This is a genomic window from Flavobacterium branchiicola (assembly GCF_018383905.1).
In the GTDB taxonomy this organism is placed as follows: domain Bacteria; phylum Bacteroidota; class Bacteroidia; order Flavobacteriales; family Flavobacteriaceae; genus Flavobacterium; species Flavobacterium branchiicola.
Window position 1 is genome coordinate 57,672 of record NZ_JAGYWA010000006.1, and the last position, 230,686, is coordinate 288,357.

218 protein-coding genes and 3 tRNA genes (2 of these 221 only partly in view) are annotated in these 230,686 nt (G+C 32.5%); 160 read left to right on the plus strand and 61 right to left on the minus strand.

Features of this window, described 5'->3' with window-relative positions:
• Positions 1–338, minus strand: partial view of a hypothetical protein gene (locus KHA98_RS15460; RefSeq protein WP_213258829.1) — the 5' portion only. Its footprint begins 217 nt before the window's first position; only the first 338 of its 555 coding nucleotides appear in the window; its start codon is at positions 336–338; its stop codon lies off the left edge, out of view.
• 98 nt (positions 339–436) lie between these two features.
• On the opposite strand from KHA98_RS15460, the gene hpt reads away from it, so the two are divergent.
• From hpt to obgE, 4 genes are all read left to right on the plus strand, one after another.
• On the plus strand, positions 437–967 hold the full coding sequence (gene hpt / locus KHA98_RS15465) for a hypoxanthine phosphoribosyltransferase (protein ID WP_213258830.1): 531 nt from the start codon (positions 437–439) through the stop codon (positions 965–967).
• A 78-nt stretch (positions 968–1,045) separates the two neighbouring features.
• Entirely contained in the window at positions 1,046–1,618 is a 573-nt protein-coding gene (locus tag KHA98_RS15470; RefSeq protein WP_213258831.1) for an adenylate kinase, read from the plus strand.
• A 213-nt stretch (positions 1,619–1,831) separates the two neighbouring features.
• A complete protein-coding gene (locus tag KHA98_RS15475; RefSeq protein WP_213258832.1) occupies positions 1,832–3,106 on the plus strand; it encodes a hemolysin family protein in 1,275 nt (424 codons plus the stop codon).
• Positions 3,107–3,210: 104 nt separating this feature from the next.
• Entirely contained in the window at positions 3,211–4,212 is a 1,002-nt protein-coding gene (gene obgE / locus KHA98_RS15480; protein ID WP_078225719.1) for a GTPase ObgE, read from the plus strand.
• Between the two features lie 101 nt (positions 4,213–4,313).
• Here the strand turns inward: obgE and KHA98_RS15485 are convergent, their stop codons facing one another.
• Entirely contained in the window at positions 4,314–4,844 is a 531-nt protein-coding gene (locus tag KHA98_RS15485; protein WP_213258833.1) for an outer membrane beta-barrel protein, read from the minus strand.
• A 315-nt stretch (positions 4,845–5,159) separates the two neighbouring features.
• Between KHA98_RS15485 and KHA98_RS15490 the strand changes: the two genes are divergently transcribed.
• Complete coding sequence (locus KHA98_RS15490; RefSeq protein WP_213258834.1) at positions 5,160–7,304, plus strand: S46 family peptidase; 2,145 nt, start codon at positions 5,160–5,162, stop codon at positions 7,302–7,304.
• Between the two features lie 95 nt (positions 7,305–7,399).
• Here KHA98_RS15490 and KHA98_RS15495 read toward each other — a convergent pair whose 3' ends face one another.
• Positions 7,400–13,768, minus strand: a complete 6,369-nt coding sequence (locus KHA98_RS15495; protein ID WP_213258835.1) for an alpha-2-macroglobulin family protein — start codon at positions 13,766–13,768, stop codon at positions 7,400–7,402.
• Between the two features lie 129 nt (positions 13,769–13,897).
• Here KHA98_RS15495 and KHA98_RS15500 point away from each other — a divergent pair, with 129 nt between their 5' ends.
• The 5 genes from KHA98_RS15500 to KHA98_RS15520 all read left to right on the plus strand — a co-directional run bounded on the left by KHA98_RS15500 (position 13,898) and on the right by KHA98_RS15520 (position 18,268).
• Positions 13,898–14,587: a tetratricopeptide repeat protein gene (locus KHA98_RS15500; protein WP_213258836.1), complete on the plus strand. Its 690-nt coding sequence runs from the start codon at positions 13,898–13,900 to the stop codon at positions 14,585–14,587.
• A gap of 64 nt (positions 14,588–14,651) precedes the next feature.
• Positions 14,652–16,007 (plus strand): UDP-N-acetylmuramate--L-alanine ligase, encoded by a 1,356-nt coding sequence (locus KHA98_RS15505; protein WP_213258837.1) that lies wholly within the window; start codon positions 14,652–14,654, stop codon positions 16,005–16,007.
• 129 nt (positions 16,008–16,136) lie between these two features.
• On the plus strand, positions 16,137–16,826 hold the full coding sequence (gene radC, locus KHA98_RS15510) for a RadC family protein (RefSeq protein ID WP_213258838.1): 690 nt from the start codon (positions 16,137–16,139) through the stop codon (positions 16,824–16,826).
• A 3-nt stretch (positions 16,827–16,829) separates the two neighbouring features.
• Positions 16,830–17,516 carry a YjjG family noncanonical pyrimidine nucleotidase gene (locus KHA98_RS15515; RefSeq protein ID WP_213258839.1) on the plus strand — a complete coding sequence of 229 codons (687 nt, stop codon included), beginning with the start codon at positions 16,830–16,832 and terminating at the stop codon, positions 17,514–17,516.
• A 2-nt stretch (positions 17,517–17,518) separates the two neighbouring features.
• Positions 17,519–18,268: a hypothetical protein gene (locus tag KHA98_RS15520; RefSeq protein ID WP_213258840.1), complete on the plus strand. Its 750-nt coding sequence runs from the start codon at positions 17,519–17,521 to the stop codon at positions 18,266–18,268.
• Between the two features lie 15 nt (positions 18,269–18,283).
• On the opposite strand, the gene KHA98_RS15525 is transcribed toward KHA98_RS15520, so the two are convergent.
• Complete coding sequence (locus KHA98_RS15525; protein ID WP_213258841.1) at positions 18,284–19,561, minus strand: replication-associated recombination protein A; 1,278 nt, start codon at positions 19,559–19,561, stop codon at positions 18,284–18,286.
• A 128-nt stretch (positions 19,562–19,689) separates the two neighbouring features.
• Between KHA98_RS15525 and KHA98_RS15530 the strand changes: the two genes are divergently transcribed.
• Both KHA98_RS15530 and KHA98_RS15535 read left to right on the plus strand, forming a co-directional pair.
• Positions 19,690–20,454 (plus strand): rhomboid family intramembrane serine protease, encoded by a 765-nt coding sequence (locus KHA98_RS15530; protein ID WP_213258842.1) that lies wholly within the window; start codon positions 19,690–19,692, stop codon positions 20,452–20,454.
• A 111-nt stretch (positions 20,455–20,565) separates the two neighbouring features.
• Entirely contained in the window at positions 20,566–21,030 is a 465-nt protein-coding gene (locus KHA98_RS15535) for a hypothetical protein (RefSeq protein ID WP_246522367.1), read from the plus strand.
• A gap of 3 nt (positions 21,031–21,033) precedes the next feature.
• Here KHA98_RS15535 and KHA98_RS15540 read toward each other — a convergent pair whose 3' ends face one another.
• The 9 genes from KHA98_RS15540 to KHA98_RS15580 form a co-directional block, all read right to left on the minus strand.
• A complete protein-coding gene (locus tag KHA98_RS15540) occupies positions 21,034–21,834 on the minus strand; it encodes a DUF2490 domain-containing protein (protein WP_213258844.1) in 801 nt (266 codons plus the stop codon).
• 38 nt (positions 21,835–21,872) lie between these two features.
• A complete protein-coding gene (rlmB, locus tag KHA98_RS15545) occupies positions 21,873–22,607 on the minus strand; it encodes a 23S rRNA (guanosine(2251)-2'-O)-methyltransferase RlmB (RefSeq protein WP_213258845.1) in 735 nt (244 codons plus the stop codon).
• Positions 22,608–22,692: 85 nt separating this feature from the next.
• Entirely contained in the window at positions 22,693–23,190 is a 498-nt protein-coding gene (locus KHA98_RS15550) for a lipid-binding protein (protein ID WP_213258846.1), read from the minus strand.
• Positions 23,191–23,205: 15 nt separating this feature from the next.
• Positions 23,206–23,844, minus strand: coding sequence for an immunoglobulin-like domain-containing protein (locus KHA98_RS15555; protein ID WP_213258847.1), 639 nt, complete (start codon positions 23,842–23,844; stop codon positions 23,206–23,208).
• Positions 23,845–23,856: 12 nt separating this feature from the next.
• A complete protein-coding gene (locus tag KHA98_RS15560; RefSeq protein WP_213258848.1) occupies positions 23,857–25,287 on the minus strand; it encodes a SusD/RagB family nutrient-binding outer membrane lipoprotein in 1,431 nt (476 codons plus the stop codon).
• Between the two features lie 16 nt (positions 25,288–25,303).
• A complete protein-coding gene (locus KHA98_RS15565) occupies positions 25,304–28,501 on the minus strand; it encodes a SusC/RagA family TonB-linked outer membrane protein (RefSeq protein ID WP_213258849.1) in 3,198 nt (1,065 codons plus the stop codon).
• Between the two features lie 556 nt (positions 28,502–29,057).
• Positions 29,058–30,518, minus strand: a complete 1,461-nt coding sequence (locus KHA98_RS15570; RefSeq protein WP_213258850.1) for a SusD/RagB family nutrient-binding outer membrane lipoprotein — start codon at positions 30,516–30,518, stop codon at positions 29,058–29,060.
• 11 nt (positions 30,519–30,529) lie between these two features.
• Positions 30,530–33,808: a SusC/RagA family TonB-linked outer membrane protein gene (locus KHA98_RS15575; RefSeq protein WP_213258851.1), complete on the minus strand. Its 3,279-nt coding sequence runs from the start codon at positions 33,806–33,808 to the stop codon at positions 30,530–30,532.
• Between the two features lie 87 nt (positions 33,809–33,895).
• On the minus strand, positions 33,896–35,599 hold the full coding sequence (locus KHA98_RS15580; RefSeq protein ID WP_317192579.1) for a ShlB/FhaC/HecB family hemolysin secretion/activation protein: 1,704 nt from the start codon (positions 35,597–35,599) through the stop codon (positions 33,896–33,898).
• A 182-nt stretch (positions 35,600–35,781) separates the two neighbouring features.
• Here KHA98_RS15580 and rpsL point away from each other — a divergent pair, with 182 nt between their 5' ends.
• The 37 genes from rpsL (at position 35,782) to ctlX (ending at position 59,473) form a co-directional block, all read left to right on the plus strand.
• Positions 35,782–36,165, plus strand: a complete 384-nt coding sequence (gene rpsL / locus KHA98_RS15585; RefSeq protein ID WP_007136570.1) for a 30S ribosomal protein S12 — start codon at positions 35,782–35,784, stop codon at positions 36,163–36,165.
• A gap of 115 nt (positions 36,166–36,280) precedes the next feature.
• A complete protein-coding gene (rpsG, locus tag KHA98_RS15590) occupies positions 36,281–36,757 on the plus strand; it encodes a 30S ribosomal protein S7 (protein ID WP_017495022.1) in 477 nt (158 codons plus the stop codon).
• A gap of 11 nt (positions 36,758–36,768) precedes the next feature.
• On the plus strand, positions 36,769–38,925 hold the full coding sequence (gene fusA / locus KHA98_RS15595) for an elongation factor G (protein WP_110305591.1): 2,157 nt from the start codon (positions 36,769–36,771) through the stop codon (positions 38,923–38,925).
• 11 nt (positions 38,926–38,936) lie between these two features.
• Positions 38,937–39,242 (plus strand): 30S ribosomal protein S10, encoded by a 306-nt coding sequence (gene rpsJ, locus KHA98_RS15600; protein WP_007803605.1) that lies wholly within the window; start codon positions 38,937–38,939, stop codon positions 39,240–39,242.
• Between the two features lie 404 nt (positions 39,243–39,646).
• Positions 39,647–40,264, plus strand: coding sequence for a 50S ribosomal protein L3 (gene rplC, locus KHA98_RS15605; protein ID WP_057114922.1), 618 nt, complete (start codon positions 39,647–39,649; stop codon positions 40,262–40,264).
• Positions 40,264–40,893: a 50S ribosomal protein L4 gene (gene rplD / locus KHA98_RS15610; RefSeq protein ID WP_115889868.1), complete on the plus strand. Its 630-nt coding sequence runs from the start codon at positions 40,264–40,266 to the stop codon at positions 40,891–40,893. The genes rplC and rplD overlap by 1 nt, the downstream gene beginning before the upstream one ends.
• Before the next feature lie 7 nt (positions 40,894–40,900).
• Positions 40,901–41,191 carry a 50S ribosomal protein L23 gene (gene rplW / locus KHA98_RS15615; RefSeq protein ID WP_012022489.1) on the plus strand — a complete coding sequence of 97 codons (291 nt, stop codon included), beginning with the start codon at positions 40,901–40,903 and terminating at the stop codon, positions 41,189–41,191.
• A 9-nt stretch (positions 41,192–41,200) separates the two neighbouring features.
• Positions 41,201–42,025 carry a 50S ribosomal protein L2 gene (gene rplB, locus KHA98_RS15620; protein WP_213258853.1) on the plus strand — a complete coding sequence of 275 codons (825 nt, stop codon included), beginning with the start codon at positions 41,201–41,203 and terminating at the stop codon, positions 42,023–42,025.
• Positions 42,026–42,031: 6 nt separating this feature from the next.
• Positions 42,032–42,310 carry a 30S ribosomal protein S19 gene (gene rpsS, locus KHA98_RS15625; RefSeq protein ID WP_008464288.1) on the plus strand — a complete coding sequence of 93 codons (279 nt, stop codon included), beginning with the start codon at positions 42,032–42,034 and terminating at the stop codon, positions 42,308–42,310.
• 8 nt (positions 42,311–42,318) lie between these two features.
• The gene (gene rplV, locus KHA98_RS15630) at positions 42,319–42,732 is read left to right on the plus strand and encodes a 50S ribosomal protein L22 (protein ID WP_007803631.1); all 414 of its coding nucleotides are present in this window, start codon (positions 42,319–42,321) and stop codon (positions 42,730–42,732) included.
• 5 nt (positions 42,733–42,737) lie between these two features.
• Positions 42,738–43,499: a 30S ribosomal protein S3 gene (gene rpsC, locus KHA98_RS15635; RefSeq protein WP_007803635.1), complete on the plus strand. Its 762-nt coding sequence runs from the start codon at positions 42,738–42,740 to the stop codon at positions 43,497–43,499.
• A gap of 19 nt (positions 43,500–43,518) precedes the next feature.
• Positions 43,519–43,944, plus strand: coding sequence for a 50S ribosomal protein L16 (gene rplP / locus KHA98_RS15640; protein ID WP_017495016.1), 426 nt, complete (start codon positions 43,519–43,521; stop codon positions 43,942–43,944).
• A gap of 13 nt (positions 43,945–43,957) precedes the next feature.
• On the plus strand, positions 43,958–44,149 hold the full coding sequence (gene rpmC, locus KHA98_RS15645) for a 50S ribosomal protein L29 (RefSeq protein WP_133507759.1): 192 nt from the start codon (positions 43,958–43,960) through the stop codon (positions 44,147–44,149).
• A 17-nt stretch (positions 44,150–44,166) separates the two neighbouring features.
• Entirely contained in the window at positions 44,167–44,427 is a 261-nt protein-coding gene (rpsQ, locus tag KHA98_RS15650; RefSeq protein WP_007803646.1) for a 30S ribosomal protein S17, read from the plus strand.
• A 2-nt stretch (positions 44,428–44,429) separates the two neighbouring features.
• Positions 44,430–44,798 carry a 50S ribosomal protein L14 gene (gene rplN / locus KHA98_RS15655; RefSeq protein WP_007803649.1) on the plus strand — a complete coding sequence of 123 codons (369 nt, stop codon included), beginning with the start codon at positions 44,430–44,432 and terminating at the stop codon, positions 44,796–44,798.
• Positions 44,799–44,809: 11 nt separating this feature from the next.
• Entirely contained in the window at positions 44,810–45,124 is a 315-nt protein-coding gene (gene rplX / locus KHA98_RS15660) for a 50S ribosomal protein L24 (protein WP_026727873.1), read from the plus strand.
• Between the two features lie 2 nt (positions 45,125–45,126).
• Positions 45,127–45,678 carry a 50S ribosomal protein L5 gene (gene rplE, locus KHA98_RS15665; protein ID WP_017495015.1) on the plus strand — a complete coding sequence of 184 codons (552 nt, stop codon included), beginning with the start codon at positions 45,127–45,129 and terminating at the stop codon, positions 45,676–45,678.
• 3 nt (positions 45,679–45,681) lie between these two features.
• Complete coding sequence (gene rpsN, locus KHA98_RS15670; RefSeq protein WP_031456037.1) at positions 45,682–45,951, plus strand: 30S ribosomal protein S14; 270 nt, start codon at positions 45,682–45,684, stop codon at positions 45,949–45,951.
• A 104-nt stretch (positions 45,952–46,055) separates the two neighbouring features.
• Positions 46,056–46,454, plus strand: a complete 399-nt coding sequence (gene rpsH / locus KHA98_RS15675) for a 30S ribosomal protein S8 (RefSeq protein WP_029272051.1) — start codon at positions 46,056–46,058, stop codon at positions 46,452–46,454.
• Between the two features lie 19 nt (positions 46,455–46,473).
• The gene (gene rplF, locus KHA98_RS15680; RefSeq protein WP_213258854.1) at positions 46,474–47,016 is read left to right on the plus strand and encodes a 50S ribosomal protein L6; all 543 of its coding nucleotides are present in this window, start codon (positions 46,474–46,476) and stop codon (positions 47,014–47,016) included.
• An 11-nt stretch (positions 47,017–47,027) separates the two neighbouring features.
• Positions 47,028–47,378 carry a 50S ribosomal protein L18 gene (rplR, locus tag KHA98_RS15685; RefSeq protein ID WP_017495012.1) on the plus strand — a complete coding sequence of 117 codons (351 nt, stop codon included), beginning with the start codon at positions 47,028–47,030 and terminating at the stop codon, positions 47,376–47,378.
• A gap of 3 nt (positions 47,379–47,381) precedes the next feature.
• Entirely contained in the window at positions 47,382–47,906 is a 525-nt protein-coding gene (gene rpsE, locus KHA98_RS15690) for a 30S ribosomal protein S5 (RefSeq protein ID WP_085950926.1), read from the plus strand.
• Between the two features lie 12 nt (positions 47,907–47,918).
• On the plus strand, positions 47,919–48,101 hold the full coding sequence (gene rpmD / locus KHA98_RS15695) for a 50S ribosomal protein L30 (RefSeq protein ID WP_017495010.1): 183 nt from the start codon (positions 47,919–47,921) through the stop codon (positions 48,099–48,101).
• An 11-nt stretch (positions 48,102–48,112) separates the two neighbouring features.
• The gene (gene rplO, locus KHA98_RS15700) at positions 48,113–48,565 is read left to right on the plus strand and encodes a 50S ribosomal protein L15 (RefSeq protein ID WP_026982954.1); all 453 of its coding nucleotides are present in this window, start codon (positions 48,113–48,115) and stop codon (positions 48,563–48,565) included.
• 12 nt (positions 48,566–48,577) lie between these two features.
• A complete protein-coding gene (gene secY, locus KHA98_RS15705; protein WP_213258855.1) occupies positions 48,578–49,924 on the plus strand; it encodes a preprotein translocase subunit SecY in 1,347 nt (448 codons plus the stop codon).
• Between the two features lie 7 nt (positions 49,925–49,931).
• A complete protein-coding gene (infA, locus tag KHA98_RS15710; protein ID WP_007136545.1) occupies positions 49,932–50,147 on the plus strand; it encodes a translation initiation factor IF-1 in 216 nt (71 codons plus the stop codon).
• A 12-nt stretch (positions 50,148–50,159) separates the two neighbouring features.
• Entirely contained in the window at positions 50,160–50,276 is a 117-nt protein-coding gene (ykgO, locus tag KHA98_RS15715) for a type B 50S ribosomal protein L36 (RefSeq protein WP_002987490.1), read from the plus strand.
• Positions 50,277–50,278: 2 nt separating this feature from the next.
• Complete coding sequence (gene rpsM, locus KHA98_RS15720; protein WP_007803675.1) at positions 50,279–50,653, plus strand: 30S ribosomal protein S13; 375 nt, start codon at positions 50,279–50,281, stop codon at positions 50,651–50,653.
• 8 nt (positions 50,654–50,661) lie between these two features.
• Positions 50,662–51,045: a 30S ribosomal protein S11 gene (rpsK, locus tag KHA98_RS15725; protein ID WP_007803677.1), complete on the plus strand. Its 384-nt coding sequence runs from the start codon at positions 50,662–50,664 to the stop codon at positions 51,043–51,045.
• 91 nt (positions 51,046–51,136) lie between these two features.
• On the plus strand, positions 51,137–51,742 hold the full coding sequence (rpsD, locus tag KHA98_RS15730) for a 30S ribosomal protein S4 (RefSeq protein ID WP_035619621.1): 606 nt from the start codon (positions 51,137–51,139) through the stop codon (positions 51,740–51,742).
• A 21-nt stretch (positions 51,743–51,763) separates the two neighbouring features.
• The gene (locus tag KHA98_RS15735; protein WP_026109818.1) at positions 51,764–52,756 is read left to right on the plus strand and encodes a DNA-directed RNA polymerase subunit alpha; all 993 of its coding nucleotides are present in this window, start codon (positions 51,764–51,766) and stop codon (positions 52,754–52,756) included.
• 62 nt (positions 52,757–52,818) lie between these two features.
• Entirely contained in the window at positions 52,819–53,307 is a 489-nt protein-coding gene (gene rplQ / locus KHA98_RS15740) for a 50S ribosomal protein L17 (RefSeq protein WP_213258856.1), read from the plus strand.
• Between the two features lie 245 nt (positions 53,308–53,552).
• On the plus strand, positions 53,553–54,671 hold the full coding sequence (gene carA / locus KHA98_RS15745; protein ID WP_213258857.1) for a glutamine-hydrolyzing carbamoyl-phosphate synthase small subunit: 1,119 nt from the start codon (positions 53,553–53,555) through the stop codon (positions 54,669–54,671).
• 102 nt (positions 54,672–54,773) lie between these two features.
• Positions 54,774–56,066, plus strand: a complete 1,293-nt coding sequence (eno, locus tag KHA98_RS15750; RefSeq protein ID WP_213258858.1) for a phosphopyruvate hydratase — start codon at positions 54,774–54,776, stop codon at positions 56,064–56,066.
• Between the two features lie 154 nt (positions 56,067–56,220).
• Positions 56,221–57,498: a citrate synthase gene (locus tag KHA98_RS15755; RefSeq protein ID WP_213258859.1), complete on the plus strand. Its 1,278-nt coding sequence runs from the start codon at positions 56,221–56,223 to the stop codon at positions 57,496–57,498.
• 64 nt (positions 57,499–57,562) lie between these two features.
• Positions 57,563–58,477: a dimethylarginine dimethylaminohydrolase family protein gene (locus tag KHA98_RS15760; protein ID WP_213258860.1), complete on the plus strand. Its 915-nt coding sequence runs from the start codon at positions 57,563–57,565 to the stop codon at positions 58,475–58,477.
• Between the two features lie 60 nt (positions 58,478–58,537).
• A complete protein-coding gene (ctlX, locus tag KHA98_RS15765) occupies positions 58,538–59,473 on the plus strand; it encodes a citrulline utilization hydrolase CtlX (protein WP_213258861.1) in 936 nt (311 codons plus the stop codon).
• An 80-nt stretch (positions 59,474–59,553) separates the two neighbouring features.
• On the opposite strand, the gene KHA98_RS15770 is transcribed toward ctlX, so the two are convergent.
• Positions 59,554–60,180 carry a MarC family NAAT transporter gene (locus KHA98_RS15770; protein WP_213258862.1) on the minus strand — a complete coding sequence of 209 codons (627 nt, stop codon included), beginning with the start codon at positions 60,178–60,180 and terminating at the stop codon, positions 59,554–59,556.
• A gap of 152 nt (positions 60,181–60,332) precedes the next feature.
• Between KHA98_RS15770 and KHA98_RS15775 the strand changes: the two genes are divergently transcribed.
• The 61 genes from KHA98_RS15775 (at position 60,333) to KHA98_RS16075 (ending at position 123,964) form a co-directional block, all read left to right on the plus strand.
• Positions 60,333–60,698 carry a CoA-binding protein gene (locus KHA98_RS15775; RefSeq protein WP_213258863.1) on the plus strand — a complete coding sequence of 122 codons (366 nt, stop codon included), beginning with the start codon at positions 60,333–60,335 and terminating at the stop codon, positions 60,696–60,698.
• A gap of 159 nt (positions 60,699–60,857) precedes the next feature.
• Entirely contained in the window at positions 60,858–61,478 is a 621-nt protein-coding gene (recR, locus tag KHA98_RS15780) for a recombination mediator RecR (protein WP_213258864.1), read from the plus strand.
• 72 nt (positions 61,479–61,550) lie between these two features.
• Positions 61,551–62,345 carry a polysaccharide biosynthesis/export family protein gene (locus tag KHA98_RS15785; protein ID WP_213258865.1) on the plus strand — a complete coding sequence of 265 codons (795 nt, stop codon included), beginning with the start codon at positions 61,551–61,553 and terminating at the stop codon, positions 62,343–62,345.
• Between the two features lie 15 nt (positions 62,346–62,360).
• Positions 62,361–64,802 (plus strand): polysaccharide biosynthesis tyrosine autokinase, encoded by a 2,442-nt coding sequence (locus KHA98_RS15790; RefSeq protein ID WP_213258866.1) that lies wholly within the window; start codon positions 62,361–62,363, stop codon positions 64,800–64,802.
• A gap of 6 nt (positions 64,803–64,808) precedes the next feature.
• Positions 64,809–65,792: an SDR family oxidoreductase gene (locus KHA98_RS15795; RefSeq protein WP_213258867.1), complete on the plus strand. Its 984-nt coding sequence runs from the start codon at positions 64,809–64,811 to the stop codon at positions 65,790–65,792.
• A gap of 27 nt (positions 65,793–65,819) precedes the next feature.
• Positions 65,820–67,211 carry a UDP-glucose 6-dehydrogenase gene (locus KHA98_RS15800; RefSeq protein WP_213258868.1) on the plus strand — a complete coding sequence of 464 codons (1,392 nt, stop codon included), beginning with the start codon at positions 65,820–65,822 and terminating at the stop codon, positions 67,209–67,211.
• 39 nt (positions 67,212–67,250) lie between these two features.
• Positions 67,251–67,715: a UpxY family transcription antiterminator gene (locus KHA98_RS15805; protein WP_213258869.1), complete on the plus strand. Its 465-nt coding sequence runs from the start codon at positions 67,251–67,253 to the stop codon at positions 67,713–67,715.
• A 296-nt stretch (positions 67,716–68,011) separates the two neighbouring features.
• A complete protein-coding gene (locus tag KHA98_RS15810; RefSeq protein ID WP_213258870.1) occupies positions 68,012–69,295 on the plus strand; it encodes a nucleotide sugar dehydrogenase in 1,284 nt (427 codons plus the stop codon).
• A 28-nt stretch (positions 69,296–69,323) separates the two neighbouring features.
• The gene (locus KHA98_RS15815) at positions 69,324–70,331 is read left to right on the plus strand and encodes a mannose-1-phosphate guanylyltransferase (RefSeq protein ID WP_213258871.1); all 1,008 of its coding nucleotides are present in this window, start codon (positions 69,324–69,326) and stop codon (positions 70,329–70,331) included.
• Between the two features lie 11 nt (positions 70,332–70,342).
• Complete coding sequence (gene rfbB / locus KHA98_RS15820; protein WP_213258872.1) at positions 70,343–71,389, plus strand: dTDP-glucose 4,6-dehydratase; 1,047 nt, start codon at positions 70,343–70,345, stop codon at positions 71,387–71,389.
• A gap of 51 nt (positions 71,390–71,440) precedes the next feature.
• Positions 71,441–73,966 carry an SLBB domain-containing protein gene (locus KHA98_RS15825; protein ID WP_213258873.1) on the plus strand — a complete coding sequence of 842 codons (2,526 nt, stop codon included), beginning with the start codon at positions 71,441–71,443 and terminating at the stop codon, positions 73,964–73,966.
• 9 nt (positions 73,967–73,975) lie between these two features.
• Entirely contained in the window at positions 73,976–75,049 is a 1,074-nt protein-coding gene (locus tag KHA98_RS15830; protein WP_213258874.1) for a Wzz/FepE/Etk N-terminal domain-containing protein, read from the plus strand.
• A gap of 60 nt (positions 75,050–75,109) precedes the next feature.
• Positions 75,110–75,508 carry a sugar 3,4-ketoisomerase gene (locus KHA98_RS15835; RefSeq protein ID WP_213258875.1) on the plus strand — a complete coding sequence of 133 codons (399 nt, stop codon included), beginning with the start codon at positions 75,110–75,112 and terminating at the stop codon, positions 75,506–75,508.
• Positions 75,501–75,911 (plus strand): sugar 3,4-ketoisomerase, encoded by a 411-nt coding sequence (locus tag KHA98_RS15840; RefSeq protein WP_213258876.1) that lies wholly within the window; start codon positions 75,501–75,503, stop codon positions 75,909–75,911. The genes KHA98_RS15835 and KHA98_RS15840 overlap by 8 nt, the downstream gene beginning before the upstream one ends.
• Entirely contained in the window at positions 75,899–76,834 is a 936-nt protein-coding gene (locus tag KHA98_RS15845) for a hypothetical protein (protein ID WP_213258877.1), read from the plus strand. The genes KHA98_RS15840 and KHA98_RS15845 overlap by 13 nt, the downstream gene beginning before the upstream one ends.
• Positions 76,835–77,752 (plus strand): DegT/DnrJ/EryC1/StrS family aminotransferase, encoded by a 918-nt coding sequence (locus tag KHA98_RS15850; protein ID WP_213258878.1) that lies wholly within the window; start codon positions 76,835–76,837, stop codon positions 77,750–77,752.
• The gene (locus KHA98_RS15855; RefSeq protein ID WP_213258879.1) at positions 77,753–78,259 is read left to right on the plus strand and encodes an acyltransferase; all 507 of its coding nucleotides are present in this window, start codon (positions 77,753–77,755) and stop codon (positions 78,257–78,259) included.
• Positions 78,252–79,349 carry a DegT/DnrJ/EryC1/StrS family aminotransferase gene (locus KHA98_RS15860; RefSeq protein ID WP_213258880.1) on the plus strand — a complete coding sequence of 366 codons (1,098 nt, stop codon included), beginning with the start codon at positions 78,252–78,254 and terminating at the stop codon, positions 79,347–79,349. Before KHA98_RS15855 ends, KHA98_RS15860 begins: the two co-directional genes overlap by 8 nt.
• 1 nt (position 79,350) lies before the next feature.
• Complete coding sequence (locus tag KHA98_RS15865) at positions 79,351–80,577, plus strand: O-antigen translocase (protein WP_213258881.1); 1,227 nt, start codon at positions 79,351–79,353, stop codon at positions 80,575–80,577.
• Positions 80,570–81,427, plus strand: a complete 858-nt coding sequence (locus KHA98_RS15870; protein ID WP_213258882.1) for a glycosyltransferase — start codon at positions 80,570–80,572, stop codon at positions 81,425–81,427. The genes KHA98_RS15865 and KHA98_RS15870 overlap by 8 nt, the downstream gene beginning before the upstream one ends.
• 5 nt (positions 81,428–81,432) lie before the next feature.
• Positions 81,433–82,065 carry a DapH/DapD/GlmU-related protein gene (locus KHA98_RS15875; protein ID WP_213258883.1) on the plus strand — a complete coding sequence of 211 codons (633 nt, stop codon included), beginning with the start codon at positions 81,433–81,435 and terminating at the stop codon, positions 82,063–82,065.
• On the plus strand, positions 82,047–82,940 hold the full coding sequence (locus KHA98_RS15880) for a glycosyltransferase family 2 protein (RefSeq protein ID WP_213258884.1): 894 nt from the start codon (positions 82,047–82,049) through the stop codon (positions 82,938–82,940). The genes KHA98_RS15875 and KHA98_RS15880 overlap by 19 nt, the downstream gene beginning before the upstream one ends.
• A 1-nt stretch (position 82,941) precedes the next feature.
• Positions 82,942–84,309: an O-antigen polymerase gene (locus KHA98_RS15885; RefSeq protein WP_213258885.1), complete on the plus strand. Its 1,368-nt coding sequence runs from the start codon at positions 82,942–82,944 to the stop codon at positions 84,307–84,309.
• A 214-nt stretch (positions 84,310–84,523) separates the two neighbouring features.
• Positions 84,524–84,703: a GDP-mannose 4,6-dehydratase gene (locus tag KHA98_RS23085; RefSeq protein WP_379732197.1), complete on the plus strand. Its 180-nt coding sequence runs from the start codon at positions 84,524–84,526 to the stop codon at positions 84,701–84,703.
• A 324-nt stretch (positions 84,704–85,027) separates the two neighbouring features.
• Positions 85,028–86,068: a glycosyltransferase family 4 protein gene (locus KHA98_RS15895; protein ID WP_213258886.1), complete on the plus strand. Its 1,041-nt coding sequence runs from the start codon at positions 85,028–85,030 to the stop codon at positions 86,066–86,068.
• Positions 86,065–86,811 (plus strand): glycosyltransferase family 2 protein, encoded by a 747-nt coding sequence (locus tag KHA98_RS15900; RefSeq protein WP_213258887.1) that lies wholly within the window; start codon positions 86,065–86,067, stop codon positions 86,809–86,811. The genes KHA98_RS15895 and KHA98_RS15900 overlap by 4 nt, the downstream gene beginning before the upstream one ends.
• Positions 86,812–86,835: 24 nt before the next feature.
• Positions 86,836–87,735: an NAD-dependent epimerase/dehydratase family protein gene (locus KHA98_RS15905; RefSeq protein WP_213258888.1), complete on the plus strand. Its 900-nt coding sequence runs from the start codon at positions 86,836–86,838 to the stop codon at positions 87,733–87,735.
• A gap of 10 nt (positions 87,736–87,745) precedes the next feature.
• Positions 87,746–88,864: a GDP-mannose 4,6-dehydratase gene (gmd, locus tag KHA98_RS15910; protein WP_213258889.1), complete on the plus strand. Its 1,119-nt coding sequence runs from the start codon at positions 87,746–87,748 to the stop codon at positions 88,862–88,864.
• Positions 88,865–88,913: 49 nt separating this feature from the next.
• Complete coding sequence (locus KHA98_RS15915; RefSeq protein WP_213258890.1) at positions 88,914–89,846, plus strand: GDP-L-fucose synthase family protein; 933 nt, start codon at positions 88,914–88,916, stop codon at positions 89,844–89,846.
• A gap of 7 nt (positions 89,847–89,853) precedes the next feature.
• Complete coding sequence (locus tag KHA98_RS15920; protein ID WP_213258891.1) at positions 89,854–90,825, plus strand: MraY family glycosyltransferase; 972 nt, start codon at positions 89,854–89,856, stop codon at positions 90,823–90,825.
• On the plus strand, positions 90,815–91,234 hold the full coding sequence (locus KHA98_RS15925; RefSeq protein ID WP_213258892.1) for a WxcM-like domain-containing protein: 420 nt from the start codon (positions 90,815–90,817) through the stop codon (positions 91,232–91,234). The genes KHA98_RS15920 and KHA98_RS15925 overlap by 11 nt, the downstream gene beginning before the upstream one ends.
• 3 nt (positions 91,235–91,237) lie before the next feature.
• A complete protein-coding gene (locus KHA98_RS15930; RefSeq protein ID WP_213258893.1) occupies positions 91,238–92,365 on the plus strand; it encodes a DegT/DnrJ/EryC1/StrS family aminotransferase in 1,128 nt (375 codons plus the stop codon).
• Between the two features lie 15 nt (positions 92,366–92,380).
• The gene (gene rfbC, locus KHA98_RS15935) at positions 92,381–92,929 is read left to right on the plus strand and encodes a dTDP-4-dehydrorhamnose 3,5-epimerase (RefSeq protein ID WP_213258894.1); all 549 of its coding nucleotides are present in this window, start codon (positions 92,381–92,383) and stop codon (positions 92,927–92,929) included.
• Entirely contained in the window at positions 92,929–93,774 is an 846-nt protein-coding gene (gene rfbD, locus KHA98_RS15940) for a dTDP-4-dehydrorhamnose reductase (protein ID WP_213258895.1), read from the plus strand. Before rfbC ends, rfbD begins: the two co-directional genes overlap by 1 nt.
• A gap of 62 nt (positions 93,775–93,836) precedes the next feature.
• A complete protein-coding gene (gene rfbA, locus KHA98_RS15945; protein ID WP_213258896.1) occupies positions 93,837–94,721 on the plus strand; it encodes a glucose-1-phosphate thymidylyltransferase RfbA in 885 nt (294 codons plus the stop codon).
• Positions 94,722–94,805: 84 nt separating this feature from the next.
• Complete coding sequence (locus tag KHA98_RS15950) at positions 94,806–96,773, plus strand: polysaccharide biosynthesis protein (RefSeq protein WP_213258897.1); 1,968 nt, start codon at positions 94,806–94,808, stop codon at positions 96,771–96,773.
• A 222-nt stretch (positions 96,774–96,995) separates the two neighbouring features.
• Positions 96,996–97,859: an ABC transporter permease gene (locus KHA98_RS15955; protein ID WP_213258898.1), complete on the plus strand. Its 864-nt coding sequence runs from the start codon at positions 96,996–96,998 to the stop codon at positions 97,857–97,859.
• 54 nt (positions 97,860–97,913) lie between these two features.
• Positions 97,914–99,197 (plus strand): ABC transporter ATP-binding protein, encoded by a 1,284-nt coding sequence (locus tag KHA98_RS15960; protein WP_213258899.1) that lies wholly within the window; start codon positions 97,914–97,916, stop codon positions 99,195–99,197.
• Positions 99,190–100,263 carry a DegT/DnrJ/EryC1/StrS family aminotransferase gene (locus KHA98_RS15965; protein ID WP_213258900.1) on the plus strand — a complete coding sequence of 358 codons (1,074 nt, stop codon included), beginning with the start codon at positions 99,190–99,192 and terminating at the stop codon, positions 100,261–100,263. Before KHA98_RS15960 ends, KHA98_RS15965 begins: the two co-directional genes overlap by 8 nt.
• Positions 100,257–100,904, plus strand: a complete 648-nt coding sequence (locus KHA98_RS15970; protein WP_213258901.1) for an acetyltransferase — start codon at positions 100,257–100,259, stop codon at positions 100,902–100,904. The genes KHA98_RS15965 and KHA98_RS15970 overlap by 7 nt, the downstream gene beginning before the upstream one ends.
• A complete protein-coding gene (locus KHA98_RS15975) occupies positions 100,904–102,115 on the plus strand; it encodes a TDP-N-acetylfucosamine:lipid II N-acetylfucosaminyltransferase (protein WP_213258902.1) in 1,212 nt (403 codons plus the stop codon). Before KHA98_RS15970 ends, KHA98_RS15975 begins: the two co-directional genes overlap by 1 nt.
• Positions 102,116–102,131: 16 nt before the next feature.
• Positions 102,132–103,025 (plus strand): glycosyltransferase family 2 protein, encoded by an 894-nt coding sequence (locus KHA98_RS15980; RefSeq protein WP_213258903.1) that lies wholly within the window; start codon positions 102,132–102,134, stop codon positions 103,023–103,025.
• Positions 103,026–103,033: 8 nt separating this feature from the next.
• Positions 103,034–103,909, plus strand: a complete 876-nt coding sequence (locus KHA98_RS15985; RefSeq protein WP_213258904.1) for a glycosyltransferase family 2 protein — start codon at positions 103,034–103,036, stop codon at positions 103,907–103,909.
• 151 nt (positions 103,910–104,060) lie between these two features.
• The gene (locus tag KHA98_RS15990; RefSeq protein WP_213258905.1) at positions 104,061–104,960 is read left to right on the plus strand and encodes a glycosyltransferase family 2 protein; all 900 of its coding nucleotides are present in this window, start codon (positions 104,061–104,063) and stop codon (positions 104,958–104,960) included.
• 7 nt (positions 104,961–104,967) lie between these two features.
• A complete protein-coding gene (locus KHA98_RS15995; protein ID WP_213258906.1) occupies positions 104,968–105,822 on the plus strand; it encodes a glycosyltransferase family 2 protein in 855 nt (284 codons plus the stop codon).
• A 5-nt stretch (positions 105,823–105,827) separates the two neighbouring features.
• Positions 105,828–106,727, plus strand: a complete 900-nt coding sequence (locus KHA98_RS16000; RefSeq protein ID WP_213258907.1) for a glycosyltransferase family 2 protein — start codon at positions 105,828–105,830, stop codon at positions 106,725–106,727.
• A 335-nt stretch (positions 106,728–107,062) separates the two neighbouring features.
• Positions 107,063–107,992: an NAD-dependent epimerase/dehydratase family protein gene (locus tag KHA98_RS16005; protein ID WP_213258908.1), complete on the plus strand. Its 930-nt coding sequence runs from the start codon at positions 107,063–107,065 to the stop codon at positions 107,990–107,992.
• The gene (locus KHA98_RS16010; RefSeq protein ID WP_213258909.1) at positions 107,976–109,001 is read left to right on the plus strand and encodes a glycosyltransferase family A protein; all 1,026 of its coding nucleotides are present in this window, start codon (positions 107,976–107,978) and stop codon (positions 108,999–109,001) included. The genes KHA98_RS16005 and KHA98_RS16010 overlap by 17 nt, the downstream gene beginning before the upstream one ends.
• A 3-nt stretch (positions 109,002–109,004) precedes the next feature.
• Positions 109,005–110,117, plus strand: a complete 1,113-nt coding sequence (locus KHA98_RS16015) for a glycosyltransferase family 4 protein (RefSeq protein WP_213258910.1) — start codon at positions 109,005–109,007, stop codon at positions 110,115–110,117.
• Between the two features lie 149 nt (positions 110,118–110,266).
• The gene (locus tag KHA98_RS16020; RefSeq protein ID WP_213258911.1) at positions 110,267–111,268 is read left to right on the plus strand and encodes an N-acetylneuraminate synthase family protein; all 1,002 of its coding nucleotides are present in this window, start codon (positions 110,267–110,269) and stop codon (positions 111,266–111,268) included.
• A gap of 61 nt (positions 111,269–111,329) precedes the next feature.
• Positions 111,330–112,487: a UDP-N-acetylglucosamine 2-epimerase gene (gene neuC / locus KHA98_RS16025; RefSeq protein ID WP_213258912.1), complete on the plus strand. Its 1,158-nt coding sequence runs from the start codon at positions 111,330–111,332 to the stop codon at positions 112,485–112,487.
• Position 112,488: 1 nt separating this feature from the next.
• Complete coding sequence (locus tag KHA98_RS16030) at positions 112,489–113,181, plus strand: acylneuraminate cytidylyltransferase family protein (protein ID WP_213258913.1); 693 nt, start codon at positions 112,489–112,491, stop codon at positions 113,179–113,181.
• Between the two features lie 178 nt (positions 113,182–113,359).
• Positions 113,360–114,793: an MBOAT family O-acyltransferase gene (locus tag KHA98_RS16035; protein ID WP_213258914.1), complete on the plus strand. Its 1,434-nt coding sequence runs from the start codon at positions 113,360–113,362 to the stop codon at positions 114,791–114,793.
• Positions 114,793–115,674 carry a hypothetical protein gene (locus KHA98_RS16040; protein ID WP_213258915.1) on the plus strand — a complete coding sequence of 294 codons (882 nt, stop codon included), beginning with the start codon at positions 114,793–114,795 and terminating at the stop codon, positions 115,672–115,674. The genes KHA98_RS16035 and KHA98_RS16040 overlap by 1 nt, the downstream gene beginning before the upstream one ends.
• A gap of 10 nt (positions 115,675–115,684) precedes the next feature.
• Positions 115,685–117,076: a glycosyltransferase family protein gene (locus tag KHA98_RS16045; protein ID WP_213258916.1), complete on the plus strand. Its 1,392-nt coding sequence runs from the start codon at positions 115,685–115,687 to the stop codon at positions 117,074–117,076.
• 5 nt (positions 117,077–117,081) lie between these two features.
• Entirely contained in the window at positions 117,082–117,732 is a 651-nt protein-coding gene (locus tag KHA98_RS16050; protein WP_213258917.1) for a CatB-related O-acetyltransferase, read from the plus strand.
• Positions 117,733–118,911, plus strand: coding sequence for a glycosyltransferase family 4 protein (locus KHA98_RS16055; protein ID WP_213258918.1), 1,179 nt, complete (start codon positions 117,733–117,735; stop codon positions 118,909–118,911).
• A gap of 63 nt (positions 118,912–118,974) precedes the next feature.
• Complete coding sequence (locus KHA98_RS16060) at positions 118,975–120,090, plus strand: glycosyltransferase (RefSeq protein WP_213258919.1); 1,116 nt, start codon at positions 118,975–118,977, stop codon at positions 120,088–120,090.
• Positions 120,087–121,157, plus strand: a complete 1,071-nt coding sequence (locus tag KHA98_RS16065) for a glycosyltransferase (RefSeq protein WP_213258920.1) — start codon at positions 120,087–120,089, stop codon at positions 121,155–121,157. Before KHA98_RS16060 ends, KHA98_RS16065 begins: the two co-directional genes overlap by 4 nt.
• A 4-nt stretch (positions 121,158–121,161) precedes the next feature.
• Positions 121,162–122,511, plus strand: a complete 1,350-nt coding sequence (locus KHA98_RS16070; RefSeq protein WP_213258921.1) for an O-antigen ligase family protein — start codon at positions 121,162–121,164, stop codon at positions 122,509–122,511.
• A gap of 58 nt (positions 122,512–122,569) precedes the next feature.
• The gene (locus tag KHA98_RS16075) at positions 122,570–123,964 is read left to right on the plus strand and encodes a sugar transferase (protein WP_213258922.1); all 1,395 of its coding nucleotides are present in this window, start codon (positions 122,570–122,572) and stop codon (positions 123,962–123,964) included.
• Here the strand turns inward: KHA98_RS16075 and KHA98_RS16080 are convergent, their stop codons facing one another.
• Both KHA98_RS16080 and KHA98_RS16085 read right to left on the minus strand, forming a co-directional pair.
• Positions 123,965–125,101: a lipoprotein N-acyltransferase Lnb domain-containing protein gene (locus tag KHA98_RS16080; protein ID WP_213258923.1), complete on the minus strand. Its 1,137-nt coding sequence runs from the start codon at positions 125,099–125,101 to the stop codon at positions 123,965–123,967.
• A gap of 37 nt (positions 125,102–125,138) precedes the next feature.
• Entirely contained in the window at positions 125,139–126,206 is a 1,068-nt protein-coding gene (locus KHA98_RS16085) for a putative type IX sorting system protein PorV2 (protein WP_455424127.1), read from the minus strand.
• 191 nt (positions 126,207–126,397) lie between these two features.
• Here KHA98_RS16085 and KHA98_RS16090 point away from each other — a divergent pair, with 191 nt between their 5' ends.
• Together KHA98_RS16090 and KHA98_RS16095 are read left to right on the plus strand one after the other, a co-directional pair.
• Entirely contained in the window at positions 126,398–127,108 is a 711-nt protein-coding gene (locus KHA98_RS16090; RefSeq protein WP_213258924.1) for a CDP-alcohol phosphatidyltransferase family protein, read from the plus strand.
• A gap of 10 nt (positions 127,109–127,118) precedes the next feature.
• Positions 127,119–127,970: a glycoside hydrolase family 25 protein gene (locus KHA98_RS16095; protein WP_213258925.1), complete on the plus strand. Its 852-nt coding sequence runs from the start codon at positions 127,119–127,121 to the stop codon at positions 127,968–127,970.
• Between the two features lie 76 nt (positions 127,971–128,046).
• Here the strand turns inward: KHA98_RS16095 and lptB are convergent, their stop codons facing one another.
• The 4 genes from lptB to KHA98_RS16115 all read right to left on the minus strand — a co-directional run bounded on the left by lptB (position 128,047) and on the right by KHA98_RS16115 (position 131,051).
• Positions 128,047–128,787, minus strand: a complete 741-nt coding sequence (lptB, locus tag KHA98_RS16100) for an LPS export ABC transporter ATP-binding protein (protein ID WP_008464443.1) — start codon at positions 128,785–128,787, stop codon at positions 128,047–128,049.
• Between the two features lie 140 nt (positions 128,788–128,927).
• Positions 128,928–129,278 (minus strand): carboxymuconolactone decarboxylase family protein, encoded by a 351-nt coding sequence (locus KHA98_RS16105; RefSeq protein WP_213258926.1) that lies wholly within the window; start codon positions 129,276–129,278, stop codon positions 128,928–128,930.
• Positions 129,271–130,086, minus strand: coding sequence for a twin-arginine translocase subunit TatC (gene tatC, locus KHA98_RS16110; protein WP_213258927.1), 816 nt, complete (start codon positions 130,084–130,086; stop codon positions 129,271–129,273). The genes KHA98_RS16105 and tatC overlap by 8 nt, the downstream gene beginning before the upstream one ends.
• On the minus strand, positions 130,086–131,051 hold the full coding sequence (locus KHA98_RS16115) for a KpsF/GutQ family sugar-phosphate isomerase (protein WP_213258928.1): 966 nt from the start codon (positions 131,049–131,051) through the stop codon (positions 130,086–130,088). The genes tatC and KHA98_RS16115 overlap by 1 nt, the downstream gene beginning before the upstream one ends.
• 88 nt (positions 131,052–131,139) lie before the next feature.
• On the opposite strand from KHA98_RS16115, the gene recQ reads away from it, so the two are divergent.
• Positions 131,140–133,335: a DNA helicase RecQ gene (gene recQ / locus KHA98_RS16120; RefSeq protein ID WP_213258929.1), complete on the plus strand. Its 2,196-nt coding sequence runs from the start codon at positions 131,140–131,142 to the stop codon at positions 133,333–133,335.
• A gap of 120 nt (positions 133,336–133,455) precedes the next feature.
• Here the strand turns inward: recQ and KHA98_RS16125 are convergent, their stop codons facing one another.
• The gene (locus tag KHA98_RS16125; RefSeq protein WP_213258930.1) at positions 133,456–133,695 is read right to left on the minus strand and encodes a hypothetical protein; all 240 of its coding nucleotides are present in this window, start codon (positions 133,693–133,695) and stop codon (positions 133,456–133,458) included.
• A 336-nt stretch (positions 133,696–134,031) separates the two neighbouring features.
• On the opposite strand from KHA98_RS16125, the gene KHA98_RS16130 reads away from it, so the two are divergent.
• The 3 genes from KHA98_RS16130 to KHA98_RS16140 all read left to right on the plus strand — a co-directional run bounded on the left by KHA98_RS16130 (position 134,032) and on the right by KHA98_RS16140 (position 137,487).
• Positions 134,032–135,591, plus strand: coding sequence for an NAD(P)/FAD-dependent oxidoreductase (locus tag KHA98_RS16130; protein WP_213258931.1), 1,560 nt, complete (start codon positions 134,032–134,034; stop codon positions 135,589–135,591).
• 74 nt (positions 135,592–135,665) lie between these two features.
• Entirely contained in the window at positions 135,666–136,367 is a 702-nt protein-coding gene (locus tag KHA98_RS16135) for an SMI1/KNR4 family protein (protein ID WP_213258932.1), read from the plus strand.
• 31 nt (positions 136,368–136,398) lie between these two features.
• Positions 136,399–137,487, plus strand: coding sequence for a DUF6630 family protein (locus KHA98_RS16140; RefSeq protein WP_213258933.1), 1,089 nt, complete (start codon positions 136,399–136,401; stop codon positions 137,485–137,487).
• 94 nt (positions 137,488–137,581) lie between these two features.
• On the opposite strand, the gene KHA98_RS16145 is transcribed toward KHA98_RS16140, so the two are convergent.
• The 4 genes from KHA98_RS16145 to msrB form a co-directional block, all read right to left on the minus strand.
• On the minus strand, positions 137,582–138,541 hold the full coding sequence (locus KHA98_RS16145) for a quinone oxidoreductase family protein (RefSeq protein WP_213258934.1): 960 nt from the start codon (positions 138,539–138,541) through the stop codon (positions 137,582–137,584).
• Positions 138,542–138,721: 180 nt separating this feature from the next.
• Positions 138,722–140,125 carry an aminopeptidase P N-terminal domain-containing protein gene (locus tag KHA98_RS16150; RefSeq protein WP_213258935.1) on the minus strand — a complete coding sequence of 468 codons (1,404 nt, stop codon included), beginning with the start codon at positions 140,123–140,125 and terminating at the stop codon, positions 138,722–138,724.
• A 294-nt stretch (positions 140,126–140,419) separates the two neighbouring features.
• Complete coding sequence (gene msrA, locus KHA98_RS16155) at positions 140,420–141,031, minus strand: peptide-methionine (S)-S-oxide reductase MsrA (RefSeq protein WP_213258936.1); 612 nt, start codon at positions 141,029–141,031, stop codon at positions 140,420–140,422.
• A gap of 7 nt (positions 141,032–141,038) precedes the next feature.
• Positions 141,039–141,593 carry a peptide-methionine (R)-S-oxide reductase MsrB gene (gene msrB, locus KHA98_RS16160; protein ID WP_213258937.1) on the minus strand — a complete coding sequence of 185 codons (555 nt, stop codon included), beginning with the start codon at positions 141,591–141,593 and terminating at the stop codon, positions 141,039–141,041.
• 297 nt (positions 141,594–141,890) lie between these two features.
• Between msrB and idi the strand changes: the two genes are divergently transcribed.
• The 8 genes from idi (at position 141,891) to KHA98_RS16200 (ending at position 145,754) form a co-directional block, all read left to right on the plus strand.
• Positions 141,891–142,418: an isopentenyl-diphosphate Delta-isomerase gene (gene idi, locus KHA98_RS16165; RefSeq protein WP_213258938.1), complete on the plus strand. Its 528-nt coding sequence runs from the start codon at positions 141,891–141,893 to the stop codon at positions 142,416–142,418.
• Positions 142,419–142,440: 22 nt separating this feature from the next.
• Complete coding sequence (locus KHA98_RS16170; RefSeq protein ID WP_213258939.1) at positions 142,441–142,854, plus strand: 6-carboxytetrahydropterin synthase; 414 nt, start codon at positions 142,441–142,443, stop codon at positions 142,852–142,854.
• Entirely contained in the window at positions 142,855–143,313 is a 459-nt protein-coding gene (locus KHA98_RS16175) for a peroxiredoxin (RefSeq protein ID WP_213258940.1), read from the plus strand.
• Positions 143,314–143,373: 60 nt separating this feature from the next.
• A complete protein-coding gene (locus tag KHA98_RS16180) occupies positions 143,374–144,342 on the plus strand; it encodes a type I phosphomannose isomerase catalytic subunit (RefSeq protein WP_213258941.1) in 969 nt (322 codons plus the stop codon).
• 57 nt (positions 144,343–144,399) lie between these two features.
• On the plus strand, positions 144,400–144,666 hold the full coding sequence (locus KHA98_RS16185; protein WP_213258942.1) for a hypothetical protein: 267 nt from the start codon (positions 144,400–144,402) through the stop codon (positions 144,664–144,666).
• 78 nt (positions 144,667–144,744) lie between these two features.
• Positions 144,745–144,818 (plus strand) — tRNA-Thr (locus KHA98_RS16190).
• 105 nt (positions 144,819–144,923) lie between these two features.
• Positions 144,924–144,997 (plus strand) — tRNA-Thr (locus KHA98_RS16195).
• 361 nt (positions 144,998–145,358) lie between these two features.
• A complete protein-coding gene (locus tag KHA98_RS16200) occupies positions 145,359–145,754 on the plus strand; it encodes a helix-turn-helix domain-containing protein (RefSeq protein ID WP_213258943.1) in 396 nt (131 codons plus the stop codon).
• A gap of 250 nt (positions 145,755–146,004) precedes the next feature.
• Here KHA98_RS16200 and KHA98_RS16205 read toward each other — a convergent pair whose 3' ends face one another.
• From KHA98_RS16205 to htpG, 4 genes are all read right to left on the minus strand, one after another.
• Entirely contained in the window at positions 146,005–147,264 is a 1,260-nt protein-coding gene (locus KHA98_RS16205; RefSeq protein WP_213258944.1) for a hydroxymethylglutaryl-CoA reductase, read from the minus strand.
• A gap of 220 nt (positions 147,265–147,484) precedes the next feature.
• Positions 147,485–148,216 carry a DUF4369 domain-containing protein gene (locus tag KHA98_RS16210; RefSeq protein ID WP_213258945.1) on the minus strand — a complete coding sequence of 244 codons (732 nt, stop codon included), beginning with the start codon at positions 148,214–148,216 and terminating at the stop codon, positions 147,485–147,487.
• Positions 148,217–148,347: 131 nt separating this feature from the next.
• Positions 148,348–149,151: a hypothetical protein gene (locus KHA98_RS16215; RefSeq protein WP_213258946.1), complete on the minus strand. Its 804-nt coding sequence runs from the start codon at positions 149,149–149,151 to the stop codon at positions 148,348–148,350.
• 122 nt (positions 149,152–149,273) lie between these two features.
• Positions 149,274–151,157 (minus strand): molecular chaperone HtpG, encoded by a 1,884-nt coding sequence (gene htpG, locus KHA98_RS16220; protein WP_213258947.1) that lies wholly within the window; start codon positions 151,155–151,157, stop codon positions 149,274–149,276.
• Positions 151,158–151,358: 201 nt separating this feature from the next.
• Here htpG and KHA98_RS16225 point away from each other — a divergent pair, with 201 nt between their 5' ends.
• From KHA98_RS16225 to KHA98_RS16235, 3 genes are all read left to right on the plus strand, one after another.
• Entirely contained in the window at positions 151,359–151,862 is a 504-nt protein-coding gene (locus KHA98_RS16225) for a lipocalin family protein (protein WP_213258948.1), read from the plus strand.
• 22 nt (positions 151,863–151,884) lie between these two features.
• Positions 151,885–152,580, plus strand: a complete 696-nt coding sequence (locus KHA98_RS16230) for an OmpA family protein (RefSeq protein ID WP_213258949.1) — start codon at positions 151,885–151,887, stop codon at positions 152,578–152,580.
• A 106-nt stretch (positions 152,581–152,686) separates the two neighbouring features.
• Positions 152,687–153,637: an ABC transporter ATP-binding protein gene (locus KHA98_RS16235; RefSeq protein WP_213258950.1), complete on the plus strand. Its 951-nt coding sequence runs from the start codon at positions 152,687–152,689 to the stop codon at positions 153,635–153,637.
• A 109-nt stretch (positions 153,638–153,746) separates the two neighbouring features.
• On the opposite strand, the gene KHA98_RS16240 is transcribed toward KHA98_RS16235, so the two are convergent.
• Complete coding sequence (locus KHA98_RS16240; protein ID WP_213258951.1) at positions 153,747–156,158, minus strand: S9 family peptidase; 2,412 nt, start codon at positions 156,156–156,158, stop codon at positions 153,747–153,749.
• Between the two features lie 264 nt (positions 156,159–156,422).
• Here KHA98_RS16240 and KHA98_RS16245 point away from each other — a divergent pair, with 264 nt between their 5' ends.
• The 3 genes from KHA98_RS16245 (at position 156,423) to KHA98_RS16255 (ending at position 158,872) form a co-directional block, all read left to right on the plus strand.
• On the plus strand, positions 156,423–157,430 hold the full coding sequence (locus tag KHA98_RS16245; protein ID WP_115847211.1) for a 3-oxoacyl-ACP synthase III family protein: 1,008 nt from the start codon (positions 156,423–156,425) through the stop codon (positions 157,428–157,430).
• 334 nt (positions 157,431–157,764) lie between these two features.
• Complete coding sequence (locus KHA98_RS16250; protein ID WP_213258952.1) at positions 157,765–158,088, plus strand: GIY-YIG nuclease family protein; 324 nt, start codon at positions 157,765–157,767, stop codon at positions 158,086–158,088.
• A 112-nt stretch (positions 158,089–158,200) separates the two neighbouring features.
• Positions 158,201–158,872, plus strand: coding sequence for a copper homeostasis protein CutC (locus KHA98_RS16255; RefSeq protein WP_213258953.1), 672 nt, complete (start codon positions 158,201–158,203; stop codon positions 158,870–158,872).
• Positions 158,873–158,964: 92 nt separating this feature from the next.
• Here KHA98_RS16255 and KHA98_RS16260 read toward each other — a convergent pair whose 3' ends face one another.
• Positions 158,965–161,382, minus strand: a complete 2,418-nt coding sequence (locus KHA98_RS16260; RefSeq protein ID WP_213258954.1) for a TonB-dependent receptor domain-containing protein — start codon at positions 161,380–161,382, stop codon at positions 158,965–158,967.
• A 321-nt stretch (positions 161,383–161,703) separates the two neighbouring features.
• Here KHA98_RS16260 and argS point away from each other — a divergent pair, with 321 nt between their 5' ends.
• The 5 genes from argS (at position 161,704) to KHA98_RS16285 (ending at position 173,622) form a co-directional block, all read left to right on the plus strand.
• Positions 161,704–163,482 (plus strand): arginine--tRNA ligase, encoded by a 1,779-nt coding sequence (argS, locus tag KHA98_RS16265; protein ID WP_213258955.1) that lies wholly within the window; start codon positions 161,704–161,706, stop codon positions 163,480–163,482.
• 609 nt (positions 163,483–164,091) lie between these two features.
• Positions 164,092–167,295: a SusC/RagA family TonB-linked outer membrane protein gene (locus KHA98_RS16270; protein WP_213258956.1), complete on the plus strand. Its 3,204-nt coding sequence runs from the start codon at positions 164,092–164,094 to the stop codon at positions 167,293–167,295.
• Positions 167,296–167,304: 9 nt separating this feature from the next.
• Positions 167,305–168,807 (plus strand): SusD/RagB family nutrient-binding outer membrane lipoprotein, encoded by a 1,503-nt coding sequence (locus tag KHA98_RS16275; RefSeq protein ID WP_213258957.1) that lies wholly within the window; start codon positions 167,305–167,307, stop codon positions 168,805–168,807.
• A gap of 167 nt (positions 168,808–168,974) precedes the next feature.
• The gene (locus KHA98_RS16280; protein ID WP_213258958.1) at positions 168,975–172,145 is read left to right on the plus strand and encodes a SusC/RagA family TonB-linked outer membrane protein; all 3,171 of its coding nucleotides are present in this window, start codon (positions 168,975–168,977) and stop codon (positions 172,143–172,145) included.
• Positions 172,146–172,149: 4 nt separating this feature from the next.
• Entirely contained in the window at positions 172,150–173,622 is a 1,473-nt protein-coding gene (locus KHA98_RS16285; protein ID WP_213258959.1) for a RagB/SusD family nutrient uptake outer membrane protein, read from the plus strand.
• 61 nt (positions 173,623–173,683) lie between these two features.
• Here KHA98_RS16285 and KHA98_RS16290 read toward each other — a convergent pair whose 3' ends face one another.
• Positions 173,684–174,586, minus strand: coding sequence for a DUF6607 family protein (locus tag KHA98_RS16290; RefSeq protein WP_213258960.1), 903 nt, complete (start codon positions 174,584–174,586; stop codon positions 173,684–173,686).
• A gap of 105 nt (positions 174,587–174,691) precedes the next feature.
• Here KHA98_RS16290 and KHA98_RS16295 point away from each other — a divergent pair, with 105 nt between their 5' ends.
• The 12 genes from KHA98_RS16295 to KHA98_RS16350 all read left to right on the plus strand — a co-directional run bounded on the left by KHA98_RS16295 (position 174,692) and on the right by KHA98_RS16350 (position 192,057).
• The gene (locus KHA98_RS16295) at positions 174,692–176,842 is read left to right on the plus strand and encodes a TonB-dependent receptor plug domain-containing protein (RefSeq protein ID WP_213258961.1); all 2,151 of its coding nucleotides are present in this window, start codon (positions 174,692–174,694) and stop codon (positions 176,840–176,842) included.
• A gap of 21 nt (positions 176,843–176,863) precedes the next feature.
• Positions 176,864–178,276 (plus strand): HmuY family protein, encoded by a 1,413-nt coding sequence (locus tag KHA98_RS16300; protein ID WP_213258962.1) that lies wholly within the window; start codon positions 176,864–176,866, stop codon positions 178,274–178,276.
• A 279-nt stretch (positions 178,277–178,555) separates the two neighbouring features.
• Positions 178,556–180,037: an SGNH/GDSL hydrolase family protein gene (locus tag KHA98_RS16305; RefSeq protein WP_213258963.1), complete on the plus strand. Its 1,482-nt coding sequence runs from the start codon at positions 178,556–178,558 to the stop codon at positions 180,035–180,037.
• Complete coding sequence (locus KHA98_RS16310; RefSeq protein WP_213258964.1) at positions 180,030–181,448, plus strand: LysM peptidoglycan-binding domain-containing protein; 1,419 nt, start codon at positions 180,030–180,032, stop codon at positions 181,446–181,448. The genes KHA98_RS16305 and KHA98_RS16310 overlap by 8 nt, the downstream gene beginning before the upstream one ends.
• 1 nt (position 181,449) lies before the next feature.
• Positions 181,450–183,132, plus strand: a complete 1,683-nt coding sequence (locus tag KHA98_RS16315) for an MBOAT family O-acyltransferase (RefSeq protein WP_213258965.1) — start codon at positions 181,450–181,452, stop codon at positions 183,130–183,132.
• Positions 183,133–183,462: 330 nt separating this feature from the next.
• Positions 183,463–184,815: a signal recognition particle protein gene (ffh, locus tag KHA98_RS16320; RefSeq protein ID WP_213258966.1), complete on the plus strand. Its 1,353-nt coding sequence runs from the start codon at positions 183,463–183,465 to the stop codon at positions 184,813–184,815.
• Positions 184,816–184,943: 128 nt separating this feature from the next.
• Entirely contained in the window at positions 184,944–185,831 is an 888-nt protein-coding gene (locus tag KHA98_RS16325; RefSeq protein WP_213258967.1) for a bifunctional 5,10-methylenetetrahydrofolate dehydrogenase/5,10-methenyltetrahydrofolate cyclohydrolase, read from the plus strand.
• 410 nt (positions 185,832–186,241) lie between these two features.
• A complete protein-coding gene (locus KHA98_RS16330; RefSeq protein ID WP_213258968.1) occupies positions 186,242–187,168 on the plus strand; it encodes a magnesium transporter CorA family protein in 927 nt (308 codons plus the stop codon).
• A gap of 474 nt (positions 187,169–187,642) precedes the next feature.
• Complete coding sequence (locus KHA98_RS16335; protein ID WP_213258969.1) at positions 187,643–188,257, plus strand: hypothetical protein; 615 nt, start codon at positions 187,643–187,645, stop codon at positions 188,255–188,257.
• 4 nt (positions 188,258–188,261) lie between these two features.
• A complete protein-coding gene (locus KHA98_RS16340; protein ID WP_089055859.1) occupies positions 188,262–188,552 on the plus strand; it encodes a winged helix-turn-helix domain-containing protein in 291 nt (96 codons plus the stop codon).
• Positions 188,553–188,610: 58 nt separating this feature from the next.
• Positions 188,611–189,999 carry a DUF4153 domain-containing protein gene (locus KHA98_RS16345; protein ID WP_213258970.1) on the plus strand — a complete coding sequence of 463 codons (1,389 nt, stop codon included), beginning with the start codon at positions 188,611–188,613 and terminating at the stop codon, positions 189,997–189,999.
• Positions 190,000–190,128: 129 nt separating this feature from the next.
• Positions 190,129–192,057 (plus strand): outer membrane protein assembly factor BamB family protein, encoded by a 1,929-nt coding sequence (locus tag KHA98_RS16350; protein WP_213258971.1) that lies wholly within the window; start codon positions 190,129–190,131, stop codon positions 192,055–192,057.
• 67 nt (positions 192,058–192,124) lie between these two features.
• Here KHA98_RS16350 and rluF read toward each other — a convergent pair whose 3' ends face one another.
• The 5 genes from rluF to KHA98_RS16375 form a co-directional block, all read right to left on the minus strand.
• Positions 192,125–192,937: a 23S rRNA pseudouridine(2604) synthase RluF gene (gene rluF, locus KHA98_RS16355; protein WP_213258972.1), complete on the minus strand. Its 813-nt coding sequence runs from the start codon at positions 192,935–192,937 to the stop codon at positions 192,125–192,127.
• A 166-nt stretch (positions 192,938–193,103) separates the two neighbouring features.
• Complete coding sequence (locus KHA98_RS16360) at positions 193,104–193,448, minus strand: antibiotic biosynthesis monooxygenase family protein (protein ID WP_213258973.1); 345 nt, start codon at positions 193,446–193,448, stop codon at positions 193,104–193,106.
• A gap of 45 nt (positions 193,449–193,493) precedes the next feature.
• A complete protein-coding gene (locus KHA98_RS16365; protein WP_213258974.1) occupies positions 193,494–194,369 on the minus strand; it encodes an alpha/beta fold hydrolase in 876 nt (291 codons plus the stop codon).
• 178 nt (positions 194,370–194,547) lie between these two features.
• Entirely contained in the window at positions 194,548–195,327 is a 780-nt protein-coding gene (locus KHA98_RS16370; RefSeq protein WP_213258975.1) for a zinc ribbon domain-containing protein, read from the minus strand.
• A 3-nt stretch (positions 195,328–195,330) separates the two neighbouring features.
• The gene (locus tag KHA98_RS16375; protein ID WP_213258976.1) at positions 195,331–196,425 is read right to left on the minus strand and encodes a Nif3-like dinuclear metal center hexameric protein; all 1,095 of its coding nucleotides are present in this window, start codon (positions 196,423–196,425) and stop codon (positions 195,331–195,333) included.
• A 294-nt stretch (positions 196,426–196,719) separates the two neighbouring features.
• Here KHA98_RS16375 and KHA98_RS16380 point away from each other — a divergent pair, with 294 nt between their 5' ends.
• The 3 genes from KHA98_RS16380 to lpxK are packed head-to-tail and all read left to right on the plus strand — an operon-like array spanning position 196,720 to position 198,253.
• Positions 196,720–196,962: a DUF2683 family protein gene (locus tag KHA98_RS16380; protein ID WP_213258977.1), complete on the plus strand. Its 243-nt coding sequence runs from the start codon at positions 196,720–196,722 to the stop codon at positions 196,960–196,962.
• Positions 196,944–197,225: a Txe/YoeB family addiction module toxin gene (locus tag KHA98_RS16385; RefSeq protein ID WP_213258978.1), complete on the plus strand. Its 282-nt coding sequence runs from the start codon at positions 196,944–196,946 to the stop codon at positions 197,223–197,225. Before KHA98_RS16380 ends, KHA98_RS16385 begins: the two co-directional genes overlap by 19 nt.
• 5 nt (positions 197,226–197,230) lie before the next feature.
• A complete protein-coding gene (lpxK, locus tag KHA98_RS16390; RefSeq protein WP_213258979.1) occupies positions 197,231–198,253 on the plus strand; it encodes a tetraacyldisaccharide 4'-kinase in 1,023 nt (340 codons plus the stop codon).
• Positions 198,254–198,286: 33 nt separating this feature from the next.
• On the opposite strand, the gene KHA98_RS16395 is transcribed toward lpxK, so the two are convergent.
• From KHA98_RS16395 to lipA, 3 genes are all read right to left on the minus strand, one after another.
• Entirely contained in the window at positions 198,287–200,461 is a 2,175-nt protein-coding gene (locus tag KHA98_RS16395) for a tetratricopeptide repeat-containing hybrid sensor histidine kinase/response regulator (RefSeq protein ID WP_213258980.1), read from the minus strand.
• Positions 200,462–200,486: 25 nt separating this feature from the next.
• Positions 200,487–201,485: a type I glyceraldehyde-3-phosphate dehydrogenase gene (gene gap / locus KHA98_RS16400; RefSeq protein ID WP_213258981.1), complete on the minus strand. Its 999-nt coding sequence runs from the start codon at positions 201,483–201,485 to the stop codon at positions 200,487–200,489.
• Between the two features lie 103 nt (positions 201,486–201,588).
• Positions 201,589–202,455: a lipoyl synthase gene (gene lipA, locus KHA98_RS16405; protein ID WP_213258982.1), complete on the minus strand. Its 867-nt coding sequence runs from the start codon at positions 202,453–202,455 to the stop codon at positions 201,589–201,591.
• Between the two features lie 327 nt (positions 202,456–202,782).
• Between lipA and KHA98_RS16410 the strand changes: the two genes are divergently transcribed.
• Positions 202,783–203,658 carry a M48 family metalloprotease gene (locus tag KHA98_RS16410; RefSeq protein ID WP_213258983.1) on the plus strand — a complete coding sequence of 292 codons (876 nt, stop codon included), beginning with the start codon at positions 202,783–202,785 and terminating at the stop codon, positions 203,656–203,658.
• Between the two features lie 61 nt (positions 203,659–203,719).
• Here the strand turns inward: KHA98_RS16410 and KHA98_RS16415 are convergent, their stop codons facing one another.
• From KHA98_RS16415 to KHA98_RS16450, 8 genes are all read right to left on the minus strand, one after another.
• Positions 203,720–204,100, minus strand: a complete 381-nt coding sequence (locus tag KHA98_RS16415; protein WP_213258984.1) for a PH domain-containing protein — start codon at positions 204,098–204,100, stop codon at positions 203,720–203,722.
• 77 nt (positions 204,101–204,177) lie between these two features.
• Positions 204,178–204,906 carry a DUF4184 family protein gene (locus KHA98_RS16420; protein ID WP_213258985.1) on the minus strand — a complete coding sequence of 243 codons (729 nt, stop codon included), beginning with the start codon at positions 204,904–204,906 and terminating at the stop codon, positions 204,178–204,180.
• Between the two features lie 145 nt (positions 204,907–205,051).
• Positions 205,052–205,870, minus strand: coding sequence for an energy transducer TonB (locus tag KHA98_RS16425; protein WP_213258986.1), 819 nt, complete (start codon positions 205,868–205,870; stop codon positions 205,052–205,054).
• A gap of 156 nt (positions 205,871–206,026) precedes the next feature.
• The gene (locus KHA98_RS16430) at positions 206,027–206,578 is read right to left on the minus strand and encodes an RNA polymerase sigma factor (protein WP_213258987.1); all 552 of its coding nucleotides are present in this window, start codon (positions 206,576–206,578) and stop codon (positions 206,027–206,029) included.
• A complete protein-coding gene (locus tag KHA98_RS16435) occupies positions 206,569–207,675 on the minus strand; it encodes a glycosyltransferase (protein ID WP_213258988.1) in 1,107 nt (368 codons plus the stop codon). Before KHA98_RS16435 ends, KHA98_RS16430 begins: the two co-directional genes overlap by 10 nt.
• Before the next feature lie 87 nt (positions 207,676–207,762).
• Positions 207,763–208,377 carry an FMN-binding negative transcriptional regulator gene (locus tag KHA98_RS16440; protein ID WP_213258989.1) on the minus strand — a complete coding sequence of 205 codons (615 nt, stop codon included), beginning with the start codon at positions 208,375–208,377 and terminating at the stop codon, positions 207,763–207,765.
• A 61-nt stretch (positions 208,378–208,438) separates the two neighbouring features.
• Complete coding sequence (murB, locus tag KHA98_RS16445) at positions 208,439–209,452, minus strand: UDP-N-acetylmuramate dehydrogenase (RefSeq protein WP_213258990.1); 1,014 nt, start codon at positions 209,450–209,452, stop codon at positions 208,439–208,441.
• A gap of 356 nt (positions 209,453–209,808) precedes the next feature.
• Complete coding sequence (locus tag KHA98_RS16450; RefSeq protein ID WP_213258991.1) at positions 209,809–210,912, minus strand: pyridoxal phosphate-dependent aminotransferase; 1,104 nt, start codon at positions 210,910–210,912, stop codon at positions 209,809–209,811.
• A 172-nt stretch (positions 210,913–211,084) separates the two neighbouring features.
• Here KHA98_RS16450 and KHA98_RS16455 point away from each other — a divergent pair, with 172 nt between their 5' ends.
• The gene (locus tag KHA98_RS16455) at positions 211,085–211,831 is read left to right on the plus strand and encodes a hypothetical protein (protein ID WP_213258992.1); all 747 of its coding nucleotides are present in this window, start codon (positions 211,085–211,087) and stop codon (positions 211,829–211,831) included.
• Between the two features lie 2 nt (positions 211,832–211,833).
• Here KHA98_RS16455 and KHA98_RS16460 read toward each other — a convergent pair whose 3' ends face one another.
• The 4 genes from KHA98_RS16460 to recF form a co-directional block, all read right to left on the minus strand.
• A complete protein-coding gene (locus KHA98_RS16460; protein ID WP_213258993.1) occupies positions 211,834–212,886 on the minus strand; it encodes a glycosyltransferase in 1,053 nt (350 codons plus the stop codon).
• Between the two features lie 76 nt (positions 212,887–212,962).
• Positions 212,963–213,640 (minus strand): DUF2461 domain-containing protein, encoded by a 678-nt coding sequence (locus tag KHA98_RS16465; protein ID WP_213258994.1) that lies wholly within the window; start codon positions 213,638–213,640, stop codon positions 212,963–212,965.
• 11 nt (positions 213,641–213,651) lie between these two features.
• The gene (gene trxA / locus KHA98_RS16470; protein ID WP_213258995.1) at positions 213,652–214,347 is read right to left on the minus strand and encodes a thioredoxin; all 696 of its coding nucleotides are present in this window, start codon (positions 214,345–214,347) and stop codon (positions 213,652–213,654) included.
• Positions 214,348–214,528: 181 nt separating this feature from the next.
• Entirely contained in the window at positions 214,529–215,608 is a 1,080-nt protein-coding gene (gene recF / locus KHA98_RS16475) for a DNA replication/repair protein RecF (protein WP_213258996.1), read from the minus strand.
• A gap of 239 nt (positions 215,609–215,847) precedes the next feature.
• Here recF and KHA98_RS16480 point away from each other — a divergent pair, with 239 nt between their 5' ends.
• From KHA98_RS16480 to KHA98_RS16510, 7 genes are all read left to right on the plus strand, one after another.
• Positions 215,848–216,627, plus strand: a complete 780-nt coding sequence (locus tag KHA98_RS16480) for a tetratricopeptide repeat protein (protein ID WP_213258997.1) — start codon at positions 215,848–215,850, stop codon at positions 216,625–216,627.
• 74 nt (positions 216,628–216,701) lie between these two features.
• Positions 216,702–217,274: a 6,7-dimethyl-8-ribityllumazine synthase gene (gene ribH, locus KHA98_RS16485; protein ID WP_213258998.1), complete on the plus strand. Its 573-nt coding sequence runs from the start codon at positions 216,702–216,704 to the stop codon at positions 217,272–217,274.
• Between the two features lie 136 nt (positions 217,275–217,410).
• Positions 217,411–218,094, plus strand: coding sequence for a DUF6624 domain-containing protein (locus tag KHA98_RS16490; RefSeq protein WP_213258999.1), 684 nt, complete (start codon positions 217,411–217,413; stop codon positions 218,092–218,094).
• Between the two features lie 167 nt (positions 218,095–218,261).
• Positions 218,262–220,199: a DNA mismatch repair endonuclease MutL gene (gene mutL, locus KHA98_RS16495; protein WP_213259000.1), complete on the plus strand. Its 1,938-nt coding sequence runs from the start codon at positions 218,262–218,264 to the stop codon at positions 220,197–220,199.
• Positions 220,196–221,008: a rhomboid family intramembrane serine protease gene (locus KHA98_RS16500; RefSeq protein WP_379732139.1), complete on the plus strand. Its 813-nt coding sequence runs from the start codon at positions 220,196–220,198 to the stop codon at positions 221,006–221,008. Before mutL ends, KHA98_RS16500 begins: the two co-directional genes overlap by 4 nt.
• A 45-nt stretch (positions 221,009–221,053) precedes the next feature.
• Positions 221,054–221,917, plus strand: coding sequence for a rhomboid family intramembrane serine protease (locus KHA98_RS16505; RefSeq protein WP_213259001.1), 864 nt, complete (start codon positions 221,054–221,056; stop codon positions 221,915–221,917).
• A gap of 17 nt (positions 221,918–221,934) precedes the next feature.
• Positions 221,935–222,981, plus strand: coding sequence for an endonuclease/exonuclease/phosphatase family protein (locus tag KHA98_RS16510; RefSeq protein WP_213259002.1), 1,047 nt, complete (start codon positions 221,935–221,937; stop codon positions 222,979–222,981).
• Between the two features lie 61 nt (positions 222,982–223,042).
• Here KHA98_RS16510 and KHA98_RS16515 read toward each other — a convergent pair whose 3' ends face one another.
• From KHA98_RS16515 to KHA98_RS16550, 8 genes are all read right to left on the minus strand, one after another.
• Positions 223,043–223,663 carry a WbqC family protein gene (locus KHA98_RS16515; RefSeq protein WP_213259003.1) on the minus strand — a complete coding sequence of 207 codons (621 nt, stop codon included), beginning with the start codon at positions 223,661–223,663 and terminating at the stop codon, positions 223,043–223,045.
• 100 nt (positions 223,664–223,763) lie between these two features.
• Positions 223,764–225,338, minus strand: a complete 1,575-nt coding sequence (gene lepB, locus KHA98_RS16520; RefSeq protein WP_213259004.1) for a signal peptidase I — start codon at positions 225,336–225,338, stop codon at positions 223,764–223,766.
• Positions 225,339–225,395: 57 nt separating this feature from the next.
• Positions 225,396–226,097, minus strand: coding sequence for a 4-hydroxy-tetrahydrodipicolinate reductase (dapB, locus tag KHA98_RS16525; RefSeq protein ID WP_213259005.1), 702 nt, complete (start codon positions 226,095–226,097; stop codon positions 225,396–225,398).
• 39 nt (positions 226,098–226,136) lie between these two features.
• On the minus strand, positions 226,137–226,706 hold the full coding sequence (locus tag KHA98_RS16530) for a DUF5683 domain-containing protein (protein WP_213259006.1): 570 nt from the start codon (positions 226,704–226,706) through the stop codon (positions 226,137–226,139).
• The gene (locus KHA98_RS16535) at positions 226,706–227,608 is read right to left on the minus strand and encodes a ParB/RepB/Spo0J family partition protein (protein ID WP_213259007.1); all 903 of its coding nucleotides are present in this window, start codon (positions 227,606–227,608) and stop codon (positions 226,706–226,708) included. The genes KHA98_RS16530 and KHA98_RS16535 overlap by 1 nt, the downstream gene beginning before the upstream one ends.
• A 5-nt stretch (positions 227,609–227,613) precedes the next feature.
• Complete coding sequence (locus KHA98_RS16540) at positions 227,614–228,381, minus strand: ParA family protein (protein WP_213259008.1); 768 nt, start codon at positions 228,379–228,381, stop codon at positions 227,614–227,616.
• Positions 228,382–228,709: 328 nt separating this feature from the next.
• Entirely contained in the window at positions 228,710–228,994 is a 285-nt protein-coding gene (locus KHA98_RS23090) for a GIY-YIG nuclease family protein (protein WP_379732145.1), read from the minus strand.
• A 16-nt stretch (positions 228,995–229,010) separates the two neighbouring features.
• Positions 229,011–229,085 (minus strand) — tRNA-Pro (locus KHA98_RS16550).
• Between the two features lie 254 nt (positions 229,086–229,339).
• Here KHA98_RS16550 and trxB point away from each other — a divergent pair.
• Positions 229,340–230,287 (plus strand): thioredoxin-disulfide reductase, encoded by a 948-nt coding sequence (gene trxB, locus KHA98_RS16555; RefSeq protein ID WP_213259010.1) that lies wholly within the window; start codon positions 229,340–229,342, stop codon positions 230,285–230,287.
• 132 nt (positions 230,288–230,419) lie between these two features.
• On the opposite strand, the gene KHA98_RS16560 is transcribed toward trxB, so the two are convergent.
• Positions 230,420–230,686, minus strand: partial view of a GIN domain-containing protein gene (locus KHA98_RS16560; protein ID WP_213259011.1) — the end only. 567 nt of this gene lie beyond the right edge of the window; 267 of the gene's 834 nt are visible here — the last part of the coding sequence; its start codon lies off the right edge, out of view; its stop codon occupies positions 230,420–230,422.

Here is a 230,686-nt window from a genome sequence, read left to right on the forward strand (position 1 = left end):
TCTTCAGATAAAGAAATGCTTTTTTCCTCTTTTTTGTAATGAGATTTTACCAAAAGCTGAGTCACTTTTGCGATAGGACGTATGGAACTTTCGTCTTTTAAAATTTTTAAATTCGAAAAGAAAAAATCAAGATGCGGCTGGAGCCAAAGTAATTCTTCATAAGATACAAATTCTAAAATCCAGCAGGCTTTATGATTGTTTTTGTCTTCAGGAGAAAAACAAATCGAAATCAATTCGTTAAAAAGTGACGGATTTTGAAGAATATCTTCCGCACATTTTAAACGATTTTCTCTATAAGCTTTAACGTAATCCAGTTTTTCTTGTAGCTCAGAAGACATTTTTTTAGAATTTGATTAATAAACACAAATTTAGAACCATTTTTCGGTTCTCAAATTCCAATTCTGTATCTTTGTCCATTATTTTAAATTTAAAAATAATGATACAACTTCACGATAAACAATTTGTTCCGTTTATTTCGGCTAAAGAAATTGATTTTGCTTTAACAAAAATGGTGGCTCAGGTAGAAGATGATTTTGGAGATGATACACCAATTTTTATTGGGGTTTTAAATGGTGCCTTTATGGTTGTTTCCGATTTTTTGAAAAAATATAAAAAACCTTGCGAGGTTTCGTTTATCAAAATGGCATCTTATGAAGGAACTGAAAGTTCGAATTCTGTAAAGGAATTAATAGGAATCAATCAGGATTTGTCGGGTAGAACGGTTATTATTCTTGAAGATATTATCGATACAGGAAATACGCTGGAAGAATTAAAACATTTGTTTAAAGCACAAAATGTAAAACACTTTAAAGTGGCTACTTTATTCTTTAAACCTGAAGCTTATAAAAAAGATATTAAGATAGATTATATCGGAATCAGAATTCCGAATAAATTTATTGTAGGATACGGACTGGACTATGATGGTTTAGGAAGAAACCTGACTGAGATCTACAAATTGGCAGAATAATTTAAAAACAAACAAACACAACTATATATTCATTTCAAACTTCTTAGAAAATAAGGAGTCACAACACTTACACTTATTATGATTAACATTGTTTTATTTGGAAAGCCAGGAGCAGGAAAAGGAACTCAGGCAGAATTTTTAAAAGAAAAATACAATTTAACACATCTTTCTACTGGAGATATTTTTCGTTTCAATTTAAAAAATGATACTGAACTAGGTAAAAAAGCAAGAGTTTTTATGGACAATGGAGAATTGGTTCCTTGCGAAGTTACTACTGCAATGTTAATTGATGAGGTAAACAAACATCCTGATACAGCAGGATTTTTGTTTGATGGTTATCCAAGAACAATTGATCAGGCTGAGGCTTTAGATAAATTCTTGCCAACAATTGGTTCAAGCGTTACTGCAACAATTGCTTTAGAAGCCGATGATGAAATTTTGGTAGCTCGTTTACTTGAAAGAGGAAAAACAAGTGGAAGAGTGGATGATCAGGATGAAGAAAAAATTCGTGTAAGATACCAGGAGTACAATGAAAAAACGGCTCCATTAATTGGATATTATAAAGAACAAGATAAATTTAATGCCGTTGATGGTATTGGAACAATTGAGCAAATTACAGAAAGATTAACATCTGTTATTGATAATTTGTAGAAATTATCCAGCTTAACATTATATCCCGATTGCTATCGGGACACAAAAAAAACTATTTTTCCACACCATAAAAAGTAGCTTCTCCTGATGCTTCGGGAGTTTCTGTTTTCTGGGAGGAAAAATTAGTTTTTTTAGCTCCAGAGTTTATTCTGGGCTAAAAAATAAATAAGATTGCAACATAACGAACCAAACGAATAACGAATCTACTAAACATTGGAAATACTAATAATATTTTTTCTAATACTATTAAACGGAGTTTTCTCTATGTCTGAAATTGCCCTGATTTCGGCTAGAAAAAACAGACTTGAAACAGCGGCCAAAAAAGGAAATAAAGGAGCAAAAATTGCGCTGGATCTTGCCAATTCTCCAAATAAATTTTTATCAACGGTACAAATTGGAATTACCTTAATCGGAATTTTGACAGGTATTTACAGTGGTGATAAAATAACAATAGATGTAGAAAATTTTGTTGCAGGATTTACAGTTTTAAAACCTTATGCACATTCAGTTGCAGTAGGAATTGTGGTTGTGGTTTTAACATTTTTCTCTTTGGTTTTGGGTGAATTACTTCCAAAACGAATTGGATTAAATTATCCTGAAGCAATTGCAAAAATGTTTGCAATGCCAATGAAGATTATTTCGATTGTTACAGCTCCATTTATTTGGCTTCTAACTTCGTCGACAGATTTTCTATTGAATGTTTTGCAAATAAAACCAACAGCTGACGGAAAAGTTACCGAAGAAGAAATTAAAGCTATAATAAAAGAAGGAACCGAAGTTGGTGAAGTTCAGGAAATAGAACAAGATATTGTTGAGCGCGTTTTTCATATTGGAGACAGAAAAGTAAGTTCGTTAATGACGCACCGAAAGTCTGTAGATATGCTTCCTTTAAAAGAAGACAGAGCGAAAATCAAAGAATTGGTTGTTCAGGATTTGCACGCTGTTTATCCAGTTTACAAAGACAATTATGATGATATAGTTGGAGTTGTAACGTTAAAAAATATTTTTGCCAATATAGAAAAAGATGATTTTGATTTGGCTTTAATTATGTCAGATGCGCCTTATATAATGGAGCAAACAACGGCTTATAAGGCGTTAGAAAATTTCAAAAAAACTGGTGTTCATTACGCTTTAGTTTCTGATGAATATGGTGTTTTTCAGGGAATGATTACTTTGAATGATATTTTGGAAGCTTTGGTTGGTGATGCATCAGAATTTTATAAAGACGAATTTCAGCTTATTGAAAGAGAAGATGGTTCGTGGTTAGTAGACGGACATTATTCATTGCATGATTTTTTAACTTATTTTGAGTTGGATGAATTGACAAATGATTACGAAGTGAATACAGTAAGCGGTATGATTATGACCGAGCTTTCGCATATTCCAAAAGAAGGCGAGAAACTTGTCTGGCAAAAATTTGTCTTAGAAGTTATCGACATGGATGGTGTTAAGATTGATAAAGTGCTTGTGAAAGCATTGAAAGAGTAGAGAGAATTTTGTTTCATATTCAAAGTTTAAAGTTTCGGGTTATTGCGTTGCGCAAACCTGGAACGTGAAACCTGAAACCTGAAACTATACATAAACAAGAAAAAATGACAGAAGGAAATTTTGTAGATTACGTTAAGATATATGTTTCGTCCGGAAAAGGAGGGAAAGGATCTACGCATTTACATAGAGAGAAATTTATTGAAAAAGGTGGCCCTGACGGTGGAGATGGTGGTCGTGGAGGGCACGTTTATTTAGTTGGAAATAAAGGACTCTGGACATTATTTCATTTAAAATTTGCTCGTCACATTAAAGCCGGTCACGGTGGAGATGGTGGAGGAGACCGTAGTACCGGTGCAGATGGAGATGATAAAATAATTGAAGTGCCGTTAGGAACTGTTGTAAAAGACAAAGAAACTGGCGAAACGCTTTTTGAAGTTACTGAACACGGAGAAAAAAGAATTCTTGCAAAAGGAGGAAAAGGTGGTTTAGGAAACTGGCATTTTAGAAGTTCTACCAATCAAACCCCTCGATATGCTCAGCCAGGTTTGCCAGGTTTAGAAATGGATGTAATTCTGGAACTTAAAGTTCTGGCAGATGTTGGTTTAGTAGGTTTTCCTAATGCTGGAAAATCCACTTTATTGTCTGTTTTAACTTCAGCGAAGCCAAAAATTGCAGATTATCCTTTTACAACTTTAAAACCTAATTTAGGGATTGTTGCTTATAGAGATTTTCAATCTTTTGTAATTGCTGATATTCCAGGTATTATTGAAGGAGCAGCCGAAGGAAAAGGTCTTGGACATTATTTCCTGCGTCATATTGAACGTAATTCAACGTTGTTGTTTTTGGTTCCTGTAGATACTCCGGATATAAAAGCAGAATACGATATTTTGGTAAATGAGTTAACAAAATATAATCCTGAAATGCTCGATAAAGAACGTCTTTTAGTAATATCTAAATGCGATATGCTGGATGACGAACTCAAAGCGGAATTAAAAGCAGAATTAGACGTTTCTTTTAAAGATGTTCCTTATATGTTTATTTCGTCTGTAGCTCAGCAAGGACTTACAGATTTGAAAGACAAACTTTGGAAAATGCTGAACGAATAAAAACGTTTTTATATAAATAATAAACCCGACAATTTTACTTGTCGGGTTTTTTGCTTTTTAACGAAAAAAACAAAGAAATTAAGATTCTTTAAATCTTAAAATTATAATCCGAAGTTTTTAGAAACTCCAATGCTGAAAGTTTTTCCGAAATTAAATCCAAAACGTTCTTGTCTTGGATCATTTTTTCCATCAAGATTGTCGTAGTTGATGCCGCCAATAGAGAAATTCAAACCAAATCCTCTTTTCATATTGATGAATAAAGCTGGCGTTAAACTTGCATACATTCCCTTTGCATCATTTAAATTTGTGCTTTGGTAACCAGCTCCTAAATCTCCGTAAATAGCAAATAAGTCAGAAAGAGGCACTGCATAACGAACAAAACCACCAATTTTGTATTTTTCTGTAGTTTCTAATCCTGAAGCTTTTACATTCATAATTGAGCCTTCAACACCAGCTGTCCAATTATCTGTAAACTGATATCCAACTTTAGGAGAAAATTCAAAATTTTCAAGTTTTGATTCGCCAATTTTTTCGGAAGAAAATCCAACGTTTCCACCTACTAAAACTGAACCTTTTTGTGCGCTTGCCATAGCTGTTACTAAAAGAACAACTGCTAATACTAATTTTTTCATTTTTTTATTCTTTTATAATGAACTGGCAAATTTATAATATTATTTATTGTAAGAAATAGATTATGATAAATAAATTAAAATGAAAGTTTATTTTTATAAATATTAGAAAGATTGTTTCGCAATCTATCTTGATTGTTGTTTTTTTGGGTTATTTATTATGCTTAATTCAGTATTTTTAGAATTATAGGTTTGTTTAGTTAAATTATGGATTTCGCAAAATGATGTTTGCTTTACTTTGATATGTTTTGTTTTTGGCCGAAACACTTATTTTTTTTGCGAAAATGAGTTATATTCGCAGTACTTAAACAAAATAACATGAAAAAAATAGTTTTATTCTTGACCATGTGTCTGATGGCGGTACCAGTAAGAGCCGATGAAGGAATGTGGTTCTTGATGTTTATCGAAAGATTGAACCATAGAGATATGGAGAAAATGGGCTTGCAATTGACAGCCGAAGAAATTTACAGTATTAATCACCATAGTTTAAAAGATGCGATTGTGCAATTTAACGGAGGTTGTACAGCTGAAATCGTTTCTAAAGACGGATTAGTTTTAACCAATCATCATTGTGGTTACAATGCTATTGCTGAACTTTCATCTGCAGAGCAAAACTATTTGAAAGATGGTTTTTGGGCAAAAGAAAGAAGTGCCGAAATGAAGCCAAAATCTTTATACGTTCGTTTCTTTGTTCGTATGGATGATGTTTCTAAAAGAATTTTATCTAAAGTAAACGATAAAATGACAGAAACTGAAAGAAACAAAATCATTCAGCAAGAGATTGCTTTGATTGAAAAAGAAAACAACGAAGGCGGAAAATATACCGTTTCTGTTCGTCCTTTCTTTCAGGGAAATGAATATTACTATTTCGTTTACCAAGATTATACAGACGTTCGTTTAGTTGGAACTCCTCCTGAAAGCGTTGGTAAATTTGGTGGAGATACAGACAACTGGGAGTGGCCTCGTCAAACAGGAGATTTCTCTATGTTTAGAGTTTACGCTGATAAAGCAGGAAATCCAGCAATTTATTCTAAAGATAATGTGCCTTTACAGCCAAAGCATTATTTACCTGTAAGTATTAAAGGTGTAAAAGAAAATGATTTTGCCATGATTTTAGGTTATCCTGGAAGAACAAACCGTTGGATGCCAGCTGGAGGAATTGAGCAAAACGTAAAATTTGCTTATCCTGCATGGGTTGAAGGTGCAAAAACCGGAATGGACCAAATGAAAAAGTATATGGATAAAGATGCTACAGTACGTTTACAGTACGCATCTAAATATGCTTCTACAGCAAATTACTGGAAAAACCGTCAAGGTATGATCGATGCTTTAACAAAAGCAGGAACTGCAGATACTAAAAGCGCGCAGGAAGATAAGTTTTATGAGTGGGCATCTAAACCTGCTAATAAAGAAAAATACGAAAATGTAATTCCAACAATCAATGATTATTACAGAGAGACTAATACAAAAGCAACTCACGATAATTATTTAATGCAACTTTTGCGTACATCAAACTATGCAACAGGACCAGCAAACTTAGGAAATGCATTAATTGCTTACTATAATGAAAATGATGCTAAAAAAGCTGAAATGTTACCAAAAATCAATACAATGATTGATAACATTTATGGAGAATTTTATGCACCATTAGAAAAAGATGTTTTAACTGCACAATTAAATTTATACGCCGCTAAAGCTGCTGAATATGGACTTGCTCCGGAAATCGCAAAAATGAAAGCTGCAAATAATGGCGACTTTACTGCAGATGTAACTAAAGCTACTGAAATAAGTTATTTTACTACTAAGGAAAAAGTATTAGCATTTATGGCTAATCCAAAACCATTGGCAATTGTACACGATCCTTTGTATATTATTTCTAATGATCTTTTGACAAAATACCGCGCAAAAACAGATGATCAGGCAAAAGCTGACGATGGTTTTGCAATTGCTTACCGCAAATTGGTTGAAGGTTTAAGAGAGTCTAAATTAAATGCGATTCAATATCCTGATGCAAACTCAACTTTGAGATTGACTTATGGAAAAGTTCGCGCTTTACCTGCAGATCCTCGTAACGATGCTAAAATCAATAACTATACTACAATGGAAAGTATGGTAAAAAAATACAAAGCAGGAGATCAGGAATTTGATTTACCAGCTCGTTTATTAGAATTGAATAAGAAAAAAGATTTCGGACAATATGCTGACAAAGCTGGATATATGCCGGTAAACTTTTTAACAGACAATGATATTACAGGTGGAAATTCTGGTTCTCCGGTTCTTAACGGAAAAGGTGAATTAATCGGAATTGCTTTTGATGGTAATATCGAAGCTATGGCTGGGGATGTTATTTTTGATCCTAAATTACAAAGAACTATCAACGTTGATATTCGTTATGTACTTTGGATTATTGACAAATACGCTGGAGCTAAAAACATTATTGACGAATTGACGATTGTAAAATAATCTCAATTTAGTATAAAAATCAAACCCGACAGATTTAAAAACCTGTCGGGTTTATTTTTTTTGGAATTTGGAATTTAAAAATTGGAACTTGTTTCTCAATTTACCTTCACTCGAATTCCTTTTGTATGACTTGCAAATTCAGGGGCATACATACTTTGAATAGTTGTAATGCCATTTGAGAATTCACCTTTGTTGTTTACTCTAATATCATATTCCAAAACATAAGTTCCTTTGTTTATTTGGTCAAAGAAGAAATGTGTTGCGGCATCTTTTGTACTTCTGTAATAACCTAGTCGATCTTTGTATTCATATTGCGAAAGAACATTCACAGGTTCAAAACAAGAAGCGCGCATATCTTTCAAATGAACATATTCAGTATCTTCTTTTGCGGTAATAATTAATCGTACCGTAACCAAATCGCCTGTTTTTAAAGGATTTTTAGTTGTGATTCTTTCCAATTGATCACCTTTTATGGTATTCTTCTTTAAGTACAATTCTTTCGAAACAGATAAAACGGCACCAGTATTATTTTTGATTTTATCTAAATCTTCAAAATATTGCCAATATGCGCCGCCAAAACCAGGAACTTTTGATTTGTTTTGAATTTTGATTGAAGCCATTTCTTTCTTCACTTCATCTGCTTTCCAGTTTAGTTTGATGTAACCGGTTTCTGCTTCTTTTTCGTTTTCGGCTAATTTTTTGGTTATGATTTTTTCATCTCCAATTTTTATAACGGTATTATCTTTTACAGAAAGCCAATCGGTTCCTTGCATTAGCAGTGCATAAATAGCTTCTGTTGTTGATTTTGTAGTTGGCCAGTTTTTGGATTGTTTGTTTTTTAGTAACCAAACTTTCATGGCATCCACAGATTTTGTGTCGTTATTCACTTCGGCGAAAGCCTCAATCAATAAAGCCTGAGTTTCTATAGGTGCCTGATACCAATACCAGCCTGATTTATTTGCAATCCAGTACATTCCCCAATCTTCATTGTTTGATGCTATTTCTTTTAGACTTTCTATAATTTTTTTAGCATTTTCTTTTTCTCCAAAGCGATTTAATGCTAAAGCCGCCAGACCTTTTTCATAAATTGAATAATTAAGCCATTCCTTTTTAGCCGTTTCCAGATATAATTTGGTTGCTTTTTTAAGCGTATCAGACAAAGGATATTTCTCTAAATAAAAACTTCTGGTGTATAAATAATGTAAATCAGAATAAGGATTAATCCAAATAAGTTTGTCAGTTGCTTTTAAGTTTTTAGTTTTCGATTTGTAATAATCTAAAAATTTATTGTCTAAAAAGGAAATCCCGGATTTGGCTATTTCATCGATTTTTGAAGTATTGCTTTTACTTAATTTATCTAAATGACCTAAACCTGCCAGAATATGTCTTGTAATATATTCGCTTTCATTGTTTCCATCAAACCAGCCAAAACCGCCAGATGCTTTTTGTTTTTGTTTTAGTTTTTCGAAAGTTGCTTCCTGAGACGTTTTCATTTTTTCTAAATCAAACAAAAGCGCCATGTTTTTTTTCTTTTCATCTTCATTTTGAGCATCATTTAGCCAAGGCGTTTCGGCTAGAATTAATGATTTCAATTCTTCGTTTTCTTCTAATTTAGAATTTGGTTTTCCACTTTTTCTCCAATTTTCAAAAACAGTTGCAATCTTCGGATTACTAGAAATAATTTCTGAAGCCAAAGCATTTGCATAATAACGTGCAAAAGTCTGCTCGGCACATTCATGTTCATATTCCATTAAATAAGGCAACGACTGAATCGCGATCCAAGTTGGATTGGAAGTGTATTCAAATGTAAACTGATGGTTTTTTAAAGTGGTTGATGTATTGTTTTTCAAGTTTGCAAAAGTGTATTCTTTTGTAGCATTCTCGCGAACCCAAATAGGAATGCTTTCTGTAATCAACATATTATTCGTCAAAACAGGAATAATGTTTTCTTCCCCATCAGAAAAATTGCCCGCTTTAGCTACGATTTTATATTGAATTCCCTGTAAACCTTCAGGAATTGAAATTGTCCAGTTTGCTGTTGTGTTTCCGAAAGCAGGAACTGTAAAGTTTTTAATGTTTTTTGCATTCAGCATTTTGGCATCAATTGGCTGCATGGTTACGGCGTCAAAAAACTGTAAACTTGCGATTCCGGTTTTCGCTTCAGCGGTAACATTTGAGATTTTAGCACTGATTACAATTGTATCTTTATCTCTAAAGAAACGGGGGAAATTCGGCAAAACCATTAATTCTTTTTGCGTAATAACACTTTTCTCTAAATAACCCGAAACAGCATCTTTATTGTGCGCCAATAAACGAAGTTTCCACGCCGTTAAAGCTTCAGGAGAAGTAAAATTGAAACTTACTTTTCCTTTCGAATCGGTTTTTAATTTTGGAAGAAAAAAAGCAGTTTCTGAAAGGTTCTTTCTGGCTTTTACTTGTGTTAGTTCTTCCAATGCTTTTTTGGTTGTAATGATAATAACACCATTTGAGGCTTTATTTCCGTAGAGCGCAATGGCTTTGTCTGAAGTCAAAAAATCAATATCCAAAATGTCTTCAGGACTTATTTTATTAAAATTGTCTTCTGACGACATTTCTCCATCAATTACATACAATGTTGACTTATTGATAGCCATATTGGTTAGCCCTCTGATGATTTTTTTACCTGGATAAAATTTTACTTTATTTGTCTGAAAATAATATTCAGGATCTTCTTCAGTTACTTCTTGTGCTTTAGCAACAACAGGTTTAACAAAGCGCACTCCATCTAGTTTCACTGCAGCAGTGTTGTAAACCTGATTATCTTCTTCAATAACGGCTGCTGCTCCGCTACCCACCGGTTCATCAACTGTTAAAACCGCATCTGGGTCTCCTTTTATTGTTTCGCTTCCAACTTTTTTGTCTTTTAGCTCTGCAATAGTAATACCATAATCGCCATATCTACTATTGTAAAAGTTAAAGCCAAACCATTTTAATCTGGTTTCTTCATTTTCGAAATCCAATTGTGGAAATCTTTCATTAAGATTTTCTACAGAAGCATAATTAATATCAAAACCTAATCTTGTTTTAAAATTTGTGCCATTGCGATAATAATTGTTAAATTCTAAGGATTCCCAGTTTCTCACAGAGAATTGATCTAGTGAACTGTCGTACATTGAAGCCAAAACTTCAGCTTCTTTTTTTGTATTAAAACCATTCAGTTTAAACGACCAGCTTTCGTTTGTTCCGGGTTGTATTTTATTTCTAAAAGTTTCAACTGTCCATTCTAATTTTGGTTCCGGGCTTTTTAAGGAAACTTCGATTTGATCTGTAAACGTATCGTTGTCAAATACACACTGGAAAGTTACCATCATTTGTTTTTCAAATTCATTTTTGAGCGGAATTTTAATGATCGCTTCATGATTTTGCAAATGAGTAATATCTTCAAAATAGTTTTTATTCTGATAGTTTGCGTTCGCTAAAATATATAGCTCCGGAATAATAGATGTAATTTTCACCAAAACAAAACCATCTTTTTTAGGATCACTGTTAAGCTGTTCAGAATTCAGTAATATACTTGGATTAAATTTGTCTTTACTCTGCTTAATTTTGAAATTTGATGTGGTTTCAATTGGGTTGTCAAAACTATCTTTAGCCGAAAATACAATTTTGTAATTACCGGATTTATAATTTGATATAAAATCCAATACTAGTTTTTTGTCTTTTTGGGTATCTATATTTTTTGTGAATAATAACGTTTCTGATGCATTTTTGCTCGTATCCTTTTCTGAAACTTCATAAGGAAATAATCTTTCGAAATCTTCTGCTGAGATGGTTTCAATTTCTGGTTTTCGCAATTTTCTTGGTTTGAATTTATTAGAAAGCGGACTTAAATAATACAATTTTATTTCACCTTTTACAGATAAAAATTCTCCATTTAAATTGGTACTGCTTAACGTAATTTCGTTTTTGTTTTTAGTTTGAATAAAAGGTAACATTTGAGTATTCAAAATCAAATCGTGATAACCCACTTTTACATTTGTTACAGCAGAATGTGTTTCACCATTTATATCGGTAACTGTTGCTGAAATTTCATAATTAAAAATAGGCAGATTTTCTTTCGAATGGTTTTTTGATGGTACAGCTGTAAAATCGACAAGAAAGTTTCCTGAGTTATCCGTTTTGGTCTCGCCAATAGCTAAAACTTCGTTTTCTTCACGGCCGTAATAATTTCTAAAATAAGTAGTGTATCTCGTTACAGTATATTTTACGGTTGCATCAGATATAGTACTTCCTGCAAAAGCTTTAGCGGTACCTTTTATTTTAACAGGCTGATTAACTTGATAACTTTCTTTTTTAGCATCAAAAGTAACTTCAAATTTAGGACGCTTGTATTCTTCAACTCGAAAATTTTGTGTAGAGCTGTTATAACTTACATTATCCCAATATGCCAAATCAGTTTTGGATTTATTCTCTGGTCTTTTTGCACTAATAGTATAACTGCCGGTTAAGCCTATTTTTGGTAAAATAAATTCACCATAAAAAGAGCCATAATCGTTTGTTATTAAATCAAATTCGTTTATAGGTTGATAGTTTGCGTCGTTTACAATAATTGTGAATTTTGTGTTGGCAGTGACACTGGTCTTGTTTTTGTTTTTTTGAATGGCAATCCCTTTAAAATAAACTGTTTGACCAGGCCTGTAGATAGCACGATCCAGATAGAATTCGACTTTTCCATCCAGTCTTTCATTTTCAGATAATTTATATTCCTGTGTATAGGAAAGATAGTTTCTATCTACTAAAATAGTATCATTGTTTTGTGTAAGTTTAATAGGGTCATTATAGTAATAATTGTCATTGGTTTCTATTTGAAATGTCGCAATTCCGTTTAAATCTGTTTTTGCAATTTGTTTTCTATATTCTACTGAAACATCTTTTAGTGGCTTTCCGGTTTTTCGGTCTAATGCCTGATAGTTTTCAACTTTATCTTTCTTAGATGCAAGAACTGAAATGTTCGAAATTGTTAGAATTTGATAACCGAATGCTTTTTCGTCTTTTGAATCTGAGTCGCTTTCAAAATAAGCCAAATAATTTCCGATTGGTAATTTTGGCAATGCTACTTCTGTTGAATACGTAAAGTGATTTTCTTTATCAATCAAATTGTAGTTTTCTGTCCTGACTATATTTTGTTTTTGTAATAGGGTATTTACTAAAGAATCTTTACGAATTTCATTTAATGTATCTAGTTGCGCAATTTGTAAAATATCAATTTTGCAAAAAGAAATTTTAAATTTATTTACGTTTTTATAATTAAGGAAAACTCTTGTGTTTTCACTTTCGTAACTGTTTTTTTGAAATTGAATCTCTAAAGATTTTGATAAAATATCATATTTCTTAGAAATAGCAAGTTTTGCATTGTTTGAGTTCTCTTCAATTTTAATAACTTCATCTAATACTTCTAAAGCTTTATTATTGTTATTTGGATATAATTCTTTTGAAGCCTGTTCTAACAGAATTTGGGCTTGCTCTAATTTTATATTTTGAATAAGATTTTTATCCTGAGTTTCTTTCTCAATTTTGTTTAAATAAACACTAAAATTCTCGTTTGATTTTAATAAATATTCCTGACAAAATTTTGCACGTTCAAATTGGTTTTTCAATGATGAATTATCGGATTCTAATTTTTGATAGAGTTCCAAGACCCTTTTAACATTTGGCTCTTTTATAAAATCAAGATTGAGATTTAAAAATGTAGCCGAATTTCCTAGAAGTTGCTCTTTGTAAACTAAGAAATCACTGTTTTGGATTTGCCAAGGTTTAATTTGTTCTGTGAAAAAAGTAATATTTTCTTTTAATAAATAATTCCATAAGTTTTCGTCTTTAAACTTTTCTAAATCAGAATAATCAAAAATATCTTTGTACTTTATTAGAGATGTGGCTTTTAAAACAGCTTCGTTTTCCAATGTTTTATTGAATGTAGAAACAATATCATTTTCAGTCGTAATTTCTTGTGGAATATAATTTGAATGAGGAATTTCTACTGAATCAATTTTGGTAACTTTTATTCCTGTAACTGAAGCTGTATCAATTGTTGCCGCTGCACTATCTATCATTACTGCGGCGCTATCAACAACCATATAGTCGTCATAATTAGAATAATCTTTTAGATATTTCGCATAAATTAGATTCAAAATTGCTTTTGAAGGGATAGAAACGCGATTGATATCTTTTTTCAAATTGATTATAATTTTACTTTTTGCATTTTCATCAACAACTTGCAAATATTTTGATTGATAGAAAAAGCATTTTATCATTTGTACTTCATCTTTTCTGGCAACAGCTTTCTTGTAAATTTTAGTAACTACTTCATTTGCGGATTTGATTTTACCATCATTTTCGTAATTAATAGCTTTAGTCCATTTTTTATCGTTTTGTTGTGCGAACAAGGTTGTAGAGAAGAATAAGAAAACAAAAAGTAAATTTTTCATAAGTTGGTTTTAGTTTATGGAGTACTTTTTTGAAATAAGGGTTGGAAAATGATTAAAATAATTTTCGTACAAATTACTAATTTCTCAACAAATCTTAATAGAGAATCTATATTTCCTTATTTTTGAAACATGAAAAAACTATTGTTTCTTTTTTTAATTGTACCAATTTGTTGTTGGTCGCAATCTAATTTCGAAAAAGGAGAGAAGTTATTTCGATTAAAGAAATATGCTGAGGCGCAAGTGATTTTTGAAACGGTTTTAAAAAGTAATACTACAGATATAAAAACATTAGAGTACTTGGGAGAGATTGCGGCACATCAGAAATCATGGGTAAAAGGTGCAGAGTATTTCAAAAAACTTAAGGAATTAAAACCTACTGTGGCAGATTATTTTTTTAAATACGGAGGTTGTCTGGCAATGCGTGCTGTAGAAGTTAATAAATTCAAAGCTTTTGGAATGGTTGGTGAAATGAAAACAGCATTTGAAAAAGCAATTGAACTCAATCCAAAGCATGTTCAGGCCAGATGGGCGTTGATCGAAATCTATTTACAATTGCCCGGAATTTTAGGAGGTAGTGAATCTAAGGCAATTTCGTATTCTAATGAGTTGGCGCAGTTTTCGCCTGTTGATGGTTATTTGTCCAGAGGAAGAATTGATGAATATTTTGAGCGGTACAATTCGGCAGAAAAAAATTATAAGAAAGCAGATGAAATTGGCAATTCAAAAGTCACATTTCAAAAATTATATAATTTATATTTGAACAAATTAAAAGACCCAAAAAAGGCCTTAGAATTGAAACAAAAATTTGAATCATCATAACCAATTTTTAATAGTTGTATTTTGGCAATCATTGAATTTAGGTATTAAAAAAATAAGAATTTAAATGAAAACACATTTCATCGCTATTGGCGGAAGTGCTATGCACAACTTAGCATTAGCATTGCATAATAAAGGATATCAGGTTACGGGAAGTGACGATGCTATTTTTGAACCATCAAAATCGAGATTAGAGAAAAAAGGTATTCTTCCTGCTGAATTAGGTTGGTTTCCTGAAAAAATAACCGCAGATATTGATGCGATAATTTTAGGAATGCATGCCAAAGCCGATAATCCTGAATTGTTGAAAGCGCAGGAACTTGGACTGAAAATTTATTCTTATCCTGAATTTTTATACGAGCAATCTAAAAATAAAACTCGTGTTGTAATTGGTGGTTCTCATGGAAAAACCACTATTACGTCGATGATTTTGCATGTAATGCATTATCATAATATTGCAGTTGATTATATGGTGGGAGCACAGTTGGAGGGTTTTGATACGATGGTACATCTTACGGAAGAAAATGATTTTATGGTTCTGGAAGGTGATGAGTATTTATCATCGCCAATTGATAGAAGACCAAAATTTCACTTATACCAGCCTAATATCGCTTTAATTTCCGGAATTGCCTGGGATCACATCAATGTTTTTCCAACATATGAGAATTATGTAGAGCAATTCGAAATTTTTATTGAGAAAATTACCAACGGCGGTATTTTAGTTTATAATGAAAATGATCCTGAAGTAAAACGCGTTTCTGAGGTAGCAACAAATCCAATTCGTAAACTTGCTTATCATACGCCGGAATATACCGTTAGTGATGGCGTTACTTTGTTAAAAACTCCGGAAGGCGATATGCCAATCGAAGTTTTTGGAGCACACAATTTAAATAATCTAGCCGGTGCAAAATGGATTTGCCAAAACATGGGTGTGGACGAAGCCGAATTTTATGAGGCTATCGCTAGTTTTAAAGGCGCATCTAAACGTTTGGAAAAAATTGCCGAAGGAAAAGGTAAAGTGGCTTACAAAGATTTTGCACATTCGCCAAGTAAAGTTGCGGCGACAACAAAAGCTGTAAAAGAGCAATATCCAAATAGAACTTTGGTGGCTTGTTTAGAGTTACATACTTATAGCAGCTTAAATGCTGAGTTTTTAAAAGAATATGAAGGTGCTCTGGAATATGCTGATGTTGCAGTTGTATTTTATTCTCCAGATGCAGTAAAAATTAAACAATTGGAAGAAGTGACTTATGAGCAAATTGCGAAAGCCTTTAATCGTGAAGACCTTATAATTTATACTAATCCATTTGAATTTAAAGAATATTTGTTCAATTTAAATCTGGATAATTCTGCACTTTTATTAATGAGTTCCGGAAATTACGGTGGCTTAAATTTTGACGAAGTAAAAGGGCTGATAGAATAATTTGTCAATTAGAAAATTAGATAAAGTGCCAATTGCTATGCATTGGCACTTTTTTTTAAGTTTATTTTTTATTTGAACGATTTTTCTTTCTTTTTAAATATATTCGCTTTTTAAAAAATCGTTTAGTTTATGAAACAATCTCATTTTTCAATTAAAGATTGGTCTGATGATGACAAGCCTCGTGAAAAATTAATAGTTAAAGGAAAAGATTCTTTAAGTGATGCCGAATTACTTGCAATCTTAATTGGATCTGGTAGTCGAAATGAATCTGCAGTAGATTTGAGTAAACGCATTCTGGCAACTGTTGGAGGCTTAAATTCGTTGGCAAAATTATCTCTTACTCAATTAATAAGTTTTAAAGGAATAGGCGAAGCAAAAGCGGTTTCAATTATTGCTGCACTTGAATTATGCCGACGCAGGGGTTCAGAAAAAGGAACGGAAAAGATTAAAATAACCTCTAGTAAAATTGTTTTTGATCTTATGCGACCAATTATTGGAGATCTGCCCCATGAAGAATTTTGGGTGCTTTTTCTGAATAATTCGAATAAAGTAGTTTCTAAGTCTCAATTAAGTAAAGGTGGTATTGCGGGAACAGTTGTAGATGTTAGACTGATTTTTAAATTAGCTTTAGAAAAAAGTGCTACTGGCTTGATTTTGTGTCATAACCATCCTTCGGGAGAGTTAAAGCCTAGTGAAGCTGATAAGCAGATTACCAGAAAAATTCGTGAGGCAGGAAATAAGTTAGATGTTAAAGTTTTAGATCATTTGATTATTACTGAAACAAAATATTATAGTTTTGTAGATGAAGGAATTTTTTAAATTATGAATACCACAATTACCGACGTTTTTTTTGATTTAGATCATACACTTTGGGATTTCGATAAGAACTCAGAAATGGCTTTTGATCGTATTTTTAAAAGTAAATATCCAAATATAAATACTTTGGATTTTATTGAAAAGTATGCGCCAATAAATCAAGCTTGTTGGAAGCTATATCAAAATGATCAAATAAGTCACGTTGAGTTGCGTTATAATCGTTTAAAGTTTTCATTTGATGCACTGGAATATCAAATTTCAGATGAAAATATTAATGAGATTGCCAATGATTATATCGAGTTTTTAACCGATAATAATCACCTTTTTGATGGAGCTATTGAAGTACTGGAATACTTAAAACCTAAATATAGACTTCATATTATTACGAATGGTTTTGCGAGTGTTCAGGATAAAAAAATTAATAATGCTTCACTTGGCGGATATTTTAATACAATCACAAATTCAGAATTGGCTGGTGTGAAAAAACCAAATAGTATTATCTTTGATTATGCAGTTAATTTGGCTCAGGCTTCAAAAAGTAATTGTATCATGATTGGAGATTGTCTCGATGCCGATGTTAACGGTGCATTGAATGCCGGACTGGATGCTATTTTCTTTAATGAAAAAAACATAGAGGTTTCTCAGGATATAAAACAAATACAACATTTATTAGAACTTAAAAATTATTTATAACAATGAAAATAAAATTTCTACTTGCTGCATTAATTTGTTCCGTTATTGGATTTGCACAATCGGTTAATGATTACAAAGCTGTAATCGTACCATTAAGATACGAGTTTACTAAAAGTGATAATCAGTATAGATTATCAACGATAAGTAAATCAAATTTGGTTAAAGCTGGTTTTCCTGCTTTTTATTCCAATGAAGTAATTCCTGCTGAGTATAATGATCGTTGCCAGATTTTATATATGGATGTAAAAAGAGACAATGCATTTTTGGTTACTAAACTTTTTGTAGAGTTTAAAGATTGTTACGGAAAAGTAATTTATACCTCAGAAGTAGGGAAAAGTAAGGAGAAAGATTATGAAGCTGCTTACAAAGAAAGTCTTGATAATGCTTTTATTTCTATAAATGCATTACATTACAAGTACAGTGGAAAAACAGTTCCAAGTGAGGCGAGAGTGGTTACCGCAGCAGCAATTCCTGCTACTGTTGTAGTGGCGCAGAATACTACAGTTGCGACTCCGGTTGCTAACATGGCAGATCCTAATTTATTGTACGCACAACCAACTGAAAATGGATATCAGTTAATTGATAAAACACCAAAAGTGGTAATGAAATTGCTGAAAACATCACGTCCGGATTCTTTCATCGCAATAAAAGACGGGGTTCAGGGATCTTTAAATGCAAAAGACAATCAATGGTTTTTTGAATATTACCAAAACGACAAATTGGTTTCTGAAAAAGTTTCAGTTAAATTTTAAATATAAAATAGGGTTTTAATAACCATATTTATCTTTCCAACGGTTCTTTAAAAATTCGCGGTTGCTGTTCTCTCTAGAATTGCTTCCCGGATTGTAAAGAACCGTTTCTTTTATAGCATCTGGCAGAAATTCCTGTTCAGCAAAGTTATTTGCGTAATCATGCGAATATTTGTAATCATCGCCATAGCCTAATTCTTTCATAAGTTTGGTTGGCGCATTTCGCAAATGAATTGGTACAGGCAGATCTCCAGTTTGTTTTACCAGCTGTTGTGCATTTCCAATTGCCATATACGATGCATTGCTTTTTGGAGAAGTTGCCAGATAAATGGCACATTGACTCAGAATAATTCGACTTTCGGGATATCCAATAGTAGTTACGGCCTGAAAAGTATTATTGGCCATGATAAACGCAGTTGGATTTGCATTTCCAATATCTTCACTCGATAGAATTAACATTCTGCGGGCAATAAACTTTACATCTTCGCCACCTTCAATCATTCTTGCAAGCCAATACACAGCTCCATTAGGATCGCTTCCTCTTATTGATTTAATAAAAGCGGAAACAATATCATAGTGCTGTTCACCCGTTTTGTCGTATAAAACAGTGTTCTGTTGCACAAGTTCCAAAACACGTGCATTTGTTATAGTAATTTTGTCTTCTGCAGAAGCATTGACGACAAGTTCAAATATATTGAGAAGTTTTCTGCCATCACCGCCAGAAAGTCTTAACAAAGCTTCAGTTTCTTTTAATGTAATATTTTTTGAAGCCAGATATGAGTCGGTTTTCATTGCTCTGTGAAGCAATGCTTCCAAATCATCTTTTGTGAAAGCATTCAAAATGTAAACCTGACATCGGGATAATAATGCAGGAATAACTTCAAAGCTTGGGTTTTCGGTAGTTGCACCAATAAGTGTGATCCATCCTTTTTCAACAGCAGCTAAAAGAGAGTCTTGTTGTGATTTGCTAAAACGATGAATCTCGTCTATGAACAAAATAGGATTTTTGGCAGTAAATAAACCACCGCTTTGTTTTGCCTTTTCGATTACATCCCGAATATCTTTGACGCCAGAATTTATTGCACTTAAAACATAAAACGGACGTTTTGACTCTTGCGCAATAATTTGTGACAAAGTAGTTTTTCCTGTTCCTGGTGGTCCCCAAAATATTAAAGACGGAATTATGCCCTTTGAAATTTGTTGTGTTAATGAACCACTTGGCCCAACTAAATGACTCTGGCTAATATAATCTTCTAATGTTTGTGGGCGAATACGCTCGGCTAAAGGTGCTTCCATTCTGTAAAATTACTATTTTCAGCTTTATTTTAATTGTTTTAAGCGTTAATTACTTCATAAAGCTGACAAATTATCAGTAAATTGTATTTGGATAGTTTTTTGATATTATTCTATAAATTTTTAGAAGTATGAATGATAATCATTTTAAATTTTCCTACGCAGTAATTGGTCTTCCTGTTTTTTTTGTCCTCTTTTTGTGGATTGTTTACTGGTTTCAAATTCGTTTTGATTTCGACTTTTATCAAAATGGGATTTATCCAAGAGATTTTTCAGGTTTGCAGGGTATTTTGTTTAGTCCATTTATACATGAGAATATAAGTCATTTATATAATAATTCTATTCCACTTTTGGTTTTGCTGGCGGCTATGCAGTTTTTTTATCCTAAACAGACAGTTGCAGTTATTGGCTATGGAATTCTTTTTTCGGGACTAATTACCTGGATTATTGGCCGTGAGAATTATCATATTGGAGCAAGCGGATTGATTTATGTTTTAGTTAGTTTTATTTTCTTCAAAGGAATTCAAACGGGGTATTATCGGTTAGTGGCACTTTCACTTTCGATTATTTTGCTTTATGGAGGTATGATTTGGTATGTGTTTCCAGATGTAGATGCTACAATTTCCTGGGAAGGACATTTAGCAGGTTTCATAACAGGATTTGTTCTGAGCTTGTTCTATAAAACGCCGGAATACGCAAAGCCAATAGTTTACGATTGGCAAAAGCCTGATTTTAAACCCGAAGAAGATGCTTTTATGAAACACTTTGATGAAAATGGGAATTTTGTAAATACAAAAGTTGAAGAAGTAGAGGAGGAAACCTTATTTTCTTATTTTAGTTCTAATGTTCCTGTTTATTACGATATTACAAAAAAGGATTCAGAAGATAAGCTCTGAAGTTTTCTGTTTAATTAATTAAAATAGGCTAAATTTGTTAGAAATGGTTTAATTTTTTATTTGGAGACTATGAGGAATTTAATTTTATTAGGCTTGATTTTTTTTGGACTTATGAGTTTAGAAGCCTTTGCTCAGTGTGATATAAAAAACAGAGTATCTGCAGATGGAAGTATGATGTATTATTTTGATCCGGCGGTTTTCTATACTACAAAATCCAAATCTTTAAAAATTAACGTTCTAACAGATAAAGAACATTATTATATCGCATTACAGCCAACACCATTTCCTTCTAAGAAAGAGGGGAAGAAAATTAAAGATGATCTGATCATTCATTTAGCAGATAATAAAGTATATAAGTTATCTCATTACGATACACAGTATATGAACAATGACTCTATTATGCAGATACTTTATCTTATTGATGATAAAGATCTGGAGTCGTTTTCTAAGTTTGAAGCTCTTGTAGCAGAAATTCGATTAGAAGGGACAGAATTTGTTAGAGATTATAACTTTAAGCTACATAAAGATGCTATTCTGGAACAGCTTATTTGTTTTTTGAAAAAGGAAGAAAATTAGAAGTTAATCATCAACCTGAGTTTCGGGTTTTTGAAATAATTTTTTCTGCAAGTTTTTAAATAGATTGTTGAATGTTATATTTAACGATGCTGCGTTTATATTTTTGTTTTGAGTACTTCTGGGTAGATATTCGTTTGCATAAGTTAATTCTACTTGTATGTCATCTGTAAATAGATATCCTGCGCCGATATTAAATCTGTTTCTGTCAAAAAAGCTATTTCCGGTAACTTCCGCTTTGGATTTTATGTAAACTTCATCGGAAGCAATTGCGTAAACAACGCCCTGTCTTAGTATTTTGCTGTTAAGCGGCTGCATATATTTTATTTGTTGACGGTATCTCAACACATTTTCATAATCATCTTCTTCGTTTTTCATGTGTCTAAATTCAAGTCGCATTCTCGTACTTAAAGTATAGCCTGTTTTATGAAAGAAGTAGGTTCCCTGAGTGGTAAATCGCCATTCAGGTGATTCAAACTGACCAATTTCAGGAACATCTTTATTGTTGTAATAAGCTAAGGAAGCAGATAGTTTCCAGCGTGGCGTTAAATAGTAATGTGCCCAGCCTCGAACGGCTCTCTGTATATTTTTGTCAAAAAGATTTGACGAAGAATCGGTACTGCTATAGGTTCCTTCCAGATCCAGTTCTGTAGACCATTTTTTGTTTATCGTTCTGTTAAACTGAAGCTCATTCCAAAACTGATTGTAGTGAATCGATTGAGAATAGCTAATACTTGTAACTAAAAAGAGTACAAGTATTAGACTTATTTTTTTGAATGATATGTTTTGAACAGAACTTATAGGCATTCATTATTTTTTAAATTATTACCTAGATTCTCAATTTACTAACTTCTTTGACGAACGGTTTCATATAAGAAAGCTCCGCAGGCAACAGAAACATTTAATGATCCAATAGATCCAAACATTGGGAGTTTTGCTTTTTCATCTACAATTTTAAGAACAGATGGGTTTATTCCTCTATCTTCAGATCCCATGATGATTGCCAAAGGTTCGTTTAAAGATAAATCGTAAATGTTTTGATCTGTTTTTTCGGTTGCGGCTATTGTCTTAATACCAGAACCTTGAAGGTAAAAAATGGCATCTTTGATATGCTCAACTTTACAAATAGGAACATTAAATACCGCTCCGGCAGACGTTTTTACGGTGTCTCCATTTACGGGTGCCGATCCTGCTTTCTGAACTATAATTCCATTAACGCCTGTACATTCTGCAGTTCTAATAATAGCACCAAAGTTTCTTGCATCAGAAATTTGATCTAAGATTAAAAACAAAGGTTTCGCTCCCGCTTCTATTGTTGATTCAACAAGATGTTCTAATTCGATAAATCCTATTGGAGATATTGTAGCGACTGCACCTTGATGGTTATTTGGTGTAAGACGGTTTAATTTTTCAACAGGAACATAGGAGAAGTTAATGTTAGCACGTTTCATTACTTTCATTAAATCTTTCATTAATTCTCCGGAAATCTCTTTCTGTATAAATACTTTATCAACTTCTTTTCCAGCCTGAATTGCTTCTATGATGGCTCTAATGCCAAATATTTGATGTTCTTTTTCCATGAGACAAATATAGGTAATATGTTTATATAAAAAAACCACCCCAAATTAATGGGATGGTTTAATGATTGCTTATACTAAATATTTATTAGTATTCGTCTTCGTAGAAACCAGTTCTTTTGTGACCTTCATAAGAGTAGATAACTCCTGGCTCACTGCTGAATTCTGCTTTAAAAGAGATTTTGTTTACTGTATGCCCTCCTTTTGAAGTAGCAGCATCTTTTTCAACTTTACCAGCTGTAATTGTAACAGTTCTTGCATTAAAGGCATTAGCAGCAGCTGTTGCTGTAAATGTACCGTCAGCATTGAAGTTTACTTTAACTTTAAACTTTTTAGACGCAGCAGTATTATGATCATCTAACCATAATGTGTTGTCATTAGCAGCAGTATTGTAAGTAGAAAACAAAGCGTGATCTATAATTACTGTACCAGCCGGGTTTGTTGTAGAAACGAACCAGTCTCCAGCAAGTGCCTCAGCTGTTGTTCCTCCTGGATTTATGTCTCCAACTTCATCGCAAGATGCAAACGAAGTAAGTACTAGTACCGCTACGGCAATACGAGCTATTTTTAGTTTTAATTTTTTCATTTTAATGTTTTTTAATTATCGTGCAAATACTCTATCAGCTGTACCAAATACTGCTGAAGCATAAATTACCCATTTCCAGTGATCTTTGTCTGTAATAGTACCAATATTGCTTTCTGCAGAAATTCCTGATGCAGAAGCATTTTCTTGATAAGGAGCATAAATTTGTTTATCATCTATGTTATAGAATTCCAAAGTTAACATATCATTAGCCACACTATATCCAGTTGCATTATCACAAATATACTTTCTGTCTCCTCCTCCTGCTACTTTGCTTACTACGTTAGGGTTTCCACTTCGTAGAAAAGTACCAGTTAAATCAATTGTACTAGGTTTGTTACTTAAAACTACAACTGTACGCGTTAAATAAGCTGGGAAACCATCGCTGTTTACTGCAGAGTATTTGATTTTGTACATTGAAGGTTTGCTTGTATCTACTGTACCATCAATTTTTACTTCAAGTGTTTTTCCATCAGCTTCAGCTTCTACACCTTGCTCAGTATATGTTTCTCCTTGAGTTAAAACAACTAGTTCAGGTCCGTTCATCGATAGGTTTGCGTAAGCAGTTACTGCAGACACACCATCAGTAGAGTCTCCTTCACAAGAAGTAAATAATAGTCCTGAAACTACCATTAGAGATATAAAAATTTTTTTCATTTGTATAATTTTTTAGTTAACATCCCACCAAACAGGATCAGTAATTTTCTTTAAAGCTGGAGCATTAGGATTTCTTGATTTTACTGTATTAGGCAAAATAATTCTTCTTGGGAATTGGTTTGCTCCAAGTACAGTCTCTACAGATGTAGCAAGTTGTCCAGGAATGTATGCTTCGTCAGTTTGTTCAACTGTAGATTCTTTAGGGAATCCAGTTCTGTTTTGCTCTAAAAATGATTCGTAACCGTTTCCAGGGAAACTTGAGATCCATTTTTGAGTGATAATTGCTTCAATTTGAGCAGTAGTTCCTGCAGCAGGGAATTCATATTTACCACCTGGAGCTACAAATGATGCGCCACTTAGAGAGTACTTCGCAAAGTTAGCCTGAACTCCTAAGTCGTATTTTTCTTTAGCACCAGCACCAGCAAAATATCTTGTAAGAGCTTCTGCTTGTAAGAAGTAGCTTTCTTCTGCACTAATTAAATATACTGGAGTTTTAGCATTTAAAGTTACTAATGAAAGACCAGTTGCAGTATTTAAGAAATCTCCTTGTGGGTTTGGTTTTCCAGGGCCATAATATTTGTCTTTACGAGTATCAACATTAATATCTAAATAGCTGTACAATGTTACACTAGCTCTAAGGTTTAAAGTAGTGTTTAATTGTCTTCTGTCTGATTCGTACAAAGGGTTACTTCTGTCAGCAGCATCTTCAAATTGAGTCATTGCAGCATCAACATCTAAGAACTGAGCACCAGAATTGATTAAAGTTGTGATTCCTGATTGAGCAAGAGTAGGGTTAACCTGAGTTAATCTCATATGAAGTTTTAGCAACAATGTATTACCATACTTAGTCCAGTTTTCCATGTTTCCATTAAAAATGAAATCATCTTTTCCTGGTTTATCACCTACAGATGCAGATTGATCTTTTGATAAAGCTAATTTTAAATCAGCGATCATTAAATCGTAAGCTTCTTTTCCAGTATTAAATTTAGGTTGTAAGAATGCTGGATTGTTAGCTTCTGCGTAAGGAATATCACCATATAAATCTGCCATTACCTGAGAAGCTTGAACTTCAAGCACAGTAGAGATCAAATAGTAATTTGTATTTCCTTCAGCTAGTGCTTTTGCTTTTACTACTCTAATGTCGTTTAAAGCATCGTACATTGCTGCCCAGCCTGCCTGGTAGTCATTTGTTCCAATACTGTACTGGTCAATATTTTTGTATTGGTTTGAAGTATTGTTTTGAGTCCAAAATTGAGACCAGAAACCACCAATTAGCGCATAGTAAGATCCTTGTGCTCCTACAACACCAGCAATACCAGCTGGTAGAATTGTTGCGTATGCTTGCCCAGGAGGCAATAGATCTGGATCTCTATTAATGTCAAATGTATCATCACATGACACTAATAAGAAAAGAGCTGTTATTAATGTTGCTATTTTTTTCATTTTTCTATATTTATTATTAGAATGATAATTTTAAAACTCCTCCAATAGATCTTTGAGAAGGGTTAGCTGCAAATTCTCCTACATCAGAAAGTACACCTGTTCCGTAAGTTCCAGTTTCAGGATCTGTATAAGGGTTGCTTCCAGGAGTCCACAAGAAAAGGTTTCTTCCGTAGATTCCAACAGTGATTTTGTTTAATCCCATGTTTTTACTTAAAGCAGATGGGAAATCATAGTTTAAGTTGACCTCTCTTAATCTGATAAAAGTTTTGTCAATTACGTGAGTAGATTCAATTCCAGGGTTGTTTGTAGTGTTGTAGAATGATGATACGTTAGCGAAAGTAACCGGAGTCATGTTTTCTGTATACGTAACAGCACCTGCAGCATCTACGTGCTCATTAACAGAGTTAGGAATGATGAATGTGTTTCTGTCATTGTAAACAGTTTCTGCGCCATTTCCTGTAAAGTGTGATAATCTCTTAGTATAAGAATAGAATTCACCCCCTTGTTTCCAATCCATTGAAAAGCCTAAGTTAAAGTTTTTGTATTTGAAGGTATTTTGTAGACCCATTACGAAATCACGTTGTGAGTCTCCAATACGTTGGATGTCAGTGCTTGTTTCGTACATTCCAGTGTTAGGGTTTACAATATATTGTCCTGCATCATTTGTTTTTGGCACAAGAGAATAGAATGTTCCAATAGGTTGTCCTTTTGTAGCTCTGTAAGTTACACCGTAAACAGGCGCTAAGTCAATATCATTAAATCCGTCAGCTAACTTAGTAACTTCATTAAGGTTTTTAGTGAATGTGTAAGTTATATTCCAAGTGAAGTCTTTGTTTTTAATTGGACTACCTGAAAGAGAAAGCTCGATACCTTTGTTTACTACTTCAGCAGCATTGATGTATTTACTTAAGAAACCTGTTGAAGGATCTAATGGTAAGTTAACGATCAAATCAGAAGTTGTTTTGTGGTATAATGCAATATCATAGCTAATTCTGTTTTTCAAGAATGATCCCTCAGCTCCAACTTCGTATTCAATTGTAGATTCTGGTTTCAATTCTGGATTTGCTAGTCTACTTGAAGCTTCATAGTAACTTACGCCTCCCATTGGAGATGCAATGATACCAAAGTTAGCAGCTGCAGAACCAGGAATATATGAATTTTCAGTCACATAAGGTTGTGTGTCATTTGCAATTTTAGAAGCAGCACCTCTTAATTTTAAGAAAGTACTTCCGTTGTCAATTACGATAGCACCAAGAGATAATGCTGGGTAGAAATAAGCATTGTTTCCAATTGGTAATGTAGATGTAGCATCTTCTCTACCAGTAAGTGTAGCAAAATATCTGTTTTTGAAAGCAAATTCAGCAGAAGCATATACAGCAGCATTTCTTCTTAATGAATTTGTTTGTGTAATAGTTGGTCTGTTTGGTGAGTTAGATAATTCGTAGTAATTAGCTATACCAAGATTAGTAATTGTATTAAACAATTCGTCAGACTCTCTTTTGTTGTAGTTTAAACCACCTAAAAGGTTTAATGTCCAGTCTTCACTTAAGTTTGTGTTATAATTAATGTTGAAGAAGGTATCAAATTCGCTGTACTCAGATCTTCCTTCTGTAACACCACCAACAACTTTGTTAGCTCCAGCAACTGCTTGAGGTGTACCTGGATCGTAATCTACGATAGCACCGTAACTTTTAAATCTTTCAGATCTAATGTTACCACCCACTTGCCAAGAAGCAACGATTTTGTCAGTAATTTTGTAGCTTAAATTTACGTTTCCAAAAACGTTGTTTCCATAAATTTTAGTGCTGTTCTCATTAATAGAGAAGTAAGGGTTTGCAGCATATGGAGTAAAGTAATAATCTGGAGTATTGAAGATGTTACCTTTGTAATCTTTCAAATCTACGATACTTACGTCTCTAGGGATTTGTAATAAATCTTGTTGTAATGTAGAACCTTGTCCAGCGTCATCACCTTGTCCTGTGTTAACAACACTTTGGTTTTTGTATACATAGTTTAATGCAGTTCTTAAAGTAAATCTTTTACCTTTTAATCCTCCATTGAAACCTAAAGATTGTTTTTTGTATAAATCAGCATCAGAAGGTACAACTCCATCACTGTTTACATTTGAGAATACTAAAGAGAAATCTGAAGTATCACCACCACCACTTAAGTTTACAGATTGTGTAGCTAAAGATCCAGTGTTGTAGAAATCTCTAACGTTATCATTTAAACCTACATAAGATTTGATTTGTTGAGTATTGTTGTATACAGTACCCCATGGTCTAACTTCTCCATTGAATGCAGGTCCCCAAGAACCATTTTCATTACTGTAAGAGTTAGATCCTGAATATCCAACACCATTCCATCCTTGTCCGAATGAATTTTGTAAGTGAGGAACTCTAGCAACTTCACTGAATTCAGTTGAAGCTAAAACGTCAACTTTAATTCCAGAGTTTGATTTTCCTTTTTTTGTTGTAATAAGGATTACACCACCACCAGCTCTTGAACCATATAAAGCAGATGCAGCAGCTCCTTTAAGAACTGTCATACTTTCAATGTTGTTAGGGTCAAGGTCACTGATACCGTTACCAGCATCGTAAGATCTAGTTGAAGATGCAGTTCCATTATTACTAGTACCAGTTGCAGTATTGTTAATAGGAGAACCATCAACAATGTAAAGCGGTCCAGCATTACCTGTAATAGTGTTCAAACCACGAATAACCACTTTAGTAGAAGCTCCTGGTTGAGACGGTGCTGTAATATCAACTCCGGCAATTTTACCAGAAAGTGTTTCAAATGGGTTTGTGTTAACTACTGCAGTAATTGCTTCTGCTTTCAAAGTTGTTGTTGCGTAACCAAGAGATTTTTTCTCTCTTTTAATACCAAAGGCAGTTACAACAACACCTTCTAGTTCTTGTGCACCTGCATCAGCTAATTTTACATTTACTGTTGCAGAAGTAGCTGCTACTTCTTGAGTTTTCATCCCAATGTAGCTAAACACCAAAATTTGGCTTGAAGATGCTTTAATAGAAAATTTACCATCAAAGTCTGATTGTGTTCCCGTTTTAGTTCCTTTAACTAATACACTAACACCTGGTAAAGGCATTCCTGCATTGTCAGAAACTGTTCCAGAAACAGCTCTTTCTTGCGCAAAAGAAAGTTGCGCGACTAGTACCAATAACAGTACTAAGAATCCATTGAACTTTAGTTTCATTTTTAAATATTTTGAATTAGTCCGACAAAAATCTTAATAATTTGTTAATCTACCTAATATAAAAAGCTTTTTTTTTAGTTAAATAATGATTTTGAGGTTGGATTTTGCTGTTTTATCGATTAAAATTAGCTTAAAATTACAAATCCGTAATTTTTAGTGTTAAATTTGATAATAATTAAAAATTTCGTCAACCCTTTAAATGTTAAATTTATAGATGAAGGGTATTTAAATGTTTTTTTTATAACTTTTATCTTAAAAAAATTGATTGGCTCAACTGCTAAATTTTGTTAAAAAAGTCATGAATCTTTAATTCTCAGTGTTAATGGATATATAAAGTTTTTTATGTTGCGATATTATTTTGAAAATTTAACAAAGTATTTTGTTTGAAAAATGTGGATCATTTTATATGCTTTTTCAATATTTTTATATCACGTATTTTGATGCGATTATTATAGAATTAACTTTCATGTAAAATTAAAGTTAATAGTTTTTTAAAATTAAAAAGCGGTTACAAGATTTCTTGTAACCGCCTTTTGTTTATTCTAGTTAGAAATTATTAGAATTTATCCCAAAATAATTTGGTTTCTACTGCATCGCCACCAATTGCAGCACTTGCATCTGTATAACTTGCTTTATTTAATGATTGTTCAATAATTGGATAGGTATAACGCATTGGAAAACCGGAAACAGCCTCTGCTGGTGCAACTAAAACTGGGAAATCTAATCTTCTGTAAAATGACCATCCTTCAAATGAATTGTTGTAAAATGCAATCCAGCTTTGTGTTCCTATTTTTTGTTTCCATGTTCCTTCAGCAGTTGTATAGGCCACGTCAGGATTTGCTAAATATGTAGTAGCATCTGCCTCTGTTCCTCCCCAATCTAATATAGAAGCTGTTATGGCTGCGTTATAGTGTTCTTCTGCATCTGCGGGTGAACCGTATAGCGATCTTTCCGCAGCTTCTGCTAATAAGAATTCAGCTTCAGCGTAATCCAGAATTGTTCCCGGAAAGTCTGGTGCTTGCATTGTTGGAGTAATATGGCTTTTTTGGCTAAATGAATTAGCAGTTCCGTTTTCTCCACCAATATATTCAATTTCTGGAGTAGAAGGGTCGTCTACATTATCGTCGAAATATTTTGCGCGTCGCGGATCTTGTAATGTATTCATTAGGTCTATTATTGTATTTGTTGGAACAAAATCGTCACGGCCACTTGCAACAAGATCAACATATAGCGGATTTGTATTCGGTGTTGCTGTTAAATATTTAAGATCTGCATTGTCTAGGTTTGATGTGAATACTAATGGAGCGGCACTAGAAACAGTTGCTAATGCCAATGCGCTTTCAGATGGAATATCTGAAATTGTAATACCCATTCTTAGTTTTAGAGTGTTTGCAAATTTAATCCATTTCGTGACATCACCATTATACATTCTGTCACTATCCCCAAAGCTTTTGCCGCCTGTATTTAGTTTGGTAATTGCATTATTTAATCTGTTGATTAAATCTTTGTAGATTGTTAAGCCGTCATCGTACTTTGGAGTTTTAAAATTTAGATCTAAAGCTTGTGTGTATGGTATGTTGCCAAATGTCTCAACTAATATTGCATAAGTATAAACATTTAAAACCTCTATAATTGCAAGTTTGTTTTGTTTGTCTAATGGGTTCTCTGTTAGTCCAATTGGGGTGTTTGTTATGTTTTTAGCACTTTGATCCAGATCTTTTAGTACGTCTTTATACAAGAACTGCCAATGTTGTTCTGGAATTGTTCTAGTAACTAAATCATAATTACTTTCGTCAGTATATACTGTTTCAGTAAAATACTGATCAATTAACCTGATGATGTTATTGTTAACGTTTGTGCTTGTCATTTGGTCGACCAAACTTTTTTGAGCACTGGTGAATAGAGCTTCACCAGGTACGTTTGATGGGTCCTTTACGTTTACATTTAATTTTTCTATATCATCAGAGCAGGACGAGAATGTTACTGCGGTGAGGATGATTATAAATATTTTTTTCATGATTTCTTATTTTAGAATTGGATTTTAATGTTGAAGCTAACATCTCTTGTAGATGGTAAAGATCCTGTTGAGTAGCCTTGTAAGTTACCGGATCCTAATCCTGATTCTGGATCTGCGTCTGGTAAATTCTTGTGTATAATCCAAAGGTTTGTTCCAACAATACTGAAGCTCATTCCATTCATGAAAGTATTTTTTAATATTTTTTCTGATAAAGAATAGGTGATTGCTGTTTGTCTTAATTTGATATAACTTGCGTCGTATACAAATGCTTCGTCTGGTAAGCCTCTTCTATAACCTTGAGCGCCAAATCGGCTTGCTTCAATTCTGGTTGTGTTTACTTTTCCATCAGGATTTACTCCCGGGTTTATAAAGCCTCCGCTATCAGATCCTGAAGTTAATGGGTTTCTAATAGGATTTCCTAATTCATTTATAAATGCTGTGTCGTCTGGCAATCCTGTTGCTAAACCATAGTAGCGATCTAGTGAGAATATTTGCCCGCCTTTTTGCATGTCGATTAAGAATTCGAATGAAAAGTTTTTATAGGTGAATTTGTTGTTTAAACCTCCTGTGTAATCTGGATTTGCATTTCCAATAGGGTTGTCAGATGTTGAAGTTTTGACATATTGACCATTGCTTGGGTCAACAACTGGTTGTCCGTTTAAGTAAGTGTATTTTGTTCCGTATATTACACCGTATGGCTGTCCAACTGCGGCATTTATGGTTACACCACCTTGAAAAGATCCAAGTTGTAGATTGTCGATTCCGTCTAATAGGTTTAAAACTTTATTTCGGTTTCTCGCGAAATTTAAATTAACTTCCCATGAAAAAGAATCTGTTTTTATAGGTGTACCATTTAAAGATACTTCAATTCCTTTGTTTTCGATTTCTCCGGCATTAATTAATTGAAATAAATATCCTGTTGAAGAAGTTACTCTTAATGGGATTATTTGGTCAATTGAGTTTGATTTATAGTAAGAGAAATCTAATCCCAATCTCTTTTTAAAGAAAGAAAGTTCTAAACCTGCTTCGTAACTTTTTGTACGTTCTGGTTTTAGGTTGGGATTATTCTTCGTGTCCTTAACTGATGCGGATGCTGCTCCAAATGCGGTGTTAACTGCATAGGTGTCTAGAATTCTATCAAATCCAGGGCTGTTTCCAACTTCAGCATAATTAAGTCTTACTTTTCCGAAGGATAGCCAGTCTGCCTCTATGAATTTAGAAAATACAAAACTTGTAGATACAGAAGGGTAGTAGTATGAGCTATTTGCTTCCGGAAGAGTAGAAGAGTGGTCTCTTCTGATTGTTCCTTCAAGATATAAGTAGTCTTCGTATCCAAAAGAAGCACTTCCGTAAATACCATCAACTCCTATAGATTCATCTCTTTCTATAGGTGCTAATAGAGGGCTTTTTGTGTTTTGCAAGGCATATAACTTAGGTATAGCAAGTCCGCCGTTGGTCGCAGCAAATATTGAATTATAATAACTTCTTCTAATATTTACACCGACAACACCTTTTAAGTTTAATTTTTGTGTGATATCTGTGTTGTAATTTAACATGAAGTCATAATTGTACTCGCTAAAGCCAATGTTTTTACGTGTATAGCCTGATGATGCAGGGCTTCTGTTAGTGGAGCCGTCTCCTCCGCCAGTTCCGATTCCAAAATTCACTGGTACACTTCCGATTGCTCTTCTTTCTTCTTGAAGTTCGTCGTAGGTGTCAACTGACATTCTTCCGAAAGCATCTAGCCAACTTGTAATCTTGTAGTTTAAAGAAATGTTACCAATAAATCTGCTTCTGCTGTCCGATTCGTAATTTTCATAACGCTGGAAGTATGGGTTGTCCCAAAATGCCGGAGTAGGGTCCTGGTATGATTTAGGGTTCCATGTTACATTGCGACCAGTAAGATCATAAGCTTGTTTTAGACTTTTTAGATCAACATTGGTTTGCCACCATTGTCTAAAATTACCGGCAATATTGTCATTGTATCCTGTGCTGTTTCTACCAACGGTGCTTGTTTTGGTAAAGTTTCCGTATCCAGCTATAGTTAACCTGTCGTTGATTAATGTGGATGCGTTTAATGTAAAAGTGTTTCTTTTTAAAGTACTGTTTGGCATTAAACCATTTTGATCCAGATTGTTGGCTCCTAATCTTAAGTATCCATTTTCTAAACCTTTGTCTATCGATATAGAATTGGTAAGTGCTACTGGTTTTTCAAAAAAAGTAAGTGGACCATTTTTTGCTGCAGTCCAAGGGGTAGCTTTCAAGTAATTTGGTGACTCAGGATAAAAAGCATCCCATTGATAAACCATTAAATTTGGGTCAAAAGCTTGTCCATAAGAAGCGTCTTCAGTTAGTGGAGTTACATTGTCAAGTACTCCGTCTCCATTTATATCAATATGATCCAAATAAGAGTCTTCGTCTGGGCCATAATAAGGTCCGTAACCACCACCATATTGATTTTGATATTTTATAAAAGTGCTTTTATCTACAGAACCAATAGTTACGCCCGAGTTAACGGTAATAGAGTAGCCTTTTGCTTTTTTGTTTCCTTTTTTTGTTGTTATTACAACTACACCATTAGCTGCTCGTGATCCATAAAGTGCACTTGCGGCAGAACCTTTAAGGACGTTTATTGATTCGATGTCTTCTGGATTGATGTCAGATGCAGCATTTCCGTAGTCGAAACCAGCTCCGGATTGTTCTTGATCTCTTGAGTTTGAGTTGTTGTTACTTACCGGAACACCATCTATAACAAATAAAGCCTGATTGTTTCCTGTTAAAGAGGAGTTTCCTCTAATTACAATATTTGTAGAGCCCCCAAAATTTGTTGTTCTTTTTACTTGAACTCCAGAAACTTTTCCTGAAATAGCGTTTACGAAGTTGTCACTTTTAACTGCGGCCAGATTTTCTCCTTTAACTTCCTGAGTTGCATAACCAAGGGATTTTTTCTCTCTTGATAATCCTAAAGCGGTAACTACAACTCCTTCTAATTGCTGTGCATCGCCAGATAATTTAGCATTAACTTTTGTTGAGCTGGCCGGAAATTCCTGAGATTTCATTCCGATGTAGCTAAAAACTAAAACTTGGCTTGGTGTTGCTTTGATAGAGTATTTTCCATCAAAATCGGTTTGCGTTCCAGTTTTTGTTCCTTTTACTAGTACACTTACACCTGGTAAGGGCATACTTGCGTCGTCGGTAACAATACCTGAAACAGTTCTTTCTTGCGCAAAGGTTAGCTGCGCCATTAGTGCTAACAAAAGCACTAAGAATCTGTTTAACTTTGGTTTCATATTATCAAATATTTTGGATTAGTTATGTAATATTCGTAATTACTTACTAAAATTCCTAATATTTTGTTAACATATTTTTATAAAAGGTTAAAATTTAACATTGTAACAGATTGTAAGGATACTGTTATAAAATTTTATTTCGGCTTCGTTTGTGCTTCCATTTGCTACTATTATCTTTAGTAAGCCGTTTTTTGTTAGTAGTCCTAAACCTACGCCAGCACTAATTAAAGTGTTGAATTTTTTGCTATTTTTTATTGAAGTTTGGTCTTGGTAAATTCCGTAATCGAGAATAGTATGGATGTATAAATTTGGACTAAGTAAATATCTGTACTCGGTAATAAATAGATTTGCAATATTTCCTTGTAAACTATTTTCTGAAAAACCTCGAATTGAATTTAATCCTCCAAATCTGAAAAGTTCATTTGTGATATAATTGTCACTTTTTAAATATAGATTTTGAGAATTGATGTAGAGAAAGTTTTTTTTGTTGAGTTCAAAATTATACGACAGATTTAGGTTGGTGTAAAATTGTTTGATTGTTTCAGTGGTTTCGGGAGTGTTATTTGTGGTTCTTTTTCCGTAACCAAATAATAGGTTTGCAAATGATTTTCTGGGGAATAGATAGTTGGAATGATTATTCTTTTTATATTCTAGAGTAGAAGTAATGTATGAGTTCTTAAAATCACTGATTGTTGTGCTATTGGTATTTTGAATATCGCTTGACTCTGTTGATTGGTAGCCAAGATATATTTTGGAATTATAGTTTAAATAGTAGCCTAAATCTATTGCTGTTTTTGTGTTTTGAAATGTGCTGTCTTGTTTAAAAATATTTAGTTGGGCCTTTATTCCTAATGCAGTTTTGAAGATATAGGGGATTTCGAGTTTTGTATTGAATGTTGTTTGTTTGTTGCCGTCGCTTTTCCAGTATAGGGAAAACTGTTCACCTGCATGAAGTGTGTTTATTAGTGAAATGTCTAAGTATCCGTTAAGATGTATTTTTTTGCTTTCATCGTTTGAGAATCCGATGTAACCGTCAAAAGTATTGGCTTTTCTTTTTTCTATATAAGTATATATTTTGGTAGAGTCGTTTGTAAAGAGAATTTCCGGATATTTTACCTGATTTACAAATTCATAGTTGTTTAGATCTTTGTAAAGCTCTTTGGTGGTTTCCTGGTTAAAAGTTTTGTTTAAATATTTTTTGCGAAGTTGTTTCAGGTGGCTGTCAGGAAAAAAGTTTTTCTCATTTTGATTCGCATAGTTTAGAACGATTGAGTTTATGCTACGTTTTTTTTCGGTTTTAAAGCTTAAGTCTGCATAAATTGTGGATTTCTTTTTTTGAATATTTTCAAGTTTGATTTTACTAAGCGCAAAACCTGATTTTTCAGCTTCTAGTATTTTTTGATTTAAGTAATTCTCTACCTCGTTATAAGGAATTATTATAGTGTCGTTTTTTGCTTTTTCAGTTTTAAAGAGCTGATTATTTGCTCCTATATATATATGTATGTATTTTGTTTTTTCATGTAATGATATTGTAGTAGTGTAGGTACTGTCGTTTGCTTTATCGGTTTTTAATGTTTTATTGTTGAGAAATCCAATTTTGGAAAGCTTTTCACGAGTGCTCTTTGTTTCGTTTAATAATGATTTTAAATTAAGATGTATGTGATTATAACCTAGTGAATCGATAATTTTACTTTCAATATTGTTGGTTCCGTTTATTTTTAAGTAAAAACTTTGTGCATAACCAGAAATGCTTAAGGATAAAAAAAAGAATATTTGTATTAAGTGTTTCAAGGGCAACTGTTTCATTTGTTAAAAGTATTGCAAATATCTATTGTTTGTTTGTAAAATCATAAGTCTAAATAATGTTATTGAAAATTAATGATTTAACGTTTGTATAGTGAAAAATATTTTATACATTTGCAACCCCGTAAAAAGCGGGAATTTAATAAACATAATAATTTTTAGTATTAATTATGCCAACAATTCAACAATTAGTAAGAACAGGAAGAACTCAGATCACTAAGAAGAGTAAATCGGTTGCTTTAGATTCTTGTCCTCAAAGAAGAGGGGTTTGTACGCGTGTTTACACTACTACACCAAAAAAACCAAACTCTGCAATGCGTAAAGTTGCGCGTGTACGTTTGACAAATGGTAATGAAGTGAATGCTTACATCCCAGGAGAAGGACATAATCTACAAGAGCACTCGATAGTATTAGTGCGAGGTGGAAGGGTAAAAGATTTACCAGGTGTTAGATATCATATCGTTCGTGGAGCGCTTGACACGTCAGGAGTTGCAGGAAGAACGCAAAGAAGATCTAAGTACGGTGCTAAACGCCCAAAAGAAGCAAAAAAGTAATTTAAAACGTTAAGAGTTGGAGGTTAGGAGTTGAGGGTTGAAGCGTTTTGTGTAAACAAAAGTCGATATCGCAGCATTTAACGGATAACCTATAACTTTTTATTAAAAAAAAGACATGAGAAAAAGAGCGGCAAAGAAAAGACCACTTTTACCAGATCCAAGGTTTAATGACCAATTGGTAACACGTTTTGTGAACAACTTAATGTGGGATGGTAAGAAATCTACAGCTTTTAAAGTATTTTATGATGCAATTGATATCATTGAATCTAAAAAGCAAAATGATGAAAAGACTTCATTAGAGATCTGGAAAGATGCTTTAACAAACGTTATGCCTCACGTAGAAGTACGTAGTCGTAGAGTTGGTGGAGCTACATTTCAAATTCCAATGCAAATTCGTCCAGACAGAAAAATTTCTATGGCAATGAAGTGGTTAATACTTTATTCTAGAAGAAGAAATGAAAAATCTATGGCACAACGTTTAGCGTCAGAATGTTTAGCTGCTGCTAAAGAAGAAGGTGCTGCGGTTAAGAAAAGAATGGATACTCACAAAATGGCAGAAGCTAACAAAGCATTCTCTCACTTTAGATTTTAATTCATAAAGAAATGGCTAGAGATTTAAAATATACAAGAAATATCGGAATTGCTGCTCACATTGATGCTGGTAAAACAACAACAACTGAGCGTATTCTTTTTTATACTGGAAAGTCACATAAAATTGGTGAGGTGCACGATGGTGCTGCAACAATGGACTGGATGGCACAAGAGCAAGAAAGAGGTATTACAATTACTTCTGCTGCTACAACTTGTACTTGGAATTTTCCAACTGAGCAAGGTAAAGTGTTACCAGAATCATTGCCATACCACTTTAATATTATTGATACTCCTGGACACGTTGACTTTACTGTAGAGGTAAACCGTTCTTTACGTGTACTTGATGGTTTGGTTTTCTTATTTAGTGCTGTTGATGGTGTTGAGCCGCAATCAGAAACTAACTGGAGACTTGCTGATCAATATAGAGTTCCTCGTATGGGATTCGTAAATAAAATGGACCGTCAAGGTGCTAACTTCTTAGGAGTATGCGGACAGGTTAAAGATATGTTGAAATCGAATGCGGTTGCAATTACTTTGCCTATTGGAGATGAGGCTGATTTTAAAGGTATCGTTGACTTAGTTAAAAACCAAGCTATTGTTTGGCATGACGAAACTCAAGGAGCTACTTTTGATATTGTTGATATCCCTGCTGATATGGTAGACGAGGTTAGACAATATCGTTCTATTCTTATTGAAGAAATTGCTACTTACGATGAAAATCTTTTAGATAAGTACATGGAGGATGAGAACTCTATTACTGAAGAAGAGATTAATAATGCATTAAGAGCTGCTACAATCGACATGGCAATCATTCCTATGCTTGCTGGTTCTTCTTTTAAAAACAAAGGAGTTCAATTCATGTTAGATGCAGTTTGTAAATATTTACCATCTCCTTTGGATAAAGAAGGTATTGAAGGAATTCATCCTGATGATGCTGATTTATTAGAAGAAGATCAAACTAAGATCTTACGTAAACCAGATGTAAAAGAGCCGTTCGCTGCTTTGGCGTTTAAAATTGCTACTGACCCATTCGTAGGTCGTTTAGCTTTCTTCCGTGCTTACTCTGGACGTTTAGACGCTGGTTCTTATGTTTTAAATACTCGTTCTGGTAACAAAGAGAGAATTTCTCGTATTTACCAAATGCACGCTAACAAACAAAATCCAATCGAATTTATTGAGGCTGGAGATATTGGAGCTGCTGTAGGATTTAAAGATATTAAAACTGGAGATACTTTATGTGATGAAAAGAATCCAATTATTTTGGAGTCTATGAAATTCCCAGATCCAGTAATTGGTATCGCAATTGAACCTAAAACTAAAGCTGACGTTGATAAAATGGGTATGGCTTTGGCTAAATTAGCTGAAGAAGATCCAACGTTTACTGTTAGAACTGATGAGGCTTCTGGTCAAACTATTATTTCTGGTATGGGTGAGCTTCACTTAGATATCTTAGTTGATCGTATGAAACGTGAGTTTAAAGTAGAGGTTAATCAAGGTGAGCCTCAGGTTGAATATAAAGAAGCGTTTACAAGATCTGCAACGCATAGAGAAACTTACAAGAAACAATCTGGAGGTCGTGGTAAATTCGGTGATATCGTATTTACAATTGAGCCTGCTGATGAAGTTGATGGTAAAGTTCCAGTTGGATTGCAGTTTATCAATGCTGTAAAAGGTGGTAACGTTCCTAAAGAATATATCCCTGCTGTTGAAAAAGGATTTAGAGAAGCTATGAAAACTGGTCCATTAGCTGGATATGCTGTGGATAGTTTGAAAGTTACTTTAACTGATGGATCTTTCCACCCTGTGGATTCTGATGCATTATCTTTTGAATTAGCTGCAAGAATGGGTTATAAAGAATCTGGACGTGCTGCTGGAGCTGTTATTCTTGAGCCAATCATGAAAATCGAGGTTATTACTCCAGAAGAAAACATGGGTGATATCGTTGGTGACTTGAACCGTCGTAGAGGTCAGGTTAATGACATGGGTGATAGAAATGGAGCTAAAACTATTAAGGCTGATGTGCCTTTATCTGAAATGTTTGGTTATGTTACTACATTAAGAACATTGTCTTCAGGTAGAGCTACTTCAACAATGGAGTTTTCTCACTATGCAGAAACGCCTTCTAATATTTCAGAAGCGGTAATTAAAAAAGCAAAAGGTAACGCTTAATTCTTAAGAAAATGAGTCAAAAAATCAGAATAAAACTAAAATCTTACGATCACATGTTGGTAGATAAATCTGCTGAAAAGATCGTAAAAACAGTAAAAACTACTGGAGCAGTTGTAACAGGTCCAATTCCGTTGCCAACTCACAAAAAACTTTTCACTGTATTACGTTCTCCGCACGTTAACAAAAAAGCGAGAGAGCAATTTGAAGTAATGTCATACAAGAGATTGATTGATATTTATTCATCTTCATCTAAAACTATTGATGCTTTAATGAAACTTGAATTGCCAAGTGGTGTTGAAGTAGAGATAAAAGTATAATTTTATTATATTTTTTATATAAAAAGCGAGGCATTTTTGTCTCGCTTTTTTTTGTTTTTTAAGGTGTGGTTTTGGTTTGTAAAATTGATTTTTTTGCAATTTTTATAATCTTGATGATTTATATAATTTCCTTTGTTTTAGGGTGGTGCGAGAATTTTTTGTTATGATTTTATTAATTAATTGTTGTGTAGAAAATGTTTGGAAGTTTGAAAAATCGTTTTAATTTTTAGTATAAGAATGGTTTCTTTTGAGGATGTTTTGAAGCTTGGATTTTGATTATGAGCGATTTAATTTTTGTAACTGTTTGGTATATTCAATTTTAATGTCTACTTTTGCACTCCCTGTTTGGAAATTTCTGTTATTTTCAAATTGAAGGGAATTTTAGTAATTAATAATTAATATTTATGTCTGGGTTAATTGGTAAAAAAATCGGCATGACTAGTATTTTCGACGAAAACGGGAAAAACATTCCTTGTACAGTAATCGAGGCTGGGCCGTGTGTTGTTACCCAAGTCAGAACCAAAGGTGTTGACGGGTACGAAGCGTTGCAACTTGGTTTCGATGACAAAAACGAGAAACATTCTACTAAAGCTGCTTTAGGGCACTTTAAAAAAGCTGGAACTGTTGCTAAGAAAAAAGTCGTTGAATTCCAAGATTTCGCAACTGAACAAAAATTAGGAGATCTTATTGATGTTTCTATTTTTGAAGAAGGAGAATTTGTAGATGTACAAGGTGTGTCTAAAGGTAAAGGTTTCCAAGGTGTTGTTAAGCGTCACGGTTTTGGTGGTGTTGGACAAGCTACCCATGGTCAGCACAACCGTTTAAGAGCGCCAGGTTCTGTAGGAGCTTCTTCTTATCCATCTAGAGTATTCAAAGGAATGCGTATGGCTGGAAGAATGGGAGGAGAAAATGTAAAAGTTCAAAACCTTAGAGTTTTAAAAGTAGTTGCTGAAAAGAACTTACTTGTTATTAAAGGATGTGTTCCTGGACATAAAAACTCTTATGTAATCATTCAGAAGTAATGGAAGTAAAAGTATTAGATTTCAACGGAAAAGATACTGGAAGAAAAGTTCAACTTTCTGATTCAGTATTCGCAATTGAACCAAACAATCACGCTGTATATCTTGATGTTAAGCAATATCTTGCTAATCAAAGACAAGGTACTCATAAAGCTAAAGAAAGAGCTGAAGTAACTGGTAGTACACGTAAGATTAAAAAACAAAAAGGAACTGGTACTGCTCGTGCAGGAAGTGTTAAGAATCCTTTGTTTAAAGGTGGAGGAACAGTTTTCGGACCAAGACCAAGAAGTTATTCATTTAAATTGAATAAAAGCTTGAAAAGATTGGCTAGAAAATCAGCTTTCTCAATTAAAGCAAAAGAGGCTAACATTGTAGTTCTTGAAGACTTTAATTTTGAAGCGCCAAACACTAAAAATTTCATTAACGTTTTGAAAGCTTTAGGGTTAGAAAATAAAAAATCTCTATTTGTATTGGGTGAGTCAAATAAAAACGTATATTTGTCGTCACGTAATTTAAAGGCTTCTAATGTTGTAACTAGCTCAGAATTAAGCACTTACGCAATATTAAATGCTAATAATTTAGTGCTTTTGGAAGGTTCTTTAGAGTTAATTGAAGAAAATTTAAGTAAATAATAGGAATATGAGTATCATTATCAGACCTATAGTAACGGAAAAAGTAACCAAAGAAAGTGAAGTTCTTAACCGCTTCGGATTCGTTGTTGACAAAAAAGCAAACAAAGTTCAAATTAAGAAAGCTGTTGAGGCTGCTTATGGAGTAACTATCGTTTCTGTTAACACAATGAATGTGAGACCAGACAGATCTACTAAATACACTAAAAGTGGTTTAATCAGTGGAAAGACAAATGCAATTAAAAAAGCGATTGTTCAAGTACAAGAAGGAGAAACAATTGATTTTTACAACAATATCTAAGATAGAAAAATGTCAGTAAGAAAATTAAAACCTATTACCCCAGGTCAGCGATTTAGAGTTGTGAATGGTTATGACGCCATTACAACTGATAAGCCGGAACGCTCTTTGATAGCACCGATAAAAAACTCTGGAGGTAGAAATAGTCAAGGAAAGATGACCATGCGTTATACGGGTGGTGGTCACAAGCAGAGATATCGTATTATTGATTTCAAAAGAACTAAAGACGGAATTCCGGCTACAGTGAAATCAATCGAATACGATCCAAATCGTACTGCGTTTATCGCTTTATTAGCTTATGCTGATGGAGAGAAAACTTATATTATCGCTCAAAACGGATTGAAAGTTGGTCAGAAATTAGTTTCTGGTCCAGAATCTCAACCAGAGATTGGTAATACTTTACCTTTAAGCAGAATTCCTCTTGGAACTGTTATATCTTGTATTGAGTTACGTCCAAGACAAGGAGCAGTTATCGCTCGTTCGGCTGGAACTTTTGCTCAGTTAATGGCAAGAGATGGGAAATATGCAACAATTAAAATGCCATCTGGTGAGACAAGATTAATCTTGTTAACTTGTTCGGCTACTATTGGAGCTGTTTCTAACTCTGACCACCAATTAGTTGTGTCTGGTAAAGCAGGTAGAACAAGATGGTTAGGAAGAAGACCTAGAACTAGACCAGTAGCGATGAACCCAGTTGATCACCCTATGGGAGGTGGTGAAGGACGTTCTTCTGGAGGGCACCCACGTTCAAGAAACGGATTGCCAGCTAAAGGTTACAGAACTCGTTCTAAGAAAAACCCGAGTAACAAGTATATCGTAGAACGTAGAAAGAAATAATAAGATATGGCACGTTCATTAAAAAAAGGACCTTTCGTTCATTATAAATTAGACAAGAAAGTTCAAGAAAACGTAGAAAGTGGTAAAAATGCAGTTGTTAAGACTTGGTCTAGAGCTTCAATGATTACTCCAGATTTCGTTGGACAAACTATCGCAGTTCATAACGGTCGTCAATTTGTACCAGTTTACGTAACAGAAAACATGGTAGGTCACAAATTAGGAGAGTTTTCACCAACTAGATCTTTTAGAGGTCATGCTGGAGCAAAAAATAAAGGTAAAAAATAAAAGAAGCAATGGGAGTTCGTAAAAGAGAAACAGCAGATGCGAGAAAAGAGGCTAATAAGTCTATCGCTTTCGCAAAATTGAATAACTGCCCTACTTCACCTAGAAAAATGCGCTTAGTAGCGGACTTGGTAAGAGGTCAGAAGGTAGAAAGAGCACTTAACATTTTAAGATTCAGTTCTAAAGAAGCTTCAAGAAAATTAGAAAAACTATTATTATCTGCAATCAATAACTGGGAGCAAAAAAATAGTGAAGGTAATTTAGAAGAGGCTGGATTATTTGTTAAAGAGATCAGAGTAGATGGTGGAATGATGTTAAAAAGACTTCGTCCAGCTCCACAAGGTCGTGCACACAGAATAAGAAAACGTTCTAATCACGTTACAATCGTGCTTGGAGCTATCAATAACACACAAAGCAATTCTTAAGCAGCATGGGACAAAAGACAAATCCAATTGGAAATAGACTTGGTATCATCAGAGGATGGGACTCAAACTGGTATGGTGGAAATGATTACGGCGATAAATTAGCTGAAGATCACAAAATCAGAAAGTATATCCACGCTCGTTTATCAAAAGCTAGTGTATCTAAAGTAATCATCGAGAGAACTTTAAAGCTTGTAACCGTTACTATCACTACTGCTAGACCTGGTATCATTATCGGAAAAGGTGGTCAAGAGGTAGACAAGTTAAAAGAGGAACTTAAGAAAGTTACTGACAAAGAGGTTCAAATTAACATCTTTGAAATAAAAAGACCTGAATTAGATGCTTATCTTGTGGCGACAAGCATCGCTCGTCAAATCGAAAGCCGTATTTCTTACAGACGTGCAATCAAAATGGCTATTGCTGCTTCTATGCGTATGAACGCTGAAGGTATCAAAGTTTTGATTTCTGGACGTTTGAATGGTGCTGAGATGGCGCGTTCAGAAGGTTTCAAAGAAGGTAGAATTCCTCTATCAACTTTCAGAGCTGATATTGATTATGCTTTGGCTGAAGCTCACACTACTTACGGTAGAATGGGTATCAAAGTATGGATCATGAAAGGTGAAGTTTATGGAAAGAGAGATCTTTCTCCACTTGCAGGAATGGATAAAAAACAATCTGGTACTGGTGGTGGTAAAGGTGGAGATTCTCCAAGAGGAGATAGAAAACCCTTTAATAAAGGTGGTAAACCAGACGCTCGTAAAAGAAAGTAAATTTTTAAACTAAAGAAAAATGTTACAGCCTAAAAGAACAAAATACCGTAAGGTACAAAAAGGTAAGATGAAAGGTAACTCTCAAAGAGGGCATGAACTTTCTAATGGAATGTTTGGTATTAAATCTGTACATGAAGATGGAATGTTCTTAACTTCTCGTCAAATCGAAGCTGCACGTATCGCTGCAACTCGTTACATGAAGAGAGAGGGACAATTATGGATTAAAATATTTCCAGACAAACCTATTACTAAGAAACCTCTTGAAGTACGTATGGGTAAAGGTAAAGGAGCAGTTGAGTATTGGGCTGCTGTTGTTAAACCAGGAAGAATTATGTTTGAAGTTGGAGGAGTTCCTTTGTCAGTTGCAAAAGAGGCGTTACGTCTTGCAGCTCAAAAGCTTCCAGTAAAAACTAAGTTCGTCGTTGCTAGAGATTTCGAAGCATAATTTATATTATATTATGAAACAATCAGAAATAAAAGATCTTTCTGCAGCGGAGTTGCAAGAAAAACTTAGTCAAACTAAGAAAATATATGCTGACCTAAAAATGGCTCATGCTATTTCTCCAATTGAGAACCCACTTCAAATTAGAGGTGTAAGAAGAACAGTTGCAAGATTGGCTACAGAGTTAACTAAAAGAGAGTTACAATAATTGTATTCTGCTGAAAGATGGAAGAAAAAAGAAATTTAAGAAAAGAAAGAATAGGTGTTGTTACTTCAAATAAAATGGATAAGTCTATTGTTATTGCTGAAGTAAGAAAAGTAAAGCACCCATTATACGGTAAGTTCGTGTTGAAAACTAAGAAATATGTTGCACACGACGAAACAAACGACTGTAACATTGGAGATACTGTAAGAATTAGCGAAACGCGTCCTTTAAGTAAAACAAAATGTTGGAGATTAGTTGAAATCTTAGAAAGAGCTAAATAATTATGGTACAACAGGAATCAAGACTAAAAGTAGCAGATAACACGGGAGCAAAAGAAGTTTTAACTATCCGTGTTTTAGGAGGTACCAAAAGAAGGTATGCCTCTGTTGGTGACAAGATTGTAGTATCTATTAAAGATGCAACTCCAAACGGAAACGTTAAAAAAGGAGCTGTTTCAACTGCAGTTGTTGTACGTACCAAAAAAGAAGTGAGAAGAGCTGATGGTTCTTATATTCGTTTCGATGATAATGCATGTGTTCTTTTGAACGCTGCAGGGGAAATGAGAGGAACTCGTGTTTTTGGTCCGGTAGCAAGAGAACTTCGTGAAAAACAATTCATGAAAATTGTATCATTAGCACCAGAAGTGCTTTAATTCGTTTTAAGATGATAAAGCTAAAAATAAAATCAGGAGATATCGTAAGAGTTATTGCTGGAGACCATAAAGGTGCTGAAGGTAAAGTTTTACGTGTTTACCGTGAGAAAAATAAAGCGATAGTTGAAGGTGTAAACATGGTTTCAAAACATACAAAACCAAGTGCTAAAAACCCTCAAGGTGGTATCGTTAAGAAAGAAGCTTCTATTCAAATTTCTAACATTGCTTTAATTGATCCTAAAACTAAGGAGACAACTAGAGTAGGTATTAGAGTAGAAGGAGATAAGAAAGTAAGATTTTCAAAAAAATCTAATCAAGTACTATAGTAATGGCATATACACCTAGACTAAAAGAAGAATATAAGAGTAGAGTAATCTCTGCTCTTAAAGAAGAGTTCGGATATACAAACGTTATGCAAGTTCCAAAACTTGAAAAAATCGTTTTGAGCCGTGGAGTTGGTGCAGCTGTATCTGATAAAAAACTTATTGACTATGCAGTTGATGAGTTAACAAAGATCACTGGACAAAAAGCAGTATCTACAATTTCAAAGAAAGACGTTGCGTCATTCAAATTGAGAAAGGGGATGCCTATTGGAGCAAAAGTTACTTTACGTGGTGAAAGAATGTATGAGTTTTTAGATAGACTTATTACTTCTGCTTTGCCACGCGTTAGAGATTTTAGTGGTATCAAAGCTACAGGTTTCGACGGAAGAGGTAACTACAATCTTGGAGTTTTGGAGCAAATCATTTTCCCAGAAATTGATATTGACAAAGTAAACAAAATTTCAGGAATGGATATTACTTTTGTTACTACTGCAAAAACAGACAAGGAAGCAAAGTCATTATTGGCTGAATTAGGATTACCTTTTAAAAAGAATTAAGACATGGCTAAAGAATCAATGAAAGCCCGTGAGGTGAAAAGAGAGAAAACGGTAGCTAAGTATGCTGAAAAAAGAAAAGCTTTATTAGAAGCTGGAGATTATGAAGGCTTACAGAAATTACCTAAAAATGCTTCACCAGTTCGTTTGCACAATCGTTGTAAATTAACAGGTAGACCAAGAGGTTATATTCGTCAATTTGGTATTTCTCGTGTAACTTTCCGTGAAATGGCTAATAATGGATTAATTCCTGGTGTTAAAAAAGCATCTTGGTAATCTCGTAATAAGTTATTACTTTTGCAAACCAAAAAATAATTTTAATTGATTAAAGGTTCGGGAGACGGGTGTCTCCCGAAAACCATAATCGCAATCAAATACATATGTATACAGATCCTATTGCAGATTATTTGACTAGAGTTCGTAACGCTGTGGCTGCAAACCACAAAGTTGTTGAAATTCCAGCTTCTAATCTAAAAAAAGAGATAACTAAGATCTTATTTGATCAAGGTTACATCTTAAGTTACAAATTTGAGACGAACACTGTTCAGGGTTCGATCAAAATCGCTTTGAAGTATGATAAAGATACTAAAGAGCCTGTAATTAAAGATATCCAAAGAATTAGTAAACCTGGTTTACGTAAGTACGCAGGTGCTGCCAAATTACCGAGAATCCTTAACGGATTAGGAATTGCTATTGTTTCTACATCAAAAGGTTTGATGACTGGAAAACAAGCTAAGCAATTAAATGTAGGTGGTGAAGTAATTTGCTACGTATACTAATTTTAAACACTAGATAAAGATGTCAAGAATAGGTAAAAGCCCAATTGTAATCACTGCTGGTGTAACTGTAGAAGTTAAAGACGGTATTATTACAGTAAAAGGAAAAAAAGGTCAACTAACTCAGGAGTTTTCGGACGTAACTGTAAAAGTTGAAGGCGATCAAATTTTAGTAGAAAGATCGTCTGATCATAAAGACCAAAGAGCAAAACACGGATTATACAGATCATTAATCAGTAATATGATTGTTGGTGTATCTGAAGGTTTTACTAAAGAACTAGAATTAGTTGGAGTTGGTTACAGAGCTTCAAACCAAGGTCAAAAGTTAGATTTAGCTCTTGGATATTCTCACAATATTGTTTTAGAAATTGCTCCAGAAGTATCTTTAGAAACAATATCTGAAAAAGGTAAAAACCCTATCGTAAAGTTAACATCATTTGATAAACAACTTTTAGGTCAAGTTGCTGCGAAAATCAGAGGTTTCCGTAAGCCTGAACCGTACAAAGGAAAAGGTGTTAAATTTGTGGGTGAAGTATTAAGAAGAAAAGCAGGTAAATCAGCTTAAAAAATAAGATTATGTCATTAACAAAATCTGATAGAAGACAGAGAATTAGATTCAGAATTAGAAAGTCAATTAGTGGTACTGCTGCTAATCCAAGATTATCTGTATTTAGAAGTAACAAAGAAATTTACGCTCAACTTATTGATGATGTAAATGGAGTTACTTTATTAGCTGCATCTTCAAGAGAAAAAGAAATAGGAAAAGGTACTAACGTTGAAGTAGCTGCTGCTGTTGGAAAACTAGTTGCAGAGAAAGCGTTAAAAGCTGGGATCGATACCATCACTTTTGACAGAGGTGGATATTTGTATCACGGTCGTATTAAATCATTAGCAGAAGGCGCAAGAGCGGCTGGACTTAAATTCTAATATATTATGTCTAAATACAAAAATGTAGAATTGGTAAAACCAAGTGGTCTTGAACTTAAAGATCGTCTGGTAAGTGTTAATCGTGTTACTAAAGTTACAAAAGGTGGTAGAGCTTTCGGTTTTTCTGCTATTGTAGTTGTAGGTGATGAAAATGGAGTAGTTGGTCATGGATTAGGAAAATCTAAAGACGTTTCTGAAGCAATTGCGAAAGCAGTAGAAGATGCTAAGAAAAATTTAGTAAAAATTCCTTTGAATGGACAATCAGTTCCTCACGAACAAAAAGGTAAATTTGGTGGTGCGCGTGTATTCTTAATTCCTGCTTCTCATGGTACTGGAGTTATTGCTGGTGGAGCTGTTCGTTCAGTTCTTGAATCAGTAGGTATTCACGATGTATTATCTAAATCTCAAGGATCATCAAATCCTCATAACGTAGTGAAAGCAACTTTTGATGCTTTATTACAAATGAGAAGCGCTCACACTGTTGCAAAACAAAGAGGTGTTTCTTTAGAAAAAGTTTTTAAAGGTTAATTCAAGGAAATTATGGCTAAATTATTAGTAAAACAAGTAAGAAGCAAAATCAACTGTCCTCTTTCTCAAAAGAGAGGTTTGGAAGCTTTAGGTCTACGTAAAATGGGACAAGTTGTAGAGCATGATTCAAATCCTGCTATCCTTGGTATGATAAACAAAGTTAAACACTTAGTTTCTGTTGAAGAAGCTAAATAACAAATACTGTTATGAATTTAAGTAACTTACAACCAGCTGAAGGATCAACGCACAATCAAAATAAAAGATTAGGTAGAGGAGAAGGTTCTGGAAAAGGTGGCACTGCTGCAAGAGGTCACAAAGGAGCAAAATCTCGTTCTGGTTATTCTAAAAAGATTGGTTTTGAAGGAGGGCAAATGCCACTTCAAAGACGTGTACCTAAGTTTGGTTTCACAAACATCAATCGTAAAGAATACGAAGGTGTTAATTTAGATACGCTTCAATTATTAGTAGACAATGGTGTGATTACTGATTCTGTTTCTATGACAGATTTCGTAGCAAACCGTCTAGCTACCAAAAATGAAATCGTTAAGATTTTAGGTAGAGGAGAGTTGAAAGCAAAATTAAAAGTAACTGCTCACAAATTTACTGCTACTGCAAAAGCTGCTATTGAAGCTGCTGGAGGAGAGGCTGTAACAATATAATTTTTCTATTGTATGAAGAAATTTATTGAATCAATAAGCAATGTTTGGAAAATCGAAGAACTGAAAAACAGAATTCTAATTACTTTAGGATTACTTTTAGTATATCGTTTTGGAGCACACGTAACGCTTCCTGGAATTGACGCAACTCAATTGATGGGGTTAGCAGGACAAACTAAAAATGGTTTAGGATCTATCCTAGACATGTTCACCGGAGGTGCATTCTCTAAAGCTTCAGTTTTTGCTTTAGGTATTATGCCTTACATTTCTGCTTCTATTGTTGTTCAGTTAATGGGAATTGCTATTCCTTATTTGCAAAAACTTCAAAATGATGGAGAGAGTGGTAGAAAAAAGATTAACCAAATTACACGTTGGTTAACTATTGCTATTACATTGGTTCAAGGTCCAACTTATATCTACAATTTATACAGAACGTTACCTGGAAATGCATTTTTACTAGGTTTTAACTCTCCTGAGTTTTTATTTTCGTCTGTTATTATCTTAGTTACTGGTACTATTTTTGCTATGTGGCTTGGAGAAAAGATTACAGATAAAGGTATTGGAAATGGAATTTCATTATTAATTATGGTGGGTATTTTGGCTCGTTTACCACAAGCTTTTATACAAGAATTTAAATCTGTTGTTACTAATAACGCTGGAGGTTTAATGTTAATGGCTATCGAAATTATCGTATGGTTATTGGTTATTATTTCTTGTGTATTATTGACAATGGCAGTACGTAGAATTCCAGTTCAATACGCTCGTCGTACTACAACTGGAGACTACGAGCAAGATTTAGCAGGTGGTAACAGACAATGGATTCCTCTTAAGCTTAATGCTTCTGGAGTTATGCCAATCATTTTTGCTCAGGCAATTATGTTTATACCTGCAGCTGTAGCTGGATTGTCTAAATCAGATACATCACAATCTATCGTTGGAGCATTTAGCAATATGTTTGGTTTTTGGTATAATTTTGTATTTGCAACTTTAATTATTGTATTTACATTCTTTTACACTGCAATTACTGTACCTACAAACAAAATGGCTGATGATTTAAAAAGAAGTGGTGGTTTTATTCCGGGTGTTCGTCCGGGAGCTGAAACTTCTGAATTTCTTGATAAAGTGATGTCTTTAATAACTTTCCCAGGATCTTTATTCCTTGCTTTGATTGCTGTGTTCCCAGCCATTGTTGTAAGTATTATGGATGTACAACAATCTTGGGCAATGTTTTTTGGAGGTACCTCATTAATAATTATGGTGGGAGTTGCAATAGACACGATTCAACAAATCAATTCATACTTGTTGAATAAACATTATGATGGTTTAATGAAGACTGGTAAAAATAGAAAAGCAGTAGCTTAATATATTTATGGCAAAACAATCAGCAATAGAACAAGACGGATCAATCATTGAAGCATTATCTAATGCGATGTTCCGTGTAGAGTTAGAAAATGGACATATTGTAATTGCTCATATTTCTGGTAAAATGCGTATGCATTACATCAAATTATTACCTGGTGATAAAGTGAAACTAGAAATGAGTCCTTACGATTTGTCAAAAGCAAGAATTACTTATCGATATTAAAGGATAATTACTATGAAAGTTAGAGCATCAGTAAAAAAGAGAAGTGCCGAGTGCATTATCGTGCGTAGAAAAGGGAGACTGTACGTAATAAACAAAAAGAATCCTAGATTTAAACAAAGACAAGGATAATTATGGCAAGAATAGCAGGGGTAGATATCCCAAAAAACAAAAGAGGTGTTATCGCACTTACCTATATCTTCGGATTAGGAAGAAGTAGAGCTATTGAGATTTTAGAGAAAGCTCAAGTAAGCCAAGATAAAAAAGTTCAAGATTGGAATGATGACGAGATCGGAGCAATTCGTGATGCAGTTTCATTTTACAAAATTGAAGGAGAATTACGTTCTGAAGTTTCTTTGAACATCAAACGTTTAATGGATATTGGTTGTTACAGAGGTATCCGTCATAGATCTGGTCTTCCGTTAAGAGGACAAAGAACTAAAAACAACTCTAGAACAAGAAAAGGTAAAAGAAAAACTGTTGCTAACAAGAAAAAAGCAACTAAATAATAAGTAATATGGCTAAAGCAACTGCAAAAAAACGTAAAGTTATCGTTGAATCAACGGGTGAAGCTCATATTTCTGCCACTTTCAACAATATTATCATTTCTTTGACTAATAAGAAAGGTGAAGTTATTTCTTGGTCTTCAGCTGGTAAAATGGGTTTCAGAGGTTCTAAAAAGAATACTCCGTACGCAGCTCAAATGGCAGCAGAAGATTGTAGTAAAGTAGCTCTTGAGGCAGGACTTAAAAAAGTAAAAGTTTATGTAAAAGGACCAGGAAACGGACGTGAGTCTGCTATCCGTTCTATTCATAACGGTGGAATTGAAGTTACTGAGATTATCGATGTTACTCCAATGCCTCACAACGGATGTCGTCCTCCAAAAAGACGTAGAGTTTAATACTCAAATTTATTATAGTATAACCTAGATAGAATATAGATTATCGAAGGATAAGACCTGAATTCATAATCTCTATCTTAAACAAATTAAAATGGCAAGATATACTGGTCCTAGCACAAGAATCGCTCGTAAATTTGGCGAAGCAATCTTCGGAGATGATAAGTCTTTCGAAAAAAGAAATTACCCACCTGGACAACACGGGATGGCTAAAAAAAGAGGAAAAAAATCTGAGTACGCTGTTCAGTTAATGGAAAAGCAAAAAGCTAAATATTCTTACGGAATTTTAGAAAAACAATTCAGAAATTTATTCGAAAAAGCATCAGCTACTAAAGGAGTTACTGGTGAAGTTTTATTACAATTATGCGAAGCAAGATTGGATAACGTAGTTTTTAGAATGGGTATCGCTCCTTCTAGAAGAGGTGCACGTCAAATTGTATCTCACAGACACGTTACTGTAAATGGTGAAGTTGTTAATATTCCTTCTTACCACCTTAAGCCTGGTGATAAAGTTGCAGTTCGTGAAAAATCTAAATCTTTAGAAGCTATCGAACGTTCTTTATCAAATTCAAGTCATGTTTATGAATGGATTACTTGGAACAATGATCTTAAAGAAGGAACGTTTGTTTCTGTACCTGCAAGACTTCAAATTCCAGAAAACATTAAAGAACAATTAATCGTAGAGTTGTACAACAAATAATAATTGACTTAGTCGAAATTTATGGCAATATTTAATTTTCAAAAGCCCGATAAAGTTATCATGATCGATTCAACCGATTTTGAAGGTAAATTCGAATTTAGACCTTTAGAACCTGGTTATGGATTGACTGTTGGTAATGCACTTAGAAGAGTTTTGCTTTCAGCATTAGAAGGTTATGCAATTACATCGGTTCGTATCGAGGGTGTAGATCATGAGTTTTCTACTATTTCAGGTGTTGTTGAAGATGTTACCGAAATTATCCTTAATCTTAAACAAGTACGTTTCAAACGTCAGATTGAAGATATCGATAATGAAGCAGTTACAATTTCTGTTTCTGGTAAAGATCAGTTAACAGCAGGTGATTTCCAGAAATTTATTTCAGGTTTTCAAGTTCTGAACCCAGATCTTGTTATCTGTAATTTAGATTCTAAAATCAAATTGAACTTCGATTTAACAATCGAAAAAGGTAGAGGATACGTTCCTGCTGAGGAGAACAAAAAACAAAATGCAGCAATTGGTACTATTTTTACAGATTCTATTTTTACTCCGGTAAAAAATGTAAAATATGCAATTGAAAACTTCCGTGTTGAACAAAAAACGGATTACGAAAAATTAGTTTTTGAAATTAAAACTGATGGATCTATTAATCCTAAAGATGCTCTTACTGAGGCTGCTAAAGTTTTAATTCACCACTTCATGTTATTTTCTGACGAAAGAATTACACTCGAGGCTGACGAAATTGCACAAACAGAATCGTATGATGAAGAGTCATTGCATATGAGACAATTGCTTAAAACTAAGCTTGTTGATATGGATTTATCTGTTAGAGCATTAAATTGCTTGAAAGCGGCTGAAGTTGATACACTTGGTGATTTAGTATCGTTCAATAAAAATGACCTGATGAAATTCCGTAATTTCGGTAAAAAATCTTTAACTGAACTTGATGAACTTGTTGCAGTGAAGAATTTAACTTTCGGAATGGATTTAGCTAAATACAAATTAGATAAAGAATAATTTACTTCATATTTTGCTCTCCATAGTGGATTGTAGCAAGATGAAGATAAAAAAAACACGTCATGAGACACGGAAAAAAATTCAACCACTTAAGCAGACAGACTGGACATAGAAAAGCTATGTTGGCTAATATGGCTTGTTCTCTTATTGAGCACAAACGTATTAACACTACTGTTGCTAAAGCTAAAGCGCTTAAACAATTTGTTGAGCCTTTAATTACAAAATCAAAAGAGGATACGACTCACAACCGTCGTATTGTTTTTGCTTACTTACGTAGTAAATATGCTGTAACTGACTTGTTCAGAGATGTAGCTGCTAAAGTTGGTGACCGTCCAGGTGGATACACTCGTATCATTAAAGTTGGAAATCGTTTGGGAGATAATGCTGATATGGCAATGATCGAACTTGTAGATTTCAATGAACTTTACAATGGTGGTAAAAAAGAAGTTAAAAAAGCAAAAAGCCGTCGTGGTAGTAAAGCTAAAAAAGCGGAAGGTACTCCTGAAGCTCCAGCAGCTGAAGCAGAAACGACTACTGAAGCTTCTGAATAATTATGAAAGTAATGATTCTATAGAAATCAAGGATAAGCTAATTTTTAGTTTATCCTTTTTTTTTGATTTTTTTGAAAGATATCAAAATCTAACTTATTTAAACTGTTAGGTTTAATTTTTACCAATGAAATTTTTAAAAAATCTTGGAGGCACTCTTTTAAAGAAGTAAATTTGCAAAAAAATCTAATTACAATTGAAGCGAGTCTGACTGGTTTCACAGATTATAAAAACAATACAATTAAAGAATGAAATACACAACACGACAAAGCGCCATTTTATTACTAAGTGATGGAACTATTTTTCACGGAAAATCTATCGGAATTACCGGTAAGACTTTTGGTGAAGTTTGTTTTAATACTGGAATGACGGGATATCAGGAAATATTTACAGATCCTTCGTATTTTGGTCAAATTATGGTTGCTACTAATGCACACATTGGAAATTACGGAGTTAATGATTTAGAGATTGAATCTGATAGCATTAAAATTGCTGGTTTGGTTTGTAAAAACTTTAGTTTTAACTATTCTCGTGAAATGGCTTCCGGAAGTTTGGAAGATTATTTTACAAAGCAGAATTTAATCTGTATTTCTGATGTTGATACGCGTGCGCTTGTTAGCTATATTCGCGATAATGGAGCTATGAATGCTGTTATTTGTACTGACGGTACTTCTATTGAAGATTTGAAAAAAGAATTGGCTAATGTGCCAAACATGGAAGGTTTAGAGTTGGCTTCAAAAGTATCGACTACTGAGCCTTATTTTTTTGGGGATGAAAATGCTAGATATAAAGTTTCGGCTTTGGATCTAGGAATTAAAAAGAATATCTTAAGAAATCTTGCCAAAAGAGATTGTTACATTAAGGTGTTTCCATATAATTCGACTTACAAAGATTTAGCAGAATTCAATCCAGATGGTTATTTCTTATCAAACGGTCCTGGAGATCCAGATCCGCTTTTTGGTGCTATCGAAGTTGCAAAAGATATTCTGGCAAATGATAAGCCTTTGTTTGGAATTTGTCTGGGACATCAGGTAATTGCTTTGGCAAATGGTGTTCAGACTTATAAAATGTTTAATGGACATAGAGGGATCAATCACCCTGTGAAAAACATTATAACTGGAAGAGGGGAAATTACTTCGCAAAATCATGGCTTTGCTGTAAACAAAGAACAGCTAGATAATCATCCGGAATTAGAAATTACACATTTACATTTGAATGATGGAACAGTTGCCGGAATGCGTATGAAAAATAAAAATTGCTTTTCTGTACAATATCATCCGGAAGCAAGTCCCGGACCACATGATTCGTCTTATTTGTTCGATCAGTTTGTAGAGAATATAAAACTATCTATCGCTAAAACGATGTAGTTAATAAATAAAGGTGTTTAATGTATTAAATAGGTTTTAAGTATTAAATATTTTTATAATTTCGAAAAAAAAATATAATTTACTAATAAAAAAACAAAAATAATGAGTATTATAATTAAAGTTCACGCAAGACAAATTCTTGATTCTAGAGGTAATCCTACTATTGAAGTTGATGTAGTAACTGAAAATGGAGTTTTAGGAAGAGCTGCTGTTCCATCTGGAGCATCAACTGGAGAGCACGAAGCTGTTGAATTACGTGACGGAGGTAAAGCTTATCTTGGAAAAGGAGTTTTGAATGCAGTGAACAATGTAAATACTGTTATTGCTGAAGAATTAGTTGGAACTTCTGTTTTCGAACAAAATACAATTGATCAATTAATGATTGATTTAGATGGAACTCCAAATAAATCTAAATTAGGAGCAAATGCTATTTTAGGAGTTTCTTTGGCTGCTGCAAAAGCTGCTGCTAATGAACTTGGATTGCCATTATACAGATATGTAGGAGGTGTTTCTGCAAATACATTGCCTGTTCCGATGATGAATATCATCAATGGTGGTTCTCACTCTGATGCGCCTATCGCATTCCAGGAATTCATGATTTTCCCTGTAAAAGCGACTTCTTTTACACATGCTATGCAAATGGGTACTGAAATTTTCCACAGCCTGAAAAAAGTTTTACACGACAGAGGTTTAAGTACAGCTGTTGGTGATGAAGGAGGTTTTGCTCCAAACTTAGCCGGAGGTACTGAAGATGCTTTAGATACTATCAAATTAGCAGTTGAAAAAGCTGGATATAGTTTTGGTGACGAAATCATGATCGCTCTTGATTGTGCTGCTTCTGAATTTTATGTAAATGGTAAATACGATTATACTAAGTTTGAAGGTGAAACTGGTAAAATCAGAACTTCTGAAGAGCAAGCAGATTATTTAGCTGAACTTGCGGCTAAATATCCAATTATCTCTATCGAAGATGGTATGTATGAAGATGACTGGAACGGATGGAAATACTTAACTGAAAAAATTGGAAATAAAGTGCAGTTAGTAGGTGATGATTTATTTGTTACTAATGTTGAGCGTTTATCTACGGGTATCGAAAAAGGAATTGCAAATTCAATTTTAGTAAAAGTAAACCAAATTGGTACTTTAACAGAAACGATTGCTGCTGTAAATATGGCTAAAAATGCAGGTTATACTTCAGTGATGTCTCACCGTTCAGGAGAGACAGAAGATAATACAATTGCAGATCTAGCGGTAGCTTTAAACTGTGGGCAAATCAAAACTGGTTCTGCTTCTCGTTCTGATCGTATGGCAAAATACAATCAATTATTAAGAATTGAAGAAGAACTTGGAAGTACTGCTTACTTCCCTGGATTAAATGCTTTCAAAATTAAATAATTGTAAGATATACATTGAATTTAAACCATTCGCCTTTGCGGATGGTTTTTTTTTGGACTTTTAACAAATTCATAGCAGTATTCTTTTTTTAGTTAGTCTTAAATTCCTTAGATTTGATAAATTATTATTTTATAGAATTATTCCCGATTATATTATGTCAAAAATAGCTACACTAGAAGTAGATGGCAAAAAAATTGAACTTCCGGTTATCACAGGAAGCGAAAATGAATCTGCTATCGATATTAACAAATTACGTGATTTAACAGGTTTTATTACAATTGATCCTGGATATAAAAATTCTGGATCTTGTACAAGTGAAATCACTTTCTTAGACGGAGAACTTGGAATTTTGCGTTACAGAGGGTACTCAATTGAAGATTTGGCTGAGAAAGCTAGTTTCTTAGAAGTATCTTATCTTTTAATTTTTGGAGAATTACCTACAGTTGCTGAATTAGAGCAATTTGAAAATGGTATTAAAAAACATTCTTTGGTAAACGAAGAAATGAAAAATATCATTGATGGTTTCCCTAAAACGGCACACCCGATGGGAGTGTTATCTGCTTTAACAAGTGCATTAACTGCCTTTAATCCTAAAGCGGTAAATGTTGATAATGAAAAAGAAATGTACGAAGCTATTTGTAAAACAATGGCTAAATTTCTTGTAATTGCAACATGGACCTACAGAAAATCTATGGGTTATCCATTGAATTATTATGATAATACAAAAGGATATGTAGAAAGTTTTATGCAATTGATGTTTAAATTGCCTACCGGGCCATATGCAGCAAATCCTGTAATTGTTAATGCTTTAGATAAATTATTCATTCTTCATGCGGATCATGAGCAAAACTGTTCTACTTCGACAGTTAGAATGGTAGGTTCTTCACATGCAGGTTTATTTGCTTCTGTTTCTGCAGGAGTTTCGGCACTTTGGGGGCCACTTCACGGTGGTGCTAATCAAGCTGTACTTGAGATGCTTGAAGAAATTAACAAAGACGGTGGTGATACAGATAAATTTTTAGCAAAAGCAAAAGATAAAAACGATCCTTTCCGTTTAATGGGCTTCGGTCATAGAGTGTATAAAAACTTTGATCCAAGAGCAAAAATCATCAAAAAAGCAGCTACAGAAGTATTAGAAACTTTAGGTGTTGAAGATCCAATTTTAGATATTGCAAGAAAATTAGAAAAAGCAGCACTTGAAGATGAGTATTTCAAATCAAGAAACTTATATCCAAATGTGGATTTCTATTCTGGGATTATTTACAGAGCATTAGGAATTCCAACTGATATGTTTACTGTAATGTTTGCTATTGGTAGATTACCGGGTTGGATCGCACAATGGAAAGAAATGCGTGAAAATAAAGAGCCAATAGGAAGGCCAAGACAAATTTATACTGGGCATCCATTGAGAGACTTTAAGTCTAACAAATAAAAAAAATTAAAGCTTCACTTAACTGTGAAGCTTTTTTTATCTTTGTTCAAAATATAATAAAGTTATGTTGCAATTAAATATAAAGAACGAAACTTCCAGACTGCGTGCTGTTGTCTTGGGTTCTGCAGTTCATAATGGGCCAACTCCTTCTTTAGATGAAGCCTACGATCCTAAATCATTGGAACATATAAAAGCAGGAACCTATCCGATCGAAAAAGATATGGTTGCAGAAATGGATGCTTTTAATGCCGTTTTTCAAAAATACGATGTTAAAGTATATCGTCCGGAAATGATTGAAAATTATAATCAAATTTTTGCAAGAGATATCGGTTTTGTTATAGATGATACGTTTGTAAAATCTAATATATTACCAGATCGTGAGCGTGAACTTGATGCAATTCAGTACGTAATAGATCAAATGGATCCGTTAAAAGTAGTTCGTCCACCAGAAGAAGTTCATATCGAAGGAGGAGATGTAATGCTTTGGAATGATCATATTTTTATTGGAACTTATAAAGGAAGCGACTATAAAGATTATATTACCGCACGAACGAATATGCACGGTGTAAAATATATTAAAGAATTATTCCCAAATAAAATTGTTAAGGAGTTTGATTTGGTTAAATCTAAATTGGAAGCTCGTGATAATGCATTACATCTTGATTGTTGCTTTCAGCCAGTTGGAAAAAATAAAGGGATTATATATAAAAGAGGTTTTCGGGAGGAAGCGGATTATACTTATTTGGTAAATCTTTTTGGAAAGGAAAATTTGTTTCATATCGAAAGAGACGAAATGTATAATATGTTTTCAAATGTGTTTTCCATAGATGAAAATGTAGTGGTTTCAGAGAAAAACTTTACTCGATTAAACAATTGGCTTCGCGCAAATGGATTTGTTGTTGAAGAAATTCCGTATGCGGAGATTGCAAAACAAGAAGGTTTATTGAGATGTTCAACTTTACCTTTGATTAGAGACTAAAAAAGATGATTTCAGGTTTTAGTTGTTAAAATTAAAAACTTGATGCAAATAATATAGAATATGAGACAAACAACAAATGCAATTGTAATGATTCGGCCTGTTGCTTTCAGAATGAATGAACAGACAGCTGTAAATAATTATTATCAAAAAGTTTTAGATGGTTTATTGCCAAGTACAGTAAATGCAAAAGCACAACAGGAATTCGATGTTTTTGTAGAAAAACTTAGAACGGTTGGGGTTGATGTTACTGTAATCGAGGATAATTTGGAAACAGATACACCAGATAGTATATTTCCAAATAACTGGGTTTCTTTTCATGAAAATGGAGATGTAGCACTTTATCCTATGTTTGCTGAAAATCGTCGTCAGGAACGTCGCGAAGATATTTTGGATACTTTGGAAGAAAAAGGTTTTGAGATTTCAAATATAATGGATTATACATCAGCAGAAGATGATGGGTATTTTCTTGAAGGAACTGGAAGCTTGCTTTTAGACAGAGAAAATGCAAAAGCATATTGTGCATTGTCTCCTCGTGCAGATGAAGAACTATTTATTGAGTTTTGTGAAGATTTTGATTATGCTCCAGTAATATTTGAGGCTTTCCAAACGGTGAATGGTGAACGCAAGTTAATTTATCATACAAATGTTATGATGTGCCTAGGTGAAACTTTTGCGGTTATCTGTGCAGATTGTATAGATGATAAAAAAGAACGTAAAATGGTTTTGGAAAATTTAAAAGATGATAAGAAAGAAGTTATTCTGATAAGTGAAGATCAGGTAAATAATTTTGCTGGTAATATGCTGGAAGTTCGAGGAACTAATGATAAGAGATATATCGTTATGAGTGCTTCAGCTCATCAAAGTCTGACTGCGAAACAAATTGAACAGTTAGAAAAACATGCAGAAATTTTGAGTTCAAGTTTAGATACTATCGAAGCTTGCGGCGGTGGTAGTGCAAGATGTATGATGGCAGAGGTTTTTTTACCAAGGAGCTAAGTCAAGAAATTTTAAAAATAAAAGGGATAAAGTTACAATGTAATTTTATCCCTTTTATTTTTTACTAATAACTATTAGTATTAAAAATTTCCTTTTATAATATTTACAATTGCACTTACTATATATTGAATTCCAATAGAAATAACTATGAAACCAACTATCCTGGAAATTGCCACAATTCCGGATGCTCCTAATATTCGTGCTAAATAATGAGCGCTTTTTAAGATGGCAAAAATAGCTACGGCAATTGCAAAAATGGCTAAGCTTGAAATCGCAATTTCTTCCATTTGATGATGTTCTTGGTAGAAAGCAATCAATAAAGAAATTGATCCAGGGCCAGCCAACATTGGAATCGCTAATGGAGTTAATGCGATATCATTTCTTTGTTGAGCTTCATTTTCTATCTTTTTATTAATTCCTCGTTTTTTATTGAATTTACCAGATAATAAAGAAAATCCGGAATTTACAATTACAATTCCGCCGGCAATTCGCAGGGCATCAATGCTTATTCCGAAAAAAGTTAAAACATATTGTCCTATAAAAAAGGAGACTATTAAAATGATGAAAACATTTATGGCTGTCCAAAGTGAAATTCTTGAACGTTCCTTTTGAGAATCATGTTGCGTTAGTCCAACAAAAATTGGAACAGTGCCTATTGGGTTTAAAACAGAAAAAAGTGCGGCAAATAAATAAATGAATAAATCCATATTGTTTTGGTTAGTAAAGTAAAAATAATCAAATTTTAGTACTTCAGAACATATTGGTATTAAGTTATTATCTTTTTTTGCTAGTAATTCTAAATCAATATCATAGAGTTTGCTCGGACTTTTTCATTACTTTTGCGCTAGATATTGAAAAAATGAAAAACAAAAAAACTTTAGTTCTTGGTGCTACCACAAAGCCAGAACGTTACGCTTTCAGAGCAATTAATATGTTAGTTCAAAAAGGGCATACAGTTTTGGCAATCGGTCAGAATAGTGGTGAAGTTGCAGGTGTAAAAATTCATACTAAAGCTATACCTGTTAAAAATATAGATACTGTTACATTGTATTTAAATCCTGCTCGTCAGCGAGATTACTATAATTATATTATTGAAGCACAACCTAAAAGAGTTGTTTTTAATCCGGGGACTGAAAATCCGGAATTGTATCAATTATTAGAACTAAATAATATTAAAGCCGAAGTTGCTTGTACATTGGTTTTATTGGCTACAAATCAGTATTAGTTTTTTAGATATATTTCACTCCATTGAATTATTTAATTTGAAAGAATCGTATTGCATAAATATGAGGATTCTTGGCTAATATGATTTCTATTATAAACAAGCATTGAATTTACTTGTCTCTAAGATGGCTGAACCATTAAAAGTGTTATTTTTGTTGCCATGGAATTTTCATCAAAATTAATAGAGAAAGCAGTCAATGAAATGTCGCAGTTGCCTGGAATTGGGAAGCGTACGGCATTGCGACTGGTTCTTCATTTGCTTAAACAACCAAAAGAACAAACCGGTTTTTTGTCTCAGGCATTATTAAATATGCGTGAGAATATTAAATTTTGTGAAAGTTGTCATAATATTTCAGATACCAAAATGTGTGAGATCTGCGCCAATGAAGGAAGAAATCATCAGACAATATGTGTGGTTGAGGATATTCGGGATGTTATGGCTATTGAAAATACTGGACAATATAAGGGGATATATCATGTTTTAGGGGGTAAAATTTCGCCTATTGAAGGTGTAGGTCCAAGTCAGTTGAATATTTCAAGTTTGGTTGGAAAAGTCAAATCTGGAAAAGTAGTCGAAATTATTTTTGCTCTTAGCTCAACAATGGAAGGAGACACGACAAACTTTTATATTTACAAACAAATTGCCGAGTCGGAAATTGTAATTTCTACAATTGCAAGAGGAATATCTGTAGGAGATGAGCTGGAATATGCTGATGAAGTAACTCTTGGCAGAAGTATTATACATAGAGTTCCATTTGAAAAAACATTCAAAAATAATTAACTAAAACCCCAATAAAATATAGATTTTTTAAAGATTAAAGGAAAAACTATATTTGCCGATAAAATTGAAATAATGACAAAAAAAAGCATTTATATTCTACTATTAATTAGCTCATTTTTTACCTCATGTATTCCCATTAAAGATTTGGTATACTTACAGGATAAGAATTCAACAGGAGAGCAAAATACAGTTGCAGCAGTAGAGTCTAAACCGTATAGATTGCAGGTTAATGATGTTTTAAGCGTTAATATAAAAGCAATAGATCCTAAGCTGGTATCTATTTTCAGCAAAACAGAAAGTGCCACATCAGCAACAGGTAGATCTGAGGCTGCCCTATACTTTGACGGATTTACAGTAGATGATCATGGGAATATCAGAATGCCAATTTTAGGTGAGATAAACGTTATTGGTTATACTCTTGAAGAAGTGAGAGGTATGATTGAGAAAAAACTGCTTGAAGAATACTTTAAGAGTGAAGCAAATATTTTTGTTACGGTTAAATTAGCAGGTTTTAGATATACTATAAATGGAGAAGTTGGTAATACAGGTACTAAAACATTGTTTCAGGAACATGTAAATATTATGGAGGCGATTGCTAATTCGGGAGATATTACTACAGTTGGAAATAGGAAAGCTGTGACGGTGATACGACAAACTCCTACAGGAGTGCAAATGCATGAAATAGATCTGACAGATGCTAACGTAATGAAATCACCTTATTATTATTTACAGCCAAATGATTATATTTATGTGAAACCATTAAGGCAAAAAACTTGGGGAACAGGTCAGACTGGTATACAGTCTATAGGCACAATAATTACATTGTTATCTCTTGCGACAACTGTTTATCTAATTATCAAAAATTAAAGCTAAGATATAAAGATGTTAGATATAAAAGATTTTTCCATTTTTGAAAATCATTCCAATTTTGATTTTAAAGGGTTCTTACTAAAAATTGCCAGTTATTGGAAATGGTTTTTAGTTAGTTTAATTATTGCATTTGTTATTGCATATCAGGTTAACGTTCGTAAAGAGAAAATTTATGGAATGGAAACTGTTATTTCTATTAAAGAAGAAAGCAATCCTTTTTTTACTTCTAATACAAGTTTGGTTTTTAATTGGGGCGGAATCTCTGATCAAGTGACAGGTATTTCTACAATACTACAATCCAGATCTCATAATGAACAAGTAGTTAATAAGTTGCAGTATTATATTGATTATCTCACTCAAGGAAAATACAATTTAGTAGATTCTTACGGTGCTGTTCCGTTTTATGTTAATATAGATAAGACGAAAGGACAATTAGCAAATACCTTAATTAAAATTAAATTTTTAAGTCCAGACGAGTATGAAATTCGTATACCGTTTGAAAGTAATTCAGTATCAATAGTAAATTATTCTGAAAATACTTATTCTAGTACGGCGGTTCAGCCAGTAGAATACATTAAAAGATTTAAAGTTGGCCAACAAGTTTCTATACCTTTTTTAAATTGGAAATTGGAAATAAAAGAAAATCCCGGGTTCTATGTTGGGAATGAATATTTTGTTCAATTTAATGATTTTGACGGTACTGTTTCTCGTTACAAAGGAATAAGTATTGATGCTGATGACAAAGGAGGTTCTATTTTAACTTTGGGAATGCACGGGACTAATAAAGCAAGGTTGGTTGAATATTTGAATTCGACAGTTAAAATGTTAATCAAAATTCAGTTAGATGGAAAAAATCAATTTGCCAATAATACCATAAGATTTATAGATAGTACCCTTGTTGCAATGGAATCGCAATTAAAGCAGACTGGAAATGAACTTAAAACTTTTAGAAAAGATAAAAATATCTATGAAATTGAAGGAGGAGGAGCAAAGGTTTCTGATAAGATAATGGATTTTGATCTTCAAAAGGATCAGGTTACAAGGAAAATCACATATTATAATTCTTTAAAAGCTTATCTGAGCAATAGTGTTGATTATTCGCGCTTACCAGCACCATCTGTTGCGGGAATTGAAGATCCAAATATAGTGGCTAATGTGTCAAAGCTTATTGAGCTTTCTGCACAAAGATCAGAAATGAGTTATGCTGTTAAAAGTGAGAAAATTTTCAAAGATTTCGATAGCCAAATGCAAGCAGTAAAGAGCGTTTTGTTGGAAAATATTGCTTCAGCAAAATCTTCCTTATTGTATGATTTGTCATTGGTAAATGCTAAAATTGGAGAGGCTGAAAGTACAGTTAGAAGATTGCCGGAAGAACAACAGGAATTATTGAAAATCAAGCGAAAATATGATCTAAATGATAATATTTATACAGAGTTTCTTCAAAAACGTAATGAAGCCGAAATTGTTAAAGCGTCGAATTTATCAGATATTCATTTTATTGATCCTGCAAAAGATATTGGCGGGGGCTTAATTGGTCCCAAAACTTCGGTTAATTACATACTGGCATTGTTTTTAGGCATACTGATTCCTCTATTAGTTGTTTTTGGAATTTTCTTTATCAATAATTCAGTTCAAAATGCTGATGATATTAGTAAAGTAAGTCAGATACCATTAATCGGAGTCATTGGAGTTAATAAGGATGCTAAAAGCTTAGCGGTTTTTGATAAACCAAAATCAGCGTTGTCAGAAGCTTTTAGAGGAATACGCTCATCTTTACAATTTCTGTATAAAAAACAGCAGGTTAATGGTACAAAAACGTTAATGATTACTTCGTCTATAAGTGGAGAAGGTAAAACATTTTGCTCTATTAATATTGCAACAGTTTTTGCTCTGAGTGAAAAGAAAACTGTGATTGTTGGATTGGATTTGAGAAAACCCAGATTAGCTGATGAGTTTGGCTTAACTACTCAAACTGGAGTTGTAAATTATTTAATTAAGCAAAATAGTTTATCAGAAATTATAAGCTCAACAAAAGTGCCAAATTTAGATGTTATTCTTTCCGGGCCAATACCGCCAAATCCTTCAGAATTAATTTTGAGTGACGCGATGAAAGAATTAATTGATGAATTAAAGCAAAAGTACGATTATATTATTTTAGATACCCCGCCAGTAGGTTTAGTGTCTGATGCTTTAGAGTTGGCACAATATGCAGATGTTACCTTGTATATTGTTAGACAAAACTATACTAAAAAAGATATGATTACGTTGTTGAACACAAGAATCAAAAGGGGGGAATTAAATAATGCTAGTATAGTTTTGAATGGGTATGAGAATAAAGCAAAATACGGATCTGGCTACGGTTATGGTTATGGAGCTTATTCAAACGGGTATCATGATGAAGTAGAGAAATCAAGTTTTGTAAAAACTATTTATAAAAGATTATTAAAAAAATAATTTCAGATGCAAACATTTACTCGAAATACTATTTTAATAACAGGAGGAGCAGGATTTATAGGTTCGAATTTATGTGAATATTTTTTAGATAAAGGCCATAAAGTTATCTGTCTGGATAATTTCTCGACAGGTTATCATGAAAATTTAAAAGATTTTTTAGAGAATCCAAATTTTAAATTAATCGAGGGAGATATACGAAGTTTGGAAGACTGTAAATTAGCGGTTGAAGGAGTTGATTATGTTCTGCATCAGGCTGCATTAGGTTCTGTTCCAAGATCTATAAATGATCCGATTACTACTAATGATGTAAATGTTTCTGGTTTTTTAAATATGCTGATGGCTTCACGTGATGCGAGAATAAAAAGATTTATATATGCAGCAAGTTCTTCTACGTATGGAGATTCTGAAGGGTTGCCAAAAGTAGAAGATGTGATTGGGAAACCATTGTCTCCATATGCTATCACAAAATATGTAAACGAATTATATGCAGAGATTTTTGGAAAAACGTATGGTTTTGAAACTATTGGATTACGCTATTTTAATGTTTTTGGGAGAAAACAAAACCCTAATGGGGCTTATGCAGCAGTAATTCCAAAATTTGTTACACAATTAATGAATTATGAAAGTCCGGTAATAAATGGAGACGGGAATTATTCCAGAGATTTTACCTATATAGACAATGTGATTCAGATGAATGAATTGGCAATGAAATGTCAAAAGCCAGAAGCAGTCAATACAGTTTATAATACTGCTTTTGGAGATCGTAATACTTTGAATGATTTGGTTCAATATCTTAAAGAATATTTGTCTGAATATGATTCAAAAATTGCAGATGTGCCGATTATTCATGGTGATAATAGAATTGGAGATATTCCTCATTCTTTAGCAAGTATTGATAAGGCGAAAAAAATATTAGATTACAATCCGAAATACTCTTTGAAAGAAGGGTTAAGAGAGGCTGTAAATTGGTATTGGGATAATTTAAAATAAAGTATAGATTACATAATATAAAGTTAAATGGAAATTACAAAAATTTGTTGCATTGGTGCAGGTTATGTTGGAGGTCCAACTATGGCAGTAATTGCTCAAAAATGTCCAAATATTCAAGTTACAGTTGTTGATTTGAACGAACAAAGAATTAAAGATTGGAATGATCCAAATACAGATAATATTCCAATTTATGAGCCAGGACTTGCAGAAATAGTCGCTGAAGCAAGAGGTAGAAATCTTTTCTTTTCTACAGAAGTTGAAAAAGCAATTGATGAAGCTCAGGTGATTTTTATATCTGTAAATACGCCAACTAAAACCTATGGTAAAGGAAAAGGAATGGCTGCAGATCTAAAGTATATTGAATTATGTGCAAGACAGATTGCTAAGGTTGCAAAACAAAATAAAATTGTTGTTGAAAAATCTACTTTGCCAGTTCGAACTGCTGAAGCTATCAAAAGTATATTAGATAATACAGGAAATGGAGTTCAATTTCAAATTTTATCAAATCCGGAATTCTTGGCAGAAGGCACCGCAGTAACTGATTTATTAAATCCTGATCGGATTTTAATTGGAGGTGATACAACGCCAGAAGGACAGGATGCAATAAATGCTTTAGTTAATGTGTATGCAAATTGGGTAGATAAATCTAAGATTTTAACAACTAATGTTTGGTCATCAGAATTGTCAAAATTAACAGCAAATGCTTTCTTAGCTCAACGAATTTCATCTATAAATGCAATGTCTGAATTATGTGAAAAGACAGGTGCAGATGTTAATGAAGTAGCAAAAGCAATTGGGATGGATTCACGAATTGGTTCAAAATTTTTAAAAGCATCAGTTGGTTTTGGTGGATCATGTTTTCAAAAGGATATTCTGAATTTAGTATACATAGCTAAATCATATGGATTAAATGAAGTTGCAGATTATTGGGAGCAGGTGATTATAATGAACGATCATCAAAAAAGAAGGTTTTCTAATAAAATTGTTCAGACTTTATATAATACAGTTGCCGATAAGAAAATTGCATTTTTAGGATGGGCTTTCAAAAAAGACACAAATGATACTCGAGAATCTGCTGCTATTTATGTTGCGGATGATTTGATTAATGAACAGGCTAAAATTTCGGTCTATGACCCAAAAGTTTCGAGAAATAAAATGTTGAGCGATTTGGATTATTTGCAAACGAGGTCTGTTGAAGAAAACAGCAAAGCATTGTCAATATTTGAAGATGCTTATAAAGCATGCGAAGGAGCTCATGCAATTGCAATTCTGACAGAATGGGATGAGTTTACAACTTACGATTGGCAAAAAATATATGATTCGATGCATAAGCCTGCGTTCCTTTTTGATGGAAGGAATATTCTGAATGCCAAGGAAGTGGAGTCAATAGGTTTTATATATAAAGGAATAGGTTCTTAGTTGTGATTTTAATGTTTTGTTTCAATTAAAAGAAAGATTATGAATTGGTACGTAATATACACAAAGCCTAAATGGGAAAAGAAGGTTGCTGAAAAACTAAATCAAGCAGGCATTGAATGTTATTGTCCATTAATTACTCAGGTAAAGCAATGGTCAGATCGTAAGAAAAAAATTGAAGTTCCTTTGTTTAATTCTTATGTTTTTGTTCAGTTAAATGATACTGATCGTAATAGTGTTTTTGAAGTTGCAGGAGTTATAAGGTATTTGTTTTGGTTAGGGAAACCTGCTATAGTAAAAGATGAAGAAATTAGTATTATTAAATCTAGCCTGTCATCACCTAATATTAGTGAAGTATCGGTTGCAACAATTCAAGTTGGAGATAAGATAAAATTGGAATCGGGAGTATTTAGTAACCAAGAGGCAATAGTACAGGAAGTTTCAAAGACACATTATATTCTAATACTAGAATCGTTAGGTTGTGTCTTGAAAATTAAATATAAATAATTCGTTTTAAAGATAAAATAAATAGGAAACAGGAAATAAAATCTTATTTTTTAGGTTTTATTTCCTGTTTTCTATTGTTATTGCAGATTTATTTGGACTATAATTTGCGGATTACTACTGTATTAAAGGGTTTTGTTATTTTCTTTAATGCTTTAAGGTAAACCGTATTGAATAAGTAGAAGTAATACCTTATATTTGCGCAAAATTGAACTTTTAATATCTGTGTTACATTTATGTGACACAGAGAGGCGAAGCTGTGAATTGTGATGAACGAAATTAGTAAAAAAGAGAGTAAAATGGGTAACGATATTAAAATTGCCGTTATAGGTTTAGGTTATGTTGGTTTGCCTTTAGCTAGATTATTTGCTACAAAATATCCTGTTGTAGGTTTTGATATAAATGAGTCAAGAATAAAAAGTTTAAATTCTGGTTTCGATAGTACATTAGAAGTTGATAGTGAGACTTTAAAAAAAGTATTGGTTAATAGTTCAAATACTGAAAGAGGCTTATATTGTTCAAATTCTTTAGAAGATATTTCAGAATGTAATTATTTTATAATAACAGTTCCTACTCCTGTAGATAAAAATAATCGTCCAGATTTAACACCTTTATATAAATCAAGTGAATCAGTTGGTAAAATATTAAAAAAGGGTGATATTGTTATTTATGAATCTACAGTATATCCTGGAGTAACAGAAGAGCAATGTGTTCCTGTTTTAGAAAAAATTTCAGGACTTGTTTTTAATGAAGATTTTTTTGCGGGATACTCACCTGAGAGAATAAATCCAGGAGATAAAGAGCATACAGTAGAGAAAATTTTAAAAGTTACATCTGGCTCAACTCCTGATATTGGAATTAAGGTTGATGCCTTGTATAAATCAGTTATTACAGCCGGAACTCATCTGGCACCATCTATAAAAGTTGCAGAAGCAGCTAAAGTGATAGAGAACTCTCAACGAGATATAAATATTGCTTTTGTAAATGAGTTAGCGAAGATATTTAATCTAATGAATATTGATACTCAGGAAGTACTAGCGGCTGCAGCAACAAAATGGAATTTTTTACCTTTTAAGCCAGGTTTAGTTGGCGGACACTGTATTGGTGTTGATCCTTATTATTTGGCCCAAAGAGCACAGGAATTTGGATATCACCCTGAAATAATTTTAGCCGGACGACGTTTAAATGACAGTATGGGAGAATATATTGCCTCTCAAGTTGTCAAATTAATGATCAAAAAAGGAATTTCCGTTAATGGAGCTAAGCTATTAATGCTTGGTATCACATTTAAAGAAAATTGCCCTGATGTAAGAAATACTAAAATTGTTGATGTAATTAAAGCATTAGCAGAGTATGGTATATCAGTTACAATTTATGATCCTTTAGCAAATGTTGAAGAAGTGAAAGAAGAATATGAATTGACAACAATCAATTCAGTTCCAAAAGAAAAATTCGATGCAATTGTATTAGGAGTTGCACATGCTGAGTTTTTTAATTTAAATTTTTCAGAGTTGCAAAACGATAATAGTTTATTATATGATGTAAAAGGAGTGCTGGGAGCTATAGCTGATAACAGATTATAGTAGGTAAACCTTTTTTTATTTAAAGATAATGAGTACAGAAAAAACAATTACACATGTAATTTTAACAGGTGGAGTAGGAAGTAGATTATGGCCCCTTTCTCGCAAGAGTCAACCAAAACAATATTTAGAAATATTTGAGGATAAATCTTTATTTGAGATGACTGTTGATCGTAATAGTCATTTAGCAAATAAGGTGATGGTTGTGGGGAATGTTGATAATCATCATTTAAGTGAAAAAGTGATGAAAAAGTCTGAAACAGAATATATAAATATTGTTGAAGCGACTCCCAGAAATACTGCTGCGGCAATTGCATTTGCTGCATTTGCATCAAAAACAGACGATATATTAATAGTAACACCATCTGATCATATTATAGATTTGATGGAAAATTATAATAACGCTATTGATGAAGCAATTTCAAAAGCTGAAGATGGTTTTATTGTGACATTTGGAGTTATTCCAACCAAGCCGGAAACTGGATATGGTTATATTGAATCAAAAGGAGATCAAGTAATTTCATTTCGTGAAAAACCGAATGAAACTACTGCGAAAGATTTTATTTCAAGAGGCAATTTTTTATGGAATAGTGGTATGTTTTGTTTCAAAGCCGGAGTTCTTTTAGACGAATTGAAGCAATTTCAACCTGACGTTTATGAGAAGTCTAAGATTGTTTGGGAATCGAGTAAAAATGGATTTTTAGATCTTGATTTGTCATTAGAAATTCCATCGATTAGTATTGATTACGCTGTGATGGAACGCAGTAAGAAAATAAAAGTAGTTCCCGCAGCTTTTTCATGGTCAGATTTAGGTTCTTTTGAGTCAGTTTATGATTATCTGATTTCTAAAAATCATCCTATTGATAAGAATGGGAATATGGTTATAGGTTGTGATAAGCATACTACATTTTTAGGATTAAAGAATACTATTTTTGTATATACTGAATCGGCAAATTTAATCCTGCATAAGGAAAATTCACAAGAAGTAAAGGATATTTATAGTGAATTAGAAAAGCAAAAATCTGATTTGTTAAATTAATTGAAAGTAAAATGAAAAAAATTCTTATAACTGGTGGTGCTGGTTTTATTGGATCGCATGTAGTAAGACGTTTTGTAAATAAATATCCTGAATATCAAATATTCAATTTAGATACATTAACGTATGCAGGTAATTTAGAAAACATTAAGGATATTGAAAATAATTCTAATTATACTTTTGTAAAAGGCGATATAGTTGATGAGGAATTTATAAATAAACTCTTTGCAGAACATAACTTTCAAGGAGTTTTACATTTAGCAGCAGAATCTCATGTTGACCGTTCTATAGAAGATCCTTTGGCATTTGTAAAAACGAATGTTATTGGAACTATGAATTTGTTAAATGCAGCTAAAGATCAATGGAAAGATAATTTTGAAGGAAAAAGATTTTACCATATTAGTACAGATGAAGTTTATGGTTCATTAGGTGCGGAAGGATTATTTACTGAAACGACTTCTTATGATCCTAATTCTCCTTATTCGGCTTCAAAAGCCAGTTCTGATCATTTTGTGAGGGCATATGGCGAAACTTATGGTTTACCATATGTGTTAACTAATTGTTCAAACAATTATGGATCATTTCATTTCCCTGAAAAATTAATTCCTCTTTTTATTAATAATATCATTAATAATAAACCTTTGCCAGTTTATGGAGATGGAAATTATACAAGGGATTGGCTTTTTGTTGAAGACCATGCCATTGCAATAGATTTAGTTTTTCATGAAGGAAAAAATCATGAAACATATAATATTGGAGGGTTCAACGAATGGAAAAATATTGATTTGGTAAAATTATTATGCCAAATTATGGATGGAAAATTAGGAAGAGAAAGTGGAACTTCAGCAGAATTGATTACATATGTAAAAGACAGACCAGGTCATGATTTACGTTATGCAATTGATGCTTCAAAAATTAATAGAGAATTAGGATGGAAACCATCTGTTACTTTTGAAGAAGGCTTAGAAAGAACAATAAATTGGTATTTGAATAACGAAGAATGGTTACAAAACGTAACATCTGGTTCTTATAAAGATTATTATCAAAAACAATATTCATAAAAATTTCAAACACTCTTTATACCAAATTTCATGGTTAATTCTAATTTATATATGAAAAAGATAATATATGTTCTTGCTCTGTTTTGTATTATGTTAATGTCATTTAATGCAAATGCACAAGATATAATAAAATCTAAAGATTTAAGTACTGTAAAAGTTGATTATTTATCAGATGATGAAATTGCAAAGATAGTTTCTCAGTTAAAAAGTAATAATGCGACAATTAATGATGTTGAATCTATGGCTTTGTCAAAAGGGATGAGTCAAAGTGAATTTGATAAATTAAGAATTCGAGTTACGGAATATGAAAAGAAGAACTCGAAAGATAAGGATAAGGATAAGGATAAAAAAGATAAGGATAAAAAGAAAGATGATAAATCAAAAGAATTTGATAAAGATTCTGAATTTGGAAGAAAACAGGAAAAAATTAAAAACGAAAAAATAAAGGATTCATTAAATGCTTTAATTTTTGGATCTGAATTATTTGATAATCCGACTTTGAATTTTGAACCAGATCTAAAAATGGCAACACCAGTAAATTATGTTCTGGGACCGGGAGATAAATTAGAGGTGAGTGTATATGGTGTTCAGCAATTTGAAGATACTGTTCCGGTAAATTTTGAAGGTAAGGTTTCAATTACGAATGTTGGTCAAATTGCAGTTGCAGGAATGTCTATTGAAGCAGCTTCACAAAAAATTAAAGCTGCAATCGCAAGAGTATACAGTACCGTAAGATCTGGACAATCTCAAGTTAGCGTTAGTTTAAGCGATATAAGAACAATTAAAGTGACAATTGTAGGAGGTAAGCAACCAGGAAATTATTCCATTTCATCTTTAGCTTCTGTTTATAATGCTTTACATTTAGCCGGGGGACCTGGGAAAAATGGTAGTTACAGAAATATAGAGTTAATTAGAAATAATAAGGTTTATAAGAATATTGATATTTATAAGTTTTTAGTAAAAGGAGATCAATCAGATAATGTAAACTTACGAGATAACGATGTTATCAGAATCCCTGCTTACACTCAAAGAGTTGTAGTAGAAGGAGAAGTAAAGCGTCCCGGTATTTTTGAAATGAAAAAGGGAGAGACATTTACAGATTTATTATCTTTTGCTTCCGGATTTAATGAATTTGCATATACAGCATCTGTAAATGTGATGCAAAAAACGGGAAAAGAGTTTAAGATACATGATATCAACGAAAGTGAATATGGTTCATATTTGCCACAATCTGGTGATGTTTTCAGAGTGACTAAAATTTTAAATCGATTCGAAAATCGTATTAAAATTGAAGGAGCGGTCTTTAGACCAGATTATTATTCTTATAGTGAAGGTATGAGAATTTCAGATCTTATTACAAGAGCGGAAGGACTAAAAGAAGATGCTTACACAAAAAGAGCAAGAATTATTCGTTTAAAGACTGATTTAACGACTGAAATTGTAAATGTAGATTTAGGAAATGCTTTGTCAGGAGATTTAAATGCTGATATTGAATTAAAACGAGAAGATATTATAACAGTTTATTCGATTCTTGATTTCAGAGAAGAATATAAAATTACTATTGACGGAGAGGTTAAAAATCCAGGTGAATACGAGTATTTCGAAAATTTAACTTTGAATGATTTAGTTATTCAGGTAGGAGGATTGACAGGTTCGGCTTCTAAACGAGTAGAAATCGCAAGAATGATAAAATCAGATGTAATAGATGATGCTGATCCGAAACGTATAGAATTAGTTGAACTCGAAATCACTGCTGACAACAACGAACAGATTAAAAATTTTGTATTAAAACCATTTGATGTGATTAATATCCGTAAAATGGCAGTTTACGAAAAGCCAGAAATGGTAAAAGTTAGTGGAGCTGTTACCTATCCTGGGAAATATGTATTAGCAAATAAAAAAGAAAGGGTGTATAATGTTGTAATGCGAGCAGGAGGCTTAACATCTATTGCTAATTTAGATGGTATGAAGATTAAGAGACCAATTAAACAGGAACAGATTGAACAATTGGAAAATATAAACCTTAACCTTGATAAAAAAACAGGAACTGACGAAGAATTGGCTAAATCAAAGCAAGAGGGAGTTAATTTGAAACAAAAAGATACACTTAATTCTAAGTTATCAAAAAAACTAAGAGATGAATTAAAATACGCTACAATTCCAGTTAATTGGGAAAAAATTGTAAAAGATAAAAATCATTATTCTAATGTTACATTATTTCCGGGGGATGAAATTGAAGTAGCAGTTTACAACGAAGGTGTTAAAGTGACTGGAAATGTATTGCTCACTTCTGAAATTCCGTATAGAAATGGAAAAGGATTTAAATACTATATAAATTCGGTTGGAGGTGTAGATAGTAAGGGATGGAAGAAAAAGGCCTATATTATTTATCCGAATGGGAAAGCATCTGTAACTCAGTCTTTCTTGTTTTTTAGATCATATCCTAGAGTAGAACCAGATTCTCAAATTGTTGTGCCTGAAAAGCCTGAAAAGAAGAAAATGACCGCAGGAGAATGGGTTGGGATTGGTAGTGTAATCTCTAGCTTAGCTTTATTAATTGTAACGGCTTTTAAATAAATCATTTTCATGAAAAACATAAGTATTGAAAACGAGGAAATGTCGTTAAAAGAATTAATACAAAAAGCAAAGCAATGGTATGCATATTTGCTTTCTAAATGGAAAGTAATTGTATTGTCTTCTATAATTGGAGCTGGAGTTGTTTTAGCTTATTCATTTATTAAAAAACCTATTTACACAGCAACATTAACATTTGCTGTAGAAGATGAAAAAGGATCTGGAGGTCTAGGTGGAGCCTTAGGCTTAGCTAGTTCTTTTGGATTGGATTTAGGAGGTAGTGGAGGAGGAATTTTTGCAGGTTCAAATTTAACTGAACTTTTTAAATCTCGAACAATGGTACAAAAAACTCTGTTGTCTCCAGTGAATGTAAATGGTAAAGTTATTTCTCTTGCAGAAATGTATATTCAGAATAATGACTGGAGAAAAAAATGGTCTGATAAGCCAAAAATTACTTCAATTAAGTTTCTGCCAAATGCTGATCAAAAAAAATTTACAAGAGAACACGATAGTATTTTAGGAGTAATTTATACTGATTTGTCTAAATCAGATTTAATGGTTAATCAAAAAGATAAAAAAGTATCAATAATTACTATGGATGTTTCTTCAAAAAATGAATTATTTGCCAAGTATTTTTGCGAAGCTTTGGCTGTACAGGTTGGAAAGTTCTATGTGGAAACAAAAAGTAAAAAGGCAAGAATCAATATGTTAATATTAGAAAGACAAGTTGATTCTATTAGAGGCGAACTTAATGGAGCGATTACAGGAGTTGCTGTTGCAAATGATAACACTTTTAATTTAAATCCAGCTTTAAATGTTCGTAGGGCACCTTCTGTTAGAAGACAAGTAGATGTTCAAGCTAATACAGCAATATTAACTGAATTGGTAAAACAAGCTGAATTAGCTAAAGTAACTCTACGTAAAGAGACTCCTTTAATTCAGGTAATTGACAGACCCATTTTGCCTCTGAAAAAGGAAAGAGTTGGAAAAATTAAAGCTGTATTTTTGGGTCTATTTTTAGGAACATTTTTGTCATTATTTGTTTTAATAATAAAGAGAGTAGCAAAACAGTTGAATTCGTTGTAAAAGTTTAATTTATAATTATTATTACCTAAAAAGAAAGTGATATTATATATCTGAAATAAAATGGAGCCATTATTAATTACTTTGCCAAAAATACAGGATCCAAGAGGAAATTTATCTTTTTTTGAAAATCTAGAACAATTACCATTCGAAATCAAAAGAACTTATTGGATTTACGATGTACCTGGAGGAGAAATGAGAGGAGGACATGCTTTTAAAGAACAGCAGGAGTTTATTATTGCTCTTTCTGGCAGCTTTGATGTTGTTTTGAATGATGGAGAAAGAGAATTGAAATTTCAGTTAAATAGATCTTACTATGGTTTATATATACCTAAAATGTATTGGCGTAGTTTAGAGAATTTTTCCACTAATTCTCTAGCATTAATTGTTTCTGATGAATTTTATAATGAGGAAGATTACATTAGAGACTTTGATAAATATAAATTGTTGAAAAATGAGTAACGTATTTAATTGCTCTGTGATTGAACTGCCTCAAATACAAAATCAATCTGGTAATATAACAGTTTTAGATCATCAGGAGAATTTACTTCCTTTTGAAGTAAAAAGAATATATTATTTATATGATGTTCCCGGCGGTGAAAGTCGAGGTGCACATGCACACAAGGAGTTACATCAATTGATTATTGCTGCAAGTGGTAGTTTTAATGTAATATTAGATGATGGTAAAGTAAAAAGGAGCATTACATTAAATAATCCTAATTATGGCTTGTATGTTCCACCGGGAATTTGGAGAGATTTAGAAAGTTTCTCTTCTGGATCGATATTATTAGTCCTTGCATCTGAAAAGTATAGCGAAAATGATTATCTAAGAAATTATAAAGAATATCTGAAATGGAAATTATAGAAGTTGATTCAGTTTACTATGATAATGTCTTGCTGAAAAAATATCATACGTTTAATTCTGGGGACTTTAATCGATTAAATGAAGATAAATGTGAAAAGGTTTTTTATTTAATTTTCAAAGATACGAAGATAAGACTTGGAATTATTCTTGGGTTAAGAGATGGAATTTTGCTTTCTCCTTTTTCAGCCCCTTTTGGAGGATTTCAATTAGCTAATGATGATATTGGGCTTAACCAAATTGATTCAGCTGTTAAAGTATTGGAAGAGTGGAGTAGAGCAAATGATTTTAAAGGAATTAAAATTGTTTTACCACCACTTTTTTATAATAATAATTTTATTACAAAGCAGCAAAGCTCTCTGTTCAGAGCTAACTTTGAACAGATAAATTTAGACGTAAATTATCAATTTTCGACAGATAAAGTTGTTGAAGATTATATGTCTAAAATTTGGTACAATGCTAAGAAAAATTTGAAAAGAAGCTTGAAATTTGACCTGTCTTTTGAAAAATTAGAAGAAAAAGATTGTCATATTGCCTATGATATAATTGCAGATAATCGAAAGCAACGAGGTTTTCCTCTTAGAATGTCATGGGAATTAGTGCAAAAGACAACCTCGGTAATACAAGGTGATTTCTTTTTGGTCAAAAAAGAAGATATTGCCATTGCATCTGCAATTGTATTCCATGTTAGTGAAGGGATAGTTCAAGTTATATATTGGGGGGATTTGCCTTTATATTCAGAATGTAAAACAATGAATTTTTTATCTCATGAAATTTTTAAATATTATGAAAGTGTTGGTATAAACATTGTCGATATAGGGCCGTCAACGGAGAATTCTATTCCAAATCACGGTTTATGTGAATTTAAAGAAAGTATAGGATGTGATTTAAGTCTTAAAGCTACTTTTTTAAAAAAAATTCAATAGATGTTTATATATAATCCAGACCCTTTTTTACTTCCTTCATTTAGAATTAGCCCGTTTAAAACTGAGTTTATCGAGCATAATAATGATTTGCAAGAATCTAATTATGACAAAGTATATTTTGACAATAAATTTGGTAATAATTGGCAATATACTTTAAATGGGCGTGAAGCGATTAAATTGGCACTCAATCATTATAAACTTGATAGAACTGATTTAGTAACAATTTTAACTACATCAAATAATTTTTATATTAGTTCATGTGTTACAAAAGAAATAGAACAAATTTGTAGATGGAATCGTGAGATTACTGCAGAGACTAAAGTAATATTTGTTAATCATGAGTTCGGATATCCATTTCAAGAAATGGAAGATCTAAAAAAAATGAACATACCAATTATCGAAGATTGTTGTACTACTTTTTTTAGTCAAGATAAAAATGATAAAATTGGAAAATATGGTGATTTTTCAATTTATAGTTTTCCGAAATTCTTTCCAATTCAAATAGGTGGGTTGATTGTTAAAAATGTTGATGATTTTAATAATAGATCTTCTTTAATAACTTTCGAAGAAGAAAGATATATCAAAAATGTTTTGTCGGACAGCTTGCAAAATGAACAGAAACTTTTGCTGCAAAGAAAAGAAAATTTTGAATTTGCATTTTCTCAATTATCTGAATTAGGATTCACTTTGAGATTTGAGACAAAAGAAAAAATTGTTCCATCGGTATTACTCTTGAATAACAATAATATAATTAAAGATTTGAGCTCAGCTAAAGAATACTTATTTAAGCATGGAATTCAATGTAGTGTTTTTTATGGTGAAGATGCTTTTTTTATTCCGAACCATCAAAATCTAAGTCGAGCTGAGATGATTTATATTAGCGAATGTATTAAAAATTACATCAAAATAAATTTATAAATGATAACTTCTAATATTAATCTTGGTAAAGAGGTTTACATAGAAAAGGATTCTAATGTAAATAATGTATGTATTGGTGATTATACTAAAATAGCAAGTAATGTAAGACTTTTTGGTTCTGCAGAGAATATATTAGAAGTTGGTAGAAATTGTTACTTTGGAATTAACTCGATAGTTGAGGGGTTTAATGCGAAAGTAAAAATTGGGAATTATGTTAGCTTCGCACAAAATGTAAATTTGATGTCAGGTTCTGGACCAAATGCATCACAAATGCTTCAGCGTATATTTCCAATAGTTAAAGGGGAAGTAATAATAGGTGATCATTCTTGGATAGGAGCAAGTGTCATTATTATGCCTAATGTAATTCTAGGTAAATTTTGTGTTGTTGCTGCAAATAGTTTTGTAAATAGTTCTTTTTCGGATTATTCAATTATAGGAGGAACTCCAGCGAGATTAATTAGAAAGTTAACGCAAAGTGAAATAAAAAATATAGAAAATAATGATTAAATTTTTAGATCTTCAAAAGATTAATGAACAATATGCTTCAGAACTAAAAAAGGCAGCATCTGAAGTAATTGATTCAGGTTGGTTCTTATTGGGCGATAAATTAAAAACTTTTGAACAGAAACTGGCTTCATATATAAAAGTTGAGAATGCGATAGGTGTTGCTAATGGGCTAGATGCTTTAAGGTTAATTTTTAAAGGATATATTGAGTTAGGTATTTTGAAAGAGGGAGATGAAGTAATTGTTCCGGCAAATACTTACATTGCATCACTACTTGCCATTACTGACAATGGCTTGGTGCCAATTTTAGCGGAGCCTGATTTAGAAACATTTAATTTAGATATTAGCAAACTAGAATCAAAAGTAACATCTAGAACCAAAGCCATTATGATTGTGCATTTATATGGTAGAGTTTGCTGGAGTTTAGAATTAGAAAGTTTTGCCAAAAAGTATAATTTAAAAGTTATAGAAGATAACGCACAAGCTATAGGCGCAACTTGGAATGGAATAAAGACTGGTAATTTAGGTGATGCTGCAGGTTTTAGTTTTTATCCAGGTAAAAATCTTGGTGCTTTAGGTGATTCGGGAGCTGTAACTACGAAAAATCCTGAATTGGCAAATATTGTCAGAGCAATTGCAAACTATGGGTCTTTAGAAAAATATGTTAATAATTATCAAGGACTAAATAGTAGGATGGATGAAATTCAAGCTGCTTTTTTAAGTGTTAAATTTGACTATATTGATAAAGAAAATAATCGCCGTAAGGAGATAGCAGATTATTATATTTCAAATATTAAGAACAGTAAAATTATTGTTCCTACCATTATTAATTCTGATGAACATGTTTGGCATCTTTTCGTAATACGTTCAAATGAAAGAGATGATTTAAAGAAGTATCTAGAACAAAATCAGATACAAACATTGATACATTATCCAATTCCTCCTCATAAACAAAAATGTTATACATTTTTGAATAATCTTTCGATGCCAATTACAGAAAAGATTCATGAAGAAGTTTTAAGCTTGCCAATAAGTCCGGTTATGACTAATGAAGAGATTAAAAGAGTTGTTGATGTTATAAATTTTTATTGATTTGCAGTTAATTAAGACTTCCTTATATTCAGCAATTACTACATTTATTCGCATTGCATCAGGTTTTATTGCAAACAAGGTTGTTGCAATGTTTACTGGTCCTGCAGGTGTTGCTATAATTTTAACAGTTTCTAATGGAGCGATTAATACAGGTGTTGTAAAATATACTGCGGAATATGATGGTAATGAGTTCAAACAAAAAAAATTATTGAGCACAGCTTTAAAAATCTCAATTGCTTGTTCTATTTTTTTTGGTTTATGGTTGTTGTTATTCGCTAATTATTTTTCTGAACTTATATTAAAAACATCTATTTATGAGAATGCGATTAGAGTTTTAGGACTAACAATTATATTTTATTCTTTAAATAGTCTTTTAATTTCAATTATTAATGGTAAACGACAAATAAAGCAATATACAATTGTAAATACTTTAGGAAGTGTAATAGGTTTAATCTTTACAGTTGTATTAGTTTATTTTTATAAAACAGAGGGAGCGCTATATTCAATAGTGCTATCGCAATCAGTAATTTTTTTTGTAACTGTATTTTTTGTTTTTAAAAGTGATTGGTTTAGTTGGAATTATTTTAAAAGACCTTTTAGCACTGAATTAGCAAAGAAACTTGGAGGGTTTAGCATGATGGCATTAGTGTCTGTATTTACAGCACCAGTTGTTCAAATTTTACTTCGTAATATGGTTATTTCGAAAGTAAATTTAGATGCAGCAGGCTACTGGCAAGGAATGATGAAAGTGTCAGATGGTTATCTATTGCTAATTACAACAGCCTTGAGCACATATTATTTGCCAAAACTATCATCTCTTAAAAATGATAAAGATATAAGGGCAGAAATGTTTTATGGTTATAAAATAATAATGCCTACTGTATTTATTGGCTGCGCGGTTATTTATTTGTGCAGATTTCTTGTAATAAAAATATTATATACTGGTAGTTTTTTTGATATGCAGGAACTTTTTTTGTTTCAACTTATTGGAGATTTTTTTAAGATAGCGGCTTGGCTGATAGCTTATTTAATGCTTGCAAAAGCAATGACTAAATTGTTTATTGTAACAGAAATTGTTTTTAGCATAATATATCTTATCTTAGGGTATATATGTGTTGATATATTTGGTTTGATTGGAATTACTATAGCATTTGCTATAAATTATTTTATATATTTTGTATTTATGGGATGTTATTTCCGTAAGTTAATTTTTTCTAAAAATGAGTAATACTCCTTTAGTATCGGTTCTTACAGCATTGTATAACCATGAGAAATATGTTAAAGAAGCGCTTGATAGTGTTTTAAAAGAAGATTATACAAACAAAGAGCTCATTATTATTAATGATGGTTCTTCAGATAACTCGGAGGAAATTGTTAAAAGATGGATAAAGGAAAATGAACATTTAGTTTCTGTAGAGTATTATTTTAGACCCAATAAAGGAGTTTGCGAAACAGCAAATGAATTAGTTGCGAAAGCAAGAGGGAAGTACATTGTTTGGCTGCCAAGTGATGATGTTCTTTATGGAAATACTATTTCTGAAAGAGTTCGTCTCTTAGAGCAAAATGAAGAGAAAGGAAAATTAGTTTTAGTAAGTGACGCTAAAGTAATTAATTCTGAAGGAGAAATTATACTAAACAGTACCATGACTGAGTATAATAGAGGAAATAAGGAAAAATATAAATATGACGAAGGCATCATTGAAGAAGTCTTAATGAATCCTTCAATCTCTGGTGCGGTTTTAATGATAAATAAGGCATTGTACAATATTATTGGTGTATATCCTAAGGATATTAATGCCGAGGATTGGTTTTTCATTCAACGAGCAGCGGCAATAAAATCTATATTATTTCAAGATAAACCAGTGTCTCTTTATAGAGTACATGATTATAATACCTCTGGTGCGGCAATACCTTTATTACAGAGAAGAAGGCTAATTGTTAGTATAATTAAAACTTTCTATAGAAATATAAAATGGTTTAAAGAGAGAAAATATAAGCTTATGTGTATTAAGCAATTTATCAGATATAATTTAATTTATGTAAAGATCAATTTAAGAATTTATAAAATTATAAAGTAATTTTTATGATAATTAGAAATCTAAAAAGACCACTTCCAGATTTATATAACTATTTAATTGAGAAAATTACTTCGAGAATTTGGAAGTTTTATATTAAAGAGGTTGGCGATGGATTCCATTTATCTAGCGGTGCTAAAATAAGAGGATGTAAATTTATTAAGATTGGAGATAATTTTCAAACGGGTTCAAATGTTTGGATTGAAGCAGTTGAAAGACATCTAGAATTTGAATACAATCCTTCAATAGAAATAGGGACATTTGTAAGATTTAGTGATAATGTCCATATTGCATGTACTAACAAGGTAATAATTGGTAATGGTGTTTTATTGGGAAGTAAAGTACATATTACGGATCATGCACATGGTATTTATAGTGGCGAGAATCAAGATGATCCCCGCATTTTATCACCAACATTGAGAAGATTACCAAATGATAAAGTCGTGATAATCGGTGATAACGTTTGGCTGGGTGATGGTGTTGTTGTTTTACCTAATGTCAACATAGGTAGCGGAAGTATCGTTGGAGCCAATAGTGTTGTTACAAAAGACGTTCCCCAAAATGTTATTGTTGTAGGTAGTCCTGCTACTATTGTAAAAAGATTTAATGAAAAAACAGAAAAATGGGAGAAAATAGTTTGAGTGGAAAAATAGCTATAATTAGTATACTTTATAAGAGTGATGAGTTGTTAGAAGATTTTTTTCAAAGCCTTTCGTTGCAAAAAAATGCCAATTTTACTCTTTTTCTTCTTGATAATGATGCAAATGATACAACAAAAGAGATAGTTTATAGTTTATCAGATAAGTACAATTTAAGTAATTCCGTTCAATACATAGAATGTAAAGATAATTCTGGATTTGCAAGGGGTAATAATATTGTATTGCAAGAAGTTTTAAAAAACGATTTTGAATATATATTATTGGCCAATAATGATGTGTTTTTTACACAAGCAAATTTATTAAGTTCGTTAAAAGACAAGTGCGCAATTTCTAAGGTTGTAACGCCACAAATTTTATACTACGGAACAAATGAAATTTGGTTTTCTGGAGGATACATAAATAAATACAAAGGTTTAAATATTCATGAAAATGAATTTAAACCAATTTCTGAGGTTAAACAAGACGAGAGATTTGTTGAGTTTGCTCCAGCATGTTTTTTAATGGTTCATAAAAATATTTTTGAAAAAATAGGTTTGTTTGATGAAAAGTTCTTCGTTTATTGGGAAGATGTAGATTTTTGTGTCAGAATCAATAATTCAGGTTTTAAAATTTTACTGGACCCCTCATTGAACATTGAACATAAAGTGAGTGTAAGTACTGGAGGAAGGGCATCATTATTTTCAACCTACTATTTTTTAAGAAATAGACTTTATTTTATAAGAAAACATTTTAAGGGAATAGAGTTCTTGTCTTCGCTTTTTTATACCTATCTAACTTCATTTGCAAAAATATTACTTTATGATATGCCTCGAAAAAAGGTTATTATAAAAGCAGTCAAAGATTCTAAATTAATGTAATATGAATTATGTTGATTTTTTTCTTTTTGCGGAACAGAATCTAGGGAGTGTAATTTTTTTTGCGCTATTTATCAGTGTAGTATATTTTTTTTTACATAGAAAATATATTTATTCGTTTTTTGACCCATTTTTATTAATTACGATTATTTCAGGACTATCAGCGTCTACTGTTTTTTTTCTGTACTTTAATGACGCCATAAGTGCTGAATTGTTTTATAGATTTATTTTTACAGAGTTAGCTTTTTTTGCGGGTTTTTTTATCATAAGACCCATAAAGTATAAATCTATTTATCAAAATAAAAATCCTGTATCTTCAAGTATTTTTTCTGAAAAGTTTGTAAGTATATTATTTTACATATCCAGTTTCTTGCATATTGGGTTTCAATTATTGACTTATATAGTAGTAGGTATTCCTTTGCTTTTGGAAAGTAGGATGTCTACTTTCGCAGGGGGTAGCGGATTTGGTCTTATAGGAAGGATTATTGAAATTGTCAATGTGATGGGCACTTTCTTATTACTTTACAGAGTGTTTTATTGCTCAGGAATCTCAGTAATAGGACGACTTTATAATTATTTATATTTATTTTTAGTTATAATATTTTTATTGCTCTCTGGTAGTAAAACGAACTTGATTTTTTTGGTATACTATTTATTTTTTTTAAATCTGTATATGCTTAAAATTAAAGGTAATTCGGTTGCTGGTGTAGTGAAGAAAATATCTAAGTTTCAAAAAATTCTTATCTATTCTTCCATTCCTTTGATATTTGTTGTAATGTATGTTCAGCTTGTAAATTCTGGAAGTGAATCTGAAGATTCTCTTCTGTTGTCATTAGGACAGAGAGTAATTTCTTTTGGAGATATTTATTATATGACTTTTCCTGATAATGTTATTAGAATTATGAATAATGATAGTGGTCTTTTACAATTATTTAAAGATCCTTTAGGAATGCTTCGTATAGTTTCTTGGGAAAAACTTCCACTAGATTGTGGTATTGAGATTTATCAATATCATTATCCTAATGGTATGCTTTCGGGACCTAATGCCCGATATAATTATTTTGCGATATTATATTTTAATACAATAGGTCAAATTATTTATTGTTTTATACTTGGATTAATTACTTCATTTATGCGAAATACATTCTTTAAGCTGTTGCCCAATAACATAATATTTGGTGGTATATACACCCTTTTTGCTATTAACTTAGTGTATATATATCAAGATCAAGCATTTACGGTAGCTAGATTTTTTAATATAATTACAATAGTTCCTATACTAATTATTTTTGCTCTTTTTATACAATATATTTTAGAGTTAAACCCATTGAAGGATTTAATTATCTCTCGAAAAAATATTCAAAAGTTATAATTGAATCATAATTATACAAAATAAATATTAATTTGTGGCATTTCATGGCAACGGAGGCTATTTGTCTCAGCTTTTATTGGAAAGGTTATGAAGTATATGATGATGGTTTTAGGGATGTTCATAAGACTTCATTCAAAAATTTAGAAGAGTTAGACATTCTCAATAAATTTAATCTTGTTTTAATTACTTTAAATGATTTAAAAGTATATTTCAGATAATTAATAAAATCAATATAGATGAAATATACAATCTTGATGGACGAAGTTTTGTAACGCTATCTTTTAAACAACCTGCAGAAGTAAAGAAAATTATCATAATGGCAACATTAAATTTGCTAGAAGTGATTAGATTTTCAGGGCTAGCAATCAAATATTATAATGTTGGTTCAAGTTAATACATGGTAGAGCAGAGCATGTCGTTGATTTAGAAACACCATTAAGACCAAGGAATCTTTTAAACGAGTTAAGTGTTTTTGTATCTATTTTTTGTGAATTTTGGAATTATACTAGAGGAATATATTTTTTTCAGAAGACTTTTTGGTTTTTCGACAAAGTAAATATCCGGATATACAAACAAAAAATATTTATTATTGTTTTTGCGTAGTTTTTACCATTTGTTTCTTTCGTGATCTAATCAGAATTCCATTAAAAATATTTATTTCGCCTTTTTTATTAGATTTTTTTAGAAAATCTTTTTAAAATAATTAATTAAAAAAATAATGAAGTTAATACTCGATAATATTGTTTTTTCTTTACAAAAAGCAGGTGGAATATCTACTTATTGGTATGAATTATATTCAAGAATTTTAAGAGACAATATTGATGTCTTATTTATTGACAGAGAAAATGACAATATAGTTAGAAATCGTATTGCTATAGAAAAGCAAAAGATTATTAGTACTGGAAGTCAGAAAATATTAATCGATCGGTTTAAAAAAATTAGCTTGAATGAAATAAATCAAAAGTTTATTTTTCATTCTAGTTATAATAGGATTACAACAAATAAAAATGCTAAACAGGTAATTACAGTTCATGATTTTGTTCACGAAAGGTTTTATCGAGGAATTAGAAAAATTTTACATAGTTATCAAAAATCTAATGCAATAAAAAGTGCAGATGCGATAATTGTTATATCAGAAAATACAAAAAAAGATCTTTTCTTATTTTTTCCTAATTTAGATCAAAATAAAGTGCATCTTATCTATAATGGTGTCTCAAATGATTTCTTTAATGTAGGAAATTGGGAAAAATCTAATGATTTTCTGTTTATAGGTTCTAGGGAAACCTATAAAAATTTTGATTTTGCAGTTAGAGCGATTGCTCAAACTGATAAGTTTAATCTAAATATAGTAGGTTCGGCCTTAAAAAAGGAAGAAATAATTTTTTTAAATGAACTTATTCCAGGACGTTGGCAATTATTTAATAATATTGATAATGAAGAATTAAATGAGTTGTACAATAAAGCCTATGCACTTATGTATCCTTCTTCTTATGAGGGTTTTGGAATCCCTTTACTTGAAGCAATGAAAGCAGGGTGTCCGTTCATAGCTTTACGTAGTTCGTCAATTCCTGAAGTGGCAGGAGATGCAGGTGTAATAATTGATAAATTAGAAATACCTCTTTTTAATAAAGCCATCTCTATAATTAATAAAAATCGCGAAGAAATAATAAATAAAGGTTTTAGCCAAGCTAACAAGTTTTCTTGGGAAAAATGTTATACCGAAACATTAAATATATACAAAGAATTATATAAGTCATGAAAATTTCCATAATCACTGTTGTTTATAACAACGAACGAACAATTAGGGATGCCATACAGTCTGTAATAGGGCAATCTTATAAAAATATAGAATATGTTATTATCGATGGAAAATCTAAGGACAATACAGTATCTATTATTAAAGAATATGAAGATAAATTGGGATATTTTATTTCTGAAAAAGATAATGGATTATATGATGCTATGAATAAAGGAGTCCAGTCAGCTACTGGAGACGTGATTGGGATATTGAATTCAGATGATTTATATCAAGATTCAGATGTTATTGCAGATGTTATGGAACAGTTTCTGGCCGATTCTTATTTAGACATTTTGTATGGAAATCTTGTGTATGTGAAAAGTGATGATACTAATGTGGTTGTAAGGAATTGGAAATCTAAGCAGTATTATAATAATTTTTTTGAAAATGGTAATGTTCCACCACATCCCTCATTGTTTGTAAAAAGATCTGTTTATGATAAAGCAGGGGTATTTAATTTAGACTATAAGTTAGCTGCCGACTATGAATTAATGTTTAGAATGTTAAAGAAACATACTTTTAAAATTAGATATATTGATCGATTAATTGTTAAGATGAGACTTGGGGGGGCTACAAATCAAAGTATATCCAATATTGTAAATCAAAATAAAGAGATACTTAAAGCATGGAAAAATAATGGATTGAGGGCTCCATTTTATTTAATGCCAATGAGAATATTTAAACGGTTAATTCAATTTATTTAAGAAATAAAAAACATATAGAAGCAAATGAAAATTCTATTAACTGGTTCAAATGGCTTTCTTGGAAAATTTATTTATGAACAAGTAAAGTATGAAAATGAAATTTTTGAACTATCGAGAAATTCTGGTACTTATAAGTTTTCATTAGATAAAGAAGTTCCAATTTTTAATAATAATTTTGATCTCGTAATACATGCTGCTGGTAAAGCACATAGTGTTCCAAAAACAGAAATACAAAAGAAAGAATTTTATAATGTTAATGTTTTAGGAGCCAAAAACTTATTAAAAGGGTTAGAAAAATCAACTATTCCTAAAGAATTTGTTTTTATAAGTTCCGTATCAGTTTATGGACAGGAAAGTGGTAAGGAGATAGATGAAAATTTCTTTTTAGGGGCTACAGATCCGTATGGAGTAAGTAAAATAGAAGCTGAAAAGATTGTATTAGAATGGTGTAAAGAAAGAAATGTAGTTTGCACAATTTTGCGTTTACCATTATTAGTAGGAGAAAATGCTCCCGGAAATTTGGGATCCATGATAAATGCGATCAGTAAAGGCTATTATTTTAATGTAGCGGGAGGGAAAGCTCAAAAGAGTATGGTTTTAGCTAAAGATGTAGCTTCATTAATTACAAAGGCTGCTCAAATAGGAGGGACTTACAATTTGACTGACGGATGTCATCCAACTTTTAATGATTTAAGCTCTGCTATTTCAATGAATATGGAAAAAAAAAAGCCGAAAAATTTATCAATGAATTTAGCTTTGTTTATTGGTAAATTTGGAGATTTTTTTGGAAATAGAGCGCCAATTAATACACTGAAGGTTCGAAAGATGACATCAGATTTAACTTTTAATGACTATAAAGCACAAATGATGCTTGATTGGAAACCACAATCGGTGATTGACTATATAAATAATAATAAAATATAAAATTTTGAAAATGAAAGTAGCACTTATAACTGGAATTACAGGGCAAGATGGATCATATTTAGCAGAGTTATTATTAGAGAAAGGATATATGGTTCATGGTGTTAAAAGAAGGGCTTCTTCTTTTAATACTCAGCGTATTGATCATATATACCAAGATCAACATGAGGTACATGTGAATTTTAAGTTGCATTATGGTGATCTTACTGACTCTACTAATATTATCAGAATTATTCAGGAAGTACAACCGGACGAAATCTATAATTTAGGAGCAATGAGCCACGTAAAGGTTTCTTTTGACTCTCCGGAATACGTTGCTAATGTAGATGGAATTGGAACATTGAGAATTTTAGAGGCCGTACGTATTTTAGGATTAGAAAAGAAAACTCGTATTTATCAGGCATCGACATCTGAGTTATACGGCGGTTTGGCTGAAAATAAAAATGCAAAAGGGTTTTATGATGAACATTCTCCTTTCTATCCACGTTCACCTTATGGGGCAGCTAAAATTTATGGTTTTTGGATAACCAAAAATTATAGAGAGGCTTATGGTATGTTTGCGACTAATGGAATTCTTTTTAATCATGAATCACCTCGCCGTGGAGAAACTTTTGTAACTCGTAAAATTACAATGGCTACAGCTGCAATTGCTTTAGGAGAACAAGATTGTCTGTATTTAGGAAATCTAGATGCACAACGTGACTGGGGACATGCTAAAGATTATGTAGAAGCGATGTGGAGAATTCTTCAGCAAGATGCTGCAGAAGATTATGTTATTGCTATGGGAGAAACCACTTATGTGCGTGATTTTGTTAGAATGTCATTTGCAGAAGTAGGAATAGATATCGAGTTTAGAGGTGAAGGCGTAAATGAAAAAGGATTTGTAGTTTCTTGCAGTAACCCAAGTTATCAAATCGAAATTGGGAAGCAAGTTATTGCTGTAGATCCACAATATTTCCGTCCAACAGAAGTAGACTTGCTTATTGGAGATCCAACAAAATCAAAAACAAAATTAGGATGGGTGCCTAAATATGATTTGGTTGGATTAGTAAAAGAAATGATGATATCTGATCTTGCATATGTTCAAAGAGAGAAGATGTTAAACGAAGTAAGATCTGCTATTAGATATTAATTAAATTTATTAGAATAATTTGTATTCTTGATTAGGAAAAAGGAGCACTATGAATTTACAAGATAAAATATATATAGCTGGGCATAGAGGTATGGTGGGATCAGCCATCTTGCGTCAATTAAAAGAAAAAGGATACAAAAATTTTGTGTTGAAGACCTCTTCAGAATTAGATTTAAGAAATCAGCAAACGGTTGCAGATTTCTTTGCTGAAGAAAAACCAGATTATGTTTTTTTGGCAGCTGCAAAAGTTGGAGGAATTATAGCTAATAATACTTACAGAGGAGATTTTATTTATGAAAATTTGATGATACAAAATAATATCATTCATCAATCCTATTTGAACAACGTAAAGAAATTGATGTTTTTAGGATCTTCTTGTATCTATCCCAAAATGGCTCCACAGCCATTAAAGGAAGAATACATGCTTACTGGTGAGTTGGAACCTACTAATGAGCCATATGCAATCGCAAAAATTGCGGGTATTAAAATGTGTGATGCTTATAGAGACCAGTTTGGCTGTAATTTTATTTCTGTTATGCCAACAAATCTATACGGACCTAATGATAATTATGATTTAAAAAATTCTCATGTTCTTCCAGCAATGCTTAGAAAATTTATTATTGCAAAACGCAATAATGAAGCATCGGTTACTATTTGGGGAACAGGAAGTCCGAAAAGAGAATTTTTACATGCAGACGATCTTGCAGAGGCTTGTTTATATTTAATGGAAAATTATAACGAACAAGGATTAGTGAATATTGGAGTAGGAGAAGATATATCGATTTTGGATTTGGCTATTTTGGTAAAAAAAATAGTAGGGTTTGAAGGAGAAATTTTAACAGACACTTCTAAGCCTGACGGAACCCCTCGTAAACTTATGGATGTTTCGAAATTAAACGGCTTTGGATGGAAAGCCAAAACTAGCCTAGAGGAAGGCATTAAGAAAGTCTATGAAGAAATAAAAGATACTAACTGGGAGTAATCGTAAAATGGAGTATACAATTTTAGGGATTATTTTAATGAGTATTATGTTGCTTTATTTCAAAGTAGCCGATCATTTTAATATAATTGATAAACCCAATCAAAGAAGTTCTCATACAGAAATAACATTGAGAGGAGGTGGAATCATTTTTTGGTTTTCATCTTTTTTGTATTTTTTGCGACATGTAGAGAGTAATTATTATTTCTTTACTGGAATAACTTTAGTAAGTCTTGTAAGCTTTTGGGATGATATTCAAAGTTTATCAAATAAAATTAGAATCGGAATTCATTTTCTTTCAATCACTTTGATTTTTTATGATTTAAATTTATTCCATTTAATGCCTGTTTGGGGAATTGTAGTTTCTTATGTTTTGGCCATCGGACTAATAAATGCTTATAATTTCATGGATGGAATTAATGGTATTACAGGACTGTATACTTTAGTCGTAATGGGATCATTATTGTATGTCAATACAAAAATTCAGCTTTTTACTGATGGAATGTTTATAAAATATGCAATGCTTGCTAGTTTAGTATTTCTATTTTTTAATTATAGAAAAAGAGCAAAATGTTTTGCTGGTGATGTAGGAAGTATTGCCATAGCTTTTTGGATAATTTATTTGGTTGTAAAACTAATTCTTGTAACGGAATCACTTATTTGGTTATTGTTTTTGGCAGTATACGGAGTTGATGCGGTTTGTACAATTCTACACAGACTTTATTTAAAACAAAATATTTTTGAGGCACATCGATTACACTTGTATCAAATATTAAGCAATGAATATAAAATACAGCATAGATTAGTGTCTCTTCTTTATGCATTAGCTCAAGTAGGAATTTCTTTATTAGTAATTCTTCTCTATCAAAAAATTCAAGATTCACTTATATTCTTAATTGTAATTTTGCCTTTATTGTTGCTTTATTCATCAAAATTTTATTTGTTAAACAAGAATAATTTACGTTTGAATCATGGGGCCTAAATTAATTCATGGAGGAAAATTTTCAGATCATCGAGGAAGTATCTCGTATGTAAATGATTTTAGTTTTGAAGATATCGAAAGATTTTATATTATCAGTAATTCTTTAGAAAATCCCATTAGAGCTTGGCAGGGGCATAAATTAGATGCTAAAAATTTTTATTGTCTTTCAGGTTCGTTTAATATTCATTTTATAAAAATCGATAATTGGGAAAATCCTTCAAAAGATTTGGTTATTGAGACTGTTTTCGTTTCTGAATCTGAAAGCAAAATTGTTTACATACCTGCGGGTTATGCAAATGCAATAGAATCTCTTGAAGAAAACTCAAAACTAATATCCTTTTCTACATTGCCATTAGCGAATGTAAGTGATGATGATGTTCGTTATCCATCAGATTATTGGCTTTTTTAAATAATGAAAGATAATAGAATTTATTTATCATTATCGCAAGAAAGCGGGTTTGAGCAAGAATATATTCAAAGAGCCCTAAAATCGAATTGGATAACCTCTGGGGGAGCAAATGTTGACGAATTCGAAGATGAGCTTCAGAATTATTATAAAAATGAAAATTTTGTTGCAGCATCAAATTCCGGAACATCAGCTATACATTTGGCATTAATATTACTAGGTATTAAATCTGGTGATGAGGTTATTTGTCAAAGTATGACTTTTTCTGCCTCAGCAAATCCAATTTTATATCAGAATGCATGTCCGATATTTGTAGATAGTGAAGTTGATACTTGGAATATTTGTCCTGAAAATCTTGAAATCGCTATAAAAGATAGAATCGAAAAAGGAAAAAAACCGAAGGCAATTATAGCGGTTCATTTATATGGCATGCCTTATAAAGTTGATGAAGTACATTCAATTGCCAGCAAATATGAAATACCAATTATTGAAGATAATGCAGAAGCTCTTGGAAGTAGTTATAAAGGGAAAAAGTGTGGGAGTTTTGGTGCTTTTGGTATTTTGTCTTTTAATGGAAATAAAATTATAACAACTTCTAGTGGAGGTGCATTAATTGCCAATTCGAAAGAAATAAAAGATAAAGCAATCTTTTATGCTACTCAATCAAAAGATAAAGCAGTACATTATCAGCATAGTGAAATAGGTTACAATTATAGAATGAGTAATATTTGTGCAGGGATTGGTCTTGGACAAATGAAAATCTTAGAAAAGAATATTATTTTAAGACACGCCAATCATTTATTTTACAAAGATATTTTTAAAGAAATTGAAAATGTAGAACTTTTTGATAATCTCAATGATGATTTCTTTTCTAATTATTGGCTAAATACAATATTACTTCAAACAAAGGAAGAAAGAGAAAGATTAAGACTTGCTTTTGACGAAGCAAATATAGAGAGTCGTCCATTATGGAAACCAATGCATTTACAGCCAGTTTTTGAAAAGTACCCATATTATGGAGATAAAATTGCTGAAAATTTATTTAACAAAGGATTATGCCTGCCATCAGGATCAAATCTAAATGATATAGATAAAAGTAGAATTAAAGAAGTTATCGTCAATTTCTTTAAATGAATATAAAAATAGAATATGAAAATTGAAGAAACATTTATAAAAGATTTGGTAATTGTTGAACCAACAGTTTTTGGTGACGAAAGAGGTTATTTTTTTGAATCTTACAGTAAAACTAAATTTGAAGATTTAGGAATTAATATTGATTTTGTTCAGGATAATCAGTCCTTTTCGAAAAAAGGAACATTAAGAGGTTTACATTATCAAAATCCTCCTTTTGCTCAAACAAAATTAGTTCGTGTGTTGGAAGGAGAAATTATAGATGTTGCAGTGGATTTAAGAAAAGATTCTCCTACGTACGGGAAATCATTTAGTGTTTTGTTATCGGCGGAGAATAAAAAACAGTTATTAGTACCACAAGGATTTGCGCATGGATTTTCAGTTATTAGTGAAACGGCTTCAGTAATGTATAAGTGCGATCAATTTTATAATAAAGCTTCTGAAGGGGGGATTAAATTTGATGATTCATCTTTGAATATTGATTGGGGAATGAATCTTGATGATGCAATAGTTTCAGAGAAGGACCAAATTCTCCCATTTATTGATAATTGTAATAGTTTATTTTAATGAAAAAAATTCTTGTAACTGGAGCAACAGGACAATTAGGATCTGAACTTTCGGTTTTGGCACCTGATTATCGTCAGTATGAATGGGTATTTGGCGATCGTACTAAAGCTACATTAGATAATTTAGAATTGCTTCAATCTCAATTAAAAGTCATTAATCCGGATATTATATTTAATTGTGGAGCTTATACGGCTGTTGATAAAGCGGAATCAGAAAAAGATTTGGCGTTTAAAGTGAATCACTTAGCTGTAGAGTTAATTGCAAAATATTCTGCAGAAATTAATGCCAAATTAATTCATATTTCAACAGATTATGTTTTCGATGGCAAGTCTTCAATTGCTTTAAATGAAGAGGCAGAAACAAATCCGATAAATGTTTATGGAGAAAGTAAACTGGCTGGTGAAGTTGCATGCATAAAAGAAAATCCCGAGGCATTAATTATTAGAACTTCTTGGGTTTACAGTAAATTTGGGAATAATTTTGTAAAAACAATGCAACGATTAATGCAAGAAAGAGATGAAATTCATGTTGTAAATGACCAGATAGGTTCACCAACTTATGCTGCTGATCTTGCAAAAGTAATGATTGATATCATCGAGTCTCCAAAATGGATTCCAGGAATCTATAATTATTCGAACGAGGGAGAAATTAGTTGGTACGAATTTGCATTAAGCATCAAAGAATTTGGAGGCTATTCTTGTAAAGTTGGAGGAATTTCATCTTCATCTTATCCTACACCAGCAAAACGCCCAAATTTTTCATTGTTGGATAAAACAAAAATAAAATCAGTTTATAATTTAGAAATTCCAAATTATAAGGAAAGTTTAAAAAAGATATTTGAATAAAGTATGAATTTGCAACCTATGCCTTATTTAGAATCAAATACTAAAATCTAAAATCAAGTTTTATGAAAGGAATTATATTAGCGGGAGGTTCTGGAACGAGATTACACCCATTAACATTAGCAGTAAGTAAACAACTAATGCCTGTTTATGATAAACCAATGATCTATTATCCATTGTCAACTTTAATGATGGCGGGAATAAATGAAATTTTAATAATATCGACGCCTCATGATTTACCTCACTTCAAGAAGCTTCTTGGAGATGGGACTTCAATTGGTTGTAAATTTAGTTATGCTGAACAGCCAAATCCAAATGGTTTAGCTCAGGCATTTGTAATTGGTGAGGAGTTTATAGGTAAAGATAAAGTTGCTCTAGTACTTGGAGATAATATTTTCTTTGGAACAAATATGCAGCAACTTTTGAAGGATAATGCTGATCCAGAAGGAGGGGTTGTTTTTGCTTATCATGTTTCAGATCCAGAAAGATATGGTGTGGTAGAGTTTGATGAAAATAAAAATGCTATTTCCATCGAAGAAAAACCTTTGGAGCCAAAATCAAATTATGCCGTTCCTGGCTTGTATTTTTATGATAATTCTGTAGTAGAAATTGCTAAAAATATTAAGCCAAGCGCTCGTGGTGAATATGAAATCACAGATGTGAATAAGGTTTATCTTGAGAAAGGACAATTAAAAGTAGGGATATTGAGTAGAGGTACTGCTTGGTTAGACACTGGGACTTTTAATAGTTTAATGCAAGCCGGACAATTTGTTCAGGTTTTAGAAGAAAGACAAGGTTTAAAAGTAGGTTGTATTGAAGAAATTGCCTGGAGACAAGGATTTATTAATGACGAGCAACTTGAAGAATTGGCTCAACCATTACTTAAATCTGGATATGGTACGTATTTAATACAATTTTTAAAACAAAAAAAGAGAGGTGTTAAAATTTAATTTGCACAACAAAATAATTTTTTAAAACCTTTAATTTGTATTTTTGTAAGACATACAAATTTTGCAGAATCAAAATCATTGAAATTGAATACAGATAAACCAACCAAAATAGCCGATTTATTGCATAATTCATTCTCTCCAAGGAATCTAAGGGCTAACATAAATAACCTTAGTTACTTGCCTAGGTGGATTATTGTTGCCATAGATATAATGGTTCTGGTTTTTTCATTTACATTCACATATATGTTGTTTGAAGGAACAGCTATTGGATATATCATTACCTCTCATGATTTCTACTTTGTTTTAAGTTTAATATTTGTAAATATATTTTTCTTTTGGTTATTTAGAACTTATTCGGGTATTATCAGGCATTCCTCTTATATAGACGCCATAAAACTATTGTTTTCGCAGATGTCTGTATTGGTTTTCTTTTTATTCTTTAATTTAGTTTTTGAACTTTATACGGGACATAAAGCATTTCTTAATACAGCTCTCTTTATCAATTTGGTTTTGTCGTTTTGCGGTTTGTTTTTGTATCGTGTAATTGTAAAACAAACATTTGAATTATATTTCTCTGAAAAAACAAATTCAAAACTTATTAGGACTGTAATTTATGGTACTGATGCAAATGCTATTTCAGTAGCTAATGCATTAAAATTTGAAACTCCTTCTAGATTTAAAATTGTTGGTTTTGTAGATAAAAACAATCAAAATGCATCTAAACGTATGTTGGATTTGCCAATTTTGATTTTAAGAAAAAAAATACCAGCTCTAATGCGTTCTGTTGCTGCTGAGGGTGTGATTATTGCTGATAAAAGTTTATCGAAAGAGGAACAATTGATTATTGTTGATCAATGTTTAGAGTTTAACTACAGAGTTTATACTGTTCCCTTAATTTCAGATTGGGAAAATCAAAAGGAAATTTCTCAAAAGGTTAAGAATATTCAAATTGAGGATTTATTAGAAAGAAAACCTATTGTTTTAGATAGTAAATCAATTTCTAAGCAATTAAAGGAAAAGACAATTTTGATAACTGGAGCAGCAGGTTCTATAGGAAGTGAAATCGTCAGACAGGTTCTTGGTTTTAATCCTAAAACGGTGATAATCTTGGATCATGCTGAAACTCCCTTGCATAATTTATGTTTAGAGACATTCGCAATGAACTCAGAAACAAAAATCGTAGCTGTTATTGCCGATGTTAAAAGTAAAAAAGCATTAGAAAAAGTATTTAAAAATCATAATCCTCACGTTGTTTTTCATGCTGCGGCATATAAACATGTTCCTTTAATGGAGGATAATCCTTCGCAAGCTATATTGACTAATATAAAAGGGACAAAAAATCTGGCAGATTTATCATGTAAATATCATGTGCGCAAATTTGTAATGGTTTCAACCGATAAAGCTGTAAATCCTAGTAATGTTATGGGAGCCAGTAAGCGTATCGCAGAGAAATATGTTCAATCTCTTTTTTTAAAAAATCAAAAAGAGAATATTCCGGGAGTTACTAAATTTATTACAACCCGTTTTGGAAATGTTTTGGGATCAAATGGATCAGTTGTTCCGTTGTTTACGAAACAAATTGCTGAAGGTGGTCCAGTTACAATAACACATCAGGATATTATTAGATACTTTATGACTATTCCTGAAGCTTGTCAGTTAGTATTAGAAGCCGGAGCTATGGGTAACGGTGGAGAAATTTATATTTTTGATATGGGGAAACCTGTTCGAATAATAGATTTGGCTAAAAAAATGATTAAACTTGCAGGTTTTATTCCAGATAAAGAAATCAAAATTAAAATAGTAGGTCTGCGTCCGGGAGAAAAATTATATGAAGAATTATTAAATGATACTTCAAAAACGTTGCCGACTTATCATGATAAAATCATGATCGCTCAGGAGATTCAAGATGAATATGAAAATCTTCATACTGAAATTGACGAACTAATCGGAATCGCTGATTTTTATGATAATGATGATATAGTCACTAAAATGAAAAAAATTGTTCCTGAATTTAAAAGCATGAATTCTGCTTTTGAAGTTTTAGATAATTAATTTCTTACGGATATTAAATTTTGTTTTAAGTATTATATTTAAAAGGTGTTTTTTTTAAAGCGCCTTTTTGCATTTTTAAATGTTTTTTAAACGAGTAAAAATCCTGTTAATTCTTTAAGGCTTTTAATATACAAATACATTTTTTTTAAGTATATGATATACAAAAGTGAATTTTAATTAAAAAAAGACTTTCTTGCAATTTATATTGTAAGTGATAATATAATGAACACAAATAATAATAACAGCTGGCTGTTTGAAATAACACCTAAAAACAAGTTTTTTACATTAAACCTTAAAGAGGTTTGGCAATACAGAGATTTATTATTTCTTTTTGTGAAACGTGATGTTATCACGGTATACAAGCAAACGGTATTAGGGCCACTTTGGTACCTAATTCAGCCACTATTTACAACTATTACATTTACCATAATATTTAATAATGTTGCAGGAATTAGTACAGGACCTGTACCACCGTTTTTATTTAATATGGCAGGGATAACAGTTTGGAATTATTTTACTTCCTGTCTTAATGGAACTTCAGACACATTTAAATCGAATGCAGGAATATTTGGAAAGGTTTATTTTCCTAGAATTATTACACCACTTTCTGTTGTGATTTCCAATTTAATAAAATTTGGAATCCAATTCTTAATTTTTATAGCTTTTTATATTTACTATAACTTTCAAGGGTATAATTTAAGCCTAAATAAACTAACAATATTTTTTCCATTGTTAATAGTAATCATGGGAATTTTTGGGTTAGGATTAGGAATGCTTATTTCCTCTATGGTTACTAAATATAGAGATTTTAGTTATTTGGTTAGTTTTGGTATACAGTTATTAATGTATTTATCAGCTGTAATGTATCCAATGGAATTAATAAAAGCTAAGATGCCTCAATATGCATGGATCGTTAAATATAATCCTCTAGCTTATATTATAGAAACAGCTCGCTATATGCTTTTGAATGTAGGAGAAATTTCGATATTTGGTTTGTTTTATACAGTAGCTCTTACAATAGCAATCTTTTTTATTGGACTTTTGGTTTTTAATAAAACCGAAAAAAGTTTTATTGATACAGTTTAATCACTATCAACATTAATCAAGGTTTATTTAAAGTATTAATAATTTATAGCATAGTTGGAAAAAGATATAATTTTAAAAGCTGAAAACATTTCAAAGCAATATCGTTTAGGGCAGGTAGGTACCGGTACGCTAAGCCATGATTTGAATAGATGGTGGCATGAAATACGTGGTAAGGAAAATCCGTATTTAAAAATTGGAGATGTAAATGATCGTTCTATAAAAGGCGATTCTGAATATGTCTGGGCCATACAGGATATAAATTTTGAAGTAGAACGTGGGGAAGTTCTTGGAATTATTGGAAAAAATGGCGCAGGAAAATCGACACTTTTAAAGATACTTTCAAAAGTTACAGCCCCAACAACAGGAAGTATAAAGTCCCGAGGTAGAATAGCTTCTTTATTAGAAGTTGGAACAGGTTTTCATGGTGAAATGACTGGACGTGAAAATATCTTTTTGAATGGTGCTATTCTTGGAATGACCAAAAAAGAGATAGCTTCAAAACTGGATGAAATTATCGAATTTTCTGGTTGCGAACGTTATATTGATACTCCTGTAAAAAGATATAGTTCTGGAATGACAGTACGTTTGGCATTTGCTGTAGCTGCTTTTTTGGAACCTGAAATTTTAGTTATTGACGAGGTTTTGGCAGTTGGTGATGCTGAGTTTCAGAAAAAAGCAATTGGTAAAATGCAGGAAATTTCAAAAGGTGGTGGGAGGACGGTTTTATTTGTGAGTCATAATATGGCTGCGGTAAAAAGTTTATGCACAAGAGGTATTGTTTTGGAAAATGGGAAAGTAACTTTAATCGACGAGATTGATAAAGCCATTTTTTATTATTTAGGTGATGCTGAATTTGATAGGTGTAATCGTAGAAAGTTTGTAAATTTTAATAATGATATTTTTGATTTGAAAGAAATTGGATTTCAGAATGAGGGAATGAGTTTTGATGATCCGTTGGTAGAAAATAAAAAAATAGAATTATTAACAAAAATCGAAATGAAAATGGAGCATGAGGGTAAATATCATTTAACATATCATTTGTTTAACGATTTAGGAGATTCATTATTTTCTTTTTCAAATAATTATACTGATGCCACAATTAAAAAAGGGACAAATCTTTTAAAGTGTGTTTTTCCTGTTAATTTTTTTCAATCAGGAAATTATAGCTTATCAATTTATATTGTTGAAGATAAAAAACATTCAATATTCAAGGAGAATGATATTATTCATTTTACAATTGTTGATGGAGAACGTGATTTAGGGGCATACATGGGAAGAGAACCTGGATATATCAGACCTAGTTTTGAATGGGAGAATATAAATTTTTGCAATGATTAACGTAACAAAATGTTTTCTGCCTTCAATAGAGGAGTATCAAGACTTTGTTCAAAGGGCTTGGCATAATGAATGGCTTACTAATAGAGGAGAATTAGTTTTAGAATTGGAGAGTAAGCTAAAAGACTATTTGGCGGTATCTAATATTATTATAACTAATAATGGGACAATACCCCTTCAGATTGCATTAAAATTGTTAGGAAAAGAAGGCCAAATACTAACAACACCATTTAGTTATATAGCCACAACAGCATCAATTATTTGGGAGAATTGTACCCCTATATTTGTAGATATCCATCCTGAATATCTAACTATTGACGAATCAAAAATTGAAGCTTTAATTACAGATAAAACTACAGCAATATTAGCAACTCATGTATTTGGAAATCCATGCAACGTCAGAGTAATTGAAGACATAGCTATAAAATATAATCTTAAAGTTATTTATGATGGTGCTCATTGCTTTGGTGTGAAATACTTTGAGAAATCAATATTTAATTATGGAGATATTAGTACTTGTAGTTTTCATGCCACAAAACTCTTTCATACAGGTGAAGGAGGAGCAATGTTTGCAAATGATGCTGACTTAAGAAATAAGCTATTTTACAGTCATAATTTCGGACATAATGGGACAATGTCTTATTATGGCTTAGGAATTAATGGTAAAATTTCAGAATTACATGCTGCCATGGGGCTTAGTGTGCTGCCGTATATGGATAAGATTATTTCTGAAAGAAAAAACTTAGTAGATTATTATAACTCAAATTTAGTTTTTTCTAAGCTACAAGGTCTAAAAATAAGAGAGAATACAGAATGGAATTATAGTTATTATCCAATTATTTTTGAAAGTGAAGAAAAATTGCTTGAGGTTCAAAGTATATTAAATACTAACGAAATTTTTCCAAGACGTTATTTTTACCCATCTTTAAATACAATTGAGTATATAAAAGGATTAGAAATGCCTGTTTCAGAAAGCATTGCTTCTAGAATATTGTGTTTACCACTTTATATTGGATTATCAAAAAATGAACAGGATGAAATAATTAAGATAATTAATAGTTTATGCTAATAGTTGGAGCAAAAGGTTTTGCAAAGGAAGTTTTAGAAGTACTAAAGCAATTAAATGAAGTAGAGAACATTGTTTTTTATGACGATGTAACTGAAAATATGCCTGAATATTTATATGATCAATTTAAGATTTTACGAAATATTCAAGAGGTTAATATTTATTTTGAAAATATAGACAATAGATTTACTTTGGGTATCGGCGATCCTAAATTAAGAAAAATTTTGACTGATAAATTTGAAAGTATCGGAGGTGTTTTTACATCTACAATTAGTCCAAAAGCTATTATTGGTAGTTTTGGAAATAAAATAATGCATGGAGTAAATTTAATGAGTGGTGTTACAATAACTAATGATATACTTATAGGGAAAGGTGTTATAATCAATTTAAATTCCACAATTGGTCATGATTGTGAAATTGAAGATTATGTAGAAATATCTCCAGGAGTTAATATTTCGGGAAATTGTAAAATAGGTGCGTTTTCTGTTTTAGGTACAAATGCAACTATTCTGCCAAGAGTAATAATTGGACAAAACGTAATTATAGGAGCAGGGTCAGTAGTCACAAAAGACATTCCAGACAATTGTTTAGTTGTTGGAACTCCAGGGAAAATTATTAAAAATTTAGAACCTTTAAAATTTTAATGAGTCTAAAAATTATTCATGTTTTTGATGATGATAAATTTGTTGATCCCGCGATAGACTTATTTGAGGCTGTTTTTCCCGGAATTTCAGAGTATTATATTTTAAAAAAAAATGATGAGCAATTTAAATATGTTAAATCTAGTTTTGTAAGAAAAATCACTCTTAAGGATGATGATGAATTTTCTAAATTTATTTTTAAAGTAAATAACAATAAGAATGTAAGTGTTTTTTTTCATGCTTTAGATGAAAGTAAACAGAAAATATCATTGCAAATTCACTCAAGCATAATAAAGGTATGGTTTATATGGGGATATGATTTATATTGTAATTGGCCAATTTTTAGAAAAAATATTTATGACCTAAAAACTCGTCAAGTCCTTAAGGAAAAGACTTCTATTAGACAAACTTTATTATTTAATGTATTTAGCTTTTATATATTTAAAAATATTCAAATTTTTAAATATATTTTGCCACAAAAAATCATCTCCATTTTAGACAGAAAGTATAATACCTATTTTTATAAGGCAGTTAGTAATATAAATATTGTTGTGCCAATAATGCCTGAAGAGTTATCGTTGGTTTTAAAACTAAATAAAAAAATTAAAGAAGCTCCATTTACTTATGGTTGTCTAGAAGATTTATTAGGAGATAAAATTAATCAAAAGGTAATAGGTACAAATATTTTAGTTGGAAATTCAGCCGATTTTTCAAATAATCATTTAGAAATTTTTTATAAACTATCTAAATTGAACTTGAAAAACACTAATGTATATGTTCCGTTAAGTTATGGAGGCAGTAAAGAGTATATTGATACAGTTATAAAAGTAGGTGAAAAATTATTGGGTGATAATTTTATTCCAATAATTGAATTTATGCCACTTGAAGATTATAATCGAATTCTCTTAAGCTGCAGAGCTCTTATTTTTAATCATGTTAGACAACAAGGACTCGGCAACATTATCATCATGGGATATCTAGGTGCTAAAATCTATTTGAATAATAAAAGTCCAATTTATAAATATCTTAAAAAAATAGGATACACATTAGAATCTACAAATAATTTGAATCTCAAAAATTTTCAGGAAAATTTAAAAGAAGAAAAGTATTTAAATAATAAAAAAATTCTTTTTGAATTATACTCACGACAAAGTGTTCATGAAAAAGTTAAAAGACTAATTTCAATTGTCCAGAATTTAAAAGTTACATCATAATAAAAAAAATTAAGGGATGAAATTATTTTCATTATTAATTGCAAATTATAATAATGGTCATTTTTTTAAAGACTGTTATGAAAGCATTTTAAATCAAAGTTATCAGAATTGGGAAGTAATTATCGTTGATGATTTTTCTACGGACGATTCCATAAGTGTAATTAAAGAATTAATTGATGGAGATTCCAGATTCAAATTATTTAGAAATTCAAAAAATTTTGGTTGTGGTTACACAAAGAATCGTTGTGCAGATTTAGCCAACGGAGAAATTTTGGGATTTCTTGATCCCGATGATGCTTTAAAGAAAAATGCCTTAGAAGTAATGATGAATGCTCATATCAAAAGGCAAGAGATGGCGATAATATCTTCAAAATATGAATTCGTAGACCTTGATTTAAATTTTCTTGATTACGGAAAACAAGGAGAATCAATACCTTCTGGAAAGTCATATCTTACTGCGATACCAGGAATAATTACCGCCTTCGCAACTTTTAAAAAATCCAAATACGATTTAACAATTGGTATTGATGTAAAAATGAAGCGTGCCGTAGATCAGGATTTGTATTTTAAATTGGAAGAATATGGAAATCATTTTTTTTTAGATGCTCATTTATATCTTTATAGAATTCATGATAATAGCATTTCTGCAAATGAGAATAAATATAAAGCTCAATATTGGCATTTTTATGCTATGGTTCAGGCCTATAAAAGAAGAAAAAGACTTAAACTAAAAATTAATAATTTTACTCCGATAGAATATAAAAAATTAAAAGCAAATTATTATTTATCCCGTTTTGAAAGAGCTAAAAGTCTTAATCAATTTTATAAAAAAAGATTTTTTTTAATAATGTCTATTGTGTCTTTTCCAACATATAAATTAAGGTTTATAATAAAATCAATATTTAAATAAATTCAAAATTGACAAATCCAAAAATTTCTGTAATTGTTCCCTGTTATAATCAAGCTCAATATTTGGATGAATGCTTGGAATCTATTTTTAATCAAACGTATGAAAATTGGGAATGTATTATTATTGATGATGGGAGCCTTGATTATACAGCGAAAGTAGCAAGAAAATGGACTGAGAAGGATTGTCGATATATTTATTTATATAAAGAAAATGGAGGTCTCAGTAGCGCTAGAAATGCTGGATTGGATATTGCAAAAGGAGATTATATTCAATTTTTAGACGCAGATGATTGTTTAAGTCCTCAAAAAATAAGTAAATCTCTTGCGATGATAAAAGATCACTCATTAGACAATATTGTGGTTACTCATTTTAAAATGTTTAAAGATTCTACTAATGATTTATTAACTAGTTATTGCCAATTGAATCAGGATATTCTACAATATAATGAAATCTTATTTGGATGGGATTTTAAATTTAATATTCCAATACATTGCGGTTTTTTTAGCAGTGCTTTATTTCGCGATTTCCATTTTCCAATAGATTTGAAGGCAAAAGAAGATTGGTTAATGTGGTTAGTTTTTTTTCAGAGAGATGTTCAGGCAGTTTTTATTGAAGAAATATTGGCTTATTATCGTACCCATGATAAAAGTATGACCAAAAGTTTTCCTCATATGTTAGAATATACAATTGCAGCACTAGATAACTTAGAAAATATTATTCCTAAAGAAGATTATAAGCTTTATTTGCTTTATAACATTCGTAAAAGAATAATAGATGGGGAGAACTCCAGGTTATTAATAGCTGGGTTAAAAGAAAGAATTGTTACTTCGCACAAAAGTCTAGGGTACAGAATTGAAAAAAAAATCAGAAATTTTTTCAGATAATTTAAAATAAAAATAAAACGTATGTTTGACTCCAATGTGCAATCTGGTAAAAATAATAATTTACCGAATTTCAACGAAATTAGATGAAATTAATATCACTTAAACCAAAGTCTAAATTTTACCGTCGGCTATTTAAATTACTTTTTAGATAATGGTGGCAATAATAATTCCATTTTATAAGCTCTCTTTTTTTGAAGAGGCACTCAAGTCCCTTGCTAACCAAACAGATAAACGATTTAAAGTTTACATTGGTGATGACAAGAGCCCTGAAAACCCAATTGCTTTACTAGAAAAGTATTCAGGAAAGTTCGATTTTGTTTATCATAGATTTGAAAACAATTTAGGAAGTATATCATTGACTGAACAATGGGAACGATGTATTGCTTTATCTGCTAAAGAAGAATGGATAATGGTTCTAGGAGATGATGATGTTTTGGGATCAAATGTTATTTCAAAATTTTATGAAAACCTTATAGAGATTAAAAATTTTGGAATTCAGGTTGTTAAGTTTTCAACAATTGTTGTTGATAGTTCGGGGAAAAGTATATCTCAATTATTCATACATCCTACAATCGAGCATCCCATTGATTCTTATTTAAAAAAGATAATGCATCAAACAAGGAGTTCTTTGTCAGAGTATTTATTTACTAGAAAAACGTATGAAAAGTATAAATTTTATAACTATCCATTAGGATGGCATAGTGATGACAGAGCGTGGATTGAATTTTCAGATAAAAAGCCAATATATTCAATAAACGATTCAATTATATTTATTAGGGTTTCAAACGAGAGTATTACGGGAAATAAGGATAATCTTTATATAAAAAATCAAGCTTCAATTGAATTTTTAAAGTTCCTTTGGCAAAAAAATACATATAAAAAGAAGCAAAATCTTCAATTGATGTATAGATACGAAGTTGAGGTTAAAAGATATAGAAAATTACTATTTAATGAATGGAAGCACTTGCTACATCTTTATATTTTAAATTTTGATTTTGTAATATTTATAAAATTTGCAAGAAGATTAATTTTTGGTTTATTAATAAAATAGTTCTTAAATGAAAATACAACCGTTAGTTTCAGTTATAATACCTTGTTATAATGATCATGAATTTATTCATGAAGCGATAAACTCAATTAATAATCAAGATTATAAAAATGTTGAGATTATTATCGTTGATGATGGATCTGACTTAAAAACAAAAGAAGTTTTAAAAAATATATCTCAAGAAAACATTCAAATATTTTCTCAAGAAAACTTAGGCCCTAGCACTGCGAGAAATAAGGCAATAAAAGAATCCAAAGGAGACTATTTCTTAACACTGGATGCTGATGATTATTTTGAACCCAGTTTTTTGTCAAAAAGTTTAAATATATTATTAGAAAAAGAATCTATAGGAATTGTAAGTTGTTGGTATAGATTAGTGAAAAATGGTATAATAAAGGAAGTTTGTAAATTAGAAGGAGGTGATATAAAGACCATAATTTTTAATAATGGAGCGAGTGGAAATTCATTATATAGAAAACAATGTTGGATTGATGTTGATGGTTATGATGAAAAAATGAGAGAGGGATTTGAAGATTGGGAATTTCATATACGAATTGTGGAATCAAATTGGAATATTTGTATTATTAAAGAGGAATTGTTTAATTATAGAGATAAAAATAATTCCAGAAATAAAAAAGCAAACAAATTATATCGAAAGTCATTGCATAGATACATTTATTTCAAGCACAAACATTTGTATATTGATAATTTTGAAGAAACGGTAGATTTGTTTTTAAATAAAATTGAAAAATTAGAAAGACGAGGTGTCTCTTTAAAAAATTCAAATGAATACAAATTAGGTAAGTTTGTATTAATTCCTTTACGTATTGTAAAGTTTTTTTACAGAAAATTAAAAAAAGACTAATATTAATGAATCTTTCGATCGTAATTCCATTTTATAAACTTACATTTTTTGAATCAACTCTAAAGTCATTATCCGAACAAACAGATAAACGATTTAAAGTTTATATTGGTGATGATGCAAGCCCGGAAGATCCTTCTGCTTTACTTGGAAAGTATGTAGGTAAATTTAATTTTACTTATCATCGTTTTGATACTAATTTAGGAGGAACGTCATTAACTCAACAATGGGAGCGTTGTATCGACCTTTCGGAAAATGAGGAATGGATTATGATTTTGGGGGATGATGATGTTTTAGATATTAATTTTGTCGAGGCATTTTATGAAAACATTGCTGAGGTTGTTAGTCATAAAATTTTAGTTATTCGCTATGCGACAATAAAAATTGATGAAAGCGGAAATTTTATATCCAATTTATATTGTCATCCTAAAATAGAGAACTCAGTAGATTTTATCTTTAGAAAAACCAGAAGTTCTTTAAGTGAATACATTTTTTTTAAGGATAAATTAATACGGGTTGGTTTTAAGAATTTTCCCCTTGGATGGCATTCAGATCAATTAGCAATTCTAGAAGTTTCCGATTTTAAAGATATTTTCACAATAAACCATGCGTTAGTTTTTATAAGACATTCATTTTTGAGTATTTCTGGAGCTCGTTCTAATCTTAAAATAAAAAGGATTGCAACAGTTAAGTATTTTTATTATCTGGCCAATTCAAAAAGAAAAAAATTTAATATTGAACAATCTCATTTGTTATTTAAAAATCTTAATAAGACTTATTTAAGTGATAAAAGAAATGTTTTTCTTTTTATTAAAATTTCTAATTTTTATTTGTCTAATTTTTTAGTGGGGCAATTTTATATTTTTATCAGCAGTATTTTTTTTAAAATTAGAAAATCTTTTAATTAATTTAATATTTTGAGAAATCGTATAAGTCGTTCAAATGATTATCGATTTATCGTAGTAGTACTATGTTAAGTACTTTTTATAATAACATAATATAAGGAACGATCTTAAAGAAAAGCAAATTAAATATGTTTTCTTTGAGAGATTGAATGAAATTATATTTCTTAGATCGATCAATTTCTAATAAAGGATTTTGGAAATTGTCTACATGCAAAAAACTATACTTGCTATATGAAATATTTTTAAAAACTAGATGCCAGAAGCTTTTTTAGAACTATAACAAGAAGAAAATATATTGAAATTGTCACAGAATTTGAAAATACAAATTTTATAAATAAATGAGAAGCATACTTATTACCGGAGGCGCTGGAAACGTTGGAAGCGCCATTGCAAGTAAATTAGCAGAAGATACGAGTAATTTTATTGTAATAGTAGATAATTTATCAACTGGGAATCTCAGTAAAATACCCAAGTGTGATAATATTGTTTTTATTAAAGCAGATGCCAATAACTACAATGATATTGTACCAATTTTTGGCAGATATAATTTTGACTTTGTGTTTCATTACGCTGCAGTCGTTGGTGTAAAAAGAACTCTCGCTAATCCTATTTTGGTTTTAAATGATATAGAAGGTATAAAAAATATACTTTCGCTTTCAAAAAATTCAGGTGTTAAAAGAGTATTTTATTCTAGTTCATCTGAAGTTTATGGAGAACCATTTGAAATTCCGCAAAATGAAAAAACAACACCACTTAATTCAAGGTTACCCTATGCGATAGTTAAAAATATTGGTGAGGCCTTTTTTAAATCCTATTTTCAGGAATATGGATTAGAATACACGATTTTTAGATTTTTTAATACTTATGGACCTAATCAAAGTGAGGATTTTGTGGTTCCAAGATTTATAAAAGCAGCAATTAAAAACGAACCAATTTATCTATATGGAGATGGTTTACAAACTCGCTCATTCTGTTACGTTCAGGATAACATAGATACTTGTATAAAAGCATTATATGAAGATAAATGTGTAAATGACGTACTGAATGTGGGAAGTGATACTGAAATGACCATTTTAGATTTAGCTAAACAAATTATTTTAATAGCAAACTCTCAGTCAGAAATTATTCATCTTCCGGCACTTGAAGAAGGGGACATGCTAAGAAGATGTCCTGATACAACAAAGATGAAAAAACTTTTAGGAAGAGACCTTGTTACTCTTGAAAATGGAATAAAAAAACTTATACAACATTATGAGAATAGGAATTAATCCTGAAAAAGAAAACAAAAAACTTATAATTGAAAATTATCATCGAATCATAGTTCCTGTTTATATACCTCATTTTGAAGGGTATTTTAATGAGTCATTTGAAATTTTCAAATTGTGTATAAGATCATTATTAAAGACAATTCATAAAAAAACAAGAATTACAATTTATAATAATAATTGTCATCCATTAGTAAAAGCTTTTATTGATGAAGAATTTGAAAAGACCATTTTTATTGATCAGGTTTTTCATTCTAAAGAAAATTTGGGAAAGATTAATGCAATTTTGGCAGCAGTAAAAGGTAATCTGGAGCCCCTAATAACAATTACCGATTCTGATGTTTTATTTAAACAAGGTTGGCAAGAAGCAGTGGAAGATATTTTTGTTAATTTTTCTGAGGCTGGAATGGTAAGTCCTGTCCCAAGTAGTAAAGCGCTTTCAAATTTTACTTCTAGTACTTGGTTTTATGGTTTTTTTAAGGGAAAATTAAGTTTTGAAAATGTTATTGATCCCGATGCGATGCATCGTTTTGATTTGAGTTTAGGTAATGAGACTCTAATGTACAAACCAATTCATTTGGAAAAATATCTAGTACTAAAAAATAAAAATAACTCAGGAAAAGCTGTTTTAGGTTGTGGTCATTTTGTAGCTACTCTTAAAAGAGACGTTTTTGACAAAGGTACAAGTGAACCAGCTTTTATAAAAATAGTTGGAGGAGTAGAAGCAAAATTTATCGATAGACCTAATAATAGTCTAGGTTATTTAAGACTTGCGACCATGGAAAATTATGCTTTTCATATGGGAAACAAAAAAGAACAATGGATGGATGGTATTATTTCTGATTTGAAACAGGAAGATTCAGAAGGTATTGATGTTAATAAAATAGAAGATAAAAAAATGGGCTTAATAGGAAGAAAATTAGGTTTGTTAATAGTACGTTTTGTTAATAATAAAAATACGCGTGGATTTATATTAAAAAGATTGGGCTTGCCAGATCCTTTAAATTACTAAAAAATGAATAATTTCCAATCTACTTGTAAAGTTGTTTTGATTTCTCAATTTCCAATACCCTATTCTAAAATAGGAAGCTGGACAACATTGTATAAAAATTATCTGCAAAATGATCATAAAATAGATGCCATAGTTTGTTCTAAACCATTGGTGCCTTTTGAAGGTGTAAAATATAGCTTTGTTAAGGTTAATTTTTTGCATAAACTGCAACGCAAATTTTTTGGAAAAAAGAAAGCTGAATATATTCAAGCCCTAGATAAATTAATATGTCAGGATCAAAAATATATTATTCAGTTAATAGATAATTATGGAATGGTTAAACCGCTTAAAAATTATCTAATTTCAAAAGGAATTGATAAGCAATGCTACATTCAATTTTTTTATCACGGTTTTCCACCATATATTCAAAAAGATGCGCAAAGGGATTTTTATGAAGTTATTGATGAATTGGTTTTACTGACCAATAACAGTTATCAAAAGCATAGAGAAGAGATTAGGATTCTACCTACTAATTGTTCTATATTATACAACGGAATTGATACTGAAAAATTTACTAAACTAACAAACATTGAAAAAAGTAAATTAAAAAAATCTCTTGGTTTTGGCGATAAAAAAGTTTTTGTTTGGTGTTCACAGGATAAACCAAAAAAAGGTTTAGATCTCATTCTGGAAGTTTGGAAAAGAATTTATAGAACGAACAAAAATATAATTTTATTGGTAATTGGTTGCGATCCAAGGGAAAGAACTGACGGGGTTGAATTCTTGGGCAAAATCCCTAACGATGAACTTCCAAAATATTATCAGGTTTCAGACTGTTATCTTTTTCCAACATTATATGAAGAGGGCTTTGGACTTAGTTTGATTGAAGCATTGCATTGTGGTGCACATTGTATTGCATCTGCAATGGGAGGTGTTTCTGAGGTACTACAAAATGGAAAATTTGGAAGTCTGATTAAGGACCCACATAATATTTCAGAATGGGAACAGGAAATAAATAATTTTTTAAACGGTAAATTTTTAGATACAGGATTGCCTCCCGATTTATATTCTACAAAAGCATGGAATGTTGGAATGAATAAAATTATTGAGGAAGCAAAGAAGAGATTGAATTATTAAATAAGAAGTTTAATATCATATTTAAGATACTTTTCCTAAATGGGAATGTTTATTCTTGAAATTAGATTCTTAGATTTTTTCAAGAAATAATTACTTTATAAAAAATTGGTTTTTGATAAATGCCAATAGACAACTTTAATTTATTCAACATGAAACCATTTATAATTGCCGAAGTTGGTCAGGCGCACGAAGGTAGTCTTGGAATTTTATATTCTTATATTGATGCCATTGCTCAAACTGGAGTCGATGCAATAAAATTTCAAATGCATATCGCCGAAGCAGAGAGTAGTGAGCACGAACCTTTCAGAGTAAAATTTTCTTTAGAAGATAATACAAGGTTTAACTATTGGAAACGTATGGGGTTTTCTTTAGAGCAATGGAAAGAGATCAAAAAATATTGTGATAGTGTAGGATTAGAGTTTCTTTGTTCTCCATTTAGTAATTTGGCCGTTGAATGGCTAGAGGAAATAGGTGTTCAAAAATATAAAATAGGATCAGGTGAAGTTAATAATTTTCTTATTTTAGAAAAAATTGCTCAAACTGGAAAGCCAGTTATATTGTCTTCCGGCATGAGTTCTTTTGATGAATTAGATAAAACTGTGGCATTTTTAAAAGAAAGAAATGTTGAATTTTCTATTTTGCAATGTACTACAGCATATCCTACTCAGCCTGAACAATATGGTTTAAATGTGATGCAGGAATTAAAAAACCGTTATAAGGCGCCGGTTGGTTTTTCAGATCATTCTGCAAAAATAGAAACTTGTATTGCGGCAACAGCTTTAGGAGCTAATATTTTAGAATTTCATGTTGTTTTCGACAGACGAATGTTTGGCCCGGACTCAAAATCTTCTTTGACAATTTTGGAAACCAGAGATTTAGTAATTTCGATTAAAAATATTGCCACTGCCATATCTAATCCAATAGATAAAAATAATAATGAAGCTTTTTCTTCGCTCAAACAGATATTTGAAAAATCATTAGCAGTAAATAAAGATTTGCCTAAAAATCATATTCTGACTTTTGATGATTTAGAATCAAAAAAACCAAAAGGTTTTGGAATAGATGCTTCTCAGTTTCAAAGTATAATTGGAAAAACTTTAAATAAAGATTTAAAGAAATGGGATTTTTTAAATGAAACCGATTTGTTATAAAATTGCGTTGTTTTATCATCCTCTTTTTACCTACATTTAGCCCAAGTTTAATAAAATAAAAATGCCAAAAAGAAAAATAGCTGTGGTTATCACGGCGCGTCCTTCTTATAGTCGTGTAAAAACAGTTTTATCTGCGATTCAGGAACATCCGGATTTGGAGCTGCAATTAATAATTGCCGCTTCAGCTTTATTGGATCGATATGGATCTGCTGTAAATTATATTGAAAAAGATGGTTTTGTTATCGCAGCAAAAGTATTTAATGTATTAGAAGGAGAAAATTTAACAGCAGCTGCAAAAACTACGGGAATTGGTATTCTGGAATTATCAACTGTTTTCGATAATCTAAAACCAGATATTGTAGTAACTGTTGCAGATCGTTTTGAAACTATGGCAACTGCAATCGCCGCATCTTATATGAATATCCCTTTGGCACATATTCAAGGGGGAGAAGTCACTGGAAATATTGATGAAAAAGTACGCCACGCTATAACAAAACTGGCAGATTATCATTTTGTAGCTTCAGAAAGTGCAAAGGAGAGAGTTATAAAATTGGGAGAAGATTCTAATATGGTTTTTAATACTGGATGTCCTTCTATTGATCTGGCTTCAGAAATACTAAATAGCAAAATACTTCCATTTGATCCTTATGAAAAATATGGTGGTGTTGGAGCAAAGCCTGATTTATCTCAAGGTTATTTGGTTGTAATGCAACATCCTGTTACAACAGAATATCAGGACTCAAGAAAACATATAGAAGTTACACTAGAAGCGATTTACAAATTAAACAAACCTACACTTTGGTTTTGGCCAAATGTTGATGCGGGAGCTGATGGAACTTCTACAGGGATACGTGCGTTTAGAGAACAACATCAATTACCCAATGTCCATTTTTTTAAAAATATGGAAGGAAAGGATTTTCTGCAATTGTTAAAACATAGTGATTGTTTAATTGGAAATTCAAGTGTTGGAATACGTGAATGTGCGTTTTTAGGTGTTCCGGTAATTAATATTGGATCCCGTCAAAATAGAAGAGATCGAGGAGGAAATAGTGTTGATGTTGATTATTCGCAGGAACAAATAGAAACTGCTATACTATCTTCTGTCCAGAAAGGAACGACGGCTTCATCTTCTATTTATGGAACTGGAACTGCAGGAGATAAAATTGCTCAATTGTTAGCTGAGGTGCCTTTGCAGTTTCATAAAACTATTGTCTATTAAAATGAGAGTTTTAGCTATAATTCCCGCTCGTGGAGGTTCAAAAGGTGTACCTGGTAAGAACATTAAAATACTAAATGGAAAACCATTATTAGCTTATACTTCAGAAATTGCATTACAATCTAAATATCTGACGGAAGTTATAGTTTCGACAGAAGATGAGCAAATTATTAAGATAGCAAAATCATTAGGAATTCTATTGCCCTTTGTCAGGCCAATGGAATTGGCTCAGGATAATACTCCAACTATTGATGTAATTATTCATGCGCTGCAATGGTATGAAAATCAAAATGTATTTTTTGATGCAGTTTGTCTTTTGCAAGTCACATGCCCTTTCAGAACGATTGAATTCCTGAACGAAGCAATCGAAAAGTTTATAGAAAAGGATACAGATTCTTTGGTTTCGGTTCTAAAAGTACCACATGAATACAATCCACACTGGACATTTGAAGAGAATGACGAAGGCAATTTAAAAATTGCTACAGGTGAAAAGCAAATTATTTCCAGAAGACAAGAACTCCCAACAGCATATCATCGAGATGGAAGCATTTATTTAACTAAAACAGAAGTTCTATTAAAAGAGCATTCTATATACGGAAAAAGCATCACTTTCATAGAATCGAATCCAGAGTTTCATGTAAATATTGATACAATGCAGGATTGGAAGAAAGCTGAAGAAGTAGCTCTGAAAAAATAGAGTAAGTTTCTGTATAGTTTATTAATCAGTAAGATAATAGTCTGTCAAATTTAAATTATTTAAAAATAAGCAGGAGTACAGTTTGATTAATTTGCAAAAGAATTAAAACCTCATTTTTCTAAAGAATAATTCCTTTCTTTGCCGCTCCAGAATCAAATGAAAATTATTAAAATACCGTATGTTTTTTAACTCCATAGCCTTCGCTATTTTTTTACCAATAGTCTTTTTTCTGTATTGGTTTGTTTTTAATAAAAATAAAAGCACTCAAAATGCTTTACTTATTGTTGCCAGTTATTACTTCTATTCGTGTTGGGATTGGAGATTTTTGTTTTTATTGGTTTTTTCTACTTTTCTGGATTATTACACAGGAATACAAATAGAGAAAGGGAAATCTGAAAAAAGCAGAAAATTTTGGTTTTGGCTAAGTATTTTAGTTAATTTAGGTTTTTTAGGAATCTTTAAATATTATAACTTTTTCGCATCCTCTTTCTCAGAATTGTTAAATTCTCTAGGCATTAAGGCAAGTCCAATTTTATTAAATGTAATATTACCGGTGGGTATTTCATTTTATACTTTTCATGGATTATCCTATGTTATTGATATATATTATAAAAGAATAAAAGCGGAATATAATTTTGTTGATTATTCACTTTTCGTGAGCTATTTTCCACTTTTAGTAGCCGGCCCTATCGAAAGAGCGACACATTTATTGCCTCAGGTAAAAGTAAAAAGAGAGTTTAATTTTCAGACTGCAAAAGAAGGTGTTTATCAAATAATCTGGGGACTTGTAAAAAAGGTCGTTATTGCAGATACTTGCGCAACATATGCCAATGCTATTTTTGATCACTATACAACAGTAAATTCTTTCTCGTTAATTCTAGGAGCTGTATATTTTGCATTTCAGATTTATGGCGATTTTTCGGGCTATTCAGATATAGCACTTGGAGTTTCAAAATTGTTTGGACTCGATTTATTGCGAAACTTTAATTATCCATATTTTTCAAGAGATATTGCCGAATTTTGGCGTAGATGGCATATTTCACTTTCTTCCTGGTTTCGTGATTATTTATATATTCCTTTAGGAGGAAGTAAAGGAGGACTCTGGATGAAAATTAGAAATACATTTATCATTTTTGTCGTGAGTGGCTTTTGGCATGGTGCTAATTGGACTTACCTTGCATGGGGATTTATAAATGCCGTTTATTTTCTACCATTGCTTTTGTCAAATAGTAATCGTAATAATATTGATTCAATTGAATTAAAATTTGATTTCGATTCCATAAAAGTATTGTGGAGTATAATCTTTACATTCTCGATAACTTGTATTGCCTGGGTTTTCTTTAGAGCGAAAAGCATTTCTGATGCTATTCTATATTTAAAACGAATTATAACGAACGGAGATTTTAGTTCGCAATATTTAGATAACGAGCGTTATAGCTATGAATTGTTACTTATGATTGGTCTTTTTGTTTTAGTCGAATGGAATTGCCGAAACAAAGTAGAGCCAATTTCAGGAAAAAGAGCATTACTGAAATTAGCTTTAGCCGTTATGGCTATTATGGCATTCGGAACCTTTTCAGATTATAAAGAATTTATATACTTTCAGTTTTAATGAAGAATTTTTTAATTTATTTAACCAAGATTGTTGCAATCATTGTTTTGATTGCTGTGGTTTTGGATGGACTTTATACTTATGTTTATTTGAAATCTAAAAACAGAGGAAAAATAGAAACTGTTTTTAATTCGAAAGCAAAGAAATATGATGTAGTTATTCTCGGATCTTCGCGTGCCAATAATCATTTTGTAGCAGAGATGTTTGAAGATAAAGGGCTAAAGACATTTAACTATGGAATGAGCGGAGGACATTTATTTGAAGCATCATTGTTGTTGAAATTAATGATTGAAAGAAAATATGAAATAAAAAACGTTATTCTGGAAGCAGATTTGAATCTTTCTAATGATAAAGAATCAGATGGTGTTTCGGCAAAGTTTTTACCTTATATTCATAACTCAGAAGTAATTAAAGAACATTTTTCAGTAGAGGATAATTTTAGGACATTATATTATATCCCTTTTTACAGATATGTAAAATTTGACAGTAAAATAGGTTTTAGAGAAGTTTATAAAATTGCCACTGGTGAGAAAACCAATGTGTTAGATAACTTAGGATATTACCCTTTACAAAAGCATAAAAACGGAAACATGAAAAACAATATTGTAAATCTAAATCCGTTGCCTCACAACAAATATTACGAGGAAATTAAAGAGACATGTAAAACCAATCACATTAATTTTATTGCTGTAATGACACCAATGTGTAAAAATGTAATTGGAATGAATTATTTTGATAAAGTAAAAAAGGCTTATCCAGAAATTCATAATTATGAAAATGTTGTAATTGAAGATAAGTATTTCTCATCCTGTGGGCATATGAATGATTCCGGATCAAAGATATTTACAGCAAGAATTTTAAAAGATTTTTTTAATAAATAGAAAATTTTTGATGAAGAAAAATAAAATTTTACTATTATTCCCTGATGGTGTTGGAATAAGAAATTACCTTTATTCAAACACGTTTACTAGTTTTGAAAAAGATTCTATTCTGTTTCATAATTTTGATATGGAAACAATTGCAGCTATAAAAAAAAATACTCCAATTGAAGAGGAAGTGACAATTCCCAGTTATAATGAGACGGTTAGTGAAAAGTTTTTAAGAGAATTAATCTGCCTTTCACGATTATATTACAATTATTCAAAAACAAATAATCCAAGTTTATTGACGAATTGGAACTGGAATCAAAAAACAGTTTCGAAAAAAGTGTTTTATAAAACAATTGAGTTTTTGGCTCCTTTTTTTAAAAAATATTCAAGTATTTTAAAACTTGAAATAAAATACCAAAAAACGATTCGTCGAAATCCATTTTATACTGAAGTTACAAATATTTTAAAGAAAACGAAGCCTGGTGTAGTATTTTGTTCTCATCAAAGAGCTTTAAAAGCTGCGACTATATTTGCTGCAGCAAGCGATTTAGGAATAAAAACTACTACAGTAATTTATTCATGGGATAATTTGCCCAAAGCCCGCATGGCTTTACGAGCAGATAAATATTTAGTTTGGTCAGATCACATGAAAAATGAAATGGCAATTTATTATCCTGAAATTAATAATAATCAGATTCAGGTTACAGGAACTCCTCAGTTTGAGTTTTATCAAAATCCGGATAATATTATCGATAAAGAGGTTTTTTATAAAAAATATAATTTAGATCTGAATAAAAAAATAATTTGTTTTTCTGGTGATGATACTAAAACATCTCCTGATGATCCAGGCTATCTAAAAGATATTGCAGAGGAAATTACAAAAGTAAATCTTCAGAATGATTTTCAGATATTATTAAGAAGATGCCCGGTAGATTTTTCAGGTAGATTTGATGAGGTAGTAAATCAGTATAGAGATCTAATAAAAGAAGCACCACCCTTATGGTATTTTAGTAAATCTAAAGAATGGAATGCTGTTTATCCTTCTATTGAAGATGTAAAATTACTAATTAGCACTGCTTATTATTCTGATATAGTGGTGAATGTAGGTTCTACAATGGCTTTTGATTTTGGAATGTTTAACAAACCTTGTGCATTTATTAATTATGATCAAAAGAATCAAGTAAATAGCGATTGGTCAGTTAAGACAATTTATCAATTTCAACATTTTAAAAGTATGCCTGATCAAAATGCTGTTATTTGGCTGAATAGTAAGGAAGAAGTTATTGAAAAGATTATTAATAAGAAAGGATGGAATTCAACAGATTATTTACATGAATGGTTTAACATAGTTGTTGGAGCTAAGGGGGCATCTGTTAATATTGCAAACACCTTAAAGACACCTCTACAAAAATAAACTATATGATCGAAAGTTTCAGAAAACTACTATGGCGTTTTTTAGGTATTAACTACCATACCTATTTAAAAGGCAGGAATCATACCTATTTAAGGGATGCGAAGTGGATTGAGGTTGGAGCTAAAACGTATGATAATGGAGCTTTTGTCTGGAGATGGTCTAATAATTCAACTTTAATAGTAGGGAAATATTGTTCAATAGCAAATGATGTGAATTTTATTTGTGATTCTGGATATCACACAGAAAGTCAAATAACGTCATTTCCTTTATTTCATGAAGTTTTAGAAAAGAAAGATGAGGTTATAATCAATAATGTTTCATTTATAGTTAGTGATATAAAAGATAGACTGCAACCGGAAAAAAGTAATATTAGGGTAGGTAATGATGTTTGGATAGGAATGAACGTAACTATTTTGCCAGGAGTGACTATCGGTAATGGAGTTACAATTTTGGCTGGCGCAGTAGTTTCAGATGATGTCCCTGATTATGCTATAATAGGGGGTGTTCCTTCAAAAATAATTAAATTTAAACACAATCAGGAAATTATTAATTCGTTAAATAAAATTAATTGGTGGGATTGGGAGGAAGAAAAAATTAAATCAAACGTTAATGACTTCTACTTGCCAATCGATATTTTCATTAAAAAATATTTATAAATGCACATCTGTTTTCTAACAAATGAATTTCCAAAAAAGGGATTTCCACATGGTGGAGTGGGAAGTTTTGTTAAGACATTAGCAACTGCACTAGTAAAACATAATATAAAAGTATCTGTTGTTGGAATCAATTATACTAGCAATGATGAAACAGAAGTTTTTGAAGGTATAAAGGTATTCAGATTAAAAAAACACACTGTTAAAGGACTTACGTGGTATTTTAATTCTAAAGAAATTAATGATAAAATCAGGGAAATTCACAAAAAAGATCCAATAGACATTATTGAGTCTCCTGAGCTTGGTTTTGCTTTTATCTCTAAAATAAAAGGGATTAAATATATTATTAGGCTTCATGGAGGACATCATTTTTTTGCTGAAAGCGAAAAAAGAAAAATCAATAGGTGGAAGGGATTTCAGGAAAAAAGATCCTTTAAAAAAAGCGATGCTTTTATTGCTGTTTCTAAGTTTGTAAAAGATCATACCGAAAAATACTTAAGTTATAATAATAAACCAGTTGTCTATATTAGTAATCCAATTAATACACACTTATTTAATCCAATAGATACAATTCTATCTGAAAATAAAATTGTTTTTGCAGGAACCGTTTGTGAAAAAAAGGGCATACGTCAATTGGTACAATCTTTTCCACTTGTAAAAAAAGAATTCCCCAAGGTAACTCTTGAAATTTATGGCAGAGACTGGTCTTTTTCAGATGGAAGTTCATATATCCAAATGTTAAAAGTTAAAGAACTACCCAAATTAGGAGAATTGGCAAATGACATCCATTTTCATGGAGCGATTTCATATAATGATATTCCACGAGCTTATTCAGAAGCTTCTGTATGTGTTTTTCCTTCACACATGGAAACGCAAGGGTTGGTAGCTCCGGAGGCTATGTCAATGAAAAAAGCAGTTGTTTTTACAAAATTAGGTCCCGGACCAGAAACAATAAAGGAATATGAAACTGGATTATTATGTGATCCGTATAATCCTGAAGATATTGCAGAGAAAATTATATGGGTATTTTCTAATAAAGAAGAGGCAAAAAAAGTAGGAGAGAGAGCAAGAGAATTTGTAATTCAGAAATATGGATTAGAAAATATCGTATGTCAAAACGCTCGTTTTTATGATCTGTTAATTTGCAAAAAAAACAAAAATAACTTCTTTGTTTCAAGTTGAAATTTAAATAAATAACTACTGATATTTAAAAGGAAATCAGATGTTTAATTAATTATATTTAAAATGAAATTCGCGATAATTACGCATGTAAATCATACTCAAAATAATGATGGTGTCTCAGGTTATGCACCTTATGTTCGTGAAATGAACATTTGGTTAAAAGATGCGGATGAAGTGATAATTGTTGCACCTTTAGCTACAGGCATTCCAACATTAATTGACATGCCATATAAGGGTAAAATAAATTTTTGGCAGGTATCGGCTTTTGATTTTATGAGTTTTAAAAATATATGGCTGTCAATTTTTAAGTTGCCTAAAATTTTCTGGGTTGTTTTTTTGGCGATGAAGAGAGCAGATCACGTACATTTAAGATGTCCTGGAAATATGGGGTTAATTGGATGCATTGTTCAAATCTTTTTTCCTCACAAGAAAAAAACTGCAAAATATGCCGGAAATTGGGATCCCCAGAGCAAGCAGCCATGGACATATAAACTTCAAAGAAAAATACTGAATAATACTTTCTTGACAAGAAATATGCAGGTTTTGGTATATGGAGATTGGATAAAACGATCAAAAAATATAAAACCATTTTTTACAGCGACTTATTCACAGGATGAAAAGGAAACAATTGAAAAAAGTAGTATCAATTTAGGAGCGGAGTTTATTTTTGTTGGAAGTTTAGTAAAAGGTAAAAACCCAATGTATGCTATAAAATTGGTGGAAAAGTTAGTGCAAAATGGAAGAAAAGTAGTTTTGAATTTATATGGAAATGGGGAGGAAAAACCTATTTTAGAAAATTATATAAAAGAGAATCAACTCGAAAAACTTGTCTTTTTGCACGGAAATCAAAATAAAGAAACCGTAAAAAAAGCATATCAAAAAAGTCATTTTGTTATCTTGCCTTCAAGAAGTGAAGGTTGGCCAAAAGCAGTAGCTGAAGGTATGTTTTGGGGGTGTGTTCCTCTATCTACAAATGTTTCCTGTATTCCTTACATGCTTGATTATGGAAAAAGGGGTATTTTGTTAAAAATGAATTTAGAACAGGATTTAGCACAAATTGTAAATCTACTTTTGAATGAAAATTGTTTTATGGAAAAGAGTAAAACAGCAATCGAATGGTCCCAAAAATTTACCATCGATGTTTTTGAGGAAGAAATTAAAAAGCTGCTAGTAAAATGAGAATTGTTCAGATAATAGATTCTTTAGAAGCTGGCGGAGCCGAGCGTATGGCAGTAAGCTATGCAAATTCGCTAGCAAAAAATATAGCTTTTTCGGGTTTGGTGGTTACTAGAAAAGAAGGAAAATTACTTTCACAAGTAGAGAAGAATGTTTCGTATTTATTTTTAAGGAAAAATAAAAAAATTGATTTTCTGGCTATTTTAAAATTAAGGGGTTATATTGTAAAAAATGAGGTAAATATAGTTCATGCACATAGTTCTTCTTTTTTTACAGCTGTTTTAGTAAAGCTAACATTGCCTAAACTTAAAATTGTCTGGCATGATCATTATGGATCCCGACCTAAGCAATCAAAAAAACAAAATCGTGTTTTAGTACTTTCTTCATTTTTTTTTTCTTCCATTTTTGTAGTCAATTTACAACTAAAGAAATGGAGTCAGAAAAACATGTTTTGTAAAAAAGTCTTTTTTATTCCAAATTTTGTCTCAGTAAAAAAGCACTATGAGAAAATTACTTATTTAAAAGGAAAGGAAGGAAGGCGTATTGTGTTTTTGGCAAATTTAAAAAAGCCAAAAAATCATATCGCGGTTCTTAGGTCTTTTAGTAATTTAAAATTGCAGGAAACAGATTGGAGCCTGCATTTAATTGGAAGAGATTATGATGATTCTTATTCTCAACTTTTAAAAGATTTTATAGAAAAAAAATCATTAGAAAAACATATACATTTGTACAGTGATAGAAATGATATTAAACATATCCTGTCTCAATGTTCAATAGGAGTTTTAGCTTCAACCGATGAAGGTTTTCCTGTAACCTTATTGGAATATGGTTTAGATGGTCTTGCAGTTGTATCAACAAACGTGGGATACTGTTCAGAGATCATCCAGGATAATAGTAACGGATTGTTATTTAATCCATTAAATCAATCAGAAATAGAGAATCAATTGATCAGATTAGTAGAAAATAAATCATTAAGAATCCAATTAGGATCTTGTTTTAAAGATACTGTTATTGAAAATTATTCAGAAGAGAAGGTGATAGAAAAACTGATTATGGCTTATAAAAAATAAATTAATGAAAAAAAAATCATTATCCTATAGTTTTCTTGTCCTGATACATGTAGTCATTGCTATAGTAATTTTTAGTGTACCGTTTTTGTCTAAAATTTATGCATTAATTATTCCTGTTTTTGGTCTTTTGATTACTGTGCGAAATAAAAATAGAAACAATGAAGTAATTCTTGTCTCAGCTTATTTGGTTGGAGTTGAGGTTTTTTTGCGAATGACAGGAGGTAATTTTAATAATGAATACATAAAATTTCTTGTTATTTTTTTTATGTTAATAGGTATGGTGTATAGCAATTTTTCAAAAAGGGCGCTTATTTTTGGTTTCTTTTTATTGCTATTAATTCCAGGAATTTTAGTTACCAGTGCTGTTGAAAATTTTAATTTAGATATTAAAAAAGCTATAATTTTTAATTTATCGGGTCCTATTTGTTTGGCAGTTGCATCAATGTATATGTTAAAGAAGAGATTAACATTTTTGAATTTGCAAAATGTCTTAATAACAATGGGATTGCCTATAGTTACAACTGTTACTTACTTATTTTTGTTTAATCCTAGTGTGAAAGATGTTGTAAGAGGAACAACTTCGAACTTTGCAACTTCTGGAGGTTTTGGCCCTAATCAGGTTTCAACTATTTTAGGATTGGGAATGTTTATTTTCTTTACACAATTGATTTTGTTTTCAAAATCAAAAAAGGAAATTGTCTTAAATGGGGTATTATTAATTTTTATTTCTTACAGAGCTGTAGTAACTTTTTCTCGAGGAGGTGTTATAACAGGCGTGGCAATGATATTATTATTATTGTTTCTGTTATATTGTTTTTCAAATAGCAAAGGAAAGAGTAAAATTAGTTTTGTTGCCGTTTTAAGCGGTTTGATTGCAATAGGAGTCTGGGGTTACAGTTCTTTACAAACAAGAGGCCTGATTGAAAAACGTTATGCAAATCAGGACGCAAAAGGAAGAGTGAAAAAAGATCGTTTAGGAGGAAGAGAAGCAATCATTGGTTCAGACTTAGATGCATTTTTAAGTAATCCTGTATTAGGTATTGGTCCTGGATTGGGGAAAGAAATGAGGAAAGAGACACTTGGTTCTGCTACTGCTGCGCATAGTGAAATTTCACGTATGCTTAGCGAGCATGGTTTATTTGGAATCTTTGGTTTACTTATACTATTAATAACTCCTTTTACGCTGTATATAAATAACCCTCAACATTTGTACTTTTTATCTTTTTATTTTTTTTGGCTCCTAACTATAAATCATGCTGCTATGCGTATCGCTGCACCGGCATTTGTATATGCACTAGCACTTCTTTCTGTACAGGTTAAAATTCCCGAAAAAGCAGAAAATTCACTCGAGTAATATCTTTTTTTTTATGATACATTTGTCCCCAATCAAAGAGCTTAAAAAAACAGACTACATGGTTTCCAATAAGAAAATGCACTTCGAAATTTCGGAAAGAAAAATACTGCTCCGAATATTTGATGCGGCTTTTATTTTGTCAGGTCTGTATATGTTAAGCACCCTGTTTAATTATCAGTATTTTGTTCTAGATTCCGCCCATTTTTTTAGACCACTTTTGTTAATTGCCTACATTCTCATTTTTGGTGTAATTTTCGAAATGTATAACCTTCAGGTTTCAAGTAATCAGTTTCAAATTCTGCGAAGTGTGATTTTTACAGTCACAACGTCGGTATTGGTTTATTTGTTTACACCAATATTATCTCCCGAACTGCCTAAACAGCGTTTAGTTATTTTAATTTTTTATTTTACTATTTTAGGAGCACTGCTACTTTGGCGATTTTTTTATGCTGTTTTCCTGGCTTCACATCGTTTCTCTCAAAGTGTGGTTTTAATTTGTGATCAGGATCAGGTAGAAGAGTTAGTCTTAGGGCTTGAAAATGTCGATCCGCATTATAAAATTGTTGGCTTTGTAAATTCAGATTCAGTTTCTGTAGAAGATCCTAAGTTTCATTATGTAAAAGAGATCAAAAAAGATGATTTGGAAGCATTCGTAAGTACGAATTACGTTTCAGAAATTATAATTGCTTCTCGAAAAACAGACGGAATCACTGCGGATTTGTATCAGCAGTTATTACATTTATTGGAGTCCGGAAACATAATTAGAGAATATACTCAGGTCTATGAAAATAAAACACAACGTATTCCTGTACATCGCATAGAACGTGATTTTTATCGCTTTTTTCCATTCAGTCGCAGTAATAGTAATAAGCTGTATTTGATTTTAATACGTTTCTTTGAACTGGTTTTTTGTTCTGTGGGTTTAGTTATTTGTGCGCTTTTCATCCCCCTAATTTTGATTGGTAATCTTATTGGGAACAAAGGAACTTTGTTCTATACTCAGGAACGCGTGGGTAAGCACGGAGCAGTTTTTAAGATTTATAAGTTTAGAACTATGGTTGAAAACTCTGAAGCAAACGGAATTGTTTTTGCAACTTCAAATGATAAACGGGTGACGCCTTTTGGTAAATTTATGCGTAAATCAAGATTAGATGAATTTCCGCAGTTTATCAACATTATAAAGGGCGATATGGCAATTATTGGTCCGAGACCTGAGCGACCATTTTTTGTTGAAGAGATTGCCCAAGTTATGCCTTTCTATGAAACCCGCCATGTTATTAAACCAGGTTTGACAGGTTGGGCTCAGGTTAATTATTCTTATGGAGAATCTATAGCAGAAAGTTTAGTGAAACTTCAATATGATTTGTATTATATTAAACACCGAAGTGTTTTTCTTGACTTGAACATTGTTTTCAAAACCTTTACAACCGTTTTGTTTTATCGCGGCCAATAATTAGATAATAATCGGAATACGTTTTTTGTTTCTCAGTGCTACTCTTACTAAAACAAATCCGCTTGTAATTATCATCGGTAATACAATAAAGAAGTGTGCTTTGTTGATTAAAACAAAAATATAAACTACGAGGAATAGTAAATGTAAAACGGCAAATCGATACGTCCATCTTTTGTTTTTCAGAATCGAAAGAATTAGCAAAATCAATAAAAGCGGACTAAAAAGCAGAACGTTATAATTCATTGCCAATTCGTGATGAAAAGAATAAAATCCAACCGAAACAAAAAAGATTCCCATTAAGGATAAGATGAAAAGATATATTTTATCTACAATTTTGTTGTGAGCTAAAATCACGAATCCTAATATAACAATATAAGTATAAATATTATTCCACCATGAAGTTGGTGTTTCTTTTTCGAAACTTAAAAGAGTTTGACTTTTCTCTGCCAATGGATGATTTTGAAAAGTAGTTTTTTCTAAACTATTTTTTAATTCAAAAGGCAAAAATATCTTAGTGCCCAATTGATCGACTTTCGTTCCGAATATTATACTAGTTCCTAATTGATCGTAAAAATGACCATTAAAATAAGGAAACAGAATAGAACGATACGTTTTATCTTTTTCTTCTATTTTAGTAATTACACCTCCATTTAAAGTTTTATTGATAATATCCACGACCATTGAAGTACAGTTTTTATCAATAAATTTATAAGTATAATATCGATCCTCAGAAAGTAAAGTGGCATTCAAATTATCAAAAAGCTTTTGTTTTGAATCTTGAGGAATTATAAGTTCTTGTTCAAAAACGCTTCTTTTCTCGTAATTATATTCATTCATGAAATCTGCAAACGGATGAACCACTACAAAATACTGTAAATCACCTTTTGCGAACTTGGCAACAAAATTGGGTGTTCTAAAATCGAAAGCTCCATAATTATAAACCAAATCAATGTTGTTTGCAGTATCTGCGACACGTATGGCAGTGTGGCCAAAATAAGAATAAGTCTCATTACCAAGACCACAAGTGATAACACTTATTTTAGTATCTTTAGAAAGTGGTAAATTTTGGCTAAAACCAATAAAACTTAGTAATAATAGTAAATAAAAAAGTGTGTTTTTGAAAATGACAGTTTTCATAATTTAAAATTTTAAGAAGTTTAATTGGGTTGTAATATTATCTAAAGATACCTAAATCTACTTTTAAAGAAAAAATATTAGAATATAAAGCTGCACTTTGATTTCCTAAATCAGTTAAAGCATAATCAACCTGAATACCTTTGTATTTAAATCCTAATCCAATATTAGGCTGAAAATTTACTTTTTCGGTATTGTCAAGCTGAGTTACATTCTGGAAATTTCCTGCTCCAGCTCTTAAGAATACAAGATCAGTATAGCCAAATTCAAAACCTATAGCAGGATCAATACTAACTGCTTTTGTAGAAATAATATCGTTTGTCTGCTCAAAACGCATATTTAAATTTGTAGCAACTAACAGACTATAATCATAATGGAAATCGAATTTTTTTGAAACTCCCAATTGTGCTTTTGGTAAAGTAATCTCGGTACTTTCGGGTAATGTATTGTTTTCGCCAGGAATAGCATTTGCAATCTTAGCATATTCCTTTTCATCAATATTCCACACATTATAAGTTGTAGTAATATCACGAAGCATCAAGCCAAATTTCCAGTCATTTCGCTCAAACTGAAGACCAAAATCAAAACCGAAACCCCACGAATTGGCAAACTTTCCAATAATTCTTCGGATTACTTTGGCGTTTATCCCATATTGAAAGCCTTCTACAGGTAGCTTTCTGGCGTATGAAAAGGTAAAACCATAATCTGCGGTCGAGAATAAGCTTATTCGGTTATAATCGATATTTCCCTGGCTGTCGATTAATTGAGTGGTATCCATAATGTCATCCACACCAAAACGAATCATCGAAATTCCCCATGCACTACGATCATCAATCGGACTTGCGTATCCTATATAATCGTATTGCGCAATATTGGCGAAATAATTCGCGTGCATTAATGAAATTTGATGATCTTCAAGATTAGTTAAACCTGCAGGATTCCAATATACAGAATTGACATCGTTTGTAGAAGCAACAACGGCACTGGACATTCCTAATGCTGCCGCGTCAACACCAATATTCATAAACTCATTCGAATATTTTCGAACGGTTTGTGCATACTGTGCAGTAAAACTCCAAAATAATAATAACGTAAAAAGTTTCTTCAACGGACTTTTTTTTGCTGATTGAGGCAGGTTTTTAATTTTTACCAAAAATATAATATTTTACTCAGCTAATTTGTCCCTTTTTAGAAATATTACAAAAGTCAGGAATTCAAATAAAAAACTCTTATAAAAACACAATTTACATGCAGTTATTATGCTAAATTTGTTCCTTACCATTATCAAAAATTATAAAGATGAATATCAAAAAACACATTCCTAATTTAATTACCTTAATTAATCTTTTTTGTGGCTGTGTAGCCGTTGTTTTTATTTCTGAAGCCAATTACGAAATGGCTTTTTACATGGTTTGCTTAGGAATCTTTTTTGATTTTTTTGATGGTTTTTTTGCCAGATTATTCAAAGTTTCAAGCCCGTTGGGTTTGCAATTAGACTCTTTGGCCGATATGGTTACTAGCGGAGTTGCTCCGGGTTATGTAATGTATACCATGTTTGCGAATAGCGGGCATCAACTTGGAACCAATCCTGTTATTCCATTTATAGGATTTATTGTGACTTTGGGTTCTTGTTATCGTTTAGCTAATTTTAATATTGATACGCGACAAACAGATTCGTTTATTGGTCTGCCAACACCGGCAAGTTCATTGTTTATGTTGAGTTTGCCTTTGGTTTTGAAATTTTCAGACTCTTTAATGTTACTTGAAATTTTAACGAACCAATGGGTTTTATTAGTGATTACATTAGGTAGCGCTTATATTATGAATGCTGAAATTCCGTTATTTTCTTTAAAATTTAAAAAGTTTACTTTTAAAGATAATCTATTGCAGATTGTGTTTTTGGCAATTTCTTTTCTTTGCCTTTTATTGCTTCAGTTTGGTGCAATTCCTGTGATAATTATTATTTACATATTATTATCGATCATAAATAATATGTTTCTGAAAAAGTAGTTGTATTCGAATGGCAAGAAAAACCACAAGACGAACTTCATATTCCCGCAAATCTGAACCTTCTTTTTTTAGGAAGGTGATCCGATTTATTGTATTCTCCTTTTTTGCGGTGTTAATTTTAGGGATAATTTATCATTATCGTGCCGGATTAGCTTATTACCTGGGTTTTAAATCAGAGAAAGTTCTTGATGAAGACGAAGTAGATAAACATCTTTCTGATGTTCGAAATATTCGGGTTCTGGAAAATCACAAAGGGAAAGTGGTCGGAATCGATGTATCTGAATTTCAGGGAAAAGTTGATTGGGATGAAGTTGAAATCCTTGACGAGAAATATCCTGTAAAATTTGTTTTCATCAGAGCAACTGCTGGAAATGATCGTGTGGACAGACAATTTAAAAAGAATTGGGAAGGAGCAAAAGAAAACAAAATCATGCGTGGCGCTTATCATTATTATCGCCCAAATGAAAATTCTATAGAACAAGCAGATCTTTTTATTAAAACGGTAAAATTGCAAAAAGGAGATTTGCCACCAGTTTTAGATATTGAAAAATTACCCAAAAATCAACCTTTAGACAGTTTAAAGAAAGGTTTGAAACGTTGGTTAACAAAAGTTGAAAAACATTATCAGGTACGTCCGATAATTTATTCGGGAGAAAGATATTATGCCGATTTTTTAAAAGAAGAATTTGGCGAATATTTATTCTGGATTGCCAATTATAATTTTTACAGAGAAAAAATCGAAGATGACTGGCTGTTTTGGCAGTTTACAGAAAAAGCGTCGCTGCCGGGAATAAAACATCGTGTTGACGTGAATATCTACAATGGTGATTTAGAACAATTGCAGTTTATTACTGTTGAGTAGAGTTGGCAGTGTTCAGGTTTTTAGTAGTCAGTCAGTATAAACTGAACACTAAAAATCTGAACACTGAACACTTTATTTAGAATTCAAGTTTCTTTTTACGAAGCTCGAAGTTTTGTCCCAGATATACACGGCGAACCATTTCATCTTCAACCAATTCTTCCGGAACTCCGGCTTTCAGGATTCCTCCTTCAAACATCAAATACGTTTTATCTGTAATTGCCAAAGTTTCCTGAACGTTGTGATCGGTAATAAGAATTCCGATATTTTTGTTTTTTAGTTGTGCTACAATTCGCTGAATATCTTCAACTGCAACAGGGTCAACTCCGGCGAAAGGCTCATCCAACAAGATAAATTTTGGATCGGTTGCCAAAGCACGTGCGATTTCCGTACGACGACGTTCTCCTCCGGAAAGTAAATCGCCTCGGTTAGTACGAATATGCTCTAAACTAAATTCTTCAATTAAGCTTTCCATCTTAGCAATTTGAGCTTCTTTAGAAAGTTTAGTTAATTGTAAAACACTTAAAATGTTGTCTTCGATGCTTAGTTTTCTAAAAACAGAAGCTTCTTGTGCTAAATACCCAATTCCTTGCTGAGCACGTTTATACATTGGGTAATCGGTAATGTTTAGATCGTCAAGAAAAATGTTTCCCTGATTCGGTTTTACCAATCCTACAATCATATAAAAAGAGGTTGTTTTTCCGGCACCATTTGGCCCCAGAAGCCCAACGATTTCCCCTTGATTAACTTCAACAGAAATTCCTTTTACAACACTACGGCCTTTATAGGTTTTGATTAAATTATCGGCTCTTAGCTTCATTTTTTTTAATTAGATAATGTGTCAATTTGATAATGAGATAATTATTATCTCTGATGGGCAAAATAAGATAAAATAAATTAATCAATTAAACCAATTAACATAACATGTAGAATTATCTAATTGACTAATTATCACATTTTCTAATTGCCGCTCTCTTCAAGAGCTTCCCAAAACTCGTAAGCTCTTCTTAAATGAGGAATTACAATTGTTCCTCCAACCAAAGTTGCGATTCCCATTGCTTCCATCATTTCTTCTTTAGTAACGCCTTCTTTGTGACTTGTTTCTAAGTGGTATTTTACACAATCATCACATCTTAAAACTGCAGATGCAACTAGTCCTAGAAGTTCTTTCGTTTTTACATCAAGAGCTCCTGGCGCATATGCATTAGTGTCAAGGTTAAAAATTCGCTTTACAATTTTGTTATTGTCAGCTAATAATTTCTCGTTCATTTTAGAACGATAGTCGTTAAATTCTTGTACGATATCAGACATTTTCTTTTATTTTATTTCTGTAGACAATCTTCGAAATCAGGATACTCACTTCGTAAATTATTAACATTGGGATTGCTACAATAGTTTGACTTACTACATCTGGAGGTGTTACGATTGCGGCAATAATTAAAATAATTACCACTGCGTATTTCCAGTATTTTCTTAAGAAGGTTGGCGTAACCAGACCTAATTTGGTTAAAAAATAGATAGCAATTGGTAATTCAAAAAATATAGCACTACCAAGAATACTTGTTTTAACCATTCCCATATAGGATTCAAGTGTAAATTGATTTTTTACAACATCACTTACAGAGAAAGTTGCAACGAAATTTACAGACATCGGAATCACAACATAATACCCAAATAATACTCCTAAAAAGAAAAGTAATGAAGAAGTGAAGATAAAAGTTTTTGCATTTTTGCGTTCTTTCTCGTACAAAGCAGGACTAATAAACTTCCAGATTTCCCATAAAATATAAGGGAAACTTAAAATGAAACCTGCCAAAAGACACATCCACACAAATATGTTTACTTGTCCTTCCATTTCGGTATTCTGAATAATGAAATTCAGTTCGGTGATACATATGCTATCTGCAAATCCTAATTGGTGTGATAAATCACAGAACCATACATAAGTAAAAAATGTAGGTCTTATTGGTCCTAAAATAATTTGATCAAACAAATAATCACTCACAAAATAAGTAACAAATGCCATAATACATATTGCAATTGTACTTCTAACTAATAACCATCTTAATTCTTCAAGATGGTCTAAAAATGACATCTCGCCAAGGTTTTTCTTTGCCATTATACGATTCCTTCTTTTAAAATGTCATGTAAATGTAATACTCCTTTATATTCGCCATTGTCCGCAACAATAAGCTGTGTTATTGAGAAATCTTCTAAAATATTTAAGGCTTCAACTGCCATAGTTTCAGAAGAAACTAATTTTGGATTTTTCGACATAATATCCCTTGCAGTTAAGTCCGCAATAGTATCTACGTCGTTTAGCATTCTTCGGATGTCTCCATCAGTAATAATTCCGATAATTTTTTCATTTTCAATAACGGCTGTTACGCCTAATCTTTTTTCTGAGATTTCAAAAATCACCTTTTTAACCGAAGTTTCCGGAGTAACTTGAGGCTTTAGCGAATGCTCGATCATGTCTTTTACACGAAGCAATAATTTTTTGCCCAATGCTCCTCCAGGATGATAGATTGCAAAATCTTCAGGTTTAAAATCGCGCATTTCCATTAAACAAACCGCCAATGCATCACCCATTACTAGTTGAGCAGTTGTACTGTTTGTTGGAGCAAGATTTATAGGACAAGCCTCGATTTCAACAGTAGTATTCAAAACATAGTCAGAACCTTTAGCTAAAAAGGAAGTGATGTTTCCGGTCATTCCAATTAAAATGTTTCCAAAGCGTTTTAATAGCGGAACTAAAACTTTTATTTCCGGACTATTTCCACTTTTTGAAATGCAGATAATGATATCGTCATTTTGTATCATTCCCAAATCTCCGTGAATCGCTTCTGAAGCATGCAGGAACATCGATGGGGTTCCCGTTGAGTTAAAAGTAGCAACCATTTTTTGAGCAATAATTGCGCTTTTTCCTATTCCTGTAACGATCAATCGGCCTTTAGTTTCGTAGATGCGCTGTGTGGCCTCGTAGAAATTTTCATCAAGAAAATCAATTAATTTTGTAATCGCCTCACTTTCAGATAGTATTGTTTTTTTGGCAATCGCCAATATATTTTCTTTTGTGATCAAAACAGAATATTTAAAATTTGTATGTATAAAAGAAAGTTGTATCTTTATGTGTTGCAAATTTATACAAAAATATCCATTAAAATAAAGAATGAATTCAAACGAAATTGAAATACACAAGGAATTAAAGAAGTATTTCGGCTTTAGCCAATTTAAGGGCTTGCAGGAGCAAGTCATTACGAGTATTTTAGGTAAGAATAATACTTTTGTAATTATGCCTACTGGCGGTGGAAAGTCTCTTTGTTATCAATTACCCGCTTTAATTCAGGACGGAACGGCAATTGTTGTTTCGCCTTTGATTGCTTTGATGAAAAATCAGGTTGATGCGATTCGAAGTCTCTCGTCTGAAAATGGAATTGCGCATGTGCTCAATTCTTCTCTCACAAAAACAGAAATTGCTCAGGTAAAAAAAGACATTAGTTCTGGTTTAACTAAGCTTTTATATGTAGCCCCCGAATCTTTGACCAAAGAAGAATATGTTGCTTTTTTGCAAAGTGTACCCATTTCTTTCGTTGCAATAGACGAAGCACACTGTATTTCAGAATGGGGTCATGATTTTAGACCGGAATACAGAAACCTTAGAAATATTATAAAACAATTAGGTCAGGTACCTATTATAGGACTTACCGCGACAGCAACCCCAAAAGTTCAGGAAGATATTCTGAAAAACCTTGATATGTCTGATGCAAATACTTTTAAAGCATCATTCAACAGACCGAACTTATATTACGAAGTTCGCACAAAAACTAAAAATATAGAATCGGATATTATTCGATTTATCAAACAACATAAAGGAAAGTCTGGAATTATTTACTGTCTGAGCCGTAAAAAAGTAGAATCGATTGCCGAAGTTTTACAAGTTAACGGAATCAGCGCTGTTCCTTACCACGCAGGTTTAGATGCAAAAACACGTGCAAAACATCAGGATATGTTCCTGATGGAAGATGTAGATGTTGTTGTAGCAACAATTGCTTTCGGGATGGGAATTGATAAACCAGATGTTCGATTTGTGATTCATCATGATATTCCTAAATCTCTTGAAAGCTATTATCAGGAAACGGGTCGTGCCGGTCGTGATGGAGGAGAAGGACATTGTTTAGCTTACTATTCTTATAAAGATGTAGAAAAGCTGGAGAAATTTATGTCCGGGAAACCAGTTGCAGAACAAGAAATTGGTTTTGCTCTTTTGCAGGAAGTTGTGGCTTACGCCGAAACCTCAATGTCACGTAGAAAGTTCCTTCTTCATTATTTTGGTGAAGAGTTTGACAGCGAGACCGGAGAAGGTGCAGATATGGATGACAATGTTCGTAATCCGAAAAATAAAATTGAAGCAAAAGACCAAGTGGTTAAATTGCTGGAGATTGTTCGGGATACCAAACATATATACAAATCAAAAGAAATTGTATTTACTTTAATCGGACGTGTAAACGCTGTAATTAAAGCACATAAAACAGATTCACAATCCTTTTTCGGATCAGGTTCCGATCATGACGAAAAATATTGGATGGCCTTACTTCGTCAGGTTTTAGTAACAGGATATTTGTCAAAGGATATCGAAACTTATGGTGTTGTAAAAATCACCAAAGAAGGTTTAGATTTTATTAAAAAACCAGTTTCGTTTATGATGTCTGAAGATCATGAATATAGCGAATCTGAAGATGAGGCAATCGTAACCGCAGGAAAGTCATCGGGAACTGCTGATGAAGTTCTGATGGGAATGCTTCGTGAGCTACGTAAAAAAGTGGCTAAGAAATTAGGTGTTCCTCCGTTTGTGGTTTTTCAGGACCCTTCTCTTGAAGATATGGCTTTAAAATATCCAATCACTCTAACGGAATTATTCAATATTCATGGAGTAGGTGAAGGAAAAGCTAAAAAATACGGTGGTGAATTTGTAACATTGATCAGCAGATATGTTGAAGATAATGATATTATTCGTCCAGACGATTTAGTTGTAAAATCTACAGGAGTTAATTCTGCGAATAAATTATACATTATCCAGAACATTGATAGAAAGCTGTCTTTAAATGATATCGCTTCCGCGAAAGGCTTAACGATGGATGCGTTGATCAAAGAAATGGAACAAATTGTTTATTCCGGAACAAAGCTAAATATCAAATATTGGGTTGATGATATGTTAGATGACGATCAACAGGAAGAAATTCACGATTACTTCATGGAATCAGAATCAGATAAAATTGAAGATGCTCTTAAAGAATTTGACGGCGATTACGATATTGATGAATTGCGTTTAATGCGTATTAAGTTTATCAGTGAAGTAGCGAACTAAAGAAGTTAAATTCCAATAATAAAAATTCCAAATTCCAATTGTATCGTCAACTTGGAATTTGGAATTTTTTATTTGAAATTTCTCAAAGCTTTAGAATTTGGAATTTGAAAAATTTGGAATTTAATCCCCATATACTTCCCCACGATGCGGTTTCAAAGCATCTCTAACCTGAATCATATTTTCATCAGTTACAACCATAAAAGCAGTTGCGTGCATTTCGTTTATAATATTGAAACCCGTAATGTTTAAAGGCAGCTTTTCAATTGCGATATATTCTTTTAAATGAATTTCATGATGTTCGGCTGTTTTTGCAGAAGCCGGACCGCGGAAATCCCAAATCAGTTTTATTTTTCTAGACATTTTTTTTATAGGTGCAAAGGTTCAGAAGTACAAAGGTACAAAGTCTTTTTTAAAGGTTCTAAGGTTCTGAGATGCTAAGATTCTAAGATTTTTTCTGTAGAGGCGCACTGCAGTGCGTCTTATGTATTGTGGATATTCGATGCGTAGACGCACTGCAGTGCGTCTCTACGATATGCCTTGTGTTGAAAATTTTCAAAATTCAAAAATCTCAAAATCTGTTTAGATCTTTGCTAATCTGCGTGCAAATTTTACTGAAGAGATAAAATCTCATTTCAAAATAGTACTTTTGCATCTTCTTTTCATAGAAAGAAAAGCTAATAGAATAATTAAGATACAATGCCAAGAGAACTTTTACTTCAGGTAACTCCAGAAACTGCTGCAAACGAAACGTTGCTTAAAGACTATTTGTCTAAACAAATAAAAGTTTCTCCAAACGAAATTCAGCACATTTCAATTTTAAAAAGATCCATAGATGCGCGTCAAAAAGCGATCAAAATCAATTTAAAAGTGGTTATCTATTTAAAAGGTGAACCTTTTCAGGAAACCAAAATTGATCTTCCTATATATAAGGATGTTTCTAAAGCGCAGGAAGTACTTGTGGTTGGAGCTGGTCCTGCCGGACTTTTTGCTGCTTTGCAGTTAATTGAATTAGGCTTAAAACCTATCTTACTTGAACGCGGAAAAGATGTTCGCGGACGCAGGCGCGATCTAAAAGCAATAAATGTAGAACATATCGTAAATGAAGATTCTAATTATTGTTTTGGTGAAGGTGGCGCAGGAACTTATTCGGATGGAAAATTATACACACGTTCTAAAAAACGTGGAGATGTAACTCGTATTCTGGAACTTTTAGTAGCTTTTGGAGCTTCAGAAGATATTTTGGTAGAAGCGCATCCGCATATCGGAACGAATAAATTACCGAAAATTATTGAAGATATCCGAAACAAAATTATCGAGTTTGGCGGTCAGGTTTTATTTGAAACCCGTGTAACCGATATTTTGGTTAAGAATAATGAAGTCGAAGGAATTGTTACTCAAAACGGTGATAAAATTCTGGCGAATAAATTAATTCTGGCAACAGGACATTCTGCCCGCGATATATTTGAATTATTAGATAAAAAGAAAATTTTTATAGAAGCAAAACCTTTTGCTTTGGGAGTTCGTGCAGAACATTCGCAACAATTAATTGATAGTATTCAATATAGTTGTGATTATCGAGGAGAACATTTGCCTCCAGCGCCGTATTCTATTGTAAAACAAGTTAACGGTCGCGGAATGTACTCATTCTGTATGTGTCCGGGTGGTGTAATTGCACCTTGTGCGACAAGTCCGGGTGAAGTAGTTACCAACGGTTGGTCACCATCAAAACGTGATCAGGCAACGGCAAATTCAGGAATTGTAATTGAATTGAAATTAGAAGATTTTAAACCTTTTGCAAAATTTGGCGCTTTGGCCGGAATGGAATTTCAAAAAAGTATCGAACAAAAAGCGTGGAATCTGGCCGGAAGAACTCAAAAAGTTCCGGCACAAAGAATGATTGATTTTACACAAAATAAAGTTTCATCAGATATTCCGAAAACATCTTACGTTCCCGGAACAACTTCGGTTGAAATGGGACAGGTTTTTCCTGGATTTTTATCGCAGATTTTACGTCAGGGATTTCAGGAATTTGGTAAATCAATGCGTGGTTATTTGACCAATGAAGCAATTTTGCACGCACCGGAAAGCAGAACTTCATCGCCAGTCAGAATTCCGAGAGATCCTATTACATATGAACATTTGCAGATCAAAGGATTGTATCCTTGTGGAGAAGGTGCAGGTTATGCTGGCGGAATTATTTCTGCTGCTATCGATGGTGAAAAATGTGCGTTGATGATTGCGGAATCCCTGAAATAATTGGCTTTGGGCTTTTCATGAAGTAAAAAGATTGCTATCTTGGTCATTTGATTCTAATAGAATATTCCCCAAATATGACCATACGAGAAATTGAAACAAAACACGGCTTTAAATTCCCAATTTTATACCAACAACTAGATGCTGATGGTATGCTTGATGTTGGAGAATATGGCCCCAATTGGTATACTGATGTTTATCCAACTTTAAAAGATAATCCGCCTTTGCTTTTGCATTCTTATGATTTTGAATCTCTCAATTTAAAATCAGTTGCTGAAGAAATAGAAGAGCTTAAAGATCCTGAGGATTATCGAAATATCAACCCGGAATTTAGATTTATTCCTTTCGCAAAAAGCGGAGGCGGTGATCATTATTGCTTTTTTCTAAATGAAGAAAATAATGGAGATGTGCCTATCGTTTTTGTTTGGCATGATATGAACGAAGTTGATTATCTGGCAAAAAACCTTCAGGAATTTATTTTTAAAGTTCTATTGATTGATATGTCAAAGAAGGACATTTATAATGAACTCAGTGATGAAGAATTTAGAAGTGATATCGAATCTGTATTTAAATCTCATAAAAAGTATTTAACAGATCGTCAGAATGAAATTCTATCGGCAATTTTAGAACGTGAAATTATTGATTACGAAATAGATGTGTCACCAAAAATAACAGAATCTGCAAGAGGATTACTTACCGATGTTGAGTTGGAATCAATTGTGAATGAGGTTATTCCTTTTGATAAAATGAATCAGAGTTTTAAATATTCAGTAGAGTAGTTCTGTACCCTAAAATTGCTAAATATCTTTTATGAAAAATTTCTTTTCCAATTTGTTTAATAGAAATAATGATCCAAAATCGATAATTTCATTTGATGTTATCGATCCTATTTACGGTTATTTGTATCATGAAGCCAATAATTTTGAATTCAAAATGAAAGGAATTCAGGACTCTGTTTTGGTTAATTTATATGCATTTCCGACTTCATTAGATCATGAAGAAGGCAGGGCAGAAATTAAAAAAGCAGGCTTTAAGAATGCTTATGAAGTTTTAAATGAACTCTATAAAAAGATTGATATAGGGCCTTTGACAGAAGAAATAATGCAGCAGGAATTAGAGTATGATTTTATTCATGTTCAGTTTTTTTCGAAGCCAGGTCCGGAAATGAAAACGCATCTTAAACGCGTTTTGAATAATTTTATAATCTTCTTTTGCTGCACTAACAGTCTCGAAACAAATGATTTCAAGATTTTGTATACAAATAGTTATTTTCAGGATTATACAAAAGGGTTGCTGGATGCTGAATTTCTTGATTTTAAGAATCCTAAAAATGGAACTCAGGAAATCGGAATTCAGGATTTTAAAATTGTTTTACAGGGAATTTGTCAGTATTTGAATATTGAAATTCCGGGAACCGTAGAGCTTCCATCATCTGAAAATTTAATAGAGACGGAAGAAGTAACAGTAGAAACTTTTGAGGAATTCATAAACTTGGTTTCAAGAGGAGATATTGAAGAGAAAGAGCTTAAAGGACAATCTAAAAAACTATTTAAAAACTATAAGAAATCGGCAGACGATTATTACGAAATAGTTGAAGATCATTTTGAGTTTTTCGAAAGTATTGATGCCTGGAATAGTGATTGGAAATTTGATCCCGAAGATGCAGAATATTTTATTTCTGAAATGATAGGAGAAGATTTAAATTTCGAATATCCCGAAGAAACATATAGTCATGATTTGTTTCCGTACATACAAACTGCTTTGGAAAAACGCGGTTTTGAATTAATGAGCTACAATACAAACGGAGATAATTATCTGTTTTTTGTTGCCAATAAAAAGGATGTAGACAGGATTTTAGAATTATCTGAATTGACAAAAATAGAAGTGGATCAGTTGTAATATTAAGCCACGAATTACACTAATTTCCACGAATTAAATTTTAATCCAAAGAGAAAAATTAGCGAAAATTTGTGTAATTTGTGGCAAAAAAAAATTAAGGAATCAAAATGATTTTTCCTGTACTTTTTCGGCTTTCCAGATAATCATGTGCCAGTTTTCCTTCTGACAATTTAAAAGATGTTGGTTCAGAAAGTTTGATTTTGCCTTCAATAATCCAGTTGAATAATTGATTGGCTCTTTTGATTCTTTCCTCTTTTGAATTTAAATAACTCCATAAATCACCTCCGGTTAATGTTTTTGAGGTGTCCATTAACATTCTCGGATCAACAGGTTCTGGATCTCCACCCGCCATTCCGAAGAAAACAACCTGACCGCATTCTTTAGTTACTTCAAAGCTTTCGGTTAAAGTACTTCCGATACTGTCATAAACAACATCAACTCCTTTTTTGGTCACATCAAAAATTTGTGATTTCCAATCTTCATTGTAAAGAAAAACATGATCTGCACCTTGCTCCATTGCAACTTTTGCTTTCTCTGAAGATGAGGTTAAGCCGATAACTTTTGCGCCTAAAAATTTACTGATTTGGGTTAAAATCTGACCAACTCCACCGGCAACGGCATGAATTAATACTGTTTCTCCTTTTTGAGTTTTATGACTATCGGTGGCTAAATAATGTGCCGTTAAACCTTGGAGTAATATTGAAGCCGCGGTTTCAAATGAAATAGCTTCTGGCAATGGTAAAACATGATTGGTATTTACAGCAACCAGCTCTGCATTTGCAAAAGGCACATCGGCAAAAGCCACACGATCGCCTATTTTATATTCAGGATGATTATTGGTATCAACAACAATTCCGGCGCCCTCGTATCCGGCAATAAAAGGCGGGTTTCCTTTTAAATGATAATTTCCTTTTCGTCGGTAAACATCGGCAAAATTTAATCCGATGGCTTTCATTTCGACTAATATTTCATTGCTTTTTAATTGCGGATTAGGAATTTCTATATATTCTAAAACATCAGAATCTCCAAAAGTAGAGAAGGTAAGTGCTTTCATTTTTAATTAATTTTAGAATACAAAGTAAGGGAAAAATCAAAAGCCTCTATTAAAATTTTAATAGAGGCTTCCGAAATATTTTTATAGCCACAGATTAAAAAGGATTAAAAAGGATTTTGAAATTTTGCAAGAAGAAAATAATCAGTGAAAATCCATTTAATCTGTGGCTAAAATTAAAAACTATATCTTAGGGAATTTCATGTCATTAAAAGTACTTTTTTGTTTAGCTAAAGCTTCAACATCCTGCCATTTTCTTGGAGAATCGGCAGAAAGATTTTCGTAGGAATCTTTTAGCATTAAAATATCGTCTTCGATACGCACACCAATATTCCACCATTTTTTGTCGCATTTACTGTTTGCCGGAATGTAGATTCCGGGTTCAACCGTAAGAATCATGTTTTCTTTTAAGTTGCCCATGTAATTTCCTTTATCATGAACATCTAACCCAAGAAAATGCGAACAGCCGTGCGGATAATATATTTTTACATCTTTAGGATCTGTAATAATTCCTAATTTGATTAATCCGTTTGCGATAACTTCTGCGGCTTTTTTGTTTAAATCCTGAATTGGTGTGCCTTCTTTACAGATTTTAAATACTTCTTCCTGTGCTTCATAAACCAATTGGTAAATGGCTTTTTGTTCTTCGGTAAATTTTCCGTTTGCAGGAACTGTTCGGGTAACGTCTGCAGAATACCCGTGGTATTCAGAACCAACATCCATTAATAATAATTGGTTATCGATTTTTGTTGCATTGTTTTCTCCGTAATGCAAAATACATCCGTTTGCTCCAGCGCCCACAATTGGCGGATAACCTTCGCCTTCGGCGCCATAATGTTTGTGAACATAAGCATGTATTCCGTCAGCTTCATTTTCGCTCATGTCCGGACCAACTGCTTTCATTACTTCGTTGTGCGCAATGCAGGAAAGTTTAACGGTTTTACGCATTAAATCTAATTCTTCCGGAGTTTTTATTTCGCGAAGTGAATTGGTGATTTTTGTAAACAAATCGGTCGAAGCTTCGTTTTCCTGTGTAATTCCGGCTTTTGTTTTAAAGCTTTCAAGTAATCCAAACAGACCAAATTCAGTTTTGTCGTTTCGAACGTCGGTTGGAATTTTATCATAAATTATTTTGTCGAATTTCTTAAAGTCAGTTGCAAAAGCCTTAAAATCTTTTCCGTTGTAAACATTTTTAAAACCTAATTTAGATTTTGCACCATCTACGCCAAGACGTCTTCCTGTCCACATTTCGCGATTTGCATTTTTTTCTCTCACAAAAAGAACTTCGGTATACTTTTCATCTCCCTGCGGTTCTTTAAAAAGTAATAAAACAGCATCAGGTTCTTTGTAACCTGTTAGATAATACATATCAGGATTTGCGTGATAATTGTAGTTGATGTCTTTTGAAAAAACTCTTTCAGGATAAGCAAATACGACTGCTACAGAGTTGGACGGCATTAACGCTCTAAAAGCTTCGCGACGACCTTTATGGAATTCTTTTGAGAGATAATCTGTTGGAAGATTTTCCTGAGCCTGTACTTGGTTTATCCCCAGGTAAAGCGTCAGTAAGAGTAGTAATCGTTTCATTTTTTTTGGTTTTTTGTTGATGATTTTAGTTTTTTGATCATTGCAAATTACAAAAAAAAGGAATTGATTTTTGGGTAGAGTACCGCCACGAATTCACGAATTTTATTTTTTTATGATGAGGTAAAAAAAGAATTTGTGCTAATTTGTATAATTTGTGACGAAAGAGCGATTGAAATATAAGTTTGCCACGAATTCACGAATTTTTTTGATGCAGTGATTGAAAAAAATTTGTGAATTCGTGGCGAAAAAAAAATGTAATAAAAAAACCGCCCAGATAGTGGACGGTTTAAGTAATTACGATTTCTTTTTGAGTTTGTCTTTAAAGACTTTTTCAAACTTTTCTATTTTGGGCTGAATCACCATTTTGCAATACGGCTGGCTTTTGTTGTTTGCATAATAGTTCTGATGATAATCTTCGGCTTTATAAAATGTTTTGAAAGGTTCTACTTTAGTCACAATTGGACTGCTGTAAACTTTTGCCTTATTAAGTTCTGCAATAATACTCTGAGCTGCTTTTTTCTGTTCTTCATTTTTGTAAAAAATAACAGAACGATACTGCGTTCCAACATCAGCACCTTGACGATTTAAAGTTGTTGGATCATGAACAGTAAAAAAGACTTGAAATATTTCATTAATGTCAGTCACATTTTTATCGTAAGTAATCTGAACTACTTCGGCATGTCCCGTTGTTCCTGTGCAAACTTCTTCATAAGTTGGATTTGCAACTTTGCCTCCTGAAAATCCGGAAACAACAGATTTTACTCCGTCTAAATTTTCGTAAACGGCCTCTACACACCAATAACAACCACCACCAAGTGTAATAGTTTCGAGATTTGATGCTTTTTTATTCTGTGCAAAACTATTTAGTGACAAAGCAACTAAACAGATTAAAAGTATATTTTTCATAAATTAATTATTTGTTATCAGGGATAAAATCAAGAGCAATCGAATTCATGCAATAGCGTTTTCCGGTTGGTTCTGGGCCGTCATCAAATAAGTGGCCTAAATGTCCGCCGCAACGTCCGCACAATGCTTCGGTTCTTTCCATTCCAAGGGAATTATCATTTTTATAAACCACACTTTTTTTACTATCCTGTTCAAAAAAACTTGGCCAGCCACAACTGCTGGAAAATTTTGCAGTTGATCTAAAAAGTTTGTTTCCGCACGAAGCGCAGTAGTACGTTCCTTTTTCATCCGTATTCCAATATTTTCCTGTAAAAGGTCTTTCAGTATCTGCTTCACGCATTACAGCATAAACATCTTCCGGCAGTACTTTCTTCCATTCGGCATTGCTTATGTTTAATTTGGTCGTGTCTGTATTAGAATAATAAGGGTTTCCCGGTTTGCTTATTTTATTTTCCATAGTAATGGTACTTGTAGTTTGCTTTTTTGTGTTTTGACCACAGGCCTGCAAAATGAATAGTGGTATTAAAAAGCAAAGACTGTAAATGAGCTTTGTAGTTTTCATAAATTATTGGGTAGATTGTTTTTGTTCTTCAAAGATAATAAGAGAGTTTGTTCGAAAATGTCTGCTATTTTACAATTCAGATACATTTAAGTATGTTTTAACTTTTTATTATTTACGTAAAATAAACATTCGTAGTTTTTATATCTTGTTTTTAAAGGATTTTTATTGTTTTTGAGGCTGTAGTTTGTTGTGAATCAGAAAATTGATAATTTTTTAAACAAGTTAAACTTTTCACAATGTTTTCTAAGATTTTATAGCCATTTCTTTTTTCGTATTTTTGTTTGTTCAATAAGCCCTATGATAGAAGAAAACGTAATATTAGTTAATCAAAAAGATGAGCAGATTGGCTTAATGCCAAAATTAGAAGCACATGAAAAAGCACTTTTACATCGTGCCTTTTCGGTTTTTATTTTAAATAATAAAAATGAAATAATGCTACAGCAACGTGCTCATCACAAATACCACTCACCTTTACTCTGGACCAATACGTGTTGCAGTCACCAACGTGAAGGCGAGACAAATATCGAGGCGGGAAGTCGACGATTGTATGAGGAAATGGGTTTTAAGGCAGATTTGAAAGAATTGTTTCATTTTATCTACAAAGCTCCTTTTGATAATGGACTAACAGAACACGAACTTGATCATGTTATGATTGGCTATTATAATGATGAACCGGCAATAAACCCCGAAGAAGTGGAAGCCTGGAAATGGATGAGTATTGAAGATGTAAAAGCTGATATTGAAAAACAGCCAGAAATTTATACCGTATGGTTTAAGATAATTTTTGATGAATTTGATCATTATCTCGAAGACCACAAATTATAACCAAAAGCAACCAAAAACCTAAATGAGAGTAACCATATCAAGAAAAGCACATTTTAATGCTGCACATCGATTGCATAGGAAGGATTGGACATTTGAGAAAAACGATGCTGTTTTTGGCAAATGTAATAACCCTAATTTTCATGGTCACAATTATGGTTTAACAGTTAGTGTTACAGGAAAAATTGACCCGGAAACAGGCTTTGTTTTAGATGTGAAAGTATTAGCGGATATTATACGTGAAGAAGTAGAAATACCGTTTGATCACAAAAATCTGAATCTGGACGTTCCGGAATTTCAGGATTTGAATCCAACTGCAGAAAACATTGCTGTTGTGATATGGAATAAAATTAAAAAAAGAATTCAGCCTGATTTTGATTTGGAAATCATTTTGAATGAAACAGACCGCAATTTTGTAACCTATAAAGGAGAAGAATAAATGTCATTAAAAATAGGAGATATAGTTCCGAATTTTACTGCAAAGGATAGCCACGGAGAAACTTTTGAAAGCCAAAGTGTTTTAGGAAGAAAACCGTTGGTAATCTATTTTTACCCAAAAGATAATACGCCGGGCTGCACCACTGAAGCTTGTAGTTTTCGTGATCAGTACGAGGATTTTAAAGACCTTGGAGCCGAAGTTATTGGTATAAGCAGCGATAGTGTAAAGTCACATCAGAAATTTGCAAATAAGTATAAGTTGCCTTTTATTTTATTATCAGATAAAGATAAAAGACTCAGACAGCTTTTTGGCGTACGCAACAATTTGTTTGGCCTTTTGCCGGGAAGAGTAACTTATATAATTGATAGAAATGGGGTTGTCATTTATATTTTTGATAGTATGAATGCCGAAAAACACATTTCTACAGCACTGGAAACTATTAAAGAATTAGTATTATAGATTCAGAAAATAGTATTACAATAGTATACAAAGATTAAAGATATTAGCCATAAAAAAATTATGAGTACACCATTATACCCTTTACAGTTTGAGCCAATTCTAAAAGAAAGAATCTGGGGCGGAGAAAAACTAAAAACAGTTTTAAATAAACCAATCACATCCAAAATTACTGGAGAGAGTTGGGAGTTGTCTACCGTAGAAGGGGATGTAAGTGTTATTGCAAACGGAGTTTTAAAAGGAAAATCGTTAATGCAGCTTATTGACGAAACACCAAATGAAGTTTTAGGAACAAAAGTATATGAGCGATTCGGAAAACAATTTCCGCTTCTGTTTAAATATTTAGACGCTCGCGAGGATCTTTCGATTCAGGTACATCCAAATGATAAATTGGCAAAAGAACGTCATAATTCATTTGGTAAAACAGAAATGTGGTACGTAATGCAAGCCGATGCCGATTCCAGAATTATTGTAGGTTTTAAAGAAAACTCAAGTAAAGAGGAATATTTAAAACATTTAAATGACAATACGCTTGTTTCTATTTTAGATGATGTAAAAGCAAAACCGGGAGATGTTTTCTTTCTTGAAACAGGAACCGTTCACGCTATTGGTGCGGGATTAGTTGTTGCCGAAATCCAGCAAACATCTGATATTACTTATCGTTTATACGATTTTGATCGTGTAGATGCGCAAGGAAACAAAAGAGAACTTCATGTAGATTTGGCACTTGATGCTATAAACTATAATAAGGTAGATACACAAAAAAAATACGAGACAAAAGCAAACACTTCAAATGTGGTGGTTGACTGTCCTTATTTTACAACCAATTTTATTCCGTTAGAAAATAAAGTTGAGGTTGCTAAGACTGGAGAGACATTTACAGTATATATGTGTATAGAAGGAAGCTTTGAAATCGAATTTGAAGGTTTTAAACAAACTTACAGCAAAGGAGATACGGTTTTAATTCCGGCTGCGATAAATACATTTATTTTGAGCGGAAAAGCTTCAATTTTAGAAATTTACATTTCATAGCACTTAATATAAAGATTATGTGTATTTTTGCAGACGCAAATTAAAATAATAATAAAAATGGCAAACGTTAAGAATTTAAAGAAAGACATCAATTTCGTATTAGGAGATATTATCGAAGCGGTTTACTTGTTTGAGATGTCAACAACAGGAAATCCAACTCCGGAAACGAATGCTTTAGTTGATGAAGCTATCAATGCTTTTGATACTTTGATTACAAAAGTGAACGCTAAGAACGTTGAAAACAAAAAAGCACACTTCAAACAAATCAATGTTGAATTGGAAGAAACTGCTAATCAATTGATTGCTAAAATCAACGAATTGTAAGCAAAAAAAAGTATAAAAAAGTGCAAATTTATTTTGGAAAAACGAAAATCCGCTTTATATTTGCACCCGTAATGAGTCGCCAGCGTAGCTCAGTTGGCTAGAGCAGCTGATTTGTAATCAGCAGGTCGTGGGTTCGAGTCCCTCCGCCGGCTCAACAAAAACCATCACTTTATTGTGGTGGTTTTTTATTAAAATAAAAGACAAATTTATTTTGGAAAATTCAAAAAACCAAATTACATTTGCACCCGTAATGAGTCGCCAGCGTAGCTCAGTTGGCTAGAGCAGCTGATTTGTAATCAGCAGGTCGTGGGTTCGAGTCCCTCCGCCGGCTCAACGTAAAACCATCACTTTTTAGTGATGGTTTTTTTTATGCCCTTAAATTTAAGATAAAATTCCAATATCTAAATAAACGCCCAATATCTGAAATTCCAAATTCCAAATCTCACTTTAAATAAAATCCCAATATGTAAATTCCAAATTCCAAACCTCACGTTAAAGATTGAAATTTGGAGTTTCAAATATTGGAATTTTACTTAAGTTCTATGCTTAAAACCTTTGTCAAAGTTTTAAACTTTGACAAAGGTCTGGGTGAATAAAGTAGCTGTTTTTATATTTGTAATAAAATACGTACTTTACCTGAAAATATGTTTTTTACGGATTAATTGTATTTACTTAATTATTATCTTTGAATTATGAGCACACTAACAAAACCAAACCATATAGGGCGAAAAATTAGCCGTATACGTGAACTTCGAGACATGAAGCAGGAAGCATTGGCGCAAGCTTTAGGCACAAATCAGCAAACAGTTTCGGCTTTAGAAAATAGCGAAACCATAGATGATGCAAAACTGGAAGAAGTAGCAAAAGCACTTGGTGTAACTGTAGAAGCGATTAAGAACTTTTCTGAAGAAGCTGTTATTAATTATTTTAATAACTATTATGATACAAAGGATAGTGTATTTAATAATCATTGTAATCATATTGATTGTACTTTCAATCCGCTAGATAAAGTTGTAGAACTTTACGAGCGTTTAGTACAGGTTGAAAAAGAGAAAGTAGAATATTTGGAGAAAATATTAAAAAAATAAAATTCCAAAAAATAAATTCCAAATTCCAAATCTCATGTCAAAGATTGGAATTTGGAATTTTAAATTTTGTAATTTAACTATTGTCTTCCGAAAAATAAATTCCAAATACCAAATCTCACGTTAAAGATTGGAATTTGGAATTTTAAATATTAGACTTTAAGTATTGTCTTCCAAAAAATAAATTCCAAATCCCAAATCCCACGTTAAAGATTGGAATTTGGAATTTTAAATTTTGGAATTTAAATACTAACTATCTTCCTAATGTTTGATGTGCAGTTGTAAATTGTCCCGAAGACATTGCTGCCAAAATCGAAAGCTCGCCTGTTAAACATAAAGCAATCGCAATCTCTGCAAACTTTCCACTTTTGCCCGGGCCGTAGCAATCCATTAATTGTAGACATTCTTTTTGTGTTGGAAACGAAGTTCCGCCGCCAACAGTTCCAACAATAATATTCGACATTGTTATGGCAAAATAAACATCGTTGTTTTCATTAATTTCCATTCTTGTAGTAGCAATCGAAGCTTCGCCTGTACAGGCTACATCTTGTCCGCAAGCAATAAATAAAGCAGCAAGACCATTAGAAGGATGCATTCCGCTGCCTACAACACCGGCTTTTTGAGCTCCCGAAACGCATATTTTCCATTGTTCAAGTAATAATGTTGGAGTAGTCTTTAAAACAGATTTAACGATTTCTTTTTTTATGACTATTTCGGCAGTAATTTTTCTTCCGCGGGCTCTGGTGTTAATAGGTCCTGTTTTCTTGTCTCCGGAATAATTACCTTCTATGGTCCAAAAAACGGGTTTTACAGGGCAGTTTTCTAGTATATACTGGCATATTTTATCAGAGCATATAGTGACCATATTTTGACCAGATGCGTCGCCCGATGTATATTCTAATCTTAAAATTAAAATATTGCCTTCAATGTTGATGTTTAAATCATTTAAAACGGCATAATTGCTAGTTTCTTTGGTTAGCAGGGAAAATGTTTCGGTATGATTCATAATCCAGGCAGCAAATTTGCCTAAATCAATTAAATTTTTAAACTTAAAGGTAGGAGTTCTTTGTACACCCTGCTGAAGTGTAATAACGGTTATTGCTCCGCTTTCTTTGCAGGCTTTTGCACCTCTGTTGTAGGAAGCGAGTAAAGCGCCTTCGGTCGTTGCGAGAGGAACGTAAAAACCGCCCTGTGCATGTGTGCCATTTATTACTAATGGTCCAACAATTCCTGTGGGAATTTGAGACATGCCAATGTAGTTTTCAATATTTCCTTTTAAACTTTCATTGTCGCTGAATGTTTTTTCTCCAGATAAATAGTCGGTGTTTGTGCCTAATTGCTTTTGAATAAAATTCAAACGTAATTTTTGACCATTTAATGAGTAAGGTTCTTGTTTGGGAATTGATTCTAATTCCTGATCTGCTTGTGGGTTGTAAGATTCTAATTTTTCAATAACTGCTGAATTAATAAAATCAAATTTTGCACGAGTGATGTTGCTGGGAGGATTTTTCATAATTTCTAGTTTTTTAAATTATGAAGCTAAGGTATTACAAAATTAAAATATATTTATGTAATTTCTGACTTTTAAAAATGTTAATTGTTTAATTATCAGATAATTATGTTAATTTTGTTTAAGGCGTTAAAAAAAGACAATAAAAAATCCTGTTCTTATAAAAAAGAACAGGATTTTTAATTTATTGAGGATGTTAATTTATTTTATAACTAACTGTATGCTATTGTTTTACAGTGCTTGTTGTGTCTTGTTTTTTAATGTCGGCCACATATTTGGTCAATTTTTTTCCGTAAAGTGATTGTGCTACTGCCGGAGTCATAGATTTTTGAATTGTGTCTAAGAATTTAACGTTGATGTCGTAAATCTCAGCTAAAGCGATATAAGGAGCAATCGCCTGATCTTTGTGGTTAATAGCAAAGTTGGTAGCAAACAAATATTTTCTTTTGATGTTTGAATCGTGTTTAGTATTGATGCTGTCAAGTGCTTTTTGATCTTTTCTCTTTATAGCTTTAAATCTTGCTTCAAGCATAGAAAGATTTTCGTCGTTAAAACGAGAGTTTATCTTTTGATACTCCTGGTACAAATCCTGATTTTTAGATCCGGTGATTTTAGCATTATAAATAAAATTGTCCAGATTAGTATCGATGTTGATGTTTCCTGGTTCTGCAAAAAATAAAATGTTATTATCCAATGAATTGGTTACTCCACGATCTAAAAACAAATAAAGCATTTCTGGAGATTCTAATTTAATATCGCTCTCAAAAGAAGAGTTTCCATCAATTTTAATACTGTCGATTGCTACAAGAGACGTATCAACAATTCTTTGAATATATAAAGTTCCGTTTTTTAATCCTTTAATATTTCCTGTAATGTGTAGGTTGTTTGTAGATTCTTTTTTGCTGCATGATGCTAATAGTGCAATTGCAACAAAGGCAATAATAGATTTTTTCATTGGTTTTTAGATTTTGGTGCAAAATAAAGAAAATAGTTTGAATGTAGTTATGGTGATTTAAATTTTAATAAAAAATAAATCCCAATCTATTTCTAAATTGGGATTTGGATAGTTTTTTTAAAATGAGACTCTTACAAATTTAAATTATAAGTTACTCCCTCATCATTTGTGTATGTAAATTTACTGTCACATTCATTATCTCCATAGTCAATAACTCCTTTAAGCAAGCCGCCTTCAACCTTTAATTTACCTTGAGAAATAAAGTTACAAGAGTATTTTTTTACCAATGTTTGCTGAACAGTCAAAGTTAGTTTTGTGCCTTTTTCTGTCGTTATATTATGAGTTCCTTCGGTCATTTCATAAACATTATCTTCTAAAACAAACGGAGTGTCAACACCAGCAGTTTGTCTCACAGTATGAATTCCTGAATTAAGATAAATCCTTCCTTCCAAATCTGTAAATTTTCCATTGCTTACTTTTCTGCTCCATTGTGGTATAGTGGCAACAGTTGTTGTGTTGGTATATTCTATAATTCCTTCCAGTTTTATTCCGTTAAACGAATAACCAATTCTTTCAATAGTAAGTTTACTTCCTGTAGTAGTTATTGGTCCTGAAAGTGTGATTTTTAGTTTCCCTTTTCTCACAATTTGATTGTCTGTGCAACCTGTTCCGTAGTCTACTGTGTATACTTTTGGATAAGTTTGTCCTTCAACTGTAACTGTTGCACAAATACCGGCTGTAGATTTTCCTGCTGGATTTCCTGTTGTTACAATCAATCCCGTATTAATGTCCATTTCGTTTATGGCATCAATTGTTATAGAAGCTCCAATAGCGGTTGTGTCAGTTTGAGTTGCGGTTTCGCTGTCGCTTGAACAAGAAATGTAAGTTAGTGCTGTAGCACAAAGAGTTAGGAATGAAATTGTGATTTTTTTCATAGTAGTTTTTTTTAAGAGTTAGATTATAAGGCATTCAAATGTAATAAAAAAAACAAACCACAATAAAAAAATCCTGTAAGCATTGCCTACAGGATTTTTGTTGGTATTTAATCTATGAGAAATTACTTAATCATCTCAAAACTTCTTTTTACAAAAGCAGTTAAAGCTTCTCCTTTTAAAAGGTTTTGCGATAATTTAGCCAAGTCTAAAGCTTGTTTTACTAAATGTTCCTGATGTGTTTTGTCTTCCGTATTTAAAATACTTGAAGCCAAATCAGAATTTGTGTTTACTACCAAATTGTACATTTCCGGCATATTTCCCATTCCGAACATTCCGCCACCGCCAGATTGACTCATTTCTTTCATTCTACGCATAAATTCTGGTTGCGTAATAATAAAAGGTGCAGCCTGGCTGTCCATAGCTTCCAGTTGTACGCTGTATGCTTTTGGAATATAAGCTTCTAAAGAAGTTTTTAAAGTTTCTTTTTCTTCGTCAGATAATTTAGAAATCGTGTTTTCGTCTTTCTTGATTAAGTTATCAATATGATCAGAATCAACACGTACAAAAGTTACGCCGCTGTTATCATTCTCAATTTTTTGAATTAAGTGAGAGATAATCGGAGAATCTAAAAGCAATACTTCGTATCCTTTGTCTTTTGCAGCTTCAATATAAGAGTGCTGTGCATCTTTGTTTCCTGCATAAAGAACAACAAGTTTTCCGTCTTTATCAGTTTGATTCTCTTTTAGTTTTTCTTTTAATTCTTCTAAAGTGAAATACGTATTATCAACAGTTGGATACAAGACAAATGCACCCGCTTTTTCATAGAATTTATCTTCAGAAAGCATTCCGTATTCTAAAACGATTTTAATATCGTTCCATTTTTCTTCAAAATCTGCACGGTTCTCGTTGAATAAAGCTTTTAATTTATCTGCAACTTTACGAGTAATATAGTTTGAGATTTTCTTAACCGCTCCGTCAGCTTGTAAACCTGAACGAGAAACATTTAAAGGGATATCTGGTGAATCGATAACCCCTTTTAACATCGTTAAAAATTCAGGTACAATTCCTTCTACATTATCAGTAACGTAAACCTGATTTTGGTACAACTGAATTTTATCTTTTTGGATTTGCATATCGCTACCCAATTTTGGGAAATACAAAATACCAGTTAAGTTAAACGGATAATCTACATTTAAATGAATGTTGAACAACGGATCTTCAAACTGCATTGGATACAATTCTCTGTAGAAGTTTTTATAATCTTCCTCAGATAATTCAGTTGGCTGTTTTGTCCAGGCCGGATTTGGGTTGTTGATGATGTTGTCGATCTCAACAGTTTCGTTTACGTAATCTTCCGGAGCATCTTCTGGTTTAGGAAGTGTTTCAGTTCTTGTTCCAAATTTAATTGGAATAGGCATAAACTTGTTGTACTTGCTTAATAAACCACTGATTTTTGAATCTTCTAAGAATTCAAGAGAATCTTCAGCAATATGAAGAATGATTTCAGTTCCGCGTGAAGTTTTGTCAGCAGGCTCTAAAGTAAATTCAGGGCTTCCGTCGCAAGTCCAGTGTGCTGCAGGCTCATCTTTGTATGATTTAGTGATAATTTCTACTTTTTCTGCAACCATAAAAGCAGAATAGAAACCAAGACCAAAGTGTCCGATAATTCCAGAATCTTTAGCAGAATCTTTGTATTTGTCAAGGAATTCCTCAGCTCCGGAAAAAGCAACCTGATTAATGTATTTCTCTACTTCATCAGCAGTCATACCTAAACCTTGGTCGATAATATGGATTTTTTTACCCTCTTTATCAACTTTAATTTCGATAACCGGATTTCCGTATTCAACCTTAGCTTCGCCAATGCTAATAAGGTGTTTTAATTTTAAAGTAGCGTCAGTTCCGTTTGAAACCAGCTCACGCAAGAAAATTTCATGGTCGCTGTATAAGAACTTTTTGATTAAGGGAAAGATGTTTTCTACCGAAACATTAATTTTACCTGTTGTCATATTTTTTAATTTTTTGAGTTTAATGTGATGATTTTCATTTCTTCAAATAGAATACCAATTGTTTTTTAATGACAAAATGTCGCAAGTGTTAATTTTGAAAGAAAATAAATGGATTGTAAAACAAATTTTATCACAACGTATCGTATATTTGTGGTATAATAATTGTTAAACGGGTAAGTATTAACTTAAATAATGTACAAAATGAAGAAAATTATTTTCATTTGCATGATGTCCGCAATGTTCTTTGCGTGTAAATCATCTTCGTCTACAACTGCTTCAACAGAAGCGCCAACACTTTCAACAAAACTTGATAAATCTACTCAGGTAGCGATTAAGGGAAATTGGGTTCTTACCAATGTATCTTATCCGGGATCTGATTATATCAAAGTAAATTCTTTTGATCTTGCAGATTCAAAATGTTTTATTGGCAGTACCTGGAATTTTATTTCAAATAACAACAAAGGTACAATGACTTTAAATGCGCCAAGTTGTACTGCATTTACTTCTCCAATTGTTTGGAGTATTAACAGCCAGGGACTTTTTGTACTAAAAATTGTGAACCCGGGAACAAAATCTAAAAACGTAAAAGAAGGATACTTACTTAAAGTTGCCGGTTTGACTGATAATTCATTTCAGTTAATTGACAACATTAATGTGGGCGGACAGGTTAAGGATGTAACTTACCAGTTTCAGAGAGCTAATTAATATTAAAAATAAATAGAGACAAATGAGAAAGATAACCGTTTTAGGATTAAGTAGTTTACTTGTATTAACTAGTTTTTTTGTAAGCTGTGAATCAGTGCAAAATGCAAATAACACACAAAAAGGTGCCGGGATCGGAGTTGTTGCCGGTGGTCTTATAGGTGGTATTTTAGGAAATAATTTAGGACATGGCGGAAACGCTGCTTTAGGTGCTGCAATTGGTGCTGCCGTTGGAGGTGGAACCGGAGCTCTTATTGGAAATAAAATGGACAAACAAGCTCGTGAAATCGATCAGGCGCTTCCGGGTGCTGATGTTGAAAGAGTAGGTGAAGGTATTCACTTAACTTTAAACGAGAACTCTGTTCGTTTTGACACTAACAAATCTACATTAACTCCTCAGGCAAAAGCTAATCTAGATAAATTGATTCCTGTATTTACAGATTATGGAGATACAGATATTCAAATTTTTGGTTATACAGATAATACTGGAAAACCAGAATATAACTTAACACTTTCTGGACAAAGAGCTGCTTCGGTACAAGCTTATTTAGTTTCAAAAGGATTAAAATCAAGCCGTTTTAAAACTTCAGGTTTAGGTATTGCAGATCCAATTGCAACAAATGATACTCCGGAAGGAAGATCACAAAACCGTCGTGTAGAATTTTCAATTACTGCAAACGACAAAATGGTAAATGATGCAAAAGCAGAATCTGGAAAATAATCCCAGAATAAAATAAAATTTTAAAAAAGCTGTTTCTTAATTGAAGCAGCTTTTTTTTTGACTTTAGGAATTAAACATTGTAAATTTGAACTCTCAAATAGAACACATGCTCGACATTCAAAATATTTCTTTTACATATACTGATACACCCGTTATTAAAAACGTTTCTTTTACAATCAATAAGGGAGATAATATTTCTATTATTGGCGAGAGCGGCTGCGGGAAAAGTACACTTCTAAAGCTTTTGTACGGTCTGTATGATTTAGACGAAGGCAAAATATTTTATAACGAAAAACCAATTTTGGGACCAAAATACAATTTGATTCCCGGTATGCCTTTTATGAAATATCTGGCTCAGGATTTTGATTTGTCTCCTTACGAAACGGTAGCAGAAAACGTTGGAAAATTTTTGTCGAATGGTTTTGCCAATATGAAAAAACTGCGCGTTCAGGAATTGTTGGAGATGGTTGAAATGGAGCAGTTCGCTAACGTAAAAGCAAAATTTTTAAGTGGAGGTCAGCAACAAAGAGTCGCTTTGGTGAGGGTTTTGGCATTAGAACCAGAAGTAATTTTGTTGGATGAGCCTTTTAGTCAGATCGATGCATTTAGAAAAAATGCTTTACGCCGAAATTTATTCAGATACTTAAAACAAAAAGGGATTACTTGTATTATTGCTACTCATGATAGTACAGATGCTTTGTCGTTTGCAGATGAAACCATCGTAATGCGAAATGGTGAAATTATTACAAAAGGGGATCCGATAAAAATTTATGAAGACCCCGAAACTAAATATGTGGCTTCGTTATTTGGAGAAGTAAATGAAGTGCCAACGCATTTATTGCTTTCTTATGAAGATGAAAATCATAAAACGCTGGTTTATCCACATCAGTTTAAAATGGTAACAGAATCAAATTTGCCGGTAAAAATCAGACGAACTTATTTTAGAGGAAATCATTACCTGATCGAAACCATTTATAAAAGACAATTAATCTTTTTTGAAAGTGAAATCGATTTACCGCTAGAACAGGAAATTTTCTTAGCCTTAAATTATTTATAGGGAAGGAATTTTAGAATTAGATAATGTGTCAATTTGATAATTAGATAATTCTTTTTTATCTTAAAAAGTAAACCCGACAGGTTTTAAAAACCTGTCGGGTTTATTTTATTTAATTTTTTAAATACTTTTCTAAAAACTGATCTTGTTCCCAAAGCAGGTGTAAGATATTTTCTTTGGCAACATAACTATGAGATTCTTTTGGCAGAATAACCATTCTAGCCGGAGCTCCCAAGCCTTTTAAAGCCTGAAAATAACGTTCTGTCTGCAAAGTAAAAGTACCGGGATTATTATCGGCCTCGCCATGAACTAATAACATTGGAGTTTTCATTTTATCGGCATTCATAAAAGGCGACATGGTGTTGTACACTTCTGGAGCTTCCCAGTAGTTACGCTGTTCTGTCTGAAACCCAAAAGGAGTTAAAGTTCTGTTGTAGGCACCACTTCTCGCAATTCCGCAGGCAAATAAATTAGAATGGGTTAATAAATTGGCAGTCATAAAGGCTCCATAAGAGTGTCCTCCAACCGCCACTTTTTTACGATTAATATATCCTAAAGCATCTACAGCATCAATTGCCGCTGCGGCATTATCGACTAATTGCGAAATGAAGTTGTCATTTGGTTCTGTAGTTCCTTCTCCAATAATAGGAAACGCTGCATCATCAAGTACAACATATCCTTTTGTTACCCAATAAACAAACGATCCGTAATAAGGAGTCGTAAATTCATTTGAATTTTGAGTAGATTGTGATGCACTGTTTCGGTCTTTATATTCCGCAGGATATGCCCAGATCAATAAAGGAAGCTTTTCTTTCTTTACTTTATCATAACCGGCAGGAAGATATAATGTTCCGGAAAGTTCCAGTCCGTCTTTACGTTTGTATTTAATGACTTCTTTGCTTACATCTTTAATACTCTCAAACGGATTTTTAAAAGCAGTAATAGGTGTTAAGCTGTTTTGTTTTTTAATGTTTCTGAAATAGTAATTCGGATATTCACTTTTAGACTGAATCTGAACTAAAACTTTTCCTGATTTGAAATCTTCAATTCCCAGCAAATCTTCTTTTTTGTCTTTGTATGGAGAAGTGTAAATACGTTTTGATTTTAATGTTTTCAAATTAAATTCATCAATAAAAGGAAATTGTCCTTCTTTGGTATAACCATCTCCAATTCGGTAAAGATTGTCTTTTTCAATCGCCAGAATATATTTGTTGTACTCGTTTTTTCTGGTTTCAAAAATTCCCGGATCTGAGTAAACGTCCTGCGAGTTTCTATCTGTAATTACTTTTGGCTGCTGAGCAGGATTTGACGGATTTATCAAATAAGTTTTGGTATTTCTGGTGTCATACCATTCATCAGAAATAACGGCCAGATTATCATTTCCCCAGGTAACATCGCTAAAACGTTGTGGAGTTTTTAATAATGAAGATGCATCCTGATCAAAAGGAGCGTTCCAAAGGAAAACTTCATCCCTAAAGTCAGCTTTGTTTGCAGGATCACCTTCGTCCAGAGCAGTTACATAAAATAATGACGCTGGTTTATCATTTCTCCATGCCATTTCTCTTTTCCCTTTTCTAACGGCCATAAAACCTTTTGGTATAACTTCGTTTAAAGGTACTTCATTAACGGTTTTAATTTCTTTTCCTCTTATATCATAAACAACAGTTTTAAAAGGAAATCTGCTTAAAGGCACCACATAAGAAAAAGGTTTCTGAATAGTAGTCAGCATAATATAATTGCCATCTGGTGAGATCTTTTCTCCTGCAAACATGGCAGCTTCTTTAAATAAAACAGCTTCACCGTTTAGTTTTACTTTGTATAATTCAGAAGTAATACTGTTTTCAAAATTGGCTTCATCATTTTTGTTTTTCAACATATCCGGATAGGTTCTGTTTTGAGATTTTTCGCCGGATGTATTCGAGATGATTGGTCCGGTTGGTAAATCTTTTTTAGCATCTAAAAGCGGTTGTCTGTTTTTCGGAAGCATTTTTACCAGAATGGTTTCATTATCAGAAAGCCAGTTAAACGGATTTCCAAGATTAGCATTCACGGTTGCTTCTGTAAGTTTTGTTGCCTGTGCAGAGGCAATATATAAAACCCATAGTTCTACACCTGACTTTGTAGTATGAGAAAACAAAACTTTCTTGTTATTTGGTGACCATAGAATGTTTGTTATTTTTGGATTATCAGGAAGTCCGGTAACCTGAATTTCTTGTTTTCCATTTGTTTTTTGGAGTTTGATATTAATCACATACGTTACCGTACTTGAAATATTGGTAACCGGATTTATTCTTAAACCCGCCAGACGAACTTCGTCCTGATTTAAGTCGTCAAGTGTTTTGTATGTATTGCGATACAATAAAAGCATGTTTTCCTTTTTTGTATCCATTGATACAGTGGGTGCTTTTTGATAATCGGCAAGATCAAGAATAGATTTAGAAGGTTTTTGGTACGTTAAATTTTCCTGAGCGGAAGAATAAAAACCAAAAGTCAAAAATAAGAACAAAGTAACCTTTAATTTCATAATTGGAATTTTGTGGGGTTAAAGAATGGTATTCAGAAATGTTTGTCTAAGATACTTTGGTCTTGTTACATTATGGGGCTTATTTTTAATTTTTTTCAGTGTTTTGGGCTAAAAACTGTTTTTTAGGTCAGTAAATGATTTTAAATAGTCTTATAATTAAAATAAATTAAATTGATAATAACGAAAAAAATAGTAATTTGGGTGCTTATGTTTTAAAGTATACGTAAATTTGCAATCCAATTTTTTAACAAATAATAAAAGAATATGTATCATTCAAAAATAGCGGGCTTAGGATATTATGTTCCTTCTAATGTTGTAACCAATGATGATCTGTCTAAGATAATGGAAACTAATGATGAATGGATTCAGGAGAGAACCGGGATTCAGGAAAGAAGACACATCATTCGTGGGGAAGATACAACAACTTCAATGGGAGTTAAGGCAGCTAAAATTGCAATAGAACGTTCTGGCGTAGCCAAAGAAGATATTGATTTTGTCGTTTTTGCAACCTTAAGCCCGGATTATTATTTTCCAGGACCAGGAGTTTTAGTTCAGCGTGATTTAGGATTAAGAACCGTTGGAGCTTTGGATGTTAGAAATCAATGTTCAGGTTTTGTTTATGCAATTTCTGTTGCAGATCAATATATTAAAACAGGAATGTATAAAAACATTCTGGTGATTGGTTCAGAAGTACATTCAACAGGTTTGGATATGACAACTCGCGGACGTGGAGTTTCGGTTATTTTTGGCGATGGAGCAGGAGCGGCAGTTTTAAGTCGTGAAGAAGATTTGACAAAAGGAATTTTATCTACACATCTGCACTCAGAAGGACAACATGCTGAAGAACTTGCTTTGCAGGCTCCGGGAATGGGTGCACGTTGGGTTACTGATATCTTGGCAGATAATGATCCGAATGACGAAAGTTATTATCCATATATGAATGGACAATTTGTATTTAAAAATGCAGTAGTTCGTTTTGCTGAGGTAATCAATGAAGGTCTTGAAGCAAATGGTTTACAGGTTTCAGATATTGATATGTTGATTCCACATCAGGCAAACTTGAGAATTTCTCAATTCATTCAGAATAAATTTAAATTATCAGATGATCAGGTCCATAATAATATCCAGAAATATGGAAATACAACTGCAGCATCTATTCCGATTGCTTTGACTGAAGCTTGGGAACAAGGAAAAATAAAATCTGGAGATACAGTAGTTTTAGCTGCTTTTGGAAGTGGATTCACTTGGGCAAGTGCTATTATTAAATGGTAAATTAATTCATCTTGCAATATATTTTAAAACCTGCTCATTTGGAGCAGGTTTTTTTGTTTATAAATAGGTCTTATTTGTCAGGCTGAGCGAAGTCGAAGCCCGCGTTCCAATTGGTGCGCCCTTCGACTCCGCTCAGGGGGACAAACGCTGATGAGTTTTTTAAGACTTATATTTTTGTTCACTATTGTCAGGCTGAGCGAAGTCGAAGCCCGCGTTGCAATTGGTACGGCCTTCGACTACGCTCAGGGAGACATACTGGGTGGTGATATTTATTAATTGAAATATTTTTCTTACTTTTAAATAAAGCGGATTATTTAATTTAAAGAGAAAAAATATGAAATTGTATTATGTGTATATTTTAAAGTGTTCAGATGGCAGTTATTATACAGGAATGACAAATAATATAAATAGAAGGTTGGATGAACATAACTATGGTGTAAATAAAGAAAGCTATACTTATAATAAGAGACCTTTAGAATTGGTTTTTTGTACCGAGTTTAATGATGTAATTCAAGCAATTTCATTTGAAAAACAAGTAAAAGGCTGGAGTAGGAAAAAGAAAGAAGCAATAATAAATGATAAATGGGAAGATTTGAAAAAACTTTCTGTGTGTTTAAATAAAACAGCTCACAAAAATTACGATAAAAAGGATGTTTAGTAGTAAATTAGCCTTCGACTTCGCTCAGGATGACAATTGTATACTAAGAATATTTGATGGAGAAATTTGTTAGGTTTAACGAAGTCAAAAGTCTTTATTAAATTAATTAAAAATGAAAAAAAATCAACTCGAAATAGCGTGTTTTAATTATGAATCGGCACTGATTGCGCAGCAAAGTGGTGCAGACAGAATTGAGCTATGTGAAAACATGAAATTAGGAGGGACAACACCAAATTCTATTTTGGTGGTAAAAGTTCGTGAAAGCATCAGTATAAAAATGCATGTTATTATCAGGCCTCGCGGTGGTGACTTTGTTTATACAGATGAAGAGCTTACGGAAATGAAGCAAGATATTAAACAATATAAAAAATTGGGAGTTGACGGTTTTGTTTTCGGAATTTTGAAGCCCAACGGAAAAGTGAATAAGAAACAAAACAAAGAGTTGGTGCATTTGGCGCATCCACTTTCTTGTACTTTTCACAGGGCATTTGATGTTGTTGATTCTTTCGAAAAAGGACTCGAAGATGTAATTGAGTGTGGTTTTCAAACTATTCTGACTTCAGGCAGAAGCACAAATGTTGAAGACGGAATCTTCGATTTACAAATGATTCAGAAATTAGCCAAAGACCGAATCGAAATTATGCCGGGTGGCGGTTTGAGATCATCAAACATTAAATTATTGCAGGAAAAACTAACGCCGACTTTTTATCATTCATCTGCAATTACAGATTCTGGAGAAACGGCAAATCCCGAAGAAATAAAAGAATTAAAGAATTTTTTATAAAGCTTTCTTAAAAATAAAAAAGCCTGGAGTTGGCATACTCCAGGCTTTTCTTTTTTACAAGAACTATTAAAATCTGCTAATAAAAGCGTGACTTAGAACATTCCGCCACCACCTTTGTTAGTGTTATCTTCTCTTTGTTTACGTTGTAAGTTTTTAATTTTTCCTCCACCAAAGTTATAGGTTAAACCTAAGTAAACAGTTTGACTCTCCCATGTGAATTCTCCAGTTTGAGGATAAGGATAAATTCCGTCAAAAGCATATCTCATTGTGTTGAAAACATCGTTAAAACGTACACTAATATTCATTTTGTTGTCTAGTAATGTGTAACGTGAACCTATATCCATTTTGTACATTTCTTTTCTTTTTTGTTGTACGTCTTCAACCGGACCTCTGTAAAAACCGAATAATAAGAAACTTAAACGTTTTGTTGGCTTAAAGTTTGAGTTCATACGAGCATTAAATGCCGAAGTTGTTACACTACGCTCCAAAGGAGAACTTGTGCTTGTTGCCGGATCAAATACAAATACAACGCCTTGTTGTTTAATACTTGAAAAATCGATAGAAGGCTGAATATCCCACCATTTTGTAAGCTTGTAGTTTAAAGAAACATCAAAACCATAAGCGCTATTTTTATCATAATTAGTATAGCTCAGAATTTGTTTATATCCTGATGGATCATTAGGATCTGGGCTTAAAGTTCTGCTGATTTGGTCATGTATACTTCTAACATAAACACCCGCAGTTACACTTCCTTTTTCAAGAGTTTTAGTATAATTTACTTCAACAGAATTAGTAAACTGAGGTCTTAATTCAGGATTTCCATAAGAAGTTACCAATGGAGTAGAAAACTCACGAATAGGTTTTGTCTGCTCTAAACTTGGGCGGTCAACACGACGGCTGTAGCTTAATTGTAATACGTTTTTCTCATTCAGGTTATAAGTTAAATAAGCTGATGGGTAAAGTGTGATATAATCATCAGTAAATTTATCCTGACCATGATTCAAGTTGGCAATTACTTTGTAGCTCTCAAAACGAGTTCCTAACTGATAACTGAATTTTTTGAATTTTTGACCAAACGTTACATAAGCAGAATAAATATCGGTATCGTAAGTATAGTTTGAAACTCTTTCATCAACATCAACAGCAGGATTACCGGTAACATAATCATTATTTGTTCTTGTAATTCTGGCTTCGGCACCAGCTTCAAGCGTTGTTTTGTCATTTAACGGATTTACATAATCCACGTTTAATGTGCTTAGTTTTCTTTGATCTGCTACATTATCAGTGTAAATAATATTGTTTGCAGAATTATCTGGTTTTGTAGTCTGAGTTTCAAAATTTGCATCCTGAGTTACTTTAGTATCACTATAATTTCCTTCAAAATCTAAAGTGTGTCCTTCTTTTTCAAAAATATGTTTGTAAGCTAAGTTATAAGTTCCCGTTGTACTAGGGCTATCATATCTTGCAGTTTGATAGATTTTTGAAATATCCGGATCTCCATTATTGTAATCAATATTTGTATTAACAATTCCCACTCCTGTAGATTTGTTTTGATTGGTATAGATAGACAAAGTGTTTTTGTCATTAATCAAATAATCCATTCCAACTTTGTACAAGTAATTGTCATTATCATTTGTGATTTGTAATTTTTGCTGTACATCCTGATCTAATCTTAAAATTTTTCCATCATTATGATACACACCAAAGTTTTGACCTGCATTTCCAAAGAAATTTACTTTACCGGTTTTGTAATTTAAATCTAAAGACTGGTTGTATTTTGCAGTTTCTCCAAATGTAATACCACCGCTATATGTTCCGTTAAAACCCGTATTTGCATTTTTATGCAATACGATATTGATGATTCCCGACATTCCTTCCGGATTGTATTTTGCACTTGGGTTTGTAATCAACTCAATTTTTTTGATCGATGTTGATGGAATTTGTTTTAATAACTGAGCAGGATCAATATTAGATGGTCTTCCGTCAATTAATACACGAACATTATCATTTCCGCGAAGCGAAAGTTTTCCGTCCTGGTCAACATTTACAGATGGAATATTACTCATAATATCAGAAGCTGAAGCTCCTGCAGTAGTTAAATCTTTTCCAACAGTAATTACTTTACGGTCAATTTTTTGCTCAATAGTCGAACGTTCAGCAACAATATTTACACCTTTTAGTTGCGTTGCTTCTTCTTCAAGAGACACATTAATTGTTGCCGTTTTTTTGTTATCGCTTAAAAGTACCGATCCAATGTATTTTCTAAATCCGATATATTGAATTTCGATTGTGTAACTTTTTAGAGCTAATTTTTTAATTGTAAAATCTCCATTGTCATCGGTATTTACACCAGAAACCACTTTTCCGTTATCTTTGATAGAAACGGTAGCATAAGAAATTGGTGCATTATTGGATTTTTCGGTAATTTTCCCCGAGACTGTCCCCGTGTTCTGGGCTTGCGTTGTCGCAATTACACCTAGTAACGCGAACAGAAAGAATTTTAATTTCATAATAATAAAATGATTATTTGATTTGATTGATGATGATTGTTTTTTGTTTTTGTTAGATTTTTTTAACTCCAAATAAAATGGAAGTCCCTATTAAGACTCTTTAGTTATAGATATGTTACATAAAAAAATGAAAAAAATAATCTTTGATTGCAAGATGTTCTGTTTTGTAGGAGATTAGCATTTTATTTTTTTGATAATTTTAACATTCAAAACAAATTGCTTTTTAAGAATTTCTAAACGTTTTGTTTGATTTTATATGTTTTTCGTTTTCTCTAATTGATGAATAAGCAGTATCTTTGCTCACTTTAAAATAAGTTTTACATGTCATTATCACAAATTCTTACACCTTCTATACAAAAAGCAATACAGACATTATTTGATGTTACTGTTGATAAAATCGAATTTCAAACTACCAGAAAAGAGTTTGAAGGCGATATTACAATGGTGATATTTCCGTTGGTAAAAATGATAAAAAGCAATCCTGTTGAGTTAGGAAATAAAATTGGAAACTATTTAGTAGAAAATGTTTCTGAAGTTGCTCGCTTTAACGTGGTTTCCGGCTTTTTAAATATTGTGATTGGAGATAGTTATTATTTAAATTTCTTCAACGAAATTAAAGACAATACTAAATTTGGTTATGTAACTCCAAATCCGGAAGATAAAGCTATAATGGTTGAATATTCTTCACCAAATACCAATAAGCCTTTGCATTTAGGTCACGTTCGTAACAATTTGTTAGGATATTCTGTAGCCGAAATTATTAAAGCTTCTGGTAAAAAAGTGTACAAAACTCAAATTATCAACGACCGTGGAATTCATATTTGCAAGTCAATGCTGGCTTGGGAAAAATTTGGAAATGGCGAAACTCCTGAAAGTTCAAATTTAAAAGGAGATAAGTTAGTTGGGAAATATTACGTTGAGTTTGATAAAGCATATAAAGCAGAAATTAGCCAATTAATTGAAAGCGGAAAAACAGAGGAAGAAGCTAAAAAACTAGCCCCGATTATTGTTGAAGCACAAGATATGCTTAAAAAATGGGAAGCTGGTGATGAAGCCGTTATTGCACTTTGGAAAAAAATGAACCAATGGGTTTATGATGGTTTTGCTACTACTTATACCAATCTTGGAGTTAATTTTGATAAATATTACTACGAAAGCAATACTTATTTATTAGGTAAAGATGTTGTTCAGGTAGGTCTTGATAAAGGTGTTTTCGAAAAAGATCCGGATGGTTCTGTTTGGATTGATTTGACAGATGAAGGTTTGGATCGTAAAATTGTTTTACGTTCAGACGGAACGGCGGTTTATATGACTCAGGATATTGGAACTGCAATTCAGCGTGTAAAAGATATGCCAGATGTGGGCGGAATGGTTTACACGGTAGGAAACGAACAGGATTATCACTTTAAAGTGTTGTTCTTAATCCTGAAAAAATTAGGTTTTGACTGGGCTTCAAGTTTATATCATTTATCATACGGAATGGTTGATTTACCATCAGGAAAAATGAAAAGCCGTGAAGGAACTGTTGTAGATGCTGATGATTTGATGCAGGATATGACAGATACTGCTCAGAAAATTTCTGAAGATTTAGGAAAATTAGACAGCTATTCTGCAGAAGAAAAAGCAAAATTGCATAAAACAATTGGTCTTGGAGCTTTAAAATATTACATCTTAAAAGTAGATCCTAAAAAACGTATTTTGTTTAACCCGGAAGAATCAGTTGACTTTGCCGGAAACACAGGTCCGTTTATTCAATATACGTACGCGAGAATTCAATCGATTATCCGTAAAGCCGATTTTGATTTTTCTGAAAAAACAACAATTGAAGAACTGCATGAAAAGGAAAAAGAATTGATAAAACAAATTGAGCTTTTCCCTGAAGTAATTCAAAATGCGGCACAAAATCACAGTCCTGCATTACTTGCTAATTATTTATACGACTTAGTAAAAGAATATAATTCATTCTACCAGTCTGTTCATATTTTAGGAGAAGTTGATTTAACAAAAAAGATTTTCAGAGTACAGCTTTCTCAAAAAGTTGCCGAGGTAATAAAAGCTACACTTAGTTTATTAGGAATCGAAGTTCCAGAAAGAATGTAGTAATTGTAAAAGAAAATCATACAATAATATGTAAAGCCAATAGTTTAAATACTATTGGCTTTTTTTATTGGTTTTAGAACGTATAGGTCTTATTTTGTAGTCTAATTCTGTAATATATTTGCAATGAATAATCATAGCAACAGTATTCAATCAAATGAAATTTTGTTCTTAAAATACCTTCTTACATTTATTTTTGACTATTTTGAATTAGTAAGCTTTTAGTGAAAATTATTAAGAGGATTAAACCGTTTAGACAGGATCTGGACGGTTTTTTTATTTTCAGTTAAAGTATAAAGAAGAAGTTCTTCTTATCAATATCAATGTCGAATTTAAAAATTCTGAGTTAGATTGGCTAATTGATTAAACTTTAAAATTATAACACTTTTAGGTTTTTCTTAAGACTATAAGCTTAAAAATAATTCTTACAAATTATCTTCTTGGTTTTGTTTTTAAGTGTTTGACAATCAGTATTTCTTTTGATTTGTTAATTGTGAAAATATCTTATTTGTAATATAAGTATTATATTTCATAATGTTAAATAAAGTATATTTCTTGTTAAAATTATAATTTATTGATAAGTTGCACCCCTAAATCAAAAAAATCAAAATAATGAAACAAAGATTAAAAGGGTTTGCGATACTTTTTTTTGTACTTGCTTTGCAAGTCACTTTTGCGCAAGAAAAAAAAATTACCGGAACAGTTTCGGATAATGCGGGAATACCTTTACCGGGGGTTAGCATTTTAGTAAAAGGAACCAAATCGGGAGCACAAACGGACTTTGATGGAAAATATACTATTAAGGCAGAATCTGGTCAGGTTCTGGTATTTAGTTACGTTGGAATGAAAACTCAGGAAGCGCTTGTTAGTTCTTCTGTAATTAATGTACAATTAAAAGATGCTTCAGTAGAACTTGAAGGAGTGGTGGTAACCACGGCAATGGGAGTTAAAAGAGAAAAAAAGTCATTAGGATATGCCACACAACAGATTACAGGAAAAGATTTGGATGGTGGTGCAGGTAATGCAAACGTGGCTAATTTATTATCTGGTAAAGCTGCCGGTGTTGAAGTTTCAAGAAACACAAACTTTGGGGGATCAACCAATGTGGTTATTCGTGGAAATAAATCTTTAACGGGAAATAATCAGGCTCTCTGGGTTGTAGATGGAGTACCAGTTGATAATTCTAATTCCAATACTACAAATCAGAATACAGGTCGTGGAGGATATGATTATGGGAATAACGTTTCAGATATTAATCAGGAAGATATAGAAAGTATTAATATTCTTAAAGGTGCTGCTGCAACCGCTTTGTACGGTTCAAGAGCCGCAAATGGTGTTGTGATGGTTACAACCAAAAAAGGTAAAAAAAATGATTCAAAAGTTGGATTTACTTTTTCTAGCAGCATGACCGTTGGAACAGTTGATAAGGCAACATTTCCTAAATATCAAAATAAATATGGATCAGGGTACGGAATTGGAAGTTCATTTCTTGATGCAGACAGTGAAATACCTACTGTAGATACTTCTAATGATGCTTCTTACGGAGATGCTTTTACTGGTCAACCAGTTTATCAATGGGATGCTTTTACACAATATTCCAAGAATTATGGAAAGGCAACAGCCTGGAGTGCAGCTAAAAATGGACCAATTTCTTTTTTTAAGACAGCACAAACCAATACAAATAGTTTGTCTCTCGAAAAAGCTACCGAAAAATCAAGCCTATCATTATCTTATGTAAACACACTTCAATCGGGTATTTTGCCTAATAGTGAATTAAAAAAGAATCAGTTAAGCGCCAGGTTTAGTCAAAGTATTACTGATAAGTTAACAGCAAATGCATACGCGGCGGTCACTTTGCAAAATACAACAGGTAGAAACTCCACTGGATATACAGATAATGTAGTTGGTGGTTTTAGACAATGGTGGCAAACAAATACAGATATAAAAGAGCTGCAGAATGTTTATAATGCTTCGGGAGGACAAAATATTACGTGGAACTGGGCAGATCCAACCTCATCTGCAGGATTAGTGCCTATCTACTGGGACAATCCTTATTTTACACGTTACCAAAATTATTCTTCAGATAACAGAACACGTCTCTTTAGTTATGCATCTTTGGATTATAAAATAACAAGTTGGTTAAGTGCCTTAGGTCGTGTGTCTTTAGATACCTATAAGGAACTTCAGGAAGAAAGAAGAGCAGTTGGTTCTATTGCTTCTGGTTTCGGATTATCTCCTGTTGATGAAACTTCAGGTTATCAAAGGTATGATGATAATTTTCAGGAAATCAATTATGACTTAATGTTAAACTTCAATAAAAAATTTGGAGATAATCTTAGTTTAACCGGAGTACTTGGTACAAATATAAGAAGAGATGATAAGCAAAATATTCTATCATCAACAATTGGAGGTTTAGTTACTCCCGGAATATATGCGTTATCAAATTCAAGATACGCTTTGCCTTTTCCGAAAGAAACAAAGTATACTAAACAAGTAGATGGTATATATGCTCAGTCCTCTTTAGGTTATAAGGATACTTATTTCTTAGATGCCTCTGTTAGACGCGATGAATCGTCTACACTTCCAAAAGGAAATAATTCTTATGTATACCCTGCGATTTCGGGTTCTGTTTTGTTTTCCAATTTAATGAAACAAAGCTGGTTGAACTTAGGGAAATTTAGAATGAATTACGCTGAAGTGGGTAATGACGCAGATGCATTGCAATTGGCAAACACATACGTAAGAAGTTCAAATTTTAATAATGAACCAATGTATACTTTGCCTAATATCAATAAAAATCCTAATCTAAAACCGGAAAGAACAAGATCTTTTGAAGTGGGTTTAGAAACCAGTATGCTTGACAGACGTTTAGGATTTGATGTTACCTATTACAAGACAAATTCAGTAGATCAAATTGTTTCTGCCGCGGTATCTTCAGCATCCGGTTATACTAATGCAGTTGTAAATGGTGGTAATATTGAGAACAGAGGTCTGGAGTTACAGCTTACAGGAACTCCAATAAAGACAAAAGATTTTAGTTGGGATATTATCGTAAACTGGTCCAATAATAAAAGTAAAGTTATCTCATTGCCAGGCGGTATAGAAAATCTTCAGTTAGCAAGTTTTCAGGGTGGAGTGTCAACAAATGCAACTCTTAATGAAGCTTACGGAAGTATAAAAGGTACTGATTATGTCTATACAAACGGTCAGCCTACAATAGATCAGAAAACAGGTAGGTATATGATTTCTACTACATCTGACAATACAATTGGTAATATTACACCAGATTGGATAGGGGGTATAAGAAATAAATTTGCCTATAAAAATGTTTCTCTTGGTTTCTTAATCGATACCCAAAAAGGAGGAGATATTTTTTCTCTGGACATGTACTACGGGTTAGCAAATGGTTTGTATAAAGAAACAGCTGTAGGAGATATTCGTGAGAAAGGGATTCTAAATGCAGGAGTTGCTCCTGATGGAACACCAAATACTGTTATGACACAGAATCCAGGATCTTATTCAAACAATTATGGCTATTTGGCTCAACCTGCAAAAGCATTTGTTTATGATGCTTCTTACGTAAAATTAAGAGAGGTTTCTATTAGCTATAATTTTCCTAAAAACATGTTTAAAGGAACATTTGTAAACGCAGCGACCTTTAGTTTATTAGGATCTAATTTGTGGATAATAAGTAAAAACCTGCCTTATGCAGATCCTGAAAGTGGATTGTCATCTGGAAGTAAATCAAAAGGTTATTCCGTTGGGTCATTACCTACAACGAGAGACATAGGATTCAATTTAACATTTAAATTTTAATACAATATCATGAAAAAAATAATTTATTTCATCAGCGCATTAGTACTTACAGTCTCTTGCAGCGATTTAACAGAATTAAATGTAGATGAAAAGAACCCGTCTGTGGTTCCGGCCTCGTCTCTTTTTACCAGTGCTGAAAAAGGAATTGCAGAACAAGTTGTAAATACCAGTGTAAATAAAAATATCTTTAGACTGGTAAATCAGCAATGGACAGAAACAACCTATACTGACGAGTCACTTTATCAATGGACAACCCGAAATATTTCAGGAAATCATTGGGATGCTTACTTATCTGGTACAACAACAAATGATGGTTCGTTAAGCGATTTATTGAAAGCAAAATCATTTATTGAAAAAGAAGAAATCCTGGTTTCTGATCCTGATTTTACTGCTAAAATGGCAGCCAAAAAGAATCAGCTTGCGTTAATTGATATTTTAACGGTTTATTCGTATCAAATTTTAGTAGATACTTTTGGTGATATTCCATATTCGGAAGCATTGAAAGGTTCTGGAAATTATCTTCCAAAATATGATAAGGCTGTTGATATTTACAAAGATTTAATTGTACGCCTTGATAAGAATATTGCTAATATTCAAACAACTTATCCGGCATTTGGTACTGCCGATGTTATTTATAGAGACAACTTAACTTCCTGGATAAAATTTGCGAATAGCATTAAACTGAAATTGGGAATAAATCTTAAAGCTTCAGGGCTAGAGGAAGCTATTGCTGATGAGGCTATTATTTCTGCCTCAAAAAATGCTTTTGCATCTAATACCGATAATGCAAAAATATTTTATGAAAAAAATGTACCCAATACAAACCCGCTTTATGTCGATTTAGTTTTTGGCGGAAGACATGACTTTGTTCCTGCGCAGCCTTTTGTAGATGCTGTTGTAGCCAAAAATGATCCCAGAGCAAAAGTATATTTTGCACAAAACCTGCAAGATGAAAATGGGAACCCTTTACCTTACAAAGGAGGAATTGTCGGCGTCAAAAACAGCTATGGAAAATATACTCATATAGGTGATGTAATACAGGAACCAGATTTTAAAGGTACCCTTTTAGATTATGCAGAGGTTGAATTTTTATTGGCAGAGGCCGTAGAAAGAGGTGTTACTATAGCTGGTACTGCAGAATCTCACTATAATGATGCTATTAAAGCTTCTATGCAAGATTGGAAAATAGCCAGTACAGATGCAGACGCTTATTTAGCGCAATCAACAGTTGCATACACTACAGCAACAGGAACATGGCAACAAAAAATAGGAGAACAGGCATGGTATGCAATGTTTAACAGAGGATTTGAAGGATGGACTTTTACAAGAAGATTGAATTTTCCTGTACTGATACCTCCAGCAGATGCAAATGCTGCCGCAGAAGGTCAAATTCCTTCCAGAATGGCTTATCCAATTAGAGAGCAAACCCTTAATGCTACCAATTATAATGCCGCTGCAGCCGCAATTGGAGGTGATAAATTATCTACAAAGTTATTTTGGGATATAGATTAGATTAATTAAAATGCAATTATATAAAAAAGGAAGCAACCTATGTGTTGGCTTCCTTTTTTGCATTTTTAATATATTTACCTTACAATTTTACGTGTTAAAAAGACGTAAAATCTTGTTAAATTTAAATTAATTATATAAGTTGCACCACGTAATTAAAAAAAGATGTGATGAAAAAGAAAATTAAAGGGCTATTAGTTCTTGTCTTTGTTATAACTACTCAATTGATTTTTGCTCAGGAAAGAGTGATTTCAGGAGTTGTATCAGATGCAATGGGACCTGTTCCGGGAATAAACGTATTGGTCAAAGGAACAAAAAATGGCGTACAAACAGATTTTGATGGCAAGTATTCTATCAAAGCAAAAACAGGAGATATTCTTATGTTTTCTTACATGGGAATGGAGGACGTTACTATTACAGTTGGAACAGCGTCTGTAGTAAATGCTAAAATGAAGGAAGGAGGAAAAGAACTTGATGAAGTAGTTGTGGTGGCATACGGAACGGCAAAAAAAACTTCATATACAGGTTCCGCAACTCAAATTAAATCCGATCAACTTGAAGACAGGCCACTGACAAATGCTCTTTCTGTCTTAGAGGGAGCTACATCAGGTGTTCAAATTCAAAGTTCATCTGGTCAGCCAGGTGCCGCTCCAGAAGTTAGAATACGTGGTTTTAGTTCGGTTAATGGATCAAATAATCCATTATATATTGTTGATGGTGTTCCGTATGCAGGAGACATCAGTAACTTGAATTCAAGCGATATTGAAAGTCTTAGTGTTTTGAAAGATGCTTCTTCCACTTCACTGTATGGATCGAAAGCGGCAAATGGAGTAGTTATCATTACAACAAAATCAGGTAAATCAGAAAAGGATAAGTTTACATTAAACTTAAGCACGGGTATAACTTCCCGATCAATTAAGGAGTATAATAGGGTAGACGCTTTTGCTTATTATCCTTTAGAATGGGAAGCAATCAGAAACAGTCGCCCAATGGGAAATCAGGCACAAATTGATGTTGCAAATGCTTACGCTTCAGCGAGAGTACCAGTTGTTCTAGTTACGAATCCATTTAATGTTCCAAATGCGAGCATAGTTGGAACAGATGGAAAACTGAATGCAGATGCACAACTATTGTATCCACAAGATTTAAATTGGGCAAAACAGTTAGAAAGAGCCGGAGTTCGTAAAAATGTTGATTTTTCTTATCAGGGAAAATCTGAGAAATCGAATTACTTTGCTTCGTTAGGCTATTTAGATGAAGAAGGTTATTTGAGAAATTCAGGTTTTGAAAGAACAACTGGACGATTAAATTTAAATACAAGTTTAAAACAATGGTTTAAAACCGGTATCAATATGTCGGGTACTATAACAAATTCTAAACTAAGCAGTACTAATCCACTTGAAAATACAAGTTCTTTTAATAATCCATTTATGACGATCAGAACAATGGGACCTATTTACCCTGTTTTTGATCATACAGCAAATGGTGATTATGTCCTTGATGTTAATGGTGACAGAGTATATTCAACCAGTCGTGGTTCCGGCGCTGCAAATGGACGAAACGTTGTGTATGAAACTTTAAATAATACCGATTCTGGAAAAGGATTGGCGCTTTCTGCAAGAACTTTCTTTGATATTAATTTTACTAAAGATTTAAAGTTTACGACAAACGCATCTATTGATAAAACTTATTTTGACAGAACGTATTCTTATAATACAGAAATTGGAGATGGTGCACCAACAGGATTAATGGATAAAGATAGTAAAGTTTTAACAGGTATAACATATAACCAATTATTGAATTACTCTAAAAAAATCGGAGAACATTCTTTTAATGCTTTATTGGGACATGAAAGTTTTGATTACGAAACTAATTGGACAAGTAGCACAAAAACGGGTCAGGTTGTGCCAGATATTATTGAGTTTGTTAATTACACAACCGTAACGAATCTGACTTCTTTTACAAGAAACTACGCAACAGAATCCTATTTTTCTAGAGTTGGTTATGATTATATGAGCAAATACATTTTTTCTGGATCATTTAGAAGAGACGGATCGTCAAAATTTGCTAAAGATAATCGTTGGGGTAACTTTTGGTCTTTAGGTGGGGCATGGGTAATTTCTAAAGAAAATTTCCTTAAAAATGCTTCATGGATTAACGATTTAAAATTAAGAGCGTCGATAGGACAAGTTGGAAATGACTCTCACACGATTGGTGATAAGAATGATGCAGATATTAAAATAGGTGGATTAAATTATTATGTAAGTCAAAACACTTTCAGTTTAGGCAAAGATAATGGTAGTGAAGGAGGAATAGTAACTTACGCGCAAGGAGCAACAGATTTGAAATGGGAAGTTAATACTCAAAAAGATGTAGCTGTAGAATTCGGATTATTTAAAAATAGACTAAAAGGAAGTTTAGAGTATTATAACAGAAATACTGACGGACTTATTTTTGCAGTTCCAAATCCACTGTCATCTGGTTTGGATGAAAGAATTGAAAATATTGGTTCTATGGTGAATAAGGGATTTGAACTTTCATTAGACGGTGTAATTCTTAAATCAAATGATTTTGCTTGGAGTTTAAACATAAATGCATCAACTATAAATAACAAAATCACAAGTCTTCCTCAAGGAGAAATCATAAGCGGAAGTAAAAAACTGTCTGTAGGGCATTCCATTTATGATTACTGGTTAAGAGATTGGTATGGAGTAGATTCTAATGATGGATACGCACTTTATGTAGTTGACCCAAAATTTATAAATGCTACTGATGGAACTGTAAGGGTCGTAAATGGGGTAGACGTTACAACAGATCAGAATAAAGCATTATATCATTATGCAGGTTCTGCTATTCCTGATTTGTTTGGAAGCTTCGGAAATACTTTTACATACAAAGGACTTAAATTGGATATATTGTGTTCTTACCAAATAGGAGGAAAAATGTATGACACGAATTATTCTGCTTTAATGCACAGTGGAAATAACTATGGTGCAGCATTAAGTACTGATATTTTAAGAAGGTGGCAAAAACCTGGTGATGTTACAGATGTGCCTAGATTAGATGTTAGTAGAAATCCGCAATCATCTGCGGGTTCAGACAGATGGTTAATTGGGTCGGATTATTTGGCTTTGAGACAAATTAATCTATCCTATAAAGTACCGGCTGAGTTTATATCAAGATTAGAAATTGATAATGCTTTAGTTTATATCAACGGAGAAAATTTATTGCTGTTTACAAAACGTCAGGGTATGGATCCTACACAGACCTTTAATGGAACTACTCAAAATAGATACATTCCATCACGAATAATAACATTAGGTCTAAATTTAAATTTTTAAGATAATGAAATCAACTTATATAAAACTATTATTTTTTATAGTAATAATAACAGTCCTTGGTTCTTGTTCAGATGATTTTTTAGATAAAAAACCTACTGAATTTGTAGATTATGATGGAGCAACTAAAAGTACAAAAAACTTAATGACTCTTTTAAATGGTATTCATAGATCATTATATATTCAGTACGAAGATCAAAGTCAATCGGGTTTAGGTGGTTTGATGGAACAAGTTGATATTGCTGGTGATGATGTAGTTTTTCCAATCACAAACGGATGGTTTTTGCAGGTGTACAACTGGAGTGCATTAAATAATGTTAACTCTACTGATATCCGTTTTCCTTACAGAACATATTACCAAATTATCAGAAATGCTAATACAATAATTAATGCAACTGATGCAGCTATTGGAACTGTTGAAGAAAAGAATATTGTAAAAGGACAAGCTTTACTTTACAGAGCATTTTGTCATTATCAATTAGTGCAATTATTCGGAAAAAGTTATGTGAATGGCGAAACTAATTTACAACCAGGAGTTCCAATTATTTTGACTGTTGGTAGCGAAAGTTTTCCTCGTTCAACTGTTGAAGAGGTATATGCCCAAATCAATAAAGATTTAGATGAAGCTAACGTTTTACTGGTTGGATATGACAAACCTAACAACTCACATTTAGATTTATGTGTTGCACAGGGATTAAAAGCAAGAGTTGCACTGACGCAAGGAAACTGGTCAATTGCAGCAGATTATGCTAATAAAGCAAGATCTGGAAAGGCTTTAATGTCAACAGATGAATATGTTTTAGGTTTTAATGATTACAATAATAGAGAGTGGATGTGGGGAAGCCATATTAATGAAGTTCAAACTCAATATTTTGGAAATTTTGGAGCTTATATGTCTAGAAATTTTAGTTCGACCGTTATACGTTCATGCCCAAAAGCAATCAACAGTAAATTGTATAATATGATTCCATCAACTGATGTACGTTCTACGATTTTTGATAAAACAGGAAAACATACCGTATTAGCTTTGCCTTCGAATTTCTCTAAATTTCCTTATACGAGCCAGAAATTTTTAGCCATAAGTGCAGGAGATAGTAGATGTGATGTTCCGTATATGCGTGTTGCCGAGATGTACCTAATAGAAGCAGAAGCAAAAGCAAGACTTGGAAGCGCAGATGCAGCAACCATACTTTTTGAATTCGAAAAAACTAGAAATCCCTCTTATACTTTATCTACAAATTCTGGACAAGCTCTTGTTGATGAAATTTTAATTCAAAGAAGAATAGAATTATGGGGAGAAGGATTTAGATTCTATGATTTAAAACGTACAAATTCTACACTTGACAGAACTGGTGCAAATCATGATTCTGGTATTACTAATGGTGTAATGACTATAGCACCGTCAGACAAAAGGTGGCAATGGCTAATTCCAAAAGCAGAAATTGATGCAAATCCATTAATTGAGCAAAATCCTTTATAAAAAGTAAAAAGCCGTTAGTTCTATGAACTAACGGCTTTTTCACAACTAACACAAACCATTTTTATTTTACGAACTTGTCGATTATTGCATCAGATTCTGCTTTTGTAGCGTCTGGTTTTAAATCAAATAAAAGAGAATAAAGTGCTTTTCTATCAACTTTTGCTTCTAAGTTTAAATCTTTATGTCTATCGAATAAAGTTTGCCATTTATCACGAACGTTTTTCCAAAGTGCATTGTTTGCAACCCACCATTTTTGTCCCGCAATACATTTGCTGTCTGCTACTTTTGTGTAAACGTCAAAACCTTTTTCCTGAGCCAACATCACATCTTTCCCGCTGTCATCTCTGATGAGTTTATCATTGTCCTGCTCATGATTCCATCCTGTAGCCGTGATTTCGTGAATGTTTCTTCTTTTTAAAACATTGTAGTCATTACGTTTTGTTTGCTCTCTTCGAGGAAGTGGTGCATCGGCAACATTTGCCCAGTAATCTTTTCCGTCAACATGTACCCAAGTAGAAGATCCTTCATATCTTGGACTATCATCAACCTGATATACTTTTTGAGTCCATTGACCTTTAACTGCTTTTTTGTCTAGTTTGTTATATTTCCAGGAAGTGCCTTTATTAAAAGAATATAAGTCTGTGTTTTCATACATCCAGTCTTGTCTCCAGTGTTTAATGATCATATCATCACTTACAATCAATAAATGCTGCATTACGATTTTGTTTGGAGTATCCTCTAATAATTCAACCCATTCTAAAGCAGATTCGTGTTTAGTCTGAGAAGGTTTGTATGTTGCTGAATCTTTTGCGTATTGAAAAGTTTCTGCAAAATTAAATTTTACTTCATAACAACCACACATTGATTTTATTGACTTAATGTCTTGTTGTTTTTTGTCCTGACTGAAACCAAGGCTGCAAGTCAAAGCCATAACAGCTGAAAAATAGAGACTTTTTGAAATCATAACTTATTTTTTTGTTTTTAAATTTTTGGCAAATATATATAATTTATTTAGAACAAATAAAAATAGTTTATATATTTGCGGCATTATTAAGACTGAATAAAAATAATGAAAATTAAAATTACTCTTTTTGCTGGACTTCTTTTTTGTACCTATTCTTTTGCTCAGCAGAAAGATAGCATTGTCTCTCAGGAAAAACTTTCTGAGGTTGTTGTTACAGGACAGTTTGAACCACAATCTATAAAAAAATCTGTTTTTAATGTACGTGTAATTTCAAAAGAAGATATAAAACAACTGGCAGCAAACAACTTGTCCGATGTTTTAAATCAATATTTAAATATTACAGTTCAGAATAGCGGAAGTGACGGTCGTTCTACAGTTTCGATGTTTGGTTTAGATTCACAGTATTTCAAAATTTTAGTAGATAATATTCCATTAGTAAGTGATACCGGAATGGGAACAAATGTTGATCTGACACAGGTGAATCTTGATGATGTAGAACGTATCGAAATTATCGAAGGTTCGATGGGAGTAACTCACGGGGCAAATGCCGTAAGTGGTATCTTGAATATTATTACGAAAAAAGGTGGGCCTAATAAATGGGATATCAGCGCAACTGTCCAAGAAGAAACGGTTGGGAATGAATATTCGCTTTCGGATAAAGGACGACATATTCAATCTGCAAAAGTTGGGCATAATTTTAATGATAACTGGTTTATTAATGTTGGAGGAAATCATAATAATTTTGAAGGTTTTTATGATGATAAACAAGGAAAAGACTATACTGTTAATGATGGTTTAAGAGGATATAGCTGGCTGCCAAAAGAGCAATGGGTTGGAAATGCGATGTTAGGATATCAAAAAACTAATTTCAAGATTTTTTATAAGTTTGATTATTACGGAGAAAATGTACATTTTTATAGTCCAATCTTAGTTCCTCAGGATAATTACCCTTTTCCTGAAACGTATTTTGCAAGAGATAAACGTTACTTAACAAATCGTTTTTACCACCATTTAAATGCAAACGGAAAACTACTTTCTAAGTTAAATTATAATGTTTCATTGTCGCATCAAAAACAAGAACGTGATGCTGAATTATTTGATTATCAATTAGAAACTGAGCAAGAATCAAATAATAACAGATTTACTTATCAATCTAAAGAAGTTCTATATTCTACAGGAACTTTAAGTAATTTCTTTAACAATAAAATGATTGATTTTCAATTGGGTTATGAAATTACAAATGAAAATGGATTTTACAGCGGTGCTGCGGGAACTTTCTTAGATAACGTTTTACAATCTGTTGATGTTAGAAAGCGACTGGAAAACTATGATGTTTTTACAGTAGCAGAAATTAATTTGTCAGATAAATTTTCAATTCGTCCAGGTTTACGTTATTCTTTTCAGTCCGCTTTTGAAAATCAATATGCTAGTTCTTTGGGACTGAGGTATCTTTTCAAAAAAGGATTAGAAGCTAGAGCATCACTTGGAAAATCATACCGTACACCAAATTTTGACGAACTCTACACTTATTTTGTTGACTCTAATCATAATGTTCAGGGAAATCCTAATCTGGTTCCAGAGAACAGTACATCGTATGAAGTTAGTTTTAAAAGACTTTGCAATTTTAAGTCGGGAGCACAAATTGCTAATAATGTCGCAGTGACATTTTTAGATGTTGATGACAGAATTGATATGGTATTAACACAAATTACTCCATCAAAATATAAATACATAAATATTAACAAATATAAAATGTGGAATATTTCAACAACAGAACAATTCGCTTACAAAAACTGGAATCTAAAAGTTGGGGCCGCTTTAGTTGGAATTTCGCAAAAACTTGATTTGGCTGAATTAAATATAAGTTCAGATGATAAATTCTTGTATTCGTTACAGTTAAACTCTAGCGTTTCATACAACATTCCTAAATGGAACACATTATTTGCACTTTATTATAAATACAATGGGCAACAGCAACAATTTGCAGCGGGAACTGATGAAAATGGCAACGCTAAATTTTATTTAAACGAAATAAATCCATACAGCTGGATGGATGCCTCAGTTCGAAAATCATTCTTTAATAATCAATTTGAAGTGACCGTTGGAGCTCGTAATATATTTGACGTCACAAATGTGCAGATTGTACAAGGCGGAGGGTCGACTGGTGGCACGCATGGTGGCGGAGTCTCAGCAATGATGCTTGGATATGGACGCTCTTATTTCCTTAAACTTACGTATAACCTAAATTTTAATTAATATATAAATACCTTAAATACCATGAAAAAGAACTTTATCTTAATGCTTGCTTTCGTCTTACTTGCTTTTACAGCTTGTAACAGTGATGACGATGTGGTACAAGTTAATGCAGTTGCTTTTGCAGCGACATCATTAAATTTAACAGCAAAAACAACTCCAATTGAAGTGAAATTTGCTTCCCCAACAGCAGCTGCTGGATCGTTAACAATATCTTTTGTTGAAACGGCTGTTGCGAGTGGTACCGATTTTAGTACTTTGCCAGCTGCGACAGGAAAAACAATTGTAGTTCCTTTCGAAAAAAATGTTTCTTCGGTAAGTTTTTCTTTTACCAAATTAAAAGAAGCGATCGAAGGTGAAGTAAAAAATGTTGTTTTTACAATTAGTAGCGCTACAATCAATACTGTTATTTCTGAAAACAAATCAATTCAGGTTAACTTTAATGAAACGGCTTCTTTGGGTACAGCTTTGGCTGCCGAAGTTGGTGGACCTTTACAACCAAACCAGGTATATGTTGATTTGAGCAGCGGAAAAATGACAACAGCTGTTAGAAATTCTTGGGATTTAGGATTTTATTCTGGTGCAGATTTTAGAGTAGTTTTGAATAGTTCTGTAAAAATGTCTGCTAAACAATTAGAGACCACTAATATTGATGAAGCTCAAATCGAAGATGCTACTATGATTATTGGACAAGGAAGTGGAATTGGTTCTCAAATTGATGATCCGACAGGAGATATTCTAAAAACTACTATTGCTGAGGTTTCAGCAACTGAAGGAAATAATAAAGTTTATTTGATTTATTTAGGTAATAAAACTGCTGATGCGAATCCTGTTTTAGGAAAAGAAGGAGCTGTAGGTGGAGCTGCCAGAGGTTGGAAAAAAATCAGAGTTTTAAGAAGTGGTAATGATTATAAAGTTCAGTATGCTGATATTGCAGCAACTACTCACAAAGAAATTGTTATTACTAAAAATGCAGCATACAATTTTACATTTTTTAGTTTATTGGAAGATAAAGTTGTAAATGTTGAACCACAAAAAGCACAATGGGATATTAATTTTACAACTTTTACAAATATAATTCCTGGTGGAACAACACCATATTTCTATCCGGATTTTATACTTAATAATACAAAAGGTGGTGCACAAACATATCAGGTTTTAGTTACGGCTACAACTACTTATGATAATTTTACACTTGCAAATGTTGAAGCTGCAAAATTTACAGCAGATCAAAGAAATATTGGCTCAAATTGGAGAGGTACTACAGGAGGCGTAGATGCAGCTGGAAACCCAATTTCTCAGTTTGTTCTTAAAACAGATCGTTTTTATGTAGTAAAAGATCCGGCAGGAAATGTTTATAAATTGAAATTTACAGGTGGCGCCAAAGCTGATTTAGAAAGAGGTCATCCAACATTTCAATATGCAATCTTAAAGTAATTTAAGACTAAAAAATCTAAAGATTATAAAAACGTTTTAATTTAACTTAAGGATGCCACGGCATTACAATTTAGTTAATCATTAGCTTTGTTTTTTTTATTTTTTTTTGATAAAGAGGTTAGATTCGTCTGGCCTCTTTTTTTGTTTTTAGATTATTGTTAAAAAGAATTATTAATTAATGTTTAATTCTATCTTTGCACATATTTTTTTTACAGGGAATTAACAGGAATTTTAGAGATTTAATTTCTAAATACCATACTTTAAAGTTTTAAATTACAAGTGAATACAAAATCCTATTTTTTTCAGTCTTTTGCCATTGTAGCATTAGCGTTTGTTGCTTTTATTGGATTCAAGCAGATTTTGCCAGATAAAATTTTTTCTGAAAGCAAAATGAATTCCAAAAATGTACTGATCGATAGCTTACTTTTAGAAGCCGTAGCTAAAGATTCGTTAAGTGAAAATGACAGTATCAGCTCAATAGAAGATGGTCAGGGAAAAGAAGAAATCGTTTATAATAACATCGAAGGAATTGAATTTCCATCTGAAACTTTTGATAATTATAAAGGATATCAATACCTGTTGTCCTTCTATGAAAAATTATATCAACTGGAGAAAAATCCGGAATCTAATGTCAGAATCGCTTATTATGGAGATTCAATGACAGATGGAGATTTAATTGTTCAGGATGTAAGAACAAATTATCAGGAACGTTTTGGAGGAAACGGAGTTGGTTTTGTATCAATAACTTCAGAATCGGCGGCATCGCGCGGATCTGTAAAATCTACCTATTCTAAAAACTGGAAAACACAATCGTACTTAAATGTAAAACATCCTTCAAGTCCTTTTGGAGTAAATGGTCATGTTTTTTTTGCAAATGATAAAGCAAACACAACATGGGTTCAATATGAAGCAGGAACCAATAAATATTCGACAACATTAGATAATCCAACTTTGTTTTATGGAAGATCATCTAAAAAAGGAAAAGTGAATTTTATTATCGGAAAAGATACTTTAAAGAAAAGTCTTGCTGCAAATAATTTAATCAATACCTTAAAAGTAAGTTCAGGACATTTAAAAGCATTTAAAGCTAATTTTATAAATGCAGATTCTATTCCGATTTATGGTTTCAATTTTGATAACGGAAGCGGAGTTCACGTGGATAACTTCTCGCAAAGAGGAAATTCAGGATTGCCAATTTCAACATTCAACGCAAGTGTAATGCAAGGATTTAATAATAATCTGAAATACGATTTGATTATTTTGCATTACGGAACCAACGTACTGAATTACGGAACCAAGAATTATTCATGGTATGAAAAAGGAATGACAAAAACAGTTAATAAAATAAAAGAATCTTTCCCTGGAGTTTCTATCCTAATCGTTTCAACGGCTGATAAATCGACCAAATACGATCAGGAAATGAAAACCGATTCGGCTGTAGTACCTTTAGTAAAGTCTCAAAAAAGATATGCATTGGATACAGAATCTGGTTTTGTGAATTTGTATACCTTAATGGGAGGAGACGGATCGATGGTAAAATGGGTTGATGAATCGCCGGCAAGAGCCAATAAAGATTACACACACTTTAATCAGCGTGGAGCAAAAGCAATAGGAAACTTATTATACAGTCAATTAAATAAAGGCTACGAAGAATATAAAATATTGCGTGAAAAACGTGATGCTGTCTCTCATCAACAAAGAGCAGCTCGAAAAACAAATACAGATTCCGTCTCTGTAATAAAAGATAGTGTAAATGAATAAACTGATTATTTTTTTCTGTTGTCTTTTTTTCTCAACAAATGATAAGACACCAAAAGCAGATCCACTTCCAATAACAAAAAGTATGATTCACAAAGTCGATTCAGTAATGATTGATCCTGTTTCAGATGATCCAATTTACAATGCAAAGGTATTAGAAGATTTTTTTGAAAAGTTAAAGAAAAACGAAAGTCAGAATGATCAGAAAATAAATATTGTTCACATTGGTGATTCTCATATTCAGAGTGATTTAATGACCAATGAAGTTAGAAAAAAACTACAGCAAAATTTTGGTAATGGTGGTCGTGGCTTGGTTTTTCCTTATCAGTTAGCTAAAACAAATGGTTCTTACAACGAACGATTTTATTCTAATCGCGCCTGGGAAAGCTACAGAAACATCTACCCACACAAAAATGTTCCCGTAGGTTTATGCGGTATAGGACTTTGGAGAGATACCGGTGGATTTGCAGTAGAATTGAGAGTAAAAGATCCGGCTTATAAATTCAATACAATCCGAATTATTACACCTCAAAATCAGAATATGTTTGATTTAGCTACTTCATCTCAGGTCAATCTGATTCAGTCGACAGAGAAAAAAGTAATCACGCACAAAATAAAAAAAGGAGAAGCAATTTCGACTATTGCCGATAAATACAACATTTCAGTTTCGGAGATTAAGAGAGCAAACGGTTTAAAGTCAAATAACATTCGTGCGGGAAGAACACTTAAAATTCCAACAAACGAGACAAAACCAAAAACAATTAAAAGTTCAGAATTTGTTTCATTAGATATAGAATCCGATTCTTTTTCTCATTATTATAAATCGGAAAAAGCTTTAGAAAAAATTTATTTGATTCCGAATAAAGACGCTTCAAAATATGAATTGAACGGAATTATTTTAGAAAAAGATGCTCCTGGCTTAATTTATAACTCTATTGGAGTAAATGGTGCAAAATATTCAGATTACAATAAATACCCTTTGTTTTTTGAGCAGTTAAAAGCATTACATCCTGATCTATTGGTTTTTTCGCTTGGAACAAATGAAAGCTATGAAAAACTGGAAGCTGTAGATTACATTAAACACCTTAGAGAGTTTATACGTAATATAAAAGAACAAAACATAAATGTTCCTATAATTGTGATGACGCCACCGCCATCTTTATTGAGAAGAAAGCCAAACACCTACATTAGGGATTATACGAGAGAACTTTTGGAAACAGCAAAAACCGATGGTTTCGCAGTTTGGGATCTATACAACGAATTTGGAGGAATGGACGGAATAAGAGGTTTAAAAACTCAGGGATTAATTGGCCCGGATTGGGTTCATTATTCTAAAAAAGGATATGAGAAACAAGGAAACTTGTTTTCGGCGGCATTTTTAAAAGCATACGATAATTTTAAATTAAGAAAGTAAATTGATAACAATAGATAGCATTAATGATTGGTTCATTCAAAATTTTGGTGCAATTTCAATAGAACAGGTTAAAGGTTGGTTTGTATATAATCCAGACGAAAAATTATTATTTAATACCGGTTTATTCTTAGGATTATTTCTGGTTTTCTATTTTGTGTACGCCTTTTTACGCAAAACATTTTATTTGAGATTAACCTATGTTATTCTCTTCTCGCTTTTCTTTTATTACAAGTCAAGCGGTATTTACTTTCTGTTGCTTTTGCTTTCGTCTGTAGTAGATTATGGTCTGAGTCAGATTATATTTAGAGCAACTAAAGACACTACTAAGAAAATATATCTTGTAATAAGCGTGATCCTGAATTTAGGATTATTAGGGTATTTTAAGTACATGAACTTTATGATTGTAACATTCAATGATATGTTTCATGGCAATTACCAGCTTCATGATATATTTCTTCCTGTCGGAATTTCATTCTATACCTTCCAGTCGATGAGTTATATTATTGAAATTTACCGTGAAGAAATTAAACCGACAAAAAACTATATCGAATATTTATTTTTCGTTTCGTTTTTCCCGCAATTAGTAGCCGGGCCAATTGTACGCGCAAAAGACTTTCTTCCGCAGATTTATCAAAAACTAAATCTGACACAACAAGATGTAAACAATGCTTTGTTTTTGATTATTGGAGGATTAATAAAGAAAACAGTAATTTCAAATTATATCTCAGTAAACTTTGTCGATCGTGTTTTTGATACACCTTTAACGTATACTTCTTTCGAGAATTTAATGGCATCTTACGGATATGCGATTCAAATCTATTGTGACTTTTCAGGATATTCAGATATGGCAATCGGAATCGCTTTGTTACTTGGATTCAAATTACCGGTCAATTTCAGAACGCCATACAAATCAACTTCGATTACTGATTTCTGGAGAAGATGGCATATTTCACTTTCAACCTGGTTAAAAGATTTCTTATATATCTCAATGGGAGGAAACCGTGAAGGATCATTTGCAGGATATTTATTTCCAAGTTTATTTTTCTTCGGATTATTAGTTTGGGGAATCACAAGTTACAACACAAGTGTAATTCCGTTAATTGTTGCTTCAGTTTCAATATTACTTTTCTGTTTATCATTTCTTCTATCGAGCAAAAGAAAACAAACTTTAGTAACCAATTTAAACTTATTCACCACAATGCTTTTGGGCGGATTATGGCACGGAGCGGGAGCACAATTTATTGTTTGGGGAGCACTACACGGATTAGCCTTGGCAGTTCATAAGATTTTTGTTGAATTTTTCCCTTCGAAGAAAGATAAAAAACCAAACTTCTTGTGGAGATTCTTTTCAATAGTGATTACATTTCATTTCGTAGTTTTCTGTTGGATTTTCTTCCGGGCAAGAGATTTCGAAACAGCTTTGCAAGTAATAAACAATATCGGACAGTTAACATTTGAACCAGAACTTTGGCAAACGGTAATAATTGGATACAAAAATGTATTCTTATTAATGTTGTTCGGATATGTTTGGCATTTCCTGCCAGAAGTTTTTACAGACAAAATGAAGCTGGTTTTCGACAAAACACCATTACTATTAAAAGCAGTAATTTTAGGTTTCGTTTACTGGATCGTTTACGCAACATCCGTAGCAGGATCACAACCTTTTATTTACTTTCAGTTTTAATTTTAAAGGTTCAAAGAGACAAAGTTACAAAGGCGCAAAGGTTTTTCCTGTTGCGCCTTTTTTCTTTTGCCATTAAGGCGCTACGACGCAAAGTTTTTTTTCTCGCAGATTTTGCAGATTAGACAGATTGTTTTTTAGTGTCAGTATGAGAAAAAATCAGCGAAATCTGCAAAATCTGCGAGAGAAAAAATGTTAGTTTAGGTAATTCGGGAAATTAGCGTAATTAGTGGCAAAAAACCTTTGTAACTTTGTCTCTTTGAACCTTAAAAAATAAAAATTGCCTGAAATGTCTAATTAGATTATCTTTGCACTTCAAATAAAGAAAATAGTATGTTTGATAATTTAAGTGATAAGTTAGATAAAGCGTTCCATATATTAAAAGGACACGGTAAAATTACAGAAGTAAACGTTGCCGATACTTTAAAAGAAGTTCGTCGTGCATTACTTGATGCCGATGTTAACTTTAAAATTGCCAAAGATTTTACAACCAAAGTAAAAGAAAAAGCAATTGGTCAGGATGTATTAACTACGCTTCAGCCAGGACAATTATTGGTGAAGTTAGTTAAAGACGAACTGACTGAATTAATGGGAGGTGATGTAGCAGGAGTGAATCTTTCCGGAAATCCAAGCGTTATTTTAATGTCTGGACTTCAGGGTTCTGGTAAAACAACTTTCTCAGGGAAATTAGCTAATTTCTTAAAAACAAAGAAAAACAAAAAGCCACTTCTTGTAGCGTGTGATATTTACCGTCCTGCGGCGATTAATCAGCTTCATGTTGTTGGAGATCAAATAGGGGTTGAGGTTTACTCAGAACCGGAAAATAAAAATCCTGTTCAAATTGCTGAAAATGCAATTAAACATGCAAAAGCAAACGGTTTCAATGTTGTAATTGTCGATACAGCCGGACGTTTAGCAGTAGATCAGGAAATGATGGATGAAATTGCACGTGTACACAAAGCAATTCAGCCACAGGAAACATTGTTCGTTGTAGACTCTATGACAGGACAAGATGCTGTAAATACGGCAAAAGCTTTCAACGATATCCTGAATTTTGATGGAGTTATTTTAACCAAATTAGATGGTGATACTCGTGGTGGAGCAGCAATCTCGATTAAATCGGTTGTAAATAAACCAATTAAATTTGTAGGTACTGGTGAGAAAATGGAAGCAATTGATGTTTTCTATCCAGATCGTATGGCTGAGCGTATTCTTGGTATGGGAGACGTTGTGTCTCTTGTAGAAAGAGCTCAGGAACAATTTGATGAAGAAGAAGCAAGAAAACTTCAAAAGAAAATCGCTAAAAACGAATTTGGTTTTGATGATTTCTTAACGCAGATTCAACAAGTGAAAAAAATGGGTAATATGAAGGATTTGGTTGGAATGATACCAGGAGCTTCAAAAGCCATGAAAGATGTTGAGATCGAAGATGATGCTTTCAAACATATTGAAGCAATCATCCACTCGATGACGCCAATCGAAAGAAGCAAACCTGCCATAATCGACGTAAAAAGAAAAGCCAGAATCGCTAAAGGTTCAGGAACTAAAGTCGAGCAAGTAAATCAGTTAATGAAGCAATTCGACCAAATGAGCAAAATGATGAAAATGATGCAAGGTCCAGGCGGAAAAAATCTGATGAAAATGATGGGAGGCATGAAAGGAATGCCAGGCGGAATGCCGAGATAATAAAATTAAAAGTTTCAAGTTTAAGGTTTCAAGTAATAAACCTAAAATTTGAAACTTTTTTAATTCAATAAATATTAAGTTTCGCATACAACGTGAAACATGAAACTTTAAACCTGAAATAAAACACAATGCAACTACTAGACGGTAAAAAAACATCTAACGACATTAAAAACGAAATCGCAGTCGAAGTTCAATCCATAAAAGCAGCCGGAGGAAAAGTACCTCATTTAGCAGCGGTATTGGTGGGAAATAACGGAGCAAGTTTAACTTATGTAGGAAGTAAAGTAAAATCTTGCCAGGAAATTGGTTTTGATTCTACTTTGGTTGCTTTGCCTGAAGATATTACCGAAGCAGATTTATTAGCTAAAATCAAAGAATTAAACGAAGACGATAATCTTGACGGATATATTGTTCAGTTACCTTTGCCAAAACATATCGATGAGCAAAAAATCTTATTAGCAATCGATCCTGATAAAGATGTAGATGGTTTTCATCCAACAAACTTTGGAAGAATGGCTTTGGAAATGGAAAGTTTTATTCCTGCAACACCATTCGGAATCATGGAATTGCTAGAACGTTACAAAGTAGAAACTGCAGGTAAACATACCGTTGTAATTGGAAGAAGCCATATCGTAGGCCGACCAATGAGTATCTTAATGAGCCGTAAAGGAAATCCTGGAGACTCAACAGTTACACTTACACACAGTCGTACTAAAAATTTAGCAGAATTTACTAAAAATGCGGATATCATTATTACCGCTTTAGGAGTTCCGGAATTCTTAAAAGCCGATATGGTAAAAGAAGGAGTAACGATTATCGACGTTGGAATCACACGTGTAGACGACGCATCAAATGCAAAAGGATATGTGATCAAAGGAGATGTTGACTTTGACGGCGTAAGCAAAAAAGCAGCATTTATTACACCAGTTCCTGGTGGAGTAGGACCAATGACAATTGCGATGTTACTTAAAAATACTTTGCAAGCAAGAAAAATGAGAAACGCAAGAAATAAATAAAACTGCGAAAAATAAATTTACAAAGCCTGTTCAATTGAGCAGGCTTTTTTTATGCAATCAGTTTAAAAATTTATAACACATAGAAACATAGAATTTAAGTTTTAAAAAAGAGTATAGAAGAGAAACAACTTTCTCCAACATAGTTAAATACCAGCTATGTTTGTTTAAAAAAAAGTGAAACGCCTTTTCTGCATTTACAATATCTATGCTTCTATGTGTTTAAAAATGTTCAAAGACTCTAGTTTTAATATTTAATTAATAGTTTAAAGTTTCGGTTTCTAAAAATAATGGATACTTTTGCGCCACATAAAAAAAACACTTCTCCAAATGGACGATTATTATTCGTTAGTATTAAATTAAAGTAGCATTCTGAATTTCAAAATGCTACGCTAAACACGCAGAATCTTGAAATGAAAGCCTTTTACAAAAACAACAACGGATTAACTCAAATCAAAGAATGGACTCCAGATTGCTGGATCAGCATTGAATCTCCAACAGAAACAGAAAAAAAGTATTTACTGGAAGAACTCCAGATTCCCGAAGCATTTTACAATGATATCGAGGATATCGATGAACGTCCTCGTATCGAAATTGAACATGGTTGGACCTTAATCATCATGAGAGTTCCCATAAAAAGTGACGATGTCAAACTTCCTTTTCAGACCATTCCTCTTGGTGTAATTTTTAAAGAAGATATTTGCGTTACCATTACTTTTTATAAAACAGAAATCATAACCGATTTTGTATCCTACTCGCAACGTAAAAATATAGAAATCAAAGATAAATTTGATTTAGTTTTAAGATTACTATTGTCATCAAGCGTTTGGTATTTGAAATATTTAAAGCAAGTAAGTCAAAAAGTAAAATTGGCCGAAGATAATTTAGAAAAATCAATTAAAAACGAAGAACTTCAGGCCTTACTACAAATCGAGAAATGTCTGGTTTTCTTTATTACTTCACTAAAAGCAAACGATGTTTTGTTTCAGCGTATTAAAAATCTGAAAGCCCATAAAGCAAATTATGATTTAGAATTGCTGGAAGATGTCGAAATCGAATTAAATCAGGCTCAGGACACGGCAAATATTCATAGCAATATCCTGACCGGAATGATGGATGCCTATGCCTCTGTGATTTCCAACAATATGAATAATATAATGAAGCAAATGACTTCGATTTCGATCATATTAATGATTCCAACACTAATCGCCAGTTTGTACGGAATGAACGTACCAAACGGTCTGGAAGAAAGTAAGTATGGTATCTGGATATTACTGTTAGTTTCTGTAGTACTATCTACTTTTGGAGTTTTCTTGTTTAAAAGAAGAAGATGGTTTTAAAATAAACCAATATAATAGCAAAAGCCTGTTCGCTAAGAATGGGCTTTTTTTTATGCATTTGGGCGTGACCGTGTTTCGCAAATGGCGCACCAAACTTACCGCATATACGCGCCATTCGCAAAACACGGTCGGGCTATCCGCGCTACTTCGGTAGCATGCTTCTATCCCTCACGCGCTTAAAAGTTCTTTATATATCTGCAAGGTTTTCAAAATCTTGCAGATATAATTGGGAGAACATTCAAGAAATAGATATTCGTTTAGATATTCCTGCAAGGTTTCCAAAACCTTGTAGGTATTAAGTTACGCCTTTTTTCAACAAAAACTAAAAACTAAATTTATATTAGGATTAAAAATATTCCTGCAAGGTTTCCAAAACCTTGCAGGAATAGGATCTAAGATATTAAAAATAAAATCTAAATTTTAGTTTGTCAATTCAAAATAAATAATAACTTTGTAACGCAAAGTACTTTAATTATGAATCAGAAACACCAAGAAGATTTAGCACATATTCGTTCCATGATGGAGCGCTCTTCACGATTTATATCCTTAAGCGGACTTTCAGGAGTCTTTGCCGGACTTTCTGCCCTAATTGGAGGATTATATGTGTATGAACTTTTTAAGCTAAACGGTATTGAGTATTTTACAGACGAACATTTGGTGCTAACCGGAAGTCTGGTTTCTCATTTGTTCTTTACCGGAATTGTAATCTTACTTTGCGCTTTTGTATTTGGAGCCTTTTTTACCATCAGAAAAAGTAAAAAATATAATTTGCCAATCTGGACATCGGCAACAAAAAACATGTTGTTTAATCTTGCCGTTCCGCTTTTTATGGGAGGAATATTTTGTCTTGCATTAATGTACCACGGATATTTTGGACTTGTAGCACCAACAACTTTAATATTTTACGGACTAGCCGTTATAAATGCAGAAAAATATACATTTTCGGATATAAAATATTTAGGTTTTTCTGAGCTTGCTTTAGGATGTATTTCGCTTTTTTATATCGGATATGGTTTACTATTTTGGATCTTTGGATTCGGAATCCTGCATATCATATACGGATTAGTGATGTTCAAAAAATACAAATAACCCAATGGGAATTATTGATAAATTAAATAAAGATTTTGAGAGCCGTGTCAGACTGGGTATTATGTCCGTTTTGATGGTTAACGACTGGGTAGATTTTACCGAGATGAAAACCCTTTTAAATATCACAGATGGTAATTTAGCAAGTCATTCCTCAGCACTTGAAAAGTCGCAATATATAGAAGTAAAAAAAGAATTTGTGGGTAAAAAGCCCAAAACCTCTTATCAGGTAACTCCTTTAGGGCGAGCAGCTTTCAAAGAACACCTTTCTTACCTTGAAAAACTAATGAAATCTTAATAACTATATTTTTTTGTCTAATAACTTTGAATTACAAAGTACTTTTAATTAAATAATCATGAAAAAACATCACATTATTTTAGTTTGCAGTTTCCTTTTTCTACTGCTTTTTTACAAACAGGATCCGGGTATAAACGTATCACTTTTTGGGTTGATCTTAACGGGATTTATTTGTTATTTCTTTCAGGAGCGGTTTACAGAGCGCTCACATTTAATGTTGGTAATTACTTCAGTGCTGTCTTGTCTCGCTTTTGCCTGGTATGGAGATGCAGCTTCATTTTTTGCATTAGCACTATCAATTTTGTTTTTACAGCTTAAAACTCAGGATAACGAACTAAAAATCGTTCAGGTTTTTCCAATCGCATTCATAAATGGATTTACTTCAATAGGACGCATTTTTATCTTTAGACAATGGCTGCCCGAAAAGAAAATCCATAACAATTTCGCCAAAAAATTAGTAGCATTTGTTTTAATTCCGGCTATTTTCCTTGGATTGTTTTTTATTGTGTATTCTTTTGGAAGCGACCATTTTTTGGCCTTATTTACAGATTATACGTTAGATCTCGATATTCCGCAGCTTTTACTTCTTAGTATAGCAGGATTTTATATTTCATTCAGTTTTTGGAATTATTGGGTACCTGAAGTTTGCTATGAAAAAAATGAACTGCTTGATAATGAATTTAAAAATATAGAGGAAGTTGAAAATCAAAATACATTCTCATTTCTGGATTTAGATTTCGAAAGAAAAAGCGGTGTAATTACATTACTGTTATTGAATTTGATGTTGCTGGTTTTTATTGTAACCTACAATTACGAACAGTTTTTTGAAGTTATCGAAAAATCAAAACTAAGCTTAGCCACACATGAAAGAGTAAATGCAGTTATCTTCTCTATTCTTATGGCAGTGGGTGTAATTATGTTTTATTTTAAAGGCGGATTTAATTTTGATAAAGAAGCTACTTCACTGAAGCGTCTTGCAAAAATCTGGATTATTCTAAATTGCGTTTTAATCGTTAGCACGTTTATCAAAAACACAGAATACGTTTCGGCTTTTGGATTAACTTACAAACGTTTAGGTGTGTATGCTTTTCTGATTTTGAGTATTATTGGTTTGATATATACTTTTTTAAAAATCGCTAAACAAAAAACAAATGCCTATTTAGCAAACCAAATGGTTTGGTACTTCTACGGAACGGTTCTTTTATGCAGCTATGTTAACTGGGGAAATATAATTACTAATTACAATATCTCAGTCAATAAAGGAGTCGAACCTGTTTTTTTAAGCAAATTAAATTTTAACGATGATGCGCGAAGAGAATATTTTTTACAAAATAATTTAGATGGAAAACATCCGGAAATGGATAGGGAAGAGTTGATTGGGTTTTACCAAAATTCCGGGTTCTTGTCTAAAGCACTGTACTACGATTTTCTAAAAACTCAAAAATAAATGCAAATGAAAAAACATCATAAAAAAATATACTTTTATGATGTTTTTTTTTAATAAAATACGTGTCATTTAGTTTAAATATGAGATATTTGCCGTTCAAAAACAAATTAATCCCTAACCTGCAACAACATGAAGAAAATTACAATGCTGCTTTTTTTAGCATTAGCCAGTTACTCTGCATTTGCCCAGAGAACTGCTGATGAGGTACTAAAAATGAATTCAAAGATTGAAGATTTAACACAAAACCTGATTACAGGAATTATTGTAGTTAAAGAAGGAAATATCGTAAAAGGTATTAGCCCTGAAACAAAAGCTGAAGTATGGAGCTTTGATGCCGATAAAAATGTTGGCGAAGCAACTACAATGGAAACGTTAAATATGCTTGATGATCAAACTAAACTTGATGTTAATAACATGTTTGCCAGCAAACGTATCCTTAAGCCAATTGAAGGGACTCCTTATGTAGAGGCATTGGTAAATTACAAAACAGTTCTTATCAATACATTTGATGGAAAAGTAGTTTACAATTCGGCTAACTACAAATACAGAGTTTTTAACAGTCAGTTTTTATACGGTGAAAACCAGTATTTAGTTAAAGGTGCTGAAAACGGAAAAGTAGTTGCATCCTTAATTGATTTAAATACAGGAAATGTACTTTGGAAAACAGAACAAGGAGAGGCCAAAAGTGTATTTGCTTCAATGTTTACTTTTAAATCAAATTTTTCTAATGAAGCAGAAGTAAGTGATTCTACAATTTATTCACTTTATATGGGTAAATTATCAGCAATTGATAGAACTACAGGAGCTTTAAAATGGACTGGAGAATTAGAATATTCTAAAGTATTTCCAACTCAAAACAACAAAAACTTAGTTGTAATTAACAGCAAAGGATTAATCTCATTTAAACAATACTTGAATGTTTTAGATGCTGAGACTGGAAAACCAATCTGGGAAGATGCAATCAAAACAAAATATATTGTTTATTTAGAAGATTGGGGTGATAAAATTTTAGTGGCGCACAACAGCGGATTTAACTTTTATAATTTAAAAGACGGATCTAAAGTTTGGAAAAAAGACGCTCGCGGGGACGGATTGAAAAGAGTAATTTCTATTGATGGAGATTATTTATATGTTGCTGAAAACGAAATGATGCTTATTGACAAAGATGGTCAAAAGAAATGGAAAAGCTTTATCGAAATATCTGATGATAAAGAAGATGCTATTAACTACTTAGGAAAAGTTGATGATAAAGTTTTATACTTAACAGCAACTTATGGTAATCTTGTAGATTATAAGTCTGGTAAAAAATTATGGAGAGGAAACTTAAAATTTAATGCAAACCGCCCGTTATTAAATGTTTTCGATGAAGAAAACAATCAGTTCTTGGTTTACAATGACGAAAAACTTTTCAAGTTTGATACAAAAGTTGCAGACAAGCCAGATCCATTTGCAAAAGTTAATATCAAGAAAGAAAAAGAATTAAATTCTATCGAATTATTTCCATGGGGCGTTGCACTTTCAGGTCCAACAGAGGTTATGGGAGTAAGTAAAGAAGGTAAAGTTTTATATCAAAAAATATATACACAACCTGGTGATGGTGCAAGAGCATGGGGACAAGCTTTAGCTACTGCAGGATCTATTGGTTTAGGTGCTGCCGCGGGATATAACGCAGTAGTAGGTTCGGAATGGAAAATGGTTTATATTGATCCTGCAACAGGAAAAGAAACAGGTTCTAGTGTAATCAAAAAACAAAACGATAAACAATTAGAAAGAGCGGCAAAACAAGCTGGAGGATCTGCTTTATTAGCCGATGTTTCTAAAAGATTTGCAAAACGCTTTGATGCAATGAGACAAAGCCGTGACTTCTCTTATATTTTTGCTAAAGATGAAGCAACACAAAAGAAAGTTTTGGTAAAAGTGAAAAAAGACGACGGAACAGAATTAGATAAAATCCAATTCGAAAACATGCGTCCAATTTATGAAGTTGACTTTGCTACGCAATCAGTTTATTATATTTATGAAAATGAATTAAGAATTTTCAACAACAAGAAAATCTAATCCAAAATTAAATAAAGTAAAAGGCGTATTGATTAATTTCAATACGCCTTTTTTAATGTTATAAATTTTATTGATCTCCTCTTTTCTTAAATCTCGGATCATGTTTAGAAATAAACGTTGTTCTTCGGGTTGGAGCTTCAACTTTTGGCAGACTTGCTTCTTCCGTTTTGCTGGAAGGTTCAATTAACTGATTTAGCTCTTTTATTTCAGCATCGGTTAAATCACGGTAACGCCCAACAGGAATATCCAAAGAAATATTAATAATCCGGATACGTTTAAGTGCTGTAACCTCATAACCTAAATATTCAGCCATTCTTCTAATCTGGCGGTTTAAACCTTGTGTCAGAATAATTTTAAAAGTGTATTTGCTAATTTGCTCTACTTTACACTTTTTGGTCACAGTATCCAGAATCGGAACACCATTTCCCATTTTTTGTATAAAACGATCTGTAATTGGTTTGTTTACTGTTACAGTATATTCTTTTTCGTGATTGTTTCTTGCACGCAAAATCTTGTTTACAATATCACCATCATTAGTCATAAAAATTAAGCCTTCACTCGCTTTATCCAATCTTCCAATTGGGAAAATACGTTTTGGATAATTGATATAATCAACAATATTGTTTCGAACTTCAAGATTGGTGGTGCATTCTATTCCGGTAGGTTTATTGAAAGCCAGATAAACCAGTTTTTCGTGCTTTTCTACGATTAACTTTCCGTCAATGCGTACTTCATCATCCGGAGAAACTTTTGTTCCCATTTCAGGCACAGCTCCATTTATTGTTACGCGTCCTTCTTCGATAAGTTTATCGGCTTCACGACGGGAACAATAACCGGTTTCTCCAATAAATTTATTAAGACGTTTTAAATTCTCTTCCATACTGCAAAAATAGACAAAAGTTTAGACATCTTGGATTATTGGAGATCTTAGATTTTTTTGAGGAGTCGAAAAACTAGTTTTTGTATTTTATTTCAAAAGAAAAAAGCTTAGAACCTTACTAGGAAACCTATGTCCCTTTGAACCTTTGCTACTTTGTGCCTAAATATTAATCATGAAAATGAGAACTATCCTCCGGAGTTTCTTTTCTTTCAAACATTCCGTAATCCCGAACTACAGTTGCAATTCTTAAATGATAATCTTTAAAAACCTCATTTCTGCCTTTTGCCTGTGCATGGCGATGCATCTCGAGATTTCTCCATTGCTGAATACTTTCTTCATCACGCCAAAACGATAATGACAGAATTTTTCCGGGATCATTAAGGCTTTGAAATCTTTCAATAGAAATAAATCCGTCAATATTGCTTAATTCGGGTTTCAGACTTGCAGCAATATCCAGATATTCTTCTTTTTTTCCTTCGTTTGGAATTACTTCAAAAATTACAGCTATCATGTTAATTTTAGATTTTAAACGTCATATAAAAAAAAGCTTAGAGCCTTAGCGACCTAGAGGCTCAGAACCTTCAGAAGAAAAAAGAAACGCAATCACTTTATCATACAATTCATCATCATGCATTCCGTGGCCTAAACCGCTGGTTTCAATAAACTGACTATTTTTCCATTTGCTGGCTATTTTTTTACCCTCTTCAAAAGCAACAATTTTATCTGAAGTATCGTGTGCAATCAATCCCGGAATGTTAAAACCAGAAGCAAATCTTTGTCCTGAAAAATCTTCGAGTTTAAAGTTGAAACGATCCATGAATTTACTTTCTAAAAGCGAAAACATTTTGGTGTTAAGACTTAACATTGAGATATAATTGTCTATCAAAGTTTTTAATTCTGAAGGCGCTCCCAAAATAACCATTTTGTTAATACTGGTATTTGGAAATAAATATTGATGATAAACGCAAGCCGCGCCACCAATTGAATGACCAATAATAATAGTAGGCTGATATTTTTCGACTGCTTTATTAATGAATTCTGCATAAAGCGGAACATTAAATTCTTTTCCGCTGCTTTGTCCATGCGCAGGTGCATCAATTGCGATAATGGTACTTCCTGATTTTTGTAGATGTGGCAAAGTTTTTTTCCAGCGTGATGCATTACTTTCCCAGCCGTGAATCAAAAGGATTTTAGTTTCGTTTCCTTTCCAGACATAAGTTTGAAAATGATGTTCATTATGATGAAAAGTTTCAGTATGCGTGTTTTTCAACACTTTTGGCAAACTGTCTTTTTCTAATCGGCCAATTCTGGGCTGACTAAAAAGTGAATATGAAAGTTCAACAGCTTTTTGCGGACGCACATAACTTAAAAAATTAATATATGATCCGACTGATTTTAATGTAATGAAACGAATTCCTTTTTTGATTCCCAAAACTAATATTTTTAGTTTTTAAAGGTAGAAAAAAAGTCTGCCACGAATTACACAAATCTTCACTAATTATTTTTTGTCTCGAAAATGAGAATAAAAATTAGTGCAATTAGTGTAATTCGTGGCAAAAATGGCAAAAAATGACAAAAAAAAAGTCCCGATTTAATCGGGACCTTGATATTTAGAATTTAGAGAACAATTGTTCCATTTTTTCTTTTTCTTCTTCTGCTAAAGCAGTGTCAACTAAAATTCTTCCAGAATGCTCATCAGTAATGATTTTTTTTCTTGAAGCAATTTCAACTTGTGTTTGTGGTGGAATAGTAAAGAAAGATCCTGCAGATGCACCTCTTTCGATAGAAACTACTGCTAAACCATTACGAACACTAGTTCTGATTCTTGTATAAGCTGCTAATAATCTGTCTTCAATTTGAGAAGCATATTCAGCAGATTTCTCAGTTAAGAAGATTTCTTCTTTTTGAGTTTCTGCCATAATAGCATCAAGTTCAGATTTTTTATGTTTTAAATGTGAACTTTTTGCGTCAAGCTTTTCTTTTAAATTAGAAGTAACTTCTTTTTTATGTTCGATAGAAGCTTTCATTTCTTTGATTTGCTTTTCAGCCAATTGAATTTCTAATTCCTGAAATTCAACCTCTTTTGTCAAAGAATTAAATTCTCTGTTATTACGAACTGATTCTTGTTGTTTTGTGTATTTTTTGATAACCTCTTTATGCTCCTCAATAGCAATTTTCTTTGCTTTGATTTGCTCCTCAATCACTTCAAGTTCACCTTTCAGTTTCTCTGAACGAGTGCTCAAACCTGCAACTTCATCTTCTAAATCTTCTACCTCTAAAGGAAGCTCCCCTCTTACGTTTCTGATTTCGTCAATTCTAGAGTCAATAAGCTGTAAATCGTATATTGCTCTTAACTTGTCCTCAACACTTAATTCTTTCGTATTCGCCATATTCTATAAGTACTTAACTGGATTTGTATTTTCTTCCGATAAAATGATGGCAAAATTAAGAATTTTTTTTCGAAGAAAATCAACAATATAGTTTTTTGTATAGCGTTCGCTCTCAAAATGACCAATATCTGCCAAAAGTAACTTGTTTTCGGCTTCATAAAATTGATGATATTTTAAATCAGCAGTCAAAAAAGCATCTGCTCCGCCCTGAATGGCATTTTTTATGGCAAAACTTCCCGAGCCCCCTAAAACGGCAACTTTCTTGATTTTTTTACCAGAAAAAGCAGAATGACGAATTCCATCTGCAATCATTTTATCTTTTACAAGATAAAGAAAGTCTTTTTCCTCCATTTCGGTTTCCAGTTCACCAATCATCCCAAGTCCAATATTTTGATGAGAGTTTTGCAAATCATAGATTTCATAAGCCACTTCTTCATAAATATGATTTGCAAAAAGGGCTTTTAAAATTTTAGACTGTAAATGTTTTTCAAAAATAACTTCAATTTTGATTTCAGTTCCGGTATGAAGTTTTCCTTTTTCTCCAATGACTGGATTGCTGTCTTCATTGCCTTTAAAGGTAAAAAAACCTTCAGTATTAAAACTGCAGTTGTCATAATTGCCAATCGTTCCGGCACCAGCTTCAAACAAGGCATTTCGAACTTTTTCTGAATTTTCTGCAACAGTATAAGTCACTAATTTTTGAATGAAATTCTGCTTCGGAATCAAAACCTTGGTATTTGTTAAGCCCAACGCATCGCAGAAAATTTTATTAACACCTTGCGAATGATTATCAAGCGCAGTGTGAACAGCATAAATAGCAATATCATTTTTTATCGCTTTTAGAATCGCATGTTCTACATAATTTTTACCCGTAATTTTTTTAATTCCGGAGAATAAAATAGGATGAAAACAAACAACAAAATTGCAGTTTTTGCTCATTGCTTCCTCAATTACATTTTCTAATGCATCATGGCAAACCAGGACTCCGGTACTTTCGGTTTCAGGATTTCCGACTAAGAGTCCGACATTGTCAAAATCTTCGGCATAGGCCAGAGGTGCCATTTCTTCAAGGACAGCTATTATATTTTTGATTTTCATTTTTAATTTTGTTTCAAGTTTTTTTTTGTTTCAGGATTCAAGTTCTTTAACTTGTACCAAAACTTAAAACAAAATAACGAATAAACGTTTCAAGTTTGAAATATTTAAGTAATATATTTTATTACTATAGTGTATTTTGGTTAATTGTTTTTTTTTGATGTTAAGTACTTGTGACTTGTTGTTTTAAAGATAAAAATTACTGTATGTTAAGTGTGATAAATAAATTGGTCAAGTAATATAATATATTACTAATTGTCCGATTTTTGTATCTTTGTAATGATAAAATTATAAGTGATGACTACAATAAAAATTGACGAACGTACAAAGACTGGAAAAGCATTTATGGCGATGTTTGAAGCTTTTTTTAAAGGCGTTGAAGGTGTTGAAGTTGTTGAGTCAACTTCTAAAAAACTAAAAGCAGAAGAAAGTCCATATAATCCTGAATTTGTTGCTGAAATTTTAAAACGTTCAGAAAATTTGGATAAAAAAAAGCTTACTAGATTAAATCCTGATGATGTATGGGGAAGTATATTGTAGATTTTGACCCCAAAGCTTTAAAAGAAATTAAAGAACATTATAAATCAGGAAATCAAGCCAGCATAAAAAAGATAGCTAAAATTTTGATTGAGTTGTCTGAAACTCCTTTTGAAGGAACTGGCAATCCAGAAGCATTAAAATATGAACTTTCAGGATTCTGGTCTAGAGAAATAAATAAAAAAGACAGATTAATATATAAAGTAGAAGAAGATATCGTAACTGTATTTGTCATTGCTGCAAAAGGTCATTACTCAGATAAATAAATTCTATGAACTTACTTCGAAAATTACTTTTCCCATTTGCTGTTTTATACGGATTTATTACTTCAATCCGTAATTTTCTTTTTGATAAAGGAGTTTTAAAATCGACATCATTTGATGTTCCCGTGATCGCTGTTGGAAATCTTAGCGTTGGCGGAACAGGAAAAACTCCGCAAATAGAATACCTGATTCGTTTATTATCTAATGAATTTAAAATTGCGACTTTAAGTCGCGGTTATAAACGAAAATCACAAGGTTTTGTCTTAGCTGATGAAAATGCCAATGCAGAAATTTTAGGCGATGAACCATTTCAGTTTTATCAAAAATTCCCAAATATTCAGGTTGCCGTTGATGCTAATCGAACAAATGGAATTCAGCAATTGCTTTCACAAAAAGAAAAGCCGGAAATAATTTTACTGGACGATGCTTATCAACATCGAAAAGTAAAAGCAGGATTTTATATTTTACTTTCTTCTTTTGACGATTTGTACGCAGATGATTTTATGTTGCCAACAGGTAATTTGCGTGAAAGCCGAAATGGTGCAAACAGAGCAAGCATTGTAGTTGTAACAAAATGTCCAAAAGATTTAGCTGCTGAAAAACAGGAAAAAATAAGAAGAAAACTTAAGCTGAATAATACACAACAACTCTTTTTTACTTTTATAGATTATGATGATGTAGTGTATGGTAAAGACAAGAAAGTAGCGATACAGGAAATAAAAACAGAATCAAAATTGCTGTTGGCCGGAATTGCAAAACCAAAACCATTTTTTGATTATTTAAAAAATGAAACTGACGAATGTTTGACTTTTCCTGATCATCATCATTTCTCTGATGCAGACTTAGAAACTATTAAAAGTAAAGCAAACGACAGAAAAATAATTACAACCGAGAAAGATTACGTAAGACTTAAAGACTCTAATTTGGTTTCAGAATTATATTATTTGCCTATAAAAAGCACATTTATAAATCACCAGAAAAACTTTGATGAATCGATTTTAAAATATGTAAAAAAGAGCTTAAAACCTTAGAACCTTAGTATCTCAGAACCTTAGTGTCTTAGGTCAATCAAAAAACTTAGCAATAGTACTGTAAAATTCGTCAGGGACAAAAGGTTTTGTGATTACATCATTCATTCCGAAAGATAAAAGCATTTCTCTATTTTCGTCTAGTGAAATTGCCGTTAAGGCAATAATTGGAGTAGTTTTGTCAAACTCTCTAATAAGTTTAGTGGCAGTTGTTCCGTTGATTCCAGGTAAATGAACATCCATTAAAACCATATCAAAACGTTTTACTTTTAGTAACTCTACAGCTTCTTCACCGTTATCAACTATTTCGCAGTCGATTGCTTTGTTTTCGAGCATTTTTCGCGTAATCATCTGATTGATCTTATTGTCCTCAATCAATAAAATTGATTTATGCTGTAATTGTTTATCGCTGTATAATTTTGCTGGTTCTTCAACAACTTCCAAATGTTCTTTATTAATATTGAAATTTAATTTGAATGTAAATGTAGAACCTTTACCAACCTCACTTTTTAGTTTTATTTCGCCTCCTAAAAGTTCGATTAGTTTTTTTACGATTGTGAGTCCTAAACCAGTTCCGCCATATTTTCTGTTTACTTCAATAGAACCTTGCGAAAAGCTTTCAAAAACTGTTTGTAGTTTATCTTCGGGAATTCCGATTCCGGTATCTACAATTTCAAAGTAAACTGTAGCATTATCTTCTTCCAGAGCATACAATTTTGCAATTACATTCACATGTCCGTTCTGTGTGAACTTTAAAGCATTGTTGATTAAATTAAGTATGATTTGAGATAATTTAGTTGGATCTCCAATTAAAAAATCAGGAATCGCTTCGTCTATTTCAAGATTAAAATAATTTTTGTTAGCCGTTGCTAATTCCTTTAAGGAACTTTGAATGTTTGTTAAAAGCTCTTTTAAGTTAAAGCTGATATTTTCAATTTCACTTTTGCTTGAATCAATTTTGTTGATTTCAAGGATTTCATTGATAAATGTGGTGAGGTAATTTCCTGAAAACTTAAGAGATTCTAAATATTTTAATTGATTTTTTTTAGGATTATCTTCAAGAAGTAAATGCGTAATTCCGTTTATGGCATTAAGTGGCGTACGGAGTTCGTGACTTACGGTCGATAAGAATTCAGAACGTGCTTTTGAAGCTTTTTCGGCTTTGTTTTTAGCGAGAATAAGTTCTTTGTTCTTTTCTCTTAAAAGTAAATTATTCTGATTTCGAATAATATTATTTTTATATAATGCCAGACTAAGAAGTGATAAAATGGAAATAAGGGCAATAGCCAAAATACTTACCAGTTTTGAATAACGATAGGTTTTTAACTGGATTTTCTGATCACTTTCGCGTTTAAGCGTATTGTTTATTGATTGTGTTTTTTTAAATTTTTCAAACTCGTTCATGTCGAGTTTGGCATTTTTTAACTTAAGAATATAATTCTCCAGCTGATAATGCTCATCAAGATAAGAATAGGCAAGATCAAAGTTTCTATTCTTTTTATAATACTGACTTATGGCCAGAATGATTTTTGATTTTTGATTTAGATTATTGTTTTTCTCACTGTAATCTAAAGCATTGTCAAAATGAATTAAAGCCGAATCGTTTCTTTTAAGTTTAGTTTCGATTAAACCAAGTTCGTAATAGGAATCGGTTTTGGTTTTAATGTTTTTTGGATTGTCTGGTTTCTTTAGTATTTTTTGAAAAGTTTTAGCAGCAAGCGGTAAATTTTTTCCCGCTTTTAAAGCCATAGCTTTCTGATAATCCAAAACCTCTGCATGGTCAACAATCTTAAGCTTATTTAGTAAGTTGTCGGCTTTTTTGTAATAGATGTTGCCAATTTCAAAATTGCCCTGAGCTGTATTTGCGGCACCAATGTAATGGAGTGCTAAAATTTTTGTGCAGGTGGGTTTTACTTTGTCAAATAAGGAAACACTTTTGTGAAAGTTTTTTAATGCTTCATCATACTTTTGCTGATTAAAATAAATTTTACCGAGCTTAAAAGTCTGATTGGCTAAATTTTCACTTTTGTTATTGGTCTGGCAAAAATCAATGGATTTTTTGGTGTAAAATACCGCCTGATTGTATTTTTGTTTGGTAAGGTTAGAGTTTGCCAGTTTATTATAATAGGAAACACTATCTGTATTCTTTTTAGTTTGAGAATACAAAAATGAATTAAATAAACAAACAAGAATAAGAAGGTGGTATTTCATGTATGGCAATGCTTTTACAATGAATTTATGTTTTCCTTATTAGTAAAATTAAATCTATTAATCTTGATGAATAACCTATTTCGTTGTCGTACCAACCTACGACTTTAACCATTTTGTCTATAACTGAGGTTAGTTGTGCGTCGAACAAACACGAATGTGTATTGCCAATAATATCAACAGAAACGATTGGATCTTCTGTGTAATCAAGTATTCCTTTTAAATTTGTAATTGAAGCTTCTTTAAACGCTTTGTTGATTTCTTCTATGCTTACAGCGCGTTTAACATTAAAGGTTATATCTGTCAATGAACCATCGGGAACAGGTACGCGTATACCACAACCTCCGATTTTTTGATGCAATTTAGGAAAAATTTTTGTTAATGCCTTAGCTGCACCAGTTGTTGTTGGAACAATTGACTGACTTGCACCTCTGGCACGGCGTAAATCCTTATGTGGCTGGTCATGAAGACTTTGGTCTGTTGTAAAAGAATGTATTGTTGTAATGTATGCTTGCTCGATTCCGCATAGTTCATCGATGATTTTTATCATCGGAGCAGCATTGTTTGTTGTACAACTTGCATTCGAAACGATATCTTCACTTCCGTCTAAAATATTTTCATTCACTCCTAAAACTATTGTTTTAATAGTGTCAACTTCTGAAGGAGCCGAAAGAATTACCTTTTTTGCCCCGGCTTCCAGATGAGCATTTAGCTCTTCATGTGTTTTGTATTTTCCGGTTGATTCAATTACAAAATCAATGTTGTGCTTTTTCCAGTCTAAGTTACAAATACTTTTTTCATGAAAAAACAAAAAGCTCTTATTATTCACTATAATACTTTCTTCATTATGACTTACCTCAAAAGGTAAAACACCGTGAATACTGTCGTATTTAACTAAATGTGCCATTGTTTTGTTATCGGCAATATCGTTGATGGCAACAACTTCAATTTCTGGATGGTTTAAAAGCAAACGGAATAAATTTCTTCCAATTCTTCCAAAACCATTTATAGCAATTCTTGTTTTCAATTATCTGGTTTATTCGTTTAATCGTTGAAATCGTCTAATTGTTTTAAACCGTTAAGCGTATATGCGATTAAACGATTTCAACAATTAAGCAATTAACCTTAATTTATAAAATATGTTTTTGTGCTTTGTACGAAGAACGAACCAAAGGGCCACTCTCAACATGGCGGAAGCCTAATTCTATACCGAATTGTTCGTATTTGGCAAATTGCTCCGGAGTAATAAATTCTTTTACAGGAAGATGTTTTTTACTTGGCTGTAAGTATTGACCAATAGTAACAACATCAACATTTGCATTACGTAAGTCTGTCATAGTCTGGAAAACCTCTTCTTCAGTTTCACCAAGTCCAAGCATAATTCCGGATTTAGTTCTGTTGATTCCTTTTTCTTTCAAATAACGAAGAACCTCTAAACTACGATCATATTTTGCCTGAATACGAACTTCACGCGTTAAACGACGTACGGTTTCAACGTTATGAGAAACTACTTCAGGATTTGCCTCAACAATTCTATCAAGGTTTCTTTCCATTCCTTGAAAATCAGGTATTAAAGTTTCCAGAGTTGTATTTGGGTTCATTCTGCGGATTGCTTTTACAGTTTCGATCCAGATAATAGATCCTCCATCTTTCAAATCATCTCTGTCAACACTAGTAATTACAGCGTGTTTAATATTCATGATTTTAATTGAGCGAGCAACTTTTTCAGGTTCGTCCCAGTCTACAGTTTCCGGACGACCAGTTTTTACGCCGCAAAAACCACAAGAGCGGGTGCAAACATTTCCTAAAATCATAAATGTTGCAGTCCCTTCTCCCCAACATTCCCCCATATTTGGGCAACTTCCTGAGGTGCAAATGGTGTTTAAGCTGTATTTATCGACTAAACCACGTAGTTCAGTATATTTTTGTCCAATTGGAAGTTTTACTTTTAACCATTTAGGTTTTCCAGTTGGTATATTTTCAATGACTGTTTCCATATATCAAAATTCAAAACACAAAGATAAGGAATGTAGTTTATTTGAGGTTCATTTATATTGTATTTAGATTTTGCACCATTTTTTATTGATAACTTCTGTTTTAAAGATTGTTTTGTAGAAATGTTAAAAAGCTGATTTTTAGAAATGGAAGAAGTCTAAACGATTTATTTTTAGTTGTTTTTGGGGTTTGCTTTTATAATTATGGTATTGTATTGGCTCTGAATCGTTTAAAATTTATATCTTTATTTGTTATAAAATGAACTCTTTTGAAAGGAATTCATTTATTTAATGTAGTACATTTGTTGTTAAATTGTAATTAATATAAACATGAGAAAGAAATTTATAGTTTTAGGAGTTTTGTTCGCAACATTAGGATTTACTAAAATGAATGCGCAGATTAATTTAGGTGATAAAGCGATGGGAGCGGTTCAAAAAGGAATTACAGGTTTTACGCTTAGTAATGCCGATGCTGCTGCTTTATCAAAGCAGGCTGTAGTAAAATTAGATTCTGCAAATGTAATTGCCGGACCTAATGATGGCTATACTTTAAGACTGAACAGAGTTTTTGGAAAATATACTGCTGGTGAAGGTTATACTTTAAATTATAAAGTTTATGTGGTAAAAGAGGTGAATGCATTTGCTACCGCTGACGGAAGTGTAAGGGTTTATTCAGGTTTGATGGATATTATGGATGATAACGAATTATTGGCAGTTATTGGACATGAGATTGGTCACGTTGCAAACAATGACTCGAGAGATGCAATGCGTGCTGCATATCAAAAAGAAGCTTTGATTGATGGTGTTTCTTCTCAATCTGCAAAAGTTACTGCTGTAACCGATAGTCAGTTAGGGAAAATAGGAAGCGCTATGATTGATAGTAAACACAGCCGTAAACAAGAATCTGAGGCTGATTTGTTTTCTTATAACTTCTTAAAGAAAAACGGTTATGATGTAAATGCTGAAGAATCTGCTTTCAGAATTTTGGCAAAAATGAGTGAAGGATCAGAAGCGTCATTTATTGATCAAATGATGAGTTCGCATCCTGATTCTAAGAAAAGAGCGGATGATGCCAAAAAGAGAGCTGAAAAAGACGGATTGTACAAACCTTATGTACAGCAAAAAATTGTAAATACAGCTCCGGTAACCAAAACAACAACGAAAAAAGCGACTACCACTAAGAAAACAACAACGAAGAAAAAATAAAACTTAAAGAATAAAAAAAAACGGCAAATTCTAAATTTGCCGTTTTTTTTTATTCTGATAATTAACCTAAAACGTGATGTGCTAAAACTTTTTGGACATCGTATACGTTTACAGATTTAGTAAATTGTTTTACAATGCTTGGATTTGTTTCGCTCGAAACCCAGATTTTTAATTCGGCATCCAAATCAAAAGTACCGGCAGTTTCAACACTAAAACGTGTAATACTCTTGTAAGCAATAGATTTGTATTCTGTTTTACTGCCTGTTATACCTTGTACATCAACAAGAATTAATCTTTTATTGGTAAAAATAAAAGTGTCACGGATTAGTTTAAAACCCATTTCAACCTGTTCGTTGTCTGTTAAAAGCTGACCGTATTTTTTAAGTAAATCTTCCTGACTAACAGTACCTGCATTGCCCATAAGAGCAGAGAATATTCCCATTTTTTTTGTTTTAAAATTTAGTGTAAAATGTTTTGTCTTTTTAGGTATAGCAAAAGTAAGTGATTTTGTTAATTTTTCTATTTGACTTTTTGTTTAATTATTAAAGGGCTTAAAATTAATGCAATCATAAAGGCAGAGATCATAGAAACAATAATATTTCCAATTGCCTTTATGTCAAAAGAAGGAGAAAATCTTATTGTTGTAACTAAAGCAGTTGTAATAAAAACGACAGTCCAGTATTTTTTGCTGATGGTAGAAGTACTAATTGTGCTTTTGGGTAGTTTTAATATTGCGACAATAATTAATATTCCGCCTAAAAAAGTGCTCAAATGTTGCGCTGCTTTCCAAAAAGGAATTTCATTACCGTAAAGGCTAATTGTGTTTTTTAATGCTGAAATTTGACATACAAAATAGCCGTGATTATGAGTGAAAGCATCCCAGAAAAGATGTGAAATAATACCTAATAAAGTTGAAAGTAGTACTATAAACCAATTTTTTTTGAAATAGAAATTCCAATCAAATTCCGTGAAAATTTTTATTCTCGATTGAAGAATCTCAGGTAAATTGGAAAATAAGCCATTACGGATAATATTATGAAAGATAAATGCCAGTAAAATTGCAAGAGGTAAATCAAACCAAAAAACACCTAAAAGAGTATGGCTGTAAATGCTTTTAACTTTCATTCGTATGAAATATTCAAAATCGGGAGTTAAAGAGCCAATTATGAGACCTGTCAATGAAAACCATTTTTTAGGAAAATAGTGGAGAGGTAAAATTATTGCAGGATGAGAGAAAGTAAAAGGCACTAAATTAAAAAGTAAAGTTTAAGTTTTTGTGTAAAGTTAAAAATTAGATTAATAAATGAAGATTGAGCCTTAATTTTTCTTAGTTTTTCTGGTTTAATTAATGCAAAAAAAAGCAGAATCTTAGATTCTGCTTTTTTGATTATTGTTATTCCGGTTGTGTTTGTATTGTTATCGGAAGATTGTAAGCTGTTCTTACTGGTTTTCCGTTTAGTATTCCCGGGCTCCATTTTGTTTTTAATGATTTTAAAACTCTAATAGCTTCTTTACCCATTCCATAACCAGGATCATTTTTTACAATGATATCTGTAATAGAACCATCTTTTTCGATTACAAAGTATACATATACTTTTAAGATTCTCTCCACATCTAACTCAGGTCTTGTGAAATTGTTTCCTACATAGCTATAAAACTTGCTCATTCCGCCTGGAAACTCTGGCATTTTGTCTAATGCAGCCGGAATTACAGGTTCATTAGTGTTTAGAGTAGGAGCAACTTCTCCACCGCCACCAGTAGTTGGTATTGGATTAACAACAGTTCCATTTCCTGTTGCATTTTCAACTACAGGAGTATTTTCTTTGTTGGTTGAAATTTCCTGAACTGCTTCGTCAGTATGACTTACTACCGGATTTGATAATTGACTTGATGTTGTAACAACCGCTGGAGCGCTTTCTTGTACTGGAAGTACTGGTTCTGCTTTTTGAGGTTCAACATATGGTGTTAAATCAACAGGAGTAATTACTTCAGGTATTACGTCTGGAACATTTTCTACAGGATCTACAGTCCTAAGTTTATTAATCAGCATCGACACGCTTCCTAAGGCTGCCAACAGTAACAACCCCATAAACAGTGCGGTAATTGTTGTTTTAGAATTCTCCTGGCGTAATTGATACGCACCGTATTCTTTGTTTTTGTTTTCGAAAACAAGGTCAGTCCACTTGCTTTCATAGATGCTTGATTTAGACATGATTTTTGGGTTTTAAGGTTAAGTAACTTTAAATCATACGCGATAAGGATTGGTTTTTTAGCAAACAACGTAGGAGTTGTTGTTTTAGTGTGTTAGATAATTGGTTTTTTAAGAAAAAATATGATAATATTTTAATCTATTCTTAAAGATAATAAATTATCTATTACGTTCAATGATTTCTGCTAATAATTTTTTAGCGCGAAGTAACTTTACCTTTACATTGCTTAAAGGTTCATTGATTTTTGTAGCAATTTCATGATAAGACATCTCCTGAAAGTAACGCAGTTGAATGACTTCCTGATAATGTGGTTTTAATTCTTTAATGCACAAAAGCAAGCGGGATAGGTTTTGCTCTTTAATTAGTGCATCTTCTGCGGATGGAGTAGGATCGGCAATATTATATGCCTGTTGGTCTTCACTATCAGTGATTTCAATAAAAAGACTGGTTTTCTTTTTTCGAAGCAAATCGATATAAACATTTTTTGCTATGCTGATTAACCAGGTGTTGAATTTAAATTCAGAATTGTAAGTGGCAATTTTGTCGAAAGCTTTAGAAAAAGTCTCAATGGTAATATCTTCGGCAGTTGTTTCGTTTTCAGTGCGTTTGAGCATGAAGCCGTAAACCTCATTCCAGTAAAAATCTAATAAAAAAGTAAAGGCGATCTGATCGCCTTTTTTTGCTTTTTCTATTTTAGAATTTATTTCCAATGTACCGGTTTTGAAAAAATATTAGTTATAAAGATATTAATTTGCGTGAATATAAGCACTATCTCTACAACAGGAAACCAGATTTTAAGATCATTTTCTTTTAATTTTCCAGCCGAAAAACCAATTACGATCCATACGACAGTGTATCTTGTTGCAAGTATTGCTAACACGGCAATCCATTCAAATTGGAATGCCAGCAAAAGTATAACTAATAAAAAGAAGAATAATTGTGAGGTATAAAAAATACCCAATTGCATTTTGTCAAAAAACTTATAATGCTCTGCAGTCGAAACATGTCTTCTTTTTTGAGCAAACCATTCTTTATAAGATTCTTTAGGCCTTGAGTAAGTAAAACCTTCCGGAGCATAAGAAATCGCAGTGTTTTCTTTAGTGGCTGCCTGATTGATAAACAAATCGTCATCACCGGAACGAACCTGAATGTGATCGATAAAACCATTAACATTAAAGAATTCTTCTTTTTTATAAGCTAAATTTCGGCCAACGCCCATGTATGGAGCGCCAATTTTTGCCCATGAAAAATATTGTACAGCTGTTAAAAGAGTTTCAAAACGAATAAGTTTATTCAATAAAGAACGCTCAATTTTTTCATATCCTCCATAACCCAGAACAATAGTCTTTTCTGAGCTAAATTGCGATGTCATTGTAGTAATCCATTCCTTTGAGGTCGGATAACAATCGGCATCTGTAAAAAGTAAATATTCTTTTTTTGAAGCCTTAATTCCTAAAGTTAAAGCGTATTTTTTATTACCCCAAAAAGCCTCATTGTTCTGTACTTTTACCAAACGAATGTTAGGATATTGTTTTTCAAATTCTTCAAAAGCTTCTAAAGTTTCATCGCTTGAAGCGTCATCAATCAAAACAATTTCAAAATCAGGGTAATTTTGTTCTGCTAATAATGGAATAAATTTCTTGACATTTTCCTCTTCATTTTTTGCGCATACAATAACAGAAACAGGCATGTTTTTTGGGTTCACATCCTGAGGTTTTGCAAAAGCAAACTTTCCAAAAATACCTAAGTAGAAGAAAAGTTGAATAAAGACAATAGCAATAAAAAAGTAAAATATTAATATAAGCATCTGGATTTTAAGTGTCGTTTAATTTCTTGAATTTTGCGAGAACAAATGTAACTATAGAATTTCTTATTTTCAATGTTTAAAACCGATTTACTTTCTGCATTTCGACATTTCTTTCGCAATGGCAATAGACTGAGGGTTTTCGGTTTTTTCTAATTCTGAAATAATGTTTTTATAATTATGATCGTCGCGGTTTTGTGAGAGTTTTTTGGTGGCCTGAATCTCTTCAATTTCAATTTCAAAACCAAATATACCTCTTGCTTCACGCATTGTTTTGGTTGATAAATCTTCTACACGAACAGGATTCTCAGACGTGGCTTCATATTTATCGACCAGTTTTTTTAATTGTTCTACAGTAGTTTCATGATCAACAATTTTAATTCTGCCATAAACATGTACGGCTATATAATTCCATGTAGGTACATTTTCGTGATCGTACCATGACGAAGAAATATAGGAATGCGGTCCTGTAAAAACAGCCAAAACCTGATCATTTTCTCTAAAACCTTCAGCTTGCGGATTCAGTTTAGAAATATGTCCCTGAAGAATTTCTTTTCCATTAGCATTTTTTTCTAATTCTATCGGAATATGTGTAGCACATAATTTTCCGTTAGTCTGATTAATCAGGATTCCAAAACTGTTTTCTTTTAGAAAAGTTTTGATTTTTTCCTGATTTTCGTTTTTGTATAAATCTGGTGTGTACATTTTTTCTTTTTTAGGTTCAAAGGCTCAAAGAAACAAAGGTTCAAAGTTTTTAAAACTTTAGTTAGATCACATTCACTTCCGCTTCAATATGAATTCCGAAAGTTTCAAAAACTGTTTTTTGAACTTCTCTGGAAACAGCAAGAATTTCTTGTCCCGTTGCATTGCCGTAATTTACTAAAACCAAAGCTTGATTTTTATGCACTCCGGCGTCACCAAAACGTTTTCCTTTAAAACCAGCTTGTTCAATAAGCCATCCCGCAGGAACCTTTACTTCGGTTTCTGAAACTTCATAATATTTCATTTCAGGAAATTTTTGATGAATTTTTTCAAAATCAGATTTCAGTAATATTGGGTTTTTAAAAAAACTTCCACTGTTTCCTAATTCTTTTGGATCTGGTAATTTACTTTGTCTAATTGCAATTACAGCGTTGCTAACATCTTTTAATGTAGGTTCTGTGATGTTGTTTTTTGCTAATTCAGCCAAAATATCTCCGTAAGAGGTATTGATTTTATGATTGCGTTTGGTCAGTTTAAAAATAACCGAAGTGATAATAAACTGATCTTTTGCTTCATGTTTAAAAATGCTTTCGCGGTAGCCAAAATTACATTCTGTATTTGTGAACGTTTTCATTTCCTGAGTTGCAATGTTCATTGCCTCACAAGAAACAAAAGTGTCTTTAATCTCTGTTCCGTAAGCGCCAATGTTCTGAACCGGAGTTGTACCAACATTTCCCGGAATCAAAGACATGTTTTCTAAACCACCAAAATTCTGATCAATTGTCCAAAGCACGAAATCATGCCAGGTTTCTCCCGCCTGACTTTCAACCCAGACAAAATCTTCATCTTCTTTAATCGCTTTTTTGCCTTTTAAGTCAATGTGAATAACCAAAGCGTCGATATCTTTGGTTAAAAGCATATTACTTCCGCCGCCTAAAATGAATTTTTGCTCATTTTTGTTTGCTGACAAAATCGTTTTTAATTCTGTAATTGAGTGAACTGCAACGAATTGTTTTGCACTGGCTTCAATGCCAAAAGTATTGTGTTTTTTTAAAGAAAAATTGGATTGGATTTCCATAAATAAAAGGCTTTTTATATCCCCGAAATCTCGGGAAAATTCTGGGATCAAAAGTAAGAATTATAATTTAGTTGGATCGAATTTCTGTAAAATAACCCGTCGGGTATAATTGTTTTTTAACACATAGAAACATAGATCATCTTACCTATCACTAAAAAGATTTTAAAAAGAAACTAGTTTCTAACACATAGCTATGTTTGTTAATGCAAGTGAAACGCCTTTTTAGAGACAAAAAAGCTATGTTTCTATGTGTTAAAAGAGTGTTTTTTAATTGCACCCAACGGGTTAAAATAATAAGCAATCAAACAGTCAAAAAAAGAATCTCAAAGATATTAAGCAGATTTTGATTCCGATTTTTATTTTATGGCCGCTATAAATTGCTGCATGTCTTTCATTGTGCCTATTGTAATTCTGGTCCATTTTCCATTTTCTTCATAAATTTTGGTTCCTTGTATATTGTGATTTTCCAATTGCTTGAAATACTCTTTTTTATAATTATCCAAAGAGAAATAAACGAAATTGGAGTAAGAAGGAATGCACTTTAAATTTAGTTTGGTGAGTTGATCAATAGTATATTTTTTTACTTCTTCGGTTAAAGAATGTACTTTTTGTACAAAGGCTTCATCTTGTAGCGATGCCATTGCAGCTGCCGCAGATACAACACTAACCGATAAATTTGGAGATGATTTTAAAATAGAAAGTTCCTCAATTGTTGATGCGTGTGCCACGGCATAACCTACACGTGCCCCCGCTAAACCGTACATTTTAGAAAAAGTTTTGGTGATAATTAAATTTTTGTTTACGGTAACCAGATTGCTTAAAGATTGTTCTTTTGTAAAATCGATATAAGCTTCATCAACAAAAACAATTGTTTTTTTGGTTGCTTCATTTATAAAAGAGACTAGTTTTTCTCTTTCGCAAATGGTGCCGGTCGGGTTATTGGGATTACAAATGTAGACCATTTTTGTGTCTGCATCGATTGCCTCTAACATGGCTGTTAGATTATGTTTTTTGTCTGTCGTTAATGGAACGGTTATTTTTTTAAACCCTAATTTATCAGCAGGAAATGTCCAGTAATCAAAAGTGGTTTCTGCGGTTATGAAATTACCTTTTTTTAAGGCGGTATATTGAAGAACCAAGTCTAAAATCTCTGTTGAGCCGGCTCCTAATAAAATATTAGCATCCGAAACATTATTTTTTTTAGCAACAGCAGAAATGAGTTGTGGTAAAAGATCCCAACCATAACGATTGCTCAAATTTATACTTTTTGACATCGCAGTTATAGCGAGTGGGGAAGGGGCATAAGGATTTTCATTTGACCTTAATAATATAGGTGACTTGTCTATATCAGGTAAAATATATTCGGTTGTCTCTGAATTTGCAAAAGTTTCAAAAGGAATAATTCCTAATCCTAATGTGCCTAAACCTACTTGTTTTAACCAATTTCTTCTGTTATTCATATTCCTTTAAGATTAAATTAAATAATTCTTTAAATAGTAAGTCGTAAGGATTGGAAAAAAGTTACGTTTTGGTTTTCTATTTACAATTATAAACAGACATTAAATATTAAACTTTATATTTGATAGGTTTAAATTGAATTCTAAAGATTTAATAATTCTAAAATTGTAGATTATGCTTCTTAAAAAACACAATGAGCTACGTTTGAAAAAGTATATCGTAATTCTTTTTTTGATTCTTGTTCCATCAATATTGTTTTCACAAAGTGTTATTGAAGGAAAATGGTCAACGAAGAATATAATTGGATATTCAGATGTTGGCGACTATTCTTTGGTAAAAGAGAAAGAATCTAATTATGGTCGTCATGTAACATTCAATTCAAATAGTACTTTTTTATGTGGAGAATCACTGCAATGTCTTAATGATTGTTTTGTTTCTACATCAGGAACATATACGTTAATCGATAGTGATCATGTGCGTATAATTGTGAACGATGTTGGTTTTTCGGGTCTAATGTGCGGGATGAAAAAAGTAAATAAAGAAGAATTTATTAAAGATTTGGGAATCTTTTACATTTATAAAGAAGGAGAAGAGGCGGTTCGATTGATTTCAAGCAATGGAATTTTGCAGGATGATAAAGATAAAATGCTTTACAATCAGTTGACTTATGATTTTTACAAAGCGTGGAAAAAGTATGATTACGTATGGCAAAATACAAATGGCAGCAATCTACAAGAAATTATAAACGATTGTGTTGATTCTAAAAAGCACATTGATTTATCTAATTGCAAAGTTGCTTTTTCTACGAAAAGAGATTCAGGCGATTTTATAATTTTGCAGGATAATAAAGAATTTTATTATGTAGTTTATGATTCTTATCGTAAAAAAGTGTCTTTAGCTTATCCGAAGAATAAAGGCTAAGACTATTTTATTGTTGGTGAATTTAATAGTTCATGATACTTGTCTGAGATAACCTTCATATTAATATCATAATTCGCATTTTCCTCAACAAATTTTCTATTTCTAATAATTGCTTCATTTCGGGAGTCGGCGTTTTCAAAAGACCAGATTAATTCTTCAGCCAGCATTTCGATATTGTCAATTTCAATTAACTGACCGTTTTCGCGATGGTTAATCCAGCTTTGATTTCCTGGAAGATCAGAAACTACAGGATAACAATTACAAGCCATAGCTTCAAATAAAGAAGCCGAAACACCTTCGGTAATTGGCATGCTGATGTAAACATTTGATTGTTGAAGTAATCGCGGAAGTTCTGTATTAGGAATTCTTCCCGTAAAAATTACTTTATTTTCAATTTGAAGTTCTGCGGCTAAAGCTTTTAAATAAGGTAGTCTTGTTCCGTCTCCGACAATTGTTAGAGAAAAATCAATTCCTTTTTGATTCAAAATTCCGAAAGCTTTTAAAATAGAATCATGTCGGTATTCAGGCTGAAGCGAACGGGTTACAATAGCTTCAATTTTATCTGAATTATTTGTTGAAGGCGTAAAGATAGAAAGATCAATTCCTTTTGGGAGCACGAGAACTTTATTCATATCAACCCCAATTGCTTTCATCGAAATAGTCATTACAGGACCCCAGGCATGAATTAAATGTGCTTTTTTGAAAGCATGTTTCTGAATAAATTTTTTGAAAGGATATAAAGCGGAATCTTCCGGCCATAAATCGGTTCTGCCTTGTTGTGCAATGGCAATGGTTTTAGATCCGGATATTGCAGCAAGAAAGCCATAACTTGTGGTTCTTTCGGCAATAACCATATCCGGTTTTTCTTTTTTGATTATTTTTCGAATAGAAAGCGGAGCAAAAAAATATTCTAAAATACGTTTGAATCTTGAATTATTTGAGGTCTGAAGTTCCCACGTAATAATTTCAAAATCGCCAAATTCTTTCAAACCTTTCATCCAGGTTATCGCATCGGCACGGTAAGATTCTCCAAGAAAAAGTATTTTTCTGCTCATTTAATTATATATTTTTCCGCCACGAATTCACGAATTATTTAAAATCAATTCGTGAATTCGTGGCGATTATCTTTTTCTAAAATTCTTCAGTATCTAAAGCGCGATTGATGAATTCGTTTAATGGTTTTAGCGCAATTAATTTTTGACTCATTTTTGAGACAAAATCTTTCTGAGTAACTTCAGAAATATCATATTTTTGAGTTGCCGTAAAACTCTTCAATTTTAAGAATTCAATTGCAGGATGGTCTTTTTCGTAACCACGCGGCATGCTTTTAAGGGAGTTGTTTTCATTGATATCTAAACTTCCGAATTCTTTTTTGAAATTTTTATTGTTTAAAATTTCTTCCAGATCTTCATAAAAAAAAGCAATTTCTTTACGAACTTTCTTTAAGTCTTCCGATTCCGGAGAATAAAAACCACCGGCAATAAAACTCGCTCCTTTTTCGATGTGGACATAATATCCCGCACGATTCAAACCTTTAATTCCGCTTGACATCCAAACGCCCAAATGTGCTTTATATGGTGATTTGTCTTTAGAAAAACGAATGTCACGATTAATTCTGAAGGTGCAGTTTTTAACTTCCAATAATTCTAATGAAGGATCAAGAGGTCGCATTACATCCAGAAAATCGCTTACCAGTTGATGGTAATCTTTTTTGAAGATTTCGTATCGTTTCTTGTTGTCCTGAAACCACTCGCGATTGTTGTTCTTTTTTAAATCGTCTAAAAATTGCAATGATTCTTTCGTAATCATAATTCCTTAATTTATTGCAGTTGTTTTTTTAAATTCTCTTCACTCACAAAACCAACCGTTTTCCATTCTGTGGTTTTGTTTTTATATAATATTAAAGTAGGAAGCTGATCCACTTTTAGTTCTGTTGCCAGAGCTTTGTTTTTATCAACATCAATTCTGATTATAGTTACTTTGTCTGCCATTTCCTTTTGTAGTTTTAAAAGAAACGGTTCCATTTGTTTACAAGGTCCGCACCATTCCGCATAAAAATCAATGAGTACTTTTTTGTCTGTTTTTAATAAATCATTAAACTCATTTATTGTCATTCCGGTATCTGTTGTCGGTGCGCCAGAAACTTCTCCCGTCCAGTTCATAATTCCTCCGTCTAATTCGTAAACAGTTGTAAAACCTAATTCTTTTAGCTTTGTGGCCGCTTTTTTACTTCTTCCGCCACTTAAACAATATACAAAAACAGGTTTAGATTTGTCATAAGCTTCGGCTTTAGAATCGAAATCTTCGCCATTCCAGTTTAAATTTACTGCATTTTTAAGGTGTTCAGATTCAAATTCATCAGCAGTTCTAACGTCTAAAATTTGTGGGTTTTGAGTCGTTTTTATTTTTTCTGCAAATTCTTTTGGAGCAATAGACTCAAATGGTTTTGTTGTTTGATTATTACAGGCAACTAAAAAAGTGAAAAGGAGTAAAGGTACAATCGTAGAGAATTTCATGAAGCTAAATTTAAAATAGTACGGCTAAAATAATGATTTTTCGATTTATATAGTTGATTCGCCACGAATTACACGAATTGGCGCGAATTAAATGGTTTTAGAGATTGAAATTCATTCTTACGGCCTCTAAAAAAGGAAGAAAATTAGTGAAAATTAGCGGAATTAGTGGCAAATAAAAACTTTACAGATTGAATATTTTATAACTCTGATGTGTCGATTTTACAATCGCTTCCGTACGTTCCGGATGTGTGTCTGAAATAAAAAGCTGTCCAAAAGTTTCACTGTTTACCATTTCTACAATTTTGGCAACACGGGTTTCGTCCAGTTTGTCAAAAATATCATCAAATAATAAAATAGGTTTTACGCCACTTTGTTTTTTTAAGAATTCAAATTGAGCCAGTTTTAAAGCAATCAAAAATGATTTTTGCTGTCCTTGCGAACCAAATTTTTTAATAGGATGCGAATCAATTTCAAAAGAAAGATCATCTTTATGAATTCCGGAACTTGTATAATGCAAAGCTCTGTCCTTATTAATACTTTCCTGAAGAAGCGTTAAAAGGTCTTTTTCAAATAAATGACTTTCGTAAACCAATTGTACCTTTTCTTCAGATCCCGTTATGGCGTGATGATGTGTGTTGAAAATTGGGATAAATTGTTCCAGAAAATCTTTTCGTTTTTCAAAGATCGATTTACCATATTCATTCAATTGCTCATTATATATAGATAAGGTATCATTATCAAAAGTATGATTAAGCGCAAAATACTTCAAAAGGGCATTTCGTTGTACAATTACTTTTTGATATTGAATAAGCTGATGCAGATAGGTTGAGTCTAATTGCGAAATAACACTATCCATAAACTTTCGGCGTGTTTCGCTTCCTTCAACAATTAAATCACGATCGGCAGGTGAAATAATTACAAGCGGAATAAAGCCGATATGATCTGAGAATTTATCGTATGCTTTACCGTTTCTCTTTAAAACTTTCTTTTGTCCCTTTTTTAAACTGCAAACAATTTGCTCTGTTCGTTCGTTTTTTTCTAATTCGGCATCAATTACAAAAAACTCTTCACCGTGTTTGATATTCTGAACGGCAAGGGGATTGAAATAACTTTTTCCGTACGCCAAATGATAAATAGCATCAAGTACATTGGTTTTTCCGATACCATTTTTACCAACAAAACAATTGATTTTGATGTCGAAATCAAAATTAGCCTCGGCGAAATTTTTATAATTGAATAAAGAAATTTTGTTTAAATGCATTTTTAAGGAACTCTAAAGGAAAATTACTGCTTTGAAACAGTAAAAGTAAGGATGTAAAATTATCTAATTTTATCGATATAAAGGGATTTTAAGCACTTTCAAGTTGAATTATTTTAACGCTGATGTGAAAGGAGTTAGGTTTCCTGAAAATATTTTTTTTAAAATAGTGATAAAATTGATTTTTTTTACCTCAGTTTCAATAAAAATTTTATTTTTGCCGTTCACTAAATTAATTTTAAATGGCTACTTACAATAAAAGAGGATATAAAGCACCGAAAGAGAAGGAAGTAAAAGAAGTTTCAGAAGAACAACAGGTAATTATTGACGAAAAAGACAGCAGAACTGCTGAGGTTTTTTCGAAATTAGATGAAACTGCTTCAAGAACTGAGGATTGGGTTGCTAAAAATCAAAAAATCATTATTGGTTTAGTTGCTGGTATTGCAGTTGCTACTATTGGTTATTTGGCTTACCAAAAATTTATTGAAACTCCTAAACAAGACGAAGCTGCAAATGAAATGTTTGTTGCTCAGCAAAACTTTCAAAAAGCGGTTGATGGTGTAGCAAGTGATTCATTGTATAAATTGGCTTTAAATGGTTCTGAAGGTAAATTCGGATTTATTAAAATTGCTGACGAGTACTCTGGAACAGATGCTGGAAATTTAGCAAATTACTATGCTGGTATGGCATATTTGAATACAGGTAAATTTGATGATGCAATTAAATACTTAGGAAACTTCAAATCTGAAGATATGATTTTAAGTGCTTTATCAAAAGGTGCAATTGGAGATGCTTATTCTCAAAAAAACCAACAAAAAGAAGCTTTAGAGTATTATGTAAAAGCAGCTGAGTCTAACAAAAATGACTTTACAACACCTCGCTTCTTATTGAAAGCTGGTAAAACTGCTCTTGCATTAGGTCAAAAAGAAGATGCTTTAAAGTATTTAACAGATATTAAAGATAATTTCGATGGAACTCCGGAAGCTGCTTCTGTTGATGCTTTGATCGGATTAGCACAATAAAAATTTTAGACTTTAGATTTAAGATTGTAGATTTGTATTTAAGAATCTAAATTCTAAAATCAAAAATTATACAGATGGCTACTGAAAATAAAAATTTATCAGAATACGATAAAAACACAATCCCAAATGCGAAAGACTTTCGATTTGGGATTGTTGTTTCTGAGTGGAACGAAACGATAACAGAAGGACTTTATAATGGAGCTTTTGAGGCTTTGGTTGATTGTAATGTTCCTGCACAACAAATTATTCGCTGGAATGTTCCGGGAAGTTTTGAGTTGATCTATGGCGCAAAAAAAATGTTGCAAACCCAGAATGTTGATGCGGTTATTGTAATTGGCTGCGTTATTCAGGGAGAAACAAAACATTTTGATTTTGTTTGCGAAGGTGTAACACAAGGAATTAAAGATCTGAATGTTCAAACGGATATTCCGGTTATCTTTTGTGTCTTAACAGATAATAACATGCAACAGTCAATTGACAGAAGTGGAGGTATTCACGGAAACAAAGGTACTGAAGCGGCAATTGCAGCAATTAAAATGGCCTATATTCGTCAACAAGCTTCAATGTCACATCCGTTTAATCAACCATTATTATCTTCTGGTGCGCTTCAGATTGAAGATACACCTCGAAAAATAGAAAACGAATAAAACATAGTTGTTTTAAAATATTAAAACCTATACTGCTAGATGGTATAGGTTTTTTTTATGCTTTTTTTGTGATTTTGCTAAGAATGAGATGATTAAGATTTGTATTACATTTGAAAGGATACAAAACCAAATTCTTATGAAAAAACATTTACTGTTTATTTTTTTTATTTCATGTTTTAGTGCGCTTAATGCTCAGTCTAAGATTAATGAAGGGCTTAAAGCAGAATTAGATTCAATTATGAAATCGGATCAAATTCTTAGGGAATATGTCAATTTTGATACTTCAGAAAGTCGAAAAAAAGAAATAGTAAAAGAACTCGGTCGTGAAAATGATCCGAATTTTAGAAAGGGTATTTGGCTCGAAATGCAGAAACAAGATTCTCTTAATTTAATTAAGATTGAAGAAATAATTAAACTTCATGGTTATCCCGGAAAAACTCTGGTTGGTGAGCCAACAAATATTTCTGCTTGGTATGTTATTCAGCATAGTTCTAAAATTGGTAATTATTTGCCTATGATTGAGAAAGAAGCTAAAAAAGGAGAAATCCCTTTTACAAATTTCGCAACAATGCAGGATCGCTATCTGACACAGCAGGGAAAAGAGCAACTTTATGGAACGCAAGGACAGGGGAAACAGATAACAAATAAGCAAACTGGAAAAAAAGAGTTTTTCTCGTATGTTTCTCCAATTCAAAATCCTGAAAAAGTGAATGAGCGAAGAAAAAAAGCAGGTTTTAAAACTACGGTTGAAGAAAATGCGAAAGATATGGGGATGGAATATAAAGTTTATACGCTGAAAGAGATTGAAAAAATGAACTAATTCTTTCGATTTTCCGCGCCTTTAATGGCAATCTTTCTGTTTTTTAAGTGGTTGTGCTTTTTGTTTTATTTATGATAATTCTTATTCTAAAACACAATCAAAATTCACTAAATTTGTGCTTCTTGGTTTTTATTCAAAACCGTAAACTTTAAAACTGTTTTTACTTAATGTCGAGTATTATTCAATTACTTCCTGATCACGTTGCTAACCAGATTGCTGCTGGAGAAGTGGTTCAAAGACCCGCTTCAGTTGTAAAAGAACTGTTAGAAAATGCTGTTGATGCAAAGGCAACTGATATCAAGTTGATTATAAAAGATGCCGGCAAATCTTTGGTTCAGGTTATTGATAATGGTCAGGGAATGACGGTTACAGATGCGCGTTTGTGTTTTGAGCGCCATGCTACGTCAAAAATTCGCCAGGCCGAGGATTTGTTTTCGCTTCATACAAAAGGTTTTCGCGGTGAGGCTTTGGCTTCTATTGCTGCGATTGCACATATGGAAATGAAAACAAAACAGGATCAGGATGAATTAGGAACGCATATTGTAATCGAAGGAAGTAAATTTATTTCGCAGGAAGTAGCCGTTTTACCAAAAGGAACTTCATTTGCTGTTAAAAATTTATTTTTTAATATTCCGGCGCGTCGTAATTTCTTAAAATCAGATACAGTTGAGTTTCGTCATGTTATGGATGAATTTCAGCGTGTAGCTTTGGCACATCCAAACATTCATTTTAGTTTTTATCATAACGGAAGTGAATTGTATAATTTGCCTGCCGCGGGATATCGCCAACGAATTGTTGGGATTATGTCCGGTAAAACAAATGAAAAATTAGTTCCGGTTACAGAAGATACAGAAATAATAAATGTTCAGGGTTTTGTTTGTAAACCTGAATTTGCAAAGAAAAACAGAGGGGAGCAATTCTTTTTTGTAAACGATCGTTTCATAAAAAGTGGTTATTTGCACCATGCTGTTATGGCGGCTTATGACGGACTTTTGAAAGATGGTTCGCAACCTAGTTACTTTTTGTTTCTTCAAGTTCCGCCAAATACAATAGATATCAATATTCATCCGACAAAAACAGAAATTAAGTTTGATGATGAACAAGCTTTGTATGCCATTTTAAGAGCGTCTATAAAGCATAGTTTAGGACAATTTAATGTGGCTCCGGTTTTGGATTTTGAAAGAGATGCAAATTTAGATACGCCCTATCATTATAAAGATTTAGAAGCCGAAACGCCAACCATTCAGGTTGATGGAAGCTTTAATCCGTTTACAGACGATAAAACCAATCAACATTATACAAAGGCTGCTTCGGGCTATAGCTCAGGATCAGGCTCATCATATAGTTCCGGATCCGGATCGTCGTCTTCTGGTTCTTCTTATTCCGGTTATTCTAAGAGAGTTGAGCCTACAACAAGCTGGGAAAGTTTGTATGTTGGTCTGGATGTAGAAAATACAGAGAGTATCGAGAGTTCACCATTTACATTTGAAAATGAAGAAGTAACCTCTTCTTTGTTTAATGATGATGAGGTAGAACAAGCAAGTCAGAAAACGTATCAGATTCATAAAAAATATATTGTTTCGCCTATTAAATCGGGAATGGTGATTGTAGATCAGCAACGTGCACATCAGCGTATTTTGTATGAGCAATTCCTTTTGAACATGACAGTGAATCAGGCTTCAAGTCAGCAATTACTTTTTCCGCTGGATTTATTTTATTCGGCAGCAGAAATGGAATTAATTGAAGAATTAAAACCTTCATTGGAAACTACCGGATTTGTGTTTGATGAAGCAAAAACAGATCATGTTGTAATTTCGGGAATTCCTGTAAATATTACCGAGAGTGAAGTTTCTATGGTAATTGAGCAATTGTTAAGTGATTTGCAGGACGGAATTCCGGCGAGCAGTTACAGTCAGAATGATACGATAGCCAAATCAATGGCAAAAAGTTTAGCGGTTAAAACAGGATCTTATTTAACCGAAAAAGAACAAGATAATTTAGTAAACGGTTTGTTTGCTTGCAAAGATCCAAATATATCACCTTTTCAGAAACCTACTTTTATCACGATGCGTGTTGAAGATATAGATAAAAAGTTTGCCTTATGATGAATATGACCCCAGTTGTAAAACAACTTCTTATAGTTAATATTATATTTTTTATCGGCTCTCAGTTAGTGCCGATTACGTATGATTATTTTATGCTTTTTTATCCTGAAAGCGATAGTTTTAGGGTTTGGCAGCTTTTTACTCATATGTTTATGCACGCCAAATTGCCAAATTTTGCTCATATTTTATTTAATATGTTTGCATTATGCAGTTTTGGATCTGCGTTAGAGCATTTTTGGGGAGGTAGAAAATTCTTATTCTTTTATATTTCATGCGGTCTTGGAGCAGCCTTATTGCATACAGGAGTAAATTACCTGCAGCTACAATCACTTTTAAGCTCGGTATCTGATTTGAATTTTTCTAAATCAGAATTGCATTTAATTTTAAATGCGGATTATCCATCTTTATTTGATGCAAGCGGAAAAATGGTACAAGGTGAGATTGCAACTATTTTAAATAAAGCGCATTGTACACAAGAGCAGTTTAATTCTTTGGCACAGGCAAGTGCAATTGTTCAGTCTCCTGTTTTGGGGGCTTCCGGAGCAATTTATGGATTACTTACGGCTTTTGCGTTTATGTTTCCTAATGCACAGTTAGGACTAATGTTTATTCCTGTTCCAATTAAAGCAAAATATTTTGTGCCGGGAATTTTAGCAATAGATTTATTTTTAGGATTCAAAGGAAGTTCTCTGTTTGGAAGCGGTGGAACAGGAATTGCGCACTTCGCACACGTTGGTGGTGCAATAACTGGTTTCTTAATGATGCTTTACTGGAAAAAAACTCAGTTTAATAACAATCGTTGGAATTAATTTTTAACTTTAATTAATTAACTTTAAAAACCAAAAGAAGACTTTATGAATATTCTTGACGATTTAAAACTGCAATATAGATTGGGTGGTATAGCAATGCGCGTTATCTATTGGAATGTCGCTTGTTTCTTGATTTCTTTAGTTTTTTTCTATCAGTATTCCGGTGGAGGTTTTAATTACCCAAATTGGTTGGCATTATCTTCAGACCCACAGGTTTTTATGTTTAAGCCGTGGACGTTTTTAACGTATGCGTTTTTTCATTTTGGATTTATGCATTTGCTATTCAATATGATGGTTTTAAATTTTGCAAGTAATTTGTTTTTAACGTTTTTTACTCAAAAGCAATATTTAGGTTTGTATATTTTAGGTGCAATTTTTTCAGGAATTGTTTTTGCCTTAAGTTTTTATATTTTAGGAAATTCAGCTTCTATAGTTGGAGCTTCTGCTGCAATTATGGCAATTTTAGTTGCTGTAACGACCTATCAGCCTTTAATGAATATTCGTTTATTCCTTTTTGGGAATGTGAAACTTTGGCATATAACCGGAGTAATTTTAATATTAGATTTAATGCAGTTCCGTCTTGAAAATATGGGCGGACATATTTCGCATTTAGCCGGAGCATTTTTCGGTTTTATATTTATAAAATTGCTTCAAAATGGTACAGATTTAAGTATCATTGTTTCAAAAGTATTAGACTTTTTTACTAATCTTTTCAGAAAATCCCCAACGACCCCATTTACAAAAGTTCATAAGAATTACAAAAAACCTACAGAAAAAGTAACATCAAGAATTGTAACAAAAGACAAAACGCAACAACAAATTGATGAGATTTTGGATAAGATTAGTCAGTCTGGCTATGATTGTCTGACAAAAGAAGAAAAAGAGTTTTTATTTAAAGCTGGAAAATAATCCTTTTAGGCAATAATATGAAAAACCTTTCGTGGTTTAATAAAATAATGTTCTTTCTGAACATAGTACTAACTGTGCTTACATTTAGTGTTTATGTTTTACCTTTTTTAGCACCTAAGAGCTTTCCGCTTTTATCGGTGCTTACGTTGTTTATGCCGGCTTTTTTTGTGTTAAACGGGTTCTTCTTTGTTTACTGGGCAATTCAGTTTAAAAAAAGGCTTATTTTATCTGGGTTGGTTTTGCTTACAGGAATTACTTTTATCAGTAAGTTTTACAAGTTCTCTGCAAAAGACTATGTCAAAGAAGAAAAAGATTTCTCTGTAATGAGTTATAATGTTCGTCTTTTTAATGTTTTTAAATGGCTGGATCGTGATGATATCCCGGAGATGATCAAGGCGTTTATAGACGAAAAAGATCCTGATATTTTATGTATACAGGAATATTCAAATTCGGCTCATATTGACCTGAAGGTTTATCCGCATCGTTATATTTTTATTGATGGAAATAAAATTAAAACCGGACAGGCAATTTTTTCTAAGTTTCCAATTTTATATGAAGGAAATATAATCTTCCCTAATTCGGATAATAATGTTATTTACGCTGATATAAAGCGTGGTAAAGATATTATACGTGTATATAACATGCACTTGCAGTCTATTAAAATCTCGCCGGATGTGAATGAGATTTCGAATGATATTGATAATGTAAATAAGAAAAAGTCTCAGCTTATCTACTCAAGAATAAGTAAAGGATTTAGACAACAGCAGGAACAGGCTGAGATATTCAGAGACAATATTAAGCAATGTAAAAACCCGATTATTATTTGTGGCGATATGAATAATAGCCCCTTTTCATATGTTTACCGAAACATTAAAGGAAAACTAAAAGATGCTTTTGAAGAGGCGGGAGAAGGCTTTGGTGCGACTTATAAGTTTAAATATTATCCGGCGCGAATAGATTATATTTTTACTGACAATACGATGAAAGTAAAACAGTTTGAAAGTTTTCCTGATTTTGAAAATTCTGATCATTATCCAATAATGACAAGGCTTTCAATGGAGTAAAGCTAAAATAAATAAATTCCAAATTTTTTAAATTCCAAATTCCAAATCAAAAAAAATAAAACTAAAGGCCTATTATTTTTTGTGTTTTTAGATAATCTACAGCAAATTTCCCTTCATTAAACATCAGGTCAAGAACACTTAAATTGTTGATAAAACCATGTTTGTCATCAAAAACCTGGGTGTATTTTTCAAAAGTATTTGGATCTTTTTTTCCGTTTGCTAAATATCTGAAATCAGAAACGTTTTCCAGTTCGTGAAAGTATTCGGTAGTTTTTCCGAACTCTAATTTCATTCGAAGGCACTTTGTAACAATATCAAATACTTCGAGGTTTAAATCCATTAAATAAGTGTGTTTTTTTTCGAAAACAGGCGCAATGTCATCTTCGAAAAATTCGAAGAAAGGAGAGCTTCTGTACGCGGCTTCAAGGGATTTGAAATGTTGTTTCTGCCAGTCAAAATCGTTTTCAATTAAAACATCTTTCGTCTTTTGATAAGCATTTTTGGAATGTTTTATTGGAATGTTTAATAGCTGAATTCCATTCGGACTATAAATATAAGTACGATTTCTGTTGGTCTGCTTCTGGAAATTATCTTCCATCTCAAAAGTAATAGTTTCAGATTGCGCCATTACTGCAAAGTGACTAATTGAAGGGAAATAAGTAGGAAGTAGTATAGAATTCATTGTATGTCTAAAGTTTTAAAGTCAAAAGTCAAAAGTCATAAAACAAGTTTTTAAGCTTGACTTTATGACTTTAGACTTTCAAACGTTTGACTATTTTTATTTAAGCTTTATTTTCTTTTATTTTTCTCCAGACAAAATCTCCAACGAAATAAAGAGCCAGAACAATTAAGAAATATTTAAAGTAAGATTGCGGTTGTCCTTCACCGTCTACAGTAGTGAATACCCTGTTCCATCTGATTTTATTAATTCCCTTGCCGTTAGTATCCCAGCTCATCCAGATGAAAACTGGTTTTCCAACAATATGATCGTCCGGAGTGTATCCAAAATAACGAGCGTCAAGTGAATTGTGACGATTGTCTCCCATCATCCAGTAATAGTTTTTCTGGAATGTATAGGTTGTTGCAGGTTTTCCGTCAATTATGATTTCAGAATCTTTGACTTCTAATTTATGGCCTTCATAGTTTGAGATGATTTCTTTGTATAAAGGCAATACTTTTGTGTTTAAAGCAACTGTTTTTCCAGCTTGCGGAATGTAAATTGGTCCCATATTGTCGCAACTCCAGTTGTTTGTTGTAGATGGTTTTCCGTCCTGATAATCCGGGAAAATACCATCTTCAGGACCTTTTACGATTTCTCTTTTTACACCGGTAATTCCTGGTGTGCTTTTTAATCGGTCAACACTTGCCTGAGTTAATGCTCTAAAATAAAGAGTATCTCTGTTTTTACCAGTAAAACCGGCTCCGTCAGTAATGTCTAATTCTTTTAAAAGGGCTTCGAAATCAATAGGTGTTTTTCCGTCATAACCAACAGAATAAGAATATTGAGGTTTGGCTCTTTCTGGTAATATTAATTCTTTTCCGTTTATAAAAACAATACCATTTTTAATTTGTAATGAGTCACCTGGAATACCAACGCAACGTTTTACATAATTGGTTTTTTTGTCAATTGGTTTGTAGTAAAATTTATCGGCAGGAATGTACATGTTATATGCTGTGTCTCTAGGCCAGTTGAATACTACAATATCATTGTTTTTTATTTTTTCAAAAGCAGGAAGTCTTAAATAAGGCAATTGTGGCCAGCTCAAATACGATTTAATTTTGGCAAACGGGATCGTGTCATGAACCATTGGCAAAGCAACAGTAGTCATAGGAACTCTAGGGCCATAATTTAATTTACTTACAAAAAGGAAATCTCCAATTAATAACGATTTTTCTAATGAAGAAGACGGAATTGTATAAGGTTGTACAACGTAAGTGTGTACTAAAGTTGCTACTATTACGGCAAAAAGAAGAGAGCTTACTGTATCTGCGGTTTTGTTTTCAGGAGTGAGCGTTCTATTAGCGTTGTATTCTAATTTCTGAGTGTAGTTTACATAATAGATATAAAATCCAAATGTAAAAATTCCAAGAATAGTGTCTAAGGTTGTTTTTTTGCCAAAAGTTCTTAATGTCTCTACCCAAACTACCGGAAACATAATTAAGTTGATAATTGGTATGAAAAGAAGTAAAGTCCACCAGGTTGGTCGGCTGATTATTTTCATTAAAACAATAGCGTTGTACACCGGAATTGCAGCTTCCCAGCTTTTTCTTCCTGCTGCCTGATATAGTTTCCAGGTTCCCAGAAAATGAATAATCTGTACTGCTAAGAAAAATACGAACCAAAGATATAGTGTCATAATATTTTGTTTATAGTTTTAGGTTTAAGATTTTAATTGCTCTTAAACTCTATCAGTTTATTTTAAATTTAGAACATCTTTCATGCTGAAAATTCCTTTTTTTCCAACAATCCATTCAGCAGCAATAACAGCTCCCAAGGCAAAACCTTCACGATTGTGAGCAGTATGTTTTAATTCGATACTGTCAACAACTGAGTCGTAAGTTACGGTGTGAGTTCCCGGAACATCGCCAATTCTTTTTGCTTCAATGTGAATTTCATTTTTAGCAGCTTCTTCTAAAGTCCAGTTGTTATAATTGCTGTTTTCAATAACACCTTTTGCTAATGAAATCGCTGTTCCGCTTGGTGCATCCAGTTTTTGAGTATGGTGAATTTCTTCCATTGTAACTTTATAAGAATCAAATTGAGCCATTATTTTAGCTAAATACTCATTAAGTTCGAAGAAAATATTAACGCCTAAACTAAAATTAGAACTTGAAATAAATGCACCTTGTTTTTCATTACAAAGTTTTACCATTTCATCATAATGTTCTAACCATCCTGTGGTTCCTGAAACAACAGGAACATTTGCGTTAAAACTATTTGATATATTGTCAACGGCTGCAGTTGGAATACTGAAGTCGATTGCGACATCTGCGGTTGAAAGTCCGTCGTATGTGTTGAATTCGTCTTTCTTTAAAACAATTTCATGACCTCTTTCTAAAGCAATTCTTTCGATTACTTTACCCATTTTTCCGTATCCTAAAAGCGCAATTTTCATTTTGTAAGTGTTTGTTAATTTTAAATAGAAAGAAACTATTTAAAAATGATAATTAAAAGTTAGTCCAACATTTGGTTTAAAAGTTACATCGGCGGGATAAATCTCCGGACGTAATGATAATCTTTCGTTTACGTTGAATTGAATCAATGCCGCATCAACATTGGCATCGATAATGTTTAAGACATAAAAACCAACAACAAATAAAGCAGATAAATCTCTGTTTCTCTGATAGAATTTTTGTCCGGCAATAAGTCTGCTGTCGTCTAGATAGTCGTACTTACCGCCAGTTCCCGGGCCGTAACCTTCGAGTCTACGTTTGTATTCGTCCCGATAATCGTGGTATTTTTTGTTGTTGTCTATGTAAAAGTATAAACTGGTACCAATAGCACCGTATACAATTGGAATTTTCCAGTATTTTTTATTGTAAGCCTGACCTAATCCTGGTAGAATTGCAGAGTAAAATGCTGCTTTTGCTGGTGTCAGCGGGTCTATTTCTTCTAACTTGGTAGTGTCTTTAGCGACCAAAACCGTTTCTTCTTTTGACTGAGCAAAAAGAGAAACGGTTCCTATTAGAAAGAACAATAAACTTATGGGGACAATCTTATTCACTATCCGTTTATTAATTTTATAATTCTGTTAAAGTCAGCTTCAGAACTAAAAGGAATTGTAATCTTTCCTTTTCCGTTGCCTGCGACTTTGATATCAACTTTTGAACCAAAATAATCGTTAAAAGAATTTTTTTGTGTTTCTCTAACCATAAAAGAAGAATCTGCTTTTGGCTTTCCTTCTGCTTTTGGCTGCTGTCCTTCGTGGTAATTTTTAACTAAAGCTTCAGTTTCGCGAACAGAAAGGTTCTGGCTTACGATTTTTTGGTAAATATCAGTCTGAACATCTAAATCTTCAATGTTGATAATTGCTCTACCGTGTCCCATGCTAATAAAACCGTCACGAATACCAGTTTGGATAATCGGGTCTAATTTTAAAAGACGTAAATAGTTGGCAATCGTAGAACGTTTTTTTCCAACGCGCTCACTCATTTGCTCTTGTGTTAATTGAATTTCATCAATTAAACGTTGGTAAGAAAGTGCAATCTCGATTGGGTCTAAGTCATGACGCTGAATATTTTCAACCAAAGCCATTACTAAAGACTCATTGTCATTAGCAATACGAATATAGGCAGGAACGTGAGTTAGTCCAACTAAAGTTGAAGCACGCAAACGACGCTCTCCAGAGATTAACTGATATTTGTTGAAGTCTAATTTACGAACAGTAATAGGTTGAATCACACCAAGTTCTTTAATAGAAGTGGCTAATTCGCGTAATGATTCTTCGTTAAAATTGCTTCTTGGCTGAAATGGATTTATTTCGATAGCACTTATTTCAAGCTCAATAATATTTCCAACAACCTTATCAGCATTTTTGTCTTCTACTGATGAAATGTCGTTTTCCGGATCTTTTAGTAATGCTGATAATCCTCTTCCTAAGGCTTGTTTTTTAATTGCTTTTGTCATAAAAACTATTTGCTGTTTTTCTTTATAATTTCCTGAGCTAAATTAATGTAATTAACTGCTCCTTTGCTTGTTGCGTCATAGTTAATGATGCTTTCTCCAAAACTTGGTGCTTCGCTTAATTTTACATTACGCTGAATAACGGTTTCAAAAACCATGTCGTTAAAGTGTTTTTGAACCTCTTCGACAACCTGATTAGATAAACGTAATCTTGAATCATACATTGTAAGTAATAATCCTTCGATATCAAGATCAGGGTTATGAATTTTTTGAATACTTTTTATAGTGTTCAATAATTTTCCTAATCCTTCAAGTGCAAAATACTCACATTGAATAGGAATAACTACTGAATCTGCAGCTGTCAAAGCATTTAAGGTTAATAAACCTAAAGAAGGAGCACAATCGATAATGATAAAATCATATTCTTCTTTTGCTTCTTCCAATGCTTTTTTAAGCATATACTCACGGTTTTCTTTGTCAACCAATTCAATTTCGATCGCAACAAGGTCAATGTGAGCAGGGATCACGTCAACATTTGGAGCTGTACATTTTAAAATGGCTTCTTTTGGTGTTACAGTATGTTCAAGAATTTGATAAGTTCCTGTTTCAACTGATTCTACGTCAATTCCAAGACCAGATGTAGCATTGGCCTGAGGATCAGCGTCGATTAGTAATACTTTTTTCTCTAAAACACCTAATGAGGCAGCAAGATTTACTGATGTAGTAGTCTTTCCAACGCCTCCTTTTTGATTAGCAATAGCAATGATTTTGCCCATTTATTTTCTGAATTTTGAACCGTAAAAATACAATTATTTATGGTTTCTGAAAATCTATTTTGTTAACATTTAAGAAAGTTCGATTAATCGTGGTATGGTGCGTGTTTCCAAGAATTTAATTTTGGAAATTGTAAAAAAATAGTGAGAAAATTTTGTGCTGTTTTCTTCTTCTTTTTGTTTAAAAAGCACTAGTTTATCGTTTAATCAGAAAAAAGTGCTTAAATATTAAATCCGGGTTCAAAATAAAATAGCAGATTAGATTGTAGTGGAAAAAATGTCATTTGAAAAAATGAAAAGACTTTTGTAGGGATGCGATAACCTTTTGGTTTTACAATTTATACTCAAAATTAATATCTTGAAGATGTCTTTTTGCGCCACGTTTTTTTATTTTGGTTTCTAGATTAACCGCCTCAGATCGTGAGCTGGTCTGGATTTTGTAAACTAGCTTCCAAGGTATTCCATTTTTTGTAGATAATGATTGTCCACTGTTATGTCTTTTAAGTCTGTCATCAATATCATTTGTTTGACCGATATAAAACTTTTCTTTTGTACTGCTATAGAGAATATAAACGAAAAACATAAGACTTGGAATTAAAATGAAAAAGCCGAACATTTCTGTTCGGCTTTTGTCGGGGTGGCAGGATTCGAACCTGCGGCCTCCTGCTCCCAAAGCAGGCGCGATAACCGGGCTACGCTACACCCCGTAGCTTTGCTTATGATTGTTACTGTGGTCTTCCCGCCTTAGAGCGGGACACGATAACCGGGCTACGCTACACCCCGAAGATGTATTTTGTTGTAGTGCCCGAAAGCGGTTGCAAAGATAGAAATAAATTTCATTTAGAAAAGAAAAAAATGAAAATAAATAAAACTTATTTTCGGATAGTTATTTCAGATTTATTTTAGATGTTATTTTTTATAATAAAGGTTACATTTGCAACACAAAAAAAACATACACATTATGTCAGATACAATCGAAAAAATTAAATGCCTTATTATAGGTTCTGGCCCGGCAGGTTATACTGCGGCTATTTATGCAGCCAGAGCAAATATGAATCCGGTTTTATACCAAGGTATGCAGCCTGGGGGTCAGTTGACTACAACAAATGAAGTAGAAAATTTTCCTGGATATGTTGATGGTGTTACAGGACCGGAAATGATGATTCAGTTACAGGAACAAGCAAAACGTTTTGGTGCTGATATTCGTGATGGATGGGCTACTAAAGTTGATTTTTCAGGAGATATTCATAAAGTTTGGATTAATGATACAATCGAATTACACTGTGAAACTGTAATTATTTCTACAGGTGCTTCGGCTAAATATTTAGGATTACCATCAGAGCAACATTACCTAAACATGGGTGGTGGAGTTTCGGCTTGTGCAGTTTGTGACGGATTTTTCTACAGAAATCAAGAAGTTGTGATTGTTGGAGCAGGAGATTCTGCTTGTGAAGAAGCACATTATTTGTCTAAACTTTGTAAAAAAGTTACTATGTTGGTAAGAAGTGAGAAATTCAGAGCTTCAAAAATCATGGAAGATCGTGTTCGTAAAACAGAGAATATCGAGATTTTAATGAACCACGATACTGTTGAAGTAGTAGGAGATAATCAGGTAGTTCATGCTATTAAAGCATTAAACAAAACTACTGGTGAAGTTATCGAAATTCCTGCAACTGGTTTCTTTGTTGCAATTGGGCACAAACCAAACACAGATATTTTTAAAGATTACATCACATTAGATGAAACAGGGTATATTATTAATACTCCCGGAACTTCTAATACAAATGTAGCGGGTGTTTTTGTAGCGGGTGATGCTGCAGACCACGTTTACCGTCAGGCGATTACTGCTGCGGGTACAGGTTGTATGGCTGCATTGGACGCTGAAAGATATTTGGCTTCAAAAGACTAAATTTTTAGTTTCAGGTTTTAGGTTTTCTTTGTTTCAAGTTAGCCTAACTATATAAAAACAAAAAGTCCCTTTCAACGAAAGGGACTTTTTGTTTTATGTGAAACTTGAAACTTGAAAAACCTGAAACAAAAATTATTTTATCTTCTTCATCAATTTAGCTTCTTCAGAAAAACGGGTTAATTGTATGGCCGGATTTCCAAAAAGGGAAAGTTCTGCTTTGTCTCCAACAGCAAGCGAAAGTGTAGTTTCGGCTAAAATTGTACCCACTGCATAATTCTCAGCCGTTACATTAGCATCTTTTAAAGTGAATTTTGTTCCTGTAAAGATTGAATTATTATCTAGACGAATCGTTGCTTTTTCAGCAATACCTTCAATTGTTGCGGTTGCTTTTTGATATAA

Excerpts from the sequence above, each read along its gene's own strand:
- KHA98_RS16425 (WP_213258986.1), bottom strand. The coding sequence starts at position 205,870 with ATGTCTAAATCAAGCATCTATGAAAGCAAGTGGACTGACCTTGTTTTC.
- KHA98_RS15560 (WP_213258848.1), bottom strand. The coding sequence starts at position 25,287 with ATGAAAAAAATAGCAACATTAATAACAGCTCTTTTCTTATTAGTGTCA.
- rpsD (WP_035619621.1), top strand. The coding sequence starts at position 51,137 with ATGGCAAGATATACTGGTCCTAGCACAAGAATCGCTCGTAAATTTGGC.
- lptB (WP_008464443.1), bottom strand. The coding sequence starts at position 128,787 with ATGAAGCTAAGAGCCGATAATTTAATCAAAACCTATAAAGGCCGTAGT.
- ctlX (WP_213258861.1), top strand. The coding sequence starts at position 58,538 with ATGAGACAAACAACAAATGCAATTGTAATGATTCGGCCTGTTGCTTTC.
- KHA98_RS16130 (WP_213258931.1), top strand. The coding sequence starts at position 134,032 with ATGCCAAGAGAACTTTTACTTCAGGTAACTCCAGAAACTGCTGCAAAC.
- KHA98_RS16415 (WP_213258984.1), bottom strand. The coding sequence starts at position 204,100 with ATGGGAATATTCTCTGCTCTTATGGGCAATGCAGGTACTGTTAGTCAG.
- KHA98_RS16360 (WP_213258973.1), bottom strand. The coding sequence starts at position 193,448 with ATGATAGCTGTAATTTTTGAAGTAATTCCAAACGAAGGAAAAAAAGAA.
- KHA98_RS15980 (WP_213258903.1), top strand. The coding sequence starts at position 102,132 with ATGAAATTATTTTCATTATTAATTGCAAATTATAATAATGGTCATTTT.
- KHA98_RS15905 (WP_213258888.1), top strand. The coding sequence starts at position 86,836 with ATGAAAATTCTATTAACTGGTTCAAATGGCTTTCTTGGAAAATTTATT.
- KHA98_RS16210 (WP_213258945.1), bottom strand. The coding sequence starts at position 148,216 with ATGAAAAAATCTATTATTGCCTTTGTTGCAATTGCACTATTAGCATCA.
- KHA98_RS16435 (WP_213258988.1), bottom strand. The coding sequence starts at position 207,675 with ATGCTTATATTAATATTTTACTTTTTTATTGCTATTGTCTTTATTCAA.
- rpsC (WP_007803635.1), top strand. The coding sequence starts at position 42,738 with ATGGGACAAAAGACAAATCCAATTGGAAATAGACTTGGTATCATCAGA.
- KHA98_RS15930 (WP_213258893.1), top strand. The coding sequence starts at position 91,238 with ATGAAAGATAATAGAATTTATTTATCATTATCGCAAGAAAGCGGGTTT.
- KHA98_RS16010 (WP_213258909.1), top strand. The coding sequence starts at position 107,976 with ATGAGAATAGGAATTAATCCTGAAAAAGAAAACAAAAAACTTATAATT.
- KHA98_RS15760 (WP_213258860.1), top strand. The coding sequence starts at position 57,563 with ATGTTGCAATTAAATATAAAGAACGAAACTTCCAGACTGCGTGCTGTT.
- KHA98_RS15920 (WP_213258891.1), top strand. The coding sequence starts at position 89,854 with ATGGAGTATACAATTTTAGGGATTATTTTAATGAGTATTATGTTGCTT.
- dapB (WP_213259005.1), bottom strand. The coding sequence starts at position 226,097 with ATGAAAATTGCGCTTTTAGGATACGGAAAAATGGGTAAAGTAATCGAA.
- KHA98_RS16145 (WP_213258934.1), bottom strand. The coding sequence starts at position 138,541 with ATGAAAGCACTTACCTTCTCTACTTTTGGAGATTCTGATGTTTTAGAA.
- KHA98_RS16295 (WP_213258961.1), top strand. The coding sequence starts at position 174,692 with ATGAAAATTAAAATTACTCTTTTTGCTGGACTTCTTTTTTGTACCTAT.
- msrA (WP_213258936.1), bottom strand. The coding sequence starts at position 141,031 with ATGAAAAATATACTTTTAATCTGTTTAGTTGCTTTGTCACTAAATAGT.
- KHA98_RS16175 (WP_213258940.1), top strand. The coding sequence starts at position 142,855 with ATGTCATTAAAAATAGGAGATATAGTTCCGAATTTTACTGCAAAGGAT.
- KHA98_RS16230 (WP_213258949.1), top strand. The coding sequence starts at position 151,885 with ATGAGAAAGATAACCGTTTTAGGATTAAGTAGTTTACTTGTATTAACT.
- KHA98_RS16480 (WP_213258997.1), top strand. The coding sequence starts at position 215,848 with ATGGCTACTTACAATAAAAGAGGATATAAAGCACCGAAAGAGAAGGAA.
- KHA98_RS16410 (WP_213258983.1), top strand. The coding sequence starts at position 202,783 with ATGAGAAAGAAATTTATAGTTTTAGGAGTTTTGTTCGCAACATTAGGA.
- rluF (WP_213258972.1), bottom strand. The coding sequence starts at position 192,937 with ATGGAAGAGAATTTAAAACGTCTTAATAAATTTATTGGAGAAACCGGT.
- KHA98_RS15495 (WP_213258835.1), bottom strand. The coding sequence starts at position 13,768 with ATGAAAAATTTACTTTTTGTTTTCTTATTCTTCTCTACAACCTTGTTC.
- KHA98_RS16050 (WP_213258917.1), top strand. The coding sequence starts at position 117,082 with ATGATCGAAAGTTTCAGAAAACTACTATGGCGTTTTTTAGGTATTAAC.
- KHA98_RS16325 (WP_213258967.1), top strand. The coding sequence starts at position 184,944 with ATGCAACTACTAGACGGTAAAAAAACATCTAACGACATTAAAAACGAA.
- KHA98_RS15505 (WP_213258837.1), top strand. The coding sequence starts at position 14,652 with ATGAAAACACATTTCATCGCTATTGGCGGAAGTGCTATGCACAACTTA.
- rplP (WP_017495016.1), top strand. The coding sequence starts at position 43,519 with ATGTTACAGCCTAAAAGAACAAAATACCGTAAGGTACAAAAAGGTAAG.
- KHA98_RS15830 (WP_213258874.1), top strand. The coding sequence starts at position 73,976 with ATGAAAAACATAAGTATTGAAAACGAGGAAATGTCGTTAAAAGAATTA.
- KHA98_RS16055 (WP_213258918.1), top strand. The coding sequence starts at position 117,733 with ATGCACATCTGTTTTCTAACAAATGAATTTCCAAAAAAGGGATTTCCA.
- lipA (WP_213258982.1), bottom strand. The coding sequence starts at position 202,455 with ATGGAAACAGTCATTGAAAATATACCAACTGGAAAACCTAAATGGTTA.
- gmd (WP_213258889.1), top strand. The coding sequence starts at position 87,746 with ATGAAAGTAGCACTTATAACTGGAATTACAGGGCAAGATGGATCATAT.
- KHA98_RS16375 (WP_213258976.1), bottom strand. The coding sequence starts at position 196,425 with ATGAAAATCAAAAATATAATAGCTGTCCTTGAAGAAATGGCACCTCTG.
- KHA98_RS15535 (WP_246522367.1), top strand. The coding sequence starts at position 20,566 with ATGAGTTTAGAAGCCTTTGCTCAGTGTGATATAAAAAACAGAGTATCT.
- KHA98_RS16150 (WP_213258935.1), bottom strand. The coding sequence starts at position 140,125 with ATGAAACGATTACTACTCTTACTGACGCTTTACCTGGGGATAAACCAA.
- KHA98_RS15775 (WP_213258863.1), top strand. The coding sequence starts at position 60,333 with ATGAAAAACAAAAAAACTTTAGTTCTTGGTGCTACCACAAAGCCAGAA.
- rplX (WP_026727873.1), top strand. The coding sequence starts at position 44,810 with ATGATAAAGCTAAAAATAAAATCAGGAGATATCGTAAGAGTTATTGCT.
- rpsQ (WP_007803646.1), top strand. The coding sequence starts at position 44,167 with ATGGAAGAAAAAAGAAATTTAAGAAAAGAAAGAATAGGTGTTGTTACT.
- KHA98_RS16135 (WP_213258932.1), top strand. The coding sequence starts at position 135,666 with ATGACCATACGAGAAATTGAAACAAAACACGGCTTTAAATTCCCAATT.
- KHA98_RS16000 (WP_213258907.1), top strand. The coding sequence starts at position 105,828 with ATGAATCTTTCGATCGTAATTCCATTTTATAAACTTACATTTTTTGAA.
- KHA98_RS16370 (WP_213258975.1), bottom strand. The coding sequence starts at position 195,327 with ATGGCGAATACGAAAGAATTAAGTGTTGAGGACAAGTTAAGAGCAATA.
- KHA98_RS16225 (WP_213258948.1), top strand. The coding sequence starts at position 151,359 with ATGAAGAAAATTATTTTCATTTGCATGATGTCCGCAATGTTCTTTGCG.
- rpsS (WP_008464288.1), top strand. The coding sequence starts at position 42,032 with ATGGCACGTTCATTAAAAAAAGGACCTTTCGTTCATTATAAATTAGAC.
- KHA98_RS16235 (WP_213258950.1), top strand. The coding sequence starts at position 152,687 with ATGCTCGACATTCAAAATATTTCTTTTACATATACTGATACACCCGTT.
- KHA98_RS16280 (WP_213258958.1), top strand. The coding sequence starts at position 168,975 with ATGAAAAAGAAAATTAAAGGGCTATTAGTTCTTGTCTTTGTTATAACT.
- KHA98_RS16105 (WP_213258926.1), bottom strand. The coding sequence starts at position 129,278 with ATGTCTGATATCGTACAAGAATTTAACGACTATCGTTCTAAAATGAAC.
- KHA98_RS16500 (WP_379732139.1), top strand. The coding sequence starts at position 220,196 with ATGATGAATATGACCCCAGTTGTAAAACAACTTCTTATAGTTAATATT.
- KHA98_RS15855 (WP_213258879.1), top strand. The coding sequence starts at position 77,753 with ATGATAACTTCTAATATTAATCTTGGTAAAGAGGTTTACATAGAAAAG.
- msrB (WP_213258937.1), bottom strand. The coding sequence starts at position 141,593 with ATGAAAACTACAAAGCTCATTTACAGTCTTTGCTTTTTAATACCACTA.
- KHA98_RS16345 (WP_213258970.1), top strand. The coding sequence starts at position 188,611 with ATGAAAAAACATCACATTATTTTAGTTTGCAGTTTCCTTTTTCTACTG.
- KHA98_RS15575 (WP_213258851.1), bottom strand. The coding sequence starts at position 33,808 with ATGAAACCAAAGTTAAACAGATTCTTAGTGCTTTTGTTAGCACTAATG.
- rpsG (WP_017495022.1), top strand. The coding sequence starts at position 36,281 with ATGAGAAAAAGAGCGGCAAAGAAAAGACCACTTTTACCAGATCCAAGG.
- KHA98_RS15565 (WP_213258849.1), bottom strand. The coding sequence starts at position 28,501 with ATGAAACTAAAGTTCAATGGATTCTTAGTACTGTTATTGGTACTAGTC.
- rplE (WP_017495015.1), top strand. The coding sequence starts at position 45,127 with ATGGCATATACACCTAGACTAAAAGAAGAATATAAGAGTAGAGTAATC.
- KHA98_RS16185 (WP_213258942.1), top strand. The coding sequence starts at position 144,400 with ATGGCAAACGTTAAGAATTTAAAGAAAGACATCAATTTCGTATTAGGA.
- htpG (WP_213258947.1), bottom strand. The coding sequence starts at position 151,157 with ATGACAACAGGTAAAATTAATGTTTCGGTAGAAAACATCTTTCCCTTA.
- murB (WP_213258990.1), bottom strand. The coding sequence starts at position 209,452 with ATGGAAATCCAATCCAATTTTTCTTTAAAAAAACACAATACTTTTGGC.
- KHA98_RS16255 (WP_213258953.1), top strand. The coding sequence starts at position 158,201 with ATGAAAAAAAATCAACTCGAAATAGCGTGTTTTAATTATGAATCGGCA.
- KHA98_RS15885 (WP_213258885.1), top strand. The coding sequence starts at position 82,942 with ATGAATTATGTTGATTTTTTTCTTTTTGCGGAACAGAATCTAGGGAGT.
- KHA98_RS15755 (WP_213258859.1), top strand. The coding sequence starts at position 56,221 with ATGTCAAAAATAGCTACACTAGAAGTAGATGGCAAAAAAATTGAACTT.
- KHA98_RS15570 (WP_213258850.1), bottom strand. The coding sequence starts at position 30,518 with ATGAAAAAAATATTTATAATCATCCTCACCGCAGTAACATTCTCGTCC.
- KHA98_RS15825 (WP_213258873.1), top strand. The coding sequence starts at position 71,441 with ATGAAAAAGATAATATATGTTCTTGCTCTGTTTTGTATTATGTTAATG.
- eno (WP_213258858.1), top strand. The coding sequence starts at position 54,774 with ATGAGTATTATAATTAAAGTTCACGCAAGACAAATTCTTGATTCTAGA.
- radC (WP_213258838.1), top strand. The coding sequence starts at position 16,137 with ATGAAACAATCTCATTTTTCAATTAAAGATTGGTCTGATGATGACAAG.
- KHA98_RS16080 (WP_213258923.1), bottom strand. The coding sequence starts at position 125,101 with ATGAAAACTGTCATTTTCAAAAACACACTTTTTTATTTACTATTATTA.
- KHA98_RS16350 (WP_213258971.1), top strand. The coding sequence starts at position 190,129 with ATGAAGAAAATTACAATGCTGCTTTTTTTAGCATTAGCCAGTTACTCT.
- rplV (WP_007803631.1), top strand. The coding sequence starts at position 42,319 with ATGGGAGTTCGTAAAAGAGAAACAGCAGATGCGAGAAAAGAGGCTAAT.
- rfbD (WP_213258895.1), top strand. The coding sequence starts at position 92,929 with ATGAAAAAAATTCTTGTAACTGGAGCAACAGGACAATTAGGATCTGAA.
- KHA98_RS15875 (WP_213258883.1), top strand. The coding sequence starts at position 81,433 with ATGATAATTAGAAATCTAAAAAGACCACTTCCAGATTTATATAACTAT.
- rpsH (WP_029272051.1), top strand. The coding sequence starts at position 46,056 with ATGTATACAGATCCTATTGCAGATTATTTGACTAGAGTTCGTAACGCT.
- idi (WP_213258938.1), top strand. The coding sequence starts at position 141,891 with ATGATAGAAGAAAACGTAATATTAGTTAATCAAAAAGATGAGCAGATT.
- KHA98_RS16270 (WP_213258956.1), top strand. The coding sequence starts at position 164,092 with ATGAAACAAAGATTAAAAGGGTTTGCGATACTTTTTTTTGTACTTGCT.
- KHA98_RS16340 (WP_089055859.1), top strand. The coding sequence starts at position 188,262 with ATGGGAATTATTGATAAATTAAATAAAGATTTTGAGAGCCGTGTCAGA.
- KHA98_RS16510 (WP_213259002.1), top strand. The coding sequence starts at position 221,935 with ATGAAAAACCTTTCGTGGTTTAATAAAATAATGTTCTTTCTGAACATA.
- KHA98_RS16540 (WP_213259008.1), bottom strand. The coding sequence starts at position 228,381 with ATGGGCAAAATCATTGCTATTGCTAATCAAAAAGGAGGCGTTGGAAAG.
- KHA98_RS15810 (WP_213258870.1), top strand. The coding sequence starts at position 68,012 with ATGGGTAACGATATTAAAATTGCCGTTATAGGTTTAGGTTATGTTGGT.
- KHA98_RS23090 (WP_379732145.1), bottom strand. The coding sequence starts at position 228,994 with ATGTTCGGCTTTTTCATTTTAATTCCAAGTCTTATGTTTTTCGTTTAT.
- KHA98_RS16285 (WP_213258959.1), top strand. The coding sequence starts at position 172,150 with ATGAAATCAACTTATATAAAACTATTATTTTTTATAGTAATAATAACA.
- rfbB (WP_213258872.1), top strand. The coding sequence starts at position 70,343 with ATGAAAAAAATTCTTATAACTGGTGGTGCTGGTTTTATTGGATCGCAT.
- KHA98_RS15815 (WP_213258871.1), top strand. The coding sequence starts at position 69,324 with ATGAGTACAGAAAAAACAATTACACATGTAATTTTAACAGGTGGAGTA.
- KHA98_RS16065 (WP_213258920.1), top strand. The coding sequence starts at position 120,087 with ATGAGAATTGTTCAGATAATAGATTCTTTAGAAGCTGGCGGAGCCGAG.
- KHA98_RS16030 (WP_213258913.1), top strand. The coding sequence starts at position 112,489 with ATGAGAGTTTTAGCTATAATTCCCGCTCGTGGAGGTTCAAAAGGTGTA.
- ffh (WP_213258966.1), top strand. The coding sequence starts at position 183,463 with ATGTTTGATAATTTAAGTGATAAGTTAGATAAAGCGTTCCATATATTA.
- KHA98_RS16395 (WP_213258980.1), bottom strand. The coding sequence starts at position 200,461 with ATGAAATACCACCTTCTTATTCTTGTTTGTTTATTTAATTCATTTTTG.
- KHA98_RS16180 (WP_213258941.1), top strand. The coding sequence starts at position 143,374 with ATGAGTACACCATTATACCCTTTACAGTTTGAGCCAATTCTAAAAGAA.
- rpmD (WP_017495010.1), top strand. The coding sequence starts at position 47,919 with ATGGCTAAATTATTAGTAAAACAAGTAAGAAGCAAAATCAACTGTCCT.
- rplQ (WP_213258856.1), top strand. The coding sequence starts at position 52,819 with ATGAGACACGGAAAAAAATTCAACCACTTAAGCAGACAGACTGGACAT.
- KHA98_RS16005 (WP_213258908.1), top strand. The coding sequence starts at position 107,063 with ATGAGAAGCATACTTATTACCGGAGGCGCTGGAAACGTTGGAAGCGCC.
- rplD (WP_115889868.1), top strand. The coding sequence starts at position 40,264 with ATGGAAGTAAAAGTATTAGATTTCAACGGAAAAGATACTGGAAGAAAA.
- infA (WP_007136545.1), top strand. The coding sequence starts at position 49,932 with ATGGCAAAACAATCAGCAATAGAACAAGACGGATCAATCATTGAAGCA.
- KHA98_RS15860 (WP_213258880.1), top strand. The coding sequence starts at position 78,252 with ATGATTAAATTTTTAGATCTTCAAAAGATTAATGAACAATATGCTTCA.
- mutL (WP_213259000.1), top strand. The coding sequence starts at position 218,262 with ATGTCGAGTATTATTCAATTACTTCCTGATCACGTTGCTAACCAGATT.
- KHA98_RS15900 (WP_213258887.1), top strand. The coding sequence starts at position 86,065 with ATGAAAATTTCCATAATCACTGTTGTTTATAACAACGAACGAACAATT.
- KHA98_RS16125 (WP_213258930.1), bottom strand. The coding sequence starts at position 133,695 with ATGTCTAGAAAAATAAAACTGATTTGGGATTTCCGCGGTCCGGCTTCT.
- KHA98_RS15485 (WP_213258833.1), bottom strand. The coding sequence starts at position 4,844 with ATGAAAAAATTAGTATTAGCAGTTGTTCTTTTAGTAACAGCTATGGCA.
- KHA98_RS15520 (WP_213258840.1), top strand. The coding sequence starts at position 17,519 with ATGAAAATAAAATTTCTACTTGCTGCATTAATTTGTTCCGTTATTGGA.
- KHA98_RS16040 (WP_213258915.1), top strand. The coding sequence starts at position 114,793 with ATGAAGAATTTTTTAATTTATTTAACCAAGATTGTTGCAATCATTGTT.
- KHA98_RS16245 (WP_115847211.1), top strand. The coding sequence starts at position 156,423 with ATGTATCATTCAAAAATAGCGGGCTTAGGATATTATGTTCCTTCTAAT.
- rplW (WP_012022489.1), top strand. The coding sequence starts at position 40,901 with ATGAGTATCATTATCAGACCTATAGTAACGGAAAAAGTAACCAAAGAA.
- KHA98_RS15995 (WP_213258906.1), top strand. The coding sequence starts at position 104,968 with ATGAAAATACAACCGTTAGTTTCAGTTATAATACCTTGTTATAATGAT.
- KHA98_RS16260 (WP_213258954.1), bottom strand. The coding sequence starts at position 161,382 with ATGAAATTAAAATTCTTTCTGTTCGCGTTACTAGGTGTAATTGCGACA.
- ribH (WP_213258998.1), top strand. The coding sequence starts at position 216,702 with ATGGCTACTGAAAATAAAAATTTATCAGAATACGATAAAAACACAATC.
- KHA98_RS15785 (WP_213258865.1), top strand. The coding sequence starts at position 61,551 with ATGACAAAAAAAAGCATTTATATTCTACTATTAATTAGCTCATTTTTT.
- KHA98_RS16020 (WP_213258911.1), top strand. The coding sequence starts at position 110,267 with ATGAAACCATTTATAATTGCCGAAGTTGGTCAGGCGCACGAAGGTAGT.
- KHA98_RS16455 (WP_213258992.1), top strand. The coding sequence starts at position 211,085 with ATGCTTCTTAAAAAACACAATGAGCTACGTTTGAAAAAGTATATCGTA.
- trxB (WP_213259010.1), top strand. The coding sequence starts at position 229,340 with ATGTCAGATACAATCGAAAAAATTAAATGCCTTATTATAGGTTCTGGC.
- KHA98_RS15790 (WP_213258866.1), top strand. The coding sequence starts at position 62,361 with ATGTTAGATATAAAAGATTTTTCCATTTTTGAAAATCATTCCAATTTT.
- KHA98_RS16290 (WP_213258960.1), bottom strand. The coding sequence starts at position 174,586 with ATGATTTCAAAAAGTCTCTATTTTTCAGCTGTTATGGCTTTGACTTGC.
- KHA98_RS16465 (WP_213258994.1), bottom strand. The coding sequence starts at position 213,640 with ATGATTACGAAAGAATCATTGCAATTTTTAGACGATTTAAAAAAGAAC.
- KHA98_RS15800 (WP_213258868.1), top strand. The coding sequence starts at position 65,820 with ATGGAAATTACAAAAATTTGTTGCATTGGTGCAGGTTATGTTGGAGGT.
- lpxK (WP_213258979.1), top strand. The coding sequence starts at position 197,231 with ATGAACTTACTTCGAAAATTACTTTTCCCATTTGCTGTTTTATACGGA.
- KHA98_RS15895 (WP_213258886.1), top strand. The coding sequence starts at position 85,028 with ATGAAGTTAATACTCGATAATATTGTTTTTTCTTTACAAAAAGCAGGT.
- KHA98_RS16015 (WP_213258910.1), top strand. The coding sequence starts at position 109,005 with ATGAATAATTTCCAATCTACTTGTAAAGTTGTTTTGATTTCTCAATTT.
- secY (WP_213258855.1), top strand. The coding sequence starts at position 48,578 with ATGAAGAAATTTATTGAATCAATAAGCAATGTTTGGAAAATCGAAGAA.
- rplF (WP_213258854.1), top strand. The coding sequence starts at position 46,474 with ATGTCAAGAATAGGTAAAAGCCCAATTGTAATCACTGCTGGTGTAACT.
- KHA98_RS15975 (WP_213258902.1), top strand. The coding sequence starts at position 100,904 with ATGAGTCTAAAAATTATTCATGTTTTTGATGATGATAAATTTGTTGAT.
- rplO (WP_026982954.1), top strand. The coding sequence starts at position 48,113 with ATGAATTTAAGTAACTTACAACCAGCTGAAGGATCAACGCACAATCAA.
- KHA98_RS16170 (WP_213258939.1), top strand. The coding sequence starts at position 142,441 with ATGAGAGTAACCATATCAAGAAAAGCACATTTTAATGCTGCACATCGA.
- KHA98_RS16450 (WP_213258991.1), bottom strand. The coding sequence starts at position 210,912 with ATGAATAACAGAAGAAATTGGTTAAAACAAGTAGGTTTAGGCACATTA.
- recQ (WP_213258929.1), top strand. The coding sequence starts at position 131,140 with ATGAATTCAAACGAAATTGAAATACACAAGGAATTAAAGAAGTATTTC.
- rplN (WP_007803649.1), top strand. The coding sequence starts at position 44,430 with ATGGTACAACAGGAATCAAGACTAAAAGTAGCAGATAACACGGGAGCA.
- KHA98_RS15925 (WP_213258892.1), top strand. The coding sequence starts at position 90,815 with ATGGGGCCTAAATTAATTCATGGAGGAAAATTTTCAGATCATCGAGGA.
- KHA98_RS16460 (WP_213258993.1), bottom strand. The coding sequence starts at position 212,886 with ATGAGCAGAAAAATACTTTTTCTTGGAGAATCTTACCGTGCCGATGCG.
- KHA98_RS15795 (WP_213258867.1), top strand. The coding sequence starts at position 64,809 with ATGCAAACATTTACTCGAAATACTATTTTAATAACAGGAGGAGCAGGA.
- KHA98_RS15490 (WP_213258834.1), top strand. The coding sequence starts at position 5,160 with ATGAAAAAAATAGTTTTATTCTTGACCATGTGTCTGATGGCGGTACCA.
- rpsN (WP_031456037.1), top strand. The coding sequence starts at position 45,682 with ATGGCTAAAGAATCAATGAAAGCCCGTGAGGTGAAAAGAGAGAAAACG.
- recF (WP_213258996.1), bottom strand. The coding sequence starts at position 215,608 with ATGCATTTAAACAAAATTTCTTTATTCAATTATAAAAATTTCGCCGAG.
- KHA98_RS16310 (WP_213258964.1), top strand. The coding sequence starts at position 180,030 with ATGAATAAACTGATTATTTTTTTCTGTTGTCTTTTTTTCTCAACAAAT.
- KHA98_RS15470 (WP_213258831.1), top strand. The coding sequence starts at position 1,046 with ATGATTAACATTGTTTTATTTGGAAAGCCAGGAGCAGGAAAAGGAACT.
- KHA98_RS15555 (WP_213258847.1), bottom strand. The coding sequence starts at position 23,844 with ATGAAAAAAATTTTTATATCTCTAATGGTAGTTTCAGGACTATTATTT.
- KHA98_RS16215 (WP_213258946.1), bottom strand. The coding sequence starts at position 149,151 with ATGAAAAAAATCACAATTTCATTCCTAACTCTTTGTGCTACAGCACTA.
- tatC (WP_213258927.1), bottom strand. The coding sequence starts at position 130,086 with ATGGCAAAGAAAAACCTTGGCGAGATGTCATTTTTAGACCATCTTGAA.
- KHA98_RS15955 (WP_213258898.1), top strand. The coding sequence starts at position 96,996 with ATGAACACAAATAATAATAACAGCTGGCTGTTTGAAATAACACCTAAA.
- KHA98_RS15840 (WP_213258876.1), top strand. The coding sequence starts at position 75,501 with ATGAGTAACGTATTTAATTGCTCTGTGATTGAACTGCCTCAAATACAA.
- KHA98_RS15500 (WP_213258836.1), top strand. The coding sequence starts at position 13,898 with ATGAAAAAACTATTGTTTCTTTTTTTAATTGTACCAATTTGTTGTTGG.
- KHA98_RS16440 (WP_213258989.1), bottom strand. The coding sequence starts at position 208,377 with ATGTACACACCAGATTTATACAAAAACGAAAATCAGGAAAAAATCAAA.
- ykgO (WP_002987490.1), top strand. The coding sequence starts at position 50,160 with ATGAAAGTTAGAGCATCAGTAAAAAAGAGAAGTGCCGAGTGCATTATC.
- KHA98_RS16515 (WP_213259003.1), bottom strand. The coding sequence starts at position 223,663 with ATGAATTCTATACTACTTCCTACTTATTTCCCTTCAATTAGTCACTTT.
- KHA98_RS16380 (WP_213258977.1), top strand. The coding sequence starts at position 196,720 with ATGACTACAATAAAAATTGACGAACGTACAAAGACTGGAAAAGCATTT.
- KHA98_RS15550 (WP_213258846.1), bottom strand. The coding sequence starts at position 23,190 with ATGAAAAAATTAAAACTAAAAATAGCTCGTATTGCCGTAGCGGTACTA.
- KHA98_RS15770 (WP_213258862.1), bottom strand. The coding sequence starts at position 60,180 with ATGGATTTATTCATTTATTTATTTGCCGCACTTTTTTCTGTTTTAAAC.
- KHA98_RS15845 (WP_213258877.1), top strand. The coding sequence starts at position 75,899 with ATGGAAATTATAGAAGTTGATTCAGTTTACTATGATAATGTCTTGCTG.
- KHA98_RS16060 (WP_213258919.1), top strand. The coding sequence starts at position 118,975 with ATGAAATTCGCGATAATTACGCATGTAAATCATACTCAAAATAATGAT.
- rplR (WP_017495012.1), top strand. The coding sequence starts at position 47,028 with ATGTCATTAACAAAATCTGATAGAAGACAGAGAATTAGATTCAGAATT.
- rplB (WP_213258853.1), top strand. The coding sequence starts at position 41,201 with ATGTCAGTAAGAAAATTAAAACCTATTACCCCAGGTCAGCGATTTAGA.
- obgE (WP_078225719.1), top strand. The coding sequence starts at position 3,211 with ATGACAGAAGGAAATTTTGTAGATTACGTTAAGATATATGTTTCGTCC.
- rpsJ (WP_007803605.1), top strand. The coding sequence starts at position 38,937 with ATGAGTCAAAAAATCAGAATAAAACTAAAATCTTACGATCACATGTTG.
- KHA98_RS16140 (WP_213258933.1), top strand. The coding sequence starts at position 136,399 with ATGAAAAATTTCTTTTCCAATTTGTTTAATAGAAATAATGATCCAAAA.
- KHA98_RS15805 (WP_213258869.1), top strand. The coding sequence starts at position 67,251 with ATGAATTGGTACGTAATATACACAAAGCCTAAATGGGAAAAGAAGGTT.
- KHA98_RS15880 (WP_213258884.1), top strand. The coding sequence starts at position 82,047 with ATGGGAGAAAATAGTTTGAGTGGAAAAATAGCTATAATTAGTATACTT.
- rpsK (WP_007803677.1), top strand. The coding sequence starts at position 50,662 with ATGGCTAAAGCAACTGCAAAAAAACGTAAAGTTATCGTTGAATCAACG.
- trxA (WP_213258995.1), bottom strand. The coding sequence starts at position 214,347 with ATGAAATTCTCTACGATTGTACCTTTACTCCTTTTCACTTTTTTAGTT.
- KHA98_RS16490 (WP_213258999.1), top strand. The coding sequence starts at position 217,411 with ATGAAAAAACATTTACTGTTTATTTTTTTTATTTCATGTTTTAGTGCG.
- rfbA (WP_213258896.1), top strand. The coding sequence starts at position 93,837 with ATGAAAGGAATTATATTAGCGGGAGGTTCTGGAACGAGATTACACCCA.
- KHA98_RS16200 (WP_213258943.1), top strand. The coding sequence starts at position 145,359 with ATGAGCACACTAACAAAACCAAACCATATAGGGCGAAAAATTAGCCGT.
- rpsL (WP_007136570.1), top strand. The coding sequence starts at position 35,782 with ATGCCAACAATTCAACAATTAGTAAGAACAGGAAGAACTCAGATCACT.
- KHA98_RS16205 (WP_213258944.1), bottom strand. The coding sequence starts at position 147,264 with ATGAAAAATCCTCCCAGCAACATCACTCGTGCAAAATTTGATTTTATT.
- KHA98_RS15515 (WP_213258839.1), top strand. The coding sequence starts at position 16,830 with ATGAATACCACAATTACCGACGTTTTTTTTGATTTAGATCATACACTT.
- KHA98_RS16335 (WP_213258969.1), top strand. The coding sequence starts at position 187,643 with ATGAATCAGAAACACCAAGAAGATTTAGCACATATTCGTTCCATGATG.
- recR (WP_213258864.1), top strand. The coding sequence starts at position 60,858 with ATGGAATTTTCATCAAAATTAATAGAGAAAGCAGTCAATGAAATGTCG.
- KHA98_RS16250 (WP_213258952.1), top strand. The coding sequence starts at position 157,765 with ATGAAATTGTATTATGTGTATATTTTAAAGTGTTCAGATGGCAGTTAT.
- KHA98_RS15735 (WP_026109818.1), top strand. The coding sequence starts at position 51,764 with ATGGCAATATTTAATTTTCAAAAGCCCGATAAAGTTATCATGATCGAT.
- KHA98_RS16535 (WP_213259007.1), bottom strand. The coding sequence starts at position 227,608 with ATGACAAAAGCAATTAAAAAACAAGCCTTAGGAAGAGGATTATCAGCA.
- rplC (WP_057114922.1), top strand. The coding sequence starts at position 39,647 with ATGTCTGGGTTAATTGGTAAAAAAATCGGCATGACTAGTATTTTCGAC.
- KHA98_RS16385 (WP_213258978.1), top strand. The coding sequence starts at position 196,944 with ATGGGGAAGTATATTGTAGATTTTGACCCCAAAGCTTTAAAAGAAATT.
- KHA98_RS15870 (WP_213258882.1), top strand. The coding sequence starts at position 80,570 with ATGAGTAATACTCCTTTAGTATCGGTTCTTACAGCATTGTATAACCAT.
- carA (WP_213258857.1), top strand. The coding sequence starts at position 53,553 with ATGAAATACACAACACGACAAAGCGCCATTTTATTACTAAGTGATGGA.
- KHA98_RS16070 (WP_213258921.1), top strand. The coding sequence starts at position 121,162 with ATGAAAAAAAAATCATTATCCTATAGTTTTCTTGTCCTGATACATGTA.
- fusA (WP_110305591.1), top strand. The coding sequence starts at position 36,769 with ATGGCTAGAGATTTAAAATATACAAGAAATATCGGAATTGCTGCTCAC.
- KHA98_RS15835 (WP_213258875.1), top strand. The coding sequence starts at position 75,110 with ATGGAGCCATTATTAATTACTTTGCCAAAAATACAGGATCCAAGAGGA.
- KHA98_RS15530 (WP_213258842.1), top strand. The coding sequence starts at position 19,690 with ATGAATGATAATCATTTTAAATTTTCCTACGCAGTAATTGGTCTTCCT.
- rfbC (WP_213258894.1), top strand. The coding sequence starts at position 92,381 with ATGAAAATTGAAGAAACATTTATAAAAGATTTGGTAATTGTTGAACCA.
- KHA98_RS15970 (WP_213258901.1), top strand. The coding sequence starts at position 100,257 with ATGCTAATAGTTGGAGCAAAAGGTTTTGCAAAGGAAGTTTTAGAAGTA.
- KHA98_RS16240 (WP_213258951.1), bottom strand. The coding sequence starts at position 156,158 with ATGAAATTAAAGGTTACTTTGTTCTTATTTTTGACTTTTGGTTTTTAT.
- KHA98_RS15990 (WP_213258905.1), top strand. The coding sequence starts at position 104,061 with ATGGTGGCAATAATAATTCCATTTTATAAGCTCTCTTTTTTTGAAGAG.
- KHA98_RS15915 (WP_213258890.1), top strand. The coding sequence starts at position 88,914 with ATGAATTTACAAGATAAAATATATATAGCTGGGCATAGAGGTATGGTG.
- KHA98_RS16035 (WP_213258914.1), top strand. The coding sequence starts at position 113,360 with ATGTTTTTTAACTCCATAGCCTTCGCTATTTTTTTACCAATAGTCTTT.
- rlmB (WP_213258845.1), bottom strand. The coding sequence starts at position 22,607 with ATGGAAAAAGAACATCAAATATTTGGCATTAGAGCCATCATAGAAGCA.
- rpmC (WP_133507759.1), top strand. The coding sequence starts at position 43,958 with ATGAAACAATCAGAAATAAAAGATCTTTCTGCAGCGGAGTTGCAAGAA.
- KHA98_RS16075 (WP_213258922.1), top strand. The coding sequence starts at position 122,570 with ATGGTTTCCAATAAGAAAATGCACTTCGAAATTTCGGAAAGAAAAATA.
- KHA98_RS16300 (WP_213258962.1), top strand. The coding sequence starts at position 176,864 with ATGAAAAAGAACTTTATCTTAATGCTTGCTTTCGTCTTACTTGCTTTT.
- neuC (WP_213258912.1), top strand. The coding sequence starts at position 111,330 with ATGCCAAAAAGAAAAATAGCTGTGGTTATCACGGCGCGTCCTTCTTAT.
- KHA98_RS15525 (WP_213258841.1), bottom strand. The coding sequence starts at position 19,561 with ATGGAAGCACCTTTAGCCGAGCGTATTCGCCCACAAACATTAGAAGAT.
- KHA98_RS15540 (WP_213258844.1), bottom strand. The coding sequence starts at position 21,834 with ATGCCTATAAGTTCTGTTCAAAACATATCATTCAAAAAAATAAGTCTA.
- KHA98_RS15965 (WP_213258900.1), top strand. The coding sequence starts at position 99,190 with ATGATTAACGTAACAAAATGTTTTCTGCCTTCAATAGAGGAGTATCAA.
- KHA98_RS16505 (WP_213259001.1), top strand. The coding sequence starts at position 221,054 with ATGAATATTCTTGACGATTTAAAACTGCAATATAGATTGGGTGGTATA.
- KHA98_RS16090 (WP_213258924.1), top strand. The coding sequence starts at position 126,398 with ATGAATATCAAAAAACACATTCCTAATTTAATTACCTTAATTAATCTT.
- KHA98_RS16045 (WP_213258916.1), top strand. The coding sequence starts at position 115,685 with ATGAAGAAAAATAAAATTTTACTATTATTCCCTGATGGTGTTGGAATA.
- KHA98_RS16275 (WP_213258957.1), top strand. The coding sequence starts at position 167,305 with ATGAAAAAAATAATTTATTTCATCAGCGCATTAGTACTTACAGTCTCT.
- hpt (WP_213258830.1), top strand. The coding sequence starts at position 437 with ATGATACAACTTCACGATAAACAATTTGTTCCGTTTATTTCGGCTAAA.
- KHA98_RS16330 (WP_213258968.1), top strand. The coding sequence starts at position 186,242 with ATGAAAGCCTTTTACAAAAACAACAACGGATTAACTCAAATCAAAGAA.
- rpsM (WP_007803675.1), top strand. The coding sequence starts at position 50,279 with ATGGCAAGAATAGCAGGGGTAGATATCCCAAAAAACAAAAGAGGTGTT.
- KHA98_RS15850 (WP_213258878.1), top strand. The coding sequence starts at position 76,835 with ATGTTTATATATAATCCAGACCCTTTTTTACTTCCTTCATTTAGAATT.
- argS (WP_213258955.1), top strand. The coding sequence starts at position 161,704 with ATGTCATTATCACAAATTCTTACACCTTCTATACAAAAAGCAATACAG.
- lepB (WP_213259004.1), bottom strand. The coding sequence starts at position 225,338 with ATGACACTATATCTTTGGTTCGTATTTTTCTTAGCAGTACAGATTATT.
- KHA98_RS16095 (WP_213258925.1), top strand. The coding sequence starts at position 127,119 with ATGGCAAGAAAAACCACAAGACGAACTTCATATTCCCGCAAATCTGAA.